Here is a 230686-nt window from a genome sequence, read left to right on the forward strand (position 1 = left end):
GTTGGCTGCCATGCAAAGAGCTGACAAAAATATTGAAGAGTTGCTGGCCACGCTCAACAGAAATTATCATCGCCTGCGCCAGTCCAGCATTGATGCGGAGATGTTTGACATTATCGCAGGTTCAAAGCCGTAGCGCTTGAATTCACTGGGACCACCCTGGGGGCTGGAATCACTTGTCCGTGCAGACGGCACCACTGACCTGCTTCCAACTTGCCATACACCAGAAGGCGGTCGCATACACCAGAAGGCAGTGGATAGTACTCCCCGGTTGAATGAACGGTTACCAGAGCCTCACTGGTAACTTAACGACGGTTTCAACACACCTGGCCCAACCCTGACAATCACCTCGACCCGGTGATCTTCGTGATCATCAACCAGCAATGTCTGTTAATACAGACGGTCTTCATTGCCAACAGACATGTGCAGGTTTCTGCCTACCGGCGACGGTTTTGAATGGTCATCCTGAACCTTGCTAATACGCCGGTTCAACCTAAGCTGGGTGGGCAGACCATCGTTGGTACCGTCCGTCACCGGTAAGGATGACCCATGGAAGAGCTCAGGAACAATAATCGTTTGCCTCGGAAAATGTCGCCGCTCTGGGGCATTCTGGCGAGCATTATGTTCGTGGGTGTGGTTTTGGCCGTGCTGATCTATTTCGGAGTGCATGAACAAATCGTGGCGTTACTTCGCTGGGTAGAGGCCCAGGGCCTGTGGGGGCCGGTTCTTTTTACTCTGGTTATGGCACTGGTTGTTGTGTTTCTTGTGCCAGGTGTGTTGTTCACCACGGGGGCCGGGTTTGTGTTCGGGGTGGTTGAGGGCACGATTTATGTTGTGCTCGGTTCTACCCTGGGTGCGGCCATTGCCTTTCTGATCGCGCGGTACTTTTTTGGCCGGCACGCGGCCAATTTTGTTCGGTCTCAGGCCAAGCTTAAACTGGTCAGTCAGGAGATGACACCAAACGGCTGGAAGATTGTTCTGCTGACTCGACTGATCCCTTTTTTCCCGAGCAAAGTGTCCAACTACTTTTTCGGCCTGACCCGGTTTTCATTCCCCGGTTATGTCGTCGGGACGCTGATCGGGTTTACGCCGTTTTCATTGCACAATGTCTACCTCGGTTCACTGGCGGCAGACATTTCTACTCTGGGCGTGCGCAACACCGAACGTACGCCACTGGAATGGTCGCTCTATGGTGCCGGTTTTGTAGCAACCTTGATTGCCGTCATTTATCTGAATCGCCTGGCACGTCGGGCCCTGTCCCGGTATACCGGTTCTGAAAGCCTAGAGGAGGGAGCACCATGAATCTCTCGTATCCGGGCGTGATCTGCCGGCGCGCAACGGGCATACCGAAAGAGGATGCCTGATTGCCATGCTCACCTTTATTGAAGTCAGGATTCGCCGACTGCGCCGAATTCTGAGTCGCAGCCTCTGGTTGGCCCGGCTACTGCACCTGCCGGCATCGAAAGGGTCGCGGTCTCGACCCGGGCTGGTCATGATTCAGGTTGATGGCCTAAGCCGGCCCGAACTGGAGATAGCGCTCGACAAGGGAGAAATGCCGTTTCTCAAGCAGTTACTGGACCGGGAAGACTACCGGCTGCATACGCACTATTCGGGTTTACCGTCGACCACGCCAGCGGTGCAGGCGGAGCTCTTTTACGGGGTTTCGTGCGCGGTTCCCTCTTTTTCATTCCGTGATCCGGCCAGTGGGCGCATCGCCCGGATGTTTGAGCCAGGCACAGCCGCTGAGGTGGAAAAAAAACTGGTCCGTGAAGGCGGTGAAGGCCTGCTTAAAGGGGGCAGTGCCTATTCCGATAATTTTACCGGAGGGGCCCGGGAGTCTCATTTTTGTCCCTCCTCAATGGGTTGGGGGCCCTCTTTGCGAAAGGGTAACCCTCTGGTTCTGATCGTTTTTTTGCTCACCAATCTCTACAGCCTGTTGCGGGTCGGCGCACTGTTGGTCGTAGAAACGGTTCTGGCGCTGGTGGATTTGTTCAAGAGTCAGTTGAGCGGTCACGACTTTTGGAAGGAATTGAAATTTGTGCCGACTCGAGTGGCGATTTCCATTCTGCTGCGCGAGTTGTGCGTGATTGGTGGCAAGATTGACATCAGCCGTGGACTGCCGACTGTCCACATCAATTTCCTGGGGTATGACGAACAATCTCATCGCCGTGGGCCGACCTCACTGTTCGCCCACTGGACACTCAAGGGGATTGACGATGCCATCGCCCGACTGTGGCGCGCGACGCATCATGCGCATTGGCGACACTACGAACTCTGGGTTTACTCCGATCACGGCCAGGGCGGGATGACAACCTACGATCACGTGAAAGGGTACAGTTTGGAGGCAGCATATAACGCGGCGCTCAAAGCGCTGGACAGTACCTTGCCCCTCAGCCAACCCGTCTCAACGGGGGGCTATCAAACTCAGCGTGCTCGACTCCTGGGAGGGCACCACGTTCAACGGTTGTTTCCGATAGACCGATATGACCCGGTAGGCAAACAGGACCAGCCTCTGGTCACGGCTATGGGGCCTGTGGGCCACTTGTATTTTTCCTGGTCGAGTTCCGCAGAGGAACGAACCTTTATGGCGCGCGAACTGGCCAGCAAGCATGGCATTCCGGTGGTACTGGCGGTTGAGTCGCCCGGTCAGGTGCGCGCCTATACCGAGGTTGGAGAGTTCACATTACCGGAGGATACCGGGCCGCTATTCGGGAACGACCATCCCTTTCTCGATGAGTTGGGGCCAGACCTGATACGCCTGTGCGAGCACGCCTACTCTGGCGATTTGGTGATTCTCGGCTGGCGTCACGGCATCGAGCCCATCACCTTTGCCAACGAAAATGGCAGCCACGCAGGTCTGAGCCCCCGGGAAACTCAGGGGTTCGCGGTTCTGCCGAAGGACGCGCCTCTGCCTGAGCGCACCCGGGACTACGTAAGACCCATTGACCTGCGTCGTGCAGCCTTGTCACATCTCGGTCGAAAGCCGAAGCCACCTATGCGGCAGGGGCAGCCTGGTACCAAAAGCGCCGATACGCTCAGGGTGATGACCTACAACGTCCACAGCTGCGTCGGTATGGATGGTAAAGTCGATGTGGCGCGAATCGCCCGGGTGATTGCCCGCAGCCAGCCCGATGTTGTGGCGCTGCAGGAACTGGATGTCGGGCGTGAACGGAGCGACGGTGTTGATCAGGCGCATCAGATCGCCCAGTTGCTGGAGATGGCTGTCCATTTTCACCCGGCCATTCACATCGAGGAAGAACGCTACGGTGACGCGATATTAACCCACTTGCCGCAACGACTGGTCAAAGCCGATCTGCTACCCGGGCTGGCCAGCAGACCTAACCTCGAACCACGCGGAGCACTCTGGGTGGCGGTCGAGTTTCACGGTCGTGAGGTGCAGATCCTCAACACCCACCTGGGTCTCAATAGCCAGGAGCGACAAGCCCAGATCGACGCGCTGCTGGGACCGGATTGGCTGGGCCACCCGGACTGCCGGGAGCCGGTCATTCTGTGTGGAGATTTCAATGCCATTCCGTCCAGCCCGGTATGCCGGTCCCTGAACACCTACCTGCGCGACGCGCAGCAAGCGTCCGATGGCCATAGGCCCCGGCGAACGTTTCCCGGGCGGATGCCTGCGGTGAGGATTGACCACATCTACATTGGCAATGGCCTGGAGGCAACGGCGATCGACATACCGGGTTCAGCGCTGGTCCGGGTCGCGTCTGATCACTTGCCACTGGTGGCCGATATTAAAATTAATGAGCTGGCCAGTCCGGCTGCCGCTGCTACACCCGGCTTTTCTTTCCCGGACCGGGCTCACTAACCTGACCATCCAGAATGTAAACATGCCGGTCGCAGCGCTCAGCCAGCTCGACCGAATGAGTGACAATCAGGAAGGTGGTGCCGCGCTCACGGTTGAACCGTCGCATCAGATCGAAGATCTCATCGGCCGAGGCGGTGTCCAGGTTCCCGGTTGGCTCATCCGCGAGCACCAGCATCGGATCAGCCATCAACGCCCGAGCCACGGCAACCCGTTGTTGTTGCCCGCCGGACAACTCACCTGGCCAGCGTGAACCGAACCCGGCAAGGCCGACCTCGTCCAGCAAAACCTCCGCCCGCGAGAGCGCGTCCCGCGTCAGTCGTTTGTCCCTGGCCATCAGCGGCAAGCAGACATTCTCGGCAACGCTGAACGCGTTGATCAGATGATGGAACTGAAATACAAACCCGAGCGCTTGGCCGCGCAACCGCGTCAGTTCAGCGTCGCTTAACGGCCCGGTCTCCCGTCCATCCAGCCGAACCGTGCCCCGGGTGGGCCGGTCCAGCAAGCCAATCAGATTCAACAGAGTGCTTTTGCCGGAACCACTGGGGCCAATCAGAGCCACAAAATCACCTACGGCCAGCGTCAGGTCAGTGGGCTTCAGCACCTCCACTTCAGCGGGCGTGCCGATGCGATAGCGTTTGCTAACACCCCTTAGCGCGAGGACCGGTTCAGCCACGAATCGCCTCCACCGGGTCCAGCCGGGCAGCCCGCAGAGCGGGCACCACAGCCGCGACCAACCCGGTACCGGTTGCCAGGGCCGCGGTCGAGATTAACAACGAAGCGGTCAGCGGTATGGGAAACGGCAACACCTGTAGCAGATGGGTGAACAACAGCACCATGCCGACCGCGCTGAGCAGCCCGAGCATAGACCCCCCAAACCCCAGCAGCCCGCCCTGCCACAAAAAGATACCGATCACCTGACGGCGTGACGTACCGGTGGCCCGCAGAATGCCAATCTCGGGCGAACGTTGCACCACCGACACAACCAGCACACTGGCGATCCCGAGCGCGACCGAGACGGCAATGAAAAACCGAATGATACTGGACGTCAGACTCTGCGAGCGCAGACCCGTGAGTAATTCCCCGTTCGCTGCCATCCAGCTTTCGGCTTGCAGCGCGTGCTGCCGCTCCAGCTCAAGCGCGATGGTTTCGGCCGAGAAGATCTCCTGTACTTGCAATTGAATGCGTGAGACACCGCCGGGCAGATCCAGCAGGGTCTGGGCGCTGCGCAGATGCATGTAAACAGTACTCAGGTTCAGGCCGCGAAGCCCCAAATCGAAAATGCCCGCGACCGACAATACCCGGTCGCGCCGCCCGGTCGCCAGCCGCAAGCGGCCGCCAACATCCAGCCCCAACTCCTCTGCCAGGGCCTGTCCGATCAGTACCTGATCCGGCCCCAGCTGATAAACGCCCGCCACCAGTTTGTCCGCCACCGGGATCTGACGACGATAGCTGGCCGGCTCGATACCGAACACCGTCACATTGCGCTCAGCCGCACCCTGAATCGCCAGAGCCGGACCGGACACCAAGGGCGACACCGAACGCACGCCAGGCTGGCTGGCAAGCACCGGCAACAGTGCTTGCCACTGGTCGATGGTGGCAAGTCGCTGCGGTGATCGCTGCAGCCGGGTTAAATAGAGACCGTCTGCATCGGCTGACAGGGTGCGCGCCTGCTCGTCGCTCGGGGTGAGGGTGATGTGTGCCTGAGTGCCCTGTGTGTTATCGATAAGCCCGACCTGCAGGCCATCAATCAGCGCCGTTAAAAACACAATGATGGCCACCCCCACGGCCACCCCGACGCCGATCAGGATGCTCTGGAAACGCCCCTGACGCAGAAAGCGTACCGCTACCAGCCATTGAAAGTTCATGGCTGCGCCTCGGCAGTTGGCCTGGCGCGCTGGCCAGGAGTGACGGCATCCGGCTCGGTCACTACCAGCGCCCCGGCCGACACACCATTGCGTATCTCCACCCGGTCATCACCCATCAAACCCAAGGCGACGCGTTGCAACACAACCCGTCCGTCGCGCAGCACCAGCACGGCAGGCTGGTCAGGCTCGGGGTACAGGATGACCCGGTTCGGCACCGTAACCGCGGCTGGGCTACGGGCAATGCTGATATCCACTGAAGCGGTCATATCGGCTTTCAAATAGTCCGGAGGGTCGGCGATGCGCAACCGCACCGAGAGAATGGCACGCTGAGGGTCGATGCGCGGCCCGATGAAACTGACGGTTGCCGGGAAGGTCTGATCGGGAAAGGCATCGACCGAGACCAGAGCCGACTGGTTCAACGCCACCCGGCTGGTTTGCTGCTCGTTCAGCGACAGCTCGATGCGGTCGAGTTCAACCCCGGTCAGCGACAGCAGCACCGACCCGGGCTGGACCACATCACCCGCCTCGACCGAGCGCTGCACCACCCGGCCGTCGATTGGCGCGGTAAGACGTGTGTGCGCCAGCAACGCCCGCGACAAGTCCAGACTGGCCTGTGCTGCCTCCACCTGGGCTGCAAGTAGCCGGTATTCGCTGCCGTCCGCCTGACGGCTCTCGAGTTCCTGATGCGCGCTCTGTCGCCGCGCTTCGTCCAGTTCCACCGCATCCTGACGGGCCTCCCAATCGGCATCGGAGAGAAAACCGTCGCGACGCAATTGACCGGCCCGCTCAAGGTCCCGCAGGGCCTGATTAAGATTGGCATCCGCCTGTACCGCATTCATCGCGGCCTCGGGCTGCCCCACCTGCGTGAGCTGGTCAAACCTCGCCTTAGCCTGCGACAATGAGGCCTCAGCCAGCCGCACAGACGCCTGCGCCTCAGCATCATCCAACCGCACCAGGGTCTGACCCGCACGGACAACATCGCCTTCATCCACCTCGACCACCGCCACACTGCCCACCACCAGTGAGCCCAGGTTGATGCGCTGATCGCTGGAAACCCGCCCTGTCGCCACCAGCCGCTGTATAACCAGCCCCGACTCAGGCTGAACCACGGCAACAGTCGGAGGCTGGACATACCAATAGCCAGCGCCGCCAGCCAACGCCACGATTATTACTCCAATAAAAACCCTGAGTAACATGGGATCCCTCTCCAGGTTGGATTTTTCGAGTCTAGCAGGCTTTAGGAATCATAATGTCAACACAGCAGCAGGCGCCCTTACATTAGAGCAGTATGGCCCCTGGGCTTTGGAAGCAGGTGCAGCATCAGGTATTGGAGAGGCGATGGCAACGCGCATCTGGCAGCAGGTATGGCAGGCTTTCAATGGATCACCTACCCGGTTGAAAATATTCAGCTAATTAATAGGCTCCACTGAAGTGGCAACCGTCTTGTACTTACTTGGCGTCATCCCTGTTCTCTTCTTAAACGCATTGTAAAACGATGAACGGGTATTGTATCCGACGGATAATGCGACTTCCAAAACAGTCTGCTCACTGGCTTTCAGCGCTTCTTTCGCCGCCTCAATACGAGCGTCATTGATGTAACTGTAAAAGGTCGTCTGCATTTCCCGGCTCAACACTTGTGATAAGTAATGACCGGAAATGCCAAGTTCAGACGCGAGCGTTGAGGCATCGATATCGGGGTTCAAATAGGATTTCTCTTCCATCATTTTCCGCTCAACCTTATCCGCGATGCGTTTTAGGCGTTCATCGTCAATTGAGGAATTGGCGTATTTTTGCTCAGAAACGTCTGCTGATCCGAGGTCTGATTCGGGGTCCAATTCGGGCTCAGGATCCGGTTCAATATGGGCAAAAACAGGTCTTCTGTTCAATGTCTGCAGGCAAAACATCCAAATAAGCAGAAGGACCAGTAAAGAAAGCGCGGTTTCGCTAATAAGCGGCGTCGATGTAGCGGAGGATGCCCCCAAAACAATGAGTGCATAAAGCCAGGTAACCACCAGCAGGGCGGTAAAGCCGACAAGCCAGTCCAGCCGCTTACCTTCATGGTCCGCAAACTCGGTATTCAATCGCTGGTGATACGCCTTGGTATTTATGACGATTCTACCAAGGTAGAGAAAGCTCAGGATCGTCCACCCGACCAAAAGAAAGGCAAACCCTGCGGAATTAATGCCCACCCAGACCGAAAGCTGCTCCGGGTCGTTAAAGAACATGTTGTTGAAGTCTTCAGTCGGCATTAGGCCAATGGATAGGCTGAGCAAGCCAGCCAGACCAACGGGTATCCAATGGAGCGTTCGTTTCTCGGGTTGTGGCTGAGTGCCATAGGCGGTCAACAGCTGCTGATACCAATAGATCATCGGTAGCAGCAGAAAAAAGACGACGGGGATTGAGGCGATATACAGCCTCGCGAATAGGCCTCCCTGATCCAGCATGAGTGTGCCGGATACCAGCCAACTCATAATAACAATGATGCCGGCAACGAGTTTACTCGGTTTGTGATAGGCCGGATTCAGATAGAGTAGCGATAGAAACAACAGCCCTACACCAACGCTCATCCCGTCGATAAACATCCTTCATTCCCTTGAGATTGATCAAAAACCTGTCCTTCTCACTTGGAAAGGACGATGACAGCGGCAGAAAAACCATAATAGCACCCTCAACTTTTGACGAAAACTGTAAAAAGTTGATGGGCTTTATGGCCAACGAAAGGAGCCACGGTCAACGTCAGTTACAGCCGTTTCCCGGCGCAACGTATTTCGACCGTCATTATTCCATCACTGATTACTTCTTAACTTAACCGGAGAAACCCTAAATGAAACACCCCTTTAAGCTGTCTATTGCCGTTGCTGTCACCTTATCGACTGCCTTGCTAACCGTGGCTGAGGCTGATGAATCAACCATCAATACCAAAGCCTACTTTGGCGGTCAGACGATCGATGACAGTGCCTGGAGTGCACAGGATGGCCATGGCTCGATAGGCGTGCTGACCGATTTTAAGACCGGATTCCATGGCATACGCCTTGCCGTCGACTTATTTGGATCGGGCAGCGAAGACAGTACGACGAGCCAGGTGAAAGGCACCTATACCGCAGCGGCACAGCTGGGGTTGAGAAAGTACATTGACCTGCAATCGAAGTTCAGCCCCTATATTGGTGGCGGTGTTAACTTTGCCTATGCCGCACAGGTGAACAATGACGGGTCGGGAGACATAGAGGAAGAGGACATGGACACTGGGCTGTGGCTGAACGCCGGTGTCGACTACCTACTGACCGACCAATTCACCGCCGGCGTTGACCTTCGCTATGCCACAGCAGAGGTTGAGCTTTACGGCGAATCGGTTGCGCTTAATGCAGCAGCGTTCGGCGTTTCCCTGGGGTATCGCTGGTAGGTCGACCTATCACTATCCCAGGTATCAATAACAGCCAAATGAGAGTTGAGTGCATCTTTGATGCCTCAACTCAACCTGGCGAGCAGGATAAGCCTTCGCAATGACTCAAAAACAGTGTCCTTCTCACTTGGAAAAGACGATTACAGCGGCGGAAAGGCCCAAAATGGCTCCATCAACGTGAAATGAACACTGAGGAAACCAAGAGATGGATACACTGATCAACGAAATGAACCCGGCCCAGCGTCCGTTAAAACCCCTTGCCGGCGCAGCCTTTATCGGCATGGCTTTATGTTATATCACCCTCTTCATTATCTATGGCGCCATATTGAGCACACCGGCAGATGCGACTACCGCCGAGAAGATTGCTTACCTCATTGAAAATAAGGGCCTATTAAACTTTACCTACGTTTTGGGCTACGTCCTTTTTGCTTGTCTGCTGTGCTTCTGCGTTTATGTCATTAGCGGCCTTTACCAGCAGGTGTCGCAACCAGCCATGGCTATGGCCACGCTGTTTGGCTACTTCTGGGTAGTGGTATTGCTATGCACCGGCATGATCGGCATAACTTCACATGAGCTATTGGCAAGCTATAGCACCTCGAATCCCGCTGCAGCAGAGGTGATCTACTATGCCAGAGCCCTGTTGACGGAAAGCCTGGGCGGCGGCATCGAGTTTATCGGTGGGGTGTGGTTGTTACTGTTGGGGGCGATTAGCTGGCGCCACAGCCTGTTCTCAAAGTCCCTATCAGCGTTCACGCTGGTAAAGGGGGCGATCGGCGTAGCAACGCTTTTTTCCGCTGAACCGGTGTTGCGGGATCTGTTCGGTATTACGGGAATCGTATGGTTTCTCTGGATGGGCATGGTCATGATCAGGCAGCCTTCCTGATCAGAGCCTTTGTAAGAAGCCGCTTAAAGTGGGAGTCACGATAAGCAGTAACATTACCCTTGTTAGCTTCCCCGCCTGAGAACGCGACCGGTCCAACCGGCCACTTCCTGACCCAGCGTGGGCAGCCAGGGCTGCTCATTCACGCTCCCCTGGCTTACTCTCTATTCATCATCCGCCAAGCTGGCAATGAATGACTCCCTCCAGTGGTTAATAGCACCACCCGCCAGCGAAGTCGTTACAATAGCCGCCAAGTGATGATCAACAATGAGTGGGGTTCGTAGATGGTTAAGGCTGCAGACGTCGGCATTATCGGAGGGGGGTTGGCGGGTCTGTACAGTGCCTCACTTCTCACGCAGCAAGGGTTTGACGTCACTGTGCTGGAAGCGCGAGACCGGGTCGGTGGTCGCATCCATGGTCTGCCACTCGGCAATGGCGATACGCTAGACCTTGGGCCTTCCTGGTTTTGGCCCCATCAACACCGAATGGCCGGGTTATGCCAGCAACTCGGACTTCCAGTCTTTGAACAATACACGGCCGGTGATGCGCTCTACCAGGCAACCGTGAACAGCGCTATTGAGCGTTTTGCAGGGGCGGGAACGCCTCTTTCCTACCGCATCGACGGTGGTGTGAGCCAGTTAACCCAGGCTCTATATCGGTCGTTGGACAACGGCTGTGTGCATCTGAAGCAACCCGTGCATCGGCTTAACCGGCAAGACGAACTCTGGGAAATTGAAACCCCGACGAGATCCTTCAACGCCAGGCGGCTTATTATTGCTGTACCGCCGAGAGCGGCGCTCGAATCAACACACATTGCCAAGCACCTATCCGTTCCGCTGCAACGCACACTGCGCAACACACCAACCTGGATGGCCGCTCAGGCAAAATTGGTTGCCCACTACGCAACCCCATTCTGGCGGGAGCAGGGCCTGGCGGGTGATGCCTTCAGCCGCGTTGGGCCCCTGGTAGAAATACACGACGCCAGTGCCGGAGAGGATCGCGGGTATGCCTTATTTGGGTTTATCGGCGTCAGTGCTCAACAGCGAGCAACACTGGACCAGGAGGCCTTGCGTCAGGCTTGCTTAAACCAGTTGGGGCACATCTTTGGGGCCGATGCGCTCAACCCCATACAGTCGGTGATTGAAGATTGGAGCCAGCAAGCGTTCACCTGCACGCCGCAGGATTGTCTTGACCCGCCGCAGCACCCTGAGTGTGATCTCAGCGCGTTTTCACAGGAGCTGGCGCACCTGCAGCTGGCGTTTGCAAGCACCGAAGTGGCTGTGCAGGAAGCGGGTTACCTTGAAGGGGCATTGATAGCAGCGCAAGCAGCTGCCACGCGCTAGAGCACACCCGTTTTCTGGCTATTGAGCTCTAGGGCAAACCCGCTTGGCGCCCGGTGCAAAAGGCAGAACTGTCTTAACCGCGCCGTTAGAAGCGGAACTGACCGTGCGAGCGTACTTCGCCAGCAAACCCCGGGTGTACCGGGGGACCGGTGATTGCCTGGCGACGTGCTGCGAAACATCGGCTAGGGCTGCCAAACCCTTTTGGAGAGAGCTCAGGTAAGCCGGGGTTCTTGGTTTTCAGGCAAGCGGCACAAGAAGCAACTACACTACTCCCCATATTCAATGCTGAATTCGCTTAGCGAAGAGGTCGGATATGCGTGTACTGACAGCAGTATTCTTCGCCTTCACTCTGAGTGCCGTTGCAGCAAAAAGCCAGGCAGAACTGGCGATCGTTACCGAGTCGTTCCCGCCATACAACTATATTCAGGATGGGGAGCCAGCAGGCCTTTCAACCGAAGTCGTGACACAAGTACTCAAAACAGCCGATCTCGATGCCTCCATTGATTTTTACCCTTGGGCGCGTGCGTATCAGGTCGCCCTCAACGAGCCCAATACCCTGATATACTCCATTGCCCGCATACCCGAGCGAGAACCCCTGTTTGAATGGATCGGTGTAATTGCACCGTACCGCACATCGTTCTACAAGTTGAAGTCCACCCCCGATATCCAGATCGCCTCACTTGAGGACGCCAAGCAGTATCAGGTAGGCATTTCGCGCGCTGACGTTATCGAGACCTATCTGGTCAATCAGGGATTCACTAACTTGCAGGTATCGGGGCAGGACCGACTGAACGTCCTGATGTTGAATTTTGGCCGGATACAGCTAATGGCCTATGATGAAGCCGCCTTCCCACGCCTGGTCGAAGCCGAAGAGCTGGACATTGATGATTTCGAGCGCGTGTTTCGTATCGAAGGCTTGTCTGGCCAACTCTACATGGCAATGCAACCGGACAGCGACCCCAACCTGATCCGGGCGCTGAAAGACGGCCTGGACACCATCAAGGCCAACGGGGACTACGATGCTATTCATAACCGTTATTTCCTGTATTGATACCGGAATTCGCGAGGCGGCTTCGACCAGGGCGAACGGGTCACCCTAAGCCGCAACGGGCGTGGTGTGGCCAACGAAGACCATGGCTTACGTCGGAAATGGTTACCGGGGCACCCACCCTAGCCCATTAATTCAAGCTATCAGAATCTAATTCTTGATAGCCGCCTAATGTGGGCGCCTAATGTGGATGTCTCGACCGTGATAATCCGAGCGCTTTCACAATCAAGTGGTTGTCCCAATTGTCCTCCTCCATTTAGTCTTTTTTAGCCTCTTTTACCCTTGTTTGAATTCAGCAAACCTTTTTAGTGTGCGTGATGCATCTTGAATTTACAGACAGGTCACAAAAGGTTACCAAACAAGACGATTCATTAGTAATGCCTTAATTAAACTCGACTAAAGTAACTATTCATATAGCGAGCAGTTATATCAAACAGTACTAAACGGCAGTAAGGACGGATAATAAAAAATTATAAGAGGGTCGAGCTATGTCGGTTAACGAGAACAGCATTATCAGCGCAGATAACACGAGGCTGGCAACCTCATCTCGCAGACAATTTTTAGTCGGTAGTGCAGGCACAGTAGCCGGCCTGGGGATTTTGAGCCTGGCGCCCAGTGCCTACGCAGAAAGCGGTCATGCGATCTTTCAAAAGGAATTCATGGCCTGGAAGCAGGCAGATGCTCTTATTGCGCACAGCGATTTCACAGCAGAAACCCGCCGGGATGCCATTGGGCAGGGAGTGGTGACCCCCAGCGACCGGTTGTTCGTGCGTAACAACCTGCCAGCACCGAGCCAATCTATTGTGGCAGACCCAGACCGCTGGGAAGTATCGATCGAAGGTGTTAATAACCCACAGACCATGACCGTGGGCGAGCTCAAAAAGCTGGGCGTAGAATCGGTTACTTCTGTGCTGCAATGTTCGGGGAATGGTCGTGCCTTCTTCCCTCATGGCCCCAGTGGCTCGCCCTGGGAGACTGGCGCGGCAGGCTGTGTGGTGTGGACGGGTGTGCCCTTGCGGGAAGTGGTTCGCGTGACCGGTGGTGTGCTGCCCAATATGAACTACATCACCGGTACCGGTGGCGAAGAGCTACCTCCCGGCATAGACCCAAAAACGATTATGGTCGAGCGTTCGGTACCTACCAGAGCACTGGCTACCGCCATACTGGCGTGGGATATGAACGATGAACCCCTGTCAGTGACGCATGGTGGCCCGCTGCGGCTGGTTGTGCCTGGCTATTACGGGGTAAACAACGTTAAGTACGTTAAACGAGTCGCCTTCACCGAAGCACAAAGTGAGGCGAATATTCAGGTGTCCGGTTACCGGGTAAGGGACATTGGCATGGGTGGCGCAGCGGATCAGCCTTCAATGTGGGAAATGAACGTTAAGTCCTGGGTAACAACGCCGTTGGATTCAGTCGCGACAGGTCGGAATATGATCTACGGGGTAGCCTTTGGGGGTGTGAACGCTCTTGACCGTATCGAAGTCTCGACCGACGGTGGCCAGCGCTGGCAACGTGCACGTTTCCTGGGCCCAGACCTTGGGCCTTACGCATGGAGACCCTTTGTGTATGAGACTGACCTCGGCAGCGGCGACCATTTGGTCGTCACCCGTGCTACTGACAATATGGGCAATACGCAGCCGAGAGATCGTACCGAAAACCATCGTGGCTACGGACACAACGGTTGGTTTGATCATGGCGTTACTCTAACCGCCAGTTGATGTGCCGACATTAACCTGGGCCTGTTTTTCAAACAGGCCTTTTTAATGACCGGCTTTATACGTTTTAAACCTTGAGGAAGTAGCATGCACATAGGTGCAATAGTAATAACCGCAACAGCCTTAATGCTCTCTGGCGGTGCGATGGCTGATGAGCAACTCGAGATGGGCAAAGCCGTTTACATGGAATCAGTACCGTCTTGTTCAGTTTGCCACACACTGAATAATGCGGGATCGGCGGGTCAAATTGGTCCAAACCTGGACTCGATAGCCCCAACTGCGGACCGAGTGTATTCAGCAGTGACTCAGGGCGTTGGCATTATGCCGTCGTTTAGTGAATCGCTGACCGAGGAGCAACGACGCGCCGTGGCGTACTACGTCTCTCAGGTAGCGGGCCAATAGCCACTGCGCGGACCAGGCCCAGATGTGCAAAAATTGCTAAGCTCATTCAGGTAGCATTAGCGCTAACGGCATATCAGTAGAAGCTTAAACAGGGACAACAGTATATTCCCTGGTATTTCGACTTTTCCAGCCACGGAAGTCAACCGAGCCCTGATGGGATTTCCACCTGAACGCTTGCTGTGACTTCATATACCGTATCAGCTCACTCTGGAGTCCTTCACATTCCAGGACACGCCCACCGGGGGTTGGACTACCTGCCACTATGATGAATATCCTACTAGATCTTTCCTATTAGCTCCTATGCAGCTCACTTCGAGCCTCTTAAATACTTTGGTTGGTTTTTTCCCGCTGCCCGCTATGATGGATGTACTGATAGACCTTTCATTTCACGATGAAGAAAACGTAATCCGAGCTCCGGAAGCGGGAGACATTCGTGAAAACAGCTGCACCGAAACGGGGAGAACACAAACCATGAAGATAGAACCATCGATCAATGTTCTCGGCGGAACGCTTTCGCCTTGCTCCGACGACCCGCTGACCGGGTTTTTTCGAGATGGGCACTGTAATACCTGCGCCGAAGACCAGGGCAGCCATACGGTCTGTGCATTAGTGACGGAGGAGTTTCTGGCCTTCTCGAAATACGTCGGCAACGACCTGAGCACGCCTCGTCCGGAAGTCGGTTTCCAGGGGCTGAAGCCGGGCGACCAGTGGTGTCTTTGCGCCAGTCGCTTCCTGCAGGCCCACGACGAGGGCTGTGCGCCGATGGTGAATCTGGAAGCCACTCACAGGAGTGCGTTATCAATCGTGCCGCTGGAGGTACTGAAAGCCAACGCACCCCAGTGAGCCCCGAGGGTTTGAGACTGCTTGGGCAGTCAATTGGGACACCCACCCGAATACTTTGATAGTCGCATAATGTAGCTGTCTCAACAGGACCGAGACTGATCTTTCCTACTGCCCACTATGATGGCTGTCCATGTAGTTCTCTATTAGTCTCTGGGTATCCGGCTAAGCCACTAATATGCCTGTCTCATTAGCCCTTCACATCAACATGCTAATCAGCAGCGTCATCACCCCTGGAACAAGCAACTTCACCATTGTACCAAAGGCAGCGTCTTCATCCTTGAGTTCATCAGCAGACTTGGAGATTTCTGAACCGTTAATAGCGGTTTTGCTGATCTGGTATTCTGCACTTTCGCCCGATGCAACGCGCCCGAATAGGGATAGGCAAAATAAGCCAATTGGCGTAATAGCTACCCAAAATAAAACGTCTTGATAGGTTATTCCGGAGTCTTTTCGCCAAAACCAAACTGCAGCCCCGATCAACAACATTCCAAGTGTATACGCGGCTGATTCGACTAGAAACTTAACGTATCGATTCTTCATTTCTTAGACTCCCTGATTCGCAATAGCACATACTGTCAAATATACGAGCAGTAGATCACTGCATAATGACCGCTGAATACCTACTTGACAATCTACCAGGTCGGCAGGAACCCATACAAAGCTACCGGTGTTTAATGAAGTGCCACATTGTCGTGGCACCCACCTTAGTTCATTACTTAAAACTATTGGAAGACTATCCCTGATAGCTGGCTAACAGTGTCACCTGCAGGCCCACGACAAGGGCTGTGCGCCGATGGTAAAGCTGGAAGCCACTCACAGGAGTGCGCCATCAATTGTGCCGCTGGAAGTACTGAAAGCCAACGCGCCCCAGTGAGCCCCGAGGGTCTGCGACTGCCTGAGTGCCCCGAAGAATCAGGCAGCCCATACATATCTATGGAAGGCCGCATTTGGCATCCGAACGAAGTCCGAGTAAACTGAATCGGTCACTCACCAACAAAAGGAGCTCCGCATGCAGTCCGCTGCAGTTATGTGCGTATTAAGTTACGCATACCAACTTGGAGACCCACGCAAAGCGATTCTGGCCGTTTAACGCACAGAATACGCTGACCTTTCCAACGCCGATCAGTGTTCATCTGTGCTTCGTATTGAATTGCACACAGGTGAGTTATGTCTTTAATTTCCTTATTCGATGTCTCCTATCAGGCAGGCACCAAATCTCTATTCAGTCAGCTATCCGTTTCCATAGAAGCAGGAGACCGTATTGGTCTTGTTGGCCATAATGGCTCCGGCAAATCCACACTGTTGGCCTTGATGGCGGGTGATCTGGAACCCGATGACGGACGGGTCCAGGTTCAGCGCGGGTTGGTCATCGGTCGGGTTGAACAGTTTTTGCCGTCTGAATTGAACCCCATTCCACTGCACGATGCGGTCATAGACGTATTGCCGGCAGCCAGGCAGCTTACCGAAGGCTATCGCGTTGAAAACCTTCTGACCGAACTGGGTTTTAACGAGTCGCAGTGGGCATTGCCCATGGCGAGCCTCAGTGGTGGGCAGAAGAACCTGGCACTGTTTGCCCGTGCCGTCTTGCTGGAACCGGAGCTGCTGTTGCTCGACGAACCCGGTAACCACATGGATAGCACGGCAATGTGGCATCTGAAGCGCTACCTACAGAAACCAGACGTGCCAGGCTTTATCATGATTTCGCATGATCGGGACCTGCTCGACAGCGTCACACAGCGGACACTCTGGCTGCGAGATGAGCGTACCTACAGCTTCAACGACAGCTACACCGTTGCCAAAACGCGGCTGGCGGAACAGGATGAAGCCGCAGAGAAAGCCCGCAAGGCAGAGGAGCAGCAGATCGACAAACTCCAGCGCAGTGCGAAACGCCTGGCGCACTGGGGAAACGTCTATGACAACGAAGATCTGGCCCGAAAAGCCAAAACCATGGAAAAGCGGATTGATCGGCTTGAGTCCGAAAAGACCTTTGTTACCACTGGGACTGGCCTATCACTCAACATCGATGCCGAGCTGCTGAAAGCACGTCAACTGTTCATACTGGAAAACGAAAGGGTGACAGCTCCGGATGGAACAGAACTGTTTCATGTCGAAGAGCTGCTGTTTCGGCCAGGCGACCGAATTGCGCTGCTGGGCGTCAATGGTGCCGGTAAATCCAGCGCCATTCGCTGCATGATTGAAACGCATCAACGGCCGTCGGATCAACAAACGACAACCCGATTCAACCCCAATGTGCGAATTGGTTATTTCGACCAGGAACTCGAACGGTTCGAATCGGACCAGTCCATTCAGGATTGGGTTCGTGAGCAAACGAGCGCCGGTGACGATGACATTCGTCAGTCGCTCATCCATTGGGGGTTCCCTTATCTGGATCACAGTCGGTCGGTACGGATTCTCAGTGGGGGCGAGAAAGCCCGCCTGTTGCTAATGACCTTTCAACTGGATCAGCCCAACCTGCTGATCATGGATGAACCCACCAACCACATTGATCTGCAGGGAAAAGAAGAGCTCGAAGCCAACCTCATGCAACCCGGGTTGTCGCTGTTGTTTACCTCACACGATCGCCGATTCATTGAGCGGGTGGCGACCCGATTCTGGTGGATTCATCGTGGGCAGTTGATTGAAGTTCATGATCTCGGCCAATACGATGACGTCTTTGGCTCACACGATCATGTTGGTTCATCGCAAAAAGGAACTGGTTCTGATGCACCTCGCCATACAACACCGGATTCGCAAATGGATGATCCGGACCGGTTGCTGGAACGGATTATCGAACTGGAGCAGAAACTGGCCGATGATCAAGCCCGAAAACCGAAATTTCAGAAACCCGAACGTCAGAAGCAATGGCAGGAAGAGCTGGCCCGATTAATGGCGAGGCTTGAAGTGTCGGGAGGGTGACTACCACAGCCTGAAATTCGATCTGAATCCGACTTAGTCGGGAGGTAGCCAGGCCTCCCGGCCTGGTCCAGGCAACTCAGGCAATGGCAGTCTATACCGCCGACGACCTAAGGTGAAACCGTAAACCAGCTTTCGAATGTTCCACCTTCAATACGATCACCAGTGGGTACTTCCCCCCGTAGAAAATTGCCGTCCAGGCTTCGCCCGACTTCATCTACAATAAAATCTCCCTTAATGACTATCTTGTACAATCCGGGAAACCCCAGAACATCAAAATAGTTGGTTCTGACAAGCTGGATTCCCATGACAGTGTCTTCCAATGGGTCTGCATCCACGGTAAAAGACGTAATAACGGAGTCTGAATCTACAGAAACCGCTGAAACGCCATTGATGTCTATATCCTCTTCCAGCTCCCAGACTCCACCGCCGCTGGTATCGTTTGAATCGTTGTACTTAAACAGCTGAACGACAAGGTTGACCCCGGAAGGGACAAGTGAATCACTCACTACTTCCCCTGAGAACCAAAGAACCAGTCCATCCACTTCAAAATCAGAGACCGATACTTGCCCGTTGTGTTGCCAGTTAAGATACTGGATATGTGTCAGATCATCTGGAATAACGCTTTCAATATTCGCTACAGAGGTTTGCAATTGCGTTATGCTGCTTTCGACGGTATCAACCTCGGAATTAACAGTATCAATATCGGCATTGATATCACCTATCTGCGTTTCGACCACACCAACACGAGCAGCGTTATCATCGACTCCTGTCTCTAACGCAGAAAAGTTTTCATTAACATCGGCGGCTACTGCAGGCTCGCCTGCAACGAAAACATTTGGAATATCAACCTCACCCGCCCATGCTACCTCGCCCGCTAAGCACAATGTTGCACAGATCAATCCTATAGGTACATGGTTCATTGCCATTCTCCCTCATTCCAGACCAATGTTCCCCAGGTTCTGCCTGCGGTATTAGTATTATCGGTGTCGTTGTTATCGTTGCTTGAGCTAACATCATTGCACCCATAAATAGCGACAGACACCAAAAAACCAGCCAGCAATAAGCCAAGACTCTTTGTAATTCGGTTCATTCCATACCCTTCTGAACAGGTTAAGGAGAAGTCGAAGAATAGTTTATAGCTATGAGGAATCAAGAAACAGCGCTAGCGGGACACGCACACCAAGTTAAATGGTGAAATGCGATCTAACCCATTGCTTGATAGTTGTTTAACGTGGGTATTTCACCAGGCCCCCACCTAGCTTCATACCACAATGTCCCATTCTGCCTCCAACTCCGCAGAGCTGGAGCTGGAAGCGACAAATTCGGCTTCCACCAACTGCCGCAACTCTGGGCTCCCGACGTTCCGATAGAGCCTGTCTGTAGAATTCTGAGGGTGCCCAGCAATGTAAAGCTGAGTGGTCAGGTCCTCGAACGCCTCGCCCTTCACCATGAAGTGAATGTGCGGTGTTCGGCCCGGGTACGGAACCGGCTTGATGGTGCGGAAACGGTAGCGACCGTTAGCATCGGTCGTTGTTGTGCCGAAGCCCTGGAAATTCGGGTCCTGGATCGCGTTACTAGGGTCGCCCTGGTGATGGTAGCGGCCGTTGGCGTCGCATTGCCAAATCTCGACCCGCGCCTGGGGCACGGGTGAACCGCTGTGGTCGAGTATGCGGCCATAGACGTTGCAAATAACGCCCTTCGCCTGCTCACCATCATTAACCACAGTCAGGTCATTGTCGCGGTCGAGCGGCAGCTCATCCGGGTAGAATGGGCCAGCAGATTGGGGCGGAGTAAGAACGAAATGCCCTGCCGCACGCAGCAAGGGTGCCGGAAGCAACAGCGGCCCGGATGCAGCCAGGCCGAACAGGAAGCGGCGGCGATTGGTGTCGGTCATGTCGATTCTCCGGATAGTTGGGCGATTAGAGAATCAATGTAGCAGGTGCGGCCCTGTATTGTAGCCTGGGGCTCACTAAACGTTAACTGAGGTGGGTGTCACGTAAACGTTCGCCCTCTAAAGTGGATGTTTCAAAAACGTTAAGCGTGCCTAGCTTATGGCATACTACACACTCCTTGTTACCGAACCCGGACGCTACCATGGCTAAAAGCGTACTCCGCGCCCCCACCGCCCTTATCCTAGTAACAGCCATAGTGGGCTGTCAGCCTGATGGCTCCGACACAAACGGATCCCGTCAAACACTGAACGGCTGCGAAGTCGATGCCTACCAGGCCGACATGCTGGACCAGGTAAACGCCGCTCGTGCCACCCCGCGAACCTGTGGCGATACCGACTTTCCTGCCGCCCCTGCCCTGAACTACCAGTGTGATCTGAACACAGCCGCAGAGCGACACAGCCAGGACATGGCCACCAATAACTTCCACAGCCATATCGGCTCTGATGGCCTAGAACTTAAAGACCGGGTTAACGCGACCGATTATGACTGGAGCACGATCGGCGAGAACATCGCAGCCGGGCAGCGAATGGTGACAGACGTTATGGAAGACTGGCTAGGAAGTGAAGGCCACTGCAAAAACATCATGAATGACCAATTCGAACATTTTGGTGTGAGCAGAGCGGACAATGAGGCAGCCGATTTCCAACGGTATTGGACTCAGGTGTTTGGCGCTGAGCGTTGAGGACCTGACTGAGACGCCCATGTCAATTAATTAACAAAAGCTATCGCAAACCTCATATTGATAGCTCCCGATGTGTGAAGCTCGACAAAGATGAGTAGAAGCGCCAATCACCATGTGCTTTCCGGCACAGACAACTGCTGGTCAAATACAATGTCGTTTTCCGTATGCTTACAACACTCTCCTTCATGACGGTAGTTCTTACAACCCCAGAATAGACCATGACGACCTTTCCGTTGAACCATCTCGGCACCGCACTTAGGACAAACGGGCACCCAGTTCAGGCAGTTGGGGTTGATACAGATTTTAAAGCGCCCGGCCCGACGCATCTGAGACTCACAGCGCTGGCACCCCCTTTCCTTGTGTGTGCAGAGAGGAAACTTGGTGCAGCCAAAGAAGCTCCCAAACTGGCTTTGCTTCTGAACCATGGTGCCGGTTTTGCACTTCATGCATTTTAGAATATGCAGCAATTGTTGACTGAGTGAGGTTTCAAACTCATTTAACTCAATGTCATATTTGTCTTTCAGCAGCTCAACCACAAAGCTTGAAGCAACAGCCATATCAGCAATCAAGTACACACGATGCCTGGCACGAGTCAGAGCAACGTAAAACAGTCGCCTCTCTTCCGCATCTTTGTAGGTCTCCAACGGGGGTAGCAATGCTTCTAGAAGAGGATGCGTAGTTTTTCCGGTGGGAAAGCCAAACTTCCCGGTTTCCAGACCAAGAACGACAACATAGTCCGCCTCTTTACCTTTTGAAGCATGCACCGTATGAGACTCAATTCTAATCGACGGGTAGCGCATCGAAAGTCGTTCCAATTCAGTCTTCTTTGGTAAGCTGAATCCATTGCGCCCCAACAAGTAAACGCTACTGCCTGGCTCGGCAGAAGCCGCTATTCGAGAGACTACCTTTTCGACACGGCTGGCATCGACAGTATTATTTGGCGGTCGGTTATCCTCCCGTAAAAGTGATACTGTCGGTTTGTTAACCTCTCTCAGTGTATTAAGCTGCTTAGCCAGCTGAACCGGGTTTTGCAACACGAACCGTGATGCCACCTTGCTGATGCCATTGTTGAAACGAAAGGTGAGGTCCAGGTTTGTCACATTTGTGGCACCGAACTTTTCCCGGAATGAGGTTGTGAAGTTAAGGTCGCTGCCAGTAAACCGATAGATCGCCTGCCAATCGTCTCCGACACAGAATAGCGAACATCCCGTTGCAGAATCACGCAAGCTGCGAATCAACCGCGCACGGGCTTCGGAAATGTCCTGAAATTCATCTACCAGTATATAGCGCCAGGAGCTTCGGAAACGCCCCTCTCTAACATACTGAATGGCCTTACCAATCATATCGTCGAAATCGATGTGTCCTTCCCGCTTTAACAACGCCTCGTAGTCGTTCAGGATGGGAGTTAGAAGTTTCATCGCCGCATCCAACTGCATAGAGTTATTGGCCTGTGCGATGACAGCTTCTACCTGCCCCTGTTCGTAGCAATTAGCACGGTAGCGTTTTAGCAAATCGGTTAGCAATATGGCGAAATTACTGATAGCTCCAAATTCTCGGAGAGTAGCCAGTACTGATTCCTGCGGAAGAGGCGCGCAAGTTATGTTCAACGCTGCCAGTTGCGCATCAATAGCATCAAACAACCGACCTTCCTGCCACTCATAGTGGTACAGCTCCAACAACCGTGTGCCGTTTTCAGAATGCAGCTCACGCTTCCAGACCATGCTCTGATGGTACTTCTCACTGTCTACATAAGGTGCTGTGTTTCCTTTTCGGTCAATCCCGTAATACTCGATATATACCCCTGACTCTGGCAAATAGAAGTCAGGTTGATACTGCCGATAAAGTGGGCTAGCCGTACGGTACTCATAGGCTGCCTCGTACTGGTATTCAACGCCCTGCTTGAACAGGTAATTGGCAACCAGACACTCACCCAGGCTTTTAACGGATTCGCCCTTCAGCGTGCGAATTTCGTTGGCAATGATGTGGTCGAAATACTCACCTTCCGTCTCGAAATCAAACGGGTTAGCTGTCGGGTACAGGTACTTCTCAAAGTATTTAAGGGTCAGTTTCTGGTACGCTGGTGTATTCAAGTGCTCCTCAAGCCACTGGTTTACTTGCAGCGCCAACGCCTTGTCATCTTCCGCCAGTGGTGTCAGAGAAGGCTGCGGTCCTTCCACTGCCGCTATGATCTCCTTACCCAGCTTGTGAAAGGTACTTGCGGTGATTCCGCACTTACCTAATCGGTGATTGATGCGATCCTGCATCTCGTTTGCTGCCTTGTTGCCAAATGCCAGCATCAGAATGTCATTCGCCTTAGCTTGACCACTCTTCATCAAGTAGCCTGCCCGACCAACCATAACACTGGTCTTGCCCGTACCTGCTCCTGCCAGCACCAGGTTATTATCTTCGTCTACAACGCAGGCTTCCCGCTGACGCTCAGTAAGCGGCTGACTCTCCACTACATCGAAAAAATCTGAATAACGTTGCAGTTGGCGAGTTACATAGCGCTGCTGTAATCCCTGTAGATCTTCATCCTGCCAGCAGGCGACATCTGCCACCCACTTGAACGGGACGCCTTGCACCTCAGTACACCATTCAGGCTCAGGTACTCGCACAAAACTTGCATGCGCCTGCTGCGCCATTGCCCTGGCCGCTTTAAAACGCGACTCGCGGGGATAACCTTGGGTTAACACCGCCCGGATACCTTCTGCACTTCTTTCCACAACCGGCGCCAACTGTCTGAGCCAGTGTTCACGCAACCACCAGAACAGTGTCCGCCCCTCTTTCTTACGCAGCCCATAGAGGGATTTGGACCCAGTAGAGGTTCGCAGTTCAAGCCTGGCGAAGAGTGCTCCCTCCTGAAAAGCCGTTTCATGGGCCAAAGACTCCGCCAGAGTCAGATACTTTTCACCATTAATCACCACCTGAACGCCTTCATTGGTTATCTGGAAGGTCGCAGATTTTGCGCCAAAGATACGCAACAGCCAGTGTGGCGTTATGTGTTTAGAAGCGTTCTGTGAATTCATATGCCGTAACAGCTCACTCAAGAGTCCTTCTCATTCTAGGACACCCACACTAAGGGTTGACCCAGCAATACTCATACAGTAGTTTAACCAGCATCGATAAAACGGGTCGTCAGGGTTAGACACTATGCCACGTTCAAGGAAAAGCCAGATCGCCCTGGAGGCGACGCCCTACTACCATTGCACCTCCCGATGCGTGCGCAGGGCCTTCCTGTGCGGGCGAGATGAACATTCCGGTAACGACTACGAGCACCGTCGTGGCTGGATAGAGCAGCGTATAATGGCATTAGCCTCGGTGTATGCTCTGGATATCTGCGCCTATGCTGTGATGTCCAACCATTACCACATTGTAGTGCACATCAATGCTGAGAAAGCCAAAGCCTGGTCGGATACTGAAGTTATCCAACGTTGGCACACTTTGTATGCTGGTAACCTTCTCAGTCATGAATACTTAGCCGGCAAAGACCTGTGTGATGCACAGCTTAAGGTCGTTTCTGAGTTGGTAGCAGAATGGCGCGAACGCTTGGGTTCGATCAGTTGGTTCATGCGAGCCCTGAATGAAGACATTGCCCGCCAGGCCAATGCTGAAGACGGCTGCACCGGCCGATTCTGGGAGGCAAGATTCAAATCCCAAGCCTTGCTGGATGAAACAGCTCTTGCAACTTGCTTAGCCTATGTAGACTTAAACCCCATCCGAACACAGATGGCCGCCACTCCCGAAACATCCGATTTTACCTCCACCAAAGAACGGATGGCTGTTGCGCAAGAAACTTTGGAATCATCAGAGCCGCATCAACCAAAGAACCTGTTCCCATTTGTAGGTTACCCAAGGCAGGATATGCCTGCTGGACTTCCTTTCCGACTGCAGGACTACCTGGAACTGGTAGACTGGACCGGGCGACAACTACGGGATGATAAACGTGGCAGTATCTACAGTGAGATCCCGCCTATTCTTGAGCGCCTGAACATTGATGTTGAACATTGGGTATACAACACTCGCCATTTCGAAAGTCAGTTTAAAAGCCTGGTAGGCACTGCCATATCCATAAAGTCCAAATTTCAACAGTTTGGCTATCAGCGAGTCCCTGGGCTTGGATTGGCTGAACTGCTGACTTAGGTACTCATCCGCTAAAAATACGCTTCACGGGGCAACCTGCGGCTTTGCTGTGACTGAAAATCTCGATTCTTGCGCTATTCAGTTATTTTCCCTGCCTAATTCCAACTTCATACAGCTCGATTCAAGACTTCTAAAAACTCCAGCATGATTTTTCTTACTGCCCGCTATGATGGCTGTCCTGTTAGTAGTTCCCACCCTAGTCCATTAATGCAAGCTATAAGAATCTAATTCTTGATAGCCGCCTAATGTGGTTGCCTCGACAGTGGTCCGCTATGTATATGCCCTGATAAGTCCTCTATCAAACTAACTCACGGTCAAAAAGAAAACTATTGTTGTATTTTGATAATGCGACTTTGTAATAACAAATATCAGGATTCTTTATTCCTAGTATACTTTTTATTGTTTGAACACTTTCATCACTTACTTTTAGTCCAAATAAAACTTCTTTAAGGCCAGAGTAGTTGATCTCAATTTTGTTTTCTTTGCTTGGTTCCCAATCTAGCTTTCGATATTCACGTTCATAATTCCACCAATGTGCTTTTGTTACTAGAGCCTTCCCAACCATATTGTCGGTATCTTCAATCGAAGGTGACTTGTTCCCATGTATCTCTTCAATTACATCTACACGACTATCTGAATAAGTCATCTCGTACCATGCATCATCAGCATGTTCACCTAGCAGTATTTCCGCAGAATCAAAGCCTAAACAAAAACCAGTGTGGCCGTTACAATAATGTGCCCACATCAGTGGATTATTCCAAGCTGCAGATGCACTAAATATCAGTGGTCGTTCAAGCAACTCCCTAAAGTTTTCCTTCCATTTCACTAACTGCATGTTCAGTGTTTCATTTTGGTCATCCGCCGACTGCTTTGCTACTGCCAATATCGCTTTAATAGCTTCCTCACGTCTCTTATGCCCGTTTAGTTGACTAATGTGGCTTACAAAAGCCTTAAAGTCATCAAAAGTCATCTGTGTCGGCCACTTTAACTGGTGCTCCCAAGGATCGTTTAGATCACTTATCTGACTAAACCAGAAGTACCCTTGAATAAGAGATTGAAGTCTGAGCGTGTCGTATGGCATGAATTTATAAAGGATTCTTGCATCAGACATAGCCTTACCAAATACCTTAGTCAACACTGCTTTTTAATCAGTATCACTTAATAGTTATTTTCATCAACTTTGAATATTATTTTCGTTTACTTGTACCAAAAAATGATTGCTCTCTGGAGAATACCGAAACAGACAACTCAGATCGATAGTCAATAGTATCACCATTACGAGTCTAATAGACACCTAGAGTGGATGTCATGACAGTGCTGCTTCAAGGGGCAACCTGCGGCATTGCTGTTGTATAAAATCCCGATTTCTGCTCAATTCAGTTATTTCCTCGGCTTACTTCCAACTTCATGCAGCTCGCTTCTAGTCTTTTAAAACTCCGGTTGGATTTTTCTTGCTACCCACTATGGTCCCTGTCTAATTAGCCGCTGTTAAGTTTCCTGACTCCATAACTCGGCTTCATTAACGTAGGCACGATAGAACAGAAGTCCGAGCTCTGCCAAAGCCACCGGGTGGAGGTCACGGATCCTCTCCTTAAGATGCTGCCACGGAGGGTTGTACCAATTCCCCCTATTCTTGAAACGCACAACCTCCGGGTCAGTAGGTACTACCCTAGTATCCAGATCAAGCAAAATATCTGGTGAGTCCAAATCAATGGTTAAAGTCCCATTCTCTAGCTTGGATGAAATGGAGTCCAGTTGAAACCCACGGCCACTCTTGTCAACTATGGCCATCTTGAGGGGCTTTGCGACAGTTGGCGAAACGCTGTGCATTTCTGCGTTTCGTGCCTGCCGTAAGAACACGAGTAAAGGATCCTTTTTCCGTAAATCAGTATATGGTTTATGCCACTGCTGAAAGCCCTTCCTAGTCTTAAGAGTTCTTTCAGTAAACTCCCAGGCTCTCTCTATCCTGAATAGAAAATTTTCCCAGTTTTCTTGAAATTCAGAAAAGTCGCCTGTGGATTTCATGTTGTCGATCGCTTTATCTGCAATATCGAGATCTTTTTTAGGGCCAAATAGATTCATAGAGATCTAATAGTTGTACTCACATCAATTTTCGGACATCAACGACTTTGACGGGAGACCTGCCTCGGACTCTACCGAGACATCCATCTAGCAGCATTAACCTGACCTATTGATAGCTGGTCTTTGATAGTCTTCTATTGTAGATGTCTCGACAGTCTGCCTACCTTATAACCATTAATCAAAACTATCAATGACTAGGGCTTTGATAGTCGCTAAACGTCGGTGCCTCATGAGGAGTGCTTAGCCGTTCACCGAAAACCAGATTCTGATAGCCGACTAATGTGTGTCTCAAGAGGGTGGCTGTCCACGCAGATGGCAGTCCTATTAGCCGCTAGTTATTGTATTCAAGATCCCATGACACAAAAATGTTTATGCCTTTCTCTTATAAGATAATCATCGACTGAACCCAATACATTACCAAGCTTTTCTGTAATCGAGTTGGCAGATATCCCTGGTTGCACTGCAATTACTCTAAAGGTAATCGATGCTGGAGGAACTTCGCAAACAAGACTTCGAAATACCTCAATGTCGCCTTTTAAGAAAGTACTCGCACCTTTCCTTTCCGTAAACCTTCGGTTAATTCGTTCGAACAATTTAGACGGCCTAGTATAGATTGTACACTTTACTGATTGGCCGCAGACTTCATACACATCGTCCACTCTGTCACCAGGGTTTATGCCTTTAGTACTTTTACAGTGATAAAACTCAACTACTACTTCTTCACTATATTGCTTAACTGTAATGAAATCTGCAACCTCCCCCGTACCATGATCAAAATACACAATATCAAATTCATCTTCAAAAAGTATTTTTGATAGATACGATTGAATGGAAATCCCTTTTGCGGAATCCGGATTGCACTCATTCGTTACATCGACATTATTACCTTTCCAATCAACAGATATAATATTCTCCTTGCGGAAATTAAACCCACCCTGATGTACGGGCATGAAGCTTAACCCATGAAAAGAGGATAACTCGCCAGTATAGAAAACTAGAGGATACTCATTAAGCAAGCTTTCAAGGGTTGAACTTTCACCGCCTTTTTTTACCAAGAGCATATTTTGGCTTGTTGCAGTAAACAACTTCCCTCCATCTATACTATATTTAAATGCGAAGATCTCGTCATTTATCAAAATTTTAAAATCCAAGTCTGTTGTCGCAATTGATTCATGATCAATTAAAATATCACAATCTAATAGCTGTTCTGTTTTCCAGCCATAAAGATCCGAATACTCCACCAAATAGATGCCTTTATAGATTTCCCGGTCCCAATCTCCAAACATGACATCTTTAGGTATAGTTTCTAGCTTCTCACCAACAGATAGGAGATCTAACCCACACTTTGTGTTTTCATTAGCTTTACTCACTAACTTCCTAGCAATCGACTTACACCAACTGATTAGTTCAGGGATCTGAGAAGACTTATTGCTCCAAATCTTTGAAGCACTACTGATACCTATTGTGACTTCCTCGCCATTGTCCTCAGCACTTCCAAAGCAATGCCCCCTATGATATAGACGAGCATCTGAGGGTTGTATTGCCTTATCAGCTCCAGATCCAGAGATAATGCGATAGGATTCGCTGGTACTAGATTTGGACCTATTTCGCATACCGACATTATAGAATTCATGGTTCTTTAATCCGTTCAGCGCTTTATTTATCTGATCAAGCGGGAGGATACTACGCCCTCCTGAGGAAATTCCCTCCATTACAAGATCATAAAAACCAAGGGTTCTTCGGGTAAAGCAGAGAAAGACTAATCTGGCATCTTCATCGTGATAAATGATAAAGGCATCGTGCTCAATATTATTAAAACGATCGTCTTTACTAAAGCTGGATCTTTCAATCTTACGTGTTATATATATCGCAGTATTTAGTGTATCACTAACTCTTTCATGAATCACCTCAATGTCTTTTGGCCAGTCAATTTTACCCACTAAATTGACCTCTCCAGAAACACTATAAACCTTTATGTGGTGATAAATATCCAGTGAGTACAAAGAAATATCGTCATAGTCGCCTGCTTCGGAAATATCATGTTTATCAAAAGATTCCAAAGCTTCCCTTACATCTGTTTCTTTCTCAACTCTTGAAGAACTTAGATTTGCAATAATTTCCTGCCAAACAGTTCCTGACCTATAAAGCCTCTCTGACTCAATCTTAATTTCTGAAGGAACTGCAATAAACTTGGCGGGACCTAGGTGCTCACCTGAGGTTCTCGCAAACCTGCCAACGAACTGTAGAGTTACCGCGAGTGACTTATGAGGACTATGGACTGCTGCAATCTTTAAATTCGGAAAATCAAATCCTTCACCCAGCATATCAACACAGATTATTCCATCGATACCTCCACTTTTTAGCTTTTCTATTACTGACTTTACATACTTAAGAGAGTGATCACCCTTAACAACTTTAAGCTTTAATCCAGTGGTTTCTTGATATACCTTCGCAAGCTCTGCTGCTCTCTTTTTACTATCGGTTCTAACCATTACACGGTGATTAAAACCATCTTCTTTATCCCGTTCATATTGATATTCTGTCTGCTTAGCGATCGCCATGTCTGCGGTTTCATTTTCTCCACTTAGCTCGACTGGTATGTATGATATCTCACCAAATATACCATCACGGTAAGCTTTGGATAATGAGTAGGAATAAATCAGCCGACCTTTAATCTCTTTGTTATCACGCCTGAAAGGTGTTGCAGTAAAAAGTACTTTTTTTGCATTGGGAAAAGCATCAATAATACTTTTCCAAGTCTTGGCAGGGCTATGATGTGCTTCATCAACTAACACCAAATCAAACAGGTCTTCTGGTGGTGTTGGAATATTATTAAAAGAGGGACTAATACTTGGTAGCGTTCCAACCACCACATCAAAGTCCCTCATTAACTCCCATTCTTCATCAGCACCTAGCCTTTCTCTAGTACTAAACACCTTAGGTGGAGGAATATCGTCTATAAGTGCTACAATTTTTTTTAAAACCGCTAAGGTTTCGAACTGTTCAGCTATCTGCTCTCGAACTAGCCTGCTAGGAGTTATAATAAGGACTCTTTTTGCTCTTAGTAGGTAAGCAGCGGCCATAAGAACCGCTGTCTTACCAGCACCCGTAGGCATTGTTACGATTCCAGGGTCATATCTATTAGTGAAGTGAGCACCTATTGCATGCAATGCTCCTAGCTGGGCATTCCTAAAGCCAGGATGATCATCAACTGCTATTGGCCATAAAAGATTCTGGTAGTTTTTAGAAAAATACTCTTCACTCATTTTATAGGCCCCTTTAGCGAGCAAATCAGTTCGATCAATGCCCTTTTCTTAAACCAGAAATGTAGCCGGAATAAAACTAACTACCCAGACACGAACCCTAAAATGTCAATACAGCCAATCGAGAATCAACTCTTGAGAGCCTTCTAGTGTGAATGTCTAGACAGCCTTACTTCGAGAATTTTTAAACTGAGGTCGGACTTTTCTTGTTGCCTACTGTGAAACCTGTCGTTATAGAGACATCTTAACCGTTATTTGTAATGCCAAAAGGAATATGTACTGAAGGTGCAACTTCACTTGATGTCGCTAAGTGTCCCGACTGATCATCAAAGAATATATGAGGTCGGAGAACCTCTAAAACCAGTTTCTTTTCTATTCCTCCCAGGAAAAACGCGTCATTTGCCATCACACCCCAACTTTTTAAAGTATTGATCGCACGTTCATGAGAAGGAGCATTTCTTGCTGTAACAATTGAAACCCGAAGACGGTTTTTGTATGAAGGATCGGATTTTCGCTTTTCTTCTTCTGCTTTTTGAATTCTAGATATTCTCAGAAGAAATTCTTTCAAAGGCCCGCCATCGTGCGGCGTCATGACATTTGAGGTTTCATGACTATGGAACTTGGTAAGGTCCCCTTCTTGCATCACAACCTCAGACGCATCATCCGCAATTACCCCATCAAAGTCAAAAGCGATCCGAAGGGTTTTATCTTCCGGGTCATCTATTTTTTTTGAGTCCATTACGTAGCCAGCAGGAAACCCTTTTGCTATTGCTTCTAAAACGTCATTATTGTTTCCTGAGAGAAAAAGTGAAATATTCAGCGCGTTAATGTAATCATATGGAGAAACACCCTGCTGAAATATCGCTCTAGTTATACCAAGCTCATAGTGTTTGATCGAGTTCATGACTCGTATACCAGTATCAGGGTCATTGCGAGAAAGTAGCACAACCTCAACCAGTGGCCCCGACGCAGGATCACTAAGATCATTGAGTGAAAGAAGTCGTTTTATAAAGGAAAAGGAGATACCTTCGCTAAGAGGTTCGTTCTTATGAGCTTCTTGATATTCACGGTATTTTTCTTCGCCTTGCGTTCGAAAGACCTTATCAGACTCGGATAGATCGAACATTGCACTTGATGCAACACCAACAACAAGGCGATCTTTAAGTTCGTATGGCACAAATTTTCCTTTGATTGCTGTCGTAAAGAACAAACAGGCCGAATTTTGATACAGCCCTAATTCTTCTTATTAGCGCTAAGTAGCAGCATGTGAAACTGCCCCACTATATAGAAAGACTTCCGCCACCAAAAGTGCACCCGCAATGACACCGTAGAACCAATTTATCTTAGCGCCGCCAGAAAGATTTAGTGACTTATGATTTTCCTCGCGAATACGTTTGGACACATCTAGATCGAATGATAAGCCAGAGGCCTGTGCGGAACTTTGAAGGGACTCAGCATATGCTACAGTGGAGCGGAGTAGCTGGTGATACCAGTACCTATCCATCAAGTAGAATGATAACCAAACGAGTAATGAAATGGCTACAAAAACAAAAGCCACAGATATTTTATTGGAACTAACTTCTATGACACCTCCAAATCGAAATGATAGAGCACCTGCTGCAAGCATGACTCCCAAGACGCTTATTGCGGTTCGCCTCAGATTCATGCACATTTCATTGAAATGCATTTGTAGATCTACGACTTTCTCCCACACCTTAATAAGATGGTCGGCATTAATCTTTTCTGGCTCAGTCATACATATTCCTACTAATAGCGCTTATACCCAGTTCAATCACCGGGTTGAAGCTGCGCCAGCGCGCCTGAAGCCGCTGTCTCAACAGCGCTATGTGGACGTAAGCATAGTTCAAGAGCTCGCGATCGGTCAGCAACCAAATATTTCAAAGTGCTGTGTTTGTTAAGCAATTTTTCCATTTTGCGTAAGCCTCTAGATCTGGCCGCGCAATCTCTAATGCCAATTTTAGAATCAATGCATCATCAAGATACCCAACTACAGGAATAAAATCAGGAATTACATCGATGGGAGAAACAAAGTAAACGACCGCGCCAGTTACGGCAGCCAGGACATTCCATGGAACATCTCTATAGTTACCTTTCGTATAATCTGTTATTAAACCTATCATTAGCTTTACGTCGCGCCAAAGACTTTGCAAGGGGCCAGGGGGGTTGTCTCCTAGCTTATTCAATTTAGACTGGCCTTTTTTGGACGCGTATTCGATATCATCTTTGTCAACATCTTTAATATCGTTCTCAAACTGTTCTCTAGCTTTCTGTTCTTGTTCTTTTGAGATAGCCATACTTCATTTATCCTCGTCTACTGCATAACGCTAATTCGTCTTCCCTTCCGTCAGTTATTCCGGAAGCTATTTCTTACAACCTACAGAACGCATCGACTAATGATCAGCTACAACGAGAATTTAGCCAGATTACGCAAGCATATCTACATGGCGTCAACACCAGCAAACCCGTCGCTTCTGACGATGATGCCAGGCAGCAGCTTCTCATTGAGATGAACTTCAAAAATTCACGGTTTGGAGCGAGAGAATCAGGCATAGTAATCGATCAAAATCGCTACCGCCCGGCCGGTTACATGGCACACCAAGGCAAAATAGGTTGTCCGTTCACCATGGCACTCTGTGACGAAGTTGGCAAGTATTTCTGTTCTGGGAGGTGTCGTTTGCGCCCCCCCCCCCCCGCTGTATGTATTCAAGCATACATAGCGGGTCAGAACTGGTTACAGCGGCGATTATGTGGTTTGGAACTGCGGTGTTTTGGGCTGGGGTTTGTTTTTCTTCCTGTCACCCAGAGGACTGGCTTCCTACAAAAGAAGGTGTGGCTCAGGCTCGCCCCCGCCCACCATCCAACTCCTCCAACGCTACAGAAAGCTGCATAGCAAACCTTGCCGTCGCCACCGGCAACACCCGCCCCTTCAACTGCCCCAACAACAAATGCCCAATCGGCACATCCCGCTCGGGCAATTCCCGAAACACCAGCCCATTATCAGCCGCGGCCTGCAACCCAATGGGTATCTGAAACCCCACCACCTGTTCATGGCGCACGTAGTGGCGAATAAGTTCGAAAGATTCGGTGTCTACCACTGGTGTAACGGTGCGCCCCTGAGCTTTGGCGGCTCTGTCTAGCAGGTTGCGCACGCCGTATTCGGTGGCCGGGAGGATGTGAGGGTGTTCCAGGCAGTCGCGCAGGCGCAGGTCGGGTTTGCTGGCCAGGGGGTGGTCGGCGGCGAACACGGCGCATACGGGTTGGGGAATGCTGTGCATTACATCGAAGTCGACCAGGTGTTCCGGTTCAAACACCAGGGCCAGGTCGCTGCTGAAGCTGGCCAGTTCCCGTTCTACCTGGCTGCGGTCGCGCACCTTTATGGCAAAGGTCACACCCGGGTAGTCGCGCCGGTAGCGCGCTATCTGGTTGGGCATGAAATACGGCACCAGCGCCTGGGAACAGGCCAGGGTTACGTGGCCGCGGCGCATGCCGGAAAGGTCGGATACCAGGGATTGCACGCGTTGCAGGTCGGATTTTTGGGTGCGGAAGTGTTGCAGCACCAGTTCACCGGCGGGGTTCAGGCGCACGCCGCGCGTTAACCGCTCGAACACCGGGGCGCCGAATTCGGCTTCAAAGCGCGCGATGCGCCGGTTCAGGGCGGAGGCGGTGATGTTGGCGTCTTCGGCGGCCTTGCGGATGGAGCCGGCGCGGGCCACCGCCTCTATTAACTGAAAGGTGTATAGATGCCGCATGGGTGTGCCCTGGAATCGAGTGGTGCATTTAATGAACCGGAAGTGTGAATTAATAGCATTTCCCGAACCACCGGTAAAGCGGCAGTATAAAACCATCCCGAGACTGTTCGATTGATGTCCCGCAACCGATGGAGCCAGCCATGACCCACACGAATCGCCGTACCTTCCTGAAAACCACCGCACTGGGCGCCGCCTCGCTGCCGTTTCTGAAAGTGATGCCCGCCCTGGCCGAAGGCCGCGATACGCTGGTGGTGGTCTCGGGGCAAACGATCAACAGCCTCGACCTGCACCGGGTGGGCACCAACCGCGCCAGCTATCAGGTGGCCATTAACTGTTACGACCGCCTGGTCAGCTTTGGCACCAAAACCCTGCCTACCGGGGAACTCTCGTACGATTACGAGAACATCGTGCCGGAACTGGCCGAAAGCTGGAGCCTGTCGGACGATGGCCTGGTCATCACCTTTAAGCTCAAACCCAACGCCACCTTCTGGGATGGCCGCAAGGTTACCGCCGAGGATGTGAAATGGTCTTTCGACCGGGCGGTGTCGGTCGGTGGGTTCCCGACTACGCAAATGCGCGCTGGTGGCTTAAGTAGGCCGGATCAGTTCGCCGCGCTCGACGCCGAAACCTTCACCGTCACCCTCGATTTCCCGTCGAAGCTCTCGCTGCCCGATCTGGCCGTGCCGGTGCCCTTCATCATTAATGCCGAAGTGGCCAAAGCCAACGCCACGGCCGAAGACCCCTGGGCCATGGAGTATTTGCACCAAACCCCGGCTGGCTCCGGTGCCTTTAAAGTCGCCCGGTGGGACCAGGGGCAGCAACTGGTGTATGAACGCAACGACGATTGGGTCGGTGGCCCGGTGCCGGCCGTGCAACGGGTGATAGTGCGTGAAGTGCCCAGCCAGTCGACCCGCCGTGCGCTGATCGAGCGCGGCGATGTGCAGGTCTCGTTCGACATTCCAGATCGGGATGCCGCCGAACTGGCCGATAAGATGACGGTGCACTCAACGCCCATCGAGAACTGCATTCACTGCGCCTGTTTGAACACCAATTTTGAACCCTTTCAGGATGCGAACGTGCGCAAGGCCATCGCCTGGGCCATTCCCTACGAGGCCATTTTCAACACCGCCGCCTACGGCCGGGGTGCGCCCATGTGGGGTGGCCCGGAAACCGTGACCGATACCCAATGGCCGCGCCCCTTCCCATACACCACCAATCTGGATACCGCGCGTGAGTTTTTGGCGAAGTCGAACTACGCCGAAGGCTTCAGTGTGCCACTGTCGATCAGCCTGGATCTGGCCGCCTGGATGGAGCCAACCGCGTTGTTGATTCAGGAAAGCCTGGAGAAAATCGGCATCAGTTGCACCGTCGAAAAAATACCGGGCGCGAACTGGCGTACCGTGGCGCTGGTGGATAAATCGCTCGCCTTCCATCTGGAAAATTTCGGCGGCTGGTTGAACACGCCCGATTACTATTTCTTCTGGGCCTACCAGAAAGACAAGCTGTTCAATTCTTCGAACTACTACAACGAAGAAGTGGAAGAACTCACCAACCGCACCCTGCACATGCCGATGGACCACCCGGAATACGCGGGGCTTATTCAGCGCATGTTTGAAATCGTAATGGACGATATTCCGCGCATTCCGTTGTGGCAGCCTGCCTTGAACGTGGCGCTGAACGGCGCGACGGATTACGAGTTCTGGTTCCACCGCCAGTTGGATGCACGGCCCATCGCAGGGGTTTAATAATATGAGTGCACCGCTTCGCGCCGTTCTCTGGCGCATTCTGCAAACCGTGCCAGTGGTGTTCGGTGTGGTGGTCATCAGCTTCTTGCTGACCCGGGCCTTGCCCGGGGACCCTGCCGTCTATTTCGCCGGCGCCATGGCCGATGAACAGTCGATCGAGGAAGTGCGCGTGGCACTGGGGCTCGACCAGCCGCTGTGGCGACAGTTCTTTCTCTATGGCGGGGATTTGCTGCAGGGTGACCTCGGCAATTCCATCTCCACCGGCCAACCGGTGTTAACAGACCTCGCCATGCGCTTGCCCGCCTCGCTGGAATTAACGTTAACGGCCTTGTTACTCGCCTGCGCCATTGCCATTCCGCTGGGTGTGTTGGCGGCGGTGCGTCAGGGTTCCTGGGTAGACCATCTGTGCCGGGTACTGGTGACAGCCGGTGTGTCGTTGCCGACGTTTTTTACCGGTATCTTGTTGATCTATATTTTTTATTATCTGCTCGGCATTGCGCCCTCGCCGCTTGGCCGGTTGGATTTTATTTATTTCGAACCGCCCCGGGTAACGGGTTTTTATTTGATCGATAGTTTGATCGATGGTGACCCGGAAACCTTTTTCGCGGCCCTGCGCCAGCTCATTCTGCCGGCCACCACCCTGGCATTGTTTACGCTAGCCCCCATCGCGAGAATGACGCGGGCGTCGATGCTCACGGCCCTGTCGTCGGACTACATTCGCACCGCCCGGGCGGCCGGGTTATCCGGCGCCATGGTGTTGTTCGGCTATGCGTTTCGCAATGCGTTGCTGCCTGTTGTTACCACGCTCGGCATGGTGTTTTCGTTTGTGCTCGGTGCCAACGTGCTGGTGGAAAAAGTCTTCGCCTGGCCGGGCATTGGTTCTTACGCGGTCGAGGCGCTGGTGGTCTCGGACTACGCCGCTATTCAGGGCTTTGTGCTCGCCATGGCCTTGCTGTTTGTGTTTCTGAATCTGGTGATCGATCTGAGCTACACCCTCATCGACCCGCGCATAAGGTTTGCTGCCAAATGACAACCGCAACCCCCACCTCAGTTCCAACCCAGGGCGGCCTGTGGGCGCATTTGGTGTATGTGCTGCGGGATAACCCGGTCACCCTGTTGTCGTTCGGGCTGTTCGCCTTCTTTGTCGGCTCGGCCCTGTTCGGGCCTTACCTGGTGCCTTACGACCCACTCACCACCAACGCCGCCCAGGCGTTACAACCGCCCAGTTTCAGCCACTGGTTCGGCACCGATAACCTCGGCCGGGATGTGTTCAGCCGGGTCATTGTCGCCACGCGGTTGGACCTGAGCATTTCCATTGCCGCTGTGGCGCTGTCGTTCGTCATCGGTTCAGTGCTCGGTGCCATTGCCGGGTATTGGGGCGGCTGGCTGGATGCGGTGCTGAACCGCGTGTTCGATACCATTATGGCGTTTCCGCTGTTTGTGCTGGCCATGGGCATTGTAGCGGCGCTGGGCAATACCATTGAAAACATCGTCTACGCCACGGCCATCATCAACATTCCGTTTTACGCCCGGCTGGTGCGCGCTGAGGTAAACATTCGGCGTGAGTCCGGTTTCGCGTTGGCGGCCCGGCTCTCCGGTAATTCGCATTGGCGGGTGCTGGCGTTTCACATTTTCCCCAATGCCCTGCCGCCGATGATGGTGCAGGTCTCCCTGAACCTGGGCTGGGCCATTCTGAACGCGGCGGGGCTGTCGTTCATTGGCCTGGGCGTGCGCCCGCCCGAACCCGAATGGGGGATCATGGTGGCCCAGGGGGCGGACTTTGTGGTCTCCGGCCACTGGTGGGTCGCGTTGTTCCCCGGCCTGTGGCTGATGCTGGCGGTGTTCACCTTCAATTTAATGGGCGACGGCCTGCGCGACATCGTCGACCCCCGGCGGAGAACCTGATGATGTTATCAATCAAAGATCTGGCCGTAGGCTTTCGCACCCGGCGCGGCGAAGTGCAGGCCGTGCGCGGCATCAGCCTGGAACTGGCCAAATGGGAGACCCTGGGCATTGTGGGCGAAAGCGGGTCTGGCAAGTCGGTCACTTCGTTCGCGCTGATGCGCATTCTGGATGCCGGCGGTTCCATTACCGCCGGTGAAGTCACCTACAGTGGCATCGATTTGCGCCGCGCCAGCGAGCGGGACATGCGCACCGTGCGCGGCCGCGAAATCTCGATGATTTTTCAGAACCCGCGCGCGGCATTGAACCCGATTCGTAAGGTCGGCCACCAAATTGAAGACGTGCTGCGCCAGCACGCCCGGGCCACGCGTGGCAACGCCCGCGAAAAGGCCATTCAGGCGCTGCGCGATGTGCGCATCAACCACCCGGAAGCGCGCTACCACGCCTACCCGTTCGAACTTTCGGGCGGCATGTGCCAGCGCATTGTTATCGCTCTGGCGCTCGCCTGTGATCCGCGCCTGCTGATCGCCGATGAACCCACCACCGGCCTCGACATCACCACCCAGAAAGCGGTGATGGACCTCAGCCAGGAACTGATTCGCGAACGCGGCATGGCGTCGATATTAATCACGCACGATCTTGGCCTCGCCGCCCAGTATTGCGACCGCCTGGCCGTAATGAAAGACGGCGAAATCGTCGAAACCGGCCCGGCGGAAGCCGTGTTCGCCAACCCGCAACACGCCTACACGCGCCGGCTGGTCGAAGCCACGCCAAGGCCGGATGCCAGCGTGCGCAGCCTGCTCCCGGCCGACCGCCGACCACCCGAGTTGGAATACACCCCGAGCGATCAGCCGTTACTGGAAGTGCGCGACCTGCGCAAAACCTTCGCGGGCAAGGCCGGGCCGGTGCACGCGGTGAAAGGCATTTCGTTCACGGTAAACCAGGGCCAGAGCGTTGGACTGGTGGGCGAAAGCGGCTGCGGTAAATCGACCACCTCATCGATGCTGGTGCGGCTGCTCGACCCAACCGAGGGGCAGATTCTCTACCAGGGGAATGACCTGGCGCAGATACCCGCCGAACAGTTTGGCAAGCACCCGCTGCGCGGCGATATCCAACTGGTGTTTCAGGACGCGACCGACAGCCTGAACCCCCGGCACAACGCGGGCGATTGCATTGCCGAACCGCTGCGCCGGCTGGCCGGTTTGCGCGGTAAGGCGCTGCGTGCCCGCGTTGAGGAGCTGGCCGAACTCACCGGCTTGCCCGCCAACCTGCTCAGCCGGTTTCCGCACCAGCTTTCCGGTGGCCAGAAAGCCCGCGTCGGCATTGCTCGCGCCATCGCGCTGGACCCGAAATTCCTGATTCTGGATGAACCGACCGCCGCGCTCGATGTGTCGATTCAGGCGGTCATCCTGAACCTGCTGGCCGACCTGAGAGCACGCCTGGGCATGAGCTACCTCTTCGTCAGCCACGACCTGAACGTGGTGCGCCTGCTGTGCGATGAAGTGATCGTGATGCAAGACGGCGAAATCGTCGAAGCCGGCCCTGCCGAGCAAGTGATGACGGCACCGGCCCACCCTTACACCCGCGCCTTGCTGTCGGCTGCACCCCGACCGCCCGAGCGCGTTTTAGCGACCGAACCCTTAGCCGAGGTGCAAAGCGCCCTATGACTCACGTTACTACCCTTACCCCGTTGGCCGACCTGCCGTTCACCCTCGCTTCATTGCGCGAGGCGTATGCCGGGGGGACTTACCAGCCGCGTCAGATCATCGCCGAGTGCTACCGGCGCCTGCGGGCACTGGACGACCCGGGCATTTTCATTCACTTAATGGACGAAGCCGAGGCGATCAACCTCGCTGAAAGCCTGGGGGCTTACAACCCGGAACAACCGCTCTGGGGCATGCCCTTTGCGGTGAAAGACAACATCGACGTGGCGGGCATGCCGACCACCGCAGCTTGCGCGGCGTTTGAATACGCACCGGCCGAAGACGCCCACGTCGTCGCCTGCCTGCGCGCCGCCGGGGCGATGCCCATTGGCAAAACCAACCTCGACCAGTTCGCTACCGGCCTGGTCGGCGTTCGTTCGCCTTTCCCGCACCCGCGCAATGCGGTCGACCCGGACATCGTGCCTGGTGGGTCATCGTCAGGTTCCGCGGTGGCAGTGGCGCACGGGCTGGTGCCCTTTTCTCTAGGTACCGATACCGCCGGTTCCGGCCGGGTGCCAGCCGCGTTGAATAATCTGGTGGGGTTAAAACCGACACTGGGGGCGATATCGAACCGGGGCGTGGTGCCCGCCTGTCGCTCGCTGGATTGCCTGTCGATTTTCGCACTGAACATCGATGATGCGATGGCGGTATTGAACGTGGCCAATAATTACGACGCGGCCGATGCCTATGCCCGGCCGTTAACTCTGCCAACCAGCAGCGCACCCTTGCCCAACCCGGTGGTCGGCGTGCCGGATGCCGCCAGCCTGCGTTTCTTCGACGATGCCCTGCAAGCTGAGGCATTTGCAGCGACCCTGGCGCAGCTGAAAGCCGAAGGCGCCACGATCGAACGCATCGACTTCACGCCGTTTTATCAGGTGGCCGATTTGCTCTACCACGGCGCCTGGATTGCCGAGCGCACCCTGGTAATTGATGACCTGTTAACAAGCACACCTCAGGCCGTTCATCCGGTCACCCGGCAGATCATCGAACCCGGCCAAAGCCTAACAGCAATGGATGCGTTTAAGGGCCTGTATCAATTGCAGGCGCTCAGGAAAACCTGTCAGGACATACTGAAGCGGTTCGACTATTTATGCGTACCGAGCATTCCGACGTTCTACACCACGGCGGACCTCGAAGCCGACCCGATCGGCCCCAACAACCGGCTCGGCACCTACACCAATTTCGTCAACCTGCTCGACCTCTGTGCGCTCACCGTGCCCTGCCCGTCGCGCAGCGATGGTCGCCCTGGCAGCGTTACCTTTATTGGCACACAAGGCAAAGACAGCCAGCTTGCCGCCGAAGGCCAGCGCCTGGAAGCCTGGGGGAAGGTCAGCCCCGGCAATACCGGCTGGCCGTATCAGAGCGGGCCCGCGGCACCGGCCACGGCTGCCAACGACGAATTGGTTCTGGCCGTTTGCGGTGCCCACATGAGTGGCCTGCCGCTGAACCACGAACTCACCTCACGCGGCGGGCGTTTTATCGAACGCACCGAAACCGCACCCAACTACAAGCTGTTCGCGCTGGCCGGTGGCCCGCCCTACCGGCCAGGCATGGTTCGGCAGGAAACCGATGGCGTGGCTGTATCGCTGGAGCTTTGGGCCTTGCCGAAAACGGCGGTGGGGGATTTCATGGCGGGCATTCCGGCGCCGCTGGGTATTGGCACCGTGGTGCTGAGCGATCAGCGTCAGGTAAAAGGCTTTATGTGTGAAGCGGCTGGTCTGAATGGGGCTGAAGATATCTCAAAGCTGGGTAGCTGGCGGGTGTTTTTGCAGTCGGCTTAATGCCTTGCCAGCGCCTGGGTGCAACACACCGGGCGCTGGCGTTTGCCCTGTCTTGAAGCATCGTTTGCTATAAGCCCGGGCGGGCCATTTCTCTGACACCTCAACGCTGTGACTTTCTCTCAATAAACGACGGACTCTGTCTCCTAGCCCCTCCAGAAACCTGGTAATACCTCACTTAAATTCCACTGTGCGAAACCTTATTCTGTTTTTGTAGACATCGGAAACCCGATTCGGTATACCTGTGCCGAACTCGATTTCGAAGATATTCGAACTCAATAACGACAAAAAACGAAAATCAGGAACCTGCTATGTCTACAACCCTAAGAACGGCCCTGATCGGCATCGTGCTGATTCTGCTCGGTGGCTTTCTCGCCAATCGCATTCAATCTGTTTCCGGAGAGGTAGATGTCAGCACCGTCCGGTTTGCCGGTAACAACGGGCTGATCACCCACGCACGGCTCTACGTGCCGAACGGGGTCACCAATGACAACCAGGCCCCGGGCATTGTGGCCATTCACGGCTACATCAACAGCAATGAAACCCAATCCGGTTTCGCCATTGAGTTTGCCCGCCGCGGTTATGTAGTGCTGGCGCCCGACCAGACCGGCCACGGCTATTCAGACGCACCGGCGTTCGCCAACGGCTTTGGCGGTATGGATGCACTCGCTTACATGCAAACCCTGCCGTTTGTGGATACCGACAACATCGGTCTTGAAGGCCATTCAATGGGCGGCTGGTCGTCACTGGTCGCCGCTTCTGTCCTGCCGGATGCCTATAAGTCGATCGTGATTGAAGGGTCGTCGACCGGTACCTTTGGCGCGCCCGACGGCACCGCCACCTGGCCCCGCAACCTGGCCGTGGTGTTCTCGGCCTACGATGAGTTTTCGCAGCTGATGTGGGGCGTGGAAGTTCCGACTGATATCCGCTCTACGGACAAACTGAAGACGCTGTTCAATACCGATGAAACCATCGAACCCGGCAAGCTCTATGGCGATATCGACGCCGGCACGGCCCGCATCCTGTACCAGCCACCGGTCACTCACCCGGGGGATCACCTGTCGACCGAAGCCATTGGCTACGCCATCGACTGGTTTGATCGCACGCTGGAAGGCGGGCAACCCATTCCCGCGTCAGACCAGATCTGGATGTGGAAAGAACTCGGCACCTTGCTGGCGCTGATCGGCATGGTCTTGCTGATTCCTGCGATCATCCCTGCGCTTGCCAACACGGCGCCTTTTCAGTCGCTTCAGGGCACCCCTGCCGAACCGAAACCCATTGTCGGCGGCGGCTGGTGGATCGGCGCGCTGGTGTTCATGGCGCTGCCTGTAGTGACGCTGTTCCCGTTCAAGGGGTTCAGTGAAGCCTGGGGCTGGCAGGCCAGTGCCTGGTTTCCGCAAAACATCACCACTCAGGTGATGGTGTGGGCGCTGGGGGTTGGCATCATTTCCCTGGTCTTGTTCATGGTCTGGCACGCACTGCTGAACCGGCAAACCGGTGCAACCGCGCGCCATTATGGGTTGGCCACCAGCCAGGGTTTCTCGTTATCGGTTGTGGTCCGCTCGCTGGGTCTGGCGTTGGCGGTGGTCGGCGTTCTGTACGCGTCACTGATCGCCACGGCTTATGTGTTTGATACCGACTACCGGTTCTGGGTATTCGCCATTAAGCCGCTGAGCGCGTTGCAATTGCGCATCGCCCTAGTTTACGCCGTGCCCTTCTGCCTGTTCTTTACCGTGGTTGGCATTCTGCTGCATGGCCAGTTGCGCAACGGAAACTGGAGCTTCCGGCGGGAACTGTTCGTCAACTGGGTGCTGCTGATGGGTGGCTACGCCGTGCTGCTGATCGTTCAGTACACGCCCTTGTTCCTGGGCGGCAGCATGACCATTGCCTCTGAACCGCTGTGGACCATCATCGCCTTCCAGTTCCTGCCGCTGATGACCATTGCCGCCCTGGTGTTTACCGTGGCCTACCGGACTACCGGCACGGTGTACACGGGTGCGTTCATCAACGGTTTGCTGGTAACCGGTGTGGTGGTTGCCAGCCAGGCAACACACTACGCGTTCTGAGGGTCAATGGCCTGATTACGCCTTAACACCTGCCTAAAAAAAATGCGCCCCCGGAACTGTGCTTCCGGGGGCGCACCTTGCTAAAAGCCCGGGATGGTCACCGCGGCATCATTCTGACATCACTCAAACTCGCCAACGGCATGGGCTTGCCAAGATGGAAACCCTGCGCAAAGTTGATGCCGAGCCGGCAGAGTTCATCCCGAATGTCAGCCGATTCAACGAATTCGGCGATGGTTTTCAGCCCCATTTCCTGGCCAATATTATTGATGGAGGCCACCATCACGTTGGCCGTTGAGTCGTTGCAAATGTCTTTGACAAAAACACCGTCAATTTTGATGTAGTCCACCGGCAAATTCTTCAGATAACCAAATGAAGACACCCCGGAACCAAAGTCGTCCAACGAAAATTCACACCCTATGGCGTTCAGTGTCGCCATAAAATGAAGCGCACTGCTCAGGTTGGCGATCGCACTTGTTTCCGTAATTTCAAAGCAGACCGATTCCGGTGGTACCTGGTGGTGCTCCATCAACTGCAAGACAAACGTCAGAAACTCAGGGTTGGTCAGCGAATCGGCCGTGAGATTAATGGAGTAGTGGCCAGGGGACTGGCGTTTCCGGCGATGGTAGTCGCCGATCCAGGCCAGAATGTTGGAGACGACCCAGCGGTCGATGGCCGTGGCCACGTTGTAACGCTCCGCTGCTGGCATAAAGGCACCCGGGGGAATGATCGTGCCGCTGGTGTCGAGCATGCGCACCAGCACTTCGTAGCGAGGAATGGTTTTACCGTCTGCCTTGAGCGGGACAATCGGCTGCACGTACAGGCGGAGGCGATCGTTATCCAGCGCTGAATGGATCCGGTTTACCCATTGCATTTCATCCTTACGCTCCAGCAGTTGGCTGTCGTCGGGTTCGAACAGGTGTACCCGGTTGCGCCCTGCTTCCTTGGCGGCATAACAGGCCGCATCGGCCGCGCTTAGCAGCGGCGCCAGGCTCATGCCATGGTCACTCACCGGTACCAGCCCAATGCTAACCCCCACCGCGAAGGATTGATTACTCCAGAAAAACCGAAAATTCGTCACCAGTTCGCGAATGCTTTCAGCAACGTGCAAGGCCTCTTCCACGTCACACCGGTACAGCAGAATTCCGAACTCATCTCCGCCCAGGCGAGCAAGCACATCGACATCCCTGACCCGGCTGCGGAACAGCGCCGCAAGCTGTCGCAGCAGTTCATCCCCGGCGATGTGTCCGCAGGTGTCATTGACGACCTTGAACTGATCCAGGTCGAGGTAACACATGACGTGAGAGTGTTCGGTTTCCTGCGCATCGGACAGCAACGTTGCCAGAATACGTTCGAATTCGGCACGGTTTATCAACCCGGTCAGGGCATCGTGTGACGCCTGATAACTGAGATCCCGGGCCAGTTGGCGCGGTATGGTAATATCGCTGAAGGTGAGCACGGCGCCGATCAGCCGGCCTTCGGAATCGCGAATCGGGGCGGCGGCGTCCTGAACGGAAATGCTCTTGCCATCCCGGCGGTGCAAGGCACGATGAACCGCGATGGTGTTACCCCTGCTGTTGGCCGAACGTCGCATCAACCGGGATACCGGATTTTCCAATGGTTCACCGGATATCTCATTCACCAGTTCATACACGTCGGTCAGGGGTTGGCCGGCGGCGTCCGCCATCGGCCAGCCGGTTAGCTCTTCGGCCACCGGATTCATATAGGTGATTCGACCGGCTCTGTCGGTGGTGATCACACCATCGGCCACGGCCGCCAGTGTCACCTGGGCCAGATTTTTTTCGGTGTACAACTGGTCTTCCATCCGGCGCCGTTCGGTAATGTCCCTCACGATGCCGGTATAGTGACCGGGCCCTTCGTCGGTACCCAGCGTTACCGTTAGTTCGGCCAAAAAGGTGCTGCCATCCCAGCGACGACACTGGACTTCCTGCCGGGTTTCTCCACCCGGTAGTGGCAAGAGGGTTTCGGGCCGCCAGTTGTCTTCGACCAGTAGCTGGTGCAGGCGCACTGTCCCGGTTTCTCCCGGCAAGGCAAACAACCGCTGCGAGCCCGGATTAAAACTGGTCAACAAGCCGTCGGCCTGGAAGGTAACAATGCCATCTCGAATGTCGCGCACAATTGCCTGGGTTTTCTCCACCGCCAGACCCAGCGCACGAATCACCCGGTTATACTGACTGGCAATCTGACCCACTTCCGTAAAGGGTTCGACGGGCACTTCACCGTGAAAATCACCGGCGCGGGCATCGCCTTCCATGTGCTCCAGCAATTCGATCAGTTCAGTGCGGGTACCGTGTTCGGAAATATTCAGGCCCAACCGTTCCGCCTCCGGTGTAACCCGCAACGGTATCCGTCGCTTCATCAGCCACAACACCAGATAGGCAACACCAAAACTCCAGGCGGCGCACACCAGAATGCCTTCCAACTGCACCAGGAATTGGTCAGCGACGCTCAACCCGGTACCCAGTAACCCGGGGTCACCAAACAAGGCAACCGCCAGCGTGCCCCAGATACCCGCGGCCAGATGCACGGGCACAGCGCCGACGGCATCGTCCAGGCGCCAGCGCAACAGGGCGTATTCCGCCAACTTCATGACCAGCCCGCCAATGGCCCCGATCAGCACAGCGTCAGGAGCAGAAATGGCGTGAGCGCTGGCCGTCACCGCCACCAGCCCGGCCAACAGGCCGTTGATGGGTTGAATGGCATCGGTGAAGCCGCGCAAGCGCCAGTTCAACGCAATAACTACCGCGACACCGGCCACCCCGCCCAACAAGGTGTTTACCACAATGCCCGGTACCGCCGCGTTGGCGCTAAGCGTGCTGCCACCATTGAAACCAAACCAGCCAAAAAACAGCAACAGCGCGCCGAGCATGGCCATGGGCAGGTTGGAGCCGGGAATCGTAAGGGACGGGTCATCCTGGTCGAAGCGCCCTGAACGCGGGCCGATCAGCATAAGCACCGCCAGAGCAACCCACCCGCCAACGCTGTGCACCACGGTCGCGCCGGCAAAGTCAACAAAGCCGGCCGCACCCAACCAGCCCTGACCATCGGAAAAACTGCCCGCCCACACCCAATGCCCGAACACCGGGTATATAAGCCCGGCCACCAAAGCCCCCAAGGTGAGGTAAACGCCAAATCGCAACCGTTCTGCGGTCGCCCCGGAAATGATGGTGACCGAAGTGGCGCAGAACATGGCCTGAAACAGGAAGAAGGCCGATAACCAGGCATCGGTATGGCCAACATCGGGTAAAAAGTGGCTGGTGCCCAGCCAACCGGTCTGGCTGAGCCCAAACATGATGCCGAACCCATACAGCCAGTAGAGCAATACCGACAACGCAAAATCGGCCATGTTCTTAAGCGCAACGTTAATGGCATTCTTGCTGCGGGTAAGGCCGGCTTCCAGGCACAGGAAACCCAGCTGCATGTTGAAGACCAGGGCTGAACAGAGCACCAGCCAGAAGACATCGATGAGCGGTTTTTCCATGAAGCGGCTACCTAACCAGCGGTTGCATCATTAACCCTCAGTAATACAAGGCTCCGGATCAAACCCTGTTCTAGCAAGATTCAAACCAGCCGGAAACGCCGGCAGTGGTAGTCGGCCACGCCCTTTTCGGCCCCCCATGCACCAGGTTGTGGCATTCATCGAGCCGCGCACTAAAAAGCAGCCTGCTGATGTCAATCGGGCGCCTTCGGGAGGTATGATGGTGGCGCAATCGGGTTCTACGCCCGCCCCCCCCCTTTACTGAAGAGAAGACGGTGACAATGCACAGCGTAACAGCGCTCGAACTGGCGACATGGTTGAACGATGCTACCCAAGACACCCCCGTGCTGCTCGACGTACGAGAGCCCTGGGAATATGAGACCTGCCGGATTGAGGGGTCGTTGGCGATGCCCATGAATTCGGTTCCGGATAAGCTGCCTGAACTGGACACCCAACAGCCGATCGTATGCATCTGCCATCATGGCGTGCGCAGCAGGCAAGTCGCGATGTATCTGGAGCAGCAGGGAATCACCAACGTTTACAATCTGACCGGTGGCGTGCATGCCTGGGCCCTGGAAGTCGACAGCACCATGCCGACGTATTAAGGGTTGCAAAAACGGCCTGCCAAACCCACTCAAGTCGCAAAGCAGATGAAAACGGCGTGCTGTTCCCTGGGCCTCGCGTGCCTGAGTTTGCCCAGTTCATTCAAGTAACGAGGAGCGTTGCCATGCCAGCCAATGATTCGATTCCTACTCAGCCGATATCGCCCACCGGCCCGGCCACGGGTTCAACGCTCGCGGATCTGGCGGCGATGGCCGACTACTCGCTGATGGACGCGCTCACGGCCGATCCGGATGCGACCGCAGACGGCGCCGACTATTCGCCAAGGCAAGTGTTCTCGGGCCACTACGTGCCCGTGGCACCAACGCCGATCGAAAACCCCGAGTACGTCGCACACAGCAAGACGCTGTTCCACGAACTCGGCCTCGACGACAGCCTGGCCAAGTCTCCCGACTTTATGGCCATGTTCTCGGGCAATCTGACCCAGGTTCCGGAACCGCTGCGCCCAGTGGGCTGGGCCACCGGCTATGCACTCTCGATCTACGGCACCGAGTACTACCAGCAGTGCCCATTCCAGACCGGCAACGGCTATGGCGACGGGCGCGCGGTGTCGGTACTAGAGGCAGTAGCCAACGGCAAACGCTGGGAAATGCAGTTGAAAGGCGGCGGGCGAACGCCCTATTGCCGGGGTGCCGATGGCCGTGCTGTGTTGCGCTCCAGCGTTCGGGAGTTTCTGGCACAGGAACACATGCATGCACTCGGAGTGCCCACGTCACGGTCGCTCAGTTTGTACGTTTCCAAAACCGAACAGGTCCGTCGGCCCTGGTACTCGGAGGGGTCTCGCTCCGAGAACCCGGACATAATGGTGCTGGAACCCGTCGCTATTTCCACACGGGTGGCACCCTCTTTTATTCGGGTCGGCCAGCTCGAATTGTTCGGGCGTCGCGCGCGCAAGAACGAACACCCAAACGCCATGGCAGAACTCGAACAACTGATGTTGCACCTGATCGATCGGGAATACCCCGGAGAAATCGACCCGAGCCTGAGCACGGGCCAGAAAGTCGTCGCGCTGGCGCGCCTGTTCCGAGCCCGGCTCACCCGGCTTGTCGCCAACTGGATACGGGTTGGTTACTGCCAGGGCAATTTTAACAGCGACAACTGCGCCGCCGGTGGGTTCACACTCGACTACGGCCCGTTCGGTTTCTGCGATGCATTCGACCCTGTGTTTCAGCCCTGGACGGGCGGTGGTCAACATTTCTCGTTCCTGAACCAGCCTGCCGCCGCAGAGCGCAACTTTTACTCGTTTTGCTCAGCCTTGCAGCCACTGCTGGTCTCGGACCAGGACAGCCTGAAAAAGCTGATCGATGTTCACCATGAGTTCCCGGCGGTCATGCAAGCTGAACTTGAAACCATGTGGGCCGCCAAACTTGGGTTGCCCGCCTTCGACGAGCCCTTGTTCAAAGAACTGGTATCGCTGATGGCGCAAACTCCGGTTGATTACACCCTCTTTTTCCGTGAGCTGTCATCCCTGCCCGACGACATCGCTGCACTGAAGACCAGCTTTTACAACGAAACAGACAGTGCCGGGCCCGCGATGCGATCCCTGTATTCGACCGACCCGGAAGGCATGGACAAGCGCTGGTCACAGTGGCTTGCCCAATGGCAGTCACTCCTCAACAGCGGGTCTGACCATACGCCGCCCCGTTCCCGTGAAGACATTACGCGGCACATGAAACTCGCAAACCCGAAATACACCCTGCGGGAATGGTTTGTGGTGCCTGCGTATCAGCAAGCGAAGCAAGGCGACTATTCACTGGTGCATGAACTGCAAGAGGTGATGACTCAGCCATACGCGGAACAATCGGATGCGGTTGAAGAAAAATACTATCGGCTAAAGCCGTTGCAGTTTTTTGATGCGGGTGGCTGGTCGCATTACAGTTGTTCGTCGTAATTCTTCTGCGCTCGAACATTCAAGTGCTCGGGAGAGTATTCACAGGTACACGATTTAGTGTTGCTACTGCGAAGTTGACCCAGTCGTTTGGTACTCTAATTGGTACAAGAGCATACGTTCCTGTCCCGGGGGGATAACCTGGGCGTTCCGGGACGTGGAGGGTTATAGCTATAGTCTTTTCCGGACAATAAACACATGTCTTTGCAAGACTGTTCTTCTTTATTCAGCCAAAGTTGTGCTGTAAGCGTAAAAACAGCTAGGACCAGGAGCATAACGATGGCATAAACAACCACTTCTCGAAAGTACATCTTCTTGGTACCTATTTTTTTCTGTTGAAAGCGATGGGACCCTTTAACAATCTAGAGCTCTTCTTTAGTTATTTTCAAATGAAGCATAGGAATAGTGATTTCTTCGAAAGAATAAAGATTTTTGATGAACGACTTTAACATCATCACCTATTCTCGGGGTTGGCGTTCCATTATACGACCCTGCGGTGTTCATACCATTAAATCGCACAACCAACTGATTCTCTGACCCAGTGCTTGTTTCTAGCTTGTGATAATCAAGAACCACACCGGATCCATTGGAAACTTTAATAAAGAAAGTTGACTCAACAGCAACCAATGCAAACAGGAGCAAAAAGAAGAAAACAATTACTACTTGCCTTAAGTGGCGCCTTATCTGAATAGCCAAAAACTGTAGATTCATTAAAACCTCTTTACACAATCAATTTCCTGATTTACCTCTAGATTAGAACCTTCCAAAAACGTCTAACTCTCATCAAAAAAGAACACTATGAAATTCACCAGGGACATGAACAAGAAGATCGATACTCCAGATATATAGGTAACTGTTAATACTTTCACCTTAACTGAGGTGATTTTGTTAGGTGGAAGAATCTTTCCATTTCTCAAACCCCTAAGCGCAATAACACCGAAAAAAGCAAACCCAGCGAAGAATAAAGCTACTATTAATCTCGCCATTTGCCTCCCCCTACTGCTTGCATACTTGTCAGATCTAGTTTGACTCATTCCCATACAGCCTGGCACCATAGACAATGTGTATATACAAGAAAACAGGAATGACAATAGCGTAGGCCACCGTGACAATACCGCTGTGTTCCAATGATTGACGGTATGTCGGTGCGACGCGGCCAAAAGAAAAGATGTAGCACAAAAGCCTGGATACGTTAATGAAGGGCCATGCCACAACAAGAAAAATAAACCATAAGACAGTGGCAACGACAAAGGTCTTTGCCAGTGACTCGAATGCAGATACAAACCCACCAATGCCTTCATCGTACACTATTCACCTCAATACTTACTTACCAACTGACGATTGTTCACACACAGCGCATAACCCAAGATGTACAGGTCCAATTTTCACCAGGCTGAATCAATACCTCTCAAGCAGAGAAAATCCTTGAAAGTAACCACGCGACTCCATTTCTTCTACTGGCCAGGCATAGTTATTCACGACGCGTGACCAGACTAAGGCCATCTCATCAACACCATTCATTGTAAGCATAAAACTAAAGCCTTCCACCCAGGCATCTTGCGCAGCGAATGCGTAGATAATTGCATGAGTTTTGTATCGAACGAGCGTAAAATTATAAGGCATTTCGTACCATTCGTCGTTCCTTTTGGTCACCACAACGACATCTGTGCCGTCTATTCTTATCAGGATCTCCGAGTTGTATGGCTGGCCCGGGTAGTCTCCTTGCAGTTCCAGGCCAGAGATTTCCCCTACCCACTCCCCATCAAGCTGACTGAATATAGCTTCTGAGGCTGCCCGGAATTCTTCAAACTCTTCCGCTGAATCGAATGCAAAGGAGAGCGAAGTGCTTAGAAATATAGATATCAACAAAAATACATACTTCATGAGTGCCTCAAAGCTTAAAAATGTTATAAGCCCTTTATCAGACTCAGACTCACCCAAGAGTCTGAGTCTTGTACTACCGCTTCTCATTGCATAGTACAGTCTCGCGCTCAAGGGAATGACATTAGGCACTGGTTATGTGACGGTGTTAACAAACACTGCATTATCCTACTATTATTGGCTGAATGAACCCCCGGTGAATGGCAAGCATCAATATTCATTTACCTCTTACAATGTCCAACTGGTGTAGATTCGTGATTTTCCGCTGAACCCTCTACCAGCCTAGTAATAGAGGCGCGAATACTACTAAATGCCCACATCATTAAGTCATGCTATGGTTCACAACGCCCTTAATCAACAAGCGCAACCCCGACAGGCAACCATGAAACGTACCGTACTTATATTGGAAGACACCCCTGACATCGCCGAGCTGGTGCGTATGCATCTTGAAGATCTCGATTGCGAAGTGGTCGTCGAGCCTCGGGGCGATACCGGCCTGGCCCGCTTCCGGGAAGGCGGCATAGACCTGGTGATACTGGATCTGATGCTTCCAGGCATCGATGGCCTCTCTGTGTGCCGGGAAATTCGTACTCTGCCGGGCTACACACCGGTGTTAATGCTGACCGCCCGCACGTCAGAACTGGACCGAGTGCTGGGCCTGGAAATGGGCGCGGATGATTACCTGACCAAGCCGTTCAGCGTGGCAGAACTGACTGCCCGGGTAAAAGCCCTGTTCCGTCGGGTCGATGCGTTGTCGCAACCGGCCAAGGCGCCGGACACGGACATCGTGGTGCGCGATCAGCTTCGGCTCGACCCCTCCAAACGCCGTGTCTGGATCGCCGATGCCGAGGTGGAGCTGACAGCACGGGAATTTGACCTGCTGTTGCATTTCGCCAGTCACCCGGGGCAGGTGTTCAGTCGCCTGCAATTGCTCGATGCAGTGTGGGGGTACAACCACGAAGGTTACGAACACACGGTCAATACCCACATCAATCGCCTGCGCGGCAAAATAGAAACCGACCTCACCCACCCGCATTACATTGAGACCGTCTGGGGCGTCGGCTATCGGTTCCGCGAATGAATAATCCGTTCAAGTTGCTCCGCAGCCTCTATGCCCGCCTGGCGCTAGGCCTGTTTGTGTTGTTGATAGTGGTCGGCCTGGTGTACACCGCCATCAGCCTGGTGGCGCTGCGCAGTTACCAGGCATCGGTCAATCAGGAACTGAACCGAAACCTGGCGATGAACCTGGTGGCCGACCAGAACCTGGTCGCTAACGGTGAGCTGAATTTCGATGAACTGGATAACCTGTTCTCGCTGTACATGTCGATCAACCCCAGCATCGAAATCTACCTGATCAACCCTGAAGGCCGCATTCTGTCGTACTCGGCAGACCCCGATAAGATCAAACGCAACAGCGTGTCGATGGCGCCCATTGAGCGGCTGCTGGCGAACCCGGATGCCTACCCCCTGTTGGGTGACGACCCGCGCAGCCACGACCGGCAAAAGGTGTTCTCGGTGACCCCGGTCCCCTCGGCCGACAACGTGGAAGGCTACCTCTATGTGGTGCTACGCGGCGAGGAGTACGATTCCGCCGAACTTATGGCCCGGGAAAGCCAGTTTTTCATCATCAGCGCCTGGGCCGTGGCGGTCAGTCTGGGCATCGGGTTACTGGCGGGGCTGGCCGTGTTTCATTTGCTCACGCGCCGGTTGAAACAACTGGCGGACAGGGTCGATCATTTCCAGAACTTGCTGGTTGCCGACACCCCGCGATTGCCGGCACCCGCCGGTGATGAGATCGACACGCTGGCTTCAACATTCGAGCGCATGTCGACGCGCATTACCCTGCAACTGGACCAGTTACAGGAGAAAGACGCGTTGCGGCGTCAGTTGGTGGCTCAGGTATCGCATGATCTGCGCACACCGCTCGCCAGCTTGCAGGGTTATGTCGAAAGCCTGCTGATCAAACGCGACCACCTGAGTGATGAAGAACAACGACGCTTTCTCACCATCGCCCTGAACGAATCCCGCCGGCTCGGTCGACTGATTGACGAACTGTTTGAACTGGCCGCCCTGGAAGCCCGGGAAAAACAGCCCGAGCCAGAGCCCTTCTCACTGCCAGAGCTGATTCACGACGTGGTTCATAAACACCAGCCTGCCGCCGAGAACCGATCCATTGAGCTGAATATCGAAGGCGATTTGGCGTTGCCCATGGCCTACGCCGATCTGGGCATGACCGAGCGCGTGCTGGACAATCTGATCAGCAACGCCATGGACCACACACCGGACAACGGACGCATCGAACTCACACTGGCACATGCAGATGAGGCTGTGTCTGTGACGGTACACGACACCGGCCCTGGCATCGCCCCGGAAGACCTGCCGTTCATTTTTGACGCGTTCCACCGCGGCTCATCCGAGCGAAGCTCGGCCCATGCCGGGCTCGGGCTCGCCATTGCCCGGCGCATTATGATGCTGCAGCACGGCAGCATCAGTGCTGGCAACCACCGCGACGCGGGCGCGGAGTTCGTGGTGACGTTGCCGCTGGCAGCCACACTCTTGGCGCCTTCCGGCAAGCATAACGGTTCGTGATACTTTTGTTATAAACAACAGACTTCCTTGTGAACCTTTGCCTGCAGACTGTCTTCTTCTGCCCAAGGCCAACGAGGTACACAGTATGAAACAGACATTACTCTATTCAGGCTTGCTGATCGCCATGACCTTCGCCGGTATTCAGGTGGCGGCCAGTAACCATTCAAACCAAAACAGCCAGTATGCCCCGAACGACCCTTCGCTGGCGGTCGCCACCTTTGCAGGCGGCTGCTTCTGGTGCGTTGAGGCCGGCTTCGAGGCATTGCCCGGTGTCGCTGAAGCGGTCTCCGGCTACACCGGTGGATCGGAAATGAACCCGAGCTACAAAGACGTCTCCGGTGGCCGGACCGGTCACACCGAAGCGGTTCAGGTCTACTACGACCCGGCCGTCATCACCTATGAAGGGCTGCTGCAAGGCTTGTGGCGCATGATGGACCCGACCGACGCCAACGGCCAGTTTGTGGACCGGGGTGCCCAGTACCGCCCGGGTATTTTTTACCACACGCCCGAGCAACAGACGCTGGCCCAGGAAGCAAAACAGGCGCTGATTGCGGAAGACCGCTATGAAAAGCCGGTCATTATTGAGATCGAGCCTTTTGAGGTGTTCTACGATGCCGAGGAATACCATCAGGATTACCACACCGAGAACCCGATCCGGTACAAGTTCTATACCCACAATTCCGGACGTTATCAGTTTATCGATGCCGTCTGGGGTGAGGAACGGTACATTGACTATAGCCAGTTCCGGCCCATGGATATGAGCAACATGGACGATATGGGTGAAATGGACAGTATGGACGGCATGGACAGTATGGACGACATGGACAGCATGGATGACATGGACAACATGGATGGCATGGACAGCATGGATATGAGTGCCGGTCCCGGCTTCAACGCCGCCACGTTCACCAAACCGAGTGAGCAGGTGCTTGAACAACGGCTGTCGGACATCCAGTTCAAAGTCACTCAGGAAGACGGCACCGAACGCGCGTTCAACAACGTCTATTGGGATGAAAAGCGCGAAGGGCTCTATGTGGATATCGTCTCGGGCGAGCCGTTGTTTTCATCGCGCGATAAGTACAAATCCGGCACCGGCTGGCCGAGCTTTACTCAACCCATCGCCTCAGACGTTGTGACTGAGCATGAAGACAGAGGGTTGTTTTCAGTGCGTACCGAAATACGCAGCCGCTACGCCGACTCCCACCTCGGCCATGTATTCACCGACGGCCCCCAGCCAACCGGCCTGCGCTATTGCATGAACTCGGCCGCGCTGCGTTTCATTCCGAAAGACGAGATGGTGGCTGAAGGGTACGCAGACTATGTGGCGATGGTAGCCCCGCCCATTTCCTGATTTGAGATTCCTCCGGTGGGCCTCATTCAGGGCCTGCCGAAAAACGCTCTCCCCGGGTCGTGCCTTACACACCTTAAGGCAACGCCCGTTTTTTTTGCCCAGCCAATTTCCGCACCTACTTTTGAGAACTCTGTCACAATTCCTACCTTGGCATTAGCCCTAAGACCATACCTGAGGCAGCGCGATACTGGTTGAGAACCGATGTTACTACTACGCTGCACCCTATAGACAGGCATACCCAAAACCTCAGGTGATGCCCGACAGACGAGTCGGGTATAGGGATGGTTTCGTAGCAGACTGCTTTGTGCTGTTGTCGATCCGGAGAATTCATGGAAGCATTGTGGAACTATATAGTTGGCCCCGATTTCATGCCGCACGGCCATTGTTATTACTGGCGATCGGATCTACTGGCCTTGCATGCCGGTTCGGATGCTGTGATTGCCATTGCCTATTTTTCGATACCACTGGCCCTGGCCAAGCTATGGTACGACCGGGCTGACCTGGGCTATCGTTGGATCATCAAGATGTTTGCCGCCTTTATTGTAGCCTGCGGTACGACCCATCTGGTGGGTATCTGGAACATCTGGAACGCCGATTATTATTTTCAGGGCATCGTTAAACTCATTACGGCTGGCATTTCCCTGGTAACTGCCATTCTGATTTGGCCACTGCTGCCCAAGGTACTCGCCATCCCCAGCCCGGCCATGTTGACTGAACGCAATGAAGCCTTGAACGAGGAAATGCTCAAGCGCACCTATGCCGAACAACAATTGCGATTGTTGTATGAATCACTTGAGCAAACCGTAGAAGAGCGCACACAGGAACTGCAACAAGCCAAACGGGCACTGGAGTTGCAGATTCAAACCTCCGAGCAAGTCAAACAGCGTCTGCAGAGCATTTTCGAATCGGCCCCCAATGGAATGATTGTGGTCTCCAGAGACGGTACGATTTTGCAGGCCAACTCCATGGCTCACAGCATTTTTCACTACGACGTCGGCGAGCTTTCGGGCAAGCGCGTTGAGCAATTGGTACCCGCAGATAGTCGCAAACCACACCAGGCCAATCGGGAACATTACATCAGCTCTCCAACCAAACGCATGATGGGTGATCGACGGGATCTTTCAGGCCTGTGTGCGGATGGCAAAACCGTACCGGTCGAAATTGGCCTTAACCCGGTTACCGGCAGCAGTGAAGGTGAAGTCGTCGCGTCCGTTGTGGATGTCAGTGAGCGACGCAACTACGAACGGAAAATAGAGCAACGCAGTGAAGCGCTGGAGCGCTCTAACCGTGAACTGAAGGAGTTTGCCTTTATCGCCTCACACGATTTGCGCGAGCCATTGCGCAAGATCATCTCCTTTTCCAAATTGCTTCTCAGCAAAGACTACGGCAATTTCACGGGTGAGGGAGAAACGTTTGCCAGCTATGTTGTGGATGCCGCGGAACGGATGCGCGAACTGCTTGATAGCCTGCTGTCATACAGTCGCGTGACCTCCCATGGTGGTCAGTTCGTAGTGACCGATCTCAATGACGTGGTTCGTGAAGTGCTGTCCGATTTACAGATGACGATTGAAGAAAGCCAGGCCCGTTTTGAAGTTGCCTCCCTCGATCAGCTTACTATGGACCCAAGTCAGATCCGGCAACTGTTACAGAACATCGTCTCCAACGCACTTAAGTATCGCCAGCCGGAGCAGCCCCCAATCATCCGAATTCATGGCGAACCGGTCCAGGGTGATCGGTACCGGCTCACCATTGAAGACAACGGCATCGGGTTCGAAAACCAGTACAACGAACAGATTTTTGAAGTATTCAAACGCCTGCATGGCAGAGACAGTTACCCCGGCACGGGGATGGGCCTTGCTATTTGCCGGAAAATTGTAGACCGCCACCAGGGTGTGATACGTGCCGAAAGTTCACCGGGAAAAGGAACGCGTTTCATCATTGAATTACCTGTCAATCCGCATATCGAGGCTGCCCATGATTTCTGACAATGAGTTGCTGTTGCTGGTGGTTGATGACGACCCTGAAGATTTCCTGCTGGTAAAAACAGCCGTTAAACGAGCGTTACTCCCCCTTTCCGTGAAGGGTTTAAGCAACGGTGATGCGCTGATGAATTACCTGGCAGAACGCACCAGAATGCCCGACCCGATGGCACCGACTATGGTGATATTGCTTGATCTGAATATGCCCGGGAAAGACGGCCGCTCTTGCTTGCGGGAAATAAAAGCGAACCCGTCGCTGGCGGATATTCCTGTCGTTATCTTTTCGACCTCCGACTCACCGGATGATATTCAGAAGAGTTACGAACTGAACGCTAATTCATACATTTGCAAGCCAGACGACTTGTCTCAGCTTGAAAGAATACTGTCTACGCTCTATCGCTACTGGTTTGGTCACTCACTATCGCCTGCGCAGGAACCTGCTTCATGAACAAGCCTATGATCAGAATTCTGGTAGTGGAGGATGACGCTGCGGACTTCATGCTGGTGAAGCAATCACTGCTGAAAAGTGATAGAAACCAATACAACGTTCAGCACATATCGGAGTATGAAGCCGCCAGCGAGGCGCTGTATCAGGATGACTGTGACCTCATTTTGCTCGACTACTTTCTGGGCAGCCATTCCGGCCTGGAATTGCTCCAGCAAGCCAGAACTCTGCAGTTTAAACGGCCTATCATTGTAATGACCGGAAGCAATGCCCCCGAGCTCGACGATATGCTGATGAAAGAGGGGGCGGCCGACTTCATTCCCAAGGACGAGCTGTCTACGGCATTACTCGACCGCAGCATTCGCCATGCCATAGAACGCAAGGAAGCCGAATTCAAAATCGCCGAACTGGTTCGCAGAGACCCTCTCACCGGCCTCGGTAACCGCTACATTTTTGAAGAACACATGGAACTGGCCATAGCCCGGGCGGCACGCAAAAAACAGCATCTGGCGGTGATATTTCTCGATCTCGACCGGTTTAAGGACATTAACGACAGCCTGGGCCATCACGTCGGTGATCTGTTACTGACGCTGATGGGGGAACGGTTGCGCCGTGCCGTACGCAAAAGTGACTTCGTTGCCCGCATTGGCGGCGATGAATTTACCGCCCTGATCGACAACATCGAGAACGTAGAGGAGGTTAACCACATTCTCGAGAAGATATCCCGGGAGATGTGTCGCCCCGCTCCAGTCAGCAATACCACTCTGGACGTTACCGTCAGCATGGGGGTTGCCATTTACCCACACCACGGGGAAATGGCCATGGAGCTGATGCAAAAAGCCGACATGGCGTTGTACGAGTCAAAAGCACAGGGGGCCGGAGGCTTCCATATTTTCACCGACCGCTTGCAAGCTCGCCTGATTCACGGCCTGGAAACCGAGAAAGAGCTGCGCCATGCCCTGCGGCTGCAACAGTTCGAACTCTACTATCAACCACAGATCGACCTGAGCACCGGTGCCATTTGCGGGTTGGAAGCTCTGATTCGCTGGAACCGGCCGGACGGCCAGGTGGCTTCACCGGTCGAGTTCATTCCCGTGGCTGTGCGCAGTGGCCTGATTGTACCCATCGGCTGCTGGGTGATTGAAGCCGCCTGCAAGCAGTTGCAGTTGTGGCGAGAGGCCGGGCTGAATGTGCCTGTATCGGTGAATGTGTCACCGCGTCAGTTGAAGTTTCAGGGTTTTCTGAACCAGTTGCTCAGCTGTTTGAAACACTACCAGATTCCGCCTGGTATGCTTGAGCTAGAGCTCACCGAAGAAGCCCTGATCGAAAATGGCCTGAACCAGTCAGCGATGTTGAGTAGCATTCGAAAAGCAGGTGTTGGTATCGCCATTGATGATTTTGGCACCGGGTATTCCTCGATGCGGTATTTGCGTGAATTCCCATTAGACCGAATTAAGATAGACAAAAGCTTCGTCTCAGAAGCGGGCGTCAAAGGCTTGCGGGAACCTGCCATTACCCAATCCATTCTTTCGCTTGCCCAGGGGCTCGGGCTAAGCGTAGTGGCCGAGGGCGTAGAGACGAATGAACAGAAGCAACAGCTGCAGTCTCAGGGTTGCCGGGTTTGCCAGGGGTACCTGTATTATCGGCCGCTTAAACTGACAGACCTGGAGCCAGTCCTTCGACAGGCGGGTGGTATCAAACATGCTGATCATCGACCCTGATAATCAGCACGTTCGCCAGTCAATGTGGCAAGGCATAGCAAGGGAGGGTCTATAGCGATGAGTTCAGCCCGGAAGTCATTCATTCCGAGAACCATCCTGTTGCTCTCTGATGATGAGACCGCCGTTCACCATATTGAATCGGCGCTGTCGTCTTATTGCCTGACTCATCACATTGAACGCCACAAAGATATTCACAGCTTTCACCAGGCGCTAATCGGCTCTTCTTTGCAATCCGCCTCGGCTACCCAGGTCGACCTGATTCTGATTGCCTATGTGGATGATCAGGAAAAAACTCACGAAGCACTGGCCGACTTGCGGCTTCTGCCGCGCTGGAAACTGGTCCCCTCGATTATTTTTCTGTCCCGGGAGGACCCTGCCTTCACCCGCATGCTGTATCACCTGGGGGCCAATACGGTGCTGAAGTTTCCCCTCAGGTTCGACGCATTGCAGCAACTGATCAGCACAATGGATGCTTATTGGTTCAACACCGTCACCCTTCCCGACACCGATGAAGAATAAACCCGCTACGCCACCAGGGTTTACCGGGTCAGTCCTCCAGTAACAAGCCAGGTAGTCGTCGAATATCGGTTAGGTGGTAGGTTGGAGGCTCGAGATCGTCCGGCAGTTCCGGTGACAGCCAGGCCGTGTCCCAGCCGAAGCGTCGGGCGCCGATGATGTCGGTCTCGTAGCGGTCGCCCACCATCAACACCCGGGATTTTTCCGGTGATTGCATCGCCCGCTCCATGGCTTCAAAGATCGCGGCGGCGGGTTTGCTTGCCCCCACTTGTTCGGAGATCGTCAATACGGCTATGTGCTCTGCCAGACCACTGCGCTCCAACCGCGAGCGTTGTACCCGGGTCAGACCGTTGGTCAGAATGCCGAGTTGGGCGTGTTTTGCCAGCTGGGTAACGACGCCCTCAGCCCCTTCCAGCAAATGCGACCCTTCCGCCAGAAAATCCAGAAAATGATCGGCCCATTCGGCCGGGTCCGCCGCTATGCCCATTTCATCGAAAAACCGCTGAATACGCGTGACCTTCAATTCTCCTGGTGCGATGGCACCGCGTTCCAGCTCCTGCCAGAGGTGCTTGTTGATGCCCCGGTACAAGCGCTGATGGGTGTCGGTGTCTTCCACATTGTGGCTGGTCAGCAAGCGACCCACAGCGTGTTGTTCCGCTTTGCCAAAATCGAACAGGGTGTCGTCGGCGTCAAAGACGATCCATTGATAGTGCATGGATAGCTACTCCGTTGTGACTAATGAAAAGGCGCATGGCCTGTGCCGTGCGGGGCAGCTTGCCAATATCCCAAGTGAGCATCGCTGCTGCAAGCTATTTGAATTTACACTTTAGTACAATATCGCACTTGTTTAGTACGAAGTCGCACTATATGCTCAATTCTTCACTCACAACCCGGTACTGGCAGATGAAAACTTCCACGCACTCCACACTATCCAGACGGCACTTTCTGACCCTGGCAGGTGGCGGTGCCATCGTTGCGGCAGGCTGCGGTATTGGTCTGTTTTCGGTTACCCGCACGCCTCATGCAGCGCTGGCGCCCTGGGCGCAGGCAGGCACCTATGAAGAACCGCGCCGGTTCGCCCTGTCCCACGCGATTCTGGCGCCCAACCCTCACAACCTGCAGCCCTGGATGGTTGATTTAAGCGAAGCAGACACTGTGACGTTATTGCCAGACCCGACACGCCGGCTGCCAGAAACCGATCCCTTCGACCGGCAGCTGACCATCGGCCTCGGCTGCTTTCTGGAGCAGATGACCATCGCCGCCAGCGCACGCGGCTACCGGGTAGACACCGTGCTGTTTCCCGAAGGCAGCGAGCAAGACCGGCTGGGTGACCGCCCGGTGGCTCGCTGTACCTTTACCGCTGCCGACCTGCCGACTGACCCTCTGTTTGCGCAGATCCCCCACCGGCGCTCCACCAAAGCTCCCTTCGACATGGATCGCCCGGTAGCCGGTACGACCCTAGCTTCCCTGGCTCCCGCCGTGCTCGGTGTTCGCTTTGACGGAACCGCAGAGGCAATGCGCGTTGCCAGTCTTCGGACACTGACCTGGGAGGCCTGGCTGGTGGAATACCACACACCGGCGGCTCTTGAGGAAAGTGTCGATTTGATGCGACTGGGAAAAGCCGAAATCAACGCCAACCCCGACGGCATTGACCTCGGCGGTATGCCGCTTGAGGCGTTGATCGCCACGGGGCTGGTTACCCGGGAGGCTCTGGCCACTCCCGGCACCCAGAGCTATGAAACCGGCATTTCCATGTATGAACCGATGCTGGCTGCAACGCCTGCTTTTGTGTGGCTTGCCGGTGCCGATAATACACGCACCACGCAAATTGCCAGCGGCCGGGCCTGGCTGAGGCTCAACCTGCTGACTACACAACAAGGGCTGTCGCTGCACCCGGTAAGCCAGTGTCTGCAGGAATACCCGGAAATGGCTGACCATTACCGCCAGGTACACCAGGCGCTGGCGCAGCCAGGAGAGACCATTCAGATGCTCGGTCGTTTAGGGTATGCTGCTCCGGCGCCGCAAACCCCACGCTGGAGCCTGGATGACAAAATCAAACGCACCTGAAACGACGCCAGCGGACGAAGGGCGCATCATGTTCGAGCTGCTCAATGAAGTGGGCATTATCGCGCAGCTGAGCCGGGCGTTGCTGGAATCCCGGCTGGGCGACGGCCTGACCATCCACCATTTCGGTGCGTTGAATCATTTGGTTCGTCTGGGGGATGGACGTACGCCGATCGACATGGCCCGCGCCTTTCAGGTACCCAAGACCAGCATGTCACATACGCTGGCCGGGCTTGAGAAACGCGGGCTTATTCACCTGGTGCCCAACCCCGATGACGGCCGCGGGAAACTGGTCATTCTGACTGAAGCGGGTCGTGACGTTCGTGAACGCGCGATCCACACCATCGGTCCGGACATCGCCCGCCTGGTACCAGAGTTTGAACCGGGAGAGGCCCAGTCCATTCTGCCGGTATTACGCAAACTGCGGACCTTGCTCGATAACGCCCGGGACCGATGACGGCTCAGTCGGTTCCGGCCTGTTCGGCGTCCTGGTTCTTAACCACCTTGTGCTGATCTTCACTGATGCCCATCTTCCAATAACTGGACACGTAGAGATGGCTCTTGGCGACTTGCTTGTCCTGTTTGAAAAAAGCCCGCAGGGTGCGCATGCTTTGAAATTCGCAAGCGGCCCAGACGGCCGGCTGCCCTGCCTGCCAATCGAGTTGCTTAACCCGGTTCAGCAGCACCTGGCCGTCCGGATCGGGCTCGGCGTTAACCACCCAGACCAGCTCCAGATTATCCGGTTTTTCCAGATCCTGAATGTCAGCACGGTCGAGCACCTCAATAACGGCGTAACCTCGTGCATCGGCCGGTAGCAGCCCCAGATTGACACTGATCGCGGGCAGCGCTGTCATGTCGCCGACCAGCAGAAACCAGTCGGCTTGCTCATTAACCAGTTTCTTAGGGCCCGGGCCGCCAATCAGAATCCGGTCGCCCGGCTGGGTGTCCAGCGCCCACTGGGATGCCGGGCCCGTCGTATCGTGAATCACGAAGTCGACATCGATTTCAGCGTCGCGGTGGTGGCGAACGGTGTAGGTTCGCATCAGCGGGCGGGCTTCGCCCGGCGTCGGGAAAATCAACTTGATGTAAGCGCTCGCCTGGTCGTCGGGAAACGACGCCATGCCCGCACCGCCCAGGGTGATGCGGCGCATGTGAGGGGTGACATCGCGGGTAGCCAGTACTTCCAGCTCGCGGGGTTCCGGTTTGGCCATGTCGGTGTCTCCTGTTAAACGGGTTGATAAAGCCTGTCTGATGGGTCGGAGCCTACCACAACCAATGCAAATGATAAATATTATCATTTGAAACGAGCGCATCGCCAGCCAGCGAAACGCCCGGGTGCAGGCGTTTGGCAGTGGCATTGAAGACACGGGCACCCGGTAAACCGGTCACGACCGTTTATAACGGCCGTTCACGAGGCTTCACTCAGCGGTGTGGACCGCTCAATGGGCACAACATAAAGCCCGGTAACCGGCTATCGACTGACAACGACATTGAGCTCGGCCTGAAAACCGTCTTGCTGCCCTGGAGCGGGAGAACGCAGTACCAGGTGCAAGCCAGCACCTTCAACAATGGCATCGACAATCGCCAAGCCAATACCCGACCCCGGCGCCTGGGTGTGTGAACGAACAAACCGTTTGCGCAAACCGGCCAATTCGTCAGGCCCCAACGCGGCGCCCCGGTTGGTGACAGCCAGGTTTCCGTCTGCCGAAAGCGCTACCTTCACGGGTGACCCCTCTTCACCATGCTTGAGTGCATTGTCGATCAGGTTTCTAACGAGTATGGCAAACGCATCCGGGTTCAACAGAGAATGAACTGGGGCATCACTGCGCTGCAGCACCAGGCGGCCGGGTTCCGCACGCTCACAATCACTCACAACCGTTTCAAGTACCGGTACCAGGTTGTATGGGGTCTCCGACAGGACACCACCGCCTTCTGCTTTTGCCAGTTCGAGCAGCTTCTGTGACAGCCGGGACAGCCCCTGCAGCGACGCTTCGATCTCAGCCACTTTACGCAAAGAGGGTGTTTCAGACAGATCCGCTTTCAAGCGTTGCACCTTTGCCAGCGCTGTTGCCAGGGGCGTTCGTAACTCATGGGCACTGTTGGCAGTGAAGCTTCGCTCGGCATCAAGTACTCGCCGAAGTCGCTCCAGTAACCGGTTGATCGAGACGGCCATGGGTTCCAGTTCTTGCGGAAGTTGATCGACCGGCACGGGAGACAAATCGGCCGCTCCACGAACTTCCAGTGACTCGCTGAAGTCCACCACCCGGCGCAATGAAAACCGAACAGTCCACCAGACACCCAGAAGACTGACCGGAATCAGCAGCAACAATGGCAACAAGAGTGCGATGCCGGCTTCAAAGGCTGCCTCTTGCCGGTGCGCCAACGGTTCGGCAATGTCGATGAATATCGTCTGGCTGACGGCAGAGGTGCCGTAAAGTCGATGGGTAGCAGTGTTATAAAATCCACTCCTCGGGTGCTCGTCAAATACCGATAGATCAACATCATGCGACTGCAGCAGAATAGTGCCAGACGCATCCCGTATGAGATAGGTCAGGTATTCGTCGTGGTCCGCCATCGCCGGTGCTGTCTTCTGCACACGATCGGATTCACGACTGAGGATATCGGTCACCGCCAACGGCAGAATTCGTTGCGCCGTTTCCTGCAAAGCACTGTCGAATACTTCTTCCATTTCGTGTTGTGCAACCAGGCCTGAAGCCAGCACACCCATTAACCAGAGCACCGTGACGCCCACCGTCAGGCCCAGGCTGAGCGTTTTCTGCAAGCTGCGTTTACCGTTCATGGGTTTTCATCCGGTAGCCCATGCCACGAACGGTTGCAACCAGATCCCGCCCCAGTTTCTTGCGCAAACGGCTGATATAAACCTCAATGGTATTGCTCTCAATTTCGGCGCCAAACTCATAGAGCCGGTCTTCGAGCTGCGACCGGGAGAGCAACTTCCCAGGGTGTTGCAGGAACGCGTCGAGCAGTGCCCACTCCCGGGACGTGAGCTCAATGGGCTCGCCATTGCGCACAACGGTGTGATCGCCCAGGTTGACGGTCAGTTCACCAACGGACACCACTGGGTTCGGATTGCCGCGGTATCGCCGGGCAACCGCAAACACCCGGGCCGACAATTCCGACAGGTCAAACGGTTTGACCAGGTAATCGTCTGCGCCGCTATTAAGCCCCTCAATGCGATCGGATACCTGGTCGCGCGCCGTCAGAATAATCACCGGGGTTGCATCGCCGCCCTGGCGCAGGGACTTCAGAAAATCAATGCCATAGCCATCGGGCAACTGAAGGTCCAGAAGAATCAGATCGTAGTGTGTGGTTCTCACGCTGGTTTCGGCAAAGGCAAGGCTTTGCACCCAGTCCACTGCATGACCATCGGCGCTGATCTGCTCCTGGACCGCCTCGCCCAGGCCGACAGTGTCTTCCACTAACAACACGCGCATTCGGCATCCTTAAACGGGTTATGTGCTTACCATAGTATCGCTGAAACCTGACAACCATCTGAATTCCATACGTTTGCTGAAAACAGACAAACGCGTCGAGGTATTACCCCTTTCAGGTCCGAGTCAGAAACACCGGATACAGTGGTGACATTCACCTGAGAGGACCGCAATCATGAAAACACCTTCCCTGGCCCTGAGCCTATCCCTCCTGCTGATCAGCGGGGCAGCACTGGCCGATGACGACTGCGACGACCCCATTGCCAACTGGCAGCCGCGAGAGGCATTACGCCAGCAATTGCAGGACGACGGCTGGATTGTTTATCGCATCAAAATTGACGACGGCTGTTATGAAGTCAAAGCACAGGACAACGAGGGAAATCGCGTGGAAGCCAGCTTCGCCCCCGCGTCGCTTGAATTGATGGAATGGGAGCGAGAAGACGACGAGGACGACTATGACGATGATGACCATGACGACGAAGATGACAACAACCGTCAGTATCAGCCGGCCGTCAACAGCCAACCGACAAATGCCGGGCAGCCCCCTGCACCAACGAACGGCATTGTAAACAATCGACCTACGGTCACCGTTGAATAACGGTTTTACGGCGAACACAACCACCGCGGAGATCAGACAATGAAGCAACCCCTGTTAACACTCGTTCTTGCTGTGGTGCTGGCATTCCCAGCCCTGGCTCTGGCAAGGGAGGTCACGTTAACCACTGAGATGGCCAACTACCGGGGGGACGGTGCTTACCTCGCCCTCTACCTGACGGACTCGAACGGAGTCTACAAGGGCACCCTCTGGATCGCGGGTGGCAAACGTAAATACTACGAGCACCTGCGTGACTGGGCCAGAGGCAGTCGCATGAACCCGGCGGACTACGACGGCCTGACCGGAGCCAGTGTCACCCGCGGCCGTACCCTCAGAATTACTCTCGACCTGGACGATTCCCTGTTCGACAGCGGTCACGAAATTCGTATCGATTCCGCGGTGGAGGATCTGCGTGATAACCGGTCGGATGTCGTGGCGCCGCTGACCACGGAAGGCGCGGGCATACCCATCAGCGGACGAGGCTACGTACAGTCGTTCACCTACGAATTCTGAGGCTATACAGGAGCTCTGTTCATGTGGCGCACCTTTCATTCAATCGCTGGATTGTTGGCTGCTGTACTGTTGATCACCGTTGCTACCAGTGGGGCCATCTTATCGGTGTCTCCCGCTCTGGATCGTTCAGGTGCGACTATTCCGGCACAGGGTACAGTTTCCGTCGCCCAGCTCGCCGGCAGAGTGGTGAACCACTATCCGCAGACCGAACAGATAAAACGATTACCGTCGGGTGTGATTGTCGTTTACTACGTCAATGACGGTACCCCGGGAGCAGACCGGGTCGACCCTCTGACAGGTCTGGGAGTCGGGTCCTATCAGCCGTCACCCCTGTTCCGCTGGGTCAAGGATCTGCACCGTGCGTTTTTGCGCGACGATGGCGGACGTCTGCTCGCGGGTCTGACCGCTGCCGTCATGGTATTGATGTGCCTTTCGGGTGCCTTTCTGCTGGCTCGCCGCTCTGGTGGTTGGCGGTCACTTTTAAGACCACTGAAGGGAACCGGTGACCAGCGGGTGCACTCTGAACTGGCACGCTTTGCGATCATCGGATTACTGCTGTCAGCCCTGACCGGCACCTACTTGTCTGCCGTTCGATTCGGTCTGGCACCTGAGCCGATGAGCAATGAACCGGCCTACCCGGCAGAGGTGACTGGCGGCACTCCTGCCACCGTTAGCTCGCTCAAGGCGCTTCGGGAAACCGACCTGAATTCTCTGCATGAACTTGTCTTTCCATACCCGAATGATCCACTGGATGTGTATTCACTGAGCACCCGGCAAGGCTCCGGGTTTGTTGACCCGTCCACCGGCGAACTGCTGGAATTTGAAGCGACAACCTCCCACAGTCGGCTCCATGGCCTGATCCTCAGTCTGCATACCGGCGAGGGTTTGTGGTGGCTTGGGCTGATATTGGGTGCGGCATCACTGACCGTACCCGTACTCAGCTTCAGTGGAACCCGCATCTGGTGGCGGCGTCGCAGCTCGGCAGACCGTTCGCTGAACAACGCCGACATCGCAACCGCCGATACGGTGATTCTGGTCGGTTCAGAACACAACACGACCTATGGTTTTGCCCGAGTCCTTCATGAGCAAATGGTCGCAGCAGGAAGACGGGTGCTGACGGCCGACATGAACGATCTGGCGCAAGCCTACCCCAACGCCTCAATGCTGTTCGTACTGACAGCCACCTACGGCGACGGTGGCCCGCCCGCGTCGGCCGTCTTGTTCATGCGGAAACTCAATCACTTTCACATCACAGACTGTCTTTCTTTCGCCGTACTCGGCTTTGGTGACCGCCAGTACGCCAATTACTGCCGGTTTGCCGTTGAAGTGGACGAAGCGCTCGGGGTAATTGGGCTCGAACGGCTCGATGAGGCCGCGTTTATTGATCGACAGTCATCCCGGATGTTCAATGACTGGGGCCACCGACTGGCAAAACGGATCGATGTGCCGTTGTCACTCGTCCATGACCCTGTCCCTTCAACCCGGTTCAAGCTCGAACTGCTTGACCGGGCTGACTTCGGCGCACAGATCGATGCGCCCACCAGCATCCTACGGTTCGGGCCAGCCCGGAAAACCGGCATGGCATCCTATCTCCCCTGGCGGGCTGTCAGACCCCTACCGGAATTTGAAGCCGGTGACCTGATCGGTGTGATCCCGCCGGGTGACGAAACGCCCCGATATTATTCACTGGCCTGTTCAAGCACCGACGGTTTACTGGAAATTTGTGTGCGCAAGCAGCCTGGCGGCGTCTGCTCCGGGTTTCTGCACAACCTGAAAGCGGGAGAGCAAATACAAGGCTTCATCCAGCCTAACCCGGACTTCAGACCGGCACCCGGTCGGCACCCCATCATCCTGATCGGAGCAGGCGCCGGCATTGGTCCGCTGGCCGGATTTATAAGGAAGAACAATGCCCGCAACCCCATGTTCCTCTATTGGGGGGGACGAAACCCCCAGTCGGACTTCCTCTATCAGCCTGAACTTGACCGTTATCTCGATGACAGCCGGTTAACTGGCCTGACGACGGCCTTCTCAAGAACTGACAATCGGGCCTATGTTCAGGACAGAATCACCGAAGACGCACCGACCCTTCGCGACATGATTGAGAAGGGTGCGCAGATACTGGTGTGTGGCGGGCGGGAGATGGCTACCGGTGTCAGGCAGGTAATCGATGACCTGCTGGTGCCACTCGGCACCAGTGTCGACACCCTAAAACGAGAGGGTCGCTACCTGGAAGATGTCTATTAGCCAGGGCTTTCATTAATGCAAGGTTGGGAACGGATAGTCTTCTAAACGGCCAGCACGGGCTTACCCATAACCAGGAACGATTGTCGTTGGATGTGCCGTCATGAGGGACTTTCCATCAGGCTTTACAAGCCCAATTTTCCCGCCAGGTCAGTCAGAGAAGGGACGGTAACGTCAGGTGCTTCCCCCCAGGGGTCAAACGGGGCGTCGGTCCTATTAACCCAGGCGGTTCGCCAGCCGGCATGCCGCGCGCCCAGAATATCAAAGGGGTTGCCGGAGATAAGCCAGGTATTGTCGGCGCTCGAATCTGCCGTTTCAAGGAAGTGCTGATACACCCGTGGGGCTGGCTTGAAGGTGCGCAACAGGTCGACGCTGACAATGCCTTTCAAGTCCTCGATTAACCCGGCATTCGCTAGCAATTCTGACGCAATGGCCGCCTCGCCATTGGTGAAGCCAAAGGCATCGACCCCCATCGACGACAGTTGCTGCAATAGACTCACGGCATCCGGAAAGGCCGGCAGATGCCGGTACGCCATCAGTAACTGATCACACTGGTCGTCACTCAATGCGACGTTCGCTTCACTCAGGGCAAAGCTCAGCGCCTGGCGAGTGCAGACCGAGAACGGCTGATACTGTTCCATCAGCCCGCGGCGAAAGCTGTACTCCAGCTGTTTCTCGCGCCAGCGACGACTGATCGCCGCAGCCTGCTGCTCATCGTGCAGCATTTCCGCCAGAGTATATTGAATGCCCTGGGTGTTGATCAGTGTGCCGTACACATCGAAAGCCAGCGTAACCATCGTAGCTCCGCTCTTTAAGGAATGGGCTGTCAGTCTAGTCGATAAAGCAAACAGACTGACCGCTAGTGCAGATACGACCGGACCAGGGAGAGTAGCCTGTCCATCTGTTCATCGGTGCCGATGGATATGCGCACAAACTCACTGATTCTGGGTTTGTTAAAGTAGCGGATCAGTACGTTATCCTGCCGTAACCGGTTGGCCAGTTCCGCTGCATCCAAACCGGCGGGCGGACGCGCAAAGACAAAATTGGTTTTCGAAGGCAGTACCTCAAAACCCAGTCCAACCAGAGCCCCGGTGACGGTCTCGCGGGTTGCCATAATCTGCTGGCAACAGGCCTCGAAATAACCAACATCGCGCACGGCAGCACAGCCGACCGCTTCAGCGATGCGGTCAATCGGATAAGGGTTGAACGAGTTTTTCACCCGGTTCAACGCTTCGATCAGGTGCGTCTGCCCGGCTGCGAAGCCAAGCCGCATTCCGGCCAGCGATCGGGATTTGGAGAAGGTCTGTACAACCAGCAAGTTCGGGTAGCGGTCTATCAGTGCCACGGCAGACTCCGCGCCGAAATCCACATAGGCCTCGTCGACCACAACGACCGATTCGGTATTGCGCTGCAGCAGGGTTTCAATCTGATCGAGTGACTGCGCCAGGCCGGTTGGCGCATTCGGGTTGGCGAAAATGATGCCGCCGTTGTCGGTGGAATAGGCATCAAGATCCAGCGAAAAATCGTTTGCGAGTGGGATGGTTTGATACTCCACCCCAAACAACTGGCAATACACCGGATAAAAACTGTAGGTGATGTCCGGGAACAGAATCGGCCGGGCTTGTTTCAGCAGCCCCATAAACGCCATGGCCAGTACATCATCTGAGCCGTTGCCGACAAATACCTGCGCCGGTGCCAGACCCTGGTCTTCAGCAATGGCGTCTTTCAACGACTGGGAGTTCGGGTCCGGATACAGACGCAACCGCTCGGCGGTCGCCGGTTGCTGCAACAGTTGAGCAACCCCCGGCGCTGGCGGGTAGGGACTTTCATTGGTGTTCAGCTTGATCAGGCCGTCTACCCTGGGTTGTTCACCCGGGATGTAGGGGTCCAGAGAGTGAACCAGAGGGCTCCAGTAAGACGACATGCACAACCTCGAATCGATAGTAATTGAGCGACAGCATACCAAAAGCCATCGCGCGCAGGACAGCCTGTTCAGCAGGGCTTGAACCGTAACCCGCCAGGTTCGGTGGCGTTAGCCCTGTTTCAACTGATACATGATGAAGTCGCTGGGGCCTCCGGTGTATCGGTCGTAGAAACCACGACCCCGCTCATTGAAATGCTGGGTAATCCAGCGCAAGGCAGGCCAGCCTCGGTCACTGGCAAGGGCTTGCAGCGCTTCGAACAGAGCATCCGCAGCGCCGCTGCCGCGTGCTGCCGGGTCAACAAACATGTCATCCAGAAAGCCCACATCACAGCCACCCAGTGGACGCGGGCAGGCACGAACATGAGCCAGACCAACGACGGCACCGGCTTCGTCACACACCACCAGCCCTTCGAGCACATGGTTTGGGTCGAGCAGCCAGTCCCAAACCCGGTCGGCGGTGGCATCATCCATCGGCACGCCATAGAAGTCGGCGTAGCCGTTGAACAGGGTGTACCAGGCGGGTTTGTCTTCACGGGCTACAAATCGGGTCTGGTGATCTGGCATGGTCTTACTCCTGGCTGAGGTGCATGGAGAACAGTTACGCGCCGGTTCGTCACTGCGATCACCGGGGAAGCTGCCATGGTGTCACGGGTTTGGCCGACTACTGGCCGCCGCCAGTCGCCAGACACCCGGCCAACAGGGCTTTCATCTTTTCAGTGCCCATGTCATTCATCATTTGAATGTTGTTATCGGGTATGGCGTCGACATCCGGATAGGCATCGATGGCCGCTTCGAGGGAATCTTCACGCAGCAGGTGCAGCATGGGGTAAGGCGAGCGGTTGGTGTAGTTCTCCGGATCATCACGCTCGGTACCGCCAAACTGGTATTTGGGGTGAAAGCTGGCGATCTGGAAGATGCCTTCCAGCTCCAGTTCGATCAGCAGGCCTTCGGCGACTCCGAGGAAATCGTTGTAATCGTAAAAGCTCTCGTAGATGCGCGGGTGAATCAGCAGGGTGGTTTCAATGCGGTCTTCCCCGGCCAGAAACAGCAACTCCTCCTGCAGGGCTTCGATCAGTGCCGCTTCAGAGGTGGCGTGGGTTACGCTGAACCGCACCCGGTTTTTCACCAGCTCGCGCTTGGCAAAGGGGCAGAGGTTCAGGTCGATCACGACCTGTTCGACCCAGGCGCGGGTCTGGGCGATCAGTGTGGCATCGTCGTGCACGGGGCAAACCTTTAAATCGATGAGTGTCAGGCGCTCAGTGTATCACCGTTGACTGGAAAGGCTTGACTTCAACTGGCCAAACGGTATCGTACTAGTACGCTAGTACACGCCAGCAACCCACTACACGGATTTCGGCCAAAAACGATGACCGACGACCCTTACAAAGCCGAGTTGATACGCCATTTGCTGGCCATCGACTCGCCCAGTGCCATGGATACCGCCCTGGAAAGCCTGCTGACCCCTGCGGAATACCAGGAAATCAGTAAGCGCCTGCAGATCTTCAAGCTGCTTAACGAGGGCGTGGCCCACCGCAAAATCGCTGAACTGCTGGGTGTGGGCATTGCCACGGTATCGCGGGGCTCGCGGGCCCTGCGCGACACCCACTGACCCTACCCACATCAACGGAACCCACCTTGCCAGGATGCCTTTATGTCTGACATGCCAAAACCCTTTACGCTGCCGCGTAAACCGCATTATGTGAAGCTCGCGGCTGACTGCGACTTCTTTCAGCTGTTCAAGAAGATCGAGAAGCAGTTCGATACCTGCTACATGTTGGAATCGCTCGGTGAAGACAGCCACATTGCCCGGCACTCCATTATCGGGTTTGATCCGGAATATTGCCTCTATGCCAATGGCCGGGAACTGACCATTGAAGACCGCGACGGCCAGGCCAACACCTACTCAAGCAGCAACCCGTATGAATTGTTGCGCAGCCTGATGCCGCAGAACATCATTTCGCGGAAATACGCGGGGGGGCTCTCTGGCTACCTGGGCTACGATGCGATGCAGTATTTCGAGCCGACGCTGCAGCTAAAGGCCAATGATGATTTCGACACCTTTCGCTTTGGTTTGTACAAGGATGGCCTGATTCTCGACAAAATGACCGGTGAGGTTACCTACTTCTATTACGACAACAGCCGCTATGATTTTCTGCAATCGCTCATCGAATCTGACGACGTGCCGAACGGTGAGCTGCGCATCACGGCACTTGGCGATACTATGAGCCAGGCAGAACATGCCGCGGCGGTTGCCAAGGTGAAACAGGACATCATCGACGGCAAGATTTTTCAGTGCGAAGTGGGGTTTAAAAAGCGCTTTAAAATTGAGGGCGATACGCTGGCACTCTATGAAAAGCTGCGTGAGATTAACCCCTCACCCCAGATGTATTACGTGAAATTCGGTGCGCAGAAACTGGTAGGCGCCAGCCCGGAAATGCTGTTTCGTTTGCGCCAGGGCGAGATGGAAACCTTCCCGCTGGCGGGCACCACCAAACGCGGCGCCAACACCCAGGAAGATACGCAGTACGCCCGCGCTCTGCTGAACGACCCGAAAGAAATTGCCGAGCACAATATGATTGTCGACCTGCACCGCAACGACATTGGTCGCGTAGCGCAGTTCGGCACGGTAAAAGTGCGCAGCCTGATGGACATTAAACGCTTCAGCCATGTGCAGCATATTTCCAGCGAGATCGTCGGCATTATGGCCGAAGGTGAAGACATGTTTTCGGCCCTGGCCAGTAATTTCCCGGCGGGCACGCTGACCGGCGCGCCCAAAATTGAAGCCATGAAAATCATCAACGACTTGGAGATCGATGGCCGCGGCCCCTATGGGGGGGCAGTTGGTCAGTTCTCGTTCAATGGCGATTGCACCTTCGCCATTCCAATCCGTACGGTTTTTGTGAACGGCGAACACGCCTATGTGCAAACCTGCGGTGGCAATGTCTACGACAGCAACGCCGACGATGAGTATGAGGAAATTCGTCGCAAGTTTGCTGGCACACGCAAGGCGCTGGAGCCCTTTATGGATTCGGAGGCGTCGGCATGAAAATCCTGATCATCGATAACTACGATTCGTTCACCTATAACCTCTACCAGTTTATTGGGGAAATTCTGACGTCGGCCAAGAACCGGGGCACGCTTGAGCATTTCGAGATTCTGGTGCGCCGCAACGACCAAATCAGCTTTGACGACATTAAAGCAATGGCGCCGGATCGAATCATCATTTCGCCTGGCCCGGGCTCACCGGATGATGAACGTTACTTTGGTGTCTGTGCCGAAGTCATCGAGAAACTGGGTAAAACGACGCCCCTGCTCGGGGTGTGCCTGGGCATGCAGGGCATTGTGCATGTGTTTGGCGGCCAGGTGGTTAAGGCGCCATTACCGATGCACGGCAAAATCAGCCCGGTCACACACAACGGCCAGTCGGTATTTTGCGGCGTGCCAGATCAGCTGGATGTGATGCGTTATCACTCGCTGATCGCCGCAGCTGAAACCCTGCCAGAGTGCCTGGTCGTCACCGCAGCGGTCGGAGACCTCAGTGCTGACGACTTCAATAACCGGCAACGGCTGGCCCAGGGTGGGAATTTCGAATTAATGGGGGTGAAGCATCGCGACTTTCCGATTCACGGCATTCAATTTCATCCGGAATCTTTTGCGACTGAGGGGGGAAAGGAGTTGATTGCTAATTTTCTGTTTATTGAGGACGAGCATGGGTAATCAGACTTGCCTGGTGCTTTCACACCAGGCGAATGCTCTCCCGAGGCGCGGGAGAGCATGTGAAGGGCTGGGCTCTAGCCGCCGCTGAACGGCGCAACGATGCCAAGCACCACCAGCGCAGCAATAGCCGGCGCTGCCTGCACCCAAAAAATCTTGCGGCTGACAGTGGCGGCACCATAAACCCCTGCAACAATGACGCAACTGAGGAAGAAGATCATGACCGGCACACCGGCCGTGCCAAGTAACAACCCCCAGAGCAAACCAGCCACCAGAAAGCCATTATAAAGGCCCTGGTTAGCGGCCATCACTTTGGTTATTTCGGCTTTTTCGGCGTTCATGCCAAACACCTTGCGGCCTATCGGTGACGTCCATAAAAACATTTCCAGCACCAGAAAGCAGAGGTGCAGCAAGGCGACCAGCGCCACCAGCATTTGAGCTAAATACATCACAAAGGTCCTTGTGTGAGGAAGGGTTAGTGCTGTGGCGCAGGGCTTGCAGCGGCCAGACACAGCGCAACGACAGACTCGAAGTCATTAACGATGGCCAGTGGATGAAACGCTTCCAGCGGCACATTGCCATGATAACCATAACCGACGGCAATGCCACGCATCCCAATAGCTTGCGCCGGCTTAAGGTCGTTTTCTGAATCCCCGACCATGATGGCTTCGGCCGGCTCAATGCCGAATTCGGCACACACCTGAACCAGGCTTTGCGGGTCGGGCTTGGGGCGCTCGACTTCGTCGCCGCACAATACCCGGTCAAAGAAGGGTGCCAGCCCCAGTTCAGCCAGAAAGGTGCCGGTAAAGTGAGAGCTTTTATTGGTAATGCAAGCCAACCTGAGCCCCTGGTGTTGCAAGGTTGCCAGGCCCTTGACGACGCCGGGGTAAATATCAGCCTGCATCAGCGTACGCTGATAAGCCTCGCGAAACAGCCTGTGTGCCCTGCTGGCATCGTCTTCGTAACCGTGGCTGTAGAGGCCGCGCTCAACCAGTTTTTCCGGCCCATTGCCGACCCAGCGGCGCACGTCGTCGATGCTGCAGCCGTGGCCGGTGAGCGTGGTTAACACCTCGTCGAGCGCGGCGTGAATGCCGCGCGCGCTGTCGACCAGGGTGCCGTCGAGATCAAAGAGTATGGCGGTTGCCGGTGTCACAGACTGAAGCCGTAACGCTCTGCCAGGAAATAGGCAATGGCGCTGTCGGTGTTCTTGCCGATGATGCCGGTCGATACGGCTTTCACTTCATCGAGGGCGTTTTCCATGGCGTAAGCTTCGTCGGCGAGCTTGAACATGCTGACATCGTTGTCTGAATCGCCAAAGCAGACCAGGCGCTTGGCCCCGGTCTGACGCTGCAGAAACTTAACCGCATCGCCCTTGGTGCCGCTGATGTGGTGAATGTCCATCCAGTAATAGCCTTCGCGGTACATATCGGGCCCGGCGTAGACTTGCACATTGGGCATGTCGGCCAGTTCTTCGGCCATGTACAGGACTTTCTGGTTCTCGGTCACGGCGAAGACGTTCAGAATCTGCTCCTGAATCGAGGAAAAATCGGAGTTCAGTTGCACGTTGATCGCCTGGCTTTCCATGTATTTGGCCCAGGCTTCTTCACGCTCGGTGCCGATGCGGCGAATCACCGCGCCAATGCGGTCTTCGTGATCCAGCGTATTCAGCCAGGGGTTGATGCCGTGCACTTCCAGGCGGCGGCAGACTTCAACCAGCTCCATCGGGTCCATCGGCTGGGCGTTGATGCGCACGTTCTCGTTGAGATCCCAGATCAGCACGCCGTTCTTGTAGGCCTGGGGGTGGCGGAACCGCACATCGGGCAGGGCTTCGCGACCGCCATGTGGCATACGGCCAGTGGCGACGGTCCAGGCAACACCCAGTTCATCGAGTTTGTTTAACGCAGTGCGCGTCAGGTCCGTTATGCAATCTTCGCCGTCAATCAGCGTGCCGTCGAGGTCAAATACCAATAATTCGTCCACAGGATCTCCCGGGTGAAGGGCGGTGCAAAGATGGCACCGCTCAAATAGAACGTCGTTTTAAAGCCGCTATGTAAAACACTCACGTTTCGGAGTTCGCGGGTGGCAGAGCCCAATCAGGCGCTACGGGTTTTGGCCAGTTCCTGGCGCATTTCGGCGATGCGGGTTTTGTAGTCATCGGCATTAAAAATGGCCGACCCAGCAACGAACGCGTCGGCGCCAGCTTCGGCGATGGCCCGAATGTTGTCGACTTTCACGCCGCCGTCGACTTCCAACCGAATATCGCGTCCTGAGGCTTGTATACGGGCACGGGCATCGCGCAGTTTATCGAGCGCCGAGGGCAGGAATGACTGACCGCCGAAACCGGGGTTGACCGACATGATCAGTACCTGATCGATCTTGTCCATCACGTAATCCAGGTAATGCAGTGGCGTCGCCGGGTTGAATACCAGGCCTGCTTTGCAGCCGCCATCGCGAATCAGCTGAAGCGAGCGATCGATGTGGTCGCTGGCTTCCGGGTGGAAGGTAATGATGCTGGCGCCGGCCTCAATAAAGTCGCCAATCAGCCGATCTACTGGAGACACCATCAGATGCACGTCGATGGGGGCGGTCACGCCGTGATTGCGCAATGCCTTGCACACCATGGGGCCGATGGTCAGGTTGGGCACATAGTGGTTGTCCATCACATCGAAGTGGACCCAGTCGGCACCGGCGTTCAGAACGGCATCCACTTCTTCGCCCAGGCGGGCAAAATCGGCGGACAATATGGAGGGGGCTATGACAAAATCGGACATTTCGGGGCGTCTCACGGCTGGCGGAACGCCCATTCTAGTGACTGCCAGAGGGAGGTCAAACGCCAATGTGTCCGACCACCGATAAAACCGGGGTCACCACCCGATGACGCGACGCTCCCCGCTGCTGCTAATCAGCCTGTGTGCCCTGCTCGCGTTTAGCGCTTACAGCCGGGCAGAAGCGCTGGGCCAGGCGCGTGCCAACCACCTGAATGACCTGGCTCAGGCACGGGCTAATGCTCAAAATGGCGAAGAAGTTGTCATTCTGGGCGAAGGCGACAACGCCTTCCTGGGCTTAAGCCTGCAGCAACGCACCGCCACCCCACAGGGCGCGGTGCTGATTCTGCACGATCAGGGCCACAACCCGGACTGGCCAGTGCTGCTGCAACAGGCTCGGACCTATTTGCCGGATGTCGGTTGGAACACCCTGTCGATCGCCCTGCCTCTGGTTGGCGGCTATGCCACCGATGCCGAGACAACGCTCAACCGCATTGCGCTTGCCCTGCAACGCCTGAACCAGGACGGCCAGTTCAATCTGGTGATTCTGGGCTACGGTGAGGGCGCTTACTGGGCAGCCCGCTACCTCTCGGAACGGCTGCAGCCAGACCAGGAAATCGGCTATGGGCTGATGATGGTCAATGCCAACACCATCGAACCGGACCTGCCCGACCTGATCGGTAGCCTGAACATCGCCATTCTCGACTGGGTATCCGACGACGCCCCGGCGGCGTTGCATGCGGCCGATAACCGCCGCGCGGCCGCCCGACGCAACCAACTCGAACGCTTCACTCAGATCCGCGACCCCGGGCAAGCCTCGTTTTACAACCAGGCCACTCCAAATCGCACCACCCGACGGCTCTGGGGCTGGCTACGCACCCGAATGGCAGGGCGTGAGGGTGAAGTTCGGACGGTTGAGGAGTAAAGAACTTAGCTTTTGCCCCCGAAGGTGGAGTGAGGACTTGCATGTTCAGCGCTGCAAGCGATCCATGTTGACCAGATGCAACCACCGAGCCGAGTGTTGGCTGCCGGGTAGACCTATTCGGGGAAGTCTGAGGCATGGATGCCGAAGCCTAGGCCCCATGGATGGGTTCACGCCGACCCCGAATAGGTCTGCCCGGTGGCCAACACGGATTCATGGCACAAGATTATTTTGCCTCCAAAGGGGTCACTCCACCGCACATCTGGGCTATGCTTTTCTGCTGTGGCACTGCCATGCAGTTATCGGGACCTCAGGAGCGCAGTATGACGACCCCCGACTCTTCTCTTCGAAACCATTCAGAACACGCAGATAGGGCTTTGGCCGTCTGGAGTGTGGATTCCACCAGTGACTTGCTGGTCCGGCTGGCCCGGGAAACCACCGTTGCCGGGCTGATGCATCGCATTCTGAAAGAAGCCCGGTTGCTGACCGGGGCTGAAGGTGGCACTTTTTACCAGCTGGATGAAAGTTCGGATTCTCCTCAGTTAGTCTTTAAGGCCATTCATAATACGGTGCTTGGGCTGGAAAGCCGCGACCCGGATCAGCTGAGTCAGTGGCCGGCCATTCCGCTTTATCATCGCCCGTCGAATGGCTCCGGGAGCGGTCAGCCAAATCATCAGAATGTCGCTTCCTGGGTCGCCCTGACGCGTCAGGCGGTCAATATCGATGACGTTTACCAGACCGGGGATTTTGATTTCAGCGGTACCCGCCATTTTGATGCCGAACACCGTTATCGCTCCCGCTCCATGCTCACCCTGCCGCTGTTAAACCATGAAGACCGGGTGATTGGCGTGCTGCAGCTGATCAATGCACACACCGCGGAAGGCGAGTCTCGCCCCTTTACCGATGATGACCAGCGCACCGTTCAGGCCATGGCCAAGTTTGCGGCGCTGTCGCTCGATAACCAGTTACTGGTGCAAAGCCACAAAGACCTGCTCGATGCCTTTATTCAGGCGTTGGCGCGCATTATCGATGTTCGGTCTTCGCACACCTCGGCTCACTGTGAGCGCATTCCGGTGCTAACCGAAATGATGGCGCGCGCGGCCTGCGAGGAAAGCGACGGCTACTTTGCCGATTTCAATTTAAACGATGATGAATGGTATGAGCTGCACGTCGCCGCCTGGCTGCACGACTGTGGCAAACTGGCCACCTCGGAAACCATTCTGAACAAGGGTCGCAAGCTGCAAAGCCTGCTCGATGGTTTCGATGCTGTTGCCGCGCGCTTCGCCGCTGCCATGGCCCAGGCAGCGTCGCCGGCAGATGCCGGTGTCTTGCGTGAAGATCTGGATTTTCTCGAGCGGATCAATCGCGGCGGGGAATTTATGCCCGAGTCGGACAAAGACCGGGTTCGGGCCATTGCCAGCCAAACCTGGCGAGATGCCTGGGGCAACACCCAGCCGTTGCTGAACGAGGATGAAGTCACCAACCTCTGCATTACCCGGGGCACCCTGAACGACGACGAGCGCCAGGCGATCAACCGTCATATCGACATCACCATCGACATTCTCGAGCAACTGCCCTTTCCGCCCAAGCTACGCCGGGTACCGGAATACGCGGGTGGTCACCACGAACGAATGGACGGGCGCGGCTTTCCACGCGGCCTGACCCGCGAGCAAATGTCGATTCCGGCCCGGATGATGGGCGTGGCTGATGTGTTTGAAGCACTGACGGCGAAAGAGCGCCCCTACAAACCGCCGATGCCGCTGAGCCAGGCCTTTTCCATTCTGAAAAACATGCGCGACGACCAGCACATCGACCCGGATGTGTTTGAACTGTTTCTGCGCAGTGGCAAATGGAGAGACTATGCCGAGCGTTTTCTACTGCCCGATCAGTTCGATGTAGACGACGTAACACCGTACCTTGCCGACAGCAGCATTAAAACCACCAGGCCGGTGAGCAAGCCGTAGAACATCGGCGTCCAGGCCCCGGCCAGTAACAGACTGGCCAGCAAGGCGCCCACAGCAGCCGCCAGATCTCGCCAGAAGGTAAAACCATTCAGGCTGTGATGGCGGCTGCCATCCGACAGAGCCTCGTCGGCCAGCCGCTTGGGCACCAGAATCATAAAAAGCCCATGCCCGGCGATGGCAAAAACGCTGGCCCAGAGCACCTCGGTGAGGGCCATCAGTCCACCGGAGACCAGCATCAGGACCAGGGAAATACCCAGCCAAAGCCGCTCGGGTACCCAGGGGTTCACCCGGATTGAGACCACCCCCACCAACAGGTTGAACAGTCGCTTGGCCAGCAGTAACCAGGCGGTCATCGCCAGTGCGGCGGCCGTCGACCAGCCCGCAACCACCAGCAACGGCGCCAGAACCACGGTCCAGACGCCATCGAACAACAAGCAGAGCACAAACGTCAGGCGGTGCCAGGCATTGGGCCAGGGAAAGCGCGCCCGAGTGGGCGCCTGCGGGTCCGATTGCGCCCGGGGCAACGCCAGCGCGGGCCACAATGCCAACAGGCAGAGCGTGCTCGCCAGCACCAGCACCGCCTCAATCGCGATGTAGTGCACCAGCCAGGGGGTAACCAGCAACACCAACAAAGGCCCGACTTCTTGCAGGCTGGTGTACCACCCCAGGTTCGCCATGCGTCGCTCCGGATGGTGAGTGGCGTAATGCAGGCACCCCAACCGCATCAGCGCATAAGCCATGCCCCACAGCAAACGAGCGAGCAACAAAACCCAGGGGCTGGCGAGCATCAGAAACGCCAGGCTCGCCGTAGCGGCGAGGCCAACGGCCTGTACCATGGAGGCGCGCGGGCCAAAGCGTTCGAACCAGGGCAGCAGCCAGGGGTTGATCAGCAACCGGACAAAGCGATTGGCCGACAGCAGAATGCCAACCCAGATCAGCGTCAGCCCGAAGTCTTCGAAATACAGCGGCAGCAATAAATACAGAACAGAGTCGGACACCAGGGCCAGCGTCAGCACGACGCTGGCCAGCACGGTTGGCTGACTGTGTTGATGAATCAAACGCAGCAAGGTCGTTTTGCTACGGGAGGTTCAACACTGGCAGCATCCTCAACCCGCGCCTGGTAATCCGCCTTGTTCTCGGAATACCGGTGCGTCAGCAAGGCAGACTGGTTGCGCAGCAGCAGTGTCAGTCGGAACAGCTCTTCCATGACATCCACCACACGATCGCGATAGGGTGAATCCTTCATTTGGCCATCGGCATCGAATTCCTGAAAGGCTTTGGGCACCGACGACTGGTTGGGGATGGTGAACATCCGCATCCAGCGACCCAGTATGCGCAGCGCATTAACCACATTAAACGACTGCGACCCGCCATTAACCTGCATCACCGCCAGCGTCTTGCCCTGGGTTGGCCGAATCGCGCCGTCACTGAGCGGTATCCAGTCGATCTGGTTTTTAAACACCGACGACACCGCGCCATGAATTTCCGGCGAACACCAGACCATGCCCTCGCTCCATTGCGCCAGCTCACGCAGCTCAACAACCTTGGGGTGATCCACCGAGACCCGGTCGCATACCGGCAACCCTTCAGGGTCAAACACCTGCACATCAGACCCAAATTGCGCCAGCATGCGAGCGGCGTTCAGCGCCAGTTTTCGGCTGTTCGACTCCGCCCGCAACGAGCCATACAACACCAGAATGCGCGGTGCATGCGTATTGGGTTGCTGATAGCCCTGCTGCAACTGGCTCAGGGTGCCCTCCAGGCTGTGATCAGGTATCTGTGTCATAATGCCTCCATATTTCCAGATATATCGAACTATATAGCCAAAAAAACGCGCTCAACCGTTAGCAACGGCTCTCGGTACAACATTCTTCCATCAGGTAACCGATTAGGGTATTTAACCGGTCGTACTGGGCAAAACAACGCAATACCCGACCTTCCCGAACCTGCTTCACCAGACCAACCTGGACCAGACGGCTCAGGTGATGCGACAGGGTAGACCCCGGCACATCCAGTTGCTGCTGCAGCTCGGCCACCGGCGCGCCGCCATGGCCAGCACGCACCAGCAGACGATACAGCCCCAGGCGGGTCGGATGGCCCAGTTCCGCCAGTTGGGCGGCCGCTTGTTCTAGTGTGAGTGTTGTCATGGGGCTGATTATCCATCCGGAAAGCAGGTCGTCAAGATATTTCTAGTAATATCGAAATATGGTCGTATTTTTTAGGTTTTATGATCGGGAGTCGGCCTTGGTCGGGCCGGCTCAGGCTCACATTTCAGTCGTCAGGTCTTTCAGAAACTCGATGAACAACCGGGTCTTGGCGCTTAGCATGCGGCGGCTGGTGTAGACTGCGGAGGCTTTGGCCATCAGGTCCAGCTCCATGTTCTGGGCCACCTGCACCAGTTCGCCCCGGTCGATGGCGGTGCGGCAATACAGGGAGGGCAGCAGGCCAACGCCGGAGCCGGCGATGACCGTATCGCGCACCATGATCGGATCAGTGGTTTCGATCGAGGCCTGTATTTCCACCTTGTGCTTGTCGCCCTGGTAACGCACCGGCAGCGCCGTTTTGTTGTAGCGGCGTTCGCACACGTGCACCTGCTCGACCAGCGCATCCAGGCCGGGAAAGGTATGACCGGCCGCGTAGGTGTTCGGGCTGGCCACCCAGATCAGCGGAGTCTCGAACAGGGGGACGGCGATCAGCTCTGAATCCGGCAAGTCGCCGACCTGGACGGCCAGATCGATGTGCTCACCGATCAGGTCGACTGCCGTAGGGGTTACCTGAATGTTCAGCTGAATTTCCGGGTACTGCTTGTTGAAGCGGTGCAGATGGCCGGCCAACACATCTCGACTGAACGCCATGGGCAAGGAAATGGTGAGCTCACCGCTGGGGGTATGGCTCAGGCCATTCATGTGCGCGTCGGCAGCTTCAACCTGCTCCATAATCAGCTGACAGTGTTTGAAAAACACCTCGCCTTCGCTGGTCATCCGCATCTGGCGGGAGTTGCGTTCCAGCAGGCGCACCTGCAGGTCATCTTCCAAGCGCTGTACGAACCGGCTCACGCTCGACTTCGGCATTCGTAACGAACGTGCTGCGGCCGAAATACCTTCTTTTTCAACAACCGCAACGAAAACGGGCAAATCAGATATGTTCCACTTCATGAACGAAACGTCCTAATGTTATAGGTTGTCCCAAATTGTGCACTTAACTAGTCTGGTTGTCACCCCCAAAGCGTCGCTGAATAAAAACGGTGCCTTGTTGCCCAGCGAAAGTGACAACAGGAGGCAACCGGGACAACGACTATACTGGCAACGCCGTACCAGAATGAACCATTCAACATTGAGAGAGCGACCCATGAACCGCGAGTACCGAGACATTCCGGGCACCTACGTGATGGATGGCCAACATTGCCGCAAAGGCTACCATCTGAACATGTTCTGCATGTCACTGAACAAAGCCGAGAACCGCGACGAATTCCGTAAAGACGAAGCGGCGTATCTGGAAAAATTCAAGCTGTCCGACGAGCAGAAGAAAGCCGTCCTGGAACGGGACTGGCTGGGCATGCTGCGTCTGGGTGGCAACATTTATTACACCTTCAAACTGGCCATTTTCGATGGCCGGTCCATGCAGTTTGTCGGCGGTGCCATGTCCGACGTTACTGAAGAAGAGTTTCGTCAGATGATGATTGCCGGCGGTCGCCCGGTTGAAGGCAACCGCAGTAAAAAAGAACAGGAGCAGTCGAATGGCTAAAATTGTAACCGGGATTGGCAGCTCGCACGTGCCATCCGTTGGCGCCGTGATCGACAACAACAAAGAACAGGATCCGTACTGGAAGCCGTTGTTCGACGGTTACCAACCCGCCCGCGACTGGATACAGGACAACATGCCCGACGTGGCGATTGTGGTCTACAACGACCACGCTTCCGCCTTCGGTCTGAACCTGATCCCGACGTTTACGCTGGGCGTGGCCGATGAATTTCCGCCCGCCGATGAAGGCTATGGCCCGCGCAAGGTTCCCACCGCTGTGGGCGATCCGGACCTGGCCTGGCACCTGGCCGAATCGTTGATTCTCGATGAATTCGACATGACCATCGCCAACGAAATGTCCGTCGACCACGGCTGCACCGTGCCGCTGTCGATCATGTTCGACAAGCCCGAGCAATGGCCGTGCAAAATCATCCCGCTGTGCGTCAATGTGATTCAATATCCACCACCGACCGGCAAGCGCTGTTTCGACCTCGGCAAGGCAATACGCAAAGCGGTTGAAGCCTACGACAAAGACATCAAGGTAGCGATTTTCGGAACTGGCGGCATGTCGCACCAGCTGCAAGGCGAACGCGCCGGCCTGGTCAACGCCGAATTCGACCAGTCGTTCCTCGACCGCCTGACCACTGACCCGGTCGGCCTGACCAAAATCCAGCACGTCGAATACATGCGCGAAGCCGGCTCTGAAGGCATCGAACTGGTGATGTGGCTGATCATGCGCGGCGCCATGGGCGACGATGCATCGGAAACCTACAAGTTCTATCATGTACCGGCGTCCAACACCGGCGCGGGCCTGATCGTGCTGGAAGATGGCAGTCAGAAATAATTAGAATTATTGGTACAACTTACTGATTCAAGCTTCGGAGTTAGCACCATGCGAGCGGCGGGTGCCGGTGGTGCCTCTGCGGGGAAGTCCGCAACATGGATGTTGCGGTCTAGGCCCCATGGACGGGTTGAGTGGGCGGCATTCCGCCCGACCCCGCAGAGGCACCACCGGTAGCCGACGCGGACGACAGGCACCCAAGCCACCCTAACTCCGGAACTTGAGCGACACCGACTACAACACTGGAGACGGCCATGATCATCGATTGCCATGGACATTACACCACCGCACCGTCGGAGCTGGGCGATTACCGTGACCAGCAAAAAGCGGAGCTGAAAAACGATCCGATGTTTCAGACCACCAAGGGTATTCTGAACATCACCGACGATCAGATTCGCGACAGCATCAAGAACAACCAGCTTAAACTGCAGCAGGAACGTGGCACTGACCTGACCATCTTTTCGCCGCGCGCCAGCTGGATGGGTCACCATGTTGGTAACGAAAGCACCAGCGTCGCCTGGACCGAGCATTGCAACGATCTGATTCGCCGTGTCTGCGACCTGTTCCCGGAGAACTTTGCGCCGGTGGCTCAATTGCCCCAGAGCGCCAATGTTAAACCGGATGCTGTGGTGCGTGAGCTTGAACGGACTGTTAATGAGATGGGCTTCATCGGCTGTAACCTGAACCCGGACCCGTCCGGTGGCTACTGGAAAGACAAGCCGCTGCACGACAAATTCTGGTACCCGATTTACGAGAAGATGAGTGAGCTGAACATTCCGGCGATGATCCACGTATCGGGTTCGTGCCACGAATGCTTTCACACCACCAGTTCCTATTACCTCAGTGCCGACACCACCGCCTTTGTGCACCTGATGATGTCGGACCTGTTCAAGGATTTCCCGGATCTGAAGTTTATTATTCCGCACGGTGGTGGCGCTGTGCCTTACCACTGGGGTCGTTTCCGGGGCATTGCCCAGGACCAGGGGTTCGATCTGGAAGAGAAGGTATTGAACAACATCTACTTCGATACCTGCGTCTACCACCAGGAAGGCATCGACCTGTTGCTCGACGTGATTCCGACCAAAAACGTGCTGTTTGCATCGGAAATGATTGGCGCGGTACGCGGCATCGACCCGCGCACCGGTCACTACTTCGACGATACCAAGCGTTACATCGACGGCAATACCAAGTTGAACGCCGCTGAGAAGAAGATGGTATTTGAAGACAACGCGCGCGCTGTCTTCCCACGCCTTAAGGTCTGATCCGGTACCGGGCCAGCCGACTTCCTTGTGTTGTGCTTTCTGACCCGCCTCTGGCGGGTCTTTTTTTGCCCGTCGCTTGAACTTGTGCCGTCCATACCGGAGGATACGCCCTTCACTTCTCTGGATGGGCTTGCCCGTCAGGATCCGCAATGCCCCGCACAGTCATTCGTCTACTCGTCCTGGTCGTGCTGCTGATCGTTATGGCAATTCTGTGGCGCTACCTGGCCAGCACCGACCTGCTGACACCAGAACAGCTGGAGAACTGGCTAGGCCGGCTGGATGCAGTCCGGTCTTCGCCCTGGGTTGTTCCCGGCACAATGGTTGTCTATATCGTCGCTCTGTTGCTCGCCTTTCCGCTGACCTTGCTGGTGGTTCTGACTGGCCTGTTGTTCGGCCCCTGGTGGGGGCTGTTGTACGCCACACTGGGTACACTGAGTTCATCGGGGGTGACGTTCTGGGTAGGGCATCTGCTGGGGCGCGAGCCGCTGGAGCGTCATGGTGGCAAGCACCTGAAATCACTCTCCGGTTACATGAGCGTGCGCGGTATTCGCGCCATGATCCTGATCAACCTGCTGCCACTGGCGCCGTTCACCTTCACTAACCTGATGGCGGGTGCCTTCAACATGCCCTTTGCCCGTTATATGGTCGGTTCGGCCATCGGCATTATTCCCGGATTGGCGTTCGTGACGGTGCTGGGCGGCCAGGCTGGTCGTATCCTTCAGGCCGAAGACAACCAGGACTTGATGTGGGCCCTTGGCATCTCGGTGATCGTCGCTTTGCTGTTTGGCACCGTAATGGTGCTGGTACGACGCTACCGCAATCGGTCCTAGGGAGCCTCGGTCAGAGGTTCCCTAGCTGAGCTCCTTAGCACGGCGGGCCAACAGTTCACTGTAAAACCGGTTGATGTGTTCTGCGAAGGCATCGGTATCGTAGTGGCTGGCGAAGTCCACCGCCCGTTCTGCGAACTCGGCGCGGACGTCATCGTGTTCGATCAGGTACTGCACGCGCTCGACCCACAGGTCCACCCGGTCAAACGTTTTAAAGCCGGTTTGGCCATCCTGTATCACATCATCGGTGCCGCTGGAGCGAACCGCCACCACAGGCAGACCGGCGGCCATTGCTTCCAGTATCACCATGCCCTGGGTTTCTGATTTCGACGCGAACACAAAAACATCGGCCAGTTGATAATAGTCGGGAATGGTATCCGGGCTGACGGCTCCCACCAGCGTCACCGATGCCTGCAGACCCAGCGCCTCAATTTTTTCTTCCAGCACCGGGCGTTCGTCGCCCTCGCCCACCAGCAGCAAGCGCACGTTTTTATCCGTTTTCTGTTGCAGCTGTTGCATGGCATCGATCAAAAAGGCCACGTTCTTTTCCTTGCCCAGCCGCGACACACTGACCAGCACACGGTCGGTCTTTTCAATCTGAAAATGCGCCTTGAGCTCGGCGATCCGGTTGTCATTGCGCTGGTTAAACCGTTCGAAATCAATACCGGTCGGTTGCACACACACTGGCGATTTCACGCCAATCAGGCGCAGGTATTCCTCCGTTGACACCGTCGGCACAATCACCCCATCGCAGCGATTGCAAAACCGCCGAATCAGTTCATGCGAAATAACGTTCCGGAAAATACGCCCCGGCAACGGCACATAATGCGCGTACATTTCAAGACGGGTATGGTAGGTGTATACAGAAACCACCCTGTTTCGCCGGGCCAGCCACAAACCAATGGACCCGAGCCAGAACGGATGATGCAAATGCACGATGTCTGGTTTGTATTCCCGAAACAGCCTGAAAATACTGCGTTGAAAGACATTGGCGAGCCGGAACTCGCGCTTGCTGCCAAAGGCGGCGAGCGTTCTGACACGCAGTGTGTCTTCCCTTGGCTCGCCCTCCTGGTCGTACCGGGGCGCGACCACTTTTACCTCATGCCCATGCGCTTTCAAACCGCGCAATAACCGCTCGATAGAAATGGTCACGCCGGAAATAAACGGGAAGAAATTGTTGGTGAAAAACAGGACCCGCTTCGGCTGATCACGCCAGGGCGTGTCGTCAATGGCGTACTGGGAATAGAAATCCCGGTCTTCAAACAGGGTTTCACGTAGTTTGAGGCCGATCAGCACCAACAAGCTGAGAATGATCAGAAAACGCCCGAAACTGACGTAAAAGAAGGTATAGACCGAAGACCAGAGACTCTCGATGGTGCGATACCAGGAGGTTTCAAAAATATCGAGGTGCCGCACTTCAGCGAACACCTCATCGGCTTCTACCCGGACTCTCAGATAGTGATGGAAGCTGTTTTCGTCGTCGATGATCAGACCGCCGCCACCGCCCGTGGTAACGTAGCGTACGCCTTCAATAGTCTGATCGTAGTAAACCGATATCTGCGATGAAAATACGATGTCCACCTGGTGGGTTTCAAACAGGGCTCTCATCTCGGCCCCCACCCGGTCGTTCTCGAAATAGCTGTCTTTCTGAAAAATCGGCGTGTTGTGCGCCGGCGGATGAACCGGCGAGCCGATAAACACAAAATGGTGCTCCGCTTCAGACGTCGACAACTCATGCTCAAGCCAGTCCAGTTGCCAGTTGTAAGCCGTGTTGTCGGTGCTGTCGAGAAAGATGAACTTGGCATTGGCGGCAGCGAAGGAATAGAAATGCGGGCCATACTGTTCATAGAACCGCAACCGACCCAGTTCATCGTCTTCATTTTTGCCGTAAGTGAGCAACCAGGGCTGGTTCAGATAGGAGAATATGGTGTAAACCGAGCGGTAATTCTCGGCGGCTCCCCCGCTGACCGCGTTACCGGCAGACACGGTGAATTCCGATTCACTGGCATTGATGACCGGTATGATCTGGTCCTGAAAAATACTGACCGAGTTATTGACGTTGCCGACGACCGAAAACTCAAAACGCTCGCGACCGTCGAGCCGGTCCTGAATACGCTCGATCTGGCCAGCATGCATCGAACTGACTTTCGGCTCGGAGAAGTTCAGATACAGCTGGTACGCCAACAACGCGGCGATTACACCGATATTGATGTAATACAAAGTACGTTTGGTCGATTTGCGCACGTCTGGCACCTTTTCCCTGTCTGAACAGTGGCCAGTATGGAGGCTGAGTCAGATGCCGTCTACGTTAGCCATTGGTCATCTTCTGTGTGAGTGAGTTGAAAAGAGGGTGCCAGACTGGCCTGCGGGCTGGTACATTGGAGCACTGCTCAGCCAATACCCTGGGTTTCGGCCCCCGCTGACAACCCGGCAGGCACCAACCACAATAACAACCTTCCCCAACAGGCGACCAGGCAGGTGAGATGTTGAGTACTTGGACCTTTATGAAGCGCTTTGCGCGGTCACCGGCGGCCATTGGCAGCATTGTGCCCAGCAGTCGGTTCCTGGTGACCAGGATGCTGGAAAGCGTAGACTGGCAAGCAACCGACCAAATTGTCGAGCTCGGCGCTGGTACCGGCGTCATCACCGCCGCCATCGATGCCCAGCGCAAACCTGGCTCAACGTTCATCAGTTTTGAGCGCGACGACGACATGCGCCATGAGCTGAACGCGCGCTTTCCGGACGTACACACCCATCACGATGCCTTTCTGCTGCCCGATGTTCTGGCCAAACACGATCTGAACGGCGTCGATTGCGTGATATCCGGCCTGCCGTTTGCCAATTTCGACAATCAGCAACGCCATGCCCTGTTTTCCGACATTCACGCCGCCCTGCGCCCGGGGGGAGTGTTTATCGCCTTTCAGTACACCCGGTTGTTGCAACCCTACTTTCTGTCGGTCTACGGTCGCTATGAATGCAAGCGCGTGCTGATCAACATACCCCCTGCGCTGGTCTATTTTTGCACCAAGCAGTAGCCTGGTGCCAGCAATCCGCAACCGCCCATCCTGAAACATGCCTCCTGAAACATGCCTACTGAACCAAGCCTCTGATTCAGGGTATGCTCCGCCCGGCTTTGTTGGCCGATGAATGGCTGCAACAGAGCGTACTAACCATGAAACGCCTTAAAAACGTACACTGCTCACCAAACTGAACAGCGGAGAGCCCCATGAAAAACCTGAAAGACACCCGTCGCATCGGCCTTGGCTGCATGAACCTGTCGCACGCCTACGGTCCCCGGCCCTCTGAAGCAGACGCCATAACTTTCCTGAACGAAGCACTGGATCTGGGCTACGACCACCTCGATTCGGCCGCTCTCTATGGCTTTGGCAGCAATGAGTCACTGCTCGGCAAGGCTGTGATGCACCGTCGCGATGAGTTTTACCTGGCCAGCAAGTGCGGCATGTTCAAGGACGAAACCGGTCAGCGTTCGATCGATGGTCACCCCGATGTGATCAAACAAACCTGTGAAGATGCCCTGCGCCGCCTGAACACCGAGGTGATCGACCTCTATTACCTGCACCGCTGGGACAAACGCATTCCCATTGAAGAGAGCGTCGGCGCCATGGCCGACCTGGTGCAACAGGGTAAGGTGCGGCATCTGGGCCTGTCGGAAGTCTCCGCTGATACGCTGGGCAAGGCGCACCGCGAACACCCAATCACCGCCCTGCAGACGGAATACTCTCTGTGGAGCCGCAACCCGGAAATCGCCGTGCTGCGCGCCTGCGAAGAGCTCGATGTTACCTTTGTCGCCTTCAGCCCACTTGCCCGGGGTTATCTGAGTGGCGAGCTGACCGACCCCAACCAGCTGCCGGAAAATGACATTCGCCGGAAAATGCCGCGGTTTTCAGAGGAACACTACCCGAAAAACCTAACCCTGCTGGACCCGGTCAAGGCGATCGCCGCAGTCCTTGGCATCACTCCGGCACAGCTGACCCTGGCATGGGTGCTGAACCAGACCCCAACCATGGTCGCCATTCCCGGCACCACCCAGCTCAACCACGCCCGGGACAATCTGGCAGCCGCCGACATTGAATTGAGCGACGACGTTCTGGACGAACTCGACCGGGCCATCAACCTTGATACCGTCAGCGGCCCGCGCTACGGCAAGGCGACACTGGCCGAGATCGACACCGAGTTGTTCGATAGCGAAAAGGATTAACTCTCCATCTGGGCTGCCACCCTGCGTATATGGCCCGCCAGGATCGCACTGGTGGGCGTTAACGGGCTTTCCCGTCGCTGAACCAGATACAACGACTGGGTAGGCAGCGGGTCGCTGATGGGGAGTTCCGTCAGCACTGGGGCGTAAAGTGGCTGACGGCTGAACTTGGCCGGCAGCAGCGTCACCGCATCGGAATCCAGGAGGAACGCCAGAGTACTGGTCAGAGAGTAGGACTCCATCTGCGGTGGCGGCGCGCTCAGGCCAAAGTGCCGGAACAGGTCGATCACCAGCGGGCTGACGTGAGACCCGGCGCCCACGTGCAACCAGGGGGCGGAGATCAGTTCCGTCAGCTGGCGGCAGTGACGGAACCGACCTTCGCGCCGGGTAATAACCGCCATTTCCATACTCTGCAAAACGTCCACCTGGAACTCGCTTTCCGGCAAAGATTGCCATAAAGGCGATACGGCAAAATCCAGACTGCCACTGCGCAGTCGCTCCACCGCCTGCTCCTGCATACCCTCAAAAATATCGAGCCTCACACCCGGGCAATCCCGCTGGAACAACCGGACCGCACGAGCCACCCAGTCTACGGAGGAAGCGGGTGCCAGCATAATACGGACCACCCCTTCGCGCTCGCCACGCATCTGCGCCACTTCATCAACGGCTCTTTGGGTCTCATTGACAATGGTTCGGGCACGGCGGGCAAACGCTTCCCCATAGTCGGTAAGCACGACGCCCTGAGCACTGCGCTGCAACAGTGCCACACCCAATTCCTCTTCCAACTGCCGTAATTTGCGCGAGACACCCGGCTGCGACAGATTCAACTGACGGGCCGCAGCTCGAATACTGCCGTGCGTTAGCGTAGCCAGGAAGGTTTCTATCAGATCCAGCTTCATCGATACCTATCAGGTTTTGTTATCACCTGAGCTATATTGGCATCTTATGGCATCGCCTGGCCAGTGCTACTGTTTCCTGTAGCCGTGCTCACACCCACATTACTGACTGAACGGTGAACCAATACGGTGCTGTTACGGAGGCTCAACGCATGATCGAATCCAAGACTCAGGTTGCCATTATCGGCGGCGGACCCAGCGGTATGCTGCTGTCGCTGCTATTGCATCAGGAAGGCATCGACAACGTTGTGCTCGAACGCTCGACCCGGGCGCATGTGCTGTCGCGCATTCGCGCCGGGGTGCTGGAATGGAGCACGGTAGAACTGTTGCGCCGGGCCGGGATCGGCAAGCGAATGGACCGCGAAGGTCACGTTCACAATGGCACCCAGGTGGCCTGGGGCGGTGAGCACACCCTGTTGTTCGACATCAACACCTACACCGGTCGCCATTTGATGGCCTACGGCCAGACCGCCATCACCGAAGACCTGTACCAGGCACACGATGCACTGGGGTCTGAGGTGCATCATCAGGTCGAACAAGTTGAACTGCATGAGCTGACTGGCCAGCCTTTTGTGACTTACACGCAGGATGGCCAAACACATAGACTCAACTGTGATGCGATCGCCGGTTGCGATGGGTTCCATGGCGTGTCGCGTGGCTCCATTCCGGCCAACGTGCAGCGCAATTTCGAGAAGGTGTACCCGTTCGGCTGGCTGGGCATTCTGTCGGAAACCCCACCGCTGGATGACATCTGGTACATCCAGCATCCCGATGGTTTCGCGCTGGCCTCACAACGCAACCCGATGCTGAGCCGCTACTACGTGCAATGCGACCTGAACGACCGGCCGGAAGACTGGTCTGACGAGCGGTTCTGGCAAACGCTGCTGGAACGGATGCCACCGAAGCTGGCCGCCCAGGTCGTCACCGGGCCGTCCATTGAAAAGTCGATTGCGCCGCTGCGCAGCTTCGTGACGGAACCGATGCGCTACGGTCAGTTATTTCTGGTCGGCGATGCCGCCCACATTGTGCCACCCACAGGCGCCAAGGGTCTGAACCTGGCGATGTCGGATGTCTATTATTTATGGCGCGCTCTGGTCGGTCGCTACCGGCACAACAGCGAAGACCTGGTCGATCGCTATTCACAGGTCGCGCTGAAACGAGTCTGGGATACCACCCGATTCAGCTGGTGGGTCACCACCCTGTTGCATCGCTTCCCGGACCAGACCGACTTTGATCTGCGCACCCGGCTTTCCGAGTTGCAATACCTGTCGGACTCACCGGTGGCCATGCATCAGTTAGCCGAACAATACGGTGGTTTCCCGATTGAAGACTGGGGCTAGAACAACTGAATGACGCCGATGCCACTGGTGATCAACAGCACCCAGCCGAGGCCCTGATAGAACCGCGTGGCCTCGGTTTTTAGCAAGCGGGTATGAAACCGTAATCCCATCACATGACCAATCGCCGCGGCAGGCAGCAACCACAGCTGATGAATCAGTTGCAGATCGACATCGAACGCGATAAAGGCCGTCAGCTTGATGCACACCAGAATAAACCAGAGCACAAAGAGGGTGTCACGCAGCTGCAAACGAGGAGTTTTCTGCGACACCACGGCGATGATCAACGGTGCGCCGACCAAAGAAGTGCCGCTGATATAACCGCCTAATGCGAGAAAAACGCCATCAAGCCATTTACTGTTGCTGCGAAAGGGCATCTGCAAAATGTAGGTAATGGAATACAGCCCGACAATGACGAAAATAATGCCACTCATTACCGCATCGGGCAGGGTCAGTAAACCGAACACACCAATCAACTTGGGAATCAGCAAGATCAGAATCACGGTGCGCAAATAGCGCCAGTTGATGCTGCCCTCAGCATGCTCCGTATCCGTTGCCTTGGGTCGATTGCGATGACTTTGCCAAACCGTGATCGAGGAGAACACCAGCAGGTGTATCGCAATGATCGGCAGAAACACCACCGGCCGGTCACTGATCAGCAACAGAAACGGCAACGCCAATGCCGCCCCGCCAAACCCCAGACCAGAGCGCACAAAACCGCTCCAGACAAAGGTCAGGAAGATACCCGTCAGTTGTAACCAGGAAAGATCAGCCACGGCAGGCTCCGTCGAATGGGGAGCACAGTGTAACCGTCTGTCAAAAAAAGTCAGCGTTGGGGTTAATCAAGTTTCGACGGAAGGCGGTTCCGATCGAACCGCCTGCAACGCTTCATTCAGTGTTGAGAAATACTGACTGACCCCCGGAACCGGTTTTACCTTTGCGCGAGCCAGGGTTTTCAGCGGCTGGAATTGCAGGTCGGCGATGAAAATACGGGTGTTGTTTCGGCCGCAGTTTGCGATCAGTTTTTCCAGCGCGGCTAGCCCACCGGCATCGAGAATCGGTACGCCATCCATGTACAGGATGATACCCTGGCGTTGCTGGCACAGTTGCGCAATGTCACCGAATACACGGTCGGCAGCGGCAAAGAACAGGGGCCCGTTAATCTTTAGCGCTGTCCAGCCTTCCGGCAATTCACCGTCGATTTGTTTGCGGTTTTGGCTGATATCAGTGACGCGGGTCATCTCGGCGATTTCTTTCACAAACAGCACCGCCGCCAGCAAGATACCGACGGTAATGGCCATGACCATATCGATCAGAACCGTCAGCGAAAAACAGGTCAGGAAGACCCAAATGTCCCCTCTCGGTGCGGTCTTCAGCAGATGCACTGCTTTGGGCGCTTCGCTCATGTTCCAGGCCACCATCAGCAACAATGCGGCCATCGCGGGCATGGGCAACCAGGCGAGTACCGGTGTCAATGCCACAAGACCCAGCAATACCACACCGGCATGCACCATGGCCGAAACCGGGCTGACCGCACCGTTTTTGAAGTTTGCGGCCGACCGGGCGAGTGCCGCCGTCGCGGTAATGCCGCCGAAGAAGGGGGTAACGATGTTGCCAATGCCCTGCCCCAGTAACTCACTGTTGGCACTGTGCCGCTTGCCCGACATGCCATCGAGTACCACGGCACAAAGCAGAGATTCAATGGCGCCGAGCATGGCAATGGCAAAGGCGGCGGGCAGTAATTCGATGACCAGCGCCCAGCTCAACCCGACCGGCAAGCCGTCGCCACCAGCGCGCTGCCAGGGCCACTCAAAGGCTGGCAGCACCGGTGGAATGCCCTGCCCCGTCGACCCATCGGCCAGGGAATAACTGAACCGGCTGCCTATGGTATCGACAGACCAGCCCTGGCTGTTCAGCCACCAGGCGATCAGCGTGCCCACCACCACCGCCGGTAAATGCGCCGGCACGGGCCAGCGCAACCGGGGCCAAAGCAGCAGCACGGCAAAGGTGGCGACGGCCACAAACACACTGGGCCAGGCAAGTTCGGGGAGCGACTGTGCCAGTAGCCAGACTTTGTCGGCGGTGTGTTCCGGCATCGATTCGATCGGTAAACCGAACACATCCTTCACCTGCAGCACGGCGATCACAACGGCGATGCCCGCCGTGAACCCCAGGGTCACCGATTCCGGAATGTATTCAATCAGCCGGCCCAGACGCAGCACTGCCAGCCCAACCAGAATCATGCCGGACATCACGGTGGCCAGTAACAGACCGCCCAGGCCATAGCGCTGGGCAATGGGGTACAGGATAACAACGAAGGCAGCCGTTGGGCCGGAGATGCTGTAGCGGGAACCGCCGGTCAGGGCAATCACAAAGCCGGCAATGATCGCGGTGTAGAGACCGTATTGAGGGGGCACACCGCTGGCAATCGCCAGGGCCATGGCCAGGGGAATGGCAATAATGCCAACGGTGATGCCCGCCAGCAGGTCGCGTACCAATTTGCCTGTGGTATAGCCTTCAGCCATTACCTCACGCAGTGCATGGGCTGGCCTCAGGGAAAACAGATGTGCGCGATGGGGCATGACAGGTAACGGCCTCTACATTAGAAACTCATTATATAACACAGCCGGGGCGCTTCGATAGTGATGCGGATCAATCGCCTTCGGTGGATGAGGTCCGGGCGCCGTTGGTCCGATGACCTGCCGACAACTCGGTGGCCACACTGTCCGGCAATTTCTGTCGCACAGTGGCGCCCAGTTCTTCGAGTATTTCAACCTGACGCACCAGAGAACCGCGACCGTCGCGCAGTGTTTTCCAGGCGGTGTCGTAGGTGTTGCTGGCGGTGTTGATCTGGCTGCCGAGCTTTTCCATGTGCATCGCAAAGGTGCGCAATTTGTCGTACACCTTGCCGGCCTGGTCGAACAGTTGCTTGGCGTTCACATTCTGGCGTTCCAGCGTCCACAGGTTGGCCACGGTGCGCAGCGTGGCCAATAAGGTGGTGGGCGTTACGACAACAATATTCTGTTTGAAGCCATCGTTAAACAGCGCCGGATCGGATTGGAAGGCGGCGACAAAGGCAGGCTCGATGGGCATGAACATCAGCACGAAATCCGGTGAGTTCAAACCGTTCAGATGCGGGTAGTTTTTATCGCTTAAGCTACGAATGTGCTGGCGCACCGCCGCGACGTGCCGTTTCAGGGCCAGCTCGCGTTCCAGTTCAGTATCGGCGGCAACGTACTGCTGGTAATCGTTCAGCGAGACTTTGCTGTCGATGATCAGGTGTTTTCCATCGGGCAGGTTGACCAGAAAATCCGGTCGTTTGTTCTGGCCGTTGTCGTCTTTGAAGTTGGCTTCCCGGTCGTACTCACGGCCGCGTTGCAGGCCGGCGCTTTCCAGTATTTTCTCGGCCTGCATTTCACCCCAGTTGCCCTGCAGTTTCTTATCGCCCTTGAGCGCGCGGGTCAGGTCATCGGCCTGCTGGTTCAGTTGGGTATTCAGATCTTTGAGCTGGGTCAGCTGGCTCATCAGCTCAGTGTGGCCCCGGGTATCCTGAGTGTGAATGTCGTCGATGCGCTTGCGGAATTCCTGCACCTGTTCACGAAACGGGGTCAGCAAGGCGTTGAGGCTGGTCTGGTTTTGTTCACTGAAGCGCTTGCCCTTGGCTTCAAAAATCTCGTTGGCCAGTTGGCTGAATTCGGCTTTCAGGGCATCGCGGGTATCGGTCAGTAGTGCCACTTGTTCGCGGTGGTGTTTTTGCTCGGCCTGGTGTTGGGATTCCAGCCCGGCCAGGCGGGTTTCGCGCTGGCGCAACTGCGCCAACAAGCGATCGTTCTGGGTTTGCATGTCGTCGAGCCGGGTTTCCAGTCGCTGCGACTCCGAGGTGTGGCGTGACAGGTCAAACAACGTTTGCTGGTGCTTAACCTCAGCGTCTGCCAGTGCAGCCTCCAACTGACGGCGCGTGCGAACGGCGAAGCCACCCACCACCAACCCTCCCAGGGTGCACGACAGGGCCAGGCTGATCCAGACTTCCGGCAATTGCCACCACAGCATCCGGCTCTCCTTGCTTATTGATCAGCGGAAGCGCTGGCTTCCCGGGTTGCCAACATCTCGGGCAAGCCCAACGCGCGCCAACGCTCAAACCAGTGCCCCTGCGGAATGGCTTCGAAGGCGTAGTGCCGGTCTTGCCAGTCGAATGCCAGACGGTGGGCATGCAGATACAGACGCTCGGCCTCGCTGCCGCCATAGCGTTTATCGCCGATGATTGGACACGACAGGCTTTTCATTGCCACGCGCAGCTGATGCGTCTTGCCGGTTTGGGGCAGCAAGGTATAGCCACGAATACCGGGGTCCAGGGAAACCGACGTAAAACGGGTAATAGCCGGGTGTTCCCGGGTTCGAGCCAGCATCCACTGACCGCGTCGGCTGCGCACCATATCGCCAATGACGGTACCCTGTTTTTTACTGGGCTTATGATCGCTGACGGCGAGGTACTGTTTTCGAATCTGACGGTATTGAAACTGCATGCTCAGTGCGCGGTTAGCGGCGGCGTTACGCGCCATCAGCACCAGGCCGGTGGTCGGTTTATCGAGCCGGTGAACCGGGAAAACATCGCCACCAAGCTGGGCACGCGCCCAGCGCAATAGCCCCCAGCTGTCTTCGGATTCCTGGACGGTCCAGCCAGCGGGTTTGTCGAGCACGCAAAAATGCGGATTGCATTCGATGATGGCCGGTGGAATCACGTCCAGACACTCAAATCATCGTCGTTGACCGGCAAGTCATCGTTGTGATGACACTGCAGGCGCAGTTTCATCAGGCGTTCGCCCCACCGAGTATTCTCGGCCGCGAGATCTGCCTCGTTCAGACGCCAGTCGCGATGTTCCAGCCGAATGGTGAAGCCGCGCTCGGCCTTTTCCAGGGTCCACAGCACCAGGGTGTTTTCCCAGTCCGGGTCACCCAGCACGCACAGCCATTCCAGAGTTTTGTCGGGCTCTTCCTCAACCACTTTGAGCGTTACCGGACTGTCCAGATCATCCGAGCTCAGTCGCCAGCAATCGCCGCCGGCAATACTGACGGTGCCATCCCACCACGCTTGCAGGCCGAGTCGGGTTGTCAGCATTTCCCAGATTCGGCTGGCCGATGCGTCGATTGTGATCTGATGAAGCAATGTAGCCATAACCACCCTCACCCGGCTTGGGCCGGATCTCGTTTCATTCATTCGTCAGCACTATTCTGACACGATTCGCCTGTTCAAGTCGCCCATCGCGAACTATGGTGGCGGGATGTTGATCGCTGACCCACCCCTATGAATGCACATGGCTCACCGCTGGCACTGACGCCTGAGGCCTCGCTGAATCGCATGCCAGTCGTCATGACCGCGCAGGATAACCCCCGCCCTGCCCGGTACTGGGTTTCGACACCGGCGTTGCTGTCGCTGATTCATGAACACAACCCGGGTGACGAACGCTCGGTTCGCCAGTTCCTGACGACGTTCAGCGGCGAAGCCGGGGCAGACCAGGCTATTCTGCAGACCTTTGCCACACGCCTGATCCGGGTGATTCAAACCGCCCACACCGGTCAGGCCTGGGCGGATGGGTCCGATTTTCAACGCCGGTACGCGCACTATTGGCAAAGCTGCGAAACACTGGTGCTGGCAGGCGGGCTGACCAGTGGCGAATTTGGCCAACAACTGGCGCACCTGCTGGAAAACGCGCTGGCGCCGTTGAACGTGCTGGTGTCACCCTGGGCCGGGCAAACCGGTCTGGTTGGGCTGGCTCAGCATTATGGATCGGCTGAGCCGCTGGTGGTGATGGATTTTGGCGCCACCGGCATCAAACGCGGGCTGGCTTACCATCATGGCAACCGCATTGTTCCGCTACCAGAGCTGACGGTAGATCACTGGCTGGACGATCAGGGCCTGTTCAGAGCCGATGCCTTCCGGGCGGTTCTGAAGGACACCCGCGAGCATCTCGACGGACGCCTGCCAGTGGCCATTAGCCTGGCCTGCTATCTCGACCACGGCCACCCGCACGACTATCACTCCGGCGTTTACCACCGGCTTATTGAAGATTGTGAGCACCTGGCGACCACGCTGCACCAGCAGTGGTTACCAGGCGCCGGTTTCTCAGGGCTGGCCTTACTGGAACACGACAGCACCGCAGCGGCGCTGGCGTTTCGGTTTTCAAAACCGGCCATGATGGTGACGCTGGGCACGGGCCTCGGTGTTGGGGTGTGCCCGCGTCATGGGGGTGTGTAGACGCCAAAGGCAATGCGCAACAATGCCGAACAGTGTCATCATTTCCCCTGGCCAGGGGCTTTGAAGCAGTATCCGCAAGCCTCTGATCAGGGCTATACTGAAAAAACCCTTAACCAAGCCGAGGATAGACTGCATGCTGGTAGTGAGTCTGGTCACCGCGTTGTTGCTGTTGCTGGCGACCTTTTTCGTAGGCTCAACGGGTGGCGATGCAGCCCTTGCAGCCACTGCCGCCACTGCCCTGTTAGTGGGTGCTTACTATCAAAAACACCTCACCGCAATGCACCTTGCCATTCTCGCAGCGGTCACCGTCGTGCCGGCAACCCAGTGGTTTGAAGTGCTGGTGATTGAACGGGACCGAAGTGAGCAACAGCAGGTCGTACGGGAACAGATAGGCCACCTTTCCAGCCAACTGGAAACCGCCCTGATCGCCAATCGGGGGTACCTGGACGCACTGAGCTTGCTGGCCTCTACAGAACCCGACGTCAGCGAGGCACGCTACCGGCAATGGTTACAGCAATTGATCCCGGCGCAGACCTTCAGCTTGCTGAACACCACCATCACCAACCAGTTCGTGATCACCCACGTTTACCCCCCTGAGCCGCAAAATCTTGCCCTGCTCGGCACCAACCTGGCGCTGGTGCCCGACCAGGTCGATGATATCCGCGAGGTAATGGAAACCCAGATGGCCAAAATCGTTGGCCCCCTAACCGTGTTACAGGGCGACACGGCACTGGTCTACCGCCTGCCAATTTCCGGCCAGCCACACATGATCATTTCGGGCGTGGTCTCACTGGATCAGGTCATCGCGCGGGCTGTCTCTGGTGTGGATAACCTGAAATTGGGTTTGTCGGTCAGCCGAGGTGATGACACAACCCGACTGTTCAGCCAGGGCACACTGGGTCGTCACCGGGTATCCACCCAGTTTGACCACGGCGGCCTGTCCTGGTCGGTTCTGGCCGAGCCCCAGGCAGGCTGGGTAACCCCCACCCAAACACTGTGGATGACCCGCGCCTCGGCCTTTGCGGTCTGGCTATTCATCGTCTTGCTACTGGGTTCGCAGTACCGCGTCATGCGTCAGCGTGAACAGGAGCGGCTGCAGTTGAAAATTCAGGAAAGCAAACTGCTGGAAGCACAGCGGCTCGGCCGGCTGGGTTCCTGGACCTCGTTGCCAGCCAATCAGTTTGCACTCTCGGCCCCGCTGATGGAATTGCTCGGCACCGATCAGCCCAGGCTGAACCGGGAGGCGATGATCAACTACATCTACGAGCCCGACCGGCCCTACTTCACCATGCATATCCAGAGCGTACTGGACGGCAGCCAGCCCTTTGCCCGCTTCGAACACCGCATTATTACGCCGAGCGCCCTGCTCTGGGTCGAACAAACCATTGCCCTGAACGACAACCAGGAACTGACCGGGATGCTGCGCGACATCACCGAGATCAAGTCAACCGAGGCCGAGCTGCAGAAGCTCAACTACTACGATTCACTCACCGGGGCGTCCAACCGGAATTTCTTCGGCAAGCAGGTGCAACAGGGCATTTCGCTGTCGCAACGCAACCAGAATCACCTGGCGCTGGTGCTGTTTGACCTCGACAACTTCAAGACCATCAATACCAACTACGGCCACACCGTCGGCGATGAAGTACTCAAACAACTGACCGAACGCATCAAATACTGCATTCGCAACAGCGATACCGTCGCCCGCCTGTCTGGCGATACCTTCGCTATTTGCCTGCAAAACCTGAAAGACCCCAGCCACTCCATCTTTGTGGCTGATACCCTGCTGAAATCCATCACCGAGATCATTGAGATCGACGAAGTGCGCATCAGCATCACCGCAACGCTGGGCATCGCCACCAGCCCGACCGACGACATCGACTACGAGGGCCTGGTCAAGAAAGCCGAGATCGCCCTGCGCAAGGCCAAAGAGATCGACCGAGGCAGCTACCAGTTCTATTCCGACCAGATGAACCTCGAAAACGATCGCCGCCAGGACATTCTGCGCCTGTTGCCCTATGCCCTGCAAAACAACGAATTTCACCTGGTGCTGCAACCCCGGGTCGACCGGGTTGACCGGCGCTGGTGCAGCCTGGAAGTTTTGATACGCTGGAACAGCCCTGAACTGGGCGTGGTTTCACCTGGCGAATTTATTCCCATCGCCGAAGGCAGCCATTTGATTGTCGAGATCGGCAACTGGGTTATCCGACGTGCCCTGGAAGAGTTCAGCGAGCACCTGGATCAGCTTGACGATGACGTCGTCGTGTCAATCAACCTATCGCCCAAGCAGCTGGAAGAGCGGAATCTCAGCCTGTTCATCGCCAGTGAAATACACCAGGCCAATGTGCCTGCAAACCGCGTTGAATTCGAGATAACCGAGCATTCACTGACCGAAGAATCCGATACGACACTGACCGCCATGGCCGAGCTCTCGTCGATGGGCATTCGCTTTGCCATGGATGATTTCGGCACCGGATACTCCAACCTGGGCATGTTGCAAGCGCTACCGCTGCACGTTCTCAAGATTGATCAGCGCTTTATTCAGCGCCTCGAAGACGGGCCCAGGCACCTGGCCCTGGTCGAAGCCATTATCGATCTGGGCCATACGCTCGACCTGACAGTGGTCGCCGAAGGTGTAGAAACCGAAGCCCAGGTCAGACTGCTGGAGGAGCTGGGCTGTGACGAACTGCAAGGCTACTACTTCTACCGTCCGCAACCTTTCACAGAACTGCTGAAGGAGCGCGTGAACAGCTAGCAGGCCTGCCCCTGGGGCAACAGGAAACCTAACCAGCCTAACAAGGGGCACCACCTCAAATAATGCCAGATCGGGTGCCATAAACCCTGCCGCATTCAAGCCAGCGTGCGCGGATCCACCGATTTCTCGGCCCAGGCTTTACGGCGCGACCAGGCTGCCGCCATAACCGTGGTGGCGGCAAACGCCACAAACAGCGCAGCGACCAGCCCGGCAGGCAGCAGCCAGCCAGACACCCACCAGGGCAAGGTGGCACAGAGCAGCCAAAACGCGGCCGCAAGCCGGGTAGCGTATTTGCGTTGCTCCAGAATCCGGCCATTAATATACAGTCCGCCGCCCAGCGGAACGAAATGCGCCAGCGCCAGACCAAACGTCAGGTCATTGGTGAACAGCAGGAACCAGACGGTCCAGCCCATCAGCACAATGTGTATCGCGACCACAACGGCACTGACAACGGCTGACGGCGCGTTATTGAACTTCTGTTGAGTGTCCGGCAGGCAACGCGGCAGTGGATGGTTTTCTTTTACGTCCTCCGGTCGCCAGCCGGTAGGCATAAACCAGATACGCAGTTTGTCTTTCCAGCTACGGGCGTGCCAGGCATCCTGAATCAGTTGCCCCCACACATGCCAGTTGGCGAAAAACGGATTCCAGCTGTGCAGCGGTTTGCGTACGCCATAAGCGCAGGGTTCGTCCGCCAGCTCCGGCTGGTAGGTCCGGAACAGGCGGTCCCAGAGAATGAAGACACCGCCAAAATTGCGATCTATATAGGGGTCGTTAATGGCATGATGCACGCGGTGGTTCATCGGCGTCACAAACACCTTTTCATACCAGCCCAGCGTGCCGATAAAGCGCGTATGCACCCAGTACTGATAAATCAGATTCAGCGAACCGACGGTGACAATCACCTCGGGTGGAAAGCCAACAAACAGCATGGGCAAATAGAAAATCGAGCCGATCACAAAGCCATTGAACGGCTGGCGCAATGCCGTAGAGAGATTGAATTCCTCACTCTGGTGATGCACCACATGAATGCCCCAGAGCACATTGATCTGGTGCTGGCTGCGGTGGCTCCAGTAATAGCAGAAATCGTAAAACACAAAGGCCACCACCCACAGCAGTGGCGTCATGGTCAGTTCGCCGTGCGGCAGTACCGCCCACAGCGTGGCGTAAGCCAGGAAGCTCACCAGCCGGGTGGCAAAACCCATGGTCTGGCTGAGCATACCGGTGCTGAGCGAGGCGATGGCATCGTTGGTGCGGTAATAACCGGTTTTCTTGCGCCAGTCGACAACCAACTCGATCAACAGCAACAGCATAAAGCCGGGAATGGCATAGAGAATCAGATTCACGCAGAACCTCCACTTGCTGACCCGGATGCAGTATAGCCGCCCGGTCGCCGTGTGTTATTGTTATTAAAACGACAGTCTGACCCCACACCCGGGGCAAACGCAACCGACGGTCCGCGCCTCTGCTTTAGGAAGGCCTAATGCTTAAAACCGAACGCCGACCTTGGCGTTCTGTTCATCAATCACGCAACGCTTTTCCTCAATCCCGCAACAAGGCCCGCACAATGCAGAACTGGGCTAAATAGTAAGTCAGCATCACCGCCCAGGGCTGGCCCGCGAAGGGCGATGCAAACAGGCCAATGGCGATCAGAGAGTCCGACAGAATAAACACCGCCGCCCCAAAAAACGCCGGATACAACGCAAAACGGCTGTTCAAAGCCGCCACGCCCATGAACAAAATAGCGACCATGTACGCCAGTACCGGCACCGTAAGGGCGGCCAGATTTGGCCAGCACCAGACTAGTACCGCCATGGCCCATACCAGCAGAAACACCACCCAGGCAAACCGGTCAGGCCGCCAGGCAAAGCGCCCGGCAAACAAAACACCGTACGTCAGTTGGGCAATCAGAAAAGCACCGAGCCCAAACACAAAGAGATTCAGCTCCAGCAAAACATCACCCAGCGAACTGATCAGAATGGCCACCAATAACCATGGCTTCGCTGGCACCGACGGCGCACGCAACACGGCAAAGGCCAGCAACCAGATCGGAGCCGCCTTGATCACCCACTCGAACGCAAAGGGCGATCCCAGCATGGCGATCAGATAGATCAGCGCCAGTGCCCAGTAGCTCTGTTTAATCGCAATGCTCATTCCGCTACTCCTTTGGCTTTTTGCCGCAGTTGCGTCAACAGCAAGGTCAACGCAACACCCACAATGACGCAGACAATGCCCAGCCACTGGGCCCCCGACACCGGCTCACGCAGCACCACAAGCGTCAGCAGCGCATTGAACAGCGGTGCCGTGGTCATCATCAGCCCGGCTATGTTGGCATTACTGGCCCCCACCGCCTTGATCCAGGAGAAGAACGCGACAAGCGACGGAAACACCGCCACATACGCCACCGTCCACCACAAGTCAGTCGGCGGGATCAGAGTCTCACCACGCAAAGCCCCGCTCAGCCAGAACGGCACGATCATCAAACTGCCCAGGCCAATGAAAAAGGTCAGCATACCCACACTGTTCACTTCCCAGACCGGCAGCTTCTTCAACAACACCGAATAAAAAGACCAACTGATCAACCCGATAAAGAAAATACCATCGCCAATCAGTGACTGGCCACCAATGCTAAGCGCCATCTGACCATCGGTCAGCACCACAAAGGCGCCAAAGACTGCCAGCGTGGCGGTGAGCCACTGGGCGACGCTCATACGGCCAATGCCCAGCCAGGCACTGAGCATAAAGATCATCACCGGCATCAGGGCCGCCATAGCGCCCACATTCACCGGCTGGGTGTATTTAAGCGCCCAGTACTGAAGTGTGTTGTACAACGTGACACTCAACAACGCCAGTAACAGCAACGTCTTAAAATGAGTGCGATACCAGGGCCACTGGCGCCGGATGTGTGGAATACCAAAAGGCGCAATCAGCAAAAACGCCAGCCACCAGCGAAACTGGGACAGCGTAAAGGCCGGCAGCGACACCACGGCAATCTTGCCGACGATGGCGTTGGTCGCCCAAAAAAAGTTAGCCATCGCCGAGAAACCAATAGCGATGAGAAGTTGGCGTGAAGTCATTATTATTCGCGTATCGTTGGAATTTATTATGGAGTGGGAGTGTCGGGGTTTTGGAGGGTTGAGGCAAGTATCAAGCTGCGAGTCGTGAGCTGCGAGCTGTTAGAAGTTCAAGCTTTCTGAGGTTGTTCGATGCGAGCGACGGGTGCCGGGGTTGCCTTTGTGGGGTAGTCCGCAGCATGGATGCTGCGGCCTAGGCTCCATGGACGGATCTACGCCGACCCCACAGAGGCAACCCCGGTACCCGGCGCGGACCACTACCACCCAAGCCAACGTTACCCCATAAAAAAAGCGACCCGAAGGTCGCTTTTTTGACAAGCCTCAATAGCCTGTTATTTCTTGCCGCGCAGTCGCTTCAGTTCGCGCAGGGTACGCAACTGGGCTGACGCACGCGCCAGATCAGCTGCCACCACGGCGAATTCTTCTTCGGCGATCTTGCTGGCGATGACTTTCTCGGCATCGGCTTTGGCTTTTTCAGCCGCCGCCATGTCAATGTCACCACCACGCAATGCGGTATCGGCCAGAATGGTCACGACGTGCGGCTGGACTTCAAGGAAGCCGCCGGATACGTAGAACACTTCTTCCGACCCGTTCTGCAGAATCAACCGAACCGGTGCCGGGTTCAGCCGTGTCAGCAAAGGCGCGTGGCTGGGCTTAATACCCAGCTCACCCATTTCGCCCTCACAAACGACGGTTTCAACCAGCCCCGAGAAGATGTTTTCTTCCGCGCTGACGATGTCGCAGTGTACTGTCATAGCCATGTTAACCCCCGGCGCGATCAGCCCTTCTTGGAGCGAGCGTTGTAAGCTTCCATCACTTCATCGATGGTGCCTTTCATGTAGAAATCCTGCTCGGGAACCTGATCGTACTCACCGTCCAGAATGCCCTGGAAACCACGAATGGTTTCTTTCAGCGACACGTACTTGCCGGGTGCGCCGGTGAAGATTTCCGCAACGTGGAAAGGCTGAGACAGGAAACGCTCAATCTTACGCGCCCGGGCTACGACCATTTTGTCTTCATCAGACAATTCGTCCATACCCAGAATCGCAATGATGTCCTTCAGCTCTTTATAGCTCTGCAGAACACCCTGAACGCCACGGGCACAGTCGTAATGCTCGTTACCGATAACCAGCGGGTCGAGCTGACGCGAGGTTGAACCCAGAGGGTCAACCGCCGGGTAAATACCCAGTGCGGCAATGTCACGACTCAGTACTACCGTTGCATCCAAGTGAGCAAAGGTTGTGGCCGGTGACGGGTCGGTCAAGTCATCCGCGGGTACGTATACAGCCTGAACCGAGGTAATAGACCCGGTCTTGGTAGAGGTAATACGTTCCTGCAGTACACCCATCTCTTCCGCCAGCGTCGGCTGGTAACCTACCGCAGACGGCATACGGCCCAGCAGGGCTGATACTTCAGTACCGGCCAGCGTGTAACGGTAGATGTTGTCCACGAAGAACAGAACGTCACGGCCTTCGTCACGGAACTTCTCGGCCATGGTCAGACCGGTCAGTGCAACCCGCAGACGGTTACCGGGGGGTTCGTTCATCTGGCCGTAAACCATGGCCACTTTCGATTCAGACAGCTTGTCCAGCTTGATAACACCGGCTTCGGACATTTCGTGATAGAAGTCGTTACCTTCACGAGTCCGCTCGCCCACACCGGCGAACACAGACAAACCACTGTGCTCGGTCGCGATGTTGTTAATCAGCTCAAGCATGTTTACGGTCTTGCCAACACCGGCACCACCGAACAAACCAACTTTACCACCCTTGGCGAACGGGCAGATCAGGTCGATTACCTTGATGCCGGTTTCCAGCAAGTCCTGGCTTTGGGCCTGTTCGGCGTAAGTCGGGGCGTCGCGGTGAATGACCATGTGGTCATCGGCACCGATGTCGCCGCGCTCGTCGATAGGCTCGCCCAGTACGTTCATGATACGACCCAGGGTCGCCACACCGACCGGTACGGTAATACCGGTGCCGGTGCTTTCTACGCTCAGTCCACGCTTAACGCCTTCGGTGCTGCCCATGGCAATGGTGCGTACAACGCCATCGCCCAACTGCTGCTGCACTTCCAGGGTCAGGTTTACTTCAGCGACTTTCAACGCGTCGTAAACTTTCGGTACGTTGTCACGCGGGAATTCCACGTCGACGACGGCACCGATAATCTGTGTGATACGTCCGCTACTCATCTTCTGTATCCTCTCAAAACCGTTTTATGAAACCGCTGAGGCGCCACCCACGATCTCGGCGATCTCTTGGGTAATGGCTGCCTGACGCGCCTTGTTGTATTCCATATTGAGACTGTCGATCAGTTCCCCGGCATTATCGGTGGCGCTCTTCATCGCCATCATGCGCGAAGCCTGTTCGCAAGCCAGATTTTCCACCACGCCCTGATACACCACCGATTCGACATAGCGAACCAGCAGATGATCCAGCAGCGCTTCGGCGTTTGGCTCGTAAATGTAGTCCCAGGTATGTCGGCGCGACGTCTCGTCTTCAGCGGCCTTCAATGGCAACAGCTGCTCAATTCCGGGCTTTTGCACCATGGTGTTAATGAATTCATTAAACACCACAAACAAGCGGTCAATCTTGCCGGCGTTGAAGTCATCCAACATGACTTTCACACCGCCAATCAGGTCACTCACAGCGGGCTTGTCGCCCAGCTGGGTCATGCTCGCGACAACGTCGTAGCCGCGTGACTTGAAGTAACCCGTACCCTTGCTGCCAATGGCACATACTTGCACCGTTGCGCCCTTGTTCTTCCAGTCGGCCACGTCTTTTGCGACCTGTTTGAACAGGTTAGCGTTCAACCCGCCACACAGTCCGCGATCGGTTGAGATTACAATGTAACCCACCCGCTTGACGTCGCGTTCCATCAGATAAGGATGACGGTATTCGGGGTTGGCGTTCGCCAAATGCCCGATCACCGCCCGGATTTTGTCAGCATAGGGCTTACTGGCGTCCATCCGGTCCTGAGCTTTACGCTTTTTACTCGCAGCGACCATCTCCATCGCGGAAGTAATCTTCTGCGTGTTTTTAATGCCCGATATTTTCGTGCGAATCTCTTTTCCGGCTGCCATAGCAATGCCTCAGTTCAATCGGCTGTCCGAAGACAGCCGGTGAATTACCAGGTCTGCGTTGCTTTGAATTTTTCCAAAGCGTCCTTCAGCGAAGCGGCAATATCATCGTTATAGTTGCCGGTATCGTTGATCTGTTTCATCAGATCCGCGTGTTCGCTGTTCATGTAGGAGTGCAGTGCCGCTTCAAACCGCCCGACTTCTTTGATTTCCAAAGCTTTCAGGTGGCCTTCGTTGGCGGCGTAAACTGAGACAGCCATTTCTGCAACCGACAAGGGTGCATACTGGCCTTGCTTCATCAGCTCGGTAACGCGCTGACCATGCTCCAGCTGAGCCTTGGTCGCTTCGTCAAGATCCGACGCGAACTGGGAGAATGCCGCCAGTTCACGGTACTGAGCCAGAGCAGTACGAATACCACCGGCCAGCTTCTTGATGATCTTGGTCTGGGCTGAACCACCGACACGCGATACCGAAATACCGGCGTTCATTGCAGGGCGAATACCCGCGTTGAACAGGTCGGTCTCAAGGAAGATCTGACCGTCGGTAATGGAGATCACGTTGGTTGGTACGAACGCAGAAACGTCACCACCCTGAGTTTCAATGATTGGCAGTGCGGTCAGAGAACCGGTTTTGCCTTTCACTTCGCCCTTGGTGAACTGTTCAACGTAGTCGGCGTTCACGCGTGATGCGCGTTCCAGCAAACGGGAGTGCAAGTAGAACACATCACCCGGGAAGGCTTCACGGCCCGGCGGACGACGCAGCAGCAGAGAGATCTGACGGTATGCAACGGCCTGTTTGGACAGGTCATCGTAAATGATCAGAGCGTCTTCACCGCGGTCACGGAAGTATTCACCCATGGTGCAACCGGCGTACGGTGCCAGGAACTGCATGGAAGCAGGTTCTGAGGCCGAGGCGGCAACAATGGTGGTGTATTCCATGGCACCGTGCTCTTCCAGCTTGCGCACCACGTTGGCGATGGTCGACTGCTTCTGACCGATAGCCACGTAGACACACTTAATGCCAGAGTTCTTCTGAGCCATGATGGCATCGACGGCCAGCGCGGTTTTACCGGTCTGACGGTCACCAATGATCAGCTCACGCTGACCACGGCCAATAGGCACCATGGCGTCAACGGCTTTATAACCGGTCTGTACCGGCTGGTCGACCGACTGACGGGCAATAACGCCCGGCGCGACCTTTTCCAGCGGATCGGTCAGGGTGGTTTTCACCGGGCCCTTGCCGTCGATCGGGTTACCCAGGGCGTCGACGACGCGACCGAGCAATTCCGGACCAATGGGAACTTCGAGGATGCGACCGGTGCACTTACAGGTCTGGCCTTCTGCCAGATCCTTGTAGTCACCCAACACGATCGCACCAACAGAGTCTTGTTCCAGGTTCAGGGCCATACCGAACAGCCCGTTGTGGAACTCAATCATCTCACCAGACATGACATCGGCCAGACCATGAATACGCACGATACCGTCGGATACGCTGACGATGGTGCCTTCGTTCTGGGCCTTGGAGCTGGTATCGAGTTTGCCGATACGCTCCTTGATGATGTCACTGATTTCTGAAGGATTCAGTTGCTGCATTCTTTTTCCCTCACTAGGAATTCATTGCTTCAGCGAGTTTCGCCAACTTGCCGCGGACCGACCCGTCGATGACCGTGTCACCAGACCTGATCACCACACCGCCCAGTAATGACTCGTCGATTTCGACGGTCAACTGCACCTGGCGGCTGAATTTGGCGGTCAGTTTGTCGGCCAGCGTCTTTTGCTGGCTGTCGCTCAAGGAAAATGCACTGGTCACCAGAACATCGGCGGTTTTTTCCTGCTCCGCTTTCAGCACTTCGAACTGTTCGCTGATCTCGGCCAGCAGTGCAAGACGACGATTTTCCGCCAGAACGCTGACCAGGTTAGACCCGCCCTCGTTCAAGGCATCGCCGGCGAGTTGCTGCAAAGTTTTGGCTTTGTCAGCGGCGGACAGCTCAGGGTTGGCAATGAGTCGTTCAACCGTCTCATGCTGACTGATAGCGGCCAGCGTCGACAATTGCGTCGACCAGGCGTCCAAGTGCTTACTGTCCAGAGCTGCGTTGAACGCGGCTTTGGCGTAAGGACGGGCCAGCGTACTTAATTCTGCCATGATCCCTCCTTACAGCTCGGCTGCCAGCTTATCCAACAACTCGCTGTGTTTTTTCGCGTCGACTTCGGAGCCCAGAATGCGTTCCGCACCGGCCAGGGTCAGTTCGGAGATCCGGCTACGCAGTTCTTCCCGCGCGGCGTTCACTTCCTTATCAACCTCGGACTGGGCAGCGGCCACAATGCGCTCACCTTCCACACGAGCTTCAGCTTTCGCTTCATCAACCAACTGCGCGGCGCGCTTGTTGGCTTGCTCGAGGATGGCAGCGGCTTCCTGCTTGGCTTCCTGCAGCTTTTTCGCCACATCGTGCTGCGCCAGTTCAAGATCTTTGGCAGCACGGTCGGCAGAATCGAGCCCTTCGGCAATTTTCTTCTGGCGGGCCTGCATGGCATCCATAATTGGAGGCCATACAAATTTGGCGCAGAACCAGACGAAAATGGCAAAGACGACGATTTGTCCAATAAACGTTGCGTTGAAATTCACGCCTTCACCTCGTTTTGGTTGGTTTAATCAGAGTACCCAAAGGACCGATTGATTAACCAGCCACTACGAAGATCAGGTACATCGCGATACCAACACCGATAATGGGGATCGCGTCTACCAGGCCGGCAACGATGAAGAATTTGGTCTGCAGCATCGGGCCCAGTTCAGGCTGACGCGCTGTAGAGTCCAGCAACTTACCACCCAGCAAGCCGATGCCAATAGCAGCACCGATCGCACCAAAACCCATCATGATTGCAGCGGCGACAAATACCAGTTCCATGTTTTTCTCCTAAGTTTTCTATCGTTAAGGTTTAGAGCTTTCAAGTTAAAACGTTTTTTCAAAATCCGGGGCAGCCATCGAGCTTACCCGACGACCCGACTAGTGGTCTTCGTGGGCCTGACTCAGGTACACGATGGTCAACACCATAAAGATGAACGCCTGCAACGGTATGACCATGATGTGGAAAATAGCCCACGCCATTTGCAGTACGCCACCAAACACAGCGAAGAAGATGCCGGCACCAAACATCAGCGCGATCAGAATAAAGATCATTTCCGCTGCGTAGAGGTTACCGAACAGACGAAGACCGAGAGAGAACGGCTTCGCGATCAGTCCAACCAGCTCCAGGAAGAGGTTGAACGGAACAAAAATCCAGTGATTAAACGGTGTGAACGACAGCTCCTTGATGAAACCAAAGCCTTTCACCTTGAAGGAGTAGTAGATCATCAGGAAGAATACAAATACGGCCGTGCCCAGGGTGATGTTCGGGTCGGTCGAGGGAACGATCTTCTGATACTTCACGCCCAGCAGTTCAAGCGTGTAGGGGATCAAATCGACCGGAATGATGTCCATCAGGTTCGACAGGAACACCCAGACGAAGACGGTTAACGCGATCGGCGCGATCCACGGGTTCTTGCCGTGGAAGGTATCCCGCACCTGGCTGTCAATGAACTCGACGATGGTCTCGACGAAGTTCTGCATGCCTTTAGGTACGCCCTGAGTGGCTTTCTTGCCCACTCGCCAGAACGTAAACAGAAAGATCGCACCCAGGAGAATAGACCAGATCATGCTGTCGACATGAAACGCCCAGAACCCCATTTGGTTAAACTCTGCGGAACACCCCCCCAGAACCCACTGAGTGGTTTCCAGTGTCGAGCCATCGCACATCGTTGCACCCGCTTCCAACTTCCCATAAGTGAGGTTGGTCAGGTGGTGCGAGATGTACTCACCCGCATTGGCATAACTGCCTGCTTCACTTGCCATATGTCACTTTACCCCTATTGGCCGCCCGTTAGAGCGGTTACTTAACCAGAATCGGTGCCAACATTGCTGACAGGGTGTTCAGTACGACCACTACCAGCAACATTGTTGTGGCATTCAGGTCCGGCTGGGTTACCCACACCGGTATCAATCCTGCTGCCAGAATAATCCATTTGCCAAACAGCCCCTGGGACGTCGCGACCACGAAGAGAGCTGTGTAGCGCGAGCCGAAGTGCCGTAGGCTGCGCCAGGTAAAATAACTTTGTGCCACCACACAGAGGGCACCGGCCAACATCACTTCAAACCAGACATCCGGAATCACTACGGCCACTGCCAGGCCGAGGATCAGGGCGGTAACTGCCTGAAATGTCACCAGCCGCCAGGCCGAGGGCCGGGGAACCGGTTTGGGCCTTGCTTGTTGAAACACCACTGTTCTGTCCCGGTTATTGTCGTTTGCCCTGTTATTCTTCCCGTTCAGCGGTATTCGTAGGGCTGAACGGTCGGGCGGTTTGGGCGCCTTTCCCAAGGCCTGCCCCGCTTATCATCCGGGTTTGAGCGGTACCGGGCCATTGGAGGCTCGGCAAAACTCGGCAGAGTATATTGGAGTCGGCTAGTCGCATCAACACGCAACGCGCTCTCATTCCGACTGGGCCACGTTCGGTCAAATGGCTGTTTTTGAACGCAATTTGACTCGACTGAACACTGTCAGGCCCTACTTTACGTGGTTCAGGATACCGTCGAGCTCATCCAGGCTGTTGTATTTGATCACCAGGGAGCCCTTGCCACGTGCGCCATGCTTGATCGACACCGTGGCGCCCAGGCGCTGTGACAGCATCTCCTCCAGGTTCTGGATGTTGGCGTCGGCTTTGTGTTCCGAACGGTCCAGTCCGGTTTTCTTGCCTTCGACCAGGTTGCGTACCAATTGCTCGGTCTGTCGCACCGTCATGCCTTTGGCAACCACTTGGCGCGCCGCTTCTATTTGTTGCTCGCCCTGGACACCCAATAACGCCCGGGCATGGCCCATTTCCAAATCGCCGTGTTCTAGCATACGGCGCACATCGGCTTCCAGACTGATCAGTCGCAGCAGGTTGGTCACTGTCACCCGGTTCTTGCCAACGGCTTCGGCTACGCCGGCCTGCGTCAGATCGAATTCCTTCTGCAGGCGCTGCAACGCCAGCGCCTCTTCCATCGGGTTCAGGTTTTCACGCTGAATGTTCTCGATCAGTGCCATGGCAATGGCGTCTTCGTCAGAGACATCGCGGATCACGGCTGGAATCTGATCCAGCCCGGCCATCTGGGAGGCGCGCCAGCGGCGTTCACCGGCAATGAGTTCGAAGGACTCGGGGCCCTGGGGGCGCACCACGATAGGTTGCATCACGCCCTGCGCGCGAATGGATGCGGCCAGTTCTTCCAGCGCATCGGCCGACATGTCGCGCCGCGGCTGGTACGTGCCCCGATGAATCCACTCGACCGGCAACATGCGCAAACTGCCGTCATTTACATGGGAGACTGGCTGATCGGCAATGGCCTCGACTTCCCGTCGGGTAGTGATCAGAGCGTCCAGGCCGCGTCCCAAGCCTCGTTTCTTAGCTGCCATTTACACAGATCCTGTCAAATGTTCGGTATCGGGTGGTTTGACGCCTTCAACCCGGCGAACCAGTTCTCCGGCCAGCGCCAGGTACGCCAGCGCGCCCTTGGAGGAGCGGTCGTACTGCAACACCGGGGTGCCATAGCTGGGCGCTTCCGCCAGCCGCACATTGCGCGGAATCACCGAGCTGAAAAGTTTGTCGCCAAAGTGGTTTTTTAACTGATCGGAGACATCGTTGGTCAGGCTGTTGCGCGGGTCGTACATGGTGCGCAGCAGGCCGCCGATTTCGAGTTTCGGGTTCACCACTTTCTGAATGCTTTGAATGGTGTCCATCAGCGCAGCCAGGCCTTCGAGGGCGTAATATTCGCACTGCATCGGAATCAGCACCTGCTCGGCAGCGGCCAGGGCGTTTACCGTCAGCATGTTGAGCGACGGCGGGCAGTCGATAAAAATATAGTCGTAATGGTGCTTCACTTCGGCCAGGGCGTACTGCAGCCGGTGCTCTTTCATTTTCACCGACATCAGTTCCACTTCAGCAGCGGTTAGGTCGCCGTTGGCGGGCAGCAGGTCGTACCCGGCTTCAGGCGTGGTGACAATCGCCTCGGCGCAGCCGGCTTTGCCGGTGATCACATCGTAAACGCTGAGGTCGATTTCATTCTTGCTGATGCCACTGCCCATGGTGGCATTACCCTGGGGGTCAAGATCCACGACCAGCACCTTGCGCTTCATCGCCACCAGAGAGGCGGGCAGATTGGTGGCGGTGGTGGTCTTGCCGACCCCGCCTTTCTGGTTGGTAATGGCAAAAATATGTGTCAAAGCCGAATCCTTATGTCGTTCGGGCCGACAACTGTACCAGATGTCGCGCGTCCGCACTGAGTAAAGCGCTGCCCGGAACGGTAAGCGGTGTGACCCGATCGACCTGGATATCGCCCGGCAGAGCGGCGATTTCGTCGGTCGGGTACAGTCCTTTCATGGCCAGAAAGTGGCCACCCGGTGCCAGCAGATGCCGGGATTTTGCCACCATATCGGCCAGGGTGGCAAAGGCACGTGACGATATTTGTGAGAAGGTACGCTCCGGCTGCCAGGCTTCGAGGCGGCTGTGCACCACGGTTACGTTGCCGACGCCCAGTTCCAGTTTGACCTGAGTCAGAAACCGGGTCTTCTTGCCGTTGCTGTCTAGCAGCGTGACCGGCTTGTCGGGATCGACCAGCGCCAGAATCATGCCTGGCAGGCCCGGACCGGTGCCGACATCCAGTAAATCACCCGGGCCGACGAACGGCAGAATCGACAGGCTGTCGAGCAGGTGCCGGGTAATCATTTCCTCGGGTTTGCGCACCGAGGTCAGATTGTAGGCCTTGTTCCACTTGGCCAGCAGCGCATGGTAAGCCAGCAGTCGTTGTTGAACCGCCGGGTCAAGTTCAATGCCCAGTTCAGCCAGTCCGTCGCTTAACAGCGATGCATAGCGCTCACTCATGCGCTGTGCTGCTCGACCTGAGCCGCCTTGCTGGCCGCGGACTGCTTCTTCAGATGAATCAGCAACATCGAGACTGCCGCCGGCGTGACGCCGGAAATGCGTGAGGCCTGCGCCAGGGTTTCCGGCCGGGTCTGCTTCAGTTTCTGCTTCACTTCATTCGACAGACCACCGATGGCGTCGAAATCCAGCTCGGCGGGCAGCTTCATGCTCTCGTGGCGGCGCAGGGTGTCGATGTCATCCTGCTGACGCTGAATATAGCCCTCGTATTTGGCGCTGATCTCGACCTGTTCGCTGACCGCCGGGTCGAGCGATTCAGTCGGCACCAGTTCGGCGATGTCGGCATAGGTCAGTTGCGGCCGTTTCAGCAAGTCGCGCAGGGTGGTTTCGCGTGACAGTGGCTGTGCCAGCTTGTCGTGCAATGCCTGCGCCTCGGCCGATTTCGGCTGTACCCAGGTGCTGTTCAGGCGCTGGGTTTCGCGGGCAATCGCTTCCTGCTTGGTGCTGAAGGCGGCCCAGCGCGCGTCATCGACCAGGCCCAGTGACCGGCCGGTTTCGGTCAAACGCGCATCGGCATTATCTTCACGCAGTAGCAAGCGATATTCGGCGCGACTGGTGAACATCCGGTACGGTTCCAGAGTGCCCATGGTGATCAGGTCGTCGACCAGCACGCCCAAATAGGCTTCATCGCGGCGCGGCGTCCAGGCGTCTTCACCGGCGGCGCGACGGGCAGCGTTGACCCCGGCCAGCAGGCCCTGAGCGGCGGCTTCTTCGTAGCCGGTGGTGCCGTTGATCTGGCCGGCGAAGAAGAGGTTGCCGATGAATTTGGTTTCCAGACTGTGCTTCAGGTCACGCGGGTCGAAATAGTCGTATTCGATGGCATAACCCGGCCGGGTAATGTGGGCGTTTTCGAAGCCCTTGATGCTTTGAATAAAGTCGATCTGCACATCGAACGGCAGGCTGGTGGAGATGCCGTTCGGGTACATTTCATAGGTGGTCAGCCCTTCGGGCTCGACAAACACCTGATGGCTAGTCTTGTCGGCAAAGCGGGTGACCTTGTCTTCAATCGACGGGCAGTAGCGCGGGCCAATGCCTTCAATTTCACCGGCGTACATGGGCGACTGATGCAGATTGTCGCGGATGATGTCGTGCGTGCGCTCGGTGGTATGCGCAATCCAGCAGGCGACCTGGCGCGGGTGCTCTTCGACCCGGCCCATGTAAGACATCACCGGCAGCGGCGTGTCGCCCGGCTGTTCGGTCAATTGGCTGTAATCGAGGCTGCGGCCGTCGATGCGTGCCGGGGTACCGGTTTTCAGGCGACCCACCCGGAACGGCAGTTCACGCAGACGCTGCGACAGCGCATTGCTGGGCGCGTCGCCCATGCGGCCACCGGAGTAGTTCTGCATACCGACGTGAATTTTGCCGCCCAGGAAGGTGCCGGCAGTCAGCACGACGGTGGTAGCCATGATATGAATACCGGTTTGAGTCACTACGCCGGTCACCACGTCGTTTTCCAGTAGCAAATCGTCAGCCGACTGTTGAAACAACTCCAGATTCGGCTGCAATTCCACGATTTCCCGAATCGCGGCCCGGTACAACTGGCGGTCGGCCTGGGCGCGGGTGGCGCGTACGGCCGGGCCTTTACGGCTGTTCAATACCCGGAACTGGATACCGGCGCGGTCGGTGGCGCGCGCCATGGCGCCGCCGAGGGCGTCGATTTCCTTGACCAGATGACTCTTGCCAATGCCACCAATGGCGGGGTTGCAGGACATGACTCCGACGGTATCGGCGTTGTGGGTCAGCAGCAACGTCTGGGCACCGGTACGGGCAGACGCGAGCGCCGCCTCGGTTCCGGCATGACCGCCACCGATCACTATGACATCGTAACGCTTGGGAAATTGCACTGAACACCTCGGGTTGAACTGAGCCGGGCGCTGGTGATCAATTTTTCACCAAATCCCGGAAAATGGGGCGCAGATTATACGGATTAACAGGGGCGTTTGGCACCCCCTTTCGAAAGACAGACCCGGCCCGTTACCGGGCCGCAGATTGGGTATACTTGGGTGGCGTTGGTTCGCGGCGGCCACCGGTGCGACCTCAGCGGGGTCGGCTCGTGCCTGGGGTCCGCACCGGATGCCGGGTATGCTTCTGCTGGGGCTGGCTCGTGCCTAGGGTACGCGCCGGGCACCGGGTGTGCTTCTGCGGGGTCGGCGTGAACCCGTCCATGGGGCCTAGACTGAAGCATCCATGCTTCAGACTCCCCCGCAGAAGCACACCCGGCACCCGTCGCTCGCCTTTTCAGCAATTCCGACTCTTATTTTGCTAGCTCACAGTCGGCCGTGGACGGCATTGCGGAATACCTTGGTTAATACGGCGTCACTCAGCGGTTGCGGATTGCCACCGGCTGAGGGATCGACGGCGGCCAGGCGGCCGACTTCGTCTGCCTGATCGTCCGGTACGCCGATCTCGGCCAGGGTGTGGGGAATACCCAGCTCACGGCGGAAGTCCAGTACCCATTGCAGCAGGGCATCAAACGAGGTGTCTTCAAGGCCCACGGCCTGAGCCACCGGCACCATACGGTGCTCAATGCTGGCGCGGTTGTGCACCATGATGTAGGGCAGTACCACGGCGTTGGTGAGGCCATGGTGGGTGTTGTACATCGCGCCGACGGCGTGGGAAATGGCGTGTACGCCGCCCAGCCCTTTTTGAAAGGCGATGGCGCCCATGCTGGCCGCAGTGAGCATTTTGGTGCGCGCTTCCAGGTTGTTGCCATCTTTGTAGGCAACCGGCAGCGACGCCGCCACCAGGCGCATGCCTTCCAGAGCAATACCTTCGCAGATCGGGTGAAAACCGGGAGCGCAGTAAGCCTCAAAGCTGTGGATGAAGGCGTCCAGCCCGGTTGCGGCAGTGATGTGTGGCGGCAGCGCCGTTGTGACTTTCGGGTCCAGAATGACGGCTACTGGCAGCATTTTCGGGTGAAACACGATGATTTTGCGGTGTTCGGCTTCGTTGGCGATGACCGAGGCCCGCCCTACTTCCGAGCCGGTGCCGGCCGTCGTCGGAATGGCGATAACCGGGGCGATGCCCTTGGCGTCGGCGCGGGTCCAGTAATCGCCGATGTCTTCGAAATCCCAGATCGGCCGGGTCTGACCCGACATAAAGGCAATGGCTTTACCCACATCGAGGCCACTGCCGCCGCCGAGGGCGACAACGCTGTCGTGCCCGCCCTGGCGATAAGCCGTTACGCCCGCTTCGACCATGGGGCCGGTCGGGTTGCCTTCCACGTCGGCAAAGAATGCCGCGCCGAGGCCGACGCTGGTCAGGGCAGCCAGTGTTTCCGTCACCATGGGCAACCCTGCCAGGCCACGGTCGGTCACCAGCAACGGTGCCTTGAAGCCCAGTTCCTGGCACAGCGCCGGCAATTCTTTCAAACGGTCCGGGCCGACCAGGATGCGGTTGGGCATGCCCCAGTTTGCGATTAACGATGTTTCCGTAGTCATGGGTCAGCCTCCGCTGGGCAGTCGTAAGTGAAAGCTCTTGGGTTGGGTCAGGGCGTCGTAACCGATTTCGGACAGCGACGCACCCCGGCCGGTGTGCTTGACTCCGGTCCAGGCCAGGGCCGGGTCGAGTACGTCGCAGCGGTTCATAAACACGGTGCCGGTCTGTATCTCGCGACCGAGGCGCTCCGCTGCTTCAAGATCCCGCGTCCAGATCGAGGCGGTTAGACCAAATTCGCTGTCGTTCATCAGTTGAATGGCTTCTTCATCCGATGCTACCGGCATGATGCCGACCACGGGGCCGAAACTTTCTTCGGTCATTACGCGCATGCTGTGATCAACCCCGGTCAGGATTTGCGGCGCCAGGTAAGCTGTTCCCGGTTTATCGTCAGGGAATTCTCCGGGCTGAATCAGTGCTTTGGCACCGGATTTGACGGCATCGGCAATTTGGCCGCGCACAAAGTCGGCCGCCGAGGCTTTGACCAGAGGGCCCAGAGTAGTCGATTGTTTCAGCGGATCACCCAGCACCAGCTTGCGGGTTTCAGCGACCAGCGCATCGATGAAGGGTTGATACACATCCTGATGTACATAGATGCGTTCCACAGAGCAACAACTCTGGCCGCTGTTAAAGAAAGCACCATCGGCCAGGTTGACCGCCGCGTCTGCGATATCGACATCGGCGCGCACATAGGCCGGGTCTTTCCCGCCCAACTCCAGCGCCGTACCGGCAAATTGGCCGCTGTCGGCGATGGCCTGCTGAATGCTCTGACCGCCGCGCACCGAGCCGGTAAAACTGACGAAGCGAATGGTCGGTTCTTTCAAAATAGCCGCCGTGGTGTCGTGACTTAATGTCACGGCCTGAAACACCCCCTTAGGCAGCCCAGCTTGTTCCAGAACCCGCTGCAACCGTTCGGCACACAGCAAGGTTTGTTGCGCATGTTTAAGCAACACCGCATTGCCTGCTGCAAGCGCTGGCCAGACCGTATTAACCGCCGTCATATAGGGGAAATTCCAAGGCGCTATGGTCAGCACTACGCCAACAGGATCGCGCCGGATATATCGTTTAAAACCGGGTTTATCCGGCATTTCCAAGTCGGCCAGTGCGCGCGGCGCAATCGCCAGCATGTAACGGGCGCGTTCGCTGAAGCCATTCACTTCACCGCCGCCCTGACTAACAGGACGGCCCATTTGCCAGGCCAGCTCTTCCGCTAACTCGTCGCGCTGCTCATCAAGCAGTTCAACCGCCCGCTCCAATATTTCCACTCGTTGTGCCAGCGGCATGGCTTGCCATTTTTTCTGGGCGGCCGACGCTTGTTTTACCGCCTCACGGGCCTCAGCCTCACTCAGATAAGGCCGCTCGGCGTACTGGTCGGCGTTTACCGGGCTGATGATTTTTGCCATCTCAGTCATTCTTGGCTTCCTGTTAATCGTCTAGATGATTTCAAAGTAGCGCTGCAATTCCCAATCGGTAATCGCCTTTCGGAATTCCCGTTCTTCCCATTCGCGTGTTGCAGCGTAGTGATCAACAAAGGCGTCGCCAAAGAGTTCGCGCGCTGCCTTGGAAGCACGCAATCGACCGGCAGCGTCTATCAGGGTCGCGGGCAATGTTCGTTCGGGCGAAAACTCGACGTCGTAGGCAGTGCCTGCAATCGGCGCGTCTGGTTCCATCTTGTTTTCTATGCCCCACAAACCCGAGGCTAATGCAGCGGCCAGCGCAATGTACGGGTTGATATCAGCCGCTGAAATTCGGTATTCGACACGTTGTGACTTGGGCGACCCTGGAATGGCGCGCAAGGCACAGGTGCGATTTTCAATGCCCCAGCTGGCCGCCGTCGGTGCCCAGGCGCCGGGAATTAACCGGGTGTAGCTGTTGACGGTGCAGGCGATCATCGCCAGAAATTCCGGCATCAGCGCCTGTTGCCCGCCGATGAAATGGCGCATGGTCTCAGACATCTTGTGTTCGCCGCCGGCTTCATCGTAAAACGCCGAGGTGCCATCTTTTTTGTGCAGCGATACGTGCATGTGGCCGCTCTGGCCCGGATAGTCGGCCGACCATTTGGCCATGAAGGTGGCCATCATGCCGTTGCGCTGGGCGTAGACTTTGGTGAAGGTTTTAAACAGCGCGGCTTTGTCGGCGGCGTTCAGGGCGGAATCAACCGCCAGGGCCGCTTCCAGCACACCGGGGCCGGTTTCGGTGTGAAAGCCTTCCATCGGCATGTCCATGGCGTTGCAGTAATGCATGAAGTCGTTGTAGAACTCGGCCATCACCGAGCTGCGCAATACCGAGTAGCCAAAAAAGCCGGGCGTGATGCTGGTCATCTGCTGGTAGTGTTTGTCGCGCACCGACTTGGGGGTTTCTTCAAACAGGAAGAATTCGAATTCGCAGGCGGCGAGTGCGTTGAACCCAAGGCCATCGGCACGCTCCAGTACACGACGCAGCAGACCGCGCGGGCAAATGGTTTCGGCCGGGCCGGTGAATTCACAGAGGAAGAACAGGGTGTTGCCTTCCGACGGAATCTCCCGACAGCTGTCCGGTACAATGTTGACCCAGGCATCCGGGTAGGCGGTGTGCCAGCCGGTGTAGTCGACGTTGTCGTAGAGTTGGTCGTTACTGTCCCAGCCCAGCACCACATCACAAAAGCCGAAGCCGCCGTCCAGTGCCGACAGGAATTTACTGCGGCTCATGTACTTGCCGCGCAGTACCCCGTCGATGTCGAACACCCCGACTTTTATCTGGCTGGCATTGCGCTCTTCAATAATGGCTTTGGCGTCTGCTTTGGTTTTTACGTCTCTGGGCTGCATCTCAACACTCCTTTTGAACTGGCCTATAGATATACCTCTCCCGCCTGAAAGAGTCATCGGTTTGGCTTAAAAAAAATCAGGAAGTCGCTATTCAGCCAAACCGGTCGGGCCGAAACGCACCAAGGTCGACCGCTGCCGGTTCCCCGTCGACCAGTTGGCCCACTATCTGTGCACTCCCGGCCGACAGTGTCCAGCCGAAGGTGCCATGCGCGGTATTAATAAAGAGGTTGTCGGTCGGGCCCTTGCCGATGGCTGGCGGACCGTCCGGTGTCATCGGCCGGAACCCGGTCCAGGCTTCGGCGGTCTCCAGATCAGCAGCCCCTGGGAAGCGCATGGCGGTGGCGCGTTTCAGGGTGTCGAGCCGACGAGGTGGTATGTTGCGGTTAAAGTCAGCCAGTTCAACAAAACCGGTTACCCGCAGCCGATCGTTCAGACGGGTCGCCACCACTTTGAATTCGTCGTCGATCACCGTCGATTGCGGTGCCTTGTCGGGGTTGGTCAGCGCCGCCGTGAGCGAGTAACCCTTGACCGGGTACAGAGACAACTTCAGGCCAAATTCCCGGGCAACCTCCGACGACGCCGCACCGGCACAGAGCACAAAAGCATCGGCTTCGAGCTGCTCGGCGGCGCCCGGTTCATTGGCCCGGGTCAGTACCAGGGCGACGGGTTTACCGGCCTCGGTAATGACCTCGGCAACCGACTGGCCGTAATGGAAGTTAACACCCTGTCCGGCACAAACGTCAGCCAATGCCCGGGTAAACTGGTGACAGTCACCGGTGCCGTCGTCTTTCAGGCGCAAAGCCCCCAGAATCGGCGGGTTGCGGGCCAGGCCAGGTTCAAATGAATACACGTCGTCTGGCTCAAGCATCTGGTGTTCTATGCCCAGGCGTTGCAACAGCGCTGCATTGTCGCGCAAGCCCTGGTGATTTTTCGCATTGCTGGCCAGCTCCATCAGCCCGCGGTGTCCACCGGAAAAATCGAAAGGGTGTTTCTGTTCAATGTCGATGAAACACTCGCGGCTAAAGGCCGCCAACTTTAGCATCGCAACTTTGTTCGCCTCGAATAGTCCCGGCTGGCGCGCATAGCGCCAGGTATCCCAAAGAAAGCGCAGCGTTGACAGAGACGGCGGCTGTTTCATTTTTAGCGGGCCATCGGCCGATAGCAGCCAGGGCAATGCCTTGCCAATCATCGCCGGTGAAGCCCAGGGGTAGACGTAGCCATAGCTGCGCTGGCCTGCGTTCGCTTTGCTGGTTTCCATACCCGCTGATGACTGGGGGTCAATCACGCTGACGGTGTGGCCACGCTGGCGCAATGCCCAGGCGGTGGTCACACCGACCACACCGGCTCCAATAACCGCGATATGCATGCTTCAGGCTCCTGAGTGCTGCTGCCAGACTTCAATGGCGGCGGCCAGGTCTTCCAGCGACGCGCCAACCGATTTAAACACCGTGATCTCATCGCCGCGCTCGCGGCCCGGGGTTTTGCCACGCAATAGATCGGCCAGGTCGGCACGAACATCGTCTAAAGTGAAATCGCTTTCGTCCATAGCCTGCAGCAGATCACCCGCTTCACCGCGGGCACCAGCGTAGGTATCGACGAACACCTTACCGCGGGTTATGGCCACGCTGTCGCACTCGCGCATGGTGGGTCGAAACGCACCAACCAGATCCAGATGCGCTCCGGGTTTGAGCCAGTCGCCCTTCACCAGGGCCTCGGTTGATAGCGTGGCACAGCTGACGATGTCGGCCTGGCTCACGCTGTCTGCCAGGTCGGTTACAACGCTGGTCTCAAAGCGGTTCTGATACTGCGTTGCCAGTGCTGCGGCTTTCTCCGGGTTGCGCCCCCAGACCTGCACTTTCCGAATGGGCCGCACACTGGCGTGGGCTTCAATCAGCATGGGTGCCAGCTTGCCGGTGCCGAGCACGACCAGCGTTGCCGCGTCAGGGTGCGCCAGTTCACGCGCGGCCAGGGCAGACGCGGCGGCGGTTCGACGCCGGGTCAGTTCGCTGCCATCGATACAGGCCAGAGGCTGACCGGTTTCGCCATTGCTGAGTAAATAGACCCCGGAAATGGCTGGCAGCCCGACGGCAGCATTTTGCGGATAGACGTTGACCATTTTCACGCCCACATAGCCATCCGTTTGCCAGGCAGGCATCAGCAGCATGGTGGCTTCACCGTCTTTGCGATGCATCGCATGATGGTGGCGTGGGGGCGCTTCAACACCGTCGACAAAAGCGCTCGCAATACGCTCGATCAGTGCCGGCCAGGCGAGCAACCGGGCCACCTGTTCGCTGCTAATAACTTCCATTGACTGCCTCCGTGTCCTTGATGAACGCTGCTCAATTTGGATTTTCATCATACGAGGCTGACCCTCTGTTGCAAGCACAGTACCGTCTAAGCGTCAGCTTACTGACCGCTTTAACCGATTTTCGCTGAACACAGCTCGCTCGTTTGCTTGCATTGCTGGCCCTGTATCTATACTCCGCCGAACTCCCCCAATTGGAGCTTGTTGTTGGTTGCTGGGCGCACTTGAAGAAAAGGAAGGTGTAAACATCAGTCTAAGTGTTAAGCTGGGCCTGGATGCATTGTTCTGAATACGCTGATGACATCAAAAGGACAGCTTGCCACGACAGGGAACCGTGACATCGAACCGCCTTCCAGAGGCTGGTTGGGTAGCTGGGTCCCGTGGCATTCACCTCCCCTACAGCGATGCCTTGGTATCGCCTCTGTTCTGACGTTTCTGGCGTTCGGCCTGGCCGGTATATTGTTTACCGGGGCGGCCAATGCCGAGATCCGGTTGTCGCAAATCAACAACCATCTAACGCTGAATGCACTCAACGGTGGGCTGCTGCCCCTCGATACGCCCCCCAGCCTTGATGCTTTGCCGCAGACGTTCGAAAGCACCCCGAATTTTGGCTATATCCGCGACGACCAAAAAGCCTGGCTGGCGCTGAGTGTCGTGAATGACACCGAGCGATCCGACTGGACGCTGGCCATCAACGCCGAAGCCGCCGATTACGTGGATGTCTACTCGGTTATGGCGGGCCAGGCCATTGACCTTAATTCCCCCCTGTTTATCGCCGGCGACCGTCGCCCCAGCGACCTGCGCCGCTATCCGTTCCCCGGTTACCTGGTGCCAATAGCCATTGCCCCCGGTGACACCCGGGAAATATACATCGCCGCCTATGGTCGCAGCACCCTCGCGCTCGACGTCAGTCTGAACGATGAAAACTCGCAGATACACTCGGCCACCCGCGAAATGCTGCTCGATGTACTGCTGATCACGCTCAGTGGCGCCATGCTGCTGTTCAACCTGGTGATGTGGCAGGTAGACAGAGACCGTTTCCGCTTCAATTACCTGATCTACCTAAGCGGCATGATTCTGTTTTCGGTATACAACTCGGGGCTTGGCTACCTCTACCTCTGGCCAAATTCCACTTTTATTCAGCAAAATGCCGCGTTTTTCGGGCTGGCGATGTTCTTCTGGGGTGGCTACAGCTTTTGCCAGCATTTTCTGCGCACCCGCACCCATTATCCGCGACTGCACCACGTGCTGAGCGGGCTGCGCTGGTTGGGTATTGCATCGATTCCCTTTGGCCTGCTGGATATGATCAGCCATGCGGTCACCATTGTGACCCTGGCCAACCTGATCTTTTTTGTAACGGTTATCTATCTCGGCATCAGTGCCACCCAAAAAGGCCTGAACTCGGCGCCGCTGTTTCTGATCAGCTGGTCGGGCATGGTGATCTGTGCTGTTATCTACAACCTCTATGTGCAGGGTGTGCTGCCTTCCAACTTTTTTGTACAGCGTGCCCTGTTGTTTGGTGTGGCTTCTGAGTCGCTGTTGATGTCCGTGGCCCAGGCCAATTACCTGCGCAACGACCATCGCGCGCGCGAAGAGCGTGAAGCCGAAGCCAAAGAAGAAGCCCTTCAGACCCTGGCCCGGCTCGATCAGGCCTTACAGGATGCCCGCGACGCCAATCGCAGCAAAGATGAATTCCTGCGTCTGGTCAGCCATGAATTGCGCACCCCTATCACCCATGCGCTGGGTGCACTGGCCGAACTGGCCAGCAGCCCGCTGAAAGCCCGGCAGCAGGAATTGCTGTATTTGCTGCAAAATGCGACTCACACCACTCACCACCAGGTAGAAAGCCTGCTTTCCTATGCCGAATTACTGGCCTACCCGGTGGTCAGCCGCCCGGCAGTGGTTGACGTGCGCAGCCGACTGCAGGATTGCAAAAACCGGCTGTCAGCGGCCTTCTCGACCCACGGCCGGGCCTGTACCCTGATCGGGGCCGACACCCTGCCCGGCGCCTTGTCACTCGACTGGCACAACACCCAGCATATTCTGGATCACTTGCTCGACAATGCCCTGCAGCACAGCCAGTCCGGCGATATTGAAATGAGTGCGCATTTCGACGCCACTGCCCAGCGGCTGAATCTGACCCTGCGCCAGCCCAACCCCATTGATACCATTCATACACCACCGGTGACCGAGCCGACCAACCCCGAAAACCCGGCCGACAAATCGCCCCTCTCGGGCCCGACGCTTAACCTCTACCTCAGCCAGGCCTTCGCCGACATTCTGGGCGCCGAACTGAGCCGTGACCAACAGATCGACCACACCCTGACCCGGCTGAGCCTGCCTTGTACCAGCGCTCCCGAGCAGGAGGGCGTTACTGCTGAAGCGGCGCCCCTGGCGGGCAGCAAAGTCCTGATCGTCGAAGACAATCTGCTTAACCTGAAACTGCTGACCGCCATTCTGGAACGGGAGCGGTGTGAACTGGAAGTCGCCTACGACGGACTGGGCGCGGTGGAGCAAGCCGCTGCGGTTCAATACGATTTCATTTTGATGGACTGTCAGATGCCGAAGATGGACGGCTTCGAAGCCACCCGCCAGATCCGCAAGAGCGATGGCCCCAACGCCAACACCCCCATTCTGGCCATCACCGCCAACACCATGGAACGCGATCGCGACGAAGCCTTCTCGGCGGGCATGGATGACCTGATCCCCAAACCCTTCTCCCGACCGATGCTGGTAGAGCGCCTGCTGCACTGGCAACAGCGCCGCCTAACCTGACTGCCCGCTGAACCCGTGTCGGCATCTTTACGCGCATCAACTGGCCCGGGCTGGCATCGCGAGGTAAGGTTGCTATACAGAGTTTTGACAGACCGCTGACGATGCCCACAAAATCGATGTTACCAGCCGACGACCTGACGCCCACCTGCCACCTGCGCAACCTGATGCTGATCACCACGGCCAGCCTGTTTCTGGCCGGCTGCGCTGGGTACCAGAGCTATGAAGCGGGCTCGTACAGCCAGCCCGTGGCTACCGGTCAGACCGCCCCGTCACCTGGCAGCACCAGCACCGCCCCGTCCAGCCATTCCGCCGTCGTGAGCCAGTTACAACAGGTCTACCAGCGCTATCAGGGCACGCCCTACCGCTACGGCGGCACCACGCCCGCTGGGTTCGATTGTTCAGGATTCATCGTAACGGCCTACCGGGAAGGGCTGAACCGCACTGTGCCCCGCACCACTGAGTTAATGCTAAGCCAGGGTCAATTTGTACGACGGGATCAGTTGCGCGAAGGGGATATCGTTTTCTTCCGCATCGGTGGGAAAGACCAGCATGCAGGCATTTACCTCGGGGAGAACCGCTTTATTCATTCGGCCACGTCGGTTGGCGTAACAGAGTCATCACTCGGCAACGCCTATTGGCAACAGCGGTACTCCCAGGCGAGGCGCTTTCTTTAGTGGTTTGGTTTCGGAGTTCGACTTTGTTGTGTTGCCAAAAATCCGTGCCAGGCACCGGGTGTGTCTATACGGGGTCGGCGTAAACCCATCCATGGGGCCTAGACCGCAACATCCATGTTGCGGACTACCCCGGATAGACACACCCGGCGCATGGCACTCAGTTGGTTGCGAACTCCAAAACCCAAGCAGCTACCTCAGCGGCGGGGCGTACAGTAAGCCGCCTTTGTTCCACAGCTGATTCAGCCCCCGCTCGAAGCCCAGTGGTGAATCCACACCGACGTTACGTTCAAACACCTCGCTGTAATTGCCCACCTGTCGGATTATCTGATAGGCCCAGTCGGCTGTCAGGCCCATGGCGCGGCCGGTGTCTGCGTTCACGCCGAGCATGCGCTGGATCACGGGTTTGGGGGATTCCCGCATGGCGTCGACATTGCTCTGGTTAACGCCGTATTCCTCGGCATTGACCATGGCGTAGACCGTCCATTTGACGATGTTGTACCACTGCATGTCGTCCTGCCGAACGGCCGGACCCAGGGGTTCCTTGGAAATGACCTCAGACAGAATGGTGACGGCCTGAGGGTTTTTGAGCCGGGTGCGCTGGGCATACAGCTGCGACAGATCGGAGGTTAAGACGTTGCACCGGCCGGCCTCGAAGCCGCGCAGCGTCTGGTCGGAAGTGGCGAAGACCACGGGCTGGTAGTTCATGCCGGTTTCCCGGAAGTAATCAGCCACATTCAATTCGCTGGTGGTACCGCCCTGAATGCAGATCGCCGCGCCATCCAGTTCCGGTAGCCCGCTGATCCCTGAAGACTGGGTAACCATAAAGCCCTGGCCATCGTAGAACACAATGCCCGCGAAGATCATGCCGAGGGTAGTGTCCCGGGCGTGGGTCCAGGTGGTGTTGCGCGACAGCATATCCACTTCGCCGGAGCTTAGGGCGTTAAACCGGTCGCTTGGCGGCAGTGGCGTGTAGCGTACTTTGCTGGCATCGCCCAGCACTGCTGCAGCGACAGCCCGGCAGACATCCACATCGAGACCGCTCCAGCGTCCTTCGGCATCGGGGTTCGAGAAGCCGGGAATCCCGGTCGAGACGCCGCAATCGAGGTAGTTTTTGCTGCGCACATCACTGAGTGTCGAGGCCTGCGAAGCGGTTGCCAACAGTGTCAGCCCCGCCATAACCCCCATCATTCGACGCCCTGCGGACGCTACTGCCTTGCTGCCCATTCTGAACCCCTGCTGTCGCTACCCGAGCCCGGTGGCACCGGGTGTTTGAGCCTGGTTAACACGGCCCTTCGGTTGTCCCGTACGATCATCGGTACTGGCACCGGTACAGGCTGATGGAAGCAGCCTGACCACCCCCTATCATTTACCGGCTGACCGATCCGGTCAAGGAGGGCAGATCGAGCCCCAGATCCGGGCTGCGCATAGTGCCGGACCAGTTCATACCGAGGCTCGACGGCCATTCGCCGCTGCGCAGGGCTTCGAGCAAGGAAACGCCCAGCCCTCCAAACCCCAGCGACACCTCGGTCGTCTGGCGCTGGGTAACGCCAGCGCCGATGTCCATTTCCGACAGTGACATTCTTGACAGACTGCGCCCGTCGGCTTCGATGCCCACATTGAAGGGGCCGGTTGCAAGGTCAAAGCGGTTCGGGTTGGTGACCACCAGGTCCAGTGCCAGCGTCAGGCTGGTGAAGCCGATGTCTTCGACCCGCCAGTCAGCCAGACTGACCTGAGGCGATTTCGGCACCGGCACGGTAAAGTCGTGCGACCAGTCGAGCTGGCGCGCGCCCAACACGGGCACCGACAGCGTCGGTTGCAGTTTCAGTTCCAGGTTGGCTTCGCCAGCGGCGTAGGCCTCACGTGCACGCTGCAGCAGTCCAGCGGCGGTGACGGTCCAGTCGAATTCCAGGGTGGTGGATGAACGAGCCGCCAGGCCATTCAATGTCGGGGTGCCCAGGTCGATCCAGGGCTCTCCGTCGAGCCAAAGCTGGGCGGCAAATTCGGTGATCGGCAGGCGATAGGCGTTGGGGTTGGTCAGTTTAACCTGGCTGGAGCCGTTGACGCCTGTCCAGGTAATGCCGGTCAGCCGGGTGGACTGGTGATCAAAGCTGGGCTGGCGATAGGCATTGTCCACCCCAAAACCGGCACAACCGCTGAGTATGAAGGCGGTGGCAATCAGGCCACCCAGACTTAACCATTGCTGACGCATAGTGTCGATTCCATTAACTTGGGAAAGCTCCACTCTACTGGATCTGACCTTTAAGGTCGCGCCTCAGATCAGCAATTTTCACGATCTACTCAATGGGTAATCTTCGGGTTGAATTACCAACGCAACTTTGTTGCCAGGCGGGCAGCCGGGTAGGCTCATTGAAGGCACGCTGTAAATACTTCCCTGTAAGCTCGAAGACCGGATATGAATCCCCTCCATGGGATTCACCCTTCGGGCTCGCTGCGCTCATGCTAAAACGCTCCCGGCGTTTTAGTCCATGCGGTCTAACGGCCTTCAATGAGCCTACCCGGCCGCCCTTCGCTGCTTTTCAGGTCGCAACGATTACTGCATCACTCTGAGCACTTCCAGACAGGCGCACAAAGTATGGTAGTCACACTTGGCACCGGCGGCGCTCTTCTCGTTGGAGACTTTGCGATTATCCCGGTACAGCACACGGAACCAGGCGCCGTGGTCGTGATCGACGAAGTGGTCCCAGCTGTATTGCCACAGCTGCTGGTAGCAGTCCCGATAGTGTTCGTCTCCGGTTGCCTGTAACAGCAGCGCGGCGGCGGCAAAGCTTTCAGCCTGCACCCAGAAGTATTTGTCGTCATCGCACCAGTTGCCTTGCGGATCGAAGCCGTAGACCAGGCCGCCGTGTTCGGCATCCCAACTGCTTTGCCAGGCGCGGTCGAACAGGCTTTTGGCGCGGTCGATATAACGGGTTTGCGGATCGTGACGGTGCAGCATCAGCAGCAACTTGGTCCACTCGGTCTGGTGGCCTGGCTGGAAGCCCCAGGGGCGGTAGAGGTTTTTCGGGTCGTCTTTGTTGTAATCCCAGTCGATGTTGAAATCGGTTGTGTAATGCTCCCAGACCAGTCCGTCGGTCAGGTCGGCCTGTCGGAAGGCGATGTTGTTGGCGAGGGTTGTGGCGCGTTCGAGAAAGCGTGCGTTCTGGCTGGCTTCATAGGCGGCGATCATGGCTTCGCACAGGTGCATGTTTGAGTTCTGGCCGCGGTAGTCGCTGAGTACGCCGTCGGCACTGAGTTCGTCGGCATAGAGGCCGTATTCAGCTTGCCAGAAGCGTTGTTCGAGCAAATCGTAGGTGCGATGCAGCGGGTCTGCACTGCCAATGACGCCGGCTTTCAGGCAGGCGGAATAAGCGAGCAATACGAAGGCATAGCCGTAGGCTTGCTGTGTCAGGTCTTCGGGCTCATGGTCACGCAGGGTCCAGGCGTACAACCCTTCCTCTTCACGCCAGTGCACTTGCTCGACATAATCCAGACCACGACGGGCGCGAATGCGATACTCCTCAAGGTCGAAATGCAGACCAGCCAGGGCGTAGTTCACCACCAGGCGGGTACTGCTGACCAATTGGCGAAAGCCGGGGTCGAAGACATCGCCGTTGTCACAGTAATTATGAAAGAAACCACCGCTCGGGTCGTCAACTCTCGGGTCGTAAAACGCCAGTATCGACTGACAATGCTGATTCAGAAAATCACGATCATAGAAATTCACAGAGCGGTCCTCGTTGTATTTATTTACTCAGGTTTCGAATGCCAATTTGAATACACTGCCACGAGTCCGCGACAGGAGGCGGGTATGCTTTTTTGGGGCCGCCGTGAATACCTCCCTGTAGGCTTAACTTCGGCATCCATGCCTCAGATATCCCCAAATAAGCACACCCACCCCCTGTCTCTAGTCTATTGCGGCCTCCTGAATTTGAGCTAGAAGACGCTCATCTTGGTACCTGCTAACGCTCAATAAAATCCGCTTTCTCAATGATTTGCAACTCACTGACCGGTTTTCGCTGGTCGATGTGGTCGAGCAGTAGGCCAACCAGTTGCCGTCCGACTTTGTGCAAGTCCTGATGAAAGCCGCTCACCGGTGTGCGGAAGTACTCGGGCAAGGGTGAGGTTTCCAGTGTGACCAGATCGCAATCGGTTCCGACTAAACGGCCGCTGTCGTGCAGGCCCGCCAGTATACCCATGGCGGCGATTTCAGTGCCGCAGATAAAGCCGTCAGGTTGCCAGCCACTTTGCAGCCATTCACGAGTTTGGGCACGATAGTCGGTTGCATTCGCTTCGATCAACAATTGCCGGTGTTCTTCGAAACTCAGTCCCGCTTCCAGCAAGGCACGCTGAAAACCGACTTTGCGATGCCAGCCATAGAGATAATGCTGCGGCGGTGTCAGCATCACCAGTTTGCGGCGGCCGCGCCCGAGCAGATAGTTGGCAGCCCGATAGCCGAAGTCGATGTTATCGGTGTCGTAAAAGGGGTGCTGAATCGACAGCTCGGTACGCCCGAAGGTGACCAGTGGCAGGTTCATCGAATGCAGGTATTTAACCCGTTCATCCTCGCTGCGGGTGATGTTCAGAATCACGCCATCGGCCAGGCCGTGTTCGGCAATGTAGCGCACCGGTTCGAGTTCGTCCTGCTCCGGGCGGCTTGGGATGATGGTCAAATGATAGGGGGTATCGGCTAGCGCGGCGGTGAGACCTTCGATCAGCGGCAGCGTGCCCAGGTCGCCAACAATTTCGCCCGGTTTGATCACCGGCATCACCAGTGCGATGACGTGGGTTTTGCCCGTTTTCAGACCAATACCTGAATGGTTGGGCCGGTAGCCCAGCGCTGCGGCCGCGGTTTTCACCCGTTCGATGGTCTCGGGTTTCACTTCGGCACCGCCCTTCAAGGCGCGGGACACGGTGGTCACCGATAAATCGAGATGCCGGGCCAGCGTCTTGAGCGTTGCTCTGGGTTTATCGGGCGTCATAGTGCCTCGCCTCTATTAATTCACCCGTCATATCAAACGCACCAGGGTGCCCATGGCTTCCCGGTAGCTTGCTGCCAGGTGATAGACCGCCAGTTCATCCCGACCAAATGGCTGTCCTTGCCAGCGCAGGGTTTTGGTCTCGCCGGGTAGCAGAGTAAAGCTGTTATCGTTCCAGCGGCCGGTGCCCGGGCTGTCCAGCGTGACGTAATGCGCCGGAACATCGGTTCTCAATGTGGCCCAGAGGCCTTTCGTGTCTTCTCCGGTTTTGATATCCAGCGTTGCCTGCGGCAAGTCGAGGTGCTTCCACACCGCGAAGTAGGTAGTGGCGTCGCATTCGCTTTTGGTAACGGGAATCGTCGTTGTGCCGGTTGGCTGCTCAAGTTCATAATCGCCACGGGCAACGGCAAAGGTTTCAGTGGGGTCTTCCGCGGTTACCTCTATCAGACACAGGCTCTCCCCGGCTTCCAGTCGCTGGTTGATTGGCGTTGTTTGCACGACTTTCCCGTCCAGCCCGATGATTTGCCACTGGCCACTCAGTAGGGCCGGTACTGGCAAGTCGTTCACGGCAATCAGTTGCTGCGTCGCACCTTCGCCGATCCAGAACCATTGCACCGGTTGGTAAAACCGCCGGGCGTGGTAGTGCATCTGCTTCCAGCCGCCGCCGTATTCCAGACTGCTCCATGAGGCGACCGGCCAGTTGTCGTTCAGTTGCCAGTAAAGTGTGCCCATGCAATGCGGGCGCAGTGTACGCCAGTATTCGATGGCGGTTTTCATCGCAATGGCCTGTTGAACCTGGCTTAAATACAGGAACTGGTCGAAGCCCATAGGGAAACGAAAATAGCGGGTGAACATCTCAACAATTTTGGCGTTGCCAGCCGGGTTTTTCTGATGCACTTCCATTACCGGGCTGGTGACATTGCGGTCATCGACTTCGGTAAACGATTCGATAACGCCTTTCGACGGGAATGACTGATAGCCAAATTCGCTGCAGAAACGCGGTTTAATGTCGTAGTAGGCGGAAAAGGATTTGCCCGAATGCCAGACATCCCAGTAATGGATGTCGCCTTTGTTGTCATCGTGCCAAGCGTCACCAAAATCCAGTTCACCGTTGCACGGCGAGCTTGGCCAGAACACCCGGCTCGGGTCGGCGTGCTGCACGGTGTCGTCCAGCACCCGGTTCAGCCGGTCGTAATTGACCAGGTATTTTTCGCGGTTGTTGCGTGAAGTTTCATACCAGTTGATGGCGCCGATCACTTCGTTGTCGCCACACCAGATCGCAATGCAGCTGTGGCTTTGCAGGCGCCGCACTTGCCAGTCGACTTCGGGCGTAACGTCGTCCAGAAAGGCCGGTGTGCTCGGGTACAACGAGCAGGCGAACATCAGGTCCTGCCACACCAGCAACCCGAGGCGTTCGCAGGTTTCATAAAAGGCATCGTGTTCGTACAGGCCGCCGCCCCAGACCCGGATCATGTTGAAATGCGCCGCTGCCGAGGCTTCGAGCAGATGCTGATAGCGCTCGGGCGTGTGGCGCGCCGGGAAGGCATCGGCCGGAATCCAGTTGGCGCCTTTGGCGAAGATTTCGACGCCGTTGACCACGACCACCATGCGGTTACCGGCCTCGTCGGCACTCAAGTCCCAGTGCAGATCGCGCAGGCCGATATCGCGTTGCCAGAGCTGGCCGTCCATTTCGACCGCCAATCGATACAAAGGTTGATCCCCATAGCCATTGGGCCACCAGAGCGATGGGTTGGTCACGGTCAATTCGGCCTGGCCCTGGTTCTGCCCGGGCATCAGGGTCAATTCAACCGGCTGCGCACCGGGCAGCCCGAGATGAAGGCGCTGTTCGGTTTGAGCGGCACCAACGGTATCGACCGTGACCTGCAAGCGTGCTTCACCGGGCTGGTGCTGCTGGGTGACACGAACGGTATCGAGCAGGCGATCGGAATGCACCTGAATCAGCGGCGCTGTATAGAGCCCGGTCGACATAAGACAGATACCCCAGTCCCAGCCGGCATCACACTGGGTTTTGCGCACTGTGTTCATGTGCGGAATCTGGTTGTTCGATTCGCTATAAGGTACCGGGAATGGCAGTTGCGCGGCACGCTCGGCACCCAGTTTGGCGGCATCGTGCAGGGTTATGCGCAGGCGGTTTTCGCCAACCCGGGCCTGGGGTTTGATGTTCAGATAAAACCGACGGAACAGGTTCGATAGTTTGGCAACGGGTTCGTCATTCAGCGTTACCGTAGCGTGTGTATCCAGATACTCCAGTTGCAGGGTGATATTCCGGACAAGATCAGCCTCACTCAAAACGAAGGTTCGTTCCAGCACCCAGGTCTGCTGATGCACCCATTGCACGCGGGCTTCGTTATCCCGGTAAAACGGGTCCGGCAAGTCACCGGCCTGCAACAGCACATGGTGCACATCGACCGGAACCTTGACGTCGTAGCGCCGTTGCGGCTGATCATCACGAAACAGTTGCCACTGATCAATGAGGCTTAGGGTGGTGGACACTGGCCGTCTCCCGTTGAACTGGAACCGCCATTCTACTCAGGCTTCATCTAAAATGGCAACGTTACGATTTTTACAACATGCCAGGAATTCGCCTAATGGTATTAACAACAAATGGCTACTTATAGCGCTAAAAACCTCAAAATTACGGATAGATCCAATCATAAGCCAGACATTTGAGAATCCGAAACGTTGCAATTCTTACCGTATTGGATCAGAGAGTGAACGCCGGTATTACGGCTTCCTGTCCAAACGCCTCCCTGCTAGCACTAAAACTGTGACCAACATCATGGAACTGAACCAGGGTGCTTCCCACAACAATCAGCGCCTCTATAGAATCGCCAATCCCAAAAGGATTGAACCATCAACATGGAGCGCGCAACGTGCATAAAGTGATCCCCCTGATTGTCCTGAGTCTGGTGTTATTTGGCTGCAACAGCAGCGGCTCCAGCGATTCCGACGCTGCATTTGAACCAACCACCGTCAATCTCGAACGGCTGACGCTGCTGGATGTTACCGGCCAGCCACTGGCGAATGTTTCGTTCTCTATCGAAGCCGATGATTCCGAACGGTCCGTCAATGCGCTCTCCGGCGGGGTCTATACCACCGATGCCGCAGGCTCGGTCACCATTCCGTTCCTGAGCGCAGGCAACTATCGGCTCAGCATCGATATTGCAAATGCCGCCGCCAGGCTTAGCGTTAAAGTCGGCATCAACAACACCAATCCGGTGGCCGCTATAGCCATGCCGGTGTTGCTCAATGAAGACAACACCCTCACCTCAGTAGAGGGCGATGGGTTTTTCGCCTCTTTCAACGGCATCATTTACGACAGCAAGGGCCCGGTTGAAGGTGCCCAGATAGAACTCTCTGCAGGCGCTGTGTCCAATGGAGCGATCGCAACGGCCATCAGTGACGAAGATGGCCATTACAGCCTGATCGTAAACGTTGGCTCAGCCATCATGCCATCACTCAACAACGCCGTTTGGCGCGTAACGCACGATGACTTCTCTCCGCTGGTCATTACCAACCTGGATGTCCTGGGAACCGGCGCAGTCACCGGCTTCAACCACGGACTGGTTCAGGGCAATGCCTCGGCCAACGTTCTCTACCGGGAAACGTTTAGCCAAACTGCATCCAGTGCCACATGTGGCGCCTGGACCAGCGATGCGGTTAACGGCGGGGCGCTTAATTTGTGGCACAGCCACACCGCAAACCCCGGACTTCGCAACCAGGCTCTGGACGACGATCTGGTCAAGCTGGCACCCGACGATCAAAGCCAGGGCGCGATTCCCAACCCAGGGTCGACCCGGGCTTGCTGGTATGGTCAGCCTGGAAATACCCCGGCGACCGGACAAGGCAACTTCATCGGAACGGCTGACGCCACCAATGGCGGAGAAATTCTGGGTGGTGGCACCTCGGATGCCCCAAATGCAGGGGCCATTGTCTCACCACTAATAGATCTGACCTCTGTCAGCAGCCCACTGTCGGTCACCTTTCGCAACTGGTGGGAAATCGAGTCGGTTAACCCCAACAACGAAGGCTTTGATCTGATGTCCGTTCAGATCAGCACCGATAATGGCGACACCTGGGCCACGCTGGCCAGACTCAACCCACTGTCCGACCCAATCGGCCAGGCCGACCGCGCACCCTTGCCTTACAGTAACCGCGGTTACAACAAAGCCCCGGCCTGGTTATGGCAGGAGCCCATCGACATCAGTGAATTCGCCGGTGAACAGATACGACTCAGGCTGGAATTCGATACAGTCGATGAACTCTACAATGGCTTTCGTGGCTGGCTGGTAGATGAAGTCCGCATCATTGACCAAACCGGTACCTTCCCCCGCTATGACGAGGACGACCTTCAACTCAGCGATGCCAGCCCGGTTCAAGGCCTGCCTTTGGAACTCGGGGAAGACTACAGCTTTAGTGTTACGGCGGAATTCTCTGGCGATGCAGAGAACGTTCAGCTGCAGATGTCGTATATCAGTTTGGACGACATGCTCAATGCACAGGAGCCCACTCTGCTTGCGGAGTTGGAACCAGGCACTACAAGCGGCACCTTAGTCAGTGAACCAACGATTGCTGAGGATGACCTGTTTTTCATTCTGATCGAGGCCGTTGACGACCAGGGGGTCGAGCTGACATCCGAATCCATTCCCTACAGTGCAATCTGAATAGCCCGGCCCCTTTTCCGGCCTATTCAGGCATGGAAAGGGGCATGCAGTCATTGATGCCTTAAGGGATCTCTGACCACACCGCAAATTCATTGCCACTGGGGTCGGCGAAATGAAAGCGTCGTCCACCGGGAAACTCGAAAATATCCTGCACTATGGTGCCACCGGCCGCTTTAACTTGCGCCAATGTGTCAGTTAACGCGTCGCTGTACAACACCACCAGTACACTGCCATTGGCTGGCGTCGCTACCTGGTCAGACTTGAAAAATCCGCCATCCAGCCCGGCACCTTCCAGGGCAACATAATCAGGCCCGTAATCCACGAAAGACCACCCAAAGGCGGCCTTAAAAAAGCGTTTGGTTGCGTCTATATCGCGTGAGGGTATTTCGACGTAGTTGATCTTTCCATTCTGGTTCATGGCCGCTCTCCGGTTATCCGCATCCTCTTCCATGTGCAAGAAAACCATGCTCGCCCGACCCTGTCAACCAGTATTTTATACAGTATTTTTAGGGCAGATCATTGTCCGGACGTAACCGGTGGATCTGCCTGCCGCACGGGTCAGGAAACTGGACGGCGGTGCCCAGAACCCGATTAACCGCCGGGCGCTTTAGCTTGCTCGACGCATGGAGTCCGGCACGGATAGGGGTGTACACTCAGCCTTGCCTGCCCTGCTTCAGGACCGGCAACCCGAGCACCCGGCCCAACAAGGATGACCATGAAAGCCATTACCTATCATCACTATGGCACACCCGATGTTCTGACGGTCGAGGAGGTTCCCGCCCCGACGCCTAAAAAGGATGAGGTGTGTATTAAAGTCCACGCAGCAGAAGCCACCAAAGGTGATTGCGAACTGCGCAGCTTTCGCTTCCCGGTTAGCTGGTTCTGGCTGCCGTTGCGGCTGTTCTTTGGCGTTTTCAAACCACGAAAACCCATCCTTGGCGGCTATTTCGCTGGCGAGGTTGTCTCGGTCGGTGCCGCTGTCAGCCGATTCAAACCCGGCGACCGCCTGTTTGGTTCTACACAGATCCGAATGGGCGCTTATGGTGAGTTTCTGTGCCTCCCCGCTCACTACTCCCTCGCCCGGGTACCGGATTCATTATCATCAGAAGCCGCCGCCGCGGTGCCACTGGGTGGGCTGAACGCCCTGCACTTTATGAACTGTGCCCGCATAAAACCCGGAGACAAAGTGCTGATTAACGGTGCGGGGGGCAGTATTGGCAGCTTTGCCGTGCAAATCGCCAAGTCGATGGGCGCCGAGGTGACCGCCGTTGACGCCGGGTTCAAGGAGGCCCGGCTTAGACAGATTGGCGCCGACCATTTTATCGATTACACCCGGGCCAACCCGACGCAACAAGGCCAGGCCTACGACGTGGTTTTCAATATGGTGGCGCAAAGCGACTACGCGGCCTGGGTCCAAACACTTAACGACACGGGCCGTTATCTGTTGGGCAACCCCCGGTTATCCGACATGCTGCGCGCCGCATTGACCAACCGTTTCACCCGCAAAAAAGTCACGGTGAAACTGGCCGGTGAAACGCAGCAGGAACTCGAAGCGCTGTGCGATCTGATCAACGCCGGTCACATCAGCCCACTGGTGGATACAATATTCCCGATGGCGGAGGCGCCTGATGCCCATCGCCGGGTTGAAACCGAGCAGCGCGTGGGGTGCGTAGTGATTTCCATGCGACACACAACCCGAGCGGTTCCGGAAATCGCCTGACTATACCCGACGATGATTCAGCGCTTCGCCGGCCAGCAATCGTTGAATATTGTCCGCCGCTCCGTGCATGATGCCTTCAACCGACCGGTCGCTGAGGCCGGCAACATGGGGCGACGTCATCAGATTCAGATTGAAAATCGGGTCATCCGGATTGGGTGGCTCCTGCCAGAACACATCCAGCGCGGCACCGGCCAGGGAGCCCTTCGCTAGAGCATCCTGCAACGCCTCTCGCTCGACCAGTCCGCCACGCCCCACATTAATCAGGTAGCTGCCGGTTTTCATCTGGCGAAACCGGTCGGCATTAAACAGATGATGCGTCTGGTCTGTATCTGGCAGGGTGAGTACCACCAGATCCGATTGTTCCAGCAAGAACGGCAGCTCGGCCGGACTGCCCAGCCACTCCAAGCCGCTTTCCAATGCCAGAGCGGCATCCGGCTCTCGCTTGATCGCCAGTTGCCGTGCGCCAAACCCACTCAGTCGACGACTGACTGCCTGGCCGATGGCGCCAAACCCAACAATACCCACGGTTGCCCCCATCAGGCTTCGGCCAACGGGCACACCCAATTGTTTTTTCTGGCGCTGCTCCGGGTGCTCCGCCGTACGCCGCATCAGCGCCAGCATAAAATAGATCACCATCTCCGCTACCGAATCGGCATTGCCCGATACATCGGTCGGAACATTGGCCACCGCGATGCCTCGGGCTCGCGCCGCTTCCAAATCCACGCCTTCCAGCCCGGCGCCAATCTGTTGAATCAGTTGCAACCGGTCTGCGGTTTGCAGCAGCCCCGCATCGATACGACTCATGGTGGGAATCACCACGTCGTACCCGGCGAGGGTATTCGGGTTGAGCCCACCGGCGGTAAACGTGACCTCGGGCAGTGCCACGCGGAAGCGATGCAGAATCCCGCCCCAGGCGTCTTCCGGGGCCGCAAAGAGAACGTTCATCGGGAATCCTGTGTGTGAGTGTGCCGCAATGCTAACGTATTTTTTCAAAAGAAGTTTTGTTGCACTTAAAGCGCCTTACTCTTCTACCCTTGGGCACTCCGCGCGCCGGTACGAACCAATACCCACCCCCACACAGCGCGGTGAGCGTTGAACATCAGCAGATTACCGCTGGCAATCATCGCCAGCCCAACCAGTGCACTGGCATGCCACTGGTAGCCTTCAAATATCGTCGACAACACCAGCGCCACCAGGGGAAACAACACGGTGGCATAAGCCGCTTTACCGGCCCCGATGCGCCCAACCAGCATAAAGTAGGCGCCAAACCCCCCAATAGACCCGATAACGGCCAGGTAGACCAGTGCACCCAGGTACCTGGGTTCCTCTGGCAGGCTAAAACTCGCCCCCTGCACCAATGCGATCAACCCCATGAACAAGGCCCCGTATAACATGGCAAAGGCATTGGTCGTGTTGATTTGCAGCCCGCGCCGCTGATGGCGAACCGATACCATGTTGCCAAGTGAAAACCCAAAGGTACCCAGCAAAGAGAGCCCAACCGCACCCAGCAAAGTCCAGGTGGCTTCAACGGCAATCAGATCCTGCCAGAAAATCAACACCATGCCCGGCAAACCTAGCGCCAGCGCCCAATAGAACACCCGGGGTACCGGTGTGCGAAAAAACAGGTAGCCGTTAACCGCATTAAACAGGGTCGACATCGAAAACAGAATGGCGATCAGCCCGCTGGGCAAATAGGCCGCAGCGGTGTAGAAACAATAGAAATTCAACCCGAAAACGCAGCCACCCTGCAGCAGACAATACAGATGATCACTGCCACCCAGCGCCTGGCGGCGGCGAAACACCGTAAGCCCGGTCAACAACACCAGCGCGGCAATAAGGAAGCGGTAGAAGACGGAGACCGGTACGGCCACATCGCCCACTTGCCAGGCGATGGCCAGCCAGGTCGACCCCCAGATCAGAACCGTCGAGATGTACAAAAGGCTATTCATGGTGGGCCGTTCTCACAGTGATAAGCGTAAGCCACAGTATCACCGCAGCGGTAATCGCTGGCTTGCAAGCACTTGCGCTTCTTTGCCTGTTCTTGCGGTTATGTGAGTTGTCAGATTGAAATTCCCACTGGGCCTGAGTACTGTTAGCCCAGTTCCGAGGAGCCACGCCATGTCTGCCGATACACTGACCCATTACCCCAGAATGAAACAGACGCAAGCCTGTCTGGTGGGCAGTACCCAGCTGAAAAACGGCATGGCGCTCGCGCGCTGGCGCAATCATGACGACCGAATAGAGAACATTCAGTCCAATCACCACACATTGAGCGTTTACCTGAACGGCGCAGAGAATTCACTGCGCCGGCAAGGGTCGCGCACGGTGAGCAGCCAGAGCAGCAACAGCGTGTGCCTGATGCCTGCCAGCCTGACCACCAACTGGGACGTGCTCGGCCCTATCTCACTCCTGCACTTCTATTTCAGCGACGCTCACCTCGGCCAGTTGATCGAGCAGGTATGGGATAAGGATGGTCGAAGTGTGCAGCTCGATGAAATCGACTTCGCTCAGGATGCCCTGCTCACCCAACTGTTCTGCACCACCCTCAGCCAGAGTAACTGGCAAGACCCACTGGACCAGCTGGCACTGGATTCCGCCACCCAAACGGCGCTGATACACACCCTACGCCACTACAGCCAGCGTCGCCTGCCAACCCTGCGCCCAACTGGCGGGTTACCGGCCTGGCAGTTGAAGCGTGTCGTGGAATACATCGAACAGCACCTGAACCAGCCCGTCACCCTGGCTGACATGGCCGGGGTAACCGGGCTGAGTGACTTTCACTTTGCCCGCATGTTCAAACAGGCCACAGGCTACCCGCCCCACCGCTACCTGCTGCACCGTCGCCTTAGCCAGGCCCGTCACCTGCTTGCCCGAACACCCCTGACGATGACCGAGATTGCACTGCGTTGTGGGTTTGGATCGAGCAGTCACTTCAGCAACCGCTTTCGTGCAGAGGCCGGCACCAGCCCCACTGAGTTTCGCATACAACACAGTAGCCAGTGCGGCACGTTTCGATAGGCCCCCTGCCCCAGAGATCTCAGTAAGCCGGACTACCCCTCACTCAGGCAGCTATGACGCGAACTGTCGTCCAGATCCAGCGGCAGTACCAGGGTACTGAATTGCAGCGTGCCGGCCTGGTTGCACAACTGATCGATCGCATTTGCATCATCCAGCCAGTCGTCTGCCGGGTACTCGGCGTTCAGCACTGGTTTACCGGCATCGATAAAGGGTTCTAGCAGGCCACATTCATCGTACTCAAAGCACTGCTCATTCACTGCAAAATCGAAATAGTCGACCAGCGCCTCGACCTGATCGAGATCATTTTTCAGACCAACTGACAGGCCGCGCTTGTGTGCCTCATTGGCAATAAAGCGGTTGTATGCAAGCTGATCACCGGCGGTGAAGTTGAACCCGGGGTCGTTGAGATAACCATCCATATTGTCTGGCTCGACGCCATCACAGCCTTTGTCACGGGCCAGATCGAGCCGTTCCTGCATAATGCGGTGCACATTGGATGAGCGGATGTCCAGCCAGCGCTCATCGGGCCAGCCATCAAGGGTATTGCCCAGTTCATTGCCGCTGAAGCTGGCTTCGTCATCGCGCCAGTTCTCATAGGAGCCGGCAGAGAAATAGCAAATGACTTTGCGACCATCAGAAACGTTCATTTGTTGAATGGTTGCTTCAGAGGTATCGAACAGATCGACGTCATAGATCGCAACATCGTAGCTGTCGTTCAGTGAGGAGCCATCTGGCACCAGCAGTTGCCACTGCCAGGTAACGCCCACTGGCGGTTGGTACCAGGTCTCGCCGGTAACCGGCGCCACATTCACCGGCAACGGACTGTTAAGGTCGGCCACCGACGAAGCGGTTTCCTGGCACCCTGCCAACACCACTATAAACGGAACCAATAACCATGAAGTTGTTTTCACAAAGCAGGCCTTCCTCTGTTAACCAGTCATTATTGCGCTACCGCCAGTTACGGTAACCCATGCCGTTGTAACTCTCCCGACAAGACACAGCGTCTTGTTGTGTCGTCCATCAATACCAGAGGCAGTAGCCACAAAAGACCGTCGGTCTGCACATGTTTCCAAGCCCTGTCGCAAACAGACATGAATTGGACGTTGTGATGACCACGGCGTTGACTCAGCCGTGTAACGATCTGCCAGTCTGCAAAGACCCCAGCGTACGAGGGCATTTTATGATCAGGATGTTGTCCGGTGTTTGGCCGCTTTTGCTGGGCATTGTGCTCATTATGCTGGGCAATGGCATGCATTTCACCCTGATCGGCCTGCGCGGTGGGATTGAAGGGTTCTCGGCTGCTGAACTGGCTATTGTTACCTCAAGTTATTTCGTGGGGTTTTTGTCCGGTGCCCGCTACAGCCCCCTACTGATCCGCCGGGTAGGTCACGTCCGAGTCTTCGCGGCACTGGGCAGCTTCATGTCGGCGGGGCTTATTGCCTTTCCGTTGTTGACCGAGCCCTGGGCCTGGGCACCGCTGAGACTGCTTGTCGGCTTTTGCATGTCGGGCATCTACGTCACCGCCGAGAGCTGGCTGAACGATGCAGCCACCAATGAAACCCGCGGCAAGGTGCTCTCAGCCTACATGATCGCACAGACGCTCGGCATCATTGGCGCCCAGGGACTGCTGACGCTGGGCGATGCGGGCACCTCCGCGTTGTTCATCGGCGCCTCGATTCTGGTGTCCATTTCCTTTGCCCCCATTCTGTTAACCGTGACGCACGTGCCAGCGGTTGAAGTGGCACGGCCAATGTCCCTGCGTGGCCTTTTCTCCGGCTCGCCGCTTGGTACCGTCGGAATTTTTCTGCTCGGCAGCGTCTACGCAACCCAAACTGGCATGGGCGCCGTCTATGGTAGCCAGATCGGGCTGACGCCGACCCAGATCGCCCTGTTCGTGGCGATGCTGTTTGCCGGTGCCCTGCTGCTGCAGTACCCGATTGGCTGGTTGTCAGACAGAATGGACCGGCGCAAGCTGATCTTCGGTGCCGCCACGCTCGGCGCTGTGTCCAGTGTTGTTGGCTGGGTTACCGGTGGCAGCCTCTGGCCTTTAATGATCGCAGCCTTTTTCGCCGGTGGGGTCACCACGCCACTTTATGCGCTGTTTCTGGCCTATACCAACGATTCATTGTCTGCCGAAGATATGGCGTCGGCCTCTGGCGGGCTGGTGTTCACCTTCGGGCTTGGCGCCATTACCGGCCCACTGGTAACGGGCTGGGCGATGGAAGGGTTGGGGCCCTACGCCTTCTGGCCCGTGCTCGGCGCTACCTTCACTTGTATTACGCTCTATGCGCTCTATCGCATGACCCAGCGCGCGGTGACGCCCGTTGAGGCGACCGAGCACTACCTCGGTGTTGTACCTACCGCCTCGCCTGTAGCGGTAGAGGCCGCCGGGGTTTGGGCTGCTGAACATGCAGAAGCCGAGCGTGAAGCACAGGATGAAGCAACGACTTCACCCTGACCCTTTAAACCCGACACGCCCTGCACCTTCAGACGGCCACACCCTGTGGTGTACCGCGCAACGTCAGCAGCGACAAACCCGCTGCTACCACTGAGCACAGGGCAATGGCCGCTGTCAGCATCAACGGAGTGCCGTCGAACACCAGACTGACCACGGCGATGGCCAACGCACCCAGCATCATTTGCAACGTGCCACCCAGGGCAGCGGCCGTGCCCGCAATGGGACCGTGCTCTTCCAGCGACAACACCATGGAAGTGGGGACAACCAACCCCAGAAAGGCGTAGGTAATAATCAGCAAGGTGACCAGTAATGGAAAGCTGTCATTACCCAGGGCAACCAGCACAAACATCAGGCTGGCCGACAGGGCGTAACCGGCCACGGCCCATTTAACCACGGTAATGGAGCCGAAGCGGACGCCGAGGTTGGCAGCCACCTGGCTGGTGGTGAAAAAGCCCAGAGCGTTCAACGCAAAGGCGAGGCTGAACTGGAATGGTGTGAGGCCGTAATAACCGGTATACAAAAATGAGGCCGTCGCCAAAAAGGCAAAGAAGCTGGCCATACCCATGCCGCCGATCAACGTCAGCCCCATATAGCCCGGGTCACGGAACAACACGCCAAAGGCCTTCATCATGGCGTTGAACCGGAACGGCGCCCGGTCTGCTGGTGCCAGCGTTTCTTTCAACGATAACACCGTCAACAACAGTCCCAACACCGACGCAACGGCAACGGCCAGGAAGACTGCGCGCCAACCGAACGGTACGATGATGGCGGTACCCATCAACGGGGCCAGCATCGGCGAAATGGCGATAACCAGCATGATGGTCGACATCAGCCGGGTCGCTTCAGTACCCGTGTAGCGGTCGCGAATCACAGCGCGCGGAATGGACATCACCGCCGCGGCCCCGACGCCTTGTAAGAAGCGTAGGGCGATCAGCCACTCAATGGTGGGCGCTAGTGCACAGCCAATCGACGCGACGCCAAAAATGCCCAGCCCAAAGTACAGCGGTGGCTTGCGGCCGAACACGTCGGAGGCCGGGCCGTAAAACAGCTGACAGATACCAAATGCCATAAAAAAAGACATCAGTGTCCACTGGGCAGCCGATACCGAGGCCCCCAGATCGTCGCTGATGGCCGGCATGGCCGGCAGATACATATCGATGGCGAAAGGGCCAATCCAACTGAGCAGGCCAAGTACCAGGGCCATTTTAATCATCTCGGTGTTCACTGAAGATTCCTTGGGTGTCGATTTAAAAAAAGGATGGAGAGCTGAAAGCTGGCTATGGTAACGCTTTCTTACGACAGTTCCACGACAGTTCAGCACTCTTTAAGTAGGTGTCGTGCCAGAACCTCCGAAATCGACAGCGACCCGCAAAGATTCCACCCAGGTGATTTTTCCCCGCTGGTTATCGAAGCGTGACATAACCCCGTAACTTCAAGGCCAGCCCTGTGACGGCTTTCGCAGAAGCCTCAGTCGACTGACCAACTGGCTTGATGGTCAGACGTCCGTGCGTTTACTCTGGCCAACTGCAGCCACTCCCGACTTGAGCAACCCTACAGGCAGGTTACAAGATGAATCTTGAACAGCTGATAGACCAAATTGCCGACGCTGAGCAGCAAAGTGGGCATCAGGTTTCCCTGGAAGACGTACTGTCTCAAATAGGGCGTCGTTCTTTCGGGCCTGTTTTGCTGTTGGTGGGGCTGATTACCATGGCACCGCTGGTAGGCGACATACCGGGCGTGCCAACGCTGATGGCCATCATCGTCTTGCTAACGGCCGTGCAATTATTGCTGGGGCGCGACTATTTCTGGTTTCCCAACTGGTTACTCAGACGGTCCATATCGAACGAGACGTTAAACAACGTCACGAACTGGTGTCGAAAGCCCGCCCGGTTTGTCGACCGCTTACTGCGCCAGCGACTCGTCGTCTTTGCCAGAGGCCCGGCCAATTATGCCATTGCCATCGTCTGCCTGATCATCGCTGCGGCCATGCCATTGATGGAAGTTGTACCCTTCAGCGCCAATGGTGCTGGCATAGCGCTAACCGCGTTCGGCCTGGCATTGATCGCCCGGGACGGCCTGCTCGCGCTGATCGCCTTTGTGACGACTACGGCCACCATCACTCTGGTACTCAATAATTTTCTTTAAACATCATCGACTTAACACTGATGCGTTTCAAGCAACCCTGGTAGCAACCGTAGCAACCGGTATTCAAGCCAAGCCAACGACTTTTTCTGATGGTTAATCAGGCCTCTAACGATCATCAAAAATCTTTTTCAATTATTTCGAGTTGGGTACGTCAGCGAACAGACCCGACATTCCCGATGGCCTATTGTGAGCACAGATGAGGCGAAGGAGCAGTAAGGAGCAGCCCTACAGGAGGTTACATCTCGCGCCACAGGGACGACGGCGCAAACCCGAATTGAGCTTTGCAATTAAGGAGAAGTTACTGTGAATAATATCGTCTATATAGTCGGTGCTGTTGTAATCGTTTTGGCGATTCTTTCCTTTCTTGGTTTTCGCTAGAACCCCTTCCCTGGGGTCGTTATCGAACGGCCTTCAGTCGCGCCTGCTTAACCCCAGCCTTGGTTACCCGAATCAGGTTGTCTCCCGGTATTCGAACCCGGAAAAATCCGCTGGCATGCCTGTCCCGGAAAGATCCTGAGCCGCCATGCCGACAAAGGCCCCCGTAAAATTATTGCCAGCGCCGGTACCGGCTTCGTCACTGAGCACGGAGTAATCCAGTTTCAGTGGCAACCGCTGCCAGTTTTCACCCTGGCTCGCCCAGGAAAAATACAGATTCTCAAAGTCCACCTCGGCCCGTAACCGGACCGGCCCCTCCGCTGGCAGTGGAATGCGCTGGCCCTTCAACGGGTAATGGCCATGGCCACTGGCGTCCGCCAGGCAACTCATGACATCCAGACAGCGGCCGATGGTTTCGTCATGGCTGATAAAGACATAATGGTATTTGCGGCTGTTGTAGTAGCACACCAACCCTGCCATCTGTTGAAAATGCCTGGGCTGAACGTCCACGGTAGTCGAGGCCGTAAACCGATGGCTTTGCTGACGCCTCGCCACCAGTGCACTATTGAACAAACTCCCAAGCGACTCCCTTCCGTACAAACGCAAATAGCCCGGACGCTCACTCAGACTGAACAGGGTGTCCGGGTATGGCGTACGCAACCACTGAAAATCCCCCGGCAATTGGCGGGAAGTGAACCGGTAATCAATGTCGGTCTCCCGGGCCGGCGTTGGTGTGTGGTTTCGCGTCTCTGGCCCCAGTACCTGAACCTGGGGCGACAGGGAGTCTGCCTTTGGCCATAACCATTCGTCATCCCCCCAGACCAGCTTCTGAATAGCGGTTTCCCGGCCCAGGGGACTGCGCCCCCGGTTAGCCAGTGGACGGCTGCACAGATGCACCAGATAGGTTTCCCCTTCCGGGGTTTCAACCAGGTCGCCATGGCCGGCTCGTTGCAAGGGGCATTGCGGGTCAAACCGGGCGGTGATCAGGTGGTGCTTCGGGTGCAACTCATAGGGGCCGGTTAATTGGCGAGACCGCGCCAGTGTGCAGGCGTGGTCGTATTCAGTCCCTCCTTCAGCCGTCAGCAGGTAATAGTAACCATTGCGCTTGTAGAGGTGCGGCCCTTCCACCATGCCGAGGTCACTGCCGGCAAAGATATTATGCACCGGGCCGATCGGGGACAGGTTATCCCGGTCGAGCTCTTGCAGCACTATGCCACCAAAAGACGGTTTGTCTGGCCGGTAATCCCAGAGCATGTTCAGGAACCAGCGGCGACCATCGTCGTCGTGAAACAGCGAAGGGTCGAAGCCACTGCTGTTGATGTATACCGGCGCCTGCCAGTCACCATCGATCGTGGCGCAGCGGGTGATGTAATTGTGTGCATCCTTGGCATCGCCACTGTGGCGTTTAACATCGGTGTAGACCAGATAAAACACCCCCTCGCTGTGGGTCAGGCAAGGCGCCCAGACACCACAGGAATCCGGGTTGCCACGCATATCCAGCAGGTCGGGCCGGTTCAGCGGCCGGCTGACCAGCTGCCAGTGAACCAGGTCGGTCGAGTGATGAATCTGCACACCCGGGTACCACTCAAAGGTGGACGTAGCGATGTAATAATCGTCACCGACCCGGCAGATCGACGGGTCCGGATTAAAGCCGGGAAGAATCGGGTTGTTGATGGTTGCACTCATGAAAAATTACCCTTTAACCGCACCGCCGGTCAGCCCGGCGACAATGTACTTTTGCGCATACAGAAAGAAGGCCACCGCCGGCAAAATGGTGACGGTAATGTAGGCCAGAATGCGGTTCCATTCCGACCCGTACTGGCCACGAAATTCCATCAGCCCCAGGGGCCAGGGGTAAACGCTTTGGTCGTTCAGCATGATGAGCGGGAAAATATAATTGTTCCAGCTACCCACCAGAATGAACACACCCACGGTGGCGAGAATGGGTTTTGACAGTGGCATCACGATGGTCCAGAAAAACCGGCCATAGCTACAGCCATCGACCAGGGCTGCCTCGAACAGTTCTTTCGGCAATTGCTCAAAGAAGGTTCGGAACAACAGCACGCTCATGGCCAGGCCAAAAGCAACCTGAGGCAGAATGACGCCCGCATAGGTATCGAGTAAACCGATGTCCCGAATTTTAATGAACAGCGGCAGAATCGCAGTAGCGCCGGGAAACATCATGCCCAGAATCACATACGAATACAGGTACTGTTTACCGGCAAACCGAATGTGTGAAAAGGTAAACGCCAGCATGGAAGCAATGATCAGCACCAGGGCAACGGTAAACCCGGTAATGACAACGGAATTGAGCATCATCTGCCAGGTCATGCTGCTGGTCAGAATATCGAGATAAGCGGTGGCATCCCACTGACGGGGCAAGCCCAGCGGGCTAACCCTCAATTCCCCGAGGCTCTTAAACCCGCCGAGTGTCGTCATCCAGAACGGCAATAAAACAAACAGGGCTGCAAGCAGCAGTAAACCCCAGCGCGCCACACTGGCAGAGACACTGCGTCGATCGGTCATCTCCTTCATGCGGTATTCCTCGCCATCACAAAGCGTTGATAGATAAAGGCAAAGATGGCACACATCACAAAGAGCAATACGGCCACGGCGCTGCCAAAACCGATGCGCGAGCGCACAATGCCGAATTCGTAAAGGTAAGTCACAATGGTATGCGCCGAGCCACTGGGGCCACCTGAGGTGACCAACGGCATCGCCATTTCGAAAAACTGCAACGCGCCAATCACACTGAAGAATATCGACAACCGAATAGCGGGCATGATCAGCGGCAGCTTGATGCGGAAGATGATTTGCAGACGGCTAGCGCCATCGAGCCGGGCGGCTTCTACCAGATCATTTGGCACACTTTGCAGGCCGGCGATGTAGATCATCATGTGGTAGCCAAAATACTTCCAGACCACCACAACCAGAATGGCATTGAAGGCCCAGTCCCGGTCTGCCAGCGGGTAAAACGACTCCATGCCAAACAGCTGGGTAAAGGCTGCTACCAGGCCAAAATTACCGTCGTAAATAAACCGCCAGATCAGACCAGCAACAACATCGGCCAGAATAAAAGGCAGAAAGTACACCAGCCGGAACAAGGTATTGAGGCTGCCTTTGCTGGCAATGCTCAGCGCCAGCATCATGGCCAGCGGTAATTGAATCAGCAGGGAGATCAGCACAATTTTCGCCGTATTCCACACAGCCTGATGGAAGACCGGATCCTGCAGAATAAACTGGAAATTGCGCCAGCCAACCCAGCGCCCGCTGTCAGACAGCGCGGTAAAGCCATTCCAGCGATAGAAACTGTACACGCCGGATTCAGCAATCGGCAGGATCACCAGCAGGGTGAATACCATCAGCGCCGGTGGAATAAACAATAACAAAGTGGAGAGCCGCCCGCCGGTGTTATGGCGGTACAGCCACTCTTTCACAGCCGACAACCGGCCGGTACGCTGCGCTTCGAGCGCGATATCAACAGATTTCATGACAGTCTCGAACGGCTTTGATCAAAGAAAGGCTCAATGACTTTGCAGCCAATGAGCCCAGGGAGCGCTTCGGCAGAATTATCGGAAATCCCAGGCCTGCTGTACCCGATCTACCGCTTCTTCCGGTGAAATTTCACCGGCAAACAGCTCGGCCGACACATCATTGATCACACCGCCAACATCGGCGCCGAGCGCCTGATCCCAGAACACCTGATGCCAGGATGAGTTGGCAATATTCTCGGCAATTTGCTTCATGTGCGGGTCTTCAACGGCTTCAGCCGCACCATTGGCCACCGGAATGATGATGCCCGCTGCAGCGAGTTTGCGTTGTTGTTCTGGCGCCAGGAAAAACTCCAGCCAGCGCACGGCGGCATCACTGCCATTGCCCGAGGTAAAGGCCCAGCCATCGACACCGCCCAGCGTCGCGGAAGGGTCACCCAGGCCACCGGCCACCATGGGGAAATTGAAGTAGCCCAGGTTGCCACCAGAGACACCCTCGCCGCTTTCGGATTCGGAGGTTTGCACACCGATATCCCATTCACCCATCAGGTGGATAGCGGCCTGCCCGTTCCCGAACACACCGGCGGCCTCGTTATAGGCCATGCCCCGATAACCGGGCTGAAAAGGGTCGAGCTCTGCCAGGCGGCGCAGCTCTTCACCTGCGCGTACGTAATGCTCGTTATCGAAGCTGGCTTCATCGGCCAGAATCGACTGGAACAGATCCTGCCCGCCAATGCGCATGGCCAGGTAGGTCCAGTAAAAATGCAGCGGCCAGCGTTCAGCACCGCCAGCGGCGATGGGGGTGATACCGGCCTCCTTGAGCGTACTGACTGCATCCAGAAAGTCATCCCAGGTTTCAATGCTGTCGGCATTCACACCGGCCTGCTCAAACAGCGACTTGTTGTACCAGAATCCGACCTGAGCCAGCCGATAGGGTGCACCATAGAGCCGGCCGTTAACCTCAAACGCCGACATGGCGCCCGAACCAATATTGGCTCTCAGGCGTTCTGCCTTGTCGGTGATGTCTGCAAGCAGGCCCGCTTCAGCGCGCACCCGGTAATTGCCGCCGCCGAAGCTCCAGTACAGATCGGGTTTGGCGTTCGATTGCAGCAGCGTGGGCAAGCGGGCTTTCATGGCATCGTCGTCCATAAAATCCAGTTGCACGGTGATGCTCGGGTTTTGGGCTTCGAAGTCGACACGAATCTCATCCCAGGTATCGCGGATGAACTGATCCTGCTGGTTATGCAGGACAGTCACTCTTTCTTCGGCGACCAGTTGCGTACTGCACACGGCCAGCAAGGTGCCGACGCAGGTAGAAACGACTAAGTGTTTGAGCTTGAGCATGGGGCCTTCCTCTGGTTGTGATGGTTTTTGTTTTTCCCCCGATTGAGTCAGGGCGGCCTTTAATTTCACCTCTCAAACTAAATTAAACACAGGAGACTGATACTGTCAAAATATTTTCGAGTGTCGAGTTAAATCGATCACCATTAGGGATTTGGGGTTGAACCCCCGGAACAGAGAGTGATTGGCCGCTAGAAAGACAAACAGCCTGTACTGGCGCGACTCGTTCGTTGCAGGCACGAATCCGGATCCAGCATTGAGAGGGTTCTAGGGGGCTGACAGAATGGGGAGGGGCTGGCTGCAGCCCCGGAACAGGTTACTGCGGGTGTGACCGAATGGCTTCGCCCGCCAGGCGCAAGGCCTCTAACCGCGATGAACAGACGTGATGGGCCGGGACCATATCAAACAACCCAACGCCCTCCAGAAACCTCGATGTCTCTTGTGCAGGGCGAACTATAAACACCTCCTTGCCGGCGTCCAGGGCATCCTTGAGCGCGTTTTCAATGGCCAGGGAGACGGTGGCGTCGACCAGTGGCACGTCGCTGATATCCACCACCATGGCGGTGCAACTCATGACGGCATTATGTTCCCGGGCAATAGCCTTCGACACCCCAAAAATCATCGGCCCGCTCAGGTACAGCAAGAGCAGCTTGCCCTGGGCTTCATCGAGCAACTGCTTTTCTTCATTGTTCAGCGCAATGGCATCGTCAGAATCGGTAATGGTTTTGATGTTTCGGGTTTGTTCGCGGCTGAGCCGCTCAATGGTAATGATATTGGCGATGAAAACCCCCAACCCCACCGCCACGATGAGGTCGAAGAAGACGGTTAAAAACATCACGCCATACATGATGAAGGTGGCGTTCCAGGAAACGCGGTGTGCACGCTTCACGAAACTCCAGTCCAGAATGTTGATGCCCACCCGCACGGCAATGCCAGCCAATACCGCCAGGGGAATGCTCTCGGTCAGTTTCGCGGCCCACAGGATGACGACCATTAACACGACCGCCCGCACAATGCCCGACAACGCCGACCGCGCCCCGGTTTGAATGTTCACCACGGTGCCCATGGTGGCACCGGCACCGGGCAAGCCACCGAACAGGCCCGAGACAAAGTTGCCTATGCCCTGCCCGACCAGTTCTTTATCGGATTTGTGCTCCTGGCGGGTGAGGCTGTCGGCGATGACCGCGGTCAAGAGCGCATCAATACAACCCAGCGTGCCCAGTACCAGAGCGTCTACGATCATCTCGCTCCACTGGCCCCAACTGAAGGTGGGCACAACCATAGAGGGCAGACCCAGATCGATCTCACCAATGCGGCGTACCTCAAAAAAACCAAGAATCGTCAGCGAGAACAGCGTGCCTGCGACCAGGGCGATCAGTTGGGCGGGAACGTAGCGGGTCCACTGCTTGGGCGCGAAAAACAGAATGCCTATGGTGAAAGCACCCAATATGAATTCGACTGGCCTGATCGAGGTTAACAGCCCGGGCAAGGCCGCCAGGGTACCCGTTACCCCGCCCGGCGGGCTCGGGTGACCGAGGAAAGGGGCCAGCTGCAGAATGATCAGAATAATACCAATACCGGACATAAAGCCGGAGACTACACTGTAGGGCATTAACGTAATGTATTTGCCGAGCTTGAGTGCCCCCAGCGCGATCTGAAACAACCCGGCCATCATGACCACGGTAAACGCCATGGCTCTGCCGTTTTCCGGGTTATCGGCAATCAGGGTGGTGAGTACGGCCGTCATCACAACCGTCATCGGGCCGGTGGGCTCGGAAATGAGCGTGGACGTGCCACCAAACAGGGCCGCGAACAACCCTACCAGCACCGCACCGTAAAGCCCGGCCTCAGCGCCGGCACCGGACGCAACGCCGAACGCCAGCGCCATGGGCAAAGACACCACTGCGGCCGTCAGGCCACCGAAAATGTCACCTTTTAGGTTATCGAACCGAATGTCGTTAAACAGCTGCATGGGTCCATCAACACGTGTCTGGTGATCTTATCGGCAGAGTTTACGGGATGACGCACCCTGCCGCATCCATGGTAAGCCAATTCACCTTGTCCTGGGCGTTAACAATCACCCGCAGGATCTTCGGGCATGACGCAGGATGCAGTAGCCTGAATAGCGTTAGTAACCGGCTGACCGCCAGCACTCACCGGCACCCAGGCTTCCGCCCAGGTGTGATTGGCACCCTCCCCCCACTCGGCCAACGCCGCTGTCAGGAAATCGATAAACACTCGAGTCCTGGCGGGCAAATAGTCGCGTTTGGGGTAGATGGCGAACACCCCGCTGCCCGGTTCCGGGAGCCGGTAGGCTGGGTAGAGCGACACCAGGGCACCCGATTCCAGGCCTTCTTTGGCGAGAAAGTGTGGCAGTTGGGCAATGCCCAGGCCATCCATACACATATGGGCCATCGCCTCGCCGTCGTCGGTGATATACCGGCGCTCCAGTTCATAGGAAAGGTATTCCCCCGATTCATCGGGCAAGAGAATAGGTTGCAACTGTCGGGTCTCCTTGATGCGGAAACCTATCCATAAGTGCGCGTGGAAGTCTTCACGGGAGCACGGTGTGCCATGCGCTTCCAGATACCGGGGAGAGGCGCATACCAGGAAATCCATCGGGCTGAGTCGACGAGCCACCAGACGGCTGTCTTTCACATAACCGGTACGCAATGCGAGATCAATGTCGTTATCGATGATGTCGACATGCAGATCGTTGATCTCAAGTTCCAGCCGGATATCCGGAAACTGTTGGCAGAACGACTGCAGCAAGGGGCGCAGGTAGAGGTGACCGTAACAGACGGCAGAAGTTATGCGCAGGGTACCCATAGGCGAGTCGTTGGATTGCTGCAGTTCCTCTTCGCAGTTAGCGAGGCTCTGGAGCATTCTGCGAACGGTGTCGGCATAGCGTTCGCCAGCGGCCGTGATTCGCAGTTGCCTCGTGGAGCGCTGGAACAGGGTAAACCCCAGTTGCGCTTCCAGGCGGCCGATGGCTTTGCTGACCGTCGAAGGATCACTGCCACACAACTTGGCGGCAGCCGAAAAACTGCCGCCATCGCACGTGGCAATAAAGATTTCCAGTGACCGTAATTTATCCATCAGCAAAGTATAGCAACAAAGAAACGTGAACAATATTCACGACACTTTGGGATAGCGCGTCCCTTCACTCAGTTAGCCAGATGCCTAGAATTCAACGAACGACAGATTTCTTAGTACAGGGTGATACTGTGATCCGATATGTATTCAACAAAGCTTTGATGGGCATGCAGCGGCGCTATGATTACGACGTTGGCTATCTGCAGGAGATTCTACGGACCGACCTTCGAGGCTTTCTGAAGTACCTCGGGTTTCAGGTTATGGCATCCCACGCTGGGAAGCTGCCGGCAGAGCCGCTGTTTGCCGCCCGACTACGAGCAATTATCTGGGACGATTGCGGACCCTGCACCCAACTGGTAACAACGATGGCGCTGGAGGCCAGGGTAAACCCCGAGCGCGTTCGCGCCATCGTAACAAACGACTTCGATAACCTGCCCGAACACACGGCCCTGGTAGCCCGCTTCACCGATTTGGTGCTTGCCCATAACCCGGAAGCGGATGTGTTGCGTGAACACATTCGGGCTCGATGGGGTACCCGGGGCCTTATTGCCATTGGCTACGCCATCAGTACCTCACGTGTTTACCCGGCCTTGAAATACACTCTTGGCTACGGGAGAGCCTGCAGCCGGGTTCAAGTCAACGAAGAGACTCTGGTGCCCAAGCGCTCGGCAAAGATTGCACACCGGTAAACCATGGCGCTTATCGCTTACTCGTTGTCGTCTTCGAATTCACGCCTGGCATTTACCCAGGAGTCACTCATTACCTGGTAGGCGTCCGTGAAGCCCTTTTTCATTTCATCCCAGGCACCGGCTGAACTGTTTCTGAAGCTGTCGTACCAGCCAGCCAATTCGCTTCTCTGCTCGCGCAGTCTGTTCAGGTTAGCCCTGGCATCCTGGCGAGCTTGTTGGCTCATCGATTCCCAGTTATTGTCGATTCGGGCCTCGAGTTCGTTGATCTTACCATCGAGCCTTTCCAGTGCTTCACCGGCTTCTGCCACGGCCTCGTCACGCTGGTTGGCGGTGTATTGCCTCAGCGTGCTTATCAGCTCCCTGGTTTCTTGTTCGACATCCTGTGCCGTGACGACGTCATCTTCAGATTTCGCACAGGATGCTAACCCCAGACCTAAAACCACTGCTATAAGTACTGCTGTAAAAATAGAAAGCTTATTCATCTTGTAACTCCTGCCATTCCTGATATCGGTAACCGCTCTCTAACAGAGTAGCCGCCAGAACACATAACTGGGCATGTGTTGGTTGTTGCTGATGCATACCATTAAGCTCCAGGACACGCTTTATGACTGGGTACGTCACATTAGTCCATGGCCTCTCGGCCGACTCACTCTTTTTCGGCCGTTCACTATACAACCCTTAACGACGGTCTTTGACTATGACTATATATCGATCGATACATATAGCCCTAACTGCCCTCTACAATGAACAACGTACATTCGGCGTTATCGGTACGTTTTGGTTTCACCGGAGCGTATTCTTCAGAATCCACAAATGCCTGCGCACTTTTCATGTCCGGGAATTCGATGATCACAATCCGGGAGGGAGACCAGAGCTCTGTTTCTCGGACATCCATCACACCCCCTCTTGCCCGATAAACACCACCAAACTTTTCGGCGATCGGCTTAGCCAGCGTCTTGTATTCCTCATAAGCTGTATGATCTTTTATCTTGGTGTCTACGATTAGAAATGCGCTCATTGTAAAAACTCCATAATTTAGTGGGTGGTTAATACCAATCTCAACTGTAACTCCCAACTGAACACTTCGACGACCAACTCTCAGGCACTCCCTATTGAACCGCGCTGCTCGCCTGCCGTTGCTGCCCCCCTGCCTGCCAACACCTCGACAAAAGCGAGGCCGGCACCGCTCAACAGAGAAAACGACGCTGATACTGCTCCCGATGTCATCGCAGCCATTCAGGGCAGTGTGACACCAAGGTCGCCACAGGCGAGATGACCTTGGGTAAACTACCGGCTCCTCGGCGGATCATATTGCCACCTATGAAGGCGTATTGATAAACCGCATACGCCGGTAAAAGGCAGGTCCCTGGCCTTCAGGCAAGGCCAGGATCTCTTCGAAAAACCGACTGTAAACCCGGCAAACAACCGCTGTATTGGCATCGGTGTGCGTGGAAGTATCGAGATAGCGAATATCGTCGCCCAAATTGGCTTGAACAAGTTCTACCGCTTCCTGAAACGCAACCGGCTCCATCATTGCGACCGTGGAGTCGACATTATATACAACACGCGTGAACAACTCTTTGAGCCTTTGCCAGTGTTCCTGAGAAATAATTGCTCGGTAGTCGAGATTCCCATAGCGCACCGGATCGATCATTTGCGGGCAATACCTAGGATGAGAAGCCATCAAATTGCCCATCTCCGACAGCAGTGCTGTCAAATCCGTGTCGTTAGCCCGGTCGGCCACCGTCATCGCCCAATCATCAAAGTAGCGTGGAGCCACCGCCACAATGTCGAATTCTGGCCCACTCAGCGCCCGCTCTTTCCAGAATGCATCAACCAGTTGACTGTAGAACTCCGGATCCACGCGCGCACCCACTTCAAATACTCCAACAGAGCTCAAGGCCGCGCGAATAGGCTGATACCGCTGCTCGCGATATTCCGCGGGCAAAATATCATCGACTTCCACGATGTTGTGGGCCAGCCCCGACTGTTGCAACTCTTCCAGCGTCGGCCACCAAAGTTCACCCGGTGGCACTTCGAACATGCGGTCAATCGCTGTACGGTCGATGCCCCGCTCGGCATAGTGCTGGCGGTCGACAACGTATTCTTTGTCTTCACTGGACAAGCTCTCGCCTGTGATGGGGTTCGTGTACTGATGAAACCCCAACCTGGCACCGCGGCCTAACGTTCGGTTCGAACCGGCTACAAAAGCAAGCGGGCAGGCAGAATTACAACCGACCGCGCTGAACGTGTCCCATTGGTGGCGTTCAATTAATTTGGCCAGAGCCCGCCCTTCGTAGAGCCGGCCACCACCACTATCCAGAACAATGCCTTCAATAGCCTCAGGTTCTTCCAGCTCTTCGATTAAATCCTCGATTTCCCGAGTCATACCAAAGCCGAAAAAACCTTCCAGATGAATCAGGTTACGCTCGCCCAACACCGCTATGTGGTAATTGGCCAACGGGTCAGGTTGGAACCCGTTGACCCAATGCTCCCGATAAGTAGGCAGCTCCTCTTTAAAGGTTTGAACCTGATTAAGAAAACTGACCAGGATAACCCCAATAACCAGGATCGGCCCCAGACTTTTTTGTTCATCAACCCAAACCCGATGAGACGTCCGCACCAGACCGACAAGTTGCCAGGGGTACACTACCAACATCACAAATCCCATCCCAAATATTTGCCAGCGTGACTGGTAAACCGGATGTTTTATCCATTGAAAAGCGATGGGTACCACCAGCGCCACCGTCACTACAACATTAAGGACGACAAAATTCACCCAAAATGCCCTTACGAGCGAGTATTCGCCCTGCCAATGTCGGCGGATGTACCGCATAAGTCACTCCTGATTTATCGCCAAAAAATGCACTCACCGCATAGGGGATTGGGTAACAACTGGCATCAATCGAAAGTCGAAGATTGCCATCTACTGCGTCTACTCGAAATGGTACATAACTACTGGCAGACAGCTTAAAAGGTCATCCTGGCTCGAAGTAACAGATCTGCTTCCATAGCCATGGTGTCTAACTCCCCCTTGCCCGTAATGCGTGACCTTGACTCAATTCGAACATGAGGCACCCTCTTTATAGAAGGGAAGAACTTCCGGAAGATTACCCTGCGCTTTCTCCTGTTCGAACCGCAAATTCCGTGTACACCCACCGAATTAACATACCATAAACGGGCCTACAGATAACCACCTCCGGCCCCGATTACCACTACGATAACCCCAAGAATCAGGTTGGTGCCCACTAGCTTGCGAATCTGTCCCACCTGCCGTCCGGCCTCCTTTGGGTCCTGGTTGGCAACGGCCAGCTTTAGCCTGCGGAAGGGGGCAAAATAGACGTGCGAATAAAGCAGCATCATGACAATCCCAAGCCCCTGCATGACATGGATATGCCAGCCGGCACCTGCCATGCCACCGAACACGCTGGAGAGCATCCAATAGCCTGTTACCAGCAACAGAATCACGGCCACCCATACCCACCGGAAAAAACGGGACAGGGTGTGACACCAGAGCACACCCCGCTGCGACTCATTAACCACCTCGACTACGGCCGGTCTCATGGCCATATAGGCGAAGAACATGCCGCCAACCCAGATCACGGCAGAGAGAACATGCAGTGCGATAGCGAAACTCATAAACGCGACTCCTTGATAAGATATGCGTGTGAAGAGCATAGGCTTCTAATCACTTCATGTCGCCGATGCACCACATTTGCATTTCAACCAGCCGCCACCCCAGCTGATAAGGCTAAGCGATGGTGCGCGCTCTATTAGCCAGCGCGTCCATTAGCCATTCGAGCTAGTGCGGCGCAATGGAATTGCGAGAATACCCACCAGAAGACCATAGACCATAGCTATTAGAAGAGGCTCCCTAATAGATGCACGGTGTAAGTTTGTCGTTAAGCACCGCACCCATCAAAACGACGACCATCGCACAAAACACGACTTCGTCTTTGCACACCGAACGAATCTTCCGTAACAATGCTTACGTTGTAAGACGATTCCAAAAGGAGCTGGAGTTGCCGCAGTACGTCGACTAGCTGGCAGCAGCCGGTCGATGGGGCGTTGCCGCCAAACCGACTTGAAGGCAACGCTGCGAACGACTGCCGAACACAAAAACAAAGGATAACAACATGACTCTATCCAGCTCTAAGGCCACCCTGGCCGTCGCGCTGACCGGCGCATTGTCTATTCCTCTCGCTGTACAGGCTGAAGTCAACGACGACATACCGAATTACCCGGATAAACTGTATGGCCAGCAGGATGCCGCCAGCTTAAAATACACCATCATTTCCGATACCGAGTTTCACAGGCCACTTGCCTACCTGGCCCACTACCTGGGTTATGCCTGGACAGGCGGTACCGGCTCACAATACGTTGGCGAAGACCTTAGCATCTACCAGGATTACAGCAGCCAGTACACACTGCAGGCACGCTACAACAGCAACGACCCCTACTCGGGAGGGTATCGCGCCAGTGAGCGTCTGAAAATGCAGCTCAAAAACATTCGCTTCGTCACCAATCCGTCCGACCTCGAATTGGGTGAACCACAGGTGTACAACCGGGTGCCGATCAAAACCGTCACCTATGAAATACGTAACGAGGGCAATACAACAGACACCAAAGTCGCGACATTGACCTACGACGAAACAGAGAGCTGGTCGAAGGAAGAAAACTTCTCGTTCTCCGAGACCATCGGCATCACCAACACCTATGAATTTGATTTGGGTGTAATGGGTAATTCAACAGAGATCAGCGCTGAATTCAGCGCTACTCAGGGGTGGAGCGAAACCAATGGTGAAACCAACACCGTATCTCAAAGTGCGCAGTATCGGGCTGAGATGCCACCGCGCACCAAACGCGAAATCACCATTACGTTCTTCAAGCAAACTGCGGACATCCCGTACACCTCGCAAATGTACATGGATTACGACCTGACCTATGAGAACTTCCTGCGCTGGGGTGGCAACGCCCGGACCGACCACCCAACCAACCGGCCCTGGGAGGTTTATACCTTTGGTGATCGCAACGGATACAGCGCAGCCGAGGATGTTCTCGACCAGTACCTGCACCGGCAGATCAATGGTTACAGCCAATGGGATTGGAACTGGATGATCAATGAATACGGGGCGGGCTCCATTCAATGGGCCCTGGGCAACATCACCAAGCGAGCGTACGGTGCACCGATGAACGGCAAGTTCACAGCCATTGATGCCAGCCAATACAACATCACCGCTGGGCCAGCGGTACCGCTCGATTCGATCTCGAAACAGGATCAGCCATCCGACCGTATTCGGCGTAATTCCGACAATGGCGAAGCAACCCTGCTGAACGTTGAGAATTATGACTGGGAAGACCGGGTGACCAACGTCAATCTGACGGTCGAAGGGGCTCTGCAGCAGTCTATGTGATCTGGCTGCCTGTTTTGGGTGAATGTGCCTCGGTTTACTGGTTGTATGTTTGAATCCGGTGGCGGGAACCCTTACCCGCCACCGGCAGGCACCTGTAGATTTATCACAAGTACTTTGCTTTAAGCGAAGGTCATCCGGCTGGTTTTCGGGGACGCCTGAATTACCCGAAACCAGCCTCCACAAACACCCATCACAATAAATAGCACTGGGTTGTGAACTAACTAAGCATGATGCTTCCCCAGGGTGCATGACCTATTGCTCTATCCATCCTTTGCGTTTGTTTAACGCGCAACGTCTTTGCCATGACCACCACTACTCCCGAGCAGTAGTTAACAGCGTATCCACAGTGACCGCTCGCCAATCCTCGACCCGGCGATTGATAAACCCGGCGTCCTTGTATGCCTGGGAGATGACACCGGCTTTCTTAAGTCGCATCAGTCCCAGGTGCAAGGATGAGTTGAAATAGCTACCTTCGGGGTGCGCCCGGGATATTGCGAAATGCCGGGTGCCGGTGAGGCCGATCTTGACACCTGGAATGGGTACCAGTGTGCCGGCATCGAGTTGAAGCTGCATGCCCTCGCTTTGTTGAAACGGTGCCAGCAGGTAATCCTGGCTACCTTCGAACACCGCCTCGACCATGTCTCCCCAGGTGTCGGCATGTGTCAGAGACTGGGGGCCAAAAGCGTTCAGTGTTTCCCAGTCGACTGCCCAGTTGCGGCTGGAAATTGCCCGCAAACGGCGCAGCTCAGCGTCGGTGTCGGCGGCCAGGGCCTGGCTGTTGTTTACCGGGGTATAGAAACCCGCTTCAAATTGCCCACGCTCGATCACGGCGGTGGTGATGTATAGCTCCTGCCAGCGCTCGGTCAGGTCGCTGAGCCAGGCGCTCGTGGCTGAGGCAATGGCAGTACCGTCGGCTAACGCCTTCAGGGTAATTTCATAGTCGGCTTCAGTAACAAAGTTTAGCTCGAAATCTGCTCGTGAACGCTCCAGGGCCTGTTGCATCAAAATTACCTCGACCACATCGCGGCGACTGCCAGGCCCGGAGAAATCGGTGATGGTGAGCGGGTCGCGACCATCGAGTAGGGTCTGGTAGTCCTCCCAAACATCTGGCGGGACCAATACCGTCAGGGGGTCAGCGTAAGCTGCGGGGAGCAAGGTAAGCACGCAGATCAGTTTTAGTAGGGACGGCTTCATAGCGCTAACTCAGGTTAAGTCTGAAAACCCAAGTAGAGCGGATTATAAATACCAATGCAATACCATTAGTGCACTTGGTATCTTTAAGGTTCTATTTTAGACAGCGAACAAGCCGACAAGGCTGTCTGTGCCGAGGGGTCTCAACCGTGACACCAACCTGAGCACTATCAGGATACTCGCCTACTGGGCGCGCCTTGTTAGTCGTCCTCTGTCAGCCATCCGGCCGGTCGCCGCGGGGGGAGGTGGCCTCAAGCCACGCGTTTCATGGCATGGTTTTTCGCCCCGGGAGCCTGAATAAAGCGTTGAACCTGTTTCATGGGCATGTGGTCACTGGTATCGCGGCCATACCAGCAGTCTACGATGTGGCCCTTTTCGTTGATCAGAAAATCGGCGGGTACCAGCTTCACATTCGGGTTCTTGGAGGGGTAGCCGCCCTTTTTCATGCCCATGAAGATGCGCGGCAATTTAAACAGCAGCGCCTTGAACAAGGCAAAACTGGAGTGCTCAACCCCGTAACGGTTGTAGATCTCAAGATCTGGGTCTGCCACCAGCCGGAAAGGCCTTGGGTGACGGGCTACGTAGTTGCGAACCTCATCGTTCGTAGAACTGAAAACCGCAATAACCTCAACATTGTCCTTTTGCCATTCTTTGTAACGATGGGTCAATTCATACACCCGGAAATTACAGAACGGACAGGCAGCGTCCCGAAAGAAGCACAGCATCACCTTTTTGCCTTTAAAGGCGCTCAGTTGAATGGACTCTCCGAAAACATCTTTCGTGGAGAAGTCGATTATGGCTCTGGGGGCTTGAAGTCTCATAGCGTATCTCTTGTGCAACGGATTGACGATCTAAACCATGGGTACTCCTCAAACCTGATATTGGATGCTGAAAGGGGATGAAAAATCGCACTCTACTGGGTTGCGAAACGTATAGAAAACGATCGTCAGGTCGAGGGAGGTTCATCATCGCAAGGCCAGAGAGAATGGTTCCATTGCGTAAAATAATTCCATACATCTCTCTTAGGCGCTGATGCTGCGCACCAAGTGGTTTTTCAACAGGCTTGCTGAGTGTTGTCATTACATTCTGAAAACCAAAAAGTGCCTTAGAGATTTGGAATCACGTCACAAATGCACTAGGGTACGCCGCCTCGACGCTGAAGAGGTTTACCGTTTGCGAGCTGCCACGAAATCGACAATCAGAAGCACCCTGTCATTCGCCGCCACTGCGCGTGTGATTGCTGGAGCGCTCTGTACTCTCACTTTGGCACGCATACGTCCCCTCAGCTTCCGACTGCAATCGGCCACCGGCCACCCCTCTCTCTTTCCGCTCAGCATGCGGCACCCTGCCCCCATCATCCGCGCGGGTATTCGCGACGGTCGCAGTATCGCCCGATTCCTGGCGCCGCCGGTGAGCGGTTACTGAGCAACAGCGTTACTCAAACGCTGATTCTAATTTTTCTGCAACACTGGAGTACTCTGTATGCGTAAAACAACCCTGGTAATGGCGGCGAGCGCGCTGTCAATGTCAACTGCGGCATTCGCCGATTGTGGCGAGGTTTCCATTACTGAAATGGGCTGGGCTTCCAACGAAGTCGTTACCGGTGTCGCGACATTCCTGATGGAAAATGGATACGGATGTGACGTCACCGTTGTTCCTTCCGACACAGTTCCAGCCGTAACGTCGGTCGCGGAAAACGGCGAGCCCGACATTGTCACCGAGTTGTGGCTCAACTCGACCGGCGAAGTTTACAACCGCCTGGAAGAAGAAGGCCGTATCCAACGCCTTGGGCGAGTGCTGGAACCCGGCGGTGTGGAAGGCTGGTGGATTCCCACTTATCTGGCCGAAGAACACCCTGAGCTGACCACCATTGAAGGGGTAATGAACAACCCGGAACTCGTCGGTGGCATGTTCAATAACTGCCCGGATGGCTGGGGCTGCCGGGTCGTGAGTGACAACCTGGTACGCGCGCTGGAACTGGAAAGCAGCGGTATTGAGGTGTTCAACCACGGTTCTGGCCAAACCCTGGCCTCGTCCATGGCATCAGCCGTAGAAGACGGTGAACCCTGGTTTGGCTACTATTGGGGCCCGACTGTACCGCTCGGCAAATACGACATGACCCGTGTCGATCTGGGTGAGATTGACGAAGACATTCACGCTCGCAACCAGAACCAGAATGCAGACAACCCGGGCGTATCAGACTTCCCGGCCGCACCCATTCTGACCGCCATCACAACGGACTTTCAGGAACGCGAACCTGAAGTGGCCGACATGCTCAGCCACCTGAGCTTCGACACCAGCGTGATGAGCTCCATCCTCGCCTGGATGGATGAAAACAATGCCTCTGGTGAGGAAGCGACCGTTTATTACCTGCAAAACTACTCCGACGACTGGTCACAGTGGTTGAATAACGATGCACGGTCGAATCTGGCTAACCTGATCAACTGATCGTTCAGGTACCTGCCTCTTATTTACGGGGCGACCAGGCGTCGCCCCTTTTCTTATCAATGGCAAGCGGGGCTGACTGAAAACCGATAGCAGGCACCCTGCCTTTTCGGTTTTCAGACAGGTCTGCCTGCCAGACACTCAACGGATCGATCACACTATGGCAGTATACGACTCTGTATTTTCCAGCCTGGGCCTGAAAGACTGGTGCGACAGCAGCGGGCAAGATGGCCCCATGTCCATGGCTGATTTGATGAATCAGAACGCGGGTGCAGAAGACGATGCACCTGTCTCCGCCTGGGATTTTCCCTTCCCCTCAATGGACGCACTCAACGACGCCTGTGGGTCTTTTCCACAATCCAGAGATTTGACTCAAGGGCTCGAAGAAGGTTTTCTGGGCGCGAAAGATTCAATGAGCATAGTGCTCGACCCGTTAACGCAACCGCTGAGCTGGATGCTCGACGGGACGCTTTACACGATGTTGTCTACACCCTGGTGGATTGTTATTCCATTGCTATTGTTTGTGGTGAAACTGGTGACTCAGTCCTGGAAACTGGTCGCCTTTGTTGGCGTCTGTCTGGGCGGCCTGGCGTTTATAGATCACTACGAATACGCGATGCAAACCTTGTCGATCATCTTCGTGTGCGCCTTCATTTGCGTCCTGCTTGGAGTGCCCATTGGCATCGCCATGTCCCGCAGCGACACCATGCAACGCCTAACCGTCCCAGTGCTCGACATGCTGCAGACGCTGCCTCCCTTTGTGTATCTGATACCGCTGATCTTCCTGTTCAGCGTGACAGAGTCCAAACTCTACGGCATCGCGATTATTCTGTATGCGATCGTTCCAGTGATTCGCCTGACCAACCTCGGCATACGCCTGGTCGACAAAGACATCATCGAGGCGGCTAATGCGTTTGGCATGACCGACCGGCAAAAGCTCTACAAAGTACAGATTCCACTGGCCCTGCCCAACATCATGGCCGGGGTGAACCAGACCATCATGATGAGCCTGGCCATGGTGGTGATCGCTTCACTGGTCAGTGCGCCCGGGCTCGGCGTGCTTGTGTTGCGCGGCATTCGTAACCTGGAGCTCGGCGTCGGTCTCGTGGCGGGGTTAGGGATTGTCGTGCTTGCGGTCATTCTCGACCGGGTCACTAAAGCATCGCTGGCACGCATCGACTCATCGAGAAAGGACTGAGGGTAACCACATGAATGATCATCCAATCAGAATTTCGATTCGGGAACTGTACAAAATATTTGGTGACGACCCTCAGAAGGCGCTGGAACATGTGAAAGCGGGAATGAGTAAGGCCGAGCTTTTGGAAGAGCACGGTCACGTGCTCGGCTTACAAGACATCAACGTCGACATGCGCGAAGGCGAGATCACCGTCATCATGGGACTCTCGGGGTCCGGCAAGTCAACCCTGATCAGGCACCTTAACCGGTTGATTGAGCCGACCGCCGGCCGTATCGATGTCGACGGCGAAGATGTGCTTCACTACCACGACCAGCAGCTGCGTGAAGTGCGTCGCCAGCACATGACCATGGTCTTCCAGAATTTTGCGCTGTTACCGCATTGGACCGTACTCGACAACGCCGGCATGGCACTCGCTACCCGCGGTTTCGAACGCGGTGATTACGAAGAAGAAGCCACGAAGTGGCTCGCCCGGGTGGGGCTGGAGGGCAATGAAAACCAATACCCGCACGAGTTATCCGGCGGTATGCAACAGCGCGTGGGAATCGCCCGGGCACTGACCTCCAATGCGCCCATTATGCTGATGGACGAGGCCTTTTCCGCACTTGACCCGCTGATCCGGACTGACATGCAAGATCTGCTTATTGAGCTGCAGCGCGAATTGAGGAAAACCATCGTGTTCATTACGCACGACCTGGACGAAGCGCTGAAACTTGCAGATCACCTGGTGATTCTGAAAGAAGGCTATGTTGTGCAGCAGGGTGAACCTCAGGAAATCCTGATGCAGCCGAACGACCCGTACATTATGGATTTCATCAGCGACATCAACCGGGCTCGAGTGCTTCGTGTGCGTTCGGTCATGGACACCACACAAACCACTTCCGGTGACTACGCCGGGGAAGTAGACGCTGACGACAACCTTGAATCGGTCATCGCACGGTCGGAAGGTGACACCTCTTTTACCTATCGGGTCATGCAGGATGGCGAGCCAGTCGGCATGCTTAGCATGAAACGACTGGTACGCGCCCTCGTTCCAACCGATGCCAGCCAGGAGCGCAGCAACGTTCAGTAATTCACGAGAGTAGGCCTTGCACCTGTGATGACACACAGCCGCTTGCGCCTACATCTACTGACACCATAATTAACAGTGCGCCCAGACACCCTACCCGGCTATCGGTTCTGAACCGGCATCCCCTGGTCTCAACTGCAGCTGCACTCCGAGTAAAAAATTACGCAGCACCTGATCTTTGCATTCCCGGTAATTCGAGCTTTCCGGATTGCGGAAAAAAGCGCTCAGTTCATGCTGGCTAAGATCGAGGTCCACCAACTTTAGAATGCCCAGGATGTCTTCAGCTTTCAGGTTCAACGCAATTCGGAGTTTCTGGAATACCTTATTATTGTTCAGCCGGCTTTCTGGCTCTGGCTGCTGACCATCACGTTTACCACGCTTGAAATTGATGAAGCCGTTAAGAAACACAGCCAGTTCTCTGTCCGTCATTTTAAGAAACTCACTGTCTTCTTCCTTGCTCAGCCAGCCAACCACCTGCTCCGCGGTAACCACGTAATCGGCCAGGGCGAAGATATCGACCATTGTTCCGTCTTTCAAATCGAAGGTATAACGTACGCGTCGTAGAATATCATTATTGGTCACAGTACAGTTCCTGAGTTTAGGAACACTAAGGAAAAAGACAGCGTTCCTGAAAAGACAGCCATATTACCATAGCTCAGCTCGGTAGCCTGATCTAAATGACAATTGGGATCTCTCAGATACCAAGGTCTTTTCAGCAATCGCGGGAATGGGCGTCAAATCCATTGTTTCGGCGAATGCTGATTTATTGGGTGGCAACACGAGCAGGACACCCATCCAGAAAATAGGCACACTGATCAACAACAGCAAAGAGTATCGAGGATAGTTCACATCCAGCTCCCTTAAGAGAAGAGGTATAACAGCCACTGTCTATTCGGCGTTATACACAACGGGCATCTGGCCCATCCACTTCTGCCACTCGCTCGCTTCGCAGGCCAGTCTAGTCATAAAATAGGCCACATTGATGCGGCTAACCTGGCCCGAATTGAACACCACCCCTCTGACCGGTGAGGGAAAACTCTCATAATTGCTTACCTGATCACTGTTCACTAGACCGTCGGGCCTTACAATGGTCCAACTGATGTCCGGATGATTCTGACCAATATCCTTTCTCAGAAATTCTGCGGCCAATTCATTATCCCGGTGAGGTGGCAACAGCAGGCGAACAATACCAACCACTAGCCGATCTCCAATACTCAACTTCTCATCCAGATCACGGTTGCGGTTGCCATTGGTGTTCATCAGTATGAACTTGGTTGGGGGCTGTTGTTCGGCCTGCTGACGACGGGTACGAATGATTGAGTGCGCCATCCGTTCGACGGCTTCACGGCACAATAGCCGGGGGGCGCCAAACATCCCTTTGAACGTCAGGTTATGGCCCAGGCAGGAAATCACACCGTCGCAGCCAGAAATCAGGGTATCCAGCTCTCTATCCGCCATGTCCAGCAGACTGCCAGCGGCCACTTTCAAGTTCGGGTAAAGGCTCACTTCGTTCTGGAGAGCTGCGGGGTTGCGCGCCACAGTGACAACATGGTGCCCTTGCTGCAACAACAGCGTGGCGACATGCCGCCCGGTTGCTCCGGTTGCTCCTGCGATAAAAAATTTCATGGCATCAGCCTCGATTATCCAAATGTCGGAAACGTCGTAGTCGGCTAACAACGTTGACCGAAGGACGATTTAGAGCCAGTATACCCATACACAAAGACAGTAATATCACCCAATAAATACTATGAGGTATGCGTTAACGCATGGATTGGAGTTCAATACAGTTTGACTGGAACAGAACACGGGCGTTTCTGATTGTGGCCGAAGAAGGGTCTCTTTCGGCTGCAGCCCGGTCGCTGAACATGTCCCAACCCACTCTCGGCCGCCAAATTGCGGCACTGGAGCAGGAACTGAATGTCACCCTGTTTGAGCAGGTCGGCAAGCGCCAGGTACTGACCCTAAGCGGTCAGAAATTGGTGGGTTATGTGAAGCAAATGGCGGAAGCGGCGAATCAACTGTCGCTAATGGCGCTCGGGCAACGCACCGATTTGTCGGGTCTGGTCACGGTCTCTGTCAGTCAGTTGGACGCTCTTTATAGACTACCGCCGGTTATCCGGACGATCCGCCAGGTTGCACCCGACATCGAACTGCGGATCGACGTATCCAACGAGGTGGCAGACCTGAAAAGGCGGGAAGCCGATATCGCCGTCCGCAGTTTCCGACCTGACCAGAGTGATCTGATTGCCCGAAAAATTGCCGATGAGCCCATAGGCTTATACTGCTCACCCCAATACGCCGAGAGATTTCCCGGGGTCAGACAACTCAAAGACCTCCGGCATGCAGACTTTATTGGTTATGATGTCAGCAACAGTATTAAAGACAACCTTCGACACCTTGGTGGTGAGCCCGATACCTACCGATTTCCGATTATCACTCAATTTCAATTGCTGCACATCGAACTGGCTAAGTTGGACCAGGGTCTTATCTTTTTGCCGACGGATATTGGCAGCCAACTACCGGAACTCACCTCTTTGTTTCCAAATGACGAGCCGGTGATGGAGATCCCGGTCTGGCTGGTGTGTCATCGCGAACTGCGGACCAACCCTGGCGTTAATCTGGTATTTAATGCCCTGACTGATGCCTTGTTTTAATCCGTGATCACCTTTAATAGCCACATATCTGAACTTTCCGGGTAATTCTCGCTATCCCTCAAAGGATACCCGCCGGAATAACAAAGTGCAGTACCAACAATCTTCAACCCTTAACAGGTGCCAGATGAGGTGTCCGGGTAAACCTCTATTAGACCGAGCCTCTACTCCTGTATAAAATAAACATTCTATACACTTGGTAACACCGAGTAACGATCTAACCCACTCAATCAACCAAAAACCATTTGATTTCGCCCCTGGTGCTTCGACTGGTAGAGCATTTCATCGGCCCTCTGCCATACAGACTCAATAGTATCACCCTCCTTCACAAGCGTTGCGCCAATGGAAAGCGTAGTACTGACTGTCTCGCCATTACCCGATACGACGGTGATCTTTGCAAACATTTCGAGCAACCGTGACGTGAAGGATTCTAATTTATCCATGGGGCATCCTACCAACAGCAGTCCAAATTCCTCTCCACCCAGGCGCCCTACAACATCATCACTTCGAGAAAACTCATTCAATGTTTCTCCAAATTTTTGGAGAAGTGCATCACCGGCCACATGGCCATGTGAATCATTGAATCGTTTAAAGTGATCAATATCCATTCCCAGCCATATCAGCGTACCTGGTGGTCTATTCTCAAATATCTGATTGGTTGCTTTCAAAAACCCTCGCCGGTTCAAGACCCCAGTTAGCTCATCGGTTAGGCTCAGCGTTTTGTAGCGAATTTTGTCGGCTCCTAACGCTTCAGCCTGTTCTTTCAAGCTACTGAAGCGCAAGCCCAACACCATGGACAACAAGGCGACTTCAATCAGGGCACCCGCGTAAAAGAAAAAGATGAGCCACTCACTTGGCTGAACCAACCCGAGCCACATCCAACCCCAAAACCCCGCTGATATGATGTAAAAAGTCCACGCCACAAAAAAATAGCGCGCTAGCGGGTGGCCCATACGCAACGACAGAACCACCACGACCATGATGAGAGGCGGTCCGAAAATACCAATAGAAATGGCGACTAGATACCCGTAGAAATTTGGCAAAAAAGGAATTAACAGAAGCAATACGGAAAACACCACAATCAGGCCTACCAGAACACGGTCTATCCGTGGTAACTGAGTGCGGACGTTCAACAATTCGCGTACGAATACCCAGGAGATAATCACCGTCATCGTGCTGGTAAAATTTGCCAGGTAAGATCCAGTACCAATAGCGGGGTAAATCAGTCGAATTAGGCCGGCCATGTCCAGAAGGTAAAGCAAGTTTCCAAAAACAAACAAGCAATACGTCAGGTAGATACGCTCACGCGCTCGTACTCCGATAGCAAGGTTATAGCAGAAAGCGAGGATAAACATGCCAATGACCGTACCGAAATAGAATAGCGTCTTAACAGATTTCCAAAGCAACCCTTCCAACGGTGTCGCCTTTATACTGAATTGGAACACCTGATCGGTCGTTAACCGTAAATAGGCGGTCCGCTCCTCAACCGCGGTATCCAATAGAAACGTTAAAAAACGGGCCGGTTGCTGGAAACCTTCACTCTGCGGCCCGCCCACAGCCTCAACCTGCTGCCATTGATTTTGCTTGAATTGAAAGGCCTCACCGTTAAGACCGGTATTCGGCAACAGCTCTACCCACAAGCGATCGAACGGCGAAGTGCGCGGCACTTCCAAGCGCAACCAAATCACGCCACCCTGCAAGCCAATCCAATAATCCGACTTCCAAAAAGGCTCGCCCACGCGCGCCTGTCGCATCTCGTTCCAATCGCTGTCAGGTACTCTTCTGAGCTGCTCAAAGGTCAACGCCCCCTCGCGATCCAGGAGAAACTCTGCCTCAATTTCTATGGATTGTTCAGCAGATGCGCCCATGCTGAATAGTAAGCTCATCAGGATGGGGGCAACTATCAGGGCCAGGAACCGCCTGTAATGCATGTCTGTTGGGACCTTAATTGAAATAGTCGTGTTGCGGGCCATGCGTTTCTCCTACCAACTTGAGGCAATGGCCGCCCGTGAACGCACGCCAACACTTCAGACCCTGAACAGGTTTCGTAGCGTACCCAGGTATCATTCTAGCAAACTCTGCGACGTGAACACTGACCCCGATCAACGATGGTGTGTCACCCATGTCACCTTTGTAAGCAATCCTCCTCCATAAACATGGCCTATCACCGTGGTGAGCCATGCTCCAGTGGCCGTCGTGGGGCCTAGCGGGGCTTAGCGAGTGGGCCTAGTGAGGACACCCATCCCAGTCGATAGTTGTAATGTGTTTCATTCTAAACATTGATAGACTGCAGGTAGTCTATGCCAAGCCTGTCGAGAACTGTTTGCATTTTGTGCGGCCTGTCCTAATTGCTCTGTCATTGATAGACTGCATTTCTCTATTCAAACTATGCGATGCTCACATCATGCAACCCCAGGTTGATCCGTTCATTGCCCCCAGGTGTACAGAATCGATCGAGATTCTGTATCAGGACGAGTCGATCCTGCTGATCAACAAGCCCTCCGGATTGCTCAGCTTATCTGGCAAACACCCCCTGAACAAAGACTCGGTGCACTTTCGCTTGATTCAGGATTTTCACGATGCACGACTACTGCACCGACTGGATTTCGGCACATCGGGTATTATGCTTGTCGCGCTTAATAAACAGATTAATGGAATACTCACCCGGCAGTTTCAGGCGAACACCATTGCAAAGACCTACACGGCCGTGTTGCAGGGACATGTGACGCCCGAACACGGCACGATCAGCGCGCCAATTGCCAAGGGGGAGTTTCCGTTGCAAGTGATTTGTGGGGAAACGGGCAAGCCGGCGTTGACCGAATACGAAGTGATTCGGCACGTGCAAGTGCCCAATGAAGCAGGGCATCCGGTAGCCTGCAGCCGGGTGTTGTTCAAACCGCGAACAGGCCGCACCCACCAACTGCGCATTCACAGCCGCGAACTGGGTCACCCAATACTGGGGTGTGATCTTTATGCCAGTGATGCTGCCTATTCGCTGGCAAGCCGGCTAATGCTACATGCAACCTCTCTGGCCTTTGAGCACCCTCTAACCGGCAAGCGTATAACCGCCCGCTGTCAAACACCTTTTTGAGAATTGCACAGCATCGCTTGTCATTGAATGGCAAGCGACCTTACCCAGAGGTGTATTCGCTCGATCTCTGCGCCTGCAGTTATGTCCAACCATTACCACATAGTGCTGCATATCAATGCCGAGAAAGCCAATGCTTGGCCGGATACCCAAGTCATTCACCACTGGCATACGCTCTAAGCCGCCTAACGCGAGTGCCTGGATAGCCCACGCTGATAACGCCGAAATCTTCGGCTTCAAGGCAACTTGCCTTCACTGATTGTCTATTGACGCGACCGTCTCCCGAAAATAGTCCATTCGACCAGCGTTGCTGTGAGAAAGAAGCATGTTACGAGTTCGAACCATTTTCTGGCGCACCGCATAATAGAACGTCTGCCTGAATTCAGTCAGCACCCAACCTTCGCCAAGATCATGGCTCTGCATAGTTTCAATGTGCGTACCACGGGGAAAGACCTCGAGCCCAAGACGTTGCAGGACAGACATCAATTCAGTTTTGTCGCGCGCGCATTGCCAACTGACATCGGTCTCGTCCCGATAGTGATCAATGCGGAAATCGATTGTGTCATCAACGCGGGAAAGTAACGCTTCTCCATCTCCGCCTGCAAAGGCCAGCAGGAGGTTTTCGATGGTTTCAATTGAGGACTCTTGCTGCATGATGATGCTCCATTCATGTGTAGGGAGTGCTCAATGTAAAGCAGATCAAGCATTAGTTAAAATATGTTATAACTCTTCATATGAAATAATTAGACTATGGATACTCCATGCTTGATATGCGCAATATGCGATACTTCGTCGCCACCTACGAAGAAGGCTCAATTACCGCTGCTGCAAAGCGCTGCTTTATCGCTCAACCATCGATCTCTAATGCCATCCTGCAACTTGAGGAGAGTCTGGGCACCCGCCTTTTCATTCGTCATAAAAAGGGCGTACGGGCCACGCAGGAAGGCCATGACCTGTATCCGCTGGTCAGGCGGTTGCTGGCAGAAGCGGACGCGATAGGCGAACATTTTCGACGTTCGACGACACCGGCTATACGCCTGGGAATGCTACCTACCTTACCCGGGCGGCGCGTAGAACAGATCGTGCACGAGATACGTTGCACCGCACCGGGTGCAGCGATCTATCTGGTCAATTCGCAGGCAGAATGTGATTTGTGTTTTACCATACGGGAGTATGTACCCGTCGATTGGCAGTTCCAGTCGTTATGGCGTGAGGATTACGTATTGGCATTGCCTGAAAGCTCACATCTGGCACTGCATGATGAGCTGACGGCTGATGATCTGTCAGGCATGCCTCTAATTGGCCGGGTGCACTGCGAACTCAAAGACAGAGTGCAGCAACGTCTGGAGCAAGAATACCAGCTGGATGCTGATCTGCGCGCGAGCACTGACAACGATGACTGGGCGCTAACACTGGTGGCCTGCGGCATGGGGGTTGCCATCGTACCGGAAAGTGTTGCTGCCAGCAGGCAGGATGTCCTGGTACGACGCCCGCCCATACTCGCCGATCTAAATCGAGAAGTTGGTGTTGCCTTCCATCCTACAGCACTCCATCAGCTTGAATTCGTAAAACCACTGGTATCGAAGCTGCGTACTTTACGTTGGAAGCCAGCTTAGGGGGTTGGTTGATACCGCTATCTCAATTAAAGCTAAATGTCAGCAGTTCGGTATGTGTCGATCGGGACCGACTTAATTGTCGCTCTATGAGTCTGGCGCTACGCCTGTCCAATCAGTCGCTAGATGCTCAACCATCAATTCAGTTAACCAATCCATAAACACACGCACTCTTCGGGCCATCGCTCGTCTGTGCGGGTATAACAGAGATATATCCATGGGCTCGGCCGGAAAACTTGGCATTACCTGCACTAACTCGCCCCGTGCCAGGTAGTCTTTAACTCCGATAAAGGGCACTTGGATCATTCCCAAGCCGGACAAACAGGCGTAAAGATAGGTCTCCGTACTGTTCACCGTTAATGCGGCCGACATGGGTATATCCCTGCATGCCCTTCCATCCCAATATTCCCATCCCGGCTCGGCACGTCCCAAGGTTTGGCCATAATGGACTAGCTTATGTTGCGCCAAATCCTCCAATGTTTCAGGAGTGCCGTAGCGCGCCAAATAAGCTGGACTGGCACAATTAACCACCGCCAGCCGGCCCAATGGCCGCGCAATAAGGCTGGAGTCGGTCAGGGTGCCGACTCGAAACACACAATCGAACCCTTCTCGTACTAAATCTACCCGCCGGTCGGTCGTGCTCAATTCCAGCTCAATACCCGGATAACGCTGTTGAAAGTCCAACAGATACGGCAAGACCAGACGACAAGCACTGCCCGTCGGCATATCTACGCGAACCCGCCCGGTCAGTAGCCGCTCTTCACGGTGAAACAGCGTGGTTGCATCTTCTACATCTGCCAGGAGGCCGCGACAGCGTTCGTAGAAGACCTCGCCATCCTGCGTGAGGTGAACCCGCCGAGTGGTGCGGTTGAGCAGGCGCGTGCCCAGCCACCCCTCCAATTGCTTAACCGCTTCTGAAACGCTGGCTTTAGGCATCCCCAAGCTGGCTGCCGCTTGCGTGAAACTAGCCAGCTCTGCCACGCGGACAAACACCTCCATTCGCTCCAATCGATCCATTTCACCACCTATTGTTCGTGTTTGACGAACAGCATAACCAAGAAACCCGTGTTTATTAAATTATTTCTGATCAATAACCTAGTCCGTGCACAATCACTCAACGAGGAGCATGAAAGATGACAACCCCAATCGCTTTGATAACCGGCGGCAGTCGTGGCCTGGGTCGCAGCATGGTACTGAACCTGGCCCGCAAAGGCGTCGATGTGATTTTTACTTATCGTCAACGTGAAGCTGAAGCTGCAGAGCTGGTCCGCGCGGTAAACGATATTGGCCAGCAGGCTGCGGCACTGCAGTTGGATGTGGGCAAAAGCACAGGCTTTGAAGCCTTCACCACCCAGCTACGTCAAACTCTGCGTGACCAATGGCACCGCGACAGAATCAATTACCTGGTTAACAACGCCGGTATCGGTGTGCATAAGAGTTTCGAGGAGACCAACGAAGAAGAGTTCGACCAGTTGATGAATGTTCATTTAAAAGGCCCCTTCTTCCTCACCCAACACGTGCTGCCGCTTATGGAGGATGGCGGCGCAATTCTGAATGTCTCAAGCGGACTTGTCCGCTTCGCTATACAAGGTTACGCCGCCTACGCCACCATGAAGGGTGGTATCGAGGTGTTAACACGCTATCTGGCAAAAGAATTGGGCGAAAGGCACATTCGTGTGAACGCACTCGCACCCGGGGCAATCGCGACGGATTTTGGAGAAGGGGCCGTGCGTGACAACCCGGAACTCAATCAGTTCTTAACCAGCCAAACCGCCTTGGGACGCGTTGGCCAGGCAGAAGACATAGGGCCAATAGTGGCAAACCTGCTTCATGAGGAAAACCGATGGATAACCGCTCAACGCATCGAAGCCTCCGGCGGGATGTTCTTGTAGGTAGTTATTGAACACCCTTATCTAATAGCAGTATGAACGCTGGACACCATCTCGATCGACCTTCGTCGCGGTGTCCCTTTATCTAACCAAGGACTACCCTGGGCACCCACCGGAGCTCCAATGCTACCGAGGCACCCACCTAAATTCATCAACAGTAACTATCTGAGGCAAGCTCTTGATAGCTGTCTAATTTGGATGTCCAGTGAATCGGGACCGTTGAATGCCGGTGACCAATGTACATATTTAATCAGACTCTAAATAAAAAAGGCAGCCCCTGAAAGGCTGCCTTCCTGACTATCCTACAGAATAATCTCGATCTAACTTGCAAGATTACTCAATGGTATTAACAATAGTTAACGTACCGTCAAATGTTAAGACGTTCCACTGATAACCCACACCTTCCGGGGGAGTCATTTGCGCTATAAGTCCAGTATCATCGTAAAGCGAGACTTCTACATCAGAGTTACTGAAGCGGAAGTTACTGCCTCCAGAATACGAGTAAATGTAATAAGTGTAGGTACCGGTTTTTACATTGGTGATTGTGATCGTTTCAGGCCCGTAAGCTGATGCGTCATCGCGATCCAGCGAGGCTCCGTCTACAGATTTTTTCCCGTAGAAAAGATGTTCGGTACTTGCGCCGTTAGGTACCAGCAAATGCGAATCCAAATCCCGAGGTGTTGACCCCCAGGTAAGTACCAGTCGCATCTGACCTTCCGGCAACGACGGGGCGATAGCAAGGTACTGAGACAGTGTACTCATACCTTCAATGGTAATGTTCTTGTATGCGGTTGAGTACCCAGCCAGCACGACCTCGACGGTATAGTCACCGGCTTCGACGTTTGAGAATTCGTACTCACCCTGGGCATTTGTACTGCCAGTTTCTGAGATATCACCGGCTTTTACATCGTGGCCAGAGCGCAAATTGATGGCGGTATTTGCCAGGCGATCACCTGTGATGGCATCTGACACATGACCAGTCATGTCGCCGTAGCACTCCAACGTCTGAGTGTTCGTAACTTCCACTGGTTCTGCGGGAGTCTTAACGGTTAACGTATAGTCACCGGAGCCATAATCCGCCGTTAAGAAGATGGTTAGTTCGGTCATGCCTGCCGGAACAGTATAATTAATCTTCTTGACATTATCGCCGCTGGTATTATCCACCACGAAGTCATCACCGTTTTTCAAATAGATGTGATTGGTGGTTCCCTGGTTATACTCAAACTGGATATCGATAACCTGACCTTCTACTACGCTCACTAGGTAATAATCATCGAAGTCAGTCCCGGGCACCCCAACTGCGTTCCCGGATAGGTAGCCAGATATATTAGAATTAACCGAGATAACCTGAGCTTGGGCACCTGTATCGTTCGGTTCGGTATCATCAACGTCCGTCAACACCACCTCAGGAACGATGGTGGTCGTAACCGTTTCTGTTCTGCAGAAATTTTCTTCAGTATTAGTATCAGTATTTCCACCCGTTGAAGCACTATCCTCATCATCGGTGGACTCAGGTATACAAGCAGTAAGCAATAAAACAGACAGAGATGCAGCCGTTAGCATCTTAAACTTGTCAATTTGCATAGATATTCTCTTCGGTAAAGGCCGGGGAATACTAGGGGACCCTAGCACTGGTCAGAACGTGAGATTCTAAACAATCCGCAAATTAAAGGTATCCATTTTCACGTTTTAGTGTGTGAAGTTTGTAAGGCAAACCTTCCTAATTGACGGATAATTGACACTTTTTATCCAGCTGGGCACAGGTGACTAATATGGGTGCTCGGGAGCTGATGCCCCTGGGCCTGTCCAACAAGGCGATTGCCGCCCAGCTCCCCCTCCAAGGTGCGGGAATACGCCTGCGACCTGCTGCTGCGGTTTGACTGGGACACCCGAACCCAGGCTGTGCTCAAGGCTCGGCGGCTGGGGTGCATCCTCGACTGACGGGTCGGAAATCGAACCCGGACACTAGCACCTGGTCGTCGCTGTCCACGGCCACTGCGACCGGGTTGCCGGTTCCTTCGTCAGTGACATACAAAACTTTGGCTAACCTAGACAGTCATCTTAAGCAATATAGAGAAGCTATTAAGATGGCTTTGTCGATAGTCGGCTGTTGTGTGCGTCCTATTAGCCTTGACTCTAAATTGGGTGCCCATTTAGCTCTACGATGCAGCATTCACTTAAGCTGTTTGGTGAAATATCCGGGCTAGTATTGCAAGTCGAATAAAGACAACGTCTTTTGCGTTAAGCCTAATAGAATGGTAATGGTGAAAAGTACAATTTGCATAACACGACTATCAACAGGAATGAGCCCAAACAACGAGAACCATTGAAAAAATTCTACACTGCCTCCCGTAGACAAGGTGTAAACTAATAGACAGAGATTAAAGAATGAAAAGAACACCCCAAATCGGCCATTAATATAGCCTAAAGTGATGAAGCAACAGAAAGTTATACCAAAAAATAGTACCACCAGTGCTATTATCTGAGTTGTTATCAGTATTTCGTTTCTATATAGAATAAAGTACGCCAATGCACCGCCCAACCCGATCTTCCAGAAAATACTTATCAAAAATTGTAGTGAATAAGAGAGTGACGGCTTTCTTAGTCGAAGAAATCTGATCGAGTAATGGGCCCCCATTAGCCAAATGGGTGAAAGGACCGCTATCAATAGAAATGAAACTCTAGATGGACTCACTTCGCCACCTTGATACAAGTTAGCGAACATTAGGGTTAAGCCGACTATGACAAATGCCAAAACATTAAGCTGAACGGACAAATACGCTGCTCTAGAAATAAAGTGCGGGGGTTCGAAGCTGTGCGGCCCTTTCAATTTCAAGTAATTATTCATCAAGATTCCAGGCTTTTTGTTTCTTAAGTCGTATAGTTCAGTTTTGGTCTTCGACCGATGCACTTAGCCTATTTCATTTGTCGAAGCCTACCGGAATGTCTGTGCAGACCATCTTCGTCACCCAAGACACCCACTGGCGTGTTGCTGAGACACCCAACCCAATTTAATAGATTCAACCTATGGTACTCTATCATCTGATAGCCGACCAATGTGTATGTCCCATTCATGCAGTGTAGCGAGTCCAGCCAGATGCGCCTTTTGCATTTTGGCGATTGTGCTGGCTTTTGTTAGGCTTAGTTTGCTGACTGCGCTTGCTTAATTCTTTCCTTTGCAGCTTCAAGCGCACCTTCAGGCCATACATCAACCTGACTATCGTCTTTCATATACTCATCAGTAAATATTTGACTGAACCACACGGGATCATACTCACCTGACTCAGATTTAAAGTGTTCTCTGTTTCGATACCACAAATCAAGTATGGCAGTATCGACATTACTTGATAGGTGAAGTTTTTCTTCAATTACTGCGTGCCATTCCGATGCCTGAGTCCCAAATACTTTTTGAATATTCATGTTCTGAATGGAATCGGATTTCTCTTTGGGCAGAAAGCCTATAACATCTTGGACGTATGCCTCAAAAAACAGATAAATCGGGTTTTCACCATATCTAGGATGATCTTGGATGCTCACCGTTTCTCCTTTTGCACTAACTGCGGCAAAAAGCATGACCGCTAAAAGTATTGTTCGATTCATGTGAAGCCTAACGCAGAGCTTTGCGGCAATTTTGTGGCCGCGAAGCGGTGGAGAAATTGTCCGGTAAGAGCGCCTGGTTATGTGGTTGCGGACTAGGCTGCATTTAGAAACGCCCCTCCGCTCATGCCGGCTATGAGACACGAAGCAAGGAATACGGTCACGCTCATCGCGCCAAAAAGTGCCATTTGCCACTGCCTCATACACAACCAACAGAGCACACCTAAGACTGAGACGAAACAGCTGAGGAGGCCGATTAATACAACCGGAACTTCAAGTGCCACCATCGTCCGTACCTCGACAGCTCCAGCTTCGAATAGGTAGAGGTTAAAGAACACCACGCAAAGAAAAACCAGACTTGAGACAACCGTTGCGAGAATAACTATGCGGTTTTTATTCATAGATAATTGGGGTCAGATGAAGATTAATGGGAAAACCTTCATCTGACCCCAGTTACGTTTCATAGAGCGCATCCTCCATGGCCTCATCGCCAAGTGCATATCACTGTTGCATGCAGTGTATACGAAGCATCGTTTCTAATGGATAAGGGTGTCGTCCATTGCCTGCCTTAGGATAGAATAGTTCAACGACTTCAAGGAGTTGAGGCCAAGGCAACAGAGCGTCCATCCGTGATAAAAAGATCTCTTTACGCGTTTTACGACGCTTGTTGGAAAACTCACTATCTGCAAAAGTAAGTTGATGGCTCATGATGCGTTCTTTTTGAGTTATCATTTGTAGCAGATTATTTCATATTAGGGACTTATTCGCATGTTCCCTAGGTAATAATCTGCCATAGGTTCAATGGTTTGCAAGGTAAAGAGCTTTCGTCATTGCCGTCCCCATTCCTTTCCACCCATTTCTACCAACCGAGACGCGGCTCGTCGAAAGGAAAAGGCGAGATCATTAGTGGCCGATAATTGTGCCAGTGCCACGCCACTTCGACCCGTCGCCGACCACTCAAATTCTTCACCCTCTTTGGTGCGAATCATGGTCGTCGCAAAGGAACTCGAGTTTCCCCCCTTCTCACTGACAAACAACTCTTCATTTCCATCACTGCTTTCAACTTGCGCTTCAAACTCGACAAATAATTCATCGAGCGGGACTTTTGCCGCAAGCACCAAGCGGGTGCGAGATTCATAACACACGTCAATGAGGGTCACGAATCGTCGCGCTTCGTCGAGGTGATTGGCGTCTAATTGCGGCACCCGGTCCATGATGAGGACCTGAAATCGGTCGCAGAGGGAAATATAATCGGCCGCGCCGAGTGGTTGGTAACATAACTCGGAAAAGTCAAACCAGGCGCACCGGTCATTCAATCGGGCGACCTGGACGGTGCGACCGAAGGGTACGTGAATGGCCTCGGCCTCAGTTCCGGATGCAGTGCCACCAAATATTTCTTTCAATTGCGCCTGCATGTTGTTATCACTATTATTATCGCCGTGAACATCCTTGTTTGACGAAAAATAGGATTGACCATCAGCTCGAGTTTCGAGTCGATAATCCTTGGCGGAATCCTCCATGGAGATAATGTCGAACGTGTGTTTTAACATGTCTATGAATGGCAAAAAGAGGGATCGGTTAATGCCTCCCTCATACAAGGCATCGGGGGAGCGATTCGAGGTGGCCACCACCACGACATTCCAATCCAATAATAATAAAAAAAGTCGTTTCAAAATCATGGCATCGGCAACGTCTGTTACTTGAAATTCATCGAAACAGAGGAGTTGGGCTTCCTGTGCCAATTGCTGCGCAATGATGGGTATCGCATCATCTCGTGGGTGCTTCTTTTTGTAGACAAAGATTCGATGATGGACGTCTAGCATGAATTCATGAAAGTGGACGCGGCGTTTGTTAATTTTTACGTGTTTGAAGCTGTGGCTGTCATTATTACAGCAAGAATCATCAGGAACATTAACCGACGCGTAAAAGAGATCCATTAGAAAGCTCTTGCCGACCCCGACCGGTCCATGAATGTACATGCCTCGCGGTGGTGGACCAAAAGACCACAAATGGAATTTCTTTCGAAGAAAGGACTGAGCGGATGCCAAGGATCGCGTCAGTAACAGTAACAGCGGACTGCTGCTTGTAGAGCTGCTCTCTGTCGGTCTGTCGGTGCGCACGGGTACTGGTGTGAGCGAGGTAAGAGACTCGTGCAGGGCATCGAGTTTTGCCGCCAGAGCGACTTGCGCGTCATCTCGTCGCACCTCCTCAGCATCCACCTTGCGTTCATACGCCGTTGTCACGGGGCCTGTCGGGAGGGACCGCCGAGCAACGCGATGTTGTGCTGCCATATTCTTCATAACAGTCTTCATCATCAACATGATGAGTTTATCAACATGGTAAGGAAAGTATGATCAAGTCCGCTTCTTCCCGCTTTTTTCGATTGTCTCAGGTCTAGGGACTCAGGCAATCTGGACATCCACATTAACACTTGACCCCAAAATAACCATCCAGTAGTTTATACAGCATAATAAAACGGGCCGTCAGGGTTAGACACTATGCCACGTTCAAGGAAAAGCCAGATCGCCCTGGAGGCGACCCCCTACTACCACTGCACCTCCCGGTGCGTGCGCCGCGCCTTCCTGTGCGGTCGTGATGAGCACTCAGGCAATCTGGACATCCACATTAACACTTGACCCCAAAATAACCATCCAGTAGTTTATACAGCATAATAAAACGGGCCGTCAGGGTTAGACACTATGCCACGTTCAAGGAAAAGCCAGATCGCCCTGGAGGCGACCCCCTACTACCACTGCACCTCCCGGTGCGTGCGCCGCGCCTTCCTGTGCGGTCGTGATGAGCACTCAGGCAACGACTACGAACACCGCCGCGAGTGGATTGAGCAGCGTATGATGGAGCTGGCCAACGTGTATGCGCTCGATATCTGCGCCTATGCTGTGATGTCCAATCACTACCATGTGGTACTGCACATCAACGCCGAGAAGGCCAAGGCCTGGACGGATAGCCAAGTCATTGAGCGCTGGCACACGCTGTATTCCGGAAACTTCCTGACTCAGCAGTATATGGCTGGTAAAGACCTGTACGAAGAACAACTCAAGGCCATAGCGGAACTGGCCGCTGAATGGCGTGAACGACTAATGTCGATCAGCTGGTTCATGCGAGCCCTTAACGAAGACATCGCCCGCCAGGCCAACGCAGAAGACGGCTGCACCGGACATTTCTGGCAATCACGCTTCAAATCCCAAGCCTTGCTCGATGAAGAAGCACTGGCAACCTGCCTGGCCTATGTGGACTTGAACCCCATTCGTGCACAGATGGCAGCCACACCTGAAACATCCGAATTTACCTCAGCCAAAGAACGGATAGCTACTGCCCAGGAAGCCCCGGAGTCACCAGAACCACATCAACCAAAAACACTGTTTCCGTTTGTAGGCTACCCGCGCCAGGACATGCCCGCTGGCCTACCCTTTCGACTGCAAGACTATCTTGAACTGGTAGACTGGACCGGGCGCCAATTACGGGATGACAAGCGTGGCAGTATCGACGACAGCATCCCACCCATTCTAGAACGCCTGAACATTGATGCTGAACATTGGATCTACAATACCCAGCACTTTGAAAGCCAATTCAAAGGTTTGGTAGGCACTGCTATTTCCATCAAAGCTAAATTTCAACAGTTCGGCTATCAGCGAACCCCAGGGCTTGGGCTGGCAGAGTTGCTAACCTAACTATTCAATCTAAAGAAAATACGCCGCACAGAGCAACCTGAGGCACTGCTGTGCGCGGTAACCGGCATCTTGGCCGGTTTTCGTGCTGATGAATTACTTCAACTGATTTCTTTGCCAAGCTCCACAGATTATTTTCTGCGGACGAGGTATTTTTATGCACTCTTTCTTACTATGCCTGTCCTACTTGTCGGGTGGTCTATTGATAGCCGACTGATGTGCATGTCCTATTAGTCATCCTAAATGTGCCTGTCCTATTAGTCGCTCTTTGAAAGCCAGTTCAAAGGCTTGGTAGGCACCGCCATTTCCATCAAAGCCAAATTTGAGCAGTTTGGCTATCAGCGAACCCCAGGGCTTGGATTGGCAGAGTTGCTTACCTAACTAAAGAAAATACGCCGCACAGGGCAACCTGAGGCACTGCTGTGCGCGGTAACCGGCATTTTGGCCGGTTTTCGTGCAGATGAATTACTTCTACTGATTTCTTTGCCAAGTTCCACAGATTAATTTCTGCGGATCAGGTATTTAAAGCACTTTTTCTTACTATGCCTGTCCTACTTGCTGTCGGTGTCTAGACAGTGCTGCGCTTTCAATAACTTCTGTGCCAAATTCCCAAAATAATTTTCTGAAAACGAAGTAGTTCAAGTTCCTTCTACTAACTGTGCATGTCCATTTCGTTTTTTGTTTTTTTAGTCCTTGAAAAACTCTTCATGAGCTGCCTCTAAGTATGCTGTACTAACGCAGTTCTGCTTTCGATTTTCTATCATATTCACCTGCTCCTTCAATTCATTTAGGTAATCAATTACAGATCCGTTTTTGAATCTATAATTACTAAATTCAAAAAAATCGTCATATCTTGATTTAGCAGCACCATCGCCGTCAAGACAGATAACATCAATTGATTTCAAATGAGGCGCTTCTATAACTGACGCCTTAAGCAGATACTTGATGTAGGAATCCGCCACAGGTAAGGAGTACCCTACAAATCGAATATGGTTTGCCTGCCGTAAAATACTAAAGGCATTCTTCCAGATTGGTACTATTGACTCATGAGTTCCTTTCGCCCAAGTTGGTGGCACGATCTCCGCATTACTTAAACATCCATGTAACTTGGAAAGGTGTGTTGAATCCCAGGTAGAGTCATATGAGTCCTTATTAAATTTGATCTCACTTTCAGAAATATACTGATCGTTAATAGCTTCAGCTACATTTTCTAAAACCATGTCGTAATTCAGGCTTAAGACGGAGTATCTTGTTTCAGGTTGAACTTCTTTATTAGCGGTAAAATCAAAGGCTCGCATTGTAACTATTTTATTGGATTTCCTTCTTTCAAATTTCAGCCCCATCAAACTGGAAACAAAATATCCATACAGCGAAAGAGTTTGGCTCTTACCAAACAGCCATTCCTCCCAATTGCCAGGTAGGTTCCCCCCTATACTTGGGTATTCTGGCGTATAGTGCCGAATCACATCTTTGATATAATCAATAAAATCAACATCTAGCCTACTACCGTCTAAAAATTGGTTCATTTCTATGACTGACAATATCTCCTCTATATTAAAAAGATCTGAGTCATAGTAATTCTTGGTGACAGACAGCCTATTTATAACGTTGAATACTTGTTCAAAATGCTTATATTTTTCTACATCAGAAAAGTACAGGTCTTTAGACTTAAAAAGGAAGTTCCCCATTGTTGGAACCCCTAGTGGAGCAGAGAATCCCGCCCCCACTATGTATACGACTTTATCCATACTTTTGGAACCCTTCAGAATACTTAACAACTCAATCGTTATTGTCGCCAGTCACTTCGTCAACTCGACTTCAAAACTACCACATGAGAGCTAACGTGGACACCACCGAGACCAATAGCTATAAACTATTATTTTCAGCTTTATGATAGTCTCTTAATGTGCATGTCCTATTAGTCCTGCTGCGGACCAGGAGTCGACTATTGTGCGTGTCCTAGTAGCACACCCCAGATTAGCCTGGCGCTCTGCGTGTCCTATTAGTCGGTCATTAGTCACCGGTTAGGATCTCACTGCATAATGCTTTGAATTCTTAGGGTAAAATACATCACGATTAGGCTTTGCGGTTATTTCCCAAACGTATATTTGAAACTGGTTAACCTTACAACCCTCAGGGAAAGGGTTAGTACGCCTTGCATGTATCCGATGAGGAAATGGATGCTCTTGAAACGACGCCAATACGTTCTTAACCATTTTTCGCCTATGAACTACACTTCCAGACAAATCCAACTCGAATTTATTGTTCTTTTTATAGTTGAGCAGAGGTTTTCCTGGATCTAATCCCTTTGGGCCACGAAATGCTTCCGAGGAAAAATAAGCATCTAGAGATCCCTTTTTACCACCAATAATAAAAAAACAGGTTGCGCCATCTGTATGAGCAATTTGCTCCAATCTAATCAAATCCCAAAGAATACTTTGAACAGAAGGTTTAGTTTTTCCGATCCACTTAGTTTCTACTGCATACCTTACGATTGGATAAGGTTCACAGACAACAAAATCTACTGACGGTCGCCTTCCCGGGCCCGACTGCATTGGTGCAAACACTGGATGTTGATACTCAGCTATTACTCGATCAGTTGTAGTTGATGACAGTATTCTACCTATTGGTTCAATTAAAAATTGTTCGCAAAATAAATCGCTGTTGTTACAAGCGTATTGAAATTGCAACCATGCTCCTACGCCTTCAGATAATTTTCTTGAAAGTTCCATACTAAACCTATCAGTCTATTAATATTAACTTTTACAAATTAACCGGGATCACCTAGAGCACCGAAACTAAGGCAAACTTTCTACTTCTTAATTTGCCTATCTTATTAGTCGCTTCAAACATCATGCAGCATGTTTAGAGACTATCAAAAATCCGGTCAAATTTTTCTTGCTGCCCATTAGGGTGGCTGTCCCAGTGCCCATTCTTACCTAACTATTCAATCTAAAGAAAATACGCCGCACAGGGCAACCTGAGACACTGCTGTGCGCGGTAACCGGCATTTTGGCCGGTTTTCGTGCAGATGAATTACTGCTACTGATTTCTTTGCCAAGTTCCACAGATTAATTTCTGCGGACCAGGTATCTAAAAGCACTTTTTCTTACTATGCCTGTCCATTTTGTCATGACGTGGGTGTCTCAGTAGGCTCAAAAAGTACGCTTCACGGAGTAACCTGAGGCATTACTGTGCTTGGAAACCGGCAGTTTGACTGGTTTTCATGCGGATGAATCACCTCCACTGGTTTCTTTGCCAAATTCCAAAAATCATCTTTAAGAACGAAGCAGTTCAAGTTCCCATTTCTAAATGTGCCTGTCCTTTTAGCCCTGCGACAAAAAATGCACTTTACAGGGCAGCCTGAAGCTTTGCTGTGGGTGAGAATCCTGACTCAAACCTAATTTTTCCATTTCGCCAGCCTACTTCCAACTTCATGCAGTATGCTTCGAGACTTTCAAAAAATCCGGTCGAATTTTTCTTGCTGCCCATTATGGTGGCTGTCCTATTAGCCCGCGAAAATCAGGAGCGCTAGGGAGCAAATTTTCTAATCAATAGCAAACTGCTAACTGGACACCCATCACAGTTACAAACTGTAACGATGGGTGTCATTATAGTCACTGTAGTCCTTAGGTACCGCCTCCGTTTTATCGCTAAATCGCTCCACCGGAGCATACTTTTCTTATTTACAGGATACTCATTATGTCTACAGTTACCGGCACCGTAAAATGGTTCAACGAAGCAAAAGGTTTTGGTTTTATTGAGCAGGAAGGCGGCAAAGACGTTTTCGCTCACTTCAGCGCCATCACCGGCTCAGGGTTCAAAACTCTGACTGAAGGCCAGCGCGTCGAATTCACCGTCACTCAGGGTCAGAAAGGCCCTCAGGCGGAAAACATCACTCCTAGCTAAGTGCTAAGTGATTGATTTAAGGAAGCCCCGCTAAGCGGGGCTTTTTTTTGGAGTGAATTAATGTGGACACCCATCACAATCAATAGCCCTTCTCTATGAAAATCATGGTCTTGATAGCCGACTAATGTGACTGTCCAATTAGTCTCTCCTAGTTTCTTGTTTTCTTTAACTGTTAATCTGTGCGGTTACAGAAACTCCCATTTTATTATATTTACTCAATATCTCCTCTAACGGAACGATGCCTTTCTCGAACAGATACTGTTTGTTATTACCAACAGCTTCGCTACGGACCAGCATGGACTGCGCTAGCTGATCGTAGTCAACTAGTCCCTCAAACGTGTCATCTGAAGCCTGCAAGCTGCTTGATGACATTTCAATTAACAACTTAGTATTTTCAATAATTATCTTGTCAGTTTCAGCTTCAATTTTTCCTATACTAGCGCTATTTTTTGTTGCTTCAAGTTGAAGCTTTTTGTTCTCAATAATATGTCGACCGATAACATCAATTGTCTTGCTAAGAGTGTATAATATTCCAGCAGCACTAGCCGCTAAAGTGGTTAGCTCTACTATTACGCTTCCTGAGTAGACTTTTTTTATCATCAGAGATTCACTGGCTCCGACCCCCTGATAGTAAGGAGTAATGCTATTGCATATTTCATCAATATCATTGCTGCTGGTCTGGCTAAGGTACAATAGGTTATTATAGACCCCTTCAATAGCCAACAAAAAATATGAAAGATTGAAGGGGGTAAGCTTACCGCTTTCGATAGTTACTATTAGACTTGGGCTTTCGTCTATTTCAGCTCGAAACTTAGTACTATTTTCAAGATCAAGCTCATCTTTGAACACTATTCCAGATAATTGAGAGTCACTTAGAAAGTGAATTAGTTTTTTTAGCTTTGTTCGAGAATCCAATACCATTCCCGTCGTAGTTGCCCTTCTAAAATCACAAAGATCTATTCGACAGCTCTCCATTCTTATTGAAGACAAGTTAGCATCTATAAATTCGCTACCAGTGAACTTGCAATCTCGGCTATACAAACTGTAAAGGTCAGCGCTATTGAATGTACAGTACGAGATATCTGATTTTTCGATTTGAGAAAAGCACAATCTAGCATCAATGAATTTGGCCCCCTTAAAGTTCGCTCCCTCAAATATACAATTCGATAGATCGCATCGACTAAAGTCGATAGCGCTCAAGTTTACATCTAAAAGCTTTAGCCCTGAAAGGTTCTCCCCTGACATATCAATCTCGATTCCTGGATTTTTCTCCCGAAAACTATTCCACTCCTTTGCTCCTTCTCGAATTAACGCCAGTAAATCAGTCCGAACGAACATATTAACCCCCAATTTTAGCTTTGGCCTTGGCACTGTGTTGTTGGGCTTAGAGTTCTCCTACTTCTACAATACACTGTTTTGCTTACTCTCTGGAAAAAGCTGGCATTAGATGAATTGAAAGATGAATCCTGAGGACATCCAACATAGTCAGCCAACCTAGACACCCATCGTAACCAACATAGGCAAGCTATGGAGATCACTTAGGTGATAGTCGACTACTGTGTGTGTCCTATTAGTCATTCACTCCATTAACTGAGTTGGCATAACCAGTTTGGCGCATTGACGCCGTTTGGCCAGGGCGTCCATCCCATCACCCATAGTTAATGTGGACACCCATCACAATCAATAGCCCTTCTCTATGAAAATCATGGTCTTGATAGCCGACTAATGTGACTGTCCAATTAGTCTTGCTTTTCTAAATGTGCCTGTCCTATTAGTCTGTTTTAATCGCGACAAGAGCTACTCAACGACAACCCCCACAATCTGAAGTAAGTTATTTCGGGTCCTAACCCACCATGTCTCATTGTCAATTTCTATTAGGTCCAATGCTCTCGAAAGTATCGGTAGAGCCTCCTCTTCTTTCCCTAACTTAAGAAGACACTCACCATGCATTGCATAGGCGATATTCCGCTTTTGTTTGTAGTTATTTGATAGTGTCTCTAAAGGAATCAATGGCATCAGTCTCTCGCGGGGAAAGTCCTGCCTATCGTCATAGCTAGCACTGTAATACGGCTCTAGTGCCTGAGCAATTATATTCGCCAAAGAATTAGATTTCCGGGCATATTCGTCTAAAACCGGAATAGCGGCCACACAATCACCAGAGTTAAATAACTCTCTTGACCTTTCCTCTAAAGCATCTACATCGACCCTTTTTACTATCCCTAGTTCTGCAATTTCGAATTGCGATTCAGACACATCGAATGGGTCGTCAAATTCCTCTGTCTCAGAAAACGCAGTACTAGAGAACATTATCGTAATTAAAAATACTATTTTAGCTTTCATAGTTTTCACTTCCTGGCCAAAAAGGCTCTAACGCTGAAATAAACAACGGCCCGTCAGGGACGTCCGGTGGAGGCCCTTTCGGGCTGGGACAGACTGAATGCGATTGTTAAACTATTTCTCGACTTTATGCATCACGAATGGCTGCCAATCTGGCTCAATAGGCGGATTATCCACCGTGACCGGGTTCAGGAGCTTTTTCGCGAGCATGAGGTTACCTTCTAGTGTGTAAATATGAATCGAAAGTGCTAAACGAAGATCCATCTTAGTTGCCATATTTAGAAACCTTTTCGGTAGTTCTAATGGCAGTAACATCAGCTCGCTGGCCTTCAGAACAGCAGGGATTTCATCAACCTCCAGTTCGGGCAAGATATCGCTTTCGGACTTTTCCTCGTACTCGATTTCAACAGCTCTAACAAGTAGATCTAGATTACCGTTGTTGGCCAACGAAACTTCGCACCGGATATGATTAACTTTAGGGTCTTTGTCTAATTGCCATGCTGCAATAACTGCTACAAGCCGATTTTTCTTGTGAAAAAGGCTGAAATATCCCGAAATCACCGAAACAAGCAGCGCAGCAGATGAAATTCCAACAGCAATCCAATCAGTCATACTCGAAGCCGCCTCATTGCTACCGGGACACCCAACCTAATCCATTTATATAGGCTATCAAAATGCGGTTCCTGATAGTCGTTTAGTGTGGGTGTCTCAACAATGTTCGCTGTTGGGTGTCCTGTTAGCCTTTGTCCTGTTAGCCTCTTTGTTAGCCTTCGCTCCGTTGGGTGTCCTGTTAGCCTGTTAATCCTCGCCAGGACATGCCCACAGGCTTACCGTTTAGGTTACAGGACTACCTGGAACTGATTGACTGGACGGGCAAACAGATTCGAGCAGACAAGCGCGGAAGCATCGACCTAAAGGCACCACCTATTCTAGAACGCCTCAACATCGACGTTGAGCACTGGGTTTACAACACCCAGCATTTCGAGAGTCAGTTCAAAGGTATCGTCGGTACGGTTCTTTCAATTAAAGCACAGTGCCACCGGCTAGGGTATCAGCGAACACCGGGGCTGGCAGCTGCCACTCACTTAACCTAGCTTACCAATTCAAGAATGACTATGAGGGTACCCTGAGATTTTCCCGTGCCTGAAAATCGGCTTTTTGGCCCAAATACCTCAAATTTTCGATCTAGATCCTTCATCACCATTCAGCTTTGACGAGTCTCTACTTACGAACCCGACTCCTTTTCAAAACTCACTCTGTTGGGTGTCCTGTTAGCCTTCGTTGGGTGTCCTGTTAGCCTTCCCTCCGAAAGGCGGCCTTCCTTGAATTCCTGTCGCCATCGATACAACATAACAGGATGGATACCCAGTGACGTAGCAACATCTATGCTCCTAACGCCTTTCTTCTGAGTCATCTTATCCGCATGAACCTTGTATGCCAGAGTATAGCTGTCGTACTGAGTTTTTTAGTTATTCCCATATTGTCACCACTTAGTCTGAACAGTAAGCTACTGTCCGTTAAAGTGGTACAAGTTCAAGGTGTCGAGTCCAAAACCCGAGTTTGTTAAGGCTCTTGCCTATTTCCAAGTGATGATCTCATGTAACTAATTAATTCTTCACGTAACTTGGGTATTTCTTCAATAGCCTCTAACACTTTGTCCTGTCTTTTTAAAATTTCGTCTACATTATTTCGACGATATCCCTTTGACAGCAACTCATCTGTACTACGATATTTAGATGTAGTGTTGAATAATATTCTTAGGAAATTTTCAAATACTGTATCGATTTCTTGTGGAATTACGAGTTGATTGTCTTGGTAGAAATCAATCAGGTCCACATAACTTCGTCTGAACTCCGCGTAAGAATTTTTATCTTCATAATTAAATGTTGCGCTTTGACGAAGCCTTTCGAGTAAATTTACTTTTTTGTTTATCTCGATGAGTACTTTTGCTTGCTCTTCAAATACACGACCATACTGAATTTGAAGCTTAATGCTCTCTTTTTCTAAATTTGATTTAAACTCTTCTAGTGTTCTTTCGGATTTGAATGTAATCGATGCCTTATATCCCTCAACATCCTTATCCAGCCAATGCTTGATAATAGTCTTTGCAAGGTAGGCGAGCGCTGTAATTGCAATAGCACTCTGCCCAAATAGAATCACTAAATCCTTTACCATTTCCATGCCTTAGCGGTTACAGCATTGGCGCGATCTTATTTCGCGTCCACTGCCTGTGATTGTTAATTGTAGTCACTCTGACCTAGGTACATTCCGGGGTTTTTCTTGAAGCTTTTCTTCAACTTCCTTCTTGAATGAATTTAGTTGTAAGTGAAATTGAGAATTTGATGCAATTTCCCCAATTGCAGAAGCAAATTCTTTTTGGTCGTCTGCAATAGAGTGATTACGATCTCTAACAACTTTAATAGGGTAGATATCGTCAGAACGTTTAAGTTTGAAAACTTCTTTTGATATTTCCACTTGCTCACTGACAATTTTTACCACATCAAAACCAGTTTTTTCTTTTGGTTTAAACCTTTGTGCTAAAGCAGCCATTGGATCGTAGTCGGCTTCAACGTATTCTATGTACTCCTTTAGTTTAACTTCGATTTCTAGAAATTTACTCAAAGATAATTCTAGGTCATGCAAGACATCTTTCACTTCCTTTCTGTTTTGAATAACGTCTTCAGCAGCCCCTTTCCCTTGTTTCAATAAATCGTCAAAGTTAAAAGCCATTTTTAAGTCCTCATGGTCTCGTAATTTCACACATTACAGGTAGGTGATCAACGAGACATTTGCTATTTTCAAAGTCATTTATGAAACCGATATCATCTATGACTTTCGTACTTTCCTCATTTAGATGCCAAACGCCTGTCCCCAGAAAACTGCCAGAAAACATTATTTGGTCATATGAATGCCAAACCGTCCCTTGAAACTGCTTATACTTATGAGTTCCAGATCTAAATGTATCGTTGTCCACTAAATGATCATACTTTTTGTCAGAAACAACACTTCTCCAAAACGGATTATAAAAAATTTCCTTCGGATAATTTCTAACAGAATCATGGCAACGAGTCGAGTTTAAGTTAATTAAGATACTTTCATCGTAAGGATTGTCGTTAAAATCCCCCATAACAATTACATCTTGATTCTCACTCATCAGTTCTTTTGCAGATGAGTATACCATATTTGCGGCTGCAATCCTCCGCTTTTCGCCATCTCCAATTATTCGACTAGCCCAATGGCATAGGTATAGCTGAATCTTGCTATTGTCATCTAGATTATCTATTTCCACTAACTGAGCTGCTTTTACAGTGCTTCCAGTCATAGCCTTCGTTAAATAATATTGGTGGCTCACCTTAATTTTCGAAGAATTATAGATAACGGCAATATCAAACCTAGACCGCCCTAGGTCACTAGTTAAGTCTAAGACTTTCAAGTTAGTTAAATGCGTATCTAAATAGGTGTTTATATGGGCAACGTCTTCTGTTGATACTTCACAAATAGCGACCAGATCACATGACTTTTCCATAATCAGTTTTTTAATGTGATCACATATAGTTGCATAATTTTCCATATTAGCTTTTGAGCTAGCACTTCGGGCTGCTGGCGATAATGCGGTATTCCACCAAGCTAATTTTAAGTTATACAACTGCATTCGAATTGGCACCCTAAAATCTTCTAGAACATTCTGTGTAAATGAATTACCAGCCAGACAATACTATTAACGTCTGTAGCAGTTGCGCAGGATTTTTCGCGTCGACTGCCTGCATTTGTTAGGGATTCACCCATTTTTCTCATCTTTACCGAGCTCCCAGCCCGTCATAAACACTCGCACAGTGGTAACAGTAGAATTGCGTTCTACATTTGTAATTAGTGACATTTTCCGTTCAGTAGGCAATCTAAATGAACCTTTTGGAAGGTTCATGGGCTGGCCAAAATCCAATGCTCGATGACCTTTTGGCCACGCTATTTCAACCTTCGCACGATTGTCAGCCCTGTCAGTTTGAATGACGTAAGAAACTAAAGAACCTGATTCCGCGTCGTGTATAGGAAAAACAATAGGCGTTTCGTTATCATTTTCGTCAACTAGCACAGTTAATACTCGTTGAGGTTCATGATAGATAAATCTACTTCCAAACCATTCTCCTAGACTCGCTTCCTTTTTTTTAACGCGGAAAATCGAAAATATTAGGTTAGCAAGAAAAAAGAGTGGAATTGAGTAAAGAATTACGATTAATCCGTTTATAAGAGCTTTAAGCCAAGTTGCTTTCTCTTCCAAAGTCCATTGCGGAAAAATCAGAAAAAGAACTACAAGGAAGCCAATATAGTTTAATCGAGCACTTGTGTCTGACAACGGAGCTACGGTTTCTGAAATAGCATCACGAACCCATAACCTTAAATAGCGCTTCGCTCGAACTATCTTAAAATTCTGATTCTTCATAATCATCCGATTTTGCAAGACCAACTGACATTGAACCCTAACCGTTACTTCCTATCAAAAAATGCAAATGATCCTGGGTCAACACAGACCCCTTATTTCAACAAAACCCTCTGAAACCTCAACCACAGAGCCTCAAAGCCAATACATTCCCTTTCAATCGAGCGAATATAAACCCACAAAAACCAACATATCTATCGGCTATCCAACGATAGTCCATCACTTTCTTCACATATCCACGTCGATATCCTGGATATGCGGCACTTTCTCAACCTCACATTGCTTTGCCACACCACTTCCCGAGTGATCAGCGGCAACTGAGAGTGAAACTATAGGCAAATCAATTAGAAGGGGTTTGGTGGCCAAAAATTCACAACAAATCATCCGACCAAAATCGACCACACTAGCTACCGCCCGGCCGGTTACAGGGCACACCAAGGCAAAAATAAGTTGTGTTTTCACCATCTCACTCTGTGACGTGGTTGGCAAGTCCTTATTTCCCAAAGGTGTCGGATGTGTCCGCCTTGTGCTTGGAAGGGGTTCAATCTGAAGAGGCTAGGCTCCGAGCGGTACCGGGTTTCGCAGCAGGCAGGGATGCCTGCGGCAGGGCTTGGTGGGGCAGGGATGCCCCTGTAAGCCCGGGGCGAAAGCCGGTACCGCTTGGGGCTGGGTTTTGGCTAAACGCTAAAGGAAGCCGTTATTCAACCAAACTACTCTGCTTCCACTCAGTCCCTTCAATCGCCAAATCCAGCTTATCGCCAGAAGCCAACTTACCTACACCCGCCGGGGTACCGGTCAGCACCACATCACCCGGCTCCAACCGAAAATCTTTAACAATCTCAGCCAGCAAGTCCGGAATACTAAACAGCATGTTCTCAACCCGGCCATGCTGTTGCGGTTTGCCATTCAACTCCAGGGTGTAGCCCCAGTCGCTCAGGTTTTCGGGCATCTGGTTTACCGGTAGCCAGGCTCCCAGTGGCAGGGCGCCGTCGAAGGCTTTTGCGCGTTCCCAGGGGTGGCCTTTTTCTTTCAGCGTGTCTTGCTGGGCGCGGTCGGTCAGGTCCAGGGCCAGGGTTACGGCGGTTACGGCGGCCATGGGGTTTTCGGAGTGTTCGGCCGAGAGTTGGGCGCCTATCAGCAAGGCCAGTTCGGTTTCGAAATGCAGGTTGGGGCGTGGCAGGCTGATGCCCTCGCCCAGGGTGACGCAAGCGCTGGCGGGTTTGATGAACAGTAAGGGGGATTCAGGCACGGCGTTGCCCAGTTCTTTGGCGTGGTCGGCGTAGTTGCGGCCTACGCACACGGCTTTGCCCATGGGCAGTAGAATCGATTCGCCGGAAACCCATTGGTGTTGATACATAGAGACTGCTCCCGTTCTGCGGTTGCGAATGTAGTTGTCTCTACTTTAGCGGGAAATGGGCCCGGTTACTAACCCGGGCCTGCCCTGGCGCCGAACGGTGCGTCCGGCGCGGGCGTGTGGGGCGGCTAGCCTTTTACCCCGCCGGAGGTGAGGCCGCCGACCAGAAAGCGCTGGGCAATCAGGAAGACGATGGTGATGGGTACGCCGGAAAGCACGGCAGCGGCGGCGAAGTCGCCCCAGAGCTGGCTTTGGTCTTGTATGTATTGCTGGGCGCCGACGGCCAGGGTCATTTTATCGAGGTCGCTGATGATCACCGAGGCGAGCGGGAATTCGTTCACGAAGCCGATGAACGCCAAAATGAACACCACCGCCAGTATCGGCACGCTCAGTGGCAGCAGGATTTTGTAGAAGGTCTGGAACGGGGTGGCGCCGTCGATAGCGGCGGATTCCTCCATGGCCGGGTCGATGGTGTCGAAATAGCCAATCACCATGAAGATGTTCAGCGCCAGGCCGCCCATGTAGCCGATGATCAGCGCGGAATGGGTGTTCAGCGCCAGGAAGTCGACGAAGCTGCCCAGCTTGTCGAACAGCAGGTAGAGCGCGACCAGGAACAGGGTGTTGGGGAACATCTGTATCACCAGCAGGGATTTGAGCATGGGCCCCTTGCCCTTGAACGGCAGCCGGCCGAAGGCGTAGGCGCTGGTGGTCGAAAGCAGCAATATCAGCATGGCGCTGATGCCCGCTACCTTAATGGTGTTCATCAGCCAGCTCAGCACCGGGAAGGTTGGTTTGGAAACGTAGGCGTTGCCGTATTGCACCGTGGTGCGGGTGGCGTCTGCCGGTCGCTCGGGGATGGTGAGCTGGCCGCTGGCCTGGCCGTCGGCGGCGATGAAGATGACCTCGTCACCGTAGCGGCTGGCCTGATCGGCCTGGTCGAGCACCAGGTGCACGGGCTCGGTGCTCGATACCACGCGCCCTACTCCGTCTAAAAAGCCGATGCTCAGGTAGGAGCGCAGCGGGAAGTACTCGGCTTCTACCCTGGGGTTGGCGGTCAGCGTCCAACGGCCATCGGCGTTGAAGGTGACGTCGCCGAGTGCATTGTTGAAGGTGACGGAGTCCACGCCGTCGAGGTCTTTCTTTTGCGGGTTCATGCCCACGTAGGGTTGTTCGAACGCCAGGTACCAGTGCTCCAGCGTCGGGTTGCTGGGGATGATGGTATCGACCAGGGTATGGCCGGTGCGGAACGAGACCGAAACCAGATACGCCAGGGGGTAAATCACGAAGGCGAGAAAGACGATCAGTACCAGGTGAGCGCCGATGACGCGTGCTTTGTGTTCGCGGGTTTTAATCATGCGGCTCTCCTCAGTGTTTTTTAACGCCGACTTCGACTTTGGCGACCTTTAAATACAGGAAGGCGATGACCGCGACGATCATGAAAATGAAGGTCGAGATGGTCGAGGCCAGTGCGAAGTCTTGGGTGTCGCCCCGGAACGCGAGGCGGTAGGCGTAGTTCACCAGCAGGTCGGTCTCACCGGCCTGGGGGTTGGAGCCGATGATGATGGGCCCGCCTTTGGTCAGCAGTTCAATCAGCACGAAGTTGTTGAAGTTGAACGCGAAGGAGGCAATCAGCAACGGCAGCAGTGGCTTCAGAATCAGCGGCAGGGTAATGCGGAAGAAGTTGTTGAACATGCCCGAGCCTTCCAGCCCGGAGGCTTCGTACAGGTCTTTCGGGATCGATTGCAGCATGCCCAGGCACAGAATGAACATGTAGGGGTAACCGAGCCAGGTGTTCACAAACAGAATCATCGCGCGGGTGGTGTTGGGGTTGGAATTCCAGTTCGGAGCAATGCCGAACAGGCTTTCCAGAATGAAGTTGATCTCCCCGAAGTTCTGGTTGAACAGGGCCTTGAAAATCATGATCGAAATAAAGCTGGGCAAGGCATAGGGCAGAATCAGCAACAGCTGGTACAGCGCCCGGCCGCGGATCGGTTCCCATTGCACCAGAGAGGCCAGCGTGACGCCGATAATAAAAGTGGCGACCACGGTGAAGGCGGAGAACAGCATCGTCCAGGTGAAGATCTGCACGAAGGGGTCGAACATGCCTTTGTCGGTGAGGACGCGTTTGATGTTGTCGAAGCCCACGTTCACGGTGAACCCGGGGTTCAGGCGCTGGCCGTTTTCGTCTTCAAAGTAACCGGCTTCGAAATTGGGGCTAATGACGCTGCCGTCTTGCTGGTTCACCAGGTTGCCGTTGTCGTTCAGTTCATACAGCGGGTAGGTGGTTGAGAACTGAGTGAGGCGGGATTTCATCAGCTCGGTGCCATCGGGCAATACCAGCATCACCCGGTCGAGTTCGCTGCGCAGTTTTATGGCGGCGTTACGAGGGGCCGGTTGCAGGTTGGCCAGTGTTGAATCTAAAGGCCCGCTGGCTTCGAGTTCCAGGGTGATTTGTTCCGTGTGCGTCATCGGCACGGATTCTGTGGCCACATAGGTGTCGCCGGTGTTTTCGTTTTCAACGCTGATGCGGTAGTCGGCGCCGTCTTCATACAGTACCAGGTCGTAATTGGCGCCGTCTTCGGCGGCGTAGGTCTGGTTCAGGAAATAGGCCTGGGCCTGTTCAAAGCTGATGAGGTGCAGGTTGGAATAGTTGGTGAAGCCGATGCCCAGGGTGTAGAGAATCGGGAAGATAATAAACAGCATCATGCCGGCCAGGCCGGAGAATACGTAGCGCCATACGTAGGCGCGGTCGAACAAAAAGATATAGGCGAAGGCCGTGGTGAACAGCAGCGTCACCACGGCAAACAGCGGCTCGCCCTGGCTGTACATCACCAGCACGATGTACATGAAAAACAGGGAGATGGCGCTAACGATGCCGCGCTGCAGCCAGAGTTTCCAGCCACCCTGAGCGGCGGACTGCGGAACCATGGGGATGGCGTTGGGGTTTGCCATGGGGGGTACGGCCTCGTTTGAATTCGGTCGGGATGTGGTTCAAAAAAAGAGCTTATCCCGGCATTGGCAATAAGCTCTAAAACGCTTAAGAATTGAAGTTCCGGAGTTCAAATTGGCTACATCGCCTTGAGCCCGCGACGGAGGGCAGAGCTACTTTTGCGGGGGCGCCGTGAATACGTCCTTGTAGGCTTAACTTCGGCATCCATGCCTCAGATACCCCCGCATAAGCAGCCCCGCCACCCGTCGCTAAACTACAGTGAACTCCGAAACTTGCTGTCTATTCAGTTACTGAACAATACGCGCGGCGGCATCGTTCAACGCCGGGCCTGCTTCCTGGCGCCCTTGAACAATGGCGGTCAGTGCGGCTTCGGTGTTGCTCCAGAAGGCACCCATTTCCGGGATGTTCGGCATGGGTTCACCGGCTTGCCAGATGGCGTAGGCGTCGGCCAGGGTTTGGTTGTCTTGCGACAGCTCGGCCATGAAGGCTTTGTGGGTAACGGCGCCCAGGGCGCGGTCGTTGTTTACGGTTTCCAGGCCTTCCTGCGTCAGCAGGTAGTTTTCGATGAATTCGATCGCCAGGTCTTTGTTCGGGGAGGCGGCGTTAATGGTGGCGGAGAGTACGCCGGTGAAACCCTGGCCTGCTTCGCCATCGAGTGTTGGGTAGGGGCCGACCAAAATGTCGATGCCGGCTTGTTCGTACTCACCCCAGGCCCAGGGGCCGTTGATCACGCAGGCGACTTCGCCGTTTTTGAAGGCGGCATCGAATACGCCGTAGTCGACGCCTTCGGGCATAACATCGTCTTCAATCAATCCACGGATCATGCCCATGGCTTCGATGGAGCCTGGCTGGTTGATGCCGGTTTTCTTGGCGTTGTACTGGCCGTTAATCTGTTCGAAGGCGTAGCCGCCTTTTACCGTCATAACGCCGTAGTTGAAGTAGGCGTTGTTGTACCAGTACAGCAGCGGGGCAATGCCATTTTCCGCCAGGCCGGGGGCGGCGGCGCGTACGTCTTCCCAGGAGGCGAACGGGGCATCAACGATGTCGGCGTTGCAGATCTGGGTGGGGCCTTCAACGGCCATGGGGTAGCCGTAGGTGGTGCCGTTGTAGGTGACGGCGCCCCAGAACGAATCGTCCAGTGCGTTGCGGACGTCGCGGCCGGGTTCAACGGGAGCGAGCAGGCCGGATTTGGCCCAGTCGCCTATGCGGTCGTGTGCCCAGATGAAGATGTCGGGCCCCTGTCCGATGGCGGCTTCTTTCTGGAATTTTTCGGTTACGGCATCCGGTGTTTCAACGGTAACCGGTATGCCCAGCTCTGCTTCGAGGCGGTCGCCCACGGCTTGCAGGCCGTTGTAGCCTTTGTCGGCGTTAATCCAGACCAGCAGTTCGCCTTCTTCGAGGGCCAGTGCAGTGCCTGAGGTGGTCATGGCGGCCACAGACATGGCCAGAATCAGTGTTTTTTTCATCATTGCCGTGCTTCCTTCCTGTGTCTTTTTTTGTTGTCGCGTGCGGCGGTGCACGTCGGTGTGCTTTCAACCGGAACGCGGGCAAAAATATCGGGTTGGCAGGGCCAAACACAGGCGGGTTTTTCGTCCATTGGCAAAAATCCACCCAGTCCAACCCCCTTTGGGGGGTGGAGTGAGGCAGATTCCGCAATTAATGGGGATCAATCGATGTTCGGGTTGAATACTAAAGTTCGGAGGCTGGGTTGGCTTTAGTGGCAATGGTCCGCGACCGCCACCTGGGACGCCCTTGTGGGGTCGGCGTGGATCCGTCCCTGGAGCCTAGGCCGCAACATCCATGTTGCGGACTACCCCACAAGGGCGTCCCAAGTGGCGGCCGCTTGTTGTGTCGGTGAACGCGTAATTTGTAAGAGTCGGACTAGCGATCAGTGGTTTTGATACCGGCGGCAGTGAAGCGGTTGCGCAGTTGTATTTGGGTTTCTATTTCGGAATGGGCAATACCGAGCAGTAACCACATGGTTCCGGTTGAGCTTTCGCGGGTTCGGACGACGCGGAGCTCTTCATTAAGCCAGGTCAGTATCACCTGCTGGGCCTGGGTTTTATCTTCTTCGGCGACGTCGCCAAACCAGTTTACGAGCCATTCCAGTGCCATGGCGTGCTGCACTTCCAGGCGGGCGCGCTCGATGTTGTCGTCGGTTTCAACGTTGGCGGTGGCCGGGGCGGAGGTTAGGCGGGTAATGGGGTAGCCTTCGATCTGCTGGTCGCAGATAAAGGAAGGGGCCGGTGTGCGGGTGGTGTCGGGGAAGGTGCAACTGGTCAGTTCCTGTTGCATGCCACGGGACATGCAGGCGGACAGGCCGACTGCCAGTACCAAAGCCAGGCTCGTTTTTCCCAAAACCCAGGCATTGTTGAAGCGATGGCCTTGAACAGACACGTCGTTGGAACTCCCTTATTTGAACAATGCAGATAACAAAAAACCCGACGCATCGGGATTATGTCGTACCGTCAGTATGCCAGTTGGGGGAGGAAACGCCAGTTACCTTGATTGCCTGGGGTCCGTGCCGCGCACCGGGTAGACCTATTCGGGGTCGGCGTGAACCCATCCATGGGGCCTAGACCGCAGCATCCTTGCTGCGGACTCCCCCGAATAGGTCTACCCGGCACACAGCACTTGGCTTGGCGGCAGGTCCGTGTTTCAAGTTCTTTTTTAGAACAGGATGCGCGCGCGCATCGTTCCTTTCACTTCCCGAACTTTATCGAGCGCTTTCAGCGAGCAGTCCTGCGCCACATCGATCACCACGTAGCCAATCTTATCCCGCGTTTGCAGGTATTGGCCGATGATGTTGATGTCGTTCTCGGAGAAGATCCGGTTAATTTCGGACATCACACCGGGGATGTTCTGGTGAATGTGCAACAGCCGGTGAGCGCTGGGGTGTGCGGGCAGGGCCACTTCCGGGAAGTTGACGGCGGAGATTGAGGTGCCGTTGTCGGAATACAGTGCCAGTTTTTCCGCGACTTCGATGCCAATGTTGAACTGGGCTTCCTGGGTGGAACCGCCAACGTGCGGCGTGAGCAGTACGTTGTCGAATTCACGCAGGGGCGACAGGAATTCGTCGTCGTTGCTGCGGGGCTCGACCGGGAAGACGTCGATAGCGGCGCCAAGAAGTTTCTTCTCTTTCAGGGCGCCAGCCAGGGCGTCGATGTCCACCACGGTGCCGCGGGCGGCGTTAATGAAGACCGAACCCGGCTTCATGCGGGCGAACTGTTCCGGGCCCATCATCCACTTGGTGGACGCGGTTTCGGGTACGTGCAGGGTGACGACGTCGCTGGTTTCGAGCAGTTCGTTCATCGAGCCAACCTGGCTGGCGTTGCCCATGGGTAGCTTGGTGACGATGTCGTAGAACTGGACATTCATGCCCAGGCCTTCGGCCAGTACACCCAGTTGGGTGCCGATGCTGCCGTAACCGACAATACCGAGTTTCTTGCCTCGGATTTCGTAGCTGTCGGCGGCGCTCTTCAGCCAGCCGCCGCGATGGCAGGCGGCGTTCTTTTCGGGAATGCCGCGCAACAGCAGGATGGCCTCGGCCAGCACCAGTTCGGCTACGGAGCGGGTGTTGGAGAACGGGGCGTTGAAGACGGCGACGCCATGGAGGGCGGCGGCGTCGAGGTCTACCTGGTTGGTACCAATGCAGAAGCAGCCAACGGCGACCAGTTTGTCGGCGGCCTCGAAGATCTCGGCGGTGAGCTGGGTGCGGGAGCGAATGCCGATGAAGTGGGCGTCTTTGACCTTTTCGATCAATTCGGCTTCGGGCAGCGAACCCTTGTGGTATTCGATGTTGGTGTATCCGGCTTTGGTCAGCGTATCCAGGGCGCTTTGGTGCACACCTTCCAGCAACAGGATGCGAATCTTGCTTTTATCCAGCGAATTTTTGCTCATGCTCAGACTCTTGGTACCAATGAAATGGGTGGCGCGCGGATGATACCACAGCGTTTCCGGCTTACGAGGCGCCAATTACGCAATGAACTGTTCTACCTTGGGCAAAACACGGCTTGGCTGGGTTTGGTGCCATGGGGTTCGCGATCGCCACCCTGACTGAGTCTGGCGGGACGCTGCAAGTACGTCCGTGTAAGCTCGGCGGTCCCCATCCATGGGGACCCACGCCCGCCAGCCTCAGTCAGGGTGCCAATCACTTGAATGTGGTTACATTTCCTCCGACAAGCTGAGTTTACAAGATGAATTCTTGGACGATGGCACCATAGGAACACAGGACTGTTGGGTATGCTCACTAGAGGCCGTTAGACAACATGGATGTTGTCTCCGAGCCCCCATGGAAGGGTTCACGGCGTGCCTCTAGTGAGCATACCCGACGGTCCTCCGAACCTCCCAGGCAGCTAAACATGAAGCCGATGAAGTAAACGCCCGGCAAATAACCTTAAGTAACCAACGAGGTATCCCGGGGGTTACGGGGAGCATACCGGGCCGGTAGCTGGTCGATGTGGTCGAAGGTGCGGGGGTCTTTGTAGGGGAGTTTCATGAAGCCGCGCAGGCCGAGGCCCTGGATGTCTTTGACGGCGGCGAGCATGCGGTTGAGGTGGTTGCGGAAGTTGTCTTCCTGGCTGGCGTCGAGCAGGCGGTAGTAGTTGTGGATTTTCAGGTTGCGCGGCAGTACCTCGAAGATGATGCAGCCGGTGTGGTGGATGCGGTCGAGGGCTTCGATCTCGTCCATGATCGAGGGCGGCAGGGTCAGGTATTCGTCGGGGTCGCGGCCGTCTTCGAAGTAGGAGTGCATGCGTTCTGTGTCTTCGCCTTTTGGGGCCGGGGTGACTAGGTAGGGGATGCGCAGGCTTTTGGGGGGTATGAAGGCATCGGTTTCACGGCGGCGGTCGAGGTGTAGGGTGTCGCGGGCGTTGTACATGACGGCCTTGAAGGTGCCCTGGCGGTAGACGCCTCGCGCCAGGTTGACCATGTTGTTGACCGACTGGTGGAACGAACGGCGCAGTTCGGGGTTGTGCAGGCTGAAGGCGGATTCGATGCGTACGCCCTCGGCGTGCCATTTTACGGCCAGGCCGCCGACGATGGGGTAGCGGCCGAGGCGGCTGACGGCGGCGACGAAGGCTTTTTCGGTTTCGCCCATGCCTTGCAGGTAGTTTTTGTAGTATTTGTCGAGTTGTTCGTCTTCGACGTCCATCAGGGTGTCGTCGGGGTTTTCCTGACGCAGGAAGGATTTGCGCGAGCTGTAGACGGCGGTGTCGACTTCGCGATGGCGCTCGCTGACCCAGACGGGAATCATCGGTGCCAGGTCGTCAGCCGGGGCCATGGCGACGATGTGTCGCATGCGGGTCATGTGGCCGAGGAAGTAGTTGCCGGCCTGTTGGCGCTGGTCGGTGTCGTCGTCGAGCATGGCTGCAAGCACGCGGGCGAATTCGATGGGCAGGCCGAGCGCCTGGGGTGTGATGACTTTGCGGCCGAATCGGCAGCCCTGGCCTGAGGCGAGTGCATACAGGGTGGCGGCGGTGCCTTGTTCGTCGAACCGGGGGGATGAGAGGCCGCCGTTCAGTTGTTCGTCGCCAATGAAGTAGACGTCGCCGAGTTTGGCGTTGGTGTGTTGCAGGTCGGACGACATTAAGTCCATGACGCTGTTGGAGATGAACTGGTGGTCGGCGTCGAGCTGGGAGAAGACCGATGAGCCCCAGTCGATCAGTTGCACCTGTTCGGTGGCCGGGTCGAAGACGAGGTTGCTGGGTTTGATGTCGCCGTGAACGATGGGGCGCCACTGGCCCTGGGAGTCGGTTCGGGTGCGCAGGTAGCGCAGCAGGTCGGATAATTGAGCCGCGATGTTAAGGATCAGCTGCGGCGGCAGTCGACCGGCTTTGAGGCCGTAGTCGTCGAGGTCGAGCCCCGGGGCGCGGGTCATCACCAATATGGCTTGTTTGCCGACGCGGACGAAGTCTTTGACCTGGGGGATTTGCGGGTGGTCGAGCAATGATTGCAGGTCGCTTTCTTCTTCGAGCCGGTCTTGGACGTGTTGGGGCAGGTTGATGCGTGAGAATTTGAACACCAAATCAACCCCGGTGCGGGTTTTGCCGCCAAACACGAAGCCGAAGGCGCCCTTGCCGATCAGTTCAATCTCCTGATACCCCAACCGCTCCAGCTGACGCATACAGAGCTTGATCCAGGCTTTGAGCTTGGCGGCGTCCTGATGCGAGAGCAAATAGATGCTTTGCTCTTCAGGGATGTAAAAGTGCTTGAGGCTGTGCTCCACCGGCTGGCTCCTGTCTGGTAAGCCCAGTTTGGCTAATCATGGCTGGAGTTTCCAGCGCCGTGGTCGTGCCATGAGTCAGTAATTCGCGAGGGTAAGTTGGTTCGGTGGTTGTTTTGACTTTGGTGGCTTGCGGACTATCGGGTACTCCTACTGGAGGCACGCCGTAAATCCTTCCATGGAGGCTCGCTGCCCGGATATGAATCCCTTCCATGGGATCCACCCTTCGGGCTCGCTGCGCTCATGCCAAAACGCTCCTGGCGTTTTGGTCCCTGCGGTCAGACGACCTCCAGTAGGAGCACCCGACAGTCCTTCGATCATCTGCGGTTACATTGACGCGAATTTCTGACTCAAGGCACTAATTCTGGTGGCGTACCCGTTCGTACACACAAAGATTAACTGCGGACGCAAGATTCAACGATTCTATGACACCGGAGCCTGGGATTGTGAAGGCGGTGGCGTTCAGGTCGGTTAAAGCTTCGCGGGGAACACCTCTGGCTTCGTTGCCGAAGACGTAGCAGTCGACTGATTTGAAGCTGGGGCTTGTGAGTGGTTCGCCGCTCATGTCCAGGCTGGCAAGGTTCGAGAAACGCCCGGTTAAACTGTCCAAAGGTACATCCAACTCCATCGGCACATGAAAAATCGCCCCCATGCTGGCGCGCACGACTTTGGGGTTGTAGGGGTCGACGCTGCCGGGGCTGAGCAGGCAGCGAAAGCCGCCGAACCAGGCCAGGGTGCGCAGTATGGTGCCCAGGTTGCCCGGGTCCTGAATTTCGTGGAGGTAGATGGCGATGTCGGTTTTGGTGGCGACTGGTGAGGGTGATGCTGGGGTAATGGGCACCACGGCCACGATGCCCTGGGGGGTTTTGGTATCGCTGATCTGCGCCATTTTTTTGCTGCTGATCAGTTGGGTGCGCAGCGGGCTTTGCCAGTTTTCATACGCTTCCGTGACCAGCAGCTCGGCCTGGCGCAGGGCTGGTTGGTGTTCGGCGGCGCGTTGCAGTTCGAGCACCAGGTGCTCACCTTCAACCAGGTAGTGACCGAACTGGTTGCGGTATTTTTTCTGGTGCAGTTTTTTGATGTCGTCGAGTTTCACGCCGGCACACCTGTTTCTGCTCCCGCATCAGCCAGCATGGCCAGCGCCAGGGCTTCGGCGACTTTGATGCCGTCGACCCCGGCCGAGAGAATACCGCCCGCGTAGCCTGCCCCCTCGCCCGCCGGGTAGAGCCCGCGGGTGTTGATGCTTTGCAGGGTAGCGTTGTCGCGTTTGATGCGGATCGGCGATGAGGTGCGGGTTTCGATGCCGGTTAATATGGCGTCGTCACGGTCGAAGCCGCGAATCTGTTTGCCGAAGGCGGGCAGCGCTTCACGGATGGCCTCGATGGCGTAGGCCGGTAGCGAGGGGGCCAGGTCGCCGAGTTTGATGCCGGGTTGGTAGGAAGGTTCTACTTCGCCCAGCGTATTCGATGGGGTGCTGCGAATGAAGTCGCCGACCAGTTGCGCCGGAGCGCAATAGTCTTTGCCACCCAGTTCATAGGCTGTGGATTCGAGTTGTTCTTGCAGTTCCACACCCGCCAAAGGGCCGCCGGGGAAGTCCTGTTCGGGGCTGATGCCGACGACGATGCCTGAGTTGGCGTTGCGTTCGTTGCGCGAATACTGGCTCATGCCGTTGGTGACGACCCGGCCGGGTTCGGAGGTGGCGGCGACGACGGTGCCGCCCGGGCACATGCAAAAGCTGTAAACAGCGCGGCCGTTTTTAGCGTGGTGCACGAGTTTGTAGTCGGCGGCGCCGAGTTCGGGGTGGCCAGCGTATTTGCCGAGGCGGGCTTTGTCGATCAGCGATTGCGGATGTTCAATGCGAAAGCCAATGGCGAAAGGTTTGGCTTCGACGTAGACGCCTTGTTTGTGCAACATGCGGAAGGTGTCGCGGGCGCTGTGGCCAAGGGCCATGATGACGTAACGGCTGTCGATGTGCTCGCCGTTTTCGAGGGTGACGCCGGTTGCCCGGCCATCATCCAGCGTCACTTCGGTGACTTTGCTTTCAAAGCGGATCTCGCCGCCCAGGGCGATGATCTCTTCACGCATTTTGGCGACCACACCGGTCAGCCTGAAGGTGCCGATGTGGGGTTTGCTGACGAACAGTATTTCTTCCGGCGCGCCGGCCCGCACGAATTCGTGCATGACTTTGCGGCCATAGAATTTCGGGTCTTTGATCTGGCTGTACAATTTGCCATCGGAAAACAGTCCTGCCCCACCCTCGCCAAACTGGACGTTCGATTCCGGCGACAGTTCATGCTTGCGCCACAGGGCCCAGGTGTCTTTGGTGCGGCGGCGAACGTCTTTACCGCGCTCCAATACAATGGGTTTGAAGCCCATCTGCGCGAGAATCAGGGCCGCGAACAGGCCGCAGGGGCCGAAACCGATGACGACGGGGCGTTCGGTGATGCTAGCGGGGGCCTGGCCGACGGGGTAATAAGCGGTATCGGGTGCCGGGCGAACGTGTTGGTCGTCGACAAAGCGCTCTAGCACGACTGTCTCGTCGCGCACTTCGAGGTCGACGATGTAGACGAATTTGATTTCCGAGTTCTTCTTGCGCGCATCGTAGCTGCGCTTGAACACGGTAAAAGACACCAAATCGGCATCGGCCAGTTTCAGCCGGGCAACAATGGCCGGGCGCAAGGCTTCAGGCGGGTGATCAAGCGGTAGGGCAAGTTCATTAAGGCGAATCATTCTTAGTCCTGGTCGGTGACTCCGACATGGTGGCTATACTGTGGCTTTGGTCCACGTCAGCTACCAGTGGTACTTCTGCGGGGTCGGCGTGAATCCGTCCATGGAGCCTAGACCGAAACATCCATGTTTCGGACTCCCCCGCAGAAGCACCACCGGCATCCGACGCTCGCAATGTGGTCACTCTGAAACTGGGTTAAAAAAACGTCGAATATCGGCCTCTGGGTGCCGAATGGGGAGGAATTATACGCTTCGGGCTGTGTTGTGTCAGTCCTGTGGTTTTACGCCCTACCCGGCCACAGCGTACAATGGCGGCTTATTCGATGAATCAGCACGGTTAATTGGCTATGGCCCGATCCAAAAGCAGCAGTCGGTGGCTCGAAGAGCATGTAAACGACCCCTTCGTGAAACAGGCGCAGATCGACGGTTACCGCTCGCGCGCCAGCTACAAACTGCTGGAAATCAACACCAAAGACAAACTGATCCACCCGAACATGCTGGTCATGGACCTGGGCTCAGCGCCCGGCGGCTGGTCGCAGGTGTCGGCCAAATTGGTGGGGCACAAGGGCCGGGTGATCGCGTCGGACATTCTGCCGATGGATTCGATTGCGGGCGTGGAGTTCATTCAGGGCGATTTCACCGAGGAAGCGGTGTTCGATGAGATTATGGCCACGCTGGATGGCACTCTGGCCGATGTGGTGATCTCCGATATGGCGCCGAACATCAGCGGTGTGGATGTGGCAGACCAGGCGTCTTCAATGTATCTGGTCGAGCTGGCGCTCGATATGGCGCGCCAGGTATTGAAGCCAAAAGGCAGCTTTGTGGCCAAAGTGTTTCACGGCGAAGGCTACGATGAGTACGTGAAAGACCTGCGAACGTCGTTCGATAAAGTAGTGATTCGCAAACCCGATTCATCACGGGCTCGCTCGCGGGAAGTGTATGTGGTTGGCAAGGGCTTTAAGGGGTAAGTTAGTCACAAGTTCCGGAGTTCGAGGTTGTTTGGTTGCCAATAATCCGTATCAGCCACCGGGCATACCTCTCCGGGGTCGGCGTAAACCCTTCCATGGGGCCTAGATCGCAGCATCCTTGCTGCGAACTTCCCCGGAGAGGTATGCCCGGCACCTGATACTTAACGTGTCGCGAACTCCGAAACTTGAGTTTGAGGTGACAAGCGCCTCCCCAATCAAGCAGCAGACGTAACTTTCTCGGCTAGACTCCTGAATGTCTACCTTAAATATTTTCCTATTCACACGACTACAAATAACCCGACCTTTCCAAAGCGGGGCCTTTTCAATACTCTAGCGACACTCAAAATACTCACGTTGCGGTGTTGGCAACCAGCTAAGTGCCAGGTACCGGGTGTACCTGTCCGGGGAAGTCTGAGGCATGGATGCCGAAGCCTAGCCCCCAGGGACGGGTTTACGGCGACCCCGGACAGGTATACCCGGTGCCTGGCACGAACTCACAGCAACAACCAGAAACGAACCCAAAAGGTGAACCGGTGGCTCAATACGTTTTTACTATGAACCGCGTCGGCAAGGTTGTACCGCCGAAAGAACAGATTTTGAAAGACATTTCGTTGTCTTTTTTCCCGGGGGCGAAGATCGGGGTGCTCGGTCTGAATGGCTCGGGTAAGTCGACCCTGCTGCGCATTATGGCTGGGGTTGATAAGGATTATCTGGGTGAGGCGCGGCCTCAGCCGGATCTGAACATTGGCTATTTGCCGCAGGAACCGGAACTGGACGAGTCGAAGACGGTGCGTGAAACCGTTGAAGAGTCGCTGGCGCATTTGAAGGATGCCCAGGTTCAGCTGGAAGCGGTGTATGCGGCCTATGCCGAGCCGGATGCGGATTTCGACAAGCTGGCGGCGGAGCAGCAGAAGCTGGAGAACATTCTGGCGGCGGCCGATGGCCATAACCTGGAAAACCGGCTGGAAATCGCGGCCGATGCGCTGCGCCTGCCGCCCTGGGATGCGCCGGTTAAGAACCTCTCCGGGGGTGAGCGTCGCCGTGTGGCCTTGTGTCGCCTGTTGCTTTCCAGCCCCGATATGCTGCTGCTCGATGAACCGACCAACCACCTCGATGCCGAGTCAGTCGCCTGGCTGGAGCGCTTTCTGCACGAGTTTACCGGTACCGTGGTGGCCATTACCCACGACCGTTACTTCCTCGATAACGTCGCCGGCTGGATTCTCGAGCTCGACCGTGGCCACGGCATTCCGTTCGAAGGCAACTACAGCCAGTGGCTGGAGAACAAGGAAAAGCGTTTGGAGATGGAATCCAAACAGCAACAATCGCACGAGAAGGCGGTTAAATCCGAGCTGGAGTGGGTGCGCCAGAACGCCAAGGGGCGCCAGGCCAAGTCGAAGGCGCGTTTGCGTCAGTTTGAAGAACTCAGCTCGCGTGAATTCCAGTCGCGTAACGAGACCAACGAGATCTACATTCCACCCGGTCCGCGCCTGGGCGATAAAGTGATTGAAGTCGAGGGCGTTTCCAAAACGTACAACGGCAACCTGCTGTATGAAGACCTCAACTTCACCGTACCACCGGGTGCCATTGTCGGCATCATCGGCGGTAACGGGGCCGGTAAGTCGACCCTGTTCCGGATGATCGCCGGGCAGGAAACACCGGATTCGGGCGACATCACTGTCGGTGAGACGGTCGACCTGGCGTTTGTTGGCCAGATGCGTGAGCTGGACGACAGCAAGACCGCCTGGGAAGAGATTTCCGACGGTCAGGATTTGATTTCCGTGAACGGCTACGAGATCCCCTCGCGTGCCTACCTCGGCCGTTTCAACTTCAAAGGCAACAGTCAGCAGAAGTATGTGAAGCAGCTGTCGGGCGGTGAGCGCAACCGCCTGTTTTTGGCCAAGCTGCTGAAACAGGGCGGCAACGTGCTGTTGCTTGACGAACCGACCAACGATCTCGATGTTGAAACCCTGCGTGCACTGGAAGAAGCCATTCTGGCCTTCCCGGGTGCGGTAATGGTGATTTCGCACGATCGCTGGTTCCTCGACCGGGTGGCGACCCACATTCTGGCGTTTGAAGGTGATTCCAAAGCGGTATTCTTTGAAGGCAACTTCACCGAATACGATGCGGATTACCATAAGCGGACCGGTAACCAGGGCCCGAAACGCATCAAATACAAACGCATCAAGTAAGCGTATGTTATAAAAGGCAGGCTCAGTCGCGTACCGTGATCTGAGCCTGCCTGCCTGTCCCGCCCGCATTACGAGGAAGACCATGAGCTCAAAGACCGGCCCACTGACCGGCCAGAAAACCCCGCTGGCAAAAAAACTCGGCCTTCTGGTCGGCCTTGGCTTCTGTTCCGGTGTGTTACTGGCCATTGCGATCTGGTTGCTGAGCCTGAACATTCCGATGATCAGCGGCATGATGGGGCTGCTGTGCACCATCGGCAGCCTGGCGTTACTGGTGGCTACGTTTCGGGTTTATGCGGCCATTTCGCTTTCATTGGCGCAGAACGACCAGAAACATCTGCAAAATGCGCTGATTCAGGCCAAAGACATGCTCGACACCAGCAAACAGCTGCGCGACGACCATGTGCTGTTGCAGAGCGTGTACAACAACCTGACCTTCCCGGTCTGGCTGAAAGACCGCTTTGGGCGCTATCTGGTGGTGAACAACACCCTGACCAACCACTGGTGCGATGGCGTCGATGCGAAAGGCAAAACCGATGCCGAGGTGCTCAACGCCCAACTGGCCGAGGTGTTTATGGCGTCGGACGAACAGGCGCTGAACACCGGCCGCCACCAGGTGCTGGAGCTGAAAATGGACCTGACCGGCCAGCCTTCTCGCTGGTACCGGATTGAGCGCCACCCATTGGTCGGCGAGAACGATGCCATTGTTGGTATTCTGGGCTTTGCCATCGACATTACCGGGTACAAGGTGTCGGATGAGCGCTTGCGGGCGGATCAGCTGATCGACCCGGTGACTGAGTTTTCCAACCAGCAGGGGCTGCGCCGTTTTATCGATGAGCACGATGAAGAGATCGACGATCTCTGGTGTCTGCACGTCGATATCGATCACTTTAAAGTGCTGAACGACAGTATGGGCAACGCTGCTGGCGATCAGTTGCTGACCCAGTTGTCGCAGCGCCTGAAACACCACAGCGACGAGGAGGATTTCCTCGCCCGCGTCGGTGCTGATGAGTTTGTGTTGTTCTGGTACGGCACCGAGGTGCCTTCCGATGACGACCGCGACGAGCGCCTGAAAGACCTGCATCTGCAATTGAATCAGCCGTTTTCCATTGGCGAGAGCAGCTACAGTTTTACCGTCTCGATCGGTGCGGCACGTGCACCCGGCCATGGCCTGACGGCGAACGAGCTGCACCAGAACGCCGGTATTGCGCTGTTCAATGCCAAGAAAAAAGGCCGCAACCAGGTGCACTGGTACCACAGCGATTATGAAGACCAGGCCCAGCGCCGGCTGCATAAGGCGCAAATGCTGAAGAACGCTTTGAAACAACAGGACCTGGAAGTTCACCTGCAGCCGCGCATCGATTCACGCACCGGGGAGATTCTAGCGCTGGAGTGCCTGGCGCGCTTGCAGGGTGAAACCGGAGATCTGATTTACCCGGGGCATTTCATCGAGCTGGCCGAGCACAACGGCTCGATTCGGGAACTGGACCGCTGGATGCTGGAGCAGGCGTTACTGCTGATCTCCCGCCAGTTGAACGAGGGCGCTCACCCGGTGGTTCTGGGCGTGAACCTGAGCGTGCAAAGCATTAATGACGATACGCTGCGCTACCTGACGGCCTGGCATGGCCGCAAGCCGGATGCATTGCGCTATCTGGAAATCGAGATTACCGAACACCACCTGCCAGACCAGAACGATGATTTCCGCCAGCGTCTGGAAGCGCTGGATGCCCTCGGCATTGTGCTGGCGCTGGACGACTTTGGTTCCGGCTATGCCAACCTGTCGAAACTGCCGGACCTGCCGTTCCGGATCATCAAGCTCGACCAGAGTTTTATTCGGGATCTGCCGAATTCGGAAAAGCAGATGGCGGTGGTAAAGGCGATTGTCGATCTGTGCAATTCGCTGTCGATTACCGTGGTGGCCGAAGGTGTCGAGACCGAGGAAGAACTCAATGCGGTCTCCAAACTGGGCTGCCATTACATTCAGGGCTTTGTCTATTCCAAGCCGCGCGCCCTGGCCGATGCCATAGAATGGTTTGAGCAGCGCCAGATGGCTCGTCAGTAGGCGGTGGCATTGGTACGCAACGGCTGCCGGGGGTGCCTCTGCGGGGTCGGCGTGAATCCGTCCGTGGAGCCTAGGCCACAACATCCATGTTGTGGACTACCCCACAGAGGCACCCCCGGCAACCGCCGCTAGTCTCCATTGCCTGGGTTCGCTATCACTCAATAACTTCTCAGCTATTGCGCGGCCGTGACGAATTCATTACCATGCCGCTCCCTGGCTGGGGCTCCCCGGTCAGTTTTGCGGACGTGGTGGAATTGGTAGACACGCCAGATTTAGGTTCTGGTGCCGTAAGGTGTGAGAGTTCGAGTCTCTCCGTCCGCACCATTCGAAGTTAGCTTCTCCCTTTCTATGAAATCGCTCAGTACCTACCCCGGTATTGTTGTGTTCGTGTGTCTGTTATCGCCGTGTTTCACCCTGGCAGAACACTCCGCAGGCGACGGCAAGCAAAACCAACCCTTGCAATCTCCCTTGGCATGAAGGCACAATTCACACTTGTTATTTAATTAACACTTGTTAATCAGGCCGACAATGACCGATATTGAACAGCAACTTCTAGCCGCTATCCGCGCCACGCCTATGGCTACCCAGCAACAACTGGCTGATCAGCTGGGGCTTAGCCGTGAATCGGTGGCCGGGCATATTATGCGGCTGACACGGCAGGGGGTGATTCTGGGCAAGGGGTATTTGCTGCCCGATCAGGACCGGATTGTCGTGCTCGGTGGCGCCAATGTGGATCTGACCGGCCGTTGCCACTCAGCCTACCGGCCCGGTGATTCCAACCCGGGCAGTCTGTCGCAAAGTGCCGGGGGCGTTGGCCGCAACATTGCCGAGAATCTGGCGCATCTGGGTCACGATGTCACGCTGATCACGCTACTCGGCAATGACACCAACGGCGATTGGTTGCACCAGCGCATTGCCGCAGCCGGCATTCGGACCGACGGCCTGTTGCGCCACCCCAGCTTGCCAACCAGTACCTACCTGGCGATGAACGATCACCAGGGTCAGTTGGTCGGCGCCCTGGCGGACATGGGCATCGCCGAGGCGCTGACGCCCGAGATATTGGCGCCGATGCGCTCGACGCTGGTGGCGGCTGATGCGGTGGTGGTTGAAGCGAATGTACCAGAGGCAACTCTGGCCTGGCTGGCCACCCTGCCGCTGAAAGGCAGGCTCTACGCCGATGCCGTCTCTACGGCCAAGGCGCCTCGTCTGAAGCCCCTGTTGCCACATCTTAACGTGCTTAAGGTTAACCGCTCTGAGGCAGGTGCTCTGCTGGGCGACACCGTCGACGAGCCGGAAACACTGGCCAGCCGGTTGCTGGAACAGGGCGTTAACACCGTGGCCCTGAGTCTGGGTCGCGATGGCCTGATGCTGTGTACCGACAAGCAACACCACCGCCAGGGCATTTACCCGACCCACATCGCCAGCGATACCGGTGCCGGCGATGCCCTGGTTGCCGGGCTGATTCACGCCGACCGGGCGCACTGGGAACTTTCTCACAAAGCAGCGTTCAGCCTCGGCTGTGCCGGCCTGACGCTCGAATCGAGCGGTGCCAACCACCCGCACCTTACCGAAACAACTGTTAATCAATGGATACTCGACCGATGAATAGCTACCTGGACATCAAACCCGAAGTGGCGGACGCACTGGCCAATGGCCTGCCCGTTGTTGCACTGGAAAGCACCATCATTTCTCACGGCATGCCCTGGCCGGACAACGCCACCACCGCCAAGGAAGTGGAGCAAATCATTCGCGATGCCGGTGCCGTACCGGCAACCATCGCCATCATCAACGGCCGCCTCAAGGCCGGTTTGACCAGTGACGAAATTGATACGCTGGCAAAAGCCGGGCAAAGCGTCGCCAAATGCTCCCGTCGTGACCTGCCTTATGTCGTCGCGCGCGGTGAGCACGGTGCAACCACGGTTGCGGCGACCATGATCATTGCCGATATGGCCGGCATTCGGGTGTTTGCCACCGGCGGCATTGGTGGGGTGCATCGCGGCGCCCAGCAGAGCTTTGATATCTCGGCAGACCTGCAGGAGCTGGCGCATACGTCGGTGGCGGTAATTTGCGCCGGTGCCAAATCGATACTCGACCTGGGGCTGACCCGTGAATACCTCGAAACCCAGGGCGTGCCGGTGCTCGGCTACCAGACCGATTCGCTGCCCGCCTTCTACACCCGCACCAGCGAACACAGTGTCGACTACCGGCTCGACAGCGACACCGACATTGCGGCCTTCCTGAAAGCCAAATGGGGCATGAAGCTGAACGGCGGTGTGGTGATTGCGAACCCGATTCCCGAAGCCTACGCCATGGACCCGACCAAGATTCAGCAGGCCATTGAGCAGGCTCTTGCAGAATCGGTCGAACAGGGCATCAGTGGTAAGGACTCGACGCCCTTCCTGCTGGCGCGCGTAGCCGAACTCACGGGCGGCGATAGCCTGGCCAGCAACATTCAACTGGTGTTCAACAACGCCCGCCTGGCGGCCGGCATTGCGCGCGAGCTGATCGCCTGAGCGATCCCTCTCGCTGAACACCACGCCTTTTCTAAGCCCCCGGTTTGATCACACGATCAAACCGGGGGCTTTTTTTGTCAATTCCTATCAAACTGCGCTCATATACCGAATAGCGGTTGCACTAGGCTGCGCGGCTGGCTAGTTTATTGCTACGAACAAGGCAATCATTCATGCGACGAGGTCTTTCATGTCGTCGCTGCTCCAAAGAAGTGCGCTGCTCTTACCGGCGGGCACCCAATGGAGACCAGGGATCGGAATGTGCTGTAGCGGACGGGAAGTCGTTAACTCCAATAAACAGAAAAGGTTAACGTTTCAATGCAGACCCACCCCCTGGTTCGACGGCTCGCATTCGTGTGCGCCTGTATGCTTCCGGCGACTTTGTTTGCCGAGGACTTTCCACGCATCAATCTCTATACCGAAAATTACGGTACCTTCAATTACAGCCTTACCGGCGCTGCCTATGAACACGATATTGAAGACATCGGCGGCACGGCCACCGAGATCGTCGAGAAGCTGTTCACCGAGGCCGGTATCGACTTCAAATTGCGGCTGCGTACCTGGTCGGTTGCTTATGAACGCGCGGTTGAACGCCCCAACTATGGCGTTTTTTCCACCGGGCGCACTGAATCGCGGGAAGACCTGTTCGAATGGGTGGGCCCGGTCGGTCAGTACAGCTGGATTTTGCTGGCTAAAGAAGGTAGCAACCTGACCATCAATAGGCTGGAGGACGCACGCGGCCTGCGCATTGGCGGGTACGAAGGTGACGCGGCGACGACCTTTCTGCAGGGGCAGGGCTATGAAGTCTCCACCCTGCCGAACGAATCACTCAACGCCCAACGGCTGGCCAATGACCTGATTGATGTATGGATCACCTCAGATATCAATGGCTACAAGGTTGCGGAAGAAAGCGGCTACCCGGATGTCGAAGAAGCCTTTCGCATTCGAACCGTCGATTTATATCTGGCGATGAACCCGGAAACCGACCCGCGCGTCATCAATGCCTTGAATTCGGCCTATGATACACTGATTGCCCGGGGCGAAATCACCTTCGATTGAACGGCTTTCATAAGGGGGAGCGTATGCGTTTTCGTCTGATCCCGCTGGTTCTGATCACCCTGTTGACCGGTTGCAGCGCCTTGCAACCTTCGGGGTCTATGGTACCGGCGGTTTCCACACCGTCGATTACGCTGCCACTGGTAGCCAGTTGGTACAACGGTAAGGTGTATTATTACGTAACCACCGATGCCTGGCCCAGAAACATGGCCATCGCCAAGGGCGCCAACTTCACTCCCCGCTTTCGCGATGCCATTCCGCCCCGCCCCAAACCACCGGGGCTGAAGACCATTCTGGAGCGGATCTACACCTTTCCGGCAGGGGAGCAAATAAACATCATCCCCTCCGCCCCCGACCCGATTGGCCCAACCAGCAATAACCGGCCCTACAGCCCTGTCTGGCAGATGGTGGAAGTACGCTGGCTGATGCCGGACCACCGGCAAGAGCTGAAGTCGGAAGCAGAACTGCTCGATGCGGAGGCAGAAGGCTGGGTAGAACTGACGCTGACTGAGGTTATTGTGAACTGCGCGGTGGTCGCCGATGCCGAGGGTAACCGGCTGCCAGGCAGCCAGTTACACGGTTTACCCGCTCAGCCGCGGTAGTAGCGCTGCTCGATAAACGGCATGCGGCTGACGGACATCGGCAGGCGCTTGCCCCGCACTTCGGCGAACACCTCGGTTTCCAGAGCGCTGAAGGGCGTTTCCACGTAGCCCATGGCAATAGACGCTTCGGCACTCGGCCCAAAGGTGCCGCTGGTCACGACGCCAATACGATCGCCTTCGGCACTGAACAGTTCCGTGCCTTCGCGAACCGGCGCCCGCCCTGCTCCGACCAGGCCAACCCGTTTGCGTTGCCAGTCTTTGTTCGCGATCTGCGCCAGAATCACCTCAGCCCCCAGGAAACCGCCCGGACGCTCGCCATCGGCACGGCGCGGCTTGCTGATCGCCCAGATCAGGCTGCCTTCGAGCGGCGTGGTGGTGGTATCAATATCATGCCCGTACAAGCAGAGGCCGCTTTCCAGGCGCAATGAATCCCGCGCGCCCAGGCCAATCAGTTCGACTTCGGGCTCGGCCAAAATACGACGGACCAGGCGGTCGGCATCAGCCGCCGGAATGGAGATTTCATAGCCGTCTTCACCGGTATAGCCACTGCGCGAGACATAGCACTCGACGCCATCGAGCGTTAGCTGCCAGTTATCCATAAACACCATTCTGGCGACGGCTGGTTCATAGCGCGCCAGCACCTCTACCGCTTTCGGCCCCTGCAAGGCGACCAGCGCCCGGTCGTCGAGCCGCTCCAGCGTGACACCGCTGCCCAGGTGGGCCTCCAGGTGAGCAATATCGGCTTCCTTGCAGGCGGCATTCACGACCAGGTACAGACAATCTTCATAGCGAGTGACCATCAGGTCATCCAGAATACCGCCAGTCTCGCTGGTAAAAATGGCATAGCGCTGCTTGCCCACAGGCAAGTCGATAATGTCGACCGGCACCAGTTTCTCCAGCTCAGCCGCTGCCTGCTCACCATGCAATTTCAACTGACCCATGTGCGAGACATCAAACAACCCGGCCGCAGACCGGGTGTGCAGGTGCTCCTGCTTCACCCCAAGCGGGTACTGCACAGGCATGGAATACCCGGCAAACGGCACCATACGGGCACCCATTTCAACATGCAGGTCGGTCAGCGGCGTGGTGTTCAGGGAGTCTGTATTGTCAGTCATAAGTCACCTGTTAACGTGTGAGCAGACCCGAAGTCTACTCTGAAAAAATGGCGTGACCGGCATAATGCAACAACAAAACCTTGTTTCCAATAAGAAACATGAGAAATATGGCTGAGTGTTGAGCCACGGTTCGGAGTTTAGTTTTACCTTGGTGCCAATGGGCGTGTCAGCCACCGGGTGGTCCTATCCGGGGTCGGCGTGAACCCGTCCATGGGGCCTAGACCACAACATCCATGTTGTGGACTTCCCCGGATAGGACCACCCGGCAGCTAACACTCACTATGTGCAAACTCCGAGACCTGCACATTACTGTCTATCTTGGTTGGTCAATATTGAATTAAACCATCTCAGACCAGCTTTGGCTGCCGGGTACTGGGTTGGCGGGGCGTCGGTCACCATGGATGGTGACCGCCGAGCTTACACGGATGTACTTGCAGCGACCCGCCCACCCAGTACCCGGTGGCCAAAGCGACTTCTGCCACAGGCTAAAATTCAACCACTCCCCAGGCAACCAACAAGGAAACCCCGTTAGGCAGTCACCCACAATACCTCGGCATCCTGCTCGCTGGTTGAGACCAGGGCATGCCCCATGGTGCAGTCGTAGTAGGCTGAATCGCCTTCGTTGAGGGTGACGGGCTCGTAGAATTCGGTGTAGAAGAGGAGAGAGCCCGAGAGGACGAAAAGGAACTCTTCGCCTTCGTGGCGGATCCAGTCGCTGAACTCGTCGAAGGTGCGGGTGTGGACCCGGGTGCGGAACGGCACCATTTTCTTCTGGGTCAGTTGGGTGGCCAGCAGCTCGTGTTCGTAAGTGGGCGTTGGGTGGGGTTTGCCCTCGCCTTTGCGGGTAATGTCGCGGCGGCCGCCGGCGCTGGCGCCCGTGCGGGGCCGGGCGAACAGCTGGGGGATGTCGATGCCGAGGCCGTGAACCAGTTTGTTGACGGCGCTGAAGGTGGGCGAGATTTGCTCGTTTTCGATTTTCGACAGTGTGGAGCGGGCAAGCCCGGTGCGTTTGCTCGCCTCTTCGAGTGTCAGGTTCTGGCTCAGGCGAATGGCGCGGACGCGCTGGCCCAGTTGCAGCGGCTCCAGGGTGGCTTCGGTGGCGCTTTTGCGGGCTACACGCATGGCCTGGGTTTCGCCCTCATGGGCGGTTCCCTGTTTGAGAAAAAGAGGTTCGTCTGGCATGCGTCTCAGGGCTCGCTGCGTGTGTGGCTAGTTTCGGCTATGCCGCCGAGTATCGCACAGGCATTCCGGGCTGGGAACGCCCGTTCTCTGATGGTCACCCCTTGTTTCCTATAAGAAATATTTGTTGTCATCATGAAAGGCCATTGCTACCCTTTCTGCGTAGATTACTGGCAACCCCACTACCTGTACCCGGGTTCCCAACCAGAACCCAGAACCGGCGCCCGCGCCGGTTTCGTGTTTCTGGGCATACCAAACCTGACTTTCAGATCAACTTTTAAGGACACGCCAATGACCGCCATCCCTACAGAACTGCGATACGCAAAAAGCCACGAATGGGTGCGCGACAACGGTGATGGCACCCTAAGCGTGGGCATTACCGACCATGCTCAAACACAGCTCGGTGACGTTGTGTTCGTAGAGTTGCCCGAAGTAGGCCAGGAACTGAGCGCTGGTGGCGAAGTCGCGGTGATTGAATCGGTCAAAGCCGCGAGCGACATTTACAGCCCTGTATCAGGCACCGTCACCAGCGTGAATGATCAGTTGGAAGACGCACCCGAAACCATCAACGAAGACTGTTACCAGGCGGGTTGGATTTTTACGCTGACCCCCAGTGATGACACCGAACTGGATGGCCTGCTGACTGCAGACCAGTACCAGTCAAGTACTACATCTTCCGAGGCTTAATCCAGTTTAGTTCTATTGGGTGCCATGAGCCCGTTTCAGGTACCGGGTATACCGCTCCAGGGTCGGCGTAAACCCGTCCATGGGGCCTAGACCGCAGCATCCCTGCTGCGGACTACCCTGGATCGGTATACCCGGCACCTGACACTTAGTTCGCTGCCAATTTCAATAACTGTATTAACAAAACCTTTTGCCAAACAACTTTTGAGGCTCCGCCATGAACGCCAAGTTGCCGCTCACTCAAAAACCCCTCGCCCAATTGGTGGGCGCCAGCTTTAGCCAGCGCCATATCGGGCCAGATGCGGCTGAACAGGCTGCGATGCTTAGCACTTTAGGGTTGGCTAACGTCAGTGACCTGATCGACCAGACGGTGCCGGGTGCCATTCGTCTGCAACGGCCGCTGGCCGTTGAACCGGGCCTGAGTGAAGTTGAGGCGTTGGCTGAACTGAAGCAGATCGCCAGCCAGAACAAGGTGTTTCGCTCTTACATTGGCCAGGGCTATTACGATACCCAGTTGCCAGCAGTGATTGTGCGGAACGTGTTGGAAAACCCGGCCTGGTATACCGCCTATACGCCGTACCAGCCGGAAATTTCACAGGGCCGGTTGGAGTCGCTGCTTAATTTTCAGCAAATCATTATGGATTTGACCGGGCTGGATCTGGCCAACGCCTCCCTGCTCGATGAAGCCACGGCCGCTGCCGAGGCGATGACCCTGTGCCAGCGCGCCAACCGTCGTTGCAAGAGCAATGTCTTTTTTGTTGCCGACGATGTGCACCCGCAAACCTTGGCGGTGCTGGAAACCCGGGCCGAGCATTTTGGGTTTGAGCTGGTGGTGGCTCCGGCTGAGCAAATTAGCGAGCACTCACCCTTTGGCGCCCTGTTCCAATACCCCGGTACCGATGGTCAGATTGCTGATTTGGGTGCTTTGATCACTAGCGCCAAGGCCCAGGGCGCCATGGTCGCCGTTGCCAGCGATTTGCTGGCGCTGATGCTGTTGAAGTCACCCGGTGAACTGGGCGCAGACATCGTGTTGGGCTCGGCCCAGCGCTTTGGTGTGCCGATGGGTTATGGTGGCCCGCATGCGGCGTTCTTTGCCGCCCGTGAAGACCTGAAACGCCAGGTGCCAGGCCGGATCATTGGGGTGTCGGTCGATAGCCGCGGCAACACCGCGCTGCGCATGGCCATGCAAACGCGCGAACAGCACATTCGCCGTGAAAAGGCGACGTCTAACATCTGTACGGCTCAGGCACTGCTGGCCAATCTGGCGGCATTTTATGCGGTTTATCATGGCCCCGAGGGACTGAAGACCATCGCTGAGCGGGTGCATCGGCTGACGGCCATTCTGGCGTTAGGGCTGCAGCAAAACGGCATTGAAGTGCCTACGTCTTTCTTCGATACCCTGACGCTGAGCGGATTCGATGCCAGCGTGCATGAACGTGCCCGCAGCAAATCGCTCAACCTGCGTGGTTTCAACGATGGCCGCATCGGCATCAGCCTGGATGAAACCACGACCGAGGCCGATTTGCTCGACTTGTTCTCGGTGTTACTCGGCGACGACCACGGTCTGAACATTGCGGAACTCGATGCCCAATTACTGGCTGAAACCAAGTTGGGCATCGACCCGGCCCAGCGCCGCACCGATGCGGTACTGACTCACCCGGTATTCAACCGCTACCACAGCGAAACCGAGATGCTGCGCTACATTCGCTCGCTGGAGAACAAGGATTACTCCCTGGTGCACGGCATGATTCCGCTCGGCTCCTGCACCATGAAGCTGAACGCCACCGCCGAGATGATTCCGGTGACCTGGCCTGAATTCGCCAGGCTGCATCCCTTTGCACCGGTCGAGCAGGCCCGGGGCTATGCTCAATTGCTGGCCGATCTGGAGCGGGATTTGGCGGAGATAACCGGATATGACGCCATGTCGCTGCAACCGAATTCCGGTGCTCAGGGCGAATACGCGGGCTTGCTGGCGATTCGTCGTTATCAGCAGGCCAAGGGAGAAGGTCAGCGCACTGTCTGTCTGATTCCCGCTTCTGCGCACGGCACCAACCCGGCTTCGGCGGCGATGATGAGCATGGATGTGGTGATCGTGAACTGCGACGACGAGGGCAATGTCGATCTGACCGACCTTCGTGCCAAGGCGGAAGCGGCCGGTGACCGGCTCTCGGCCTGTATGATCACCTACCCGTCGACTCATGGTGTTTACGAGGAAAGCGTGCGCGAGCTGTGCGACATCGTTCACCAGTTCGGCGGCCAGGTGTACCTCGATGGCGCCAACCTGAACGCTCAGGTCGGCCTGACTCAGCCCGGATTCATCGGCTCGGATGTCTCGCACCTGAACCTGCACAAGACCTTTGCCATTCCGCACGGCGGCGGCGGCCCGGGCATGGGCCCGATTGGCGTGAAGGCGCACCTGGCACCCTACCTGCCAGGCCATTGCACAACCGAAGGCACCGGTGCTGTGTCAGCCGCACCCTATGGCTCGGCGGGCATTCTGCCGATCACCTGGATGTACAACCGCATGCTCGGCCGCGATGGCCTGCGCGAGTCATCGGAAATTGCCATTCTGAACGCCAATTACATTGCCGAGCGCCTGAAAGACGATTATTCAGTGCTGTACCGGGGTCGTAACGGTCGAGTGGCTCACGAGTGCATTCTGGACATTCGGCCGTTAAAAGCCGAAACCGGCATCACTGAGGAAGACATCGCCAAACGACTGATGGACTATGGCTTCCACGCCCCGACCATGAGCTTCCCGGTGCCGGGCACGCTGATGATCGAGCCGACCGAGTCGGAATCCCTGGCGGAGCTGGATCGCTTCATCGAGGCCATGCAAGGCATTCGGGCAGAAATAGAGGCCGTTAAAAACGGCCAGTACAGCGAGGAACACAGCCCGCTGCGCCTGGCGCCTCACACTCAGCAAGACCTGGTCGGCGACTGGGACAGACCCTACAGCCGGGAACAGGCGGTTTTCCCGACCGCCGCCACCCGCGCTGCCAAATTCTGGCCGGCGGTTAACCGGGTGGACAACGTACACGGCGACCGCAACTTCATGTGCAGCTGCCCGGGCACGGACAGCTATCGAGTCTCGTAACGCGCATAGAAGGGCCTAACCGGGCGGCTGCAGTCCGGTTCGATCGGTGCTACATTAGCCACACACTGTCTGCTGTAGTGTCGTTTGAATTGCCATGTCTGAACACGGGTCTCCACCAAACAATGGGCCATTGAAGTCCAACCCCGAATCTTCTGGTTTGTTTCTGGCCGTCTCACGCGCGGCCGGGTTTTTGAACCATAATCGGGGTTGGCGACACGGGATTGAGAATTTCCTGGCCGCGTTGGGAAGGGCGACTTCGTCAAACCGGGCCTGGGTGTTCGAAGTGGTGGACCAGGGGCCTGACCACTACACCACCAAGTTCGTTTATGAGTGGGCGTCATCGCCCGATTACTCTGAAATCAACAAACCGCGATACGATCACCACCGGGTGAACATCAACACCGATGACCGGCGCGCCTTTTATGAGGCACGGCTAAACGGCGAAGTTCTCAGACACCACCGCAACTCAGTGGGCGCGTTTTTGCGCCTTGAGTTCGAACTCCAGAACATCCAGTCGATGCTCACCATTCCGATCATGGTCGATGGCGCCTGGTGGGGGATTCTGGGGTTTGATGACTGTGACGCCCCGCGCGAGTATTCGGACAGCATGGTCGCGGCGCTGGAAATCGCGGCAACTTTGATTACCAATGGCATTTTGCGCGAACGCCTTGAATGGGAAGTTAACCACGATACGCTGACTGGCCTGCACAACCGCCGGGCACTGATTCAGCGTATTGAGCGTTCACTGCACACCTCGCCCGACCTCGGGTCGCTGATCATTATCGATCTCGATGATTTCAAACGCATCAACGATAGCCTGGGGCACCAGGCCGGGGATGTCGCGCTGAAGTCTGTCGCTGCTGCGCTGCGTGCCGCTTTGCCTGCTGATGCCACGCTGTCGCGCTTTGGCGGAGAAGAGTTCGCGCTCTGGTTGCCGGCCGACGGGCAAACGGCCTGTGCGCTGGCTGAAACCTTGCGTGAAACGCTGGTGCAGCACGAGGTCGTCTGGAAGGGCACGAGCATGACCATTTGTGCCAGCTTTGGCGTCGCTCAGATGCGCCCCTGCCCTCAACCCGAATCGACCCAGGTGCTGTTCGACAAGGTGTTCGCCCGTGCCGATCAGGCCCTGTTCAGGGCAAAGGCAGGCGGGCGAAATCAGGTGGTTTATACCGACTGATCCTCAGCCACTGCTCAGTTTGAATTGACCGGAAAGCTCCTGCAAGTCGACGCCCAGCCGGCTCAATTCCTGATTCGCCTGCAAGGTCTCCTCACTCGCCGTAGCTGACTGATCAGCAGACTCCGAAATGGTCAAAATGCTTCTGTTGATCTCTTCTGCGACGGCACTCTGTTCGGTGACAGCCGCTGCAATCTGTTGGTTCATTGCCTGAATTTGAGTTACCGCCTCGGTGATCGACGAGAATGCCTCACGAGCTCGCATGGCCGGGCCTTTGGTCGCCTCGGCCCGTTCGGAACTCACCTTCATTTTTTCGGCCGTTTGCTCGGCATTCTTCTGCAGATTATTGATCAGCGCTTCGATTTGCTCGGTGGAGTCCTGAGTCCGCTTGGACAAGCCGCGCACTTCATCGGCCACTACCGCAAACCCTCGCCCGGCTTCGCCGGCACGAGCCGCTTCGATGGCTGCGTTCAACGCCAGCAAATTCGTTTGCTCGGCAATGCCGGCTATTACATCCAGCACCGTTCCGATCTTATCGCTGTCGGCCTTAAGCTCAATGATCGCCTGAGTCGCCGCTGCCACCTCGTCCGCCAACTCTTCGGTCTGCAGAATATTGTTGCGCACCAGCTCGCCGCCCTCCCGGGTTAACTGTTCGCATTGCTCGGCAGAGCTGGAGGCTTCCTCAGCGTTCTGGGCCACTTCGCGCACCGTAGCGGTCATCTCATTCATGGCGGTCGAGACCTGATCGGTTTCGTTCTTTTGTTCGGTGATTAGCCGGGTATTCTCCTGGGCAACCGCCGACATCTGTTCACTGGAGGAGGCCAGTTGGGTGATGCCATCGCTCAATCGACCAATCAGTTGTTGCAGACTGTGGATGGTCGTATTGGTGCTTGTCATCAAAACGCCAATTTCGTCGGTTCTACGGGTAACAAGGGTCTGATCAAGATTACCAGCTGCCAGCTCTTTCAACACCCCAACCAACTGTAAGAGAGGTTTGCTGATCATCGCGGTGATCACAATGGCTATGAACGCCCCCAGTAAAAGTGCAATCAGGGTCGCTGCGATGATCACCCTCTCGGCTCGCTGAATGATCTGAGCGATCTCAGATTCCCGTGCCTGGGCATACTCGTTAATGACCTCCTCTAGGTCACGTGCACTAGCGAGCAATGCTTCATTGAACTGATCCATTTCAGCGTCACTGGCGTTGTTTTCCAAACCTTCGATCAAAAGGACAAAGTCAGCCTCATAAGACACCACATCCTTAATAACTGTTTGCATAACTTCCCGGGTGACAGGATCATCTGTGGTATCCAACATGAAATTGGCTTCATCGTTTAGCTCGCCCAACAATCGCTGATTCTCATCGAGGTAGCGCTGTTGTTGCCGTATAATAAAATTCTTTTCTGCAATCCGGGCATTGGCCATGCGCGCACTTAACGAATCAAGCAATCTCAACCGCTGGTATTCTTCAGCAACCAGATTGAGGTTCTGGAATCCGGTAAAAGCAATGCTTGCGGTCAGCAGAAGAATAAATCCAAAACCGGTAAAGAGTTTCATGCGCGTTGAAAGATTATATATAGGCTGAGTTATTCGATCGATCATCGTGACTGTCCTACTGCAAGGCTGGTGAAACACCTTGATTCACCTTCTTCTTTAAGCCTATCAGTTAAAAATAAAGAATAGCGACTTGACCGAAGGGTCATAATCTTTAGTCGATAGCATCCACTTTGGACATTGACTGGCATATTAATACACGACACCATTTAGTAAGGTATCGAATTAGAATATAGCTATACCATGAGACTGAAATAAATTAGATATGTCTACGTTAACAATACCGTCTATTACTTCCAAATCACTGGCAATAGAATATGTAAATATTAAATTTAAGACGATTTAAGATACTTTATGTGACACACGTCACACTATAAATGTTATTTTTCTTAAATATGTCGACTGAATGCCGTTCTAAATTCGCACCAAAAGAGTGCGTACCGTCATCGGGATCGGCGTTCCATTACCCATTTCGATGCACCACTGCATCGGGTCATTCAGAGGCTCTTTAACCTCCTGCACGACCCGGTCATCTTTATTAAAAAGCTGACGACGATCGATCCTGAAAAATCACTATTATCTATCCTATAAGCTTACTGTTCGATTGACACCTGTCTGCATCACTGTAGTTTCGATTGCTCACTCTATGCGATAGAGTGACTAACGGACATGCGATATTCGGAGTAGTCGCTTTATGCCACAACGTTCATCCGCCCGTTCGCAACAGATACAAAATGCAGCCTCCAGATCTGTTGAACGGCTGATTCAAATTCTGGGCTCGCTACCCACTCAGCTCAGACAGATGAGCGACCACTCCAGCCTGATGATTCACACGGTTCAGATTGCGATGATTTTAGCGCTACTGGTCGCGGGCACGCTTATTGTCTATTACACAGGAGGCACCGGTTTTGCGTATCCTTACTTGTTGTTGCTGCCTGTCATTCTATCCAGCTCGCTGTATCGTATTTGGGGCGGCGTCTGGTGCGCTGTTGTTGCGGGTCTGCTGATCGGGCCGTTCATGCCACTGAACACAACCGAAAACCTGGACCAGTCAACGTCCAATTGGCTGGCAAGGCTGATCATGTTCATCATTATTGCCTGGTTTACCGGTTCTGTGTTTCAACGCATTCGCAATTCTCTCAGCACTGATGACAGAACGAGTCTTCCCAACTACAAGGCCCTGCATGAGGATGTCCGCCGTGCACTGTTGCAAAAGCGCCTGTCACGATCGATACGCAAAGACCCCATGGTTATGGTAGTAATTGTAAGGCTGGTTGACCTCTGGGAAGTTACAGAGGCGTTTGGCGTTGATGCAGCCGACCGGGCAACCGAACTTCTGGCTCGCGAGCTCAAGACCCTCAGTACACTGATACACAATGTCTACTTGTTCGGCAGCTCGGAGTTGGCGTTGCTGGTTACCACCCATGGTGACGGTGATAACAAGACGATTGGGCTGAATGTCATTGCCCAGATTGAAAGTGCCGGAGAAAAAAACTTAACGGTAAACAACACCGCGGTCAGAATCCAACTGTCAGCGGGTAGCTATATCACAACCGATGCTGAAACCGACCCGGCACTGATGATTAAACGAGCCCGATTTGGGTTAATCACCGCACTTGAACTTGGCCATTTTCACCATAGTTTCGAGGTCACTGATGATCAACGACTGGAGAGCCGGATTCAGCTCATCTCCCGCGTGAGGGATGCACTGGCCAACAACGAATTCGAATTGTTTTACCAGCCAAAAACAGACCTCCGGACCGGCAAACCAGCTGGTTGCGAGGGCTTGATTCGATGGGCAGACGGAGCAGGAGGCTTCATATCACCCGGCGCTTTTATGCCAAAAGTCGAAAAAACCACGCTGATAACACCGGTCACCCGACATGTAATTCACCTGGCATGTGATTTAATACGACGTAAGCCAGAAGCAACACCTGTCAGCATCAATTGGGCCGCTCAGAATCTACTCGACGATCAATTGATTGATTGGCTGGGAGAAACAGTCAACGCTTTTGGCATAGTATCGACAGACCTTGAAATTGAAATTACCGAAGGAGCACTGATCAACGATCCGCTGCATGCCCGGGAAAACGTTGGGCGATTGCGGAAAATGGGGTTTCCGGTGAGTTTGGACGACTTTGGAACCGGATATTCATCCTTTCAATACCTGACTCAATTACCAATAACGGGGCTTAAAATAGATCGGGCATTCGTCATCAACCTGGAATATGATCCGACCGCTCGAAAAGTTATAAAGAGCATTATTGAGCTGGCGCATTCATTGGACCTCAGCGTAACCGTTGAAGGGCTGGAAACCAGTGAACAATGCAACATCGTCAGCTCGTTGGGTGCAGATTATGCTCAGGGTTACTACCTGGCGAAGCCTTTAGCTGAGCATCATTTTCTGGCGTACCTCGCTGAGCCTGAATCCAGGTTGAGGCACACAACTGTCGTTTGCCGGAATTGATTAATGGGGCCATGCTGACTGGTTGAACGTGAATACCAGGCGTATTCTGTAGTAGCCGCCCTATTCTGTCTAATCACGCCAACCAATAATCCAACTCTTGCGCCATTCATAGAATCAAAGGCTGAATACTGAGTTGCCTTTGATTCTATCGGAGAATACTAGGGAGCCTCTGAACAACTCCCCCAGGGCTCTGCGCGAGCTAAAACGTTTTGCCCAAGTGGGCGGCACTCCGACGCACTTCGCAGCGCAATGGCCGTAGCCCTTGTCAAGAAGTGCAACGCCGGGGCAGAACGTTTTAGCCGCGCCCTACGGGTGGTGCGGCATTCCGACTTTCCGAGGAACGCTGCCACTGCGTTGGACTCATTTGAAAGGTCTAGACATTCCTGCATGAGTCCGCCTTGTGGCAGCGTCCCTCGGATAAGCCAGAGCCCCGGGGGAGTTGTTCAGAGGCTCCCTAGGGTTTTGAACGTGGTCAATGCTCCAGATCCGCCAATAGAAACGCTCTCTCTACCGAGCGGCCGGCCTGTAGGAAGTGGGTAAGGTCATTGACAAAGACAACAGCATCCAGAGATGACGCCATGACTGCTTCAAATAGCGATGCAATCTATTGAGACGTGACATGCGTGCTCAGTGATGCATCTGCATAAGTTTATCGTTTGAATCTCTCTACCAGTTCGTTCAGATCCTGGGCAATTTTATCAACCTGCCCTATGCGTTCTGCCGCGTGAGTCGACAAGTCAGCATTGTTTGACGCCAGAGTCGAAATGGTAACGATCTGCCGGTTGATCTGTTCTGAGACCTGAGCTTGTTCCTCAACCGCAGCCGCCATTTCCTGAGACATGTCAGCTATGCCGTTTACCGACTGTGCGATACCATCCAGCTTCTCGGAGGAAATCTTAACTTGCTTCAGGCCTTCCTCGGCGTCCTTCTGACCTTCGCTGGCGACGGTAATCGCCTGCTTCGCCCGATTCTTTAGTTCCGCGATGATCGAATGGATCTCCTGCGTCGAACCTTGGGTGCGCTGCGCCAGTTGTCTAACTTCATCGGCTACCACCGCAAACCCACGACCCGATTCACCCGCCCGTGCGGCTTCTATGGCTGCATTTAATGCCAGCAGATTAGTCTGCTCTGCAATTTGCTCGATAATCTGAGCAGCGCCCATGATCGTCTCGGTTTGTTTTGACAGGTCTGCCACAGCCTGGCTGATCGCGTCCACTTTGGCTTTCAAATGTTCAATGGCCTGGTGTGTCTTGCGAGACACAGAGGCACCTTCTTTAGCCAGCCCACTGGCCTCTTCTGCCTTATTGGCCGTTTGCTGAACGTGGTCCGAGACTTCATTGATGGTTGCCGTCATTTCATTCATCGCGGCGGCAACCTGGTCTGATTCTTCCTGTTGCTTGAGCATTTCGGATTGAGCCTCGGTTGCCATGCCCAACGCTTCAGACGCATCGCGGCTGGCTTTAAGGGAGGCATCCTGAATGCGGGTTAACACGGTATCGAGGTGCGCCTGCTCACTCATTATGGCGACTTTTAGCCGGCCGAGATCGCGGGCATCGTCGGTGTAACTTTTGACCGCAAGATCGTGTTTGAACGATTTTTCCAGCAATTTGTTAACCCCGACCATCAGTGAACGACGGGACAGCAGCCACCAGCATGACAAAGCAATAAGCGAGAGCAATACGACGCCATAAGCCAAAGCAGGCTGATTGGACGCAAAGAGTGCCAGCGACACCAAAACCATAACAGCAGTAGCCATAGTTTGCCGGGGCGGTAACGCCGGGCCGGTTTTAAAACCCGACTTTTTGATTTTACGGTAGAGCTTTTCGGCGCGCTCTACATCACTGCGCTCGGGGACACGACGAACCGATTCATAACCGATGACGGTGCCGTTATCGGTAACCGGGGTAACATAAGCATTCACCCAATAGTAATCACCGTTTTTGCAGCGGTTCTTAACCAGGCCCATCCAGGGCTGGTTCGCCTTCAGATGCGACCACATGACTTCATAGGCTTCTGACGGCATGTCCGGATGACGGATGATGTTATGAGGCTGACCAACAAGTTCTTCGCGAGTAAAACCGCTGACGCGCTCAAAGGCATCGTTGCAGTGTTTTATCCGACCTTTCAGATCAGTGGACGAAATCAGTTTTTCGTCTGTTGAGAAAGAAATTTCCTTATCGGTAACCGGTTGATTATTTCTCACTATTTCCTCCAATGCCTGCTAACAGGCGAACACTTCTGTCCTATCCGGGTAACGCCATCTGGTTTCAGAGAACTGAACGCAGTAAAGATCATGATTATTCGGCACAGCATCCGAGCGGAACGCTTCGGGCACACTGATTACAATGACCACTGTATCGCATACTATCGGCCTGGTTATTAGCCCCTTTAGTTCTGTCTTTTAATACAGTCGGCAGAGTTGTAAATCGTCAGCGTAGAGAGTGACAACCGACCTAATTATCGAGATGCGTGATGCTGGTAGGTATAGACCAGCGTTTGGCATTGAGCAAAAATTCAACTGAACTATGTTCGAGGGACGTAACACGAGGAGGCATTTACTGTTTTTTCTAGAAGTTGGTGGATAGACCAGGAATAACCAGAAAAGAACGGGCTACCGGGCGAATAACTCGCACCGGTAGCCCGACAGTACATCAGGCCGAGGCAGAACTGCGCGGGCGCGCAGGTCTTGGCTTGCGACGAACGGTAGGCTTGCTGGCCGATGAATCTGAACGGCGATCGTTGCGATCACCGGACGAACGGCCCTGGCTGTTGCCATTGCGCGGCGACTGCGGCCGGCTTGGGCGTGAGCTGCTCGCCGGGCGCTTGCTGCTGGCGCGACCTTCCGGTACCCGTTGATCGGGTTCAAAACCTTCGACTTCAGTGCGTTCGATGCGCTGACTGGTCAGCTTTTCGATGCCGGCCAGAAAGTCCGCTTCATCAGCACTGACCAGTGAAATGGCTTTGCCTGAGGCACCGGCACGACCGGTACGGCCGATGCGGTGTACGTAGTCTTCGGCGATGTTGGGCAAGTCGAAATTC

At 55.0% G+C, this 230686-nt stretch carries 194 protein-coding genes, 1 tRNA gene and 2 pseudogenes (2 of these 197 cut by a window edge); 79 read left to right on the plus strand and 118 right to left on the minus strand.

All coding sequences use genetic code 11. From position 1 onward, the window contains the following. The 3 genes from ACHUE7_RS17560 to ACHUE7_RS17570 all read left to right on the plus strand — a co-directional run. A protein-coding gene (locus ACHUE7_RS17560) for a F0F1 ATP synthase subunit gamma (RefSeq protein WP_394171182.1) crosses the window boundary here: on the plus strand, positions 1-133 show its 3' end. The gene continues 776 nt to the left of window position 1, outside the view; only the last 133 of its 909 coding nucleotides appear in the window; its start codon lies beyond the left edge, outside the window; it ends in the stop codon at positions 131-133. A gap of 413 nt (positions 134-546) precedes the next feature. Beyond that, positions 547-1299: a TVP38/TMEM64 family protein gene (locus tag ACHUE7_RS17565; protein ID WP_394171183.1), complete on the plus strand. Its 753-nt coding sequence runs from the start codon at positions 547-549 to the stop codon at positions 1297-1299. A gap of 67 nt (positions 1300-1366) precedes the next feature. After that, positions 1367-3820, plus strand: a complete 2454-nt coding sequence (locus tag ACHUE7_RS17570; RefSeq protein WP_394171185.1) for an endonuclease/exonuclease/phosphatase family protein — start codon at positions 1367-1369, stop codon at positions 3818-3820. Here ACHUE7_RS17570 and ACHUE7_RS17575 read toward each other — a convergent pair. The 4 genes from ACHUE7_RS17575 to ACHUE7_RS17590 all read right to left on the minus strand — a co-directional run bounded on the left by ACHUE7_RS17575 (position 3783) and on the right by ACHUE7_RS17590 (position 8267). Then, positions 3783-4493, minus strand: coding sequence for an ABC transporter ATP-binding protein (locus ACHUE7_RS17575; RefSeq protein ID WP_394171186.1), 711 nt, complete (start codon positions 4491-4493; stop codon positions 3783-3785). The genes ACHUE7_RS17570 and ACHUE7_RS17575 overlap by 38 nt on opposite strands. Continuing rightward, positions 4486-5685, minus strand: a complete 1200-nt coding sequence (locus ACHUE7_RS17580) for an ABC transporter permease (protein ID WP_394171187.1) — start codon at positions 5683-5685, stop codon at positions 4486-4488. Before ACHUE7_RS17580 ends, ACHUE7_RS17575 begins: the two co-directional genes overlap by 8 nt. Next, entirely contained in the window at positions 5682-6881 is a 1200-nt protein-coding gene (locus ACHUE7_RS17585; protein WP_394171188.1) for an efflux RND transporter periplasmic adaptor subunit, read from the minus strand. Before ACHUE7_RS17585 ends, ACHUE7_RS17580 begins: the two co-directional genes overlap by 4 nt. 213 nt (positions 6882-7094) lie before the next feature. After that, entirely contained in the window at positions 7095-8267 is a 1173-nt protein-coding gene (locus tag ACHUE7_RS17590; protein WP_394171189.1) for a helix-turn-helix transcriptional regulator, read from the minus strand. Between the two features lie 242 nt (positions 8268-8509). Between ACHUE7_RS17590 and ACHUE7_RS17595 the strand changes: the two genes are divergently transcribed. From ACHUE7_RS17595 to ACHUE7_RS17625, 7 genes are all read left to right on the plus strand, one after another. Continuing rightward, on the plus strand, positions 8510-9085 hold the full coding sequence (locus ACHUE7_RS17595; protein ID WP_394171190.1) for an OmpW family outer membrane protein: 576 nt from the start codon (positions 8510-8512) through the stop codon (positions 9083-9085). A gap of 205 nt (positions 9086-9290) precedes the next feature. Further along, entirely contained in the window at positions 9291-9968 is a 678-nt protein-coding gene (locus ACHUE7_RS17600; protein WP_394171191.1) for a hypothetical protein, read from the plus strand. A 281-nt stretch (positions 9969-10249) separates the two neighbouring features. Continuing rightward, entirely contained in the window at positions 10250-11308 is a 1059-nt protein-coding gene (locus tag ACHUE7_RS17605; protein ID WP_394171192.1) for a flavin monoamine oxidase family protein, read from the plus strand. Positions 11309-11621: 313 nt separating this feature from the next. Next, positions 11622-12359 (plus strand): substrate-binding periplasmic protein, encoded by a 738-nt coding sequence (locus tag ACHUE7_RS17610; RefSeq protein WP_394171193.1) that lies wholly within the window; start codon positions 11622-11624, stop codon positions 12357-12359. Positions 12360-12844: 485 nt separating this feature from the next. After that, positions 12845-14077 carry a SorT family sulfite dehydrogenase catalytic subunit gene (gene sorT / locus ACHUE7_RS17615; RefSeq protein ID WP_463559079.1) on the plus strand — a complete coding sequence of 411 codons (1233 nt, stop codon included), beginning with the start codon at positions 12845-12847 and terminating at the stop codon, positions 14075-14077. A gap of 162 nt (positions 14078-14239) precedes the next feature. Continuing rightward, positions 14240-14476: a SorU family sulfite dehydrogenase c-type cytochrome subunit gene (sorU, locus tag ACHUE7_RS17620; RefSeq protein ID WP_394171466.1), complete on the plus strand. Its 237-nt coding sequence runs from the start codon at positions 14240-14242 to the stop codon at positions 14474-14476. 471 nt (positions 14477-14947) lie between these two features. After that, on the plus strand, positions 14948-15319 hold the full coding sequence (locus ACHUE7_RS17625; RefSeq protein ID WP_394171195.1) for a DUF2237 family protein: 372 nt from the start codon (positions 14948-14950) through the stop codon (positions 15317-15319). Between the two features lie 195 nt (positions 15320-15514). Here ACHUE7_RS17625 and ACHUE7_RS17630 read toward each other — a convergent pair whose 3' ends face one another. After that, the gene (locus ACHUE7_RS17630) at positions 15515-15859 is read right to left on the minus strand and encodes a hypothetical protein (RefSeq protein ID WP_394171196.1); all 345 of its coding nucleotides are present in this window, start codon (positions 15857-15859) and stop codon (positions 15515-15517) included. A gap of 223 nt (positions 15860-16082) precedes the next feature. Between ACHUE7_RS17630 and ACHUE7_RS17635 the strand changes: the two genes are divergently transcribed. Both ACHUE7_RS17635 and ACHUE7_RS17640 read left to right on the plus strand, forming a co-directional pair. Continuing rightward, positions 16083-16193, plus strand: a complete 111-nt coding sequence (locus tag ACHUE7_RS17635) for a DUF2237 family protein (RefSeq protein ID WP_394171467.1) — start codon at positions 16083-16085, stop codon at positions 16191-16193. Between the two features lie 293 nt (positions 16194-16486). Further along, entirely contained in the window at positions 16487-18235 is a 1749-nt protein-coding gene (locus tag ACHUE7_RS17640) for an ABC-F family ATP-binding cassette domain-containing protein (protein WP_394171197.1), read from the plus strand. Positions 18236-18342: 107 nt separating this feature from the next. Here ACHUE7_RS17640 and ACHUE7_RS17645 read toward each other — a convergent pair whose 3' ends face one another. After that, the gene (locus ACHUE7_RS17645) at positions 18343-19155 is read right to left on the minus strand and encodes a hypothetical protein (protein WP_394171198.1); all 813 of its coding nucleotides are present in this window, start codon (positions 19153-19155) and stop codon (positions 18343-18345) included. Between the two features lie 341 nt (positions 19156-19496). Further along, positions 19497-20129 carry a dioxygenase family protein gene (locus ACHUE7_RS17650; RefSeq protein ID WP_394171199.1) on the minus strand — a complete coding sequence of 211 codons (633 nt, stop codon included), beginning with the start codon at positions 20127-20129 and terminating at the stop codon, positions 19497-19499. A 200-nt stretch (positions 20130-20329) separates the two neighbouring features. Between ACHUE7_RS17650 and ACHUE7_RS17655 the strand changes: the two genes are divergently transcribed. Further along, entirely contained in the window at positions 20330-20869 is a 540-nt protein-coding gene (locus ACHUE7_RS17655) for a CAP domain-containing protein (protein WP_394171200.1), read from the plus strand. Positions 20870-20976: 107 nt separating this feature from the next. Here the strand turns inward: ACHUE7_RS17655 and ACHUE7_RS17660 are convergent, their stop codons facing one another. Further along, on the minus strand, positions 20977-23916 hold the full coding sequence (locus ACHUE7_RS17660; protein ID WP_394171201.1) for a UvrD-helicase domain-containing protein: 2940 nt from the start codon (positions 23914-23916) through the stop codon (positions 20977-20979). Positions 23917-24019: 103 nt separating this feature from the next. Between ACHUE7_RS17660 and ACHUE7_RS17665 the strand changes: the two genes are divergently transcribed. Next, complete coding sequence (locus ACHUE7_RS17665; RefSeq protein ID WP_394171202.1) at positions 24020-25009, plus strand: transposase; 990 nt, start codon at positions 24020-24022, stop codon at positions 25007-25009. A 298-nt stretch (positions 25010-25307) separates the two neighbouring features. Here the strand turns inward: ACHUE7_RS17665 and ACHUE7_RS17670 are convergent, their stop codons facing one another. The 7 genes and pseudogenes from ACHUE7_RS17670 to ACHUE7_RS17700 form a co-directional block, all read right to left on the minus strand. After that, positions 25308-26120 (minus strand): DUF2971 domain-containing protein, encoded by an 813-nt coding sequence (locus tag ACHUE7_RS17670; RefSeq protein ID WP_394171203.1) that lies wholly within the window; start codon positions 26118-26120, stop codon positions 25308-25310. A gap of 377 nt (positions 26121-26497) precedes the next feature. Continuing rightward, positions 26498-27091 carry a hypothetical protein gene (locus ACHUE7_RS17675; protein WP_394171204.1) on the minus strand — a complete coding sequence of 198 codons (594 nt, stop codon included), beginning with the start codon at positions 27089-27091 and terminating at the stop codon, positions 26498-26500. A gap of 344 nt (positions 27092-27435) precedes the next feature. Further along, positions 27436-30357, minus strand: a complete 2922-nt coding sequence (locus ACHUE7_RS17680; protein ID WP_394171205.1) for a DEAD/DEAH box helicase — start codon at positions 30355-30357, stop codon at positions 27436-27438. Positions 30358-30598: 241 nt separating this feature from the next. Beyond that, a complete protein-coding gene (locus tag ACHUE7_RS17685) occupies positions 30599-31531 on the minus strand; it encodes a 5'-nucleotidase (protein ID WP_394171206.1) in 933 nt (310 codons plus the stop codon). 75 nt (positions 31532-31606) lie between these two features. After that, entirely contained in the window at positions 31607-32110 is a 504-nt protein-coding gene (locus tag ACHUE7_RS17690; protein WP_394171207.1) for a hypothetical protein, read from the minus strand. A 211-nt stretch (positions 32111-32321) separates the two neighbouring features. Beyond that, positions 32322-32447: pseudogene (locus ACHUE7_RS17695) on the minus strand (YkvA family protein); the annotation flags it as partial. A gap of 762 nt (positions 32448-33209) precedes the next feature. Next, positions 33210-34124, minus strand: a complete 915-nt coding sequence (locus tag ACHUE7_RS17700; RefSeq protein ID WP_394171208.1) for a LysR family transcriptional regulator — start codon at positions 34122-34124, stop codon at positions 33210-33212. Positions 34125-34264: 140 nt separating this feature from the next. Here ACHUE7_RS17700 and ACHUE7_RS17705 point away from each other — a divergent pair, with 140 nt between their 5' ends. The 6 genes from ACHUE7_RS17705 to ACHUE7_RS17730 all read left to right on the plus strand — a co-directional run bounded on the left by ACHUE7_RS17705 (position 34265) and on the right by ACHUE7_RS17730 (position 43318). After that, positions 34265-35869 carry an ABC transporter substrate-binding protein gene (locus ACHUE7_RS17705; protein ID WP_394171209.1) on the plus strand — a complete coding sequence of 535 codons (1605 nt, stop codon included), beginning with the start codon at positions 34265-34267 and terminating at the stop codon, positions 35867-35869. 4 nt (positions 35870-35873) lie between these two features. Then, positions 35874-36899: an ABC transporter permease gene (locus ACHUE7_RS17710; protein ID WP_394171210.1), complete on the plus strand. Its 1026-nt coding sequence runs from the start codon at positions 35874-35876 to the stop codon at positions 36897-36899. Next, positions 36896-37774: an ABC transporter permease gene (locus ACHUE7_RS17715; RefSeq protein ID WP_394171211.1), complete on the plus strand. Its 879-nt coding sequence runs from the start codon at positions 36896-36898 to the stop codon at positions 37772-37774. Before ACHUE7_RS17710 ends, ACHUE7_RS17715 begins: the two co-directional genes overlap by 4 nt. Next, the gene (locus ACHUE7_RS17720; RefSeq protein ID WP_394171212.1) at positions 37774-39438 is read left to right on the plus strand and encodes a dipeptide ABC transporter ATP-binding protein; all 1665 of its coding nucleotides are present in this window, start codon (positions 37774-37776) and stop codon (positions 39436-39438) included. Before ACHUE7_RS17715 ends, ACHUE7_RS17720 begins: the two co-directional genes overlap by 1 nt. Next, positions 39435-41255, plus strand: a complete 1821-nt coding sequence (atzF, locus tag ACHUE7_RS17725; RefSeq protein WP_394171213.1) for an allophanate hydrolase — start codon at positions 39435-39437, stop codon at positions 41253-41255. The genes ACHUE7_RS17720 and atzF overlap by 4 nt, the downstream gene beginning before the upstream one ends. Positions 41256-41563: 308 nt before the next feature. Beyond that, positions 41564-43318, plus strand: a complete 1755-nt coding sequence (locus ACHUE7_RS17730; protein WP_394171215.1) for an alpha/beta hydrolase — start codon at positions 41564-41566, stop codon at positions 43316-43318. A 97-nt stretch (positions 43319-43415) separates the two neighbouring features. Here the strand turns inward: ACHUE7_RS17730 and amt are convergent, their stop codons facing one another. Next, positions 43416-46817, minus strand: coding sequence for an ammonium transporter (gene amt, locus ACHUE7_RS17735; RefSeq protein WP_394171216.1), 3402 nt, complete (start codon positions 46815-46817; stop codon positions 43416-43418). A gap of 278 nt (positions 46818-47095) precedes the next feature. Between amt and ACHUE7_RS17740 the strand changes: the two genes are divergently transcribed. Together ACHUE7_RS17740 and ACHUE7_RS17745 are read left to right on the plus strand one after the other, a co-directional pair. Then, on the plus strand, positions 47096-47419 hold the full coding sequence (locus tag ACHUE7_RS17740) for a rhodanese-like domain-containing protein (protein WP_394171468.1): 324 nt from the start codon (positions 47096-47098) through the stop codon (positions 47417-47419). 122 nt (positions 47420-47541) lie between these two features. Further along, on the plus strand, positions 47542-49326 hold the full coding sequence (locus tag ACHUE7_RS17745) for a protein adenylyltransferase SelO (RefSeq protein ID WP_394171217.1): 1785 nt from the start codon (positions 47542-47544) through the stop codon (positions 49324-49326). Between the two features lie 372 nt (positions 49327-49698). Here ACHUE7_RS17745 and ACHUE7_RS17750 read toward each other — a convergent pair whose 3' ends face one another. Further along, positions 49699-50034: a hypothetical protein gene (locus tag ACHUE7_RS17750; RefSeq protein WP_394171218.1), complete on the minus strand. Its 336-nt coding sequence runs from the start codon at positions 50032-50034 to the stop codon at positions 49699-49701. A 687-nt stretch (positions 50035-50721) separates the two neighbouring features. Continuing rightward, positions 50722-51207 (minus strand): hypothetical protein, encoded by a 486-nt coding sequence (locus ACHUE7_RS17755; RefSeq protein WP_394171219.1) that lies wholly within the window; start codon positions 51205-51207, stop codon positions 50722-50724. A 379-nt stretch (positions 51208-51586) separates the two neighbouring features. On the opposite strand from ACHUE7_RS17755, the gene ACHUE7_RS17760 reads away from it, so the two are divergent. From ACHUE7_RS17760 to ACHUE7_RS17790, 7 genes are all read left to right on the plus strand, one after another. Further along, positions 51587-52285 carry a response regulator transcription factor gene (locus tag ACHUE7_RS17760; RefSeq protein WP_394171220.1) on the plus strand — a complete coding sequence of 233 codons (699 nt, stop codon included), beginning with the start codon at positions 51587-51589 and terminating at the stop codon, positions 52283-52285. Next, positions 52282-53793, plus strand: coding sequence for a sensor histidine kinase (locus ACHUE7_RS17765; RefSeq protein WP_394171221.1), 1512 nt, complete (start codon positions 52282-52284; stop codon positions 53791-53793). The genes ACHUE7_RS17760 and ACHUE7_RS17765 overlap by 4 nt, the downstream gene beginning before the upstream one ends. A gap of 85 nt (positions 53794-53878) precedes the next feature. Then, entirely contained in the window at positions 53879-55144 is a 1266-nt protein-coding gene (gene msrB / locus ACHUE7_RS17770; protein ID WP_394171222.1) for a peptide-methionine (R)-S-oxide reductase MsrB, read from the plus strand. A gap of 329 nt (positions 55145-55473) precedes the next feature. Continuing rightward, positions 55474-57129 (plus strand): sensor histidine kinase, encoded by a 1656-nt coding sequence (locus ACHUE7_RS17775; protein ID WP_394171223.1) that lies wholly within the window; start codon positions 55474-55476, stop codon positions 57127-57129. After that, on the plus strand, positions 57119-57571 hold the full coding sequence (locus ACHUE7_RS17780) for a response regulator (RefSeq protein ID WP_394171224.1): 453 nt from the start codon (positions 57119-57121) through the stop codon (positions 57569-57571). Before ACHUE7_RS17775 ends, ACHUE7_RS17780 begins: the two co-directional genes overlap by 11 nt. Next, positions 57568-59289, plus strand: a complete 1722-nt coding sequence (locus ACHUE7_RS17785) for an EAL domain-containing response regulator (protein ID WP_394171225.1) — start codon at positions 57568-57570, stop codon at positions 59287-59289. Before ACHUE7_RS17780 ends, ACHUE7_RS17785 begins: the two co-directional genes overlap by 4 nt. Before the next feature lie 57 nt (positions 59290-59346). Next, positions 59347-59808, plus strand: a complete 462-nt coding sequence (locus tag ACHUE7_RS17790) for a response regulator (RefSeq protein ID WP_394171226.1) — start codon at positions 59347-59349, stop codon at positions 59806-59808. Positions 59809-59836: 28 nt separating this feature from the next. Here ACHUE7_RS17790 and ACHUE7_RS17795 read toward each other — a convergent pair whose 3' ends face one another. Beyond that, on the minus strand, positions 59837-60520 hold the full coding sequence (locus tag ACHUE7_RS17795) for a YjjG family noncanonical pyrimidine nucleotidase (RefSeq protein ID WP_394171227.1): 684 nt from the start codon (positions 60518-60520) through the stop codon (positions 59837-59839). Between the two features lie 188 nt (positions 60521-60708). Here ACHUE7_RS17795 and ACHUE7_RS17800 point away from each other — a divergent pair, with 188 nt between their 5' ends. Then, positions 60709-61872 (plus strand): Acg family FMN-binding oxidoreductase, encoded by a 1164-nt coding sequence (locus tag ACHUE7_RS17800; protein WP_394171228.1) that lies wholly within the window; start codon positions 60709-60711, stop codon positions 61870-61872. Continuing rightward, positions 61850-62326, plus strand: a complete 477-nt coding sequence (locus ACHUE7_RS17805; RefSeq protein ID WP_394171229.1) for a MarR family winged helix-turn-helix transcriptional regulator — start codon at positions 61850-61852, stop codon at positions 62324-62326. The genes ACHUE7_RS17800 and ACHUE7_RS17805 overlap by 23 nt, the downstream gene beginning before the upstream one ends. 4 nt (positions 62327-62330) lie before the next feature. On the opposite strand, the gene ACHUE7_RS17810 is transcribed toward ACHUE7_RS17805, so the two are convergent. The 3 genes from ACHUE7_RS17810 to ACHUE7_RS17820 form a co-directional block, all read right to left on the minus strand. Beyond that, positions 62331-63080 (minus strand): siderophore-interacting protein, encoded by a 750-nt coding sequence (locus ACHUE7_RS17810; RefSeq protein ID WP_394171230.1) that lies wholly within the window; start codon positions 63078-63080, stop codon positions 62331-62333. Positions 63081-63340: 260 nt separating this feature from the next. Then, the gene (locus ACHUE7_RS17815) at positions 63341-64669 is read right to left on the minus strand and encodes a sensor histidine kinase (protein ID WP_394171231.1); all 1329 of its coding nucleotides are present in this window, start codon (positions 64667-64669) and stop codon (positions 63341-63343) included. Further along, positions 64659-65324, minus strand: coding sequence for a response regulator (locus tag ACHUE7_RS17820; protein ID WP_394171232.1), 666 nt, complete (start codon positions 65322-65324; stop codon positions 64659-64661). The genes ACHUE7_RS17815 and ACHUE7_RS17820 overlap by 11 nt, the downstream gene beginning before the upstream one ends. Positions 65325-65496: 172 nt before the next feature. On the opposite strand from ACHUE7_RS17820, the gene ACHUE7_RS17825 reads away from it, so the two are divergent. The 3 genes from ACHUE7_RS17825 to ACHUE7_RS17835 are packed head-to-tail and all read left to right on the plus strand — an operon-like array spanning position 65497 to position 68673. Further along, positions 65497-65919 (plus strand): PepSY domain-containing protein, encoded by a 423-nt coding sequence (locus ACHUE7_RS17825; protein WP_394171233.1) that lies wholly within the window; start codon positions 65497-65499, stop codon positions 65917-65919. A gap of 39 nt (positions 65920-65958) precedes the next feature. Next, complete coding sequence (locus tag ACHUE7_RS17830; RefSeq protein WP_394171234.1) at positions 65959-66429, plus strand: DUF2271 domain-containing protein; 471 nt, start codon at positions 65959-65961, stop codon at positions 66427-66429. A gap of 21 nt (positions 66430-66450) precedes the next feature. After that, entirely contained in the window at positions 66451-68673 is a 2223-nt protein-coding gene (locus tag ACHUE7_RS17835) for a PepSY domain-containing protein (protein WP_394171235.1), read from the plus strand. Positions 68674-68795: 122 nt separating this feature from the next. Here the strand turns inward: ACHUE7_RS17835 and ACHUE7_RS17840 are convergent, their stop codons facing one another. From ACHUE7_RS17840 to ACHUE7_RS17855, 4 genes are all read right to left on the minus strand, one after another. Then, positions 68796-69467 (minus strand): haloacid dehalogenase type II, encoded by a 672-nt coding sequence (locus ACHUE7_RS17840; RefSeq protein ID WP_394171236.1) that lies wholly within the window; start codon positions 69465-69467, stop codon positions 68796-68798. Between the two features lie 62 nt (positions 69468-69529). Beyond that, positions 69530-70594, minus strand: coding sequence for a histidinol-phosphate transaminase (hisC, locus tag ACHUE7_RS17845; protein ID WP_394171237.1), 1065 nt, complete (start codon positions 70592-70594; stop codon positions 69530-69532). 108 nt (positions 70595-70702) lie between these two features. Then, positions 70703-71158 carry a GNAT family N-acetyltransferase gene (locus ACHUE7_RS17850; protein WP_394171238.1) on the minus strand — a complete coding sequence of 152 codons (456 nt, stop codon included), beginning with the start codon at positions 71156-71158 and terminating at the stop codon, positions 70703-70705. A 97-nt stretch (positions 71159-71255) separates the two neighbouring features. Then, a complete protein-coding gene (locus tag ACHUE7_RS17855; protein ID WP_394171239.1) occupies positions 71256-71816 on the minus strand; it encodes a DUF1415 domain-containing protein in 561 nt (186 codons plus the stop codon). Positions 71817-71960: 144 nt separating this feature from the next. On the opposite strand from ACHUE7_RS17855, the gene ACHUE7_RS17860 reads away from it, so the two are divergent. From ACHUE7_RS17860 to ACHUE7_RS17870, 3 genes are read left to right on the plus strand one after another with little or no spacing between them, the layout of a single operon-like run. Next, positions 71961-72203: a Trp family transcriptional regulator gene (locus ACHUE7_RS17860; RefSeq protein WP_394171240.1), complete on the plus strand. Its 243-nt coding sequence runs from the start codon at positions 71961-71963 to the stop codon at positions 72201-72203. 42 nt (positions 72204-72245) lie between these two features. Continuing rightward, positions 72246-73640, plus strand: coding sequence for an anthranilate synthase component I family protein (locus tag ACHUE7_RS17865; RefSeq protein ID WP_394171241.1), 1395 nt, complete (start codon positions 72246-72248; stop codon positions 73638-73640). Next, a complete protein-coding gene (locus ACHUE7_RS17870) occupies positions 73637-74311 on the plus strand; it encodes an anthranilate synthase component II (protein ID WP_394171242.1) in 675 nt (224 codons plus the stop codon). The genes ACHUE7_RS17865 and ACHUE7_RS17870 overlap by 4 nt, the downstream gene beginning before the upstream one ends. Positions 74312-74385: 74 nt before the next feature. Here ACHUE7_RS17870 and ACHUE7_RS17875 read toward each other — a convergent pair whose 3' ends face one another. The 4 genes from ACHUE7_RS17875 to rpe form a co-directional block, all read right to left on the minus strand. Beyond that, a complete protein-coding gene (locus tag ACHUE7_RS17875; protein WP_394171243.1) occupies positions 74386-74757 on the minus strand; it encodes a DUF1304 domain-containing protein in 372 nt (123 codons plus the stop codon). A 26-nt stretch (positions 74758-74783) separates the two neighbouring features. Next, complete coding sequence (locus tag ACHUE7_RS17880) at positions 74784-75461, minus strand: HAD family hydrolase (protein WP_394171244.1); 678 nt, start codon at positions 75459-75461, stop codon at positions 74784-74786. Continuing rightward, complete coding sequence (locus tag ACHUE7_RS17885) at positions 75458-76288, minus strand: HAD-IIB family hydrolase (protein WP_394171245.1); 831 nt, start codon at positions 76286-76288, stop codon at positions 75458-75460. The genes ACHUE7_RS17880 and ACHUE7_RS17885 overlap by 4 nt, the downstream gene beginning before the upstream one ends. Positions 76289-76401: 113 nt before the next feature. Continuing rightward, the gene (gene rpe / locus ACHUE7_RS17890) at positions 76402-77079 is read right to left on the minus strand and encodes a ribulose-phosphate 3-epimerase (RefSeq protein ID WP_394171246.1); all 678 of its coding nucleotides are present in this window, start codon (positions 77077-77079) and stop codon (positions 76402-76404) included. Between the two features lie 103 nt (positions 77080-77182). Between rpe and ACHUE7_RS17895 the strand changes: the two genes are divergently transcribed. Next, positions 77183-77998 (plus strand): DUF3530 family protein, encoded by an 816-nt coding sequence (locus tag ACHUE7_RS17895; protein WP_394171247.1) that lies wholly within the window; start codon positions 77183-77185, stop codon positions 77996-77998. 320 nt (positions 77999-78318) lie between these two features. Beyond that, the gene (locus ACHUE7_RS17900; RefSeq protein ID WP_394171248.1) at positions 78319-79959 is read left to right on the plus strand and encodes an HD domain-containing phosphohydrolase; all 1641 of its coding nucleotides are present in this window, start codon (positions 78319-78321) and stop codon (positions 79957-79959) included. Here the strand turns inward: ACHUE7_RS17900 and ACHUE7_RS17905 are convergent. From ACHUE7_RS17905 to ACHUE7_RS17920, 4 genes are all read right to left on the minus strand, one after another. Continuing rightward, positions 79881-81026, minus strand: coding sequence for an MFS transporter (locus tag ACHUE7_RS17905; RefSeq protein WP_394171249.1), 1146 nt, complete (start codon positions 81024-81026; stop codon positions 79881-79883). The genes ACHUE7_RS17900 and ACHUE7_RS17905 overlap by 79 nt on opposite strands. Then, positions 81014-81745 (minus strand): arsenical resistance protein ArsH, encoded by a 732-nt coding sequence (gene arsH, locus ACHUE7_RS17910; protein ID WP_394171250.1) that lies wholly within the window; start codon positions 81743-81745, stop codon positions 81014-81016. Before arsH ends, ACHUE7_RS17905 begins: the two co-directional genes overlap by 13 nt. A 58-nt stretch (positions 81746-81803) precedes the next feature. Beyond that, positions 81804-82106 carry an ArsR/SmtB family transcription factor gene (locus tag ACHUE7_RS17915; RefSeq protein ID WP_394171251.1) on the minus strand — a complete coding sequence of 101 codons (303 nt, stop codon included), beginning with the start codon at positions 82104-82106 and terminating at the stop codon, positions 81804-81806. Positions 82107-82223: 117 nt separating this feature from the next. Then, positions 82224-83114, minus strand: a complete 891-nt coding sequence (locus ACHUE7_RS17920; protein WP_394171252.1) for a LysR family transcriptional regulator — start codon at positions 83112-83114, stop codon at positions 82224-82226. A 193-nt stretch (positions 83115-83307) separates the two neighbouring features. Between ACHUE7_RS17920 and ligA the strand changes: the two genes are divergently transcribed. The 4 genes from ligA to ACHUE7_RS17940 all read left to right on the plus strand — a co-directional run bounded on the left by ligA (position 83308) and on the right by ACHUE7_RS17940 (position 86633). Next, positions 83308-83703: a protocatechuate 4,5-dioxygenase subunit alpha gene (gene ligA / locus ACHUE7_RS17925; RefSeq protein ID WP_394171253.1), complete on the plus strand. Its 396-nt coding sequence runs from the start codon at positions 83308-83310 to the stop codon at positions 83701-83703. Then, positions 83696-84544 (plus strand): class III extradiol dioxygenase subunit beta, encoded by an 849-nt coding sequence (locus ACHUE7_RS17930; protein ID WP_348476195.1) that lies wholly within the window; start codon positions 83696-83698, stop codon positions 84542-84544. The genes ligA and ACHUE7_RS17930 overlap by 8 nt, the downstream gene beginning before the upstream one ends. Positions 84545-84795: 251 nt before the next feature. After that, positions 84796-85803 (plus strand): amidohydrolase family protein, encoded by a 1008-nt coding sequence (locus tag ACHUE7_RS17935; RefSeq protein WP_394171254.1) that lies wholly within the window; start codon positions 84796-84798, stop codon positions 85801-85803. A 149-nt stretch (positions 85804-85952) separates the two neighbouring features. Then, positions 85953-86633 (plus strand): TVP38/TMEM64 family protein, encoded by a 681-nt coding sequence (locus ACHUE7_RS17940; RefSeq protein ID WP_394171255.1) that lies wholly within the window; start codon positions 85953-85955, stop codon positions 86631-86633. 21 nt (positions 86634-86654) lie between these two features. On the opposite strand, the gene ACHUE7_RS17945 is transcribed toward ACHUE7_RS17940, so the two are convergent. Further along, the gene (locus tag ACHUE7_RS17945) at positions 86655-88874 is read right to left on the minus strand and encodes a glycosyltransferase (protein WP_394171256.1); all 2220 of its coding nucleotides are present in this window, start codon (positions 88872-88874) and stop codon (positions 86655-86657) included. Positions 88875-89113: 239 nt separating this feature from the next. On the opposite strand from ACHUE7_RS17945, the gene ACHUE7_RS17950 reads away from it, so the two are divergent. Both ACHUE7_RS17950 and ACHUE7_RS17955 read left to right on the plus strand, forming a co-directional pair. Beyond that, entirely contained in the window at positions 89114-89665 is a 552-nt protein-coding gene (locus tag ACHUE7_RS17950) for a class I SAM-dependent methyltransferase (protein ID WP_394171257.1), read from the plus strand. A 191-nt stretch (positions 89666-89856) separates the two neighbouring features. Next, on the plus strand, positions 89857-90849 hold the full coding sequence (locus tag ACHUE7_RS17955; RefSeq protein ID WP_394171258.1) for an aldo/keto reductase: 993 nt from the start codon (positions 89857-89859) through the stop codon (positions 90847-90849). On the opposite strand, the gene ACHUE7_RS17960 is transcribed toward ACHUE7_RS17955, so the two are convergent. Further along, positions 90846-91745 carry a LysR substrate-binding domain-containing protein gene (locus tag ACHUE7_RS17960; protein WP_394171259.1) on the minus strand — a complete coding sequence of 300 codons (900 nt, stop codon included), beginning with the start codon at positions 91743-91745 and terminating at the stop codon, positions 90846-90848. The genes ACHUE7_RS17955 and ACHUE7_RS17960 overlap by 4 nt on opposite strands. Before the next feature lie 149 nt (positions 91746-91894). Between ACHUE7_RS17960 and pobA the strand changes: the two genes are divergently transcribed. After that, positions 91895-93082 (plus strand): 4-hydroxybenzoate 3-monooxygenase, encoded by a 1188-nt coding sequence (gene pobA, locus ACHUE7_RS17965; protein ID WP_394171260.1) that lies wholly within the window; start codon positions 91895-91897, stop codon positions 93080-93082. Here the strand turns inward: pobA and ACHUE7_RS17970 are convergent. The 5 genes from ACHUE7_RS17970 to ACHUE7_RS17990 form a co-directional block, all read right to left on the minus strand. Continuing rightward, the gene (locus ACHUE7_RS17970) at positions 93079-93855 is read right to left on the minus strand and encodes a TSUP family transporter (RefSeq protein ID WP_394171261.1); all 777 of its coding nucleotides are present in this window, start codon (positions 93853-93855) and stop codon (positions 93079-93081) included. The two genes, pobA and ACHUE7_RS17970, sit on opposite strands and share 4 nt — an antisense overlap. Positions 93856-93921: 66 nt before the next feature. Then, positions 93922-95661, minus strand: a complete 1740-nt coding sequence (gene dauA, locus ACHUE7_RS17975) for a C4-dicarboxylic acid transporter DauA (protein ID WP_394171262.1) — start codon at positions 95659-95661, stop codon at positions 93922-93924. A 70-nt stretch (positions 95662-95731) separates the two neighbouring features. Then, complete coding sequence (locus tag ACHUE7_RS17980; protein WP_394171263.1) at positions 95732-97129, minus strand: DNA recombination protein RmuC; 1398 nt, start codon at positions 97127-97129, stop codon at positions 95732-95734. A 14-nt stretch (positions 97130-97143) separates the two neighbouring features. Next, a complete protein-coding gene (locus tag ACHUE7_RS17985) occupies positions 97144-97818 on the minus strand; it encodes a pseudouridine synthase (protein WP_394171265.1) in 675 nt (224 codons plus the stop codon). Continuing rightward, positions 97815-98252, minus strand: a complete 438-nt coding sequence (locus ACHUE7_RS17990; RefSeq protein ID WP_394171267.1) for an SRPBCC family protein — start codon at positions 98250-98252, stop codon at positions 97815-97817. The genes ACHUE7_RS17985 and ACHUE7_RS17990 overlap by 4 nt, the downstream gene beginning before the upstream one ends. A gap of 129 nt (positions 98253-98381) precedes the next feature. On the opposite strand from ACHUE7_RS17990, the gene ACHUE7_RS17995 reads away from it, so the two are divergent. Then, a complete protein-coding gene (locus ACHUE7_RS17995; RefSeq protein ID WP_394171268.1) occupies positions 98382-99332 on the plus strand; it encodes a hypothetical protein in 951 nt (316 codons plus the stop codon). Between the two features lie 133 nt (positions 99333-99465). Continuing rightward, entirely contained in the window at positions 99466-102084 is a 2619-nt protein-coding gene (locus tag ACHUE7_RS18000; protein WP_394171269.1) for a bifunctional diguanylate cyclase/phosphodiesterase, read from the plus strand. Between the two features lie 95 nt (positions 102085-102179). On the opposite strand, the gene ACHUE7_RS18005 is transcribed toward ACHUE7_RS18000, so the two are convergent. From ACHUE7_RS18005 to lhpI, 21 genes are all read right to left on the minus strand, one after another. Further along, entirely contained in the window at positions 102180-103427 is a 1248-nt protein-coding gene (locus ACHUE7_RS18005; RefSeq protein ID WP_394171270.1) for a sterol desaturase family protein, read from the minus strand. Positions 103428-103623: 196 nt separating this feature from the next. Then, positions 103624-104235 (minus strand): lysoplasmalogenase, encoded by a 612-nt coding sequence (locus tag ACHUE7_RS18010; protein ID WP_394171271.1) that lies wholly within the window; start codon positions 104233-104235, stop codon positions 103624-103626. Further along, entirely contained in the window at positions 104232-105158 is a 927-nt protein-coding gene (locus ACHUE7_RS18015; protein ID WP_394171273.1) for a DMT family transporter, read from the minus strand. Before ACHUE7_RS18015 ends, ACHUE7_RS18010 begins: the two co-directional genes overlap by 4 nt. A gap of 329 nt (positions 105159-105487) precedes the next feature. Further along, positions 105488-105916, minus strand: coding sequence for a F0F1 ATP synthase subunit epsilon (locus ACHUE7_RS18020; RefSeq protein WP_394171274.1), 429 nt, complete (start codon positions 105914-105916; stop codon positions 105488-105490). A gap of 17 nt (positions 105917-105933) precedes the next feature. Continuing rightward, on the minus strand, positions 105934-107343 hold the full coding sequence (gene atpD / locus ACHUE7_RS18025) for a F0F1 ATP synthase subunit beta (RefSeq protein WP_394171275.1): 1410 nt from the start codon (positions 107341-107343) through the stop codon (positions 105934-105936). 24 nt (positions 107344-107367) lie between these two features. Beyond that, entirely contained in the window at positions 107368-108234 is an 867-nt protein-coding gene (gene atpG / locus ACHUE7_RS18030) for a F0F1 ATP synthase subunit gamma (protein ID WP_394171276.1), read from the minus strand. Positions 108235-108278: 44 nt separating this feature from the next. Further along, a complete protein-coding gene (gene atpA / locus ACHUE7_RS18035; protein ID WP_394171277.1) occupies positions 108279-109823 on the minus strand; it encodes a F0F1 ATP synthase subunit alpha in 1545 nt (514 codons plus the stop codon). 13 nt (positions 109824-109836) lie between these two features. Further along, a complete protein-coding gene (locus ACHUE7_RS18040) occupies positions 109837-110373 on the minus strand; it encodes a F0F1 ATP synthase subunit delta (RefSeq protein ID WP_394171278.1) in 537 nt (178 codons plus the stop codon). Between the two features lie 9 nt (positions 110374-110382). Then, positions 110383-110853 (minus strand): F0F1 ATP synthase subunit B, encoded by a 471-nt coding sequence (locus tag ACHUE7_RS18045; RefSeq protein WP_028671025.1) that lies wholly within the window; start codon positions 110851-110853, stop codon positions 110383-110385. 52 nt (positions 110854-110905) lie between these two features. Continuing rightward, positions 110906-111133 carry a F0F1 ATP synthase subunit C gene (gene atpE, locus ACHUE7_RS18050; RefSeq protein ID WP_028671026.1) on the minus strand — a complete coding sequence of 76 codons (228 nt, stop codon included), beginning with the start codon at positions 111131-111133 and terminating at the stop codon, positions 110906-110908. A gap of 99 nt (positions 111134-111232) precedes the next feature. Beyond that, positions 111233-112117, minus strand: coding sequence for a F0F1 ATP synthase subunit A (gene atpB, locus ACHUE7_RS18055; RefSeq protein ID WP_394171279.1), 885 nt, complete (start codon positions 112115-112117; stop codon positions 111233-111235). A gap of 37 nt (positions 112118-112154) precedes the next feature. Then, positions 112155-112487: a hypothetical protein gene (locus tag ACHUE7_RS18060; protein WP_394171280.1), complete on the minus strand. Its 333-nt coding sequence runs from the start codon at positions 112485-112487 to the stop codon at positions 112155-112157. Between the two features lie 339 nt (positions 112488-112826). Further along, on the minus strand, positions 112827-113711 hold the full coding sequence (locus ACHUE7_RS18065) for a ParB/RepB/Spo0J family partition protein (RefSeq protein WP_127558455.1): 885 nt from the start codon (positions 113709-113711) through the stop codon (positions 112827-112829). Beyond that, complete coding sequence (locus ACHUE7_RS18070) at positions 113712-114518, minus strand: ParA family protein (protein WP_394171281.1); 807 nt, start codon at positions 114516-114518, stop codon at positions 113712-113714. It lies immediately after the preceding gene. 10 nt (positions 114519-114528) lie between these two features. Continuing rightward, the gene (gene rsmG, locus ACHUE7_RS18075; protein WP_394171282.1) at positions 114529-115176 is read right to left on the minus strand and encodes a 16S rRNA (guanine(527)-N(7))-methyltransferase RsmG; all 648 of its coding nucleotides are present in this window, start codon (positions 115174-115176) and stop codon (positions 114529-114531) included. Next, positions 115173-117077 carry a tRNA uridine-5-carboxymethylaminomethyl(34) synthesis enzyme MnmG gene (mnmG, locus tag ACHUE7_RS18080; RefSeq protein WP_394171283.1) on the minus strand — a complete coding sequence of 635 codons (1905 nt, stop codon included), beginning with the start codon at positions 117075-117077 and terminating at the stop codon, positions 115173-115175. The genes rsmG and mnmG overlap by 4 nt, the downstream gene beginning before the upstream one ends. A 423-nt stretch (positions 117078-117500) precedes the next feature. Then, positions 117501-118673 (minus strand): iron-containing alcohol dehydrogenase, encoded by a 1173-nt coding sequence (locus tag ACHUE7_RS18085; protein ID WP_394171284.1) that lies wholly within the window; start codon positions 118671-118673, stop codon positions 117501-117503. Positions 118674-118676: 3 nt separating this feature from the next. Then, positions 118677-120080 carry an aldehyde dehydrogenase family protein gene (locus ACHUE7_RS18090; protein ID WP_394171285.1) on the minus strand — a complete coding sequence of 468 codons (1404 nt, stop codon included), beginning with the start codon at positions 120078-120080 and terminating at the stop codon, positions 118677-118679. Positions 120081-120101: 21 nt separating this feature from the next. Beyond that, on the minus strand, positions 120102-121472 hold the full coding sequence (locus tag ACHUE7_RS18095) for a glutamine synthetase family protein (protein ID WP_394171286.1): 1371 nt from the start codon (positions 121470-121472) through the stop codon (positions 120102-120104). Positions 121473-121563: 91 nt separating this feature from the next. Further along, complete coding sequence (locus ACHUE7_RS18100) at positions 121564-122838, minus strand: D-amino acid dehydrogenase (RefSeq protein ID WP_394171287.1); 1275 nt, start codon at positions 122836-122838, stop codon at positions 121564-121566. A 3-nt stretch (positions 122839-122841) separates the two neighbouring features. Continuing rightward, positions 122842-123780 carry a bifunctional Delta(1)-pyrroline-2-carboxylate/Delta(1)-piperideine-2-carboxylate reductase gene (lhpI, locus tag ACHUE7_RS18105; protein WP_394171288.1) on the minus strand — a complete coding sequence of 313 codons (939 nt, stop codon included), beginning with the start codon at positions 123778-123780 and terminating at the stop codon, positions 122842-122844. 294 nt (positions 123781-124074) lie between these two features. Between lhpI and ACHUE7_RS18110 the strand changes: the two genes are divergently transcribed. Together ACHUE7_RS18110 and ACHUE7_RS18115 are read left to right on the plus strand one after the other, a co-directional pair. Continuing rightward, positions 124075-126552, plus strand: coding sequence for a 7TM diverse intracellular signaling domain-containing protein (locus ACHUE7_RS18110; RefSeq protein ID WP_394171289.1), 2478 nt, complete (start codon positions 124075-124077; stop codon positions 126550-126552). Between the two features lie 101 nt (positions 126553-126653). Further along, entirely contained in the window at positions 126654-127226 is a 573-nt protein-coding gene (locus ACHUE7_RS18115; RefSeq protein WP_394171290.1) for a C40 family peptidase, read from the plus strand. A 189-nt stretch (positions 127227-127415) separates the two neighbouring features. Here ACHUE7_RS18115 and ACHUE7_RS18120 read toward each other — a convergent pair whose 3' ends face one another. From ACHUE7_RS18120 to ACHUE7_RS18140, 5 genes are all read right to left on the minus strand, one after another. Beyond that, positions 127416-128450: an amino acid ABC transporter substrate-binding protein gene (locus tag ACHUE7_RS18120; RefSeq protein ID WP_394171291.1), complete on the minus strand. Its 1035-nt coding sequence runs from the start codon at positions 128448-128450 to the stop codon at positions 127416-127418. 142 nt (positions 128451-128592) lie between these two features. Next, positions 128593-129435 (minus strand): LEA type 2 family protein, encoded by an 843-nt coding sequence (locus ACHUE7_RS18125; RefSeq protein WP_394171292.1) that lies wholly within the window; start codon positions 129433-129435, stop codon positions 128593-128595. 342 nt (positions 129436-129777) lie between these two features. Beyond that, positions 129778-130950, minus strand: coding sequence for an AGE family epimerase/isomerase (locus ACHUE7_RS18130; protein ID WP_394171293.1), 1173 nt, complete (start codon positions 130948-130950; stop codon positions 129778-129780). A gap of 235 nt (positions 130951-131185) precedes the next feature. Then, on the minus strand, positions 131186-132205 hold the full coding sequence (locus tag ACHUE7_RS18135) for a LacI family transcriptional regulator (RefSeq protein WP_394171295.1): 1020 nt from the start codon (positions 132203-132205) through the stop codon (positions 131186-131188). Positions 132206-132232: 27 nt separating this feature from the next. Continuing rightward, the gene (locus tag ACHUE7_RS18140) at positions 132233-134716 is read right to left on the minus strand and encodes a beta-mannosidase (RefSeq protein ID WP_394171296.1); all 2484 of its coding nucleotides are present in this window, start codon (positions 134714-134716) and stop codon (positions 132233-132235) included. A 380-nt stretch (positions 134717-135096) separates the two neighbouring features. On the opposite strand from ACHUE7_RS18140, the gene ACHUE7_RS18145 reads away from it, so the two are divergent. Next, the gene (locus ACHUE7_RS18145) at positions 135097-136887 is read left to right on the plus strand and encodes a hypothetical protein (RefSeq protein WP_394171297.1); all 1791 of its coding nucleotides are present in this window, start codon (positions 135097-135099) and stop codon (positions 136885-136887) included. A 61-nt stretch (positions 136888-136948) separates the two neighbouring features. On the opposite strand, the gene ACHUE7_RS18150 is transcribed toward ACHUE7_RS18145, so the two are convergent. Continuing rightward, complete coding sequence (locus ACHUE7_RS18150; RefSeq protein ID WP_394171298.1) at positions 136949-137305, minus strand: VOC family protein; 357 nt, start codon at positions 137303-137305, stop codon at positions 136949-136951. Positions 137306-137602: 297 nt separating this feature from the next. Between ACHUE7_RS18150 and ACHUE7_RS18155 the strand changes: the two genes are divergently transcribed. Further along, positions 137603-138607 (plus strand): NAD(P)-dependent alcohol dehydrogenase, encoded by a 1005-nt coding sequence (locus ACHUE7_RS18155; RefSeq protein WP_394171299.1) that lies wholly within the window; start codon positions 137603-137605, stop codon positions 138605-138607. Here the strand turns inward: ACHUE7_RS18155 and ACHUE7_RS18160 are convergent, their stop codons facing one another. Both ACHUE7_RS18160 and ACHUE7_RS18165 read right to left on the minus strand, forming a co-directional pair. After that, complete coding sequence (locus ACHUE7_RS18160) at positions 138608-139552, minus strand: 2-hydroxyacid dehydrogenase (RefSeq protein ID WP_394171300.1); 945 nt, start codon at positions 139550-139552, stop codon at positions 138608-138610. Positions 139553-139635: 83 nt separating this feature from the next. Continuing rightward, positions 139636-140556: a DMT family transporter gene (locus ACHUE7_RS18165; RefSeq protein WP_394171301.1), complete on the minus strand. Its 921-nt coding sequence runs from the start codon at positions 140554-140556 to the stop codon at positions 139636-139638. A gap of 169 nt (positions 140557-140725) precedes the next feature. Here ACHUE7_RS18165 and ACHUE7_RS18170 point away from each other — a divergent pair, with 169 nt between their 5' ends. Further along, positions 140726-141625 (plus strand): helix-turn-helix domain-containing protein, encoded by a 900-nt coding sequence (locus tag ACHUE7_RS18170; RefSeq protein ID WP_394171302.1) that lies wholly within the window; start codon positions 140726-140728, stop codon positions 141623-141625. A gap of 32 nt (positions 141626-141657) precedes the next feature. Here ACHUE7_RS18170 and ACHUE7_RS18175 read toward each other — a convergent pair whose 3' ends face one another. Beyond that, positions 141658-142536 (minus strand): endo alpha-1,4 polygalactosaminidase, encoded by an 879-nt coding sequence (locus ACHUE7_RS18175; RefSeq protein ID WP_394171303.1) that lies wholly within the window; start codon positions 142534-142536, stop codon positions 141658-141660. A gap of 269 nt (positions 142537-142805) precedes the next feature. Here ACHUE7_RS18175 and ACHUE7_RS18180 point away from each other — a divergent pair, with 269 nt between their 5' ends. Beyond that, complete coding sequence (locus ACHUE7_RS18180; protein ID WP_394171304.1) at positions 142806-144083, plus strand: MFS transporter; 1278 nt, start codon at positions 142806-142808, stop codon at positions 144081-144083. 28 nt (positions 144084-144111) lie between these two features. On the opposite strand, the gene ACHUE7_RS18185 is transcribed toward ACHUE7_RS18180, so the two are convergent. Next, positions 144112-145308 carry a multidrug effflux MFS transporter gene (locus ACHUE7_RS18185; protein ID WP_394171305.1) on the minus strand — a complete coding sequence of 399 codons (1197 nt, stop codon included), beginning with the start codon at positions 145306-145308 and terminating at the stop codon, positions 144112-144114. Between the two features lie 344 nt (positions 145309-145652). Here ACHUE7_RS18185 and ACHUE7_RS18190 point away from each other — a divergent pair, with 344 nt between their 5' ends. Further along, complete coding sequence (locus ACHUE7_RS18190) at positions 145653-146228, plus strand: exopolysaccharide biosynthesis protein (protein WP_394171306.1); 576 nt, start codon at positions 145653-145655, stop codon at positions 146226-146228. 450 nt (positions 146229-146678) lie between these two features. Here ACHUE7_RS18190 and ACHUE7_RS18195 read toward each other — a convergent pair whose 3' ends face one another. The 6 genes from ACHUE7_RS18195 to ACHUE7_RS18220 form a co-directional block, all read right to left on the minus strand. Beyond that, positions 146679-148289 (minus strand): glycoside hydrolase family 43 protein, encoded by a 1611-nt coding sequence (locus ACHUE7_RS18195; protein WP_394171307.1) that lies wholly within the window; start codon positions 148287-148289, stop codon positions 146679-146681. A 6-nt stretch (positions 148290-148295) separates the two neighbouring features. After that, positions 148296-149138, minus strand: coding sequence for a carbohydrate ABC transporter permease (locus tag ACHUE7_RS18200; RefSeq protein ID WP_348476269.1), 843 nt, complete (start codon positions 149136-149138; stop codon positions 148296-148298). After that, a complete protein-coding gene (locus ACHUE7_RS18205; protein ID WP_127558500.1) occupies positions 149135-150094 on the minus strand; it encodes a carbohydrate ABC transporter permease in 960 nt (319 codons plus the stop codon). The genes ACHUE7_RS18200 and ACHUE7_RS18205 overlap by 4 nt, the downstream gene beginning before the upstream one ends. Positions 150095-150172: 78 nt before the next feature. Then, entirely contained in the window at positions 150173-151438 is a 1266-nt protein-coding gene (locus ACHUE7_RS18210) for an extracellular solute-binding protein (protein WP_394171308.1), read from the minus strand. 313 nt (positions 151439-151751) lie between these two features. Then, a complete protein-coding gene (gene bicA / locus ACHUE7_RS18215) occupies positions 151752-153407 on the minus strand; it encodes a bicarbonate transporter BicA (RefSeq protein WP_394171310.1) in 1656 nt (551 codons plus the stop codon). Between the two features lie 98 nt (positions 153408-153505). Further along, on the minus strand, positions 153506-154534 hold the full coding sequence (locus tag ACHUE7_RS18220; protein ID WP_394171312.1) for a LysR family transcriptional regulator: 1029 nt from the start codon (positions 154532-154534) through the stop codon (positions 153506-153508). Between the two features lie 128 nt (positions 154535-154662). Between ACHUE7_RS18220 and ACHUE7_RS18225 the strand changes: the two genes are divergently transcribed. After that, the gene (locus ACHUE7_RS18225; RefSeq protein WP_394171314.1) at positions 154663-155220 is read left to right on the plus strand and encodes a hypothetical protein; all 558 of its coding nucleotides are present in this window, start codon (positions 154663-154665) and stop codon (positions 155218-155220) included. A 17-nt stretch (positions 155221-155237) separates the two neighbouring features. On the opposite strand, the gene ACHUE7_RS18230 is transcribed toward ACHUE7_RS18225, so the two are convergent. From ACHUE7_RS18230 to ACHUE7_RS18245, 4 genes are all read right to left on the minus strand, one after another. Next, the gene (locus tag ACHUE7_RS18230) at positions 155238-155702 is read right to left on the minus strand and encodes a sll1863 family stress response protein (RefSeq protein WP_394171315.1); all 465 of its coding nucleotides are present in this window, start codon (positions 155700-155702) and stop codon (positions 155238-155240) included. 245 nt (positions 155703-155947) lie between these two features. Continuing rightward, the gene (locus ACHUE7_RS18235; RefSeq protein ID WP_394171316.1) at positions 155948-156238 is read right to left on the minus strand and encodes a DUF1330 domain-containing protein; all 291 of its coding nucleotides are present in this window, start codon (positions 156236-156238) and stop codon (positions 155948-155950) included. Positions 156239-156538: 300 nt separating this feature from the next. After that, entirely contained in the window at positions 156539-158056 is a 1518-nt protein-coding gene (locus ACHUE7_RS18240) for a COG3904 family protein (protein ID WP_394171317.1), read from the minus strand. 347 nt (positions 158057-158403) lie between these two features. Continuing rightward, positions 158404-158859: a CopD family protein gene (locus ACHUE7_RS18245; protein ID WP_394171318.1), complete on the minus strand. Its 456-nt coding sequence runs from the start codon at positions 158857-158859 to the stop codon at positions 158404-158406. Positions 158860-159356: 497 nt separating this feature from the next. On the opposite strand from ACHUE7_RS18245, the gene ACHUE7_RS18250 reads away from it, so the two are divergent. Next, positions 159357-160634: an aerolysin family beta-barrel pore-forming toxin gene (locus tag ACHUE7_RS18250; RefSeq protein ID WP_394171319.1), complete on the plus strand. Its 1278-nt coding sequence runs from the start codon at positions 159357-159359 to the stop codon at positions 160632-160634. 312 nt (positions 160635-160946) lie between these two features. On the opposite strand, the gene ACHUE7_RS18255 is transcribed toward ACHUE7_RS18250, so the two are convergent. Both ACHUE7_RS18255 and ACHUE7_RS18260 read right to left on the minus strand, forming a co-directional pair. Next, a complete protein-coding gene (locus ACHUE7_RS18255) occupies positions 160947-161828 on the minus strand; it encodes a hypothetical protein (RefSeq protein WP_394171320.1) in 882 nt (293 codons plus the stop codon). Between the two features lie 248 nt (positions 161829-162076). After that, complete coding sequence (locus ACHUE7_RS18260; RefSeq protein WP_394171321.1) at positions 162077-162646, minus strand: peroxiredoxin family protein; 570 nt, start codon at positions 162644-162646, stop codon at positions 162077-162079. Positions 162647-163307: 661 nt separating this feature from the next. Here ACHUE7_RS18260 and ACHUE7_RS18265 point away from each other — a divergent pair. The 3 genes from ACHUE7_RS18265 to ACHUE7_RS18275 all read left to right on the plus strand — a co-directional run bounded on the left by ACHUE7_RS18265 (position 163308) and on the right by ACHUE7_RS18275 (position 166537). Next, complete coding sequence (locus tag ACHUE7_RS18265) at positions 163308-164273, plus strand: ABC transporter substrate-binding protein (RefSeq protein ID WP_394171322.1); 966 nt, start codon at positions 163308-163310, stop codon at positions 164271-164273. Positions 164274-164430: 157 nt separating this feature from the next. Next, the gene (locus ACHUE7_RS18270) at positions 164431-165468 is read left to right on the plus strand and encodes an ABC transporter permease (RefSeq protein ID WP_348476289.1); all 1038 of its coding nucleotides are present in this window, start codon (positions 164431-164433) and stop codon (positions 165466-165468) included. 10 nt (positions 165469-165478) lie between these two features. Further along, positions 165479-166537: a quaternary amine ABC transporter ATP-binding protein gene (locus ACHUE7_RS18275; RefSeq protein WP_394171323.1), complete on the plus strand. Its 1059-nt coding sequence runs from the start codon at positions 165479-165481 to the stop codon at positions 166535-166537. 90 nt (positions 166538-166627) lie between these two features. Here ACHUE7_RS18275 and ACHUE7_RS18280 read toward each other — a convergent pair whose 3' ends face one another. Both ACHUE7_RS18280 and ACHUE7_RS18285 read right to left on the minus strand, forming a co-directional pair. Next, positions 166628-167116, minus strand: a complete 489-nt coding sequence (locus tag ACHUE7_RS18280) for a YehS family protein (protein ID WP_394171324.1) — start codon at positions 167114-167116, stop codon at positions 166628-166630. Positions 167117-167422: 306 nt separating this feature from the next. Beyond that, the gene (locus ACHUE7_RS18285; RefSeq protein ID WP_394171325.1) at positions 167423-168160 is read right to left on the minus strand and encodes an NAD(P)-dependent oxidoreductase; all 738 of its coding nucleotides are present in this window, start codon (positions 168158-168160) and stop codon (positions 167423-167425) included. A gap of 140 nt (positions 168161-168300) precedes the next feature. Between ACHUE7_RS18285 and ACHUE7_RS18290 the strand changes: the two genes are divergently transcribed. Next, positions 168301-169188, plus strand: a complete 888-nt coding sequence (locus tag ACHUE7_RS18290) for a LysR family transcriptional regulator (protein ID WP_394171326.1) — start codon at positions 168301-168303, stop codon at positions 169186-169188. Between the two features lie 227 nt (positions 169189-169415). Here ACHUE7_RS18290 and ACHUE7_RS18295 read toward each other — a convergent pair whose 3' ends face one another. Continuing rightward, on the minus strand, positions 169416-171158 hold the full coding sequence (locus ACHUE7_RS18295) for a diguanylate cyclase domain-containing protein (protein ID WP_394171327.1): 1743 nt from the start codon (positions 171156-171158) through the stop codon (positions 169416-169418). Between the two features lie 431 nt (positions 171159-171589). Here ACHUE7_RS18295 and ACHUE7_RS18300 point away from each other — a divergent pair, with 431 nt between their 5' ends. Next, a complete protein-coding gene (locus ACHUE7_RS18300; protein ID WP_394171328.1) occupies positions 171590-172276 on the plus strand; it encodes an RluA family pseudouridine synthase in 687 nt (228 codons plus the stop codon). A 249-nt stretch (positions 172277-172525) separates the two neighbouring features. Here ACHUE7_RS18300 and ACHUE7_RS18305 read toward each other — a convergent pair whose 3' ends face one another. After that, positions 172526-172927 (minus strand): hypothetical protein, encoded by a 402-nt coding sequence (locus tag ACHUE7_RS18305; protein ID WP_127558575.1) that lies wholly within the window; start codon positions 172925-172927, stop codon positions 172526-172528. A 107-nt stretch (positions 172928-173034) separates the two neighbouring features. Here ACHUE7_RS18305 and ACHUE7_RS18310 point away from each other — a divergent pair, with 107 nt between their 5' ends. Then, positions 173035-173889 (plus strand): LysR family transcriptional regulator, encoded by an 855-nt coding sequence (locus tag ACHUE7_RS18310; RefSeq protein WP_394171329.1) that lies wholly within the window; start codon positions 173035-173037, stop codon positions 173887-173889. 84 nt (positions 173890-173973) lie between these two features. Here the strand turns inward: ACHUE7_RS18310 and ACHUE7_RS18315 are convergent, their stop codons facing one another. After that, positions 173974-174903: a LysR family transcriptional regulator gene (locus tag ACHUE7_RS18315; RefSeq protein WP_394171330.1), complete on the minus strand. Its 930-nt coding sequence runs from the start codon at positions 174901-174903 to the stop codon at positions 173974-173976. A 116-nt stretch (positions 174904-175019) separates the two neighbouring features. Between ACHUE7_RS18315 and ACHUE7_RS18320 the strand changes: the two genes are divergently transcribed. Further along, positions 175020-175778, plus strand: a complete 759-nt coding sequence (locus ACHUE7_RS18320; protein WP_394171331.1) for an SDR family NAD(P)-dependent oxidoreductase — start codon at positions 175020-175022, stop codon at positions 175776-175778. 330 nt (positions 175779-176108) lie between these two features. On the opposite strand, the gene ACHUE7_RS18325 is transcribed toward ACHUE7_RS18320, so the two are convergent. The 4 genes and pseudogenes from ACHUE7_RS18325 to zapE form a co-directional block, all read right to left on the minus strand. Further along, the gene (locus ACHUE7_RS18325) at positions 176109-177359 is read right to left on the minus strand and encodes a carboxypeptidase regulatory-like domain-containing protein (protein WP_394171332.1); all 1251 of its coding nucleotides are present in this window, start codon (positions 177357-177359) and stop codon (positions 176109-176111) included. A gap of 1557 nt (positions 177360-178916) precedes the next feature. Next, positions 178917-179375, minus strand: coding sequence for a hypothetical protein (locus tag ACHUE7_RS18330; protein WP_394171333.1), 459 nt, complete (start codon positions 179373-179375; stop codon positions 178917-178919). A gap of 501 nt (positions 179376-179876) precedes the next feature. Then, a pseudogene (locus ACHUE7_RS18335) lies at positions 179877-180080 on the minus strand (IS5/IS1182 family transposase); the annotation flags it as partial. 119 nt (positions 180081-180199) lie between these two features. Continuing rightward, complete coding sequence (zapE, locus tag ACHUE7_RS18340) at positions 180200-181672, minus strand: cell division protein ZapE (protein ID WP_394171334.1); 1473 nt, start codon at positions 181670-181672, stop codon at positions 180200-180202. Between the two features lie 198 nt (positions 181673-181870). Here zapE and ACHUE7_RS18345 point away from each other — a divergent pair, with 198 nt between their 5' ends. Then, entirely contained in the window at positions 181871-182008 is a 138-nt protein-coding gene (locus ACHUE7_RS18345) for a hypothetical protein (RefSeq protein ID WP_394171335.1), read from the plus strand. Between the two features lie 63 nt (positions 182009-182071). Beyond that, entirely contained in the window at positions 182072-183061 is a 990-nt protein-coding gene (locus ACHUE7_RS18350; RefSeq protein WP_394171336.1) for a transposase, read from the plus strand. 683 nt (positions 183062-183744) lie between these two features. On the opposite strand, the gene ACHUE7_RS18355 is transcribed toward ACHUE7_RS18350, so the two are convergent. Together ACHUE7_RS18355 and ACHUE7_RS18360 are read right to left on the minus strand one after the other, a co-directional pair. Then, a complete protein-coding gene (locus ACHUE7_RS18355) occupies positions 183745-184806 on the minus strand; it encodes an SIR2 family protein (RefSeq protein ID WP_394171337.1) in 1062 nt (353 codons plus the stop codon). Between the two features lie 276 nt (positions 184807-185082). After that, on the minus strand, positions 185083-185790 hold the full coding sequence (locus ACHUE7_RS18360; protein ID WP_394171338.1) for a hypothetical protein: 708 nt from the start codon (positions 185788-185790) through the stop codon (positions 185083-185085). A 970-nt stretch (positions 185791-186760) separates the two neighbouring features. Between ACHUE7_RS18360 and ACHUE7_RS18365 the strand changes: the two genes are divergently transcribed. Then, complete coding sequence (locus ACHUE7_RS18365; protein WP_028671747.1) at positions 186761-186967, plus strand: cold-shock protein; 207 nt, start codon at positions 186761-186763, stop codon at positions 186965-186967. Positions 186968-187132: 165 nt separating this feature from the next. Here the strand turns inward: ACHUE7_RS18365 and ACHUE7_RS18370 are convergent, their stop codons facing one another. From ACHUE7_RS18370 to ACHUE7_RS18455, 18 genes are all read right to left on the minus strand, one after another. Further along, positions 187133-188305: a pentapeptide repeat-containing protein gene (locus ACHUE7_RS18370; protein ID WP_394171339.1), complete on the minus strand. Its 1173-nt coding sequence runs from the start codon at positions 188303-188305 to the stop codon at positions 187133-187135. A gap of 459 nt (positions 188306-188764) precedes the next feature. Continuing rightward, complete coding sequence (locus tag ACHUE7_RS18375; RefSeq protein ID WP_394171340.1) at positions 188765-189307, minus strand: hypothetical protein; 543 nt, start codon at positions 189305-189307, stop codon at positions 188765-188767. A gap of 111 nt (positions 189308-189418) precedes the next feature. Next, positions 189419-189916: a hypothetical protein gene (locus ACHUE7_RS18380; RefSeq protein ID WP_394171341.1), complete on the minus strand. Its 498-nt coding sequence runs from the start codon at positions 189914-189916 to the stop codon at positions 189419-189421. A gap of 613 nt (positions 189917-190529) precedes the next feature. Then, a complete protein-coding gene (locus ACHUE7_RS18385) occupies positions 190530-190745 on the minus strand; it encodes a transposase (protein ID WP_394171469.1) in 216 nt (71 codons plus the stop codon). Positions 190746-190867: 122 nt separating this feature from the next. After that, positions 190868-191479: a hypothetical protein gene (locus ACHUE7_RS18390; protein WP_394171342.1), complete on the minus strand. Its 612-nt coding sequence runs from the start codon at positions 191477-191479 to the stop codon at positions 190868-190870. A 72-nt stretch (positions 191480-191551) separates the two neighbouring features. Further along, positions 191552-192034, minus strand: a complete 483-nt coding sequence (locus ACHUE7_RS18395; protein WP_394171343.1) for a hypothetical protein — start codon at positions 192032-192034, stop codon at positions 191552-191554. A gap of 10 nt (positions 192035-192044) precedes the next feature. Next, complete coding sequence (locus tag ACHUE7_RS18400) at positions 192045-192956, minus strand: endonuclease/exonuclease/phosphatase family protein (RefSeq protein ID WP_394171344.1); 912 nt, start codon at positions 192954-192956, stop codon at positions 192045-192047. Between the two features lie 126 nt (positions 192957-193082). Continuing rightward, positions 193083-193742 carry a hypothetical protein gene (locus ACHUE7_RS18405; RefSeq protein ID WP_394171345.1) on the minus strand — a complete coding sequence of 220 codons (660 nt, stop codon included), beginning with the start codon at positions 193740-193742 and terminating at the stop codon, positions 193083-193085. 225 nt (positions 193743-193967) lie between these two features. Then, the gene (locus ACHUE7_RS18410; protein WP_394171346.1) at positions 193968-194204 is read right to left on the minus strand and encodes a hypothetical protein; all 237 of its coding nucleotides are present in this window, start codon (positions 194202-194204) and stop codon (positions 193968-193970) included. A 232-nt stretch (positions 194205-194436) separates the two neighbouring features. Beyond that, the gene (locus ACHUE7_RS18415) at positions 194437-195096 is read right to left on the minus strand and encodes a fumarylacetoacetate hydrolase family protein (protein WP_394171348.1); all 660 of its coding nucleotides are present in this window, start codon (positions 195094-195096) and stop codon (positions 194437-194439) included. 125 nt (positions 195097-195221) lie between these two features. After that, positions 195222-196448: a maltose ABC transporter permease MalG gene (gene malG / locus ACHUE7_RS18420; protein WP_394171349.1), complete on the minus strand. Its 1227-nt coding sequence runs from the start codon at positions 196446-196448 to the stop codon at positions 195222-195224. 10 nt (positions 196449-196458) lie between these two features. Further along, positions 196459-198045, minus strand: a complete 1587-nt coding sequence (malF, locus tag ACHUE7_RS18425; protein ID WP_394171350.1) for a maltose ABC transporter permease MalF — start codon at positions 198043-198045, stop codon at positions 196459-196461. A 285-nt stretch (positions 198046-198330) separates the two neighbouring features. Beyond that, entirely contained in the window at positions 198331-199512 is a 1182-nt protein-coding gene (malE, locus tag ACHUE7_RS18430) for a maltose/maltodextrin ABC transporter substrate-binding protein MalE (protein ID WP_394171351.1), read from the minus strand. Positions 199513-199924: 412 nt separating this feature from the next. Further along, positions 199925-200440: a hypothetical protein gene (locus ACHUE7_RS18435; RefSeq protein WP_394171353.1), complete on the minus strand. Its 516-nt coding sequence runs from the start codon at positions 200438-200440 to the stop codon at positions 199925-199927. A gap of 273 nt (positions 200441-200713) precedes the next feature. Then, positions 200714-201943 (minus strand): phosphoglycerate dehydrogenase, encoded by a 1230-nt coding sequence (serA, locus tag ACHUE7_RS18440; protein ID WP_394171354.1) that lies wholly within the window; start codon positions 201941-201943, stop codon positions 200714-200716. A 496-nt stretch (positions 201944-202439) separates the two neighbouring features. Beyond that, positions 202440-204269 (minus strand): protein kinase domain-containing protein, encoded by a 1830-nt coding sequence (locus ACHUE7_RS18445; protein WP_394171356.1) that lies wholly within the window; start codon positions 204267-204269, stop codon positions 202440-202442. Positions 204270-204624: 355 nt separating this feature from the next. After that, a complete protein-coding gene (locus ACHUE7_RS18450) occupies positions 204625-205362 on the minus strand; it encodes a TrmH family RNA methyltransferase (protein ID WP_394171357.1) in 738 nt (245 codons plus the stop codon). Beyond that, positions 205359-206996 carry an NAD(P)/FAD-dependent oxidoreductase gene (locus ACHUE7_RS18455; RefSeq protein ID WP_394171358.1) on the minus strand — a complete coding sequence of 546 codons (1638 nt, stop codon included), beginning with the start codon at positions 206994-206996 and terminating at the stop codon, positions 205359-205361. The genes ACHUE7_RS18450 and ACHUE7_RS18455 overlap by 4 nt, the downstream gene beginning before the upstream one ends. A 344-nt stretch (positions 206997-207340) precedes the next feature. Between ACHUE7_RS18455 and rlmE the strand changes: the two genes are divergently transcribed. The 8 genes from rlmE to ACHUE7_RS18495 all read left to right on the plus strand — a co-directional run bounded on the left by rlmE (position 207341) and on the right by ACHUE7_RS18495 (position 216377). After that, complete coding sequence (gene rlmE / locus ACHUE7_RS18460) at positions 207341-207961, plus strand: 23S rRNA (uridine(2552)-2'-O)-methyltransferase RlmE (protein WP_127558619.1); 621 nt, start codon at positions 207341-207343, stop codon at positions 207959-207961. Between the two features lie 533 nt (positions 207962-208494). Then, positions 208495-210150 carry an energy-dependent translational throttle protein EttA gene (gene ettA, locus ACHUE7_RS18465; RefSeq protein ID WP_348476592.1) on the plus strand — a complete coding sequence of 552 codons (1656 nt, stop codon included), beginning with the start codon at positions 208495-208497 and terminating at the stop codon, positions 210148-210150. Positions 210151-210232: 82 nt separating this feature from the next. Continuing rightward, positions 210233-212209, plus strand: coding sequence for a putative bifunctional diguanylate cyclase/phosphodiesterase (locus tag ACHUE7_RS18470; protein WP_394171359.1), 1977 nt, complete (start codon positions 210233-210235; stop codon positions 212207-212209). Positions 212210-212448: 239 nt separating this feature from the next. Beyond that, positions 212449-212533, plus strand: a tRNA-Leu gene (locus ACHUE7_RS18475). A 204-nt stretch (positions 212534-212737) separates the two neighbouring features. Further along, positions 212738-213814, plus strand: coding sequence for a PfkB family carbohydrate kinase (locus tag ACHUE7_RS18480; protein ID WP_394171360.1), 1077 nt, complete (start codon positions 212738-212740; stop codon positions 213812-213814). Further along, complete coding sequence (locus tag ACHUE7_RS18485) at positions 213811-214722, plus strand: pseudouridine-5'-phosphate glycosidase (RefSeq protein WP_394171361.1); 912 nt, start codon at positions 213811-213813, stop codon at positions 214720-214722. The genes ACHUE7_RS18480 and ACHUE7_RS18485 overlap by 4 nt, the downstream gene beginning before the upstream one ends. 363 nt (positions 214723-215085) lie before the next feature. Next, the gene (locus tag ACHUE7_RS18490) at positions 215086-215778 is read left to right on the plus strand and encodes a substrate-binding periplasmic protein (RefSeq protein ID WP_394171362.1); all 693 of its coding nucleotides are present in this window, start codon (positions 215086-215088) and stop codon (positions 215776-215778) included. A 23-nt stretch (positions 215779-215801) separates the two neighbouring features. Then, positions 215802-216377, plus strand: a complete 576-nt coding sequence (locus ACHUE7_RS18495) for a DUF7482 domain-containing protein (RefSeq protein ID WP_394171364.1) — start codon at positions 215802-215804, stop codon at positions 216375-216377. On the opposite strand, the gene gcvT is transcribed toward ACHUE7_RS18495, so the two are convergent. Beyond that, positions 216365-217492 (minus strand): glycine cleavage system aminomethyltransferase GcvT, encoded by a 1128-nt coding sequence (gene gcvT, locus ACHUE7_RS18500; protein ID WP_394171365.1) that lies wholly within the window; start codon positions 217490-217492, stop codon positions 216365-216367. The genes ACHUE7_RS18495 and gcvT overlap by 13 nt on opposite strands. Before the next feature lie 528 nt (positions 217493-218020). After that, entirely contained in the window at positions 218021-218614 is a 594-nt protein-coding gene (locus ACHUE7_RS18505; protein WP_394171470.1) for a helix-turn-helix domain-containing protein, read from the minus strand. A 348-nt stretch (positions 218615-218962) separates the two neighbouring features. Here ACHUE7_RS18505 and gcvH point away from each other — a divergent pair, with 348 nt between their 5' ends. From gcvH to ACHUE7_RS18520, 3 genes are all read left to right on the plus strand, one after another. Beyond that, positions 218963-219358, plus strand: a complete 396-nt coding sequence (gene gcvH, locus ACHUE7_RS18510) for a glycine cleavage system protein GcvH (RefSeq protein WP_394171367.1) — start codon at positions 218963-218965, stop codon at positions 219356-219358. 214 nt (positions 219359-219572) lie between these two features. After that, a complete protein-coding gene (gene gcvP, locus ACHUE7_RS18515) occupies positions 219573-222452 on the plus strand; it encodes an aminomethyl-transferring glycine dehydrogenase (RefSeq protein WP_394171368.1) in 2880 nt (959 codons plus the stop codon). A gap of 94 nt (positions 222453-222546) precedes the next feature. Next, complete coding sequence (locus ACHUE7_RS18520) at positions 222547-223629, plus strand: GGDEF domain-containing protein (RefSeq protein ID WP_394171369.1); 1083 nt, start codon at positions 222547-222549, stop codon at positions 223627-223629. 3 nt (positions 223630-223632) lie between these two features. Here ACHUE7_RS18520 and ACHUE7_RS18525 read toward each other — a convergent pair whose 3' ends face one another. After that, on the minus strand, positions 223633-225228 hold the full coding sequence (locus ACHUE7_RS18525; RefSeq protein ID WP_394171370.1) for a methyl-accepting chemotaxis protein: 1596 nt from the start codon (positions 225226-225228) through the stop codon (positions 223633-223635). A 754-nt stretch (positions 225229-225982) separates the two neighbouring features. Here ACHUE7_RS18525 and ACHUE7_RS18530 point away from each other — a divergent pair. Beyond that, on the plus strand, positions 225983-227647 hold the full coding sequence (locus ACHUE7_RS18530; protein WP_394171371.1) for an EAL domain-containing protein: 1665 nt from the start codon (positions 225983-225985) through the stop codon (positions 227645-227647). Between the two features lie 649 nt (positions 227648-228296). Here ACHUE7_RS18530 and ACHUE7_RS18535 read toward each other — a convergent pair. Both ACHUE7_RS18535 and ACHUE7_RS18540 read right to left on the minus strand, forming a co-directional pair. After that, positions 228297-229850, minus strand: coding sequence for a methyl-accepting chemotaxis protein (locus ACHUE7_RS18535; protein ID WP_394171372.1), 1554 nt, complete (start codon positions 229848-229850; stop codon positions 228297-228299). 448 nt (positions 229851-230298) lie between these two features. Beyond that, positions 230299-230686 carry the end of a DEAD/DEAH box helicase gene (locus tag ACHUE7_RS18540; protein WP_394171373.1) on the minus strand. 947 nt of this gene lie beyond the right edge of the window, so only the last 388 of its 1335 coding nucleotides appear in the window; its start codon lies off the right edge, out of view; its stop codon occupies positions 230299-230301.

Source organism: Saccharospirillum alexandrii, from assembly GCF_043641555.1.
In the GTDB taxonomy this organism is placed as follows: Bacteria; Pseudomonadota; Gammaproteobacteria; order Pseudomonadales; family Natronospirillaceae; genus Saccharospirillum; species Saccharospirillum alexandrii_A.

What these genes read in the sequence shown, in the direction of transcription:
- ACHUE7_RS17565 (WP_394171183.1), top strand. Translation starts at nt 547, where the DNA reads ATGGAAGAGCTCAGGAACAATAATCGTTTGCCTCGGAAAATGTCGCCG.
- ACHUE7_RS17570 (WP_394171185.1), top strand. Translation starts at nt 1,367, where the DNA reads ATGCTCACCTTTATTGAAGTCAGGATTCGCCGACTGCGCCGAATTCTG.
- ACHUE7_RS17580 (WP_394171187.1), bottom strand. Translation starts at nt 5,685, where the DNA reads ATGAACTTTCAATGGCTGGTAGCGGTACGCTTTCTGCGTCAGGGGCGT.
- ACHUE7_RS17585 (WP_394171188.1), bottom strand. Translation starts at nt 6,881, where the DNA reads ATGTTACTCAGGGTTTTTATTGGAGTAATAATCGTGGCGTTGGCTGGC.
- ACHUE7_RS17590 (WP_394171189.1), bottom strand. Translation starts at nt 8,267, where the DNA reads ATGTTTATCGACGGGATGAGCGTTGGTGTAGGGCTGTTGTTTCTATCG.
- ACHUE7_RS17595 (WP_394171190.1), top strand. Translation starts at nt 8,510, where the DNA reads ATGAAACACCCCTTTAAGCTGTCTATTGCCGTTGCTGTCACCTTATCG.
- ACHUE7_RS17600 (WP_394171191.1), top strand. Translation starts at nt 9,291, where the DNA reads ATGGATACACTGATCAACGAAATGAACCCGGCCCAGCGTCCGTTAAAA.
- ACHUE7_RS17605 (WP_394171192.1), top strand. Translation starts at nt 10,250, where the DNA reads ATGGTTAAGGCTGCAGACGTCGGCATTATCGGAGGGGGGTTGGCGGGT.
- ACHUE7_RS17610 (WP_394171193.1), top strand. Translation starts at nt 11,622, where the DNA reads ATGCGTGTACTGACAGCAGTATTCTTCGCCTTCACTCTGAGTGCCGTT.
- sorT (WP_463559079.1), top strand. Translation starts at nt 12,845, where the DNA reads ATGTCGGTTAACGAGAACAGCATTATCAGCGCAGATAACACGAGGCTG.
- sorU (WP_394171466.1), top strand. Translation starts at nt 14,240, where the DNA reads ATGGGCAAAGCCGTTTACATGGAATCAGTACCGTCTTGTTCAGTTTGC.
- ACHUE7_RS17625 (WP_394171195.1), top strand. Translation starts at nt 14,948, where the DNA reads ATGAAGATAGAACCATCGATCAATGTTCTCGGCGGAACGCTTTCGCCT.
- ACHUE7_RS17630 (WP_394171196.1), bottom strand. Translation starts at nt 15,859, where the DNA reads ATGAAGAATCGATACGTTAAGTTTCTAGTCGAATCAGCCGCGTATACA.
- ACHUE7_RS17640 (WP_394171197.1), top strand. Translation starts at nt 16,487, where the DNA reads ATGTCTTTAATTTCCTTATTCGATGTCTCCTATCAGGCAGGCACCAAA.
- ACHUE7_RS17645 (WP_394171198.1), bottom strand. Translation starts at nt 19,155, where the DNA reads ATGAACCATGTACCTATAGGATTGATCTGTGCAACATTGTGCTTAGCG.
- ACHUE7_RS17650 (WP_394171199.1), bottom strand. Translation starts at nt 20,129, where the DNA reads ATGACCGACACCAATCGCCGCCGCTTCCTGTTCGGCCTGGCTGCATCC.
- ACHUE7_RS17655 (WP_394171200.1), top strand. Translation starts at nt 20,330, where the DNA reads ATGGCTAAAAGCGTACTCCGCGCCCCCACCGCCCTTATCCTAGTAACA.
- ACHUE7_RS17665 (WP_394171202.1), top strand. Translation starts at nt 24,020, where the DNA reads ATGCCACGTTCAAGGAAAAGCCAGATCGCCCTGGAGGCGACGCCCTAC.
- ACHUE7_RS17670 (WP_394171203.1), bottom strand. Translation starts at nt 26,120, where the DNA reads ATGTCTGATGCAAGAATCCTTTATAAATTCATGCCATACGACACGCTC.
- ACHUE7_RS17675 (WP_394171204.1), bottom strand. Translation starts at nt 27,091, where the DNA reads ATGAATCTATTTGGCCCTAAAAAAGATCTCGATATTGCAGATAAAGCG.
- ACHUE7_RS17680 (WP_394171205.1), bottom strand. Translation starts at nt 30,357, where the DNA reads ATGAGTGAAGAGTATTTTTCTAAAAACTACCAGAATCTTTTATGGCCA.
- ACHUE7_RS17690 (WP_394171207.1), bottom strand. Translation starts at nt 32,110, where the DNA reads ATGACTGAGCCAGAAAAGATTAATGCCGACCATCTTATTAAGGTGTGG.
- ACHUE7_RS17700 (WP_394171208.1), bottom strand. Translation starts at nt 34,124, where the DNA reads ATGCGGCATCTATACACCTTTCAGTTAATAGAGGCGGTGGCCCGCGCC.
- ACHUE7_RS17705 (WP_394171209.1), top strand. Translation starts at nt 34,265, where the DNA reads ATGACCCACACGAATCGCCGTACCTTCCTGAAAACCACCGCACTGGGC.
- ACHUE7_RS17710 (WP_394171210.1), top strand. Translation starts at nt 35,874, where the DNA reads ATGAGTGCACCGCTTCGCGCCGTTCTCTGGCGCATTCTGCAAACCGTG.
- ACHUE7_RS17715 (WP_394171211.1), top strand. Translation starts at nt 36,896, where the DNA reads ATGACAACCGCAACCCCCACCTCAGTTCCAACCCAGGGCGGCCTGTGG.
- ACHUE7_RS17720 (WP_394171212.1), top strand. Translation starts at nt 37,774, where the DNA reads ATGATGTTATCAATCAAAGATCTGGCCGTAGGCTTTCGCACCCGGCGC.
- atzF (WP_394171213.1), top strand. Translation starts at nt 39,435, where the DNA reads ATGACTCACGTTACTACCCTTACCCCGTTGGCCGACCTGCCGTTCACC.
- ACHUE7_RS17730 (WP_394171215.1), top strand. Translation starts at nt 41,564, where the DNA reads ATGTCTACAACCCTAAGAACGGCCCTGATCGGCATCGTGCTGATTCTG.
- amt (WP_394171216.1), bottom strand. Translation starts at nt 46,817, where the DNA reads ATGGAAAAACCGCTCATCGATGTCTTCTGGCTGGTGCTCTGTTCAGCC.
- ACHUE7_RS17740 (WP_394171468.1), top strand. Translation starts at nt 47,096, where the DNA reads ATGCACAGCGTAACAGCGCTCGAACTGGCGACATGGTTGAACGATGCT.
- ACHUE7_RS17745 (WP_394171217.1), top strand. Translation starts at nt 47,542, where the DNA reads ATGCCAGCCAATGATTCGATTCCTACTCAGCCGATATCGCCCACCGGC.
- ACHUE7_RS17750 (WP_394171218.1), bottom strand. Translation starts at nt 50,034, where the DNA reads ATGAATCTACAGTTTTTGGCTATTCAGATAAGGCGCCACTTAAGGCAA.
- ACHUE7_RS17755 (WP_394171219.1), bottom strand. Translation starts at nt 51,207, where the DNA reads ATGAAGTATGTATTTTTGTTGATATCTATATTTCTAAGCACTTCGCTC.
- ACHUE7_RS17760 (WP_394171220.1), top strand. Translation starts at nt 51,587, where the DNA reads ATGAAACGTACCGTACTTATATTGGAAGACACCCCTGACATCGCCGAG.
- ACHUE7_RS17765 (WP_394171221.1), top strand. Translation starts at nt 52,282, where the DNA reads ATGAATAATCCGTTCAAGTTGCTCCGCAGCCTCTATGCCCGCCTGGCG.
- msrB (WP_394171222.1), top strand. Translation starts at nt 53,879, where the DNA reads ATGAAACAGACATTACTCTATTCAGGCTTGCTGATCGCCATGACCTTC.
- ACHUE7_RS17775 (WP_394171223.1), top strand. Translation starts at nt 55,474, where the DNA reads ATGGAAGCATTGTGGAACTATATAGTTGGCCCCGATTTCATGCCGCAC.
- ACHUE7_RS17780 (WP_394171224.1), top strand. Translation starts at nt 57,119, where the DNA reads ATGATTTCTGACAATGAGTTGCTGTTGCTGGTGGTTGATGACGACCCT.
- ACHUE7_RS17785 (WP_394171225.1), top strand. Translation starts at nt 57,568, where the DNA reads ATGAACAAGCCTATGATCAGAATTCTGGTAGTGGAGGATGACGCTGCG.
- ACHUE7_RS17790 (WP_394171226.1), top strand. Translation starts at nt 59,347, where the DNA reads ATGAGTTCAGCCCGGAAGTCATTCATTCCGAGAACCATCCTGTTGCTC.
- ACHUE7_RS17795 (WP_394171227.1), bottom strand. Translation starts at nt 60,520, where the DNA reads ATGCACTATCAATGGATCGTCTTTGACGCCGACGACACCCTGTTCGAT.
- ACHUE7_RS17800 (WP_394171228.1), top strand. Translation starts at nt 60,709, where the DNA reads ATGAAAACTTCCACGCACTCCACACTATCCAGACGGCACTTTCTGACC.
- ACHUE7_RS17805 (WP_394171229.1), top strand. Translation starts at nt 61,850, where the DNA reads ATGACAAAATCAAACGCACCTGAAACGACGCCAGCGGACGAAGGGCGC.
- ACHUE7_RS17810 (WP_394171230.1), bottom strand. Translation starts at nt 63,080, where the DNA reads ATGGCCAAACCGGAACCCCGCGAGCTGGAAGTACTGGCTACCCGCGAT.
- ACHUE7_RS17815 (WP_394171231.1), bottom strand. Translation starts at nt 64,669, where the DNA reads ATGAACGGTAAACGCAGCTTGCAGAAAACGCTCAGCCTGGGCCTGACG.
- ACHUE7_RS17820 (WP_394171232.1), bottom strand. Translation starts at nt 65,324, where the DNA reads ATGCGCGTGTTGTTAGTGGAAGACACTGTCGGCCTGGGCGAGGCGGTC.
- ACHUE7_RS17825 (WP_394171233.1), top strand. Translation starts at nt 65,497, where the DNA reads ATGAAAACACCTTCCCTGGCCCTGAGCCTATCCCTCCTGCTGATCAGC.
- ACHUE7_RS17830 (WP_394171234.1), top strand. Translation starts at nt 65,959, where the DNA reads ATGAAGCAACCCCTGTTAACACTCGTTCTTGCTGTGGTGCTGGCATTC.
- ACHUE7_RS17835 (WP_394171235.1), top strand. Translation starts at nt 66,451, where the DNA reads ATGTGGCGCACCTTTCATTCAATCGCTGGATTGTTGGCTGCTGTACTG.
- ACHUE7_RS17840 (WP_394171236.1), bottom strand. Translation starts at nt 69,467, where the DNA reads ATGGTTACGCTGGCTTTCGATGTGTACGGCACACTGATCAACACCCAG.
- hisC (WP_394171237.1), bottom strand. Translation starts at nt 70,594, where the DNA reads ATGTCGTCTTACTGGAGCCCTCTGGTTCACTCTCTGGACCCCTACATC.
- ACHUE7_RS17850 (WP_394171238.1), bottom strand. Translation starts at nt 71,158, where the DNA reads ATGCCAGATCACCAGACCCGATTTGTAGCCCGTGAAGACAAACCCGCC.
- ACHUE7_RS17860 (WP_394171240.1), top strand. Translation starts at nt 71,961, where the DNA reads ATGACCGACGACCCTTACAAAGCCGAGTTGATACGCCATTTGCTGGCC.
- ACHUE7_RS17865 (WP_394171241.1), top strand. Translation starts at nt 72,246, where the DNA reads ATGTCTGACATGCCAAAACCCTTTACGCTGCCGCGTAAACCGCATTAT.
- ACHUE7_RS17870 (WP_394171242.1), top strand. Translation starts at nt 73,637, where the DNA reads ATGAAAATCCTGATCATCGATAACTACGATTCGTTCACCTATAACCTC.
- ACHUE7_RS17875 (WP_394171243.1), bottom strand. Translation starts at nt 74,757, where the DNA reads ATGTATTTAGCTCAAATGCTGGTGGCGCTGGTCGCCTTGCTGCACCTC.
- rpe (WP_394171246.1), bottom strand. Translation starts at nt 77,079, where the DNA reads ATGTCCGATTTTGTCATAGCCCCCTCCATATTGTCCGCCGATTTTGCC.
- ACHUE7_RS17895 (WP_394171247.1), top strand. Translation starts at nt 77,183, where the DNA reads ATGACGCGACGCTCCCCGCTGCTGCTAATCAGCCTGTGTGCCCTGCTC.
- ACHUE7_RS17900 (WP_394171248.1), top strand. Translation starts at nt 78,319, where the DNA reads ATGACGACCCCCGACTCTTCTCTTCGAAACCATTCAGAACACGCAGAT.
- arsH (WP_394171250.1), bottom strand. Translation starts at nt 81,745, where the DNA reads ATGACACAGATACCTGATCACAGCCTGGAGGGCACCCTGAGCCAGTTG.
- ACHUE7_RS17915 (WP_394171251.1), bottom strand. Translation starts at nt 82,106, where the DNA reads ATGACAACACTCACACTAGAACAAGCGGCCGCCCAACTGGCGGAACTG.
- ACHUE7_RS17920 (WP_394171252.1), bottom strand. Translation starts at nt 83,114, where the DNA reads ATGAAGTGGAACATATCTGATTTGCCCGTTTTCGTTGCGGTTGTTGAA.
- ligA (WP_394171253.1), top strand. Translation starts at nt 83,308, where the DNA reads ATGAACCGCGAGTACCGAGACATTCCGGGCACCTACGTGATGGATGGC.
- ACHUE7_RS17930 (WP_348476195.1), top strand. Translation starts at nt 83,696, where the DNA reads ATGGCTAAAATTGTAACCGGGATTGGCAGCTCGCACGTGCCATCCGTT.
- ACHUE7_RS17935 (WP_394171254.1), top strand. Translation starts at nt 84,796, where the DNA reads ATGATCATCGATTGCCATGGACATTACACCACCGCACCGTCGGAGCTG.
- ACHUE7_RS17940 (WP_394171255.1), top strand. Translation starts at nt 85,953, where the DNA reads ATGCCCCGCACAGTCATTCGTCTACTCGTCCTGGTCGTGCTGCTGATC.
- ACHUE7_RS17950 (WP_394171257.1), top strand. Translation starts at nt 89,114, where the DNA reads ATGTTGAGTACTTGGACCTTTATGAAGCGCTTTGCGCGGTCACCGGCG.
- ACHUE7_RS17955 (WP_394171258.1), top strand. Translation starts at nt 89,857, where the DNA reads ATGAAAAACCTGAAAGACACCCGTCGCATCGGCCTTGGCTGCATGAAC.
- ACHUE7_RS17960 (WP_394171259.1), bottom strand. Translation starts at nt 91,745, where the DNA reads ATGAAGCTGGATCTGATAGAAACCTTCCTGGCTACGCTAACGCACGGC.
- pobA (WP_394171260.1), top strand. Translation starts at nt 91,895, where the DNA reads ATGATCGAATCCAAGACTCAGGTTGCCATTATCGGCGGCGGACCCAGC.
- dauA (WP_394171262.1), bottom strand. Translation starts at nt 95,661, where the DNA reads ATGCCCCATCGCGCACATCTGTTTTCCCTGAGGCCAGCCCATGCACTG.
- ACHUE7_RS17980 (WP_394171263.1), bottom strand. Translation starts at nt 97,129, where the DNA reads ATGCTGTGGTGGCAATTGCCGGAAGTCTGGATCAGCCTGGCCCTGTCG.
- ACHUE7_RS17990 (WP_394171267.1), bottom strand. Translation starts at nt 98,252, where the DNA reads ATGGCTACATTGCTTCATCAGATCACAATCGACGCATCGGCCAGCCGA.
- ACHUE7_RS17995 (WP_394171268.1), top strand. Translation starts at nt 98,382, where the DNA reads ATGAATGCACATGGCTCACCGCTGGCACTGACGCCTGAGGCCTCGCTG.
- ACHUE7_RS18000 (WP_394171269.1), top strand. Translation starts at nt 99,466, where the DNA reads ATGCTGGTAGTGAGTCTGGTCACCGCGTTGTTGCTGTTGCTGGCGACC.
- ACHUE7_RS18010 (WP_394171271.1), bottom strand. Translation starts at nt 104,235, where the DNA reads ATGAGCATTGCGATTAAACAGAGCTACTGGGCACTGGCGCTGATCTAT.
- ACHUE7_RS18015 (WP_394171273.1), bottom strand. Translation starts at nt 105,158, where the DNA reads ATGACTTCACGCCAACTTCTCATCGCTATTGGTTTCTCGGCGATGGCT.
- ACHUE7_RS18020 (WP_394171274.1), bottom strand. Translation starts at nt 105,916, where the DNA reads ATGGCTATGACAGTACACTGCGACATCGTCAGCGCGGAAGAAAACATC.
- atpD (WP_394171275.1), bottom strand. Translation starts at nt 107,343, where the DNA reads ATGAGTAGCGGACGTATCACACAGATTATCGGTGCCGTCGTCGACGTG.
- atpG (WP_394171276.1), bottom strand. Translation starts at nt 108,234, where the DNA reads ATGGCAGCCGGAAAAGAGATTCGCACGAAAATATCGGGCATTAAAAAC.
- atpA (WP_394171277.1), bottom strand. Translation starts at nt 109,823, where the DNA reads ATGCAGCAACTGAATCCTTCAGAAATCAGTGACATCATCAAGGAGCGT.
- ACHUE7_RS18040 (WP_394171278.1), bottom strand. Translation starts at nt 110,373, where the DNA reads ATGGCAGAATTAAGTACGCTGGCCCGTCCTTACGCCAAAGCCGCGTTC.
- atpE (WP_028671026.1), bottom strand. Translation starts at nt 111,133, where the DNA reads ATGGAACTGGTATTTGTCGCCGCTGCAATCATGATGGGTTTTGGTGCG.
- atpB (WP_394171279.1), bottom strand. Translation starts at nt 112,117, where the DNA reads ATGGCAAGTGAAGCAGGCAGTTATGCCAATGCGGGTGAGTACATCTCG.
- ACHUE7_RS18065 (WP_127558455.1), bottom strand. Translation starts at nt 113,711, where the DNA reads ATGGCAGCTAAGAAACGAGGCTTGGGACGCGGCCTGGACGCTCTGATC.
- rsmG (WP_394171282.1), bottom strand. Translation starts at nt 115,176, where the DNA reads ATGAGTGAGCGCTATGCATCGCTGTTAAGCGACGGACTGGCTGAACTG.
- ACHUE7_RS18085 (WP_394171284.1), bottom strand. Translation starts at nt 118,673, where the DNA reads ATGACTACGGAAACATCGTTAATCGCAAACTGGGGCATGCCCAACCGC.
- ACHUE7_RS18090 (WP_394171285.1), bottom strand. Translation starts at nt 120,080, where the DNA reads ATGACTGAGATGGCAAAAATCATCAGCCCGGTAAACGCCGACCAGTAC.
- ACHUE7_RS18095 (WP_394171286.1), bottom strand. Translation starts at nt 121,472, where the DNA reads ATGCAGCCCAGAGACGTAAAAACCAAAGCAGACGCCAAAGCCATTATT.
- ACHUE7_RS18100 (WP_394171287.1), bottom strand. Translation starts at nt 122,838, where the DNA reads ATGCATATCGCGGTTATTGGAGCCGGTGTGGTCGGTGTGACCACCGCC.
- lhpI (WP_394171288.1), bottom strand. Translation starts at nt 123,780, where the DNA reads ATGGAAGTTATTAGCAGCGAACAGGTGGCCCGGTTGCTCGCCTGGCCG.
- ACHUE7_RS18110 (WP_394171289.1), top strand. Translation starts at nt 124,075, where the DNA reads ATGACATCAAAAGGACAGCTTGCCACGACAGGGAACCGTGACATCGAA.
- ACHUE7_RS18115 (WP_394171290.1), top strand. Translation starts at nt 126,654, where the DNA reads ATGCCCACAAAATCGATGTTACCAGCCGACGACCTGACGCCCACCTGC.
- ACHUE7_RS18120 (WP_394171291.1), bottom strand. Translation starts at nt 128,450, where the DNA reads ATGGGCAGCAAGGCAGTAGCGTCCGCAGGGCGTCGAATGATGGGGGTT.
- ACHUE7_RS18125 (WP_394171292.1), bottom strand. Translation starts at nt 129,435, where the DNA reads ATGCGTCAGCAATGGTTAAGTCTGGGTGGCCTGATTGCCACCGCCTTC.
- ACHUE7_RS18135 (WP_394171295.1), bottom strand. Translation starts at nt 132,205, where the DNA reads ATGACGCCCGATAAACCCAGAGCAACGCTCAAGACGCTGGCCCGGCAT.
- ACHUE7_RS18150 (WP_394171298.1), bottom strand. Translation starts at nt 137,305, where the DNA reads ATGAACCAGAATGGAAAGATCAACTACGTCGAAATACCCTCACGCGAT.
- ACHUE7_RS18155 (WP_394171299.1), top strand. Translation starts at nt 137,603, where the DNA reads ATGAAAGCCATTACCTATCATCACTATGGCACACCCGATGTTCTGACG.
- ACHUE7_RS18160 (WP_394171300.1), bottom strand. Translation starts at nt 139,552, where the DNA reads ATGAACGTTCTCTTTGCGGCCCCGGAAGACGCCTGGGGCGGGATTCTG.
- ACHUE7_RS18165 (WP_394171301.1), bottom strand. Translation starts at nt 140,556, where the DNA reads ATGAATAGCCTTTTGTACATCTCGACGGTTCTGATCTGGGGGTCGACC.
- ACHUE7_RS18170 (WP_394171302.1), top strand. Translation starts at nt 140,726, where the DNA reads ATGTCTGCCGATACACTGACCCATTACCCCAGAATGAAACAGACGCAA.
- ACHUE7_RS18180 (WP_394171304.1), top strand. Translation starts at nt 142,806, where the DNA reads ATGATCAGGATGTTGTCCGGTGTTTGGCCGCTTTTGCTGGGCATTGTG.
- ACHUE7_RS18190 (WP_394171306.1), top strand. Translation starts at nt 145,653, where the DNA reads ATGAATCTTGAACAGCTGATAGACCAAATTGCCGACGCTGAGCAGCAA.
- ACHUE7_RS18195 (WP_394171307.1), bottom strand. Translation starts at nt 148,289, where the DNA reads ATGAGTGCAACCATCAACAACCCGATTCTTCCCGGCTTTAATCCGGAC.
- ACHUE7_RS18200 (WP_348476269.1), bottom strand. Translation starts at nt 149,138, where the DNA reads ATGAAGGAGATGACCGATCGACGCAGTGTCTCTGCCAGTGTGGCGCGC.
- ACHUE7_RS18205 (WP_127558500.1), bottom strand. Translation starts at nt 150,094, where the DNA reads ATGAAATCTGTTGATATCGCGCTCGAAGCGCAGCGTACCGGCCGGTTG.
- ACHUE7_RS18210 (WP_394171308.1), bottom strand. Translation starts at nt 151,438, where the DNA reads ATGCTCAAGCTCAAACACTTAGTCGTTTCTACCTGCGTCGGCACCTTG.
- bicA (WP_394171310.1), bottom strand. Translation starts at nt 153,407, where the DNA reads ATGCAGCTGTTTAACGACATTCGGTTCGATAACCTAAAAGGTGACATT.
- ACHUE7_RS18220 (WP_394171312.1), bottom strand. Translation starts at nt 154,534, where the DNA reads ATGGATAAATTACGGTCACTGGAAATCTTTATTGCCACGTGCGATGGC.
- ACHUE7_RS18230 (WP_394171315.1), bottom strand. Translation starts at nt 155,702, where the DNA reads ATGAATAAGCTTTCTATTTTTACAGCAGTACTTATAGCAGTGGTTTTA.
- ACHUE7_RS18235 (WP_394171316.1), bottom strand. Translation starts at nt 156,238, where the DNA reads ATGAGCGCATTTCTAATCGTAGACACCAAGATAAAAGATCATACAGCT.
- ACHUE7_RS18240 (WP_394171317.1), bottom strand. Translation starts at nt 158,056, where the DNA reads ATGCGGTACATCCGCCGACATTGGCAGGGCGAATACTCGCTCGTAAGG.
- ACHUE7_RS18245 (WP_394171318.1), bottom strand. Translation starts at nt 158,859, where the DNA reads ATGAGTTTCGCTATCGCACTGCATGTTCTCTCTGCCGTGATCTGGGTT.
- ACHUE7_RS18250 (WP_394171319.1), top strand. Translation starts at nt 159,357, where the DNA reads ATGACTCTATCCAGCTCTAAGGCCACCCTGGCCGTCGCGCTGACCGGC.
- ACHUE7_RS18255 (WP_394171320.1), bottom strand. Translation starts at nt 161,828, where the DNA reads ATGAAGCCGTCCCTACTAAAACTGATCTGCGTGCTTACCTTGCTCCCC.
- ACHUE7_RS18260 (WP_394171321.1), bottom strand. Translation starts at nt 162,646, where the DNA reads ATGAGACTTCAAGCCCCCAGAGCCATAATCGACTTCTCCACGAAAGAT.
- ACHUE7_RS18265 (WP_394171322.1), top strand. Translation starts at nt 163,308, where the DNA reads ATGCGTAAAACAACCCTGGTAATGGCGGCGAGCGCGCTGTCAATGTCA.
- ACHUE7_RS18270 (WP_348476289.1), top strand. Translation starts at nt 164,431, where the DNA reads ATGGCAGTATACGACTCTGTATTTTCCAGCCTGGGCCTGAAAGACTGG.
- ACHUE7_RS18275 (WP_394171323.1), top strand. Translation starts at nt 165,479, where the DNA reads ATGAATGATCATCCAATCAGAATTTCGATTCGGGAACTGTACAAAATA.
- ACHUE7_RS18285 (WP_394171325.1), bottom strand. Translation starts at nt 168,160, where the DNA reads ATGAAATTTTTTATCGCAGGAGCAACCGGAGCAACCGGGCGGCATGTC.
- ACHUE7_RS18290 (WP_394171326.1), top strand. Translation starts at nt 168,301, where the DNA reads ATGGATTGGAGTTCAATACAGTTTGACTGGAACAGAACACGGGCGTTT.
- ACHUE7_RS18295 (WP_394171327.1), bottom strand. Translation starts at nt 171,158, where the DNA reads ATGGCCCGCAACACGACTATTTCAATTAAGGTCCCAACAGACATGCAT.
- ACHUE7_RS18300 (WP_394171328.1), top strand. Translation starts at nt 171,590, where the DNA reads ATGCAACCCCAGGTTGATCCGTTCATTGCCCCCAGGTGTACAGAATCG.
- ACHUE7_RS18305 (WP_127558575.1), bottom strand. Translation starts at nt 172,927, where the DNA reads ATGCAGCAAGAGTCCTCAATTGAAACCATCGAAAACCTCCTGCTGGCC.
- ACHUE7_RS18310 (WP_394171329.1), top strand. Translation starts at nt 173,035, where the DNA reads ATGCTTGATATGCGCAATATGCGATACTTCGTCGCCACCTACGAAGAA.
- ACHUE7_RS18315 (WP_394171330.1), bottom strand. Translation starts at nt 174,903, where the DNA reads ATGGATCGATTGGAGCGAATGGAGGTGTTTGTCCGCGTGGCAGAGCTG.
- ACHUE7_RS18320 (WP_394171331.1), top strand. Translation starts at nt 175,020, where the DNA reads ATGACAACCCCAATCGCTTTGATAACCGGCGGCAGTCGTGGCCTGGGT.
- ACHUE7_RS18325 (WP_394171332.1), bottom strand. Translation starts at nt 177,359, where the DNA reads ATGCAAATTGACAAGTTTAAGATGCTAACGGCTGCATCTCTGTCTGTT.
- ACHUE7_RS18330 (WP_394171333.1), bottom strand. Translation starts at nt 179,375, where the DNA reads ATGAATCGAACAATACTTTTAGCGGTCATGCTTTTTGCCGCAGTTAGT.
- zapE (WP_394171334.1), bottom strand. Translation starts at nt 181,672, where the DNA reads ATGAAGAATATGGCAGCACAACATCGCGTTGCTCGGCGGTCCCTCCCG.
- ACHUE7_RS18345 (WP_394171335.1), top strand. Translation starts at nt 181,871, where the DNA reads ATGCCACGTTCAAGGAAAAGCCAGATCGCCCTGGAGGCGACCCCCTAC.
- ACHUE7_RS18350 (WP_394171336.1), top strand. Translation starts at nt 182,072, where the DNA reads ATGCCACGTTCAAGGAAAAGCCAGATCGCCCTGGAGGCGACCCCCTAC.
- ACHUE7_RS18355 (WP_394171337.1), bottom strand. Translation starts at nt 184,806, where the DNA reads ATGGATAAAGTCGTATACATAGTGGGGGCGGGATTCTCTGCTCCACTA.
- ACHUE7_RS18360 (WP_394171338.1), bottom strand. Translation starts at nt 185,790, where the DNA reads ATGGAACTTTCAAGAAAATTATCTGAAGGCGTAGGAGCATGGTTGCAA.
- ACHUE7_RS18365 (WP_028671747.1), top strand. Translation starts at nt 186,761, where the DNA reads ATGTCTACAGTTACCGGCACCGTAAAATGGTTCAACGAAGCAAAAGGT.
- ACHUE7_RS18370 (WP_394171339.1), bottom strand. Translation starts at nt 188,305, where the DNA reads ATGTTCGTTCGGACTGATTTACTGGCGTTAATTCGAGAAGGAGCAAAG.
- ACHUE7_RS18375 (WP_394171340.1), bottom strand. Translation starts at nt 189,307, where the DNA reads ATGAAAGCTAAAATAGTATTTTTAATTACGATAATGTTCTCTAGTACT.
- ACHUE7_RS18380 (WP_394171341.1), bottom strand. Translation starts at nt 189,916, where the DNA reads ATGACTGATTGGATTGCTGTTGGAATTTCATCTGCTGCGCTGCTTGTT.
- ACHUE7_RS18390 (WP_394171342.1), bottom strand. Translation starts at nt 191,479, where the DNA reads ATGGTAAAGGATTTAGTGATTCTATTTGGGCAGAGTGCTATTGCAATT.
- ACHUE7_RS18395 (WP_394171343.1), bottom strand. Translation starts at nt 192,034, where the DNA reads ATGGCTTTTAACTTTGACGATTTATTGAAACAAGGGAAAGGGGCTGCT.
- ACHUE7_RS18400 (WP_394171344.1), bottom strand. Translation starts at nt 192,956, where the DNA reads ATGCAGTTGTATAACTTAAAATTAGCTTGGTGGAATACCGCATTATCG.
- ACHUE7_RS18405 (WP_394171345.1), bottom strand. Translation starts at nt 193,742, where the DNA reads ATGAAGAATCAGAATTTTAAGATAGTTCGAGCGAAGCGCTATTTAAGG.
- ACHUE7_RS18410 (WP_394171346.1), bottom strand. Translation starts at nt 194,204, where the DNA reads ATGGTGAAAACACAACTTATTTTTGCCTTGGTGTGCCCTGTAACCGGC.
- ACHUE7_RS18415 (WP_394171348.1), bottom strand. Translation starts at nt 195,096, where the DNA reads ATGTATCAACACCAATGGGTTTCCGGCGAATCGATTCTACTGCCCATG.
- malG (WP_394171349.1), bottom strand. Translation starts at nt 196,448, where the DNA reads ATGATTAAAACCCGCGAACACAAAGCACGCGTCATCGGCGCTCACCTG.
- malF (WP_394171350.1), bottom strand. Translation starts at nt 198,045, where the DNA reads ATGGCAAACCCCAACGCCATCCCCATGGTTCCGCAGTCCGCCGCTCAG.
- malE (WP_394171351.1), bottom strand. Translation starts at nt 199,512, where the DNA reads ATGATGAAAAAAACACTGATTCTGGCCATGTCTGTGGCCGCCATGACC.
- serA (WP_394171354.1), bottom strand. Translation starts at nt 201,943, where the DNA reads ATGAGCAAAAATTCGCTGGATAAAAGCAAGATTCGCATCCTGTTGCTG.
- ACHUE7_RS18455 (WP_394171358.1), bottom strand. Translation starts at nt 206,996, where the DNA reads ATGATTCGCCTTAATGAACTTGCCCTACCGCTTGATCACCCGCCTGAA.
- rlmE (WP_127558619.1), top strand. Translation starts at nt 207,341, where the DNA reads ATGGCCCGATCCAAAAGCAGCAGTCGGTGGCTCGAAGAGCATGTAAAC.
- ACHUE7_RS18470 (WP_394171359.1), top strand. Translation starts at nt 210,233, where the DNA reads ATGAGCTCAAAGACCGGCCCACTGACCGGCCAGAAAACCCCGCTGGCA.
- ACHUE7_RS18480 (WP_394171360.1), top strand. Translation starts at nt 212,738, where the DNA reads ATGACCGATATTGAACAGCAACTTCTAGCCGCTATCCGCGCCACGCCT.
- ACHUE7_RS18485 (WP_394171361.1), top strand. Translation starts at nt 213,811, where the DNA reads ATGAATAGCTACCTGGACATCAAACCCGAAGTGGCGGACGCACTGGCC.
- ACHUE7_RS18490 (WP_394171362.1), top strand. Translation starts at nt 215,086, where the DNA reads ATGCTTCCGGCGACTTTGTTTGCCGAGGACTTTCCACGCATCAATCTC.
- ACHUE7_RS18495 (WP_394171364.1), top strand. Translation starts at nt 215,802, where the DNA reads ATGCGTTTTCGTCTGATCCCGCTGGTTCTGATCACCCTGTTGACCGGT.
- gcvT (WP_394171365.1), bottom strand. Translation starts at nt 217,492, where the DNA reads ATGACTGACAATACAGACTCCCTGAACACCACGCCGCTGACCGACCTG.
- ACHUE7_RS18505 (WP_394171470.1), bottom strand. Translation starts at nt 218,614, where the DNA reads ATGCGTGTAGCCCGCAAAAGCGCCACCGAAGCCACCCTGGAGCCGCTG.
- gcvH (WP_394171367.1), top strand. Translation starts at nt 218,963, where the DNA reads ATGACCGCCATCCCTACAGAACTGCGATACGCAAAAAGCCACGAATGG.
- gcvP (WP_394171368.1), top strand. Translation starts at nt 219,573, where the DNA reads ATGAACGCCAAGTTGCCGCTCACTCAAAAACCCCTCGCCCAATTGGTG.
- ACHUE7_RS18520 (WP_394171369.1), top strand. Translation starts at nt 222,547, where the DNA reads ATGTCTGAACACGGGTCTCCACCAAACAATGGGCCATTGAAGTCCAAC.
- ACHUE7_RS18525 (WP_394171370.1), bottom strand. Translation starts at nt 225,228, where the DNA reads ATGATCGATCGAATAACTCAGCCTATATATAATCTTTCAACGCGCATG.
- ACHUE7_RS18530 (WP_394171371.1), top strand. Translation starts at nt 225,983, where the DNA reads ATGAGCGACCACTCCAGCCTGATGATTCACACGGTTCAGATTGCGATG.